The sequence below is a fragment of the Variovorax sp. LG9.2 genome, assembly GCF_035018885.1.
Lineage (GTDB): Bacteria > Pseudomonadota > Gammaproteobacteria > Burkholderiales > Burkholderiaceae_C > Variovorax.
Genome location: NZ_JASJXB010000001.1, coordinates 171,227 through 400,575 on the forward strand (window position 1 = coordinate 171,227; position 229,349 = coordinate 400,575).

Annotated in this window: 201 protein-coding genes and 1 other RNA gene (2 of these 202 running past the window's edge); 82 read left to right on the forward strand and 120 right to left on the reverse strand. The window is 64.4% G+C overall.

The genetic code is table 11. The features are described from left to right. The 3 genes from cphA to QN413_RS00805 all read left to right on the forward strand — a co-directional run. Positions 1-1,230 carry the end of a cyanophycin synthetase gene (gene cphA / locus QN413_RS00795; RefSeq protein ID WP_323494783.1) on the forward strand. Its footprint begins 1,338 nt before the window's first position, so the window shows 1,230 of its 2,568 coding nt (coding positions 1,339-2,568); its start codon lies beyond the left edge, outside the window; the stop codon is at positions 1,228-1,230. Between the two features lie 194 nt (positions 1,231-1,424). Then, entirely contained in the window at positions 1,425-1,847 is a 423-nt protein-coding gene (locus QN413_RS00800; protein WP_323494784.1) for a hypothetical protein, read from the forward strand. A gap of 40 nt (positions 1,848-1,887) precedes the next feature. Continuing rightward, on the forward strand, positions 1,888-2,289 hold the full coding sequence (locus QN413_RS00805; RefSeq protein ID WP_323494785.1) for a hypothetical protein: 402 nt from the start codon (positions 1,888-1,890) through the stop codon (positions 2,287-2,289). Between the two features lie 16 nt (positions 2,290-2,305). Here the strand turns inward: QN413_RS00805 and yjfF are convergent, their stop codons facing one another. The 8 genes from yjfF to QN413_RS00845 all read right to left on the reverse strand — a co-directional run bounded on the left by yjfF (position 2,306) and on the right by QN413_RS00845 (position 12,324). Beyond that, positions 2,306-3,340 carry a galactofuranose ABC transporter, permease protein YjfF gene (gene yjfF / locus QN413_RS00810; protein WP_323494786.1) on the reverse strand — a complete coding sequence of 345 codons (1,035 nt, stop codon included), beginning with the start codon at positions 3,338-3,340 and terminating at the stop codon, positions 2,306-2,308. Beyond that, positions 3,337-4,401: an ABC transporter permease gene (locus QN413_RS00815; protein WP_323494787.1), complete on the reverse strand. Its 1,065-nt coding sequence runs from the start codon at positions 4,399-4,401 to the stop codon at positions 3,337-3,339. The genes yjfF and QN413_RS00815 overlap by 4 nt, the downstream gene beginning before the upstream one ends. Next, entirely contained in the window at positions 4,394-5,914 is a 1,521-nt protein-coding gene (locus QN413_RS00820) for a sugar ABC transporter ATP-binding protein (protein ID WP_323494788.1), read from the reverse strand. Before QN413_RS00820 ends, QN413_RS00815 begins: the two co-directional genes overlap by 8 nt. Before the next feature lie 10 nt (positions 5,915-5,924). Then, on the reverse strand, positions 5,925-7,133 hold the full coding sequence (gene mmsB / locus QN413_RS00825; RefSeq protein ID WP_323494789.1) for a multiple monosaccharide ABC transporter permease: 1,209 nt from the start codon (positions 7,131-7,133) through the stop codon (positions 5,925-5,927). Beyond that, complete coding sequence (gene mmsA, locus QN413_RS00830) at positions 7,123-8,646, reverse strand: multiple monosaccharide ABC transporter ATP-binding protein (protein WP_323495009.1); 1,524 nt, start codon at positions 8,644-8,646, stop codon at positions 7,123-7,125. Before mmsA ends, mmsB begins: the two co-directional genes overlap by 11 nt. Before the next feature lie 58 nt (positions 8,647-8,704). Further along, a complete protein-coding gene (chvE, locus tag QN413_RS00835; RefSeq protein ID WP_323494790.1) occupies positions 8,705-9,775 on the reverse strand; it encodes a multiple monosaccharide ABC transporter substrate-binding protein in 1,071 nt (356 codons plus the stop codon). A gap of 13 nt (positions 9,776-9,788) precedes the next feature. Further along, positions 9,789-10,754 (reverse strand): ABC transporter substrate-binding protein, encoded by a 966-nt coding sequence (locus tag QN413_RS00840; protein ID WP_323494791.1) that lies wholly within the window; start codon positions 10,752-10,754, stop codon positions 9,789-9,791. 109 nt (positions 10,755-10,863) lie between these two features. Further along, positions 10,864-12,324: an aldehyde dehydrogenase family protein gene (locus tag QN413_RS00845; RefSeq protein WP_323494792.1), complete on the reverse strand. Its 1,461-nt coding sequence runs from the start codon at positions 12,322-12,324 to the stop codon at positions 10,864-10,866. A gap of 115 nt (positions 12,325-12,439) precedes the next feature. Between QN413_RS00845 and QN413_RS00850 the strand changes: the two genes are divergently transcribed. Beyond that, positions 12,440-13,399: a LysR family transcriptional regulator gene (locus QN413_RS00850; protein ID WP_323494793.1), complete on the forward strand. Its 960-nt coding sequence runs from the start codon at positions 12,440-12,442 to the stop codon at positions 13,397-13,399. A 63-nt stretch (positions 13,400-13,462) separates the two neighbouring features. Next, on the forward strand, positions 13,463-14,398 hold the full coding sequence (locus QN413_RS00855; RefSeq protein ID WP_323494794.1) for an SMP-30/gluconolactonase/LRE family protein: 936 nt from the start codon (positions 13,463-13,465) through the stop codon (positions 14,396-14,398). 7 nt (positions 14,399-14,405) lie between these two features. Here QN413_RS00855 and QN413_RS00860 read toward each other — a convergent pair whose 3' ends face one another. The 3 genes from QN413_RS00860 to QN413_RS00870 form a co-directional block, all read right to left on the reverse strand. Further along, positions 14,406-15,158, reverse strand: coding sequence for a Crp/Fnr family transcriptional regulator (locus QN413_RS00860; protein ID WP_323494795.1), 753 nt, complete (start codon positions 15,156-15,158; stop codon positions 14,406-14,408). A gap of 176 nt (positions 15,159-15,334) precedes the next feature. Further along, a complete protein-coding gene (locus QN413_RS00865) occupies positions 15,335-17,701 on the reverse strand; it encodes a CHASE2 domain-containing protein (RefSeq protein WP_323494796.1) in 2,367 nt (788 codons plus the stop codon). 424 nt (positions 17,702-18,125) lie between these two features. Then, positions 18,126-18,314 carry a hypothetical protein gene (locus QN413_RS00870; RefSeq protein WP_323494797.1) on the reverse strand — a complete coding sequence of 63 codons (189 nt, stop codon included), beginning with the start codon at positions 18,312-18,314 and terminating at the stop codon, positions 18,126-18,128. A gap of 25 nt (positions 18,315-18,339) precedes the next feature. Between QN413_RS00870 and QN413_RS00875 the strand changes: the two genes are divergently transcribed. Together QN413_RS00875 and QN413_RS00880 are read left to right on the forward strand one after the other, a co-directional pair. After that, complete coding sequence (locus QN413_RS00875; RefSeq protein WP_323494798.1) at positions 18,340-18,486, forward strand: hypothetical protein; 147 nt, start codon at positions 18,340-18,342, stop codon at positions 18,484-18,486. Between the two features lie 83 nt (positions 18,487-18,569). Beyond that, positions 18,570-19,313 (forward strand): response regulator transcription factor, encoded by a 744-nt coding sequence (locus QN413_RS00880; protein ID WP_323494799.1) that lies wholly within the window; start codon positions 18,570-18,572, stop codon positions 19,311-19,313. A gap of 57 nt (positions 19,314-19,370) precedes the next feature. Here QN413_RS00880 and glmS read toward each other — a convergent pair whose 3' ends face one another. After that, a complete protein-coding gene (gene glmS, locus QN413_RS00885) occupies positions 19,371-21,260 on the reverse strand; it encodes a glutamine--fructose-6-phosphate transaminase (isomerizing) (protein WP_323494800.1) in 1,890 nt (629 codons plus the stop codon). Between the two features lie 139 nt (positions 21,261-21,399). Between glmS and QN413_RS00890 the strand changes: the two genes are divergently transcribed. Then, entirely contained in the window at positions 21,400-21,882 is a 483-nt protein-coding gene (locus tag QN413_RS00890; protein WP_323494801.1) for an Lrp/AsnC family transcriptional regulator, read from the forward strand. A gap of 12 nt (positions 21,883-21,894) precedes the next feature. Here the strand turns inward: QN413_RS00890 and glmU are convergent, their stop codons facing one another. Then, positions 21,895-23,322 carry a bifunctional UDP-N-acetylglucosamine diphosphorylase/glucosamine-1-phosphate N-acetyltransferase GlmU gene (gene glmU / locus QN413_RS00895; protein WP_323494802.1) on the reverse strand — a complete coding sequence of 476 codons (1,428 nt, stop codon included), beginning with the start codon at positions 23,320-23,322 and terminating at the stop codon, positions 21,895-21,897. Positions 23,323-23,353: 31 nt separating this feature from the next. On the opposite strand from glmU, the gene QN413_RS00900 reads away from it, so the two are divergent. Further along, entirely contained in the window at positions 23,354-24,205 is an 852-nt protein-coding gene (locus tag QN413_RS00900; RefSeq protein WP_323494803.1) for a DUF6279 family lipoprotein, read from the forward strand. Between the two features lie 48 nt (positions 24,206-24,253). Here QN413_RS00900 and QN413_RS00905 read toward each other — a convergent pair whose 3' ends face one another. Beyond that, positions 24,254-24,583, reverse strand: coding sequence for a DUF2917 domain-containing protein (locus tag QN413_RS00905; RefSeq protein WP_323494804.1), 330 nt, complete (start codon positions 24,581-24,583; stop codon positions 24,254-24,256). A gap of 135 nt (positions 24,584-24,718) precedes the next feature. On the opposite strand from QN413_RS00905, the gene QN413_RS00910 reads away from it, so the two are divergent. Continuing rightward, entirely contained in the window at positions 24,719-25,702 is a 984-nt protein-coding gene (locus QN413_RS00910; protein ID WP_323494805.1) for a LysR substrate-binding domain-containing protein, read from the forward strand. A gap of 28 nt (positions 25,703-25,730) precedes the next feature. Here the strand turns inward: QN413_RS00910 and QN413_RS00915 are convergent, their stop codons facing one another. Further along, entirely contained in the window at positions 25,731-26,360 is a 630-nt protein-coding gene (locus QN413_RS00915) for a 5-formyltetrahydrofolate cyclo-ligase (RefSeq protein WP_323494806.1), read from the reverse strand. A gap of 9 nt (positions 26,361-26,369) precedes the next feature. On the opposite strand from QN413_RS00915, the gene QN413_RS00920 reads away from it, so the two are divergent. The 6 genes from QN413_RS00920 to QN413_RS00945 all read left to right on the forward strand — a co-directional run bounded on the left by QN413_RS00920 (position 26,370) and on the right by QN413_RS00945 (position 32,959). Then, positions 26,370-28,403, forward strand: coding sequence for a lytic transglycosylase domain-containing protein (locus QN413_RS00920; protein WP_323494807.1), 2,034 nt, complete (start codon positions 26,370-26,372; stop codon positions 28,401-28,403). A 22-nt stretch (positions 28,404-28,425) separates the two neighbouring features. After that, entirely contained in the window at positions 28,426-29,109 is a 684-nt protein-coding gene (locus QN413_RS00925; RefSeq protein WP_323494808.1) for a glutathione S-transferase family protein, read from the forward strand. Positions 29,110-29,149: 40 nt separating this feature from the next. Beyond that, complete coding sequence (locus tag QN413_RS00930) at positions 29,150-30,418, forward strand: multifunctional CCA addition/repair protein (RefSeq protein ID WP_323494809.1); 1,269 nt, start codon at positions 29,150-29,152, stop codon at positions 30,416-30,418. A gap of 91 nt (positions 30,419-30,509) precedes the next feature. Next, a complete protein-coding gene (otsB, locus tag QN413_RS00935; RefSeq protein ID WP_323494810.1) occupies positions 30,510-31,259 on the forward strand; it encodes a trehalose-phosphatase in 750 nt (249 codons plus the stop codon). After that, positions 31,259-32,644 carry an alpha,alpha-trehalose-phosphate synthase (UDP-forming) gene (gene otsA / locus QN413_RS00940; RefSeq protein ID WP_323494811.1) on the forward strand — a complete coding sequence of 462 codons (1,386 nt, stop codon included), beginning with the start codon at positions 31,259-31,261 and terminating at the stop codon, positions 32,642-32,644. The genes otsB and otsA overlap by 1 nt, the downstream gene beginning before the upstream one ends. A 51-nt stretch (positions 32,645-32,695) precedes the next feature. After that, a complete protein-coding gene (locus QN413_RS00945; RefSeq protein WP_323494812.1) occupies positions 32,696-32,959 on the forward strand; it encodes a hypothetical protein in 264 nt (87 codons plus the stop codon). Positions 32,960-33,019: 60 nt separating this feature from the next. On the opposite strand, the gene QN413_RS00950 is transcribed toward QN413_RS00945, so the two are convergent. From QN413_RS00950 to hisN, 3 genes are read right to left on the reverse strand one after another with little or no spacing between them, the layout of a single operon-like run. Next, on the reverse strand, positions 33,020-33,946 hold the full coding sequence (locus QN413_RS00950; RefSeq protein ID WP_323494813.1) for an ROK family protein: 927 nt from the start codon (positions 33,944-33,946) through the stop codon (positions 33,020-33,022). Between the two features lie 47 nt (positions 33,947-33,993). Then, positions 33,994-34,188, reverse strand: coding sequence for a DUF2905 domain-containing protein (locus QN413_RS00955; RefSeq protein WP_187054408.1), 195 nt, complete (start codon positions 34,186-34,188; stop codon positions 33,994-33,996). Beyond that, positions 34,185-34,991, reverse strand: coding sequence for a histidinol-phosphatase (hisN, locus tag QN413_RS00960; protein WP_323494814.1), 807 nt, complete (start codon positions 34,989-34,991; stop codon positions 34,185-34,187). Before hisN ends, QN413_RS00955 begins: the two co-directional genes overlap by 4 nt. A 148-nt stretch (positions 34,992-35,139) precedes the next feature. Here hisN and QN413_RS00965 point away from each other — a divergent pair, with 148 nt between their 5' ends. Next, the gene (locus tag QN413_RS00965) at positions 35,140-35,517 is read left to right on the forward strand and encodes a DUF5329 family protein (protein WP_323494815.1); all 378 of its coding nucleotides are present in this window, start codon (positions 35,140-35,142) and stop codon (positions 35,515-35,517) included. A 7-nt stretch (positions 35,518-35,524) separates the two neighbouring features. On the opposite strand, the gene QN413_RS00970 is transcribed toward QN413_RS00965, so the two are convergent. After that, positions 35,525-36,538 carry a class I SAM-dependent methyltransferase gene (locus QN413_RS00970; protein ID WP_416352114.1) on the reverse strand — a complete coding sequence of 338 codons (1,014 nt, stop codon included), beginning with the start codon at positions 36,536-36,538 and terminating at the stop codon, positions 35,525-35,527. Positions 36,539-36,663: 125 nt separating this feature from the next. On the opposite strand from QN413_RS00970, the gene QN413_RS00975 reads away from it, so the two are divergent. The 10 genes from QN413_RS00975 (at position 36,664) to QN413_RS01020 (ending at position 54,696) form a co-directional block, all read left to right on the forward strand. After that, positions 36,664-37,464 carry an SDR family oxidoreductase gene (locus tag QN413_RS00975; protein WP_323494817.1) on the forward strand — a complete coding sequence of 267 codons (801 nt, stop codon included), beginning with the start codon at positions 36,664-36,666 and terminating at the stop codon, positions 37,462-37,464. Further along, positions 37,461-37,850 carry a dihydroneopterin aldolase gene (locus QN413_RS00980; protein ID WP_323494818.1) on the forward strand — a complete coding sequence of 130 codons (390 nt, stop codon included), beginning with the start codon at positions 37,461-37,463 and terminating at the stop codon, positions 37,848-37,850. The genes QN413_RS00975 and QN413_RS00980 overlap by 4 nt, the downstream gene beginning before the upstream one ends. Positions 37,851-37,866: 16 nt before the next feature. Continuing rightward, positions 37,867-38,820: a tRNA 2-thiocytidine(32) synthetase TtcA gene (gene ttcA, locus QN413_RS00985; RefSeq protein WP_323494819.1), complete on the forward strand. Its 954-nt coding sequence runs from the start codon at positions 37,867-37,869 to the stop codon at positions 38,818-38,820. Between the two features lie 71 nt (positions 38,821-38,891). Next, complete coding sequence (locus tag QN413_RS00990) at positions 38,892-39,485, forward strand: DUF4136 domain-containing protein (RefSeq protein WP_323494820.1); 594 nt, start codon at positions 38,892-38,894, stop codon at positions 39,483-39,485. A gap of 10 nt (positions 39,486-39,495) precedes the next feature. Beyond that, the gene (locus QN413_RS00995; RefSeq protein WP_323494821.1) at positions 39,496-40,137 is read left to right on the forward strand and encodes a histidine phosphatase family protein; all 642 of its coding nucleotides are present in this window, start codon (positions 39,496-39,498) and stop codon (positions 40,135-40,137) included. A 350-nt stretch (positions 40,138-40,487) separates the two neighbouring features. Beyond that, positions 40,488-47,186, forward strand: a complete 6,699-nt coding sequence (locus QN413_RS01000; protein WP_323494822.1) for a polyketide synthase — start codon at positions 40,488-40,490, stop codon at positions 47,184-47,186. Then, positions 47,183-52,213, forward strand: a complete 5,031-nt coding sequence (locus QN413_RS01005) for a non-ribosomal peptide synthetase (protein ID WP_323494823.1) — start codon at positions 47,183-47,185, stop codon at positions 52,211-52,213. Before QN413_RS01000 ends, QN413_RS01005 begins: the two co-directional genes overlap by 4 nt. 5 nt (positions 52,214-52,218) lie before the next feature. Further along, positions 52,219-52,944, forward strand: a complete 726-nt coding sequence (locus QN413_RS01010; protein WP_416352112.1) for a 4'-phosphopantetheinyl transferase family protein — start codon at positions 52,219-52,221, stop codon at positions 52,942-52,944. Then, complete coding sequence (locus tag QN413_RS01015) at positions 52,941-53,744, forward strand: alpha/beta hydrolase family protein (RefSeq protein ID WP_323494825.1); 804 nt, start codon at positions 52,941-52,943, stop codon at positions 53,742-53,744. The genes QN413_RS01010 and QN413_RS01015 overlap by 4 nt, the downstream gene beginning before the upstream one ends. Beyond that, the gene (locus tag QN413_RS01020; RefSeq protein ID WP_323494826.1) at positions 53,737-54,696 is read left to right on the forward strand and encodes an alpha/beta fold hydrolase; all 960 of its coding nucleotides are present in this window, start codon (positions 53,737-53,739) and stop codon (positions 54,694-54,696) included. Before QN413_RS01015 ends, QN413_RS01020 begins: the two co-directional genes overlap by 8 nt. A gap of 16 nt (positions 54,697-54,712) precedes the next feature. Here the strand turns inward: QN413_RS01020 and QN413_RS01025 are convergent, their stop codons facing one another. Both QN413_RS01025 and QN413_RS01030 read right to left on the reverse strand, forming a co-directional pair. Beyond that, complete coding sequence (locus QN413_RS01025; protein ID WP_323494827.1) at positions 54,713-57,865, reverse strand: efflux RND transporter permease subunit; 3,153 nt, start codon at positions 57,863-57,865, stop codon at positions 54,713-54,715. Continuing rightward, positions 57,862-59,121, reverse strand: coding sequence for an efflux RND transporter periplasmic adaptor subunit (locus QN413_RS01030; RefSeq protein ID WP_323494828.1), 1,260 nt, complete (start codon positions 59,119-59,121; stop codon positions 57,862-57,864). The genes QN413_RS01025 and QN413_RS01030 overlap by 4 nt, the downstream gene beginning before the upstream one ends. Positions 59,122-59,333: 212 nt before the next feature. On the opposite strand from QN413_RS01030, the gene QN413_RS01035 reads away from it, so the two are divergent. From QN413_RS01035 to mdoH, 6 genes are all read left to right on the forward strand, one after another. Continuing rightward, positions 59,334-59,828, forward strand: coding sequence for a hypothetical protein (locus tag QN413_RS01035; RefSeq protein ID WP_323494829.1), 495 nt, complete (start codon positions 59,334-59,336; stop codon positions 59,826-59,828). Positions 59,829-59,986: 158 nt separating this feature from the next. Next, positions 59,987-61,384, forward strand: a complete 1,398-nt coding sequence (gene miaB, locus QN413_RS01040; protein WP_323494830.1) for a tRNA (N6-isopentenyl adenosine(37)-C2)-methylthiotransferase MiaB — start codon at positions 59,987-59,989, stop codon at positions 61,382-61,384. Further along, on the forward strand, positions 61,384-62,811 hold the full coding sequence (locus QN413_RS01045; protein WP_323494831.1) for a sensor histidine kinase: 1,428 nt from the start codon (positions 61,384-61,386) through the stop codon (positions 62,809-62,811). Before miaB ends, QN413_RS01045 begins: the two co-directional genes overlap by 1 nt. 88 nt (positions 62,812-62,899) lie before the next feature. Beyond that, positions 62,900-63,616, forward strand: a complete 717-nt coding sequence (locus tag QN413_RS01050) for a hypothetical protein (protein ID WP_323494832.1) — start codon at positions 62,900-62,902, stop codon at positions 63,614-63,616. A gap of 12 nt (positions 63,617-63,628) precedes the next feature. After that, on the forward strand, positions 63,629-65,038 hold the full coding sequence (locus QN413_RS01055; RefSeq protein ID WP_323494833.1) for a sigma 54-interacting transcriptional regulator: 1,410 nt from the start codon (positions 63,629-63,631) through the stop codon (positions 65,036-65,038). A gap of 404 nt (positions 65,039-65,442) precedes the next feature. Further along, positions 65,443-67,488, forward strand: coding sequence for a glucans biosynthesis glucosyltransferase MdoH (gene mdoH / locus QN413_RS01060; RefSeq protein ID WP_323494834.1), 2,046 nt, complete (start codon positions 65,443-65,445; stop codon positions 67,486-67,488). A gap of 111 nt (positions 67,489-67,599) precedes the next feature. Here mdoH and ffh read toward each other — a convergent pair whose 3' ends face one another. Next, positions 67,600-68,994, reverse strand: coding sequence for a signal recognition particle protein (gene ffh, locus QN413_RS01065; RefSeq protein ID WP_187054389.1), 1,395 nt, complete (start codon positions 68,992-68,994; stop codon positions 67,600-67,602). A gap of 64 nt (positions 68,995-69,058) precedes the next feature. Between ffh and QN413_RS01070 the strand changes: the two genes are divergently transcribed. The 8 genes from QN413_RS01070 to QN413_RS01105 all read left to right on the forward strand — a co-directional run bounded on the left by QN413_RS01070 (position 69,059) and on the right by QN413_RS01105 (position 79,449). Further along, positions 69,059-69,856 (forward strand): cytochrome C assembly family protein, encoded by a 798-nt coding sequence (locus QN413_RS01070; RefSeq protein ID WP_323494835.1) that lies wholly within the window; start codon positions 69,059-69,061, stop codon positions 69,854-69,856. After that, positions 69,853-70,110, forward strand: coding sequence for a PP0621 family protein (locus QN413_RS01075; protein WP_323494836.1), 258 nt, complete (start codon positions 69,853-69,855; stop codon positions 70,108-70,110). Before QN413_RS01070 ends, QN413_RS01075 begins: the two co-directional genes overlap by 4 nt. Before the next feature lie 5 nt (positions 70,111-70,115). Then, on the forward strand, positions 70,116-71,807 hold the full coding sequence (locus tag QN413_RS01080; RefSeq protein ID WP_323494837.1) for a sensor histidine kinase: 1,692 nt from the start codon (positions 70,116-70,118) through the stop codon (positions 71,805-71,807). A 4-nt stretch (positions 71,808-71,811) separates the two neighbouring features. Then, complete coding sequence (locus QN413_RS01085; RefSeq protein WP_323494838.1) at positions 71,812-73,440, forward strand: sigma-54 dependent transcriptional regulator; 1,629 nt, start codon at positions 71,812-71,814, stop codon at positions 73,438-73,440. Beyond that, on the forward strand, positions 73,433-74,059 hold the full coding sequence (gene ampD / locus QN413_RS01090; RefSeq protein WP_409051788.1) for a 1,6-anhydro-N-acetylmuramyl-L-alanine amidase AmpD: 627 nt from the start codon (positions 73,433-73,435) through the stop codon (positions 74,057-74,059). The genes QN413_RS01085 and ampD overlap by 8 nt, the downstream gene beginning before the upstream one ends. Positions 74,060-74,405: 346 nt before the next feature. Then, a complete protein-coding gene (locus QN413_RS01095; RefSeq protein WP_323494839.1) occupies positions 74,406-77,375 on the forward strand; it encodes a ribonucleoside-diphosphate reductase subunit alpha in 2,970 nt (989 codons plus the stop codon). 144 nt (positions 77,376-77,519) lie between these two features. Beyond that, positions 77,520-78,731: a ribonucleotide-diphosphate reductase subunit beta gene (locus QN413_RS01100; protein WP_323494840.1), complete on the forward strand. Its 1,212-nt coding sequence runs from the start codon at positions 77,520-77,522 to the stop codon at positions 78,729-78,731. A 193-nt stretch (positions 78,732-78,924) separates the two neighbouring features. Beyond that, a complete protein-coding gene (locus tag QN413_RS01105; protein WP_323495011.1) occupies positions 78,925-79,449 on the forward strand; it encodes a histone H1-like DNA-binding protein in 525 nt (174 codons plus the stop codon). A 91-nt stretch (positions 79,450-79,540) separates the two neighbouring features. Here the strand turns inward: QN413_RS01105 and QN413_RS01110 are convergent, their stop codons facing one another. From QN413_RS01110 to QN413_RS01140, 7 genes are all read right to left on the reverse strand, one after another. Beyond that, positions 79,541-80,443, reverse strand: a complete 903-nt coding sequence (locus QN413_RS01110) for a carbohydrate kinase family protein (RefSeq protein ID WP_323494841.1) — start codon at positions 80,441-80,443, stop codon at positions 79,541-79,543. Between the two features lie 59 nt (positions 80,444-80,502). After that, positions 80,503-81,954, reverse strand: a complete 1,452-nt coding sequence (locus tag QN413_RS01115) for a zinc-ribbon and DUF3426 domain-containing protein (protein WP_323494842.1) — start codon at positions 81,952-81,954, stop codon at positions 80,503-80,505. Positions 81,955-81,994: 40 nt separating this feature from the next. Continuing rightward, positions 81,995-82,879 (reverse strand): 50S ribosomal protein L11 methyltransferase, encoded by an 885-nt coding sequence (prmA, locus tag QN413_RS01120; RefSeq protein ID WP_323494843.1) that lies wholly within the window; start codon positions 82,877-82,879, stop codon positions 81,995-81,997. A gap of 17 nt (positions 82,880-82,896) precedes the next feature. Continuing rightward, positions 82,897-84,246 carry an acetyl-CoA carboxylase biotin carboxylase subunit gene (gene accC / locus QN413_RS01125; protein ID WP_187054378.1) on the reverse strand — a complete coding sequence of 450 codons (1,350 nt, stop codon included), beginning with the start codon at positions 84,244-84,246 and terminating at the stop codon, positions 82,897-82,899. A 2-nt stretch (positions 84,247-84,248) separates the two neighbouring features. Beyond that, positions 84,249-84,701, reverse strand: coding sequence for an acetyl-CoA carboxylase biotin carboxyl carrier protein (gene accB / locus QN413_RS01130; protein ID WP_323494844.1), 453 nt, complete (start codon positions 84,699-84,701; stop codon positions 84,249-84,251). A gap of 163 nt (positions 84,702-84,864) precedes the next feature. Next, positions 84,865-85,422, reverse strand: coding sequence for a TlpA disulfide reductase family protein (locus tag QN413_RS01135; protein ID WP_323494845.1), 558 nt, complete (start codon positions 85,420-85,422; stop codon positions 84,865-84,867). Continuing rightward, the gene (locus tag QN413_RS01140) at positions 85,419-86,012 is read right to left on the reverse strand and encodes a hypothetical protein (RefSeq protein WP_323494846.1); all 594 of its coding nucleotides are present in this window, start codon (positions 86,010-86,012) and stop codon (positions 85,419-85,421) included. The genes QN413_RS01135 and QN413_RS01140 overlap by 4 nt, the downstream gene beginning before the upstream one ends. A gap of 88 nt (positions 86,013-86,100) precedes the next feature. Here QN413_RS01140 and mpl point away from each other — a divergent pair, with 88 nt between their 5' ends. Both mpl and QN413_RS01150 read left to right on the forward strand, forming a co-directional pair. Next, positions 86,101-87,528 (forward strand): UDP-N-acetylmuramate:L-alanyl-gamma-D-glutamyl-meso-diaminopimelate ligase, encoded by a 1,428-nt coding sequence (gene mpl / locus QN413_RS01145; RefSeq protein WP_323494847.1) that lies wholly within the window; start codon positions 86,101-86,103, stop codon positions 87,526-87,528. Next, positions 87,525-88,034, forward strand: coding sequence for a cupin domain-containing protein (locus tag QN413_RS01150; RefSeq protein ID WP_323494848.1), 510 nt, complete (start codon positions 87,525-87,527; stop codon positions 88,032-88,034). The genes mpl and QN413_RS01150 overlap by 4 nt, the downstream gene beginning before the upstream one ends. Positions 88,035-88,073: 39 nt before the next feature. Here QN413_RS01150 and QN413_RS01155 read toward each other — a convergent pair whose 3' ends face one another. The 5 genes from QN413_RS01155 to QN413_RS01175 all read right to left on the reverse strand — a co-directional run bounded on the left by QN413_RS01155 (position 88,074) and on the right by QN413_RS01175 (position 94,831). Next, complete coding sequence (locus QN413_RS01155) at positions 88,074-89,192, reverse strand: 3-deoxy-7-phosphoheptulonate synthase (protein ID WP_323494849.1); 1,119 nt, start codon at positions 89,190-89,192, stop codon at positions 88,074-88,076. 223 nt (positions 89,193-89,415) lie between these two features. After that, on the reverse strand, positions 89,416-90,876 hold the full coding sequence (gene tldD / locus QN413_RS01160; RefSeq protein ID WP_187054371.1) for a metalloprotease TldD: 1,461 nt from the start codon (positions 90,874-90,876) through the stop codon (positions 89,416-89,418). A gap of 162 nt (positions 90,877-91,038) precedes the next feature. Continuing rightward, positions 91,039-92,193, reverse strand: coding sequence for a rod shape-determining protein RodA (gene rodA / locus QN413_RS01165; RefSeq protein WP_187054370.1), 1,155 nt, complete (start codon positions 92,191-92,193; stop codon positions 91,039-91,041). A 39-nt stretch (positions 92,194-92,232) separates the two neighbouring features. After that, positions 92,233-94,095: a histidine kinase gene (locus QN413_RS01170; protein WP_323494850.1), complete on the reverse strand. Its 1,863-nt coding sequence runs from the start codon at positions 94,093-94,095 to the stop codon at positions 92,233-92,235. 4 nt (positions 94,096-94,099) lie between these two features. Next, entirely contained in the window at positions 94,100-94,831 is a 732-nt protein-coding gene (locus QN413_RS01175; protein WP_323494851.1) for a response regulator transcription factor, read from the reverse strand. Between the two features lie 141 nt (positions 94,832-94,972). On the opposite strand from QN413_RS01175, the gene QN413_RS01180 reads away from it, so the two are divergent. The 11 genes from QN413_RS01180 to oxlT all read left to right on the forward strand — a co-directional run bounded on the left by QN413_RS01180 (position 94,973) and on the right by oxlT (position 107,293). After that, entirely contained in the window at positions 94,973-97,132 is a 2,160-nt protein-coding gene (locus tag QN413_RS01180) for an Ig-like domain-containing protein (RefSeq protein ID WP_323494852.1), read from the forward strand. An 83-nt stretch (positions 97,133-97,215) separates the two neighbouring features. After that, positions 97,216-97,803: a YqiA/YcfP family alpha/beta fold hydrolase gene (locus tag QN413_RS01185; protein WP_323495012.1), complete on the forward strand. Its 588-nt coding sequence runs from the start codon at positions 97,216-97,218 to the stop codon at positions 97,801-97,803. Positions 97,804-97,862: 59 nt separating this feature from the next. Beyond that, positions 97,863-99,923 (forward strand): ribonuclease catalytic domain-containing protein, encoded by a 2,061-nt coding sequence (locus QN413_RS01190; protein ID WP_323494853.1) that lies wholly within the window; start codon positions 97,863-97,865, stop codon positions 99,921-99,923. Between the two features lie 16 nt (positions 99,924-99,939). Then, positions 99,940-100,788: a TonB family protein gene (locus tag QN413_RS01195; protein WP_323494854.1), complete on the forward strand. Its 849-nt coding sequence runs from the start codon at positions 99,940-99,942 to the stop codon at positions 100,786-100,788. A gap of 30 nt (positions 100,789-100,818) precedes the next feature. After that, positions 100,819-101,655, forward strand: coding sequence for a shikimate dehydrogenase (gene aroE / locus QN413_RS01200; protein WP_323494855.1), 837 nt, complete (start codon positions 100,819-100,821; stop codon positions 101,653-101,655). Between the two features lie 12 nt (positions 101,656-101,667). Further along, the gene (locus QN413_RS01205; protein WP_323494856.1) at positions 101,668-102,441 is read left to right on the forward strand and encodes a transglycosylase domain-containing protein; all 774 of its coding nucleotides are present in this window, start codon (positions 101,668-101,670) and stop codon (positions 102,439-102,441) included. Positions 102,442-102,469: 28 nt separating this feature from the next. Next, complete coding sequence (locus QN413_RS01210) at positions 102,470-103,345, forward strand: lysophospholipid acyltransferase family protein (protein WP_323494857.1); 876 nt, start codon at positions 102,470-102,472, stop codon at positions 103,343-103,345. Between the two features lie 25 nt (positions 103,346-103,370). Then, entirely contained in the window at positions 103,371-104,405 is a 1,035-nt protein-coding gene (locus QN413_RS01215; RefSeq protein ID WP_323494858.1) for a phosphatidate cytidylyltransferase, read from the forward strand. A 25-nt stretch (positions 104,406-104,430) separates the two neighbouring features. Then, positions 104,431-104,976, forward strand: a complete 546-nt coding sequence (gene ruvC / locus QN413_RS01220) for a crossover junction endodeoxyribonuclease RuvC (RefSeq protein WP_323494859.1) — start codon at positions 104,431-104,433, stop codon at positions 104,974-104,976. A gap of 46 nt (positions 104,977-105,022) precedes the next feature. Further along, positions 105,023-105,667, forward strand: coding sequence for a Pr6Pr family membrane protein (locus tag QN413_RS01225; protein WP_323494860.1), 645 nt, complete (start codon positions 105,023-105,025; stop codon positions 105,665-105,667). A gap of 342 nt (positions 105,668-106,009) precedes the next feature. After that, positions 106,010-107,293 (forward strand): oxalate/formate MFS antiporter, encoded by a 1,284-nt coding sequence (oxlT, locus tag QN413_RS01230; RefSeq protein ID WP_323494861.1) that lies wholly within the window; start codon positions 106,010-106,012, stop codon positions 107,291-107,293. Between the two features lie 21 nt (positions 107,294-107,314). Here the strand turns inward: oxlT and QN413_RS01235 are convergent, their stop codons facing one another. The 35 genes from QN413_RS01235 to dapF form a co-directional block, all read right to left on the reverse strand. Then, entirely contained in the window at positions 107,315-107,491 is a 177-nt protein-coding gene (locus QN413_RS01235; RefSeq protein WP_187054359.1) for a hypothetical protein, read from the reverse strand. A 38-nt stretch (positions 107,492-107,529) separates the two neighbouring features. Beyond that, on the reverse strand, positions 107,530-108,453 hold the full coding sequence (gene lpxC / locus QN413_RS01240; protein WP_187054358.1) for a UDP-3-O-acyl-N-acetylglucosamine deacetylase: 924 nt from the start codon (positions 108,451-108,453) through the stop codon (positions 107,530-107,532). 104 nt (positions 108,454-108,557) lie between these two features. Next, positions 108,558-109,775 (reverse strand): cell division protein FtsZ, encoded by a 1,218-nt coding sequence (gene ftsZ / locus QN413_RS01245; RefSeq protein WP_187054357.1) that lies wholly within the window; start codon positions 109,773-109,775, stop codon positions 108,558-108,560. Between the two features lie 166 nt (positions 109,776-109,941). Further along, entirely contained in the window at positions 109,942-111,171 is a 1,230-nt protein-coding gene (ftsA, locus tag QN413_RS01250; RefSeq protein WP_187054356.1) for a cell division protein FtsA, read from the reverse strand. Positions 111,172-111,192: 21 nt separating this feature from the next. Further along, positions 111,193-112,041, reverse strand: coding sequence for a cell division protein FtsQ/DivIB (locus QN413_RS01255; protein WP_323494862.1), 849 nt, complete (start codon positions 112,039-112,041; stop codon positions 111,193-111,195). Beyond that, entirely contained in the window at positions 112,041-113,012 is a 972-nt protein-coding gene (locus QN413_RS01260) for a D-alanine--D-alanine ligase (protein ID WP_323494863.1), read from the reverse strand. Before QN413_RS01260 ends, QN413_RS01255 begins: the two co-directional genes overlap by 1 nt. Continuing rightward, positions 113,009-114,484, reverse strand: coding sequence for a UDP-N-acetylmuramate--L-alanine ligase (gene murC, locus QN413_RS01265; RefSeq protein ID WP_187054353.1), 1,476 nt, complete (start codon positions 114,482-114,484; stop codon positions 113,009-113,011). Before murC ends, QN413_RS01260 begins: the two co-directional genes overlap by 4 nt. Beyond that, positions 114,481-115,596: an undecaprenyldiphospho-muramoylpentapeptide beta-N-acetylglucosaminyltransferase gene (murG, locus tag QN413_RS01270; RefSeq protein WP_323494864.1), complete on the reverse strand. Its 1,116-nt coding sequence runs from the start codon at positions 115,594-115,596 to the stop codon at positions 114,481-114,483. Before murG ends, murC begins: the two co-directional genes overlap by 4 nt. Next, entirely contained in the window at positions 115,593-116,894 is a 1,302-nt protein-coding gene (gene ftsW, locus QN413_RS01275) for a putative lipid II flippase FtsW (protein WP_323494865.1), read from the reverse strand. The genes murG and ftsW overlap by 4 nt, the downstream gene beginning before the upstream one ends. Further along, positions 116,891-118,603: a UDP-N-acetylmuramoyl-L-alanine--D-glutamate ligase gene (gene murD, locus QN413_RS01280; RefSeq protein ID WP_323494866.1), complete on the reverse strand. Its 1,713-nt coding sequence runs from the start codon at positions 118,601-118,603 to the stop codon at positions 116,891-116,893. Before murD ends, ftsW begins: the two co-directional genes overlap by 4 nt. A gap of 10 nt (positions 118,604-118,613) precedes the next feature. Further along, positions 118,614-119,792 carry a phospho-N-acetylmuramoyl-pentapeptide-transferase gene (gene mraY / locus QN413_RS01285; protein WP_323494867.1) on the reverse strand — a complete coding sequence of 393 codons (1,179 nt, stop codon included), beginning with the start codon at positions 119,790-119,792 and terminating at the stop codon, positions 118,614-118,616. A gap of 18 nt (positions 119,793-119,810) precedes the next feature. Continuing rightward, positions 119,811-121,289 (reverse strand): UDP-N-acetylmuramoyl-tripeptide--D-alanyl-D-alanine ligase, encoded by a 1,479-nt coding sequence (locus tag QN413_RS01290; protein WP_323494868.1) that lies wholly within the window; start codon positions 121,287-121,289, stop codon positions 119,811-119,813. Next, positions 121,286-122,791 (reverse strand): UDP-N-acetylmuramoyl-L-alanyl-D-glutamate--2,6-diaminopimelate ligase, encoded by a 1,506-nt coding sequence (locus tag QN413_RS01295; RefSeq protein ID WP_323495013.1) that lies wholly within the window; start codon positions 122,789-122,791, stop codon positions 121,286-121,288. The genes QN413_RS01290 and QN413_RS01295 overlap by 4 nt, the downstream gene beginning before the upstream one ends. Before the next feature lie 5 nt (positions 122,792-122,796). After that, positions 122,797-124,551 (reverse strand): penicillin-binding protein 2, encoded by a 1,755-nt coding sequence (locus QN413_RS01300; protein ID WP_323494869.1) that lies wholly within the window; start codon positions 124,549-124,551, stop codon positions 122,797-122,799. Continuing rightward, entirely contained in the window at positions 124,551-124,898 is a 348-nt protein-coding gene (gene ftsL / locus QN413_RS01305; protein ID WP_187054347.1) for a cell division protein FtsL, read from the reverse strand. The genes QN413_RS01300 and ftsL overlap by 1 nt, the downstream gene beginning before the upstream one ends. A gap of 1 nt (position 124,899) precedes the next feature. Continuing rightward, positions 124,900-125,826, reverse strand: a complete 927-nt coding sequence (gene rsmH, locus QN413_RS01310; protein WP_323494870.1) for a 16S rRNA (cytosine(1402)-N(4))-methyltransferase RsmH — start codon at positions 125,824-125,826, stop codon at positions 124,900-124,902. Positions 125,827-125,834: 8 nt separating this feature from the next. Continuing rightward, positions 125,835-126,263, reverse strand: a complete 429-nt coding sequence (gene mraZ / locus QN413_RS01315) for a division/cell wall cluster transcriptional repressor MraZ (RefSeq protein WP_187054345.1) — start codon at positions 126,261-126,263, stop codon at positions 125,835-125,837. A 258-nt stretch (positions 126,264-126,521) separates the two neighbouring features. Continuing rightward, a complete protein-coding gene (gene hslU / locus QN413_RS01320; protein ID WP_323494872.1) occupies positions 126,522-127,844 on the reverse strand; it encodes an ATP-dependent protease ATPase subunit HslU in 1,323 nt (440 codons plus the stop codon). A gap of 28 nt (positions 127,845-127,872) precedes the next feature. Then, positions 127,873-128,418 (reverse strand): ATP-dependent protease subunit HslV, encoded by a 546-nt coding sequence (gene hslV, locus QN413_RS01325; RefSeq protein WP_323494873.1) that lies wholly within the window; start codon positions 128,416-128,418, stop codon positions 127,873-127,875. A gap of 88 nt (positions 128,419-128,506) precedes the next feature. Further along, the gene (locus QN413_RS01330; RefSeq protein ID WP_323494874.1) at positions 128,507-130,147 is read right to left on the reverse strand and encodes an STAS domain-containing protein; all 1,641 of its coding nucleotides are present in this window, start codon (positions 130,145-130,147) and stop codon (positions 128,507-128,509) included. A gap of 58 nt (positions 130,148-130,205) precedes the next feature. After that, entirely contained in the window at positions 130,206-131,216 is a 1,011-nt protein-coding gene (dksA, locus tag QN413_RS27300) for an RNA polymerase-binding protein DksA (RefSeq protein WP_416352115.1), read from the reverse strand. A gap of 144 nt (positions 131,217-131,360) precedes the next feature. Beyond that, positions 131,361-132,419 (reverse strand): CobW family GTP-binding protein, encoded by a 1,059-nt coding sequence (locus tag QN413_RS01345; RefSeq protein ID WP_187054340.1) that lies wholly within the window; start codon positions 132,417-132,419, stop codon positions 131,361-131,363. 122 nt (positions 132,420-132,541) lie between these two features. After that, on the reverse strand, positions 132,542-133,762 hold the full coding sequence (locus tag QN413_RS01350) for a class I SAM-dependent rRNA methyltransferase (RefSeq protein WP_323494876.1): 1,221 nt from the start codon (positions 133,760-133,762) through the stop codon (positions 132,542-132,544). A 64-nt stretch (positions 133,763-133,826) separates the two neighbouring features. Then, on the reverse strand, positions 133,827-134,405 hold the full coding sequence (locus QN413_RS01355) for an ANTAR domain-containing response regulator (RefSeq protein WP_323494877.1): 579 nt from the start codon (positions 134,403-134,405) through the stop codon (positions 133,827-133,829). 55 nt (positions 134,406-134,460) lie between these two features. Beyond that, positions 134,461-135,669: a transporter substrate-binding domain-containing protein gene (locus QN413_RS01360; protein WP_323494878.1), complete on the reverse strand. Its 1,209-nt coding sequence runs from the start codon at positions 135,667-135,669 to the stop codon at positions 134,461-134,463. Further along, positions 135,666-136,994, reverse strand: coding sequence for an amidase (locus QN413_RS01365; protein WP_323494879.1), 1,329 nt, complete (start codon positions 136,992-136,994; stop codon positions 135,666-135,668). The genes QN413_RS01360 and QN413_RS01365 overlap by 4 nt, the downstream gene beginning before the upstream one ends. Positions 136,995-137,006: 12 nt before the next feature. Further along, positions 137,007-137,729: an ABC transporter ATP-binding protein gene (locus QN413_RS01370; protein WP_323494880.1), complete on the reverse strand. Its 723-nt coding sequence runs from the start codon at positions 137,727-137,729 to the stop codon at positions 137,007-137,009. Continuing rightward, positions 137,722-139,488 (reverse strand): ABC transporter permease subunit, encoded by a 1,767-nt coding sequence (locus tag QN413_RS01375; RefSeq protein ID WP_323495014.1) that lies wholly within the window; start codon positions 139,486-139,488, stop codon positions 137,722-137,724. The genes QN413_RS01370 and QN413_RS01375 overlap by 8 nt, the downstream gene beginning before the upstream one ends. A gap of 64 nt (positions 139,489-139,552) precedes the next feature. After that, entirely contained in the window at positions 139,553-140,386 is an 834-nt protein-coding gene (locus tag QN413_RS01380; protein WP_187054334.1) for a branched-chain amino acid ABC transporter permease, read from the reverse strand. 41 nt (positions 140,387-140,427) lie between these two features. Then, complete coding sequence (locus QN413_RS01385) at positions 140,428-141,594, reverse strand: substrate-binding protein (protein WP_323494881.1); 1,167 nt, start codon at positions 141,592-141,594, stop codon at positions 140,428-140,430. Positions 141,595-141,658: 64 nt separating this feature from the next. Beyond that, positions 141,659-142,540 (reverse strand): nitrilase family protein, encoded by an 882-nt coding sequence (locus tag QN413_RS01390; protein WP_323494882.1) that lies wholly within the window; start codon positions 142,538-142,540, stop codon positions 141,659-141,661. Positions 142,541-142,699: 159 nt separating this feature from the next. After that, positions 142,700-143,683: a tyrosine recombinase XerC gene (locus tag QN413_RS01395; RefSeq protein ID WP_323494883.1), complete on the reverse strand. Its 984-nt coding sequence runs from the start codon at positions 143,681-143,683 to the stop codon at positions 142,700-142,702. Further along, on the reverse strand, positions 143,667-144,272 hold the full coding sequence (locus QN413_RS01400; RefSeq protein ID WP_323494884.1) for a YdcF family protein: 606 nt from the start codon (positions 144,270-144,272) through the stop codon (positions 143,667-143,669). The genes QN413_RS01395 and QN413_RS01400 overlap by 17 nt, the downstream gene beginning before the upstream one ends. A gap of 47 nt (positions 144,273-144,319) precedes the next feature. Further along, on the reverse strand, positions 144,320-145,015 hold the full coding sequence (locus QN413_RS01405; RefSeq protein ID WP_187054330.1) for a DUF484 family protein: 696 nt from the start codon (positions 145,013-145,015) through the stop codon (positions 144,320-144,322). 39 nt (positions 145,016-145,054) lie between these two features. Next, positions 145,055-145,930, reverse strand: a complete 876-nt coding sequence (gene dapF, locus QN413_RS01410) for a diaminopimelate epimerase (protein ID WP_323494885.1) — start codon at positions 145,928-145,930, stop codon at positions 145,055-145,057. 206 nt (positions 145,931-146,136) lie between these two features. On the opposite strand from dapF, the gene QN413_RS01415 reads away from it, so the two are divergent. Genes QN413_RS01415 through QN413_RS01425 form a run of 3 tightly spaced genes read left to right on the forward strand, consistent with a single transcriptional unit; the run spans position 146,137 to position 148,901 of the window. After that, the gene (locus QN413_RS01415) at positions 146,137-146,454 is read left to right on the forward strand and encodes a cell envelope biogenesis protein TolA (RefSeq protein ID WP_323494886.1); all 318 of its coding nucleotides are present in this window, start codon (positions 146,137-146,139) and stop codon (positions 146,452-146,454) included. A 24-nt stretch (positions 146,455-146,478) separates the two neighbouring features. Next, the gene (locus QN413_RS01420; RefSeq protein WP_323494887.1) at positions 146,479-148,155 is read left to right on the forward strand and encodes an MBL fold metallo-hydrolase; all 1,677 of its coding nucleotides are present in this window, start codon (positions 146,479-146,481) and stop codon (positions 148,153-148,155) included. After that, positions 148,152-148,901: an RNA pseudouridine synthase gene (locus QN413_RS01425; protein ID WP_323494888.1), complete on the forward strand. Its 750-nt coding sequence runs from the start codon at positions 148,152-148,154 to the stop codon at positions 148,899-148,901. Before QN413_RS01420 ends, QN413_RS01425 begins: the two co-directional genes overlap by 4 nt. A 22-nt stretch (positions 148,902-148,923) precedes the next feature. On the opposite strand, the gene rnpB is transcribed toward QN413_RS01425, so the two are convergent. Continuing rightward, positions 148,924-149,260: RNase P RNA component class A (gene rnpB, locus QN413_RS01430), an RNA gene on the reverse strand. Positions 149,261-149,324: 64 nt separating this feature from the next. Here rnpB and cysK point away from each other — a divergent pair. Continuing rightward, the gene (cysK, locus tag QN413_RS01435) at positions 149,325-150,263 is read left to right on the forward strand and encodes a cysteine synthase A (RefSeq protein ID WP_323494889.1); all 939 of its coding nucleotides are present in this window, start codon (positions 149,325-149,327) and stop codon (positions 150,261-150,263) included. A gap of 66 nt (positions 150,264-150,329) precedes the next feature. Here cysK and QN413_RS01440 read toward each other — a convergent pair whose 3' ends face one another. After that, entirely contained in the window at positions 150,330-151,157 is an 828-nt protein-coding gene (locus QN413_RS01440; RefSeq protein ID WP_323494890.1) for a hypothetical protein, read from the reverse strand. Between the two features lie 188 nt (positions 151,158-151,345). Between QN413_RS01440 and QN413_RS01445 the strand changes: the two genes are divergently transcribed. The 3 genes from QN413_RS01445 (at position 151,346) to QN413_RS01455 (ending at position 154,734) form a co-directional block, all read left to right on the forward strand. After that, entirely contained in the window at positions 151,346-152,995 is a 1,650-nt protein-coding gene (locus QN413_RS01445; RefSeq protein WP_323494891.1) for an NAD(P)/FAD-dependent oxidoreductase, read from the forward strand. Between the two features lie 70 nt (positions 152,996-153,065). Beyond that, the gene (locus tag QN413_RS01450; RefSeq protein ID WP_323494892.1) at positions 153,066-153,689 is read left to right on the forward strand and encodes a flavin reductase family protein; all 624 of its coding nucleotides are present in this window, start codon (positions 153,066-153,068) and stop codon (positions 153,687-153,689) included. Between the two features lie 34 nt (positions 153,690-153,723). Continuing rightward, positions 153,724-154,734, forward strand: a complete 1,011-nt coding sequence (locus QN413_RS01455; RefSeq protein WP_323494893.1) for a ProQ/FINO family protein — start codon at positions 153,724-153,726, stop codon at positions 154,732-154,734. A gap of 132 nt (positions 154,735-154,866) precedes the next feature. Here the strand turns inward: QN413_RS01455 and htpX are convergent, their stop codons facing one another. The 4 genes from htpX to pyrC all read right to left on the reverse strand — a co-directional run bounded on the left by htpX (position 154,867) and on the right by pyrC (position 158,603). Beyond that, positions 154,867-155,742: a protease HtpX gene (gene htpX / locus QN413_RS01460; protein WP_323494894.1), complete on the reverse strand. Its 876-nt coding sequence runs from the start codon at positions 155,740-155,742 to the stop codon at positions 154,867-154,869. Positions 155,743-155,851: 109 nt separating this feature from the next. Further along, complete coding sequence (locus QN413_RS01465) at positions 155,852-156,685, reverse strand: DUF3025 domain-containing protein (protein ID WP_323494895.1); 834 nt, start codon at positions 156,683-156,685, stop codon at positions 155,852-155,854. Further along, positions 156,661-157,569: an NYN domain-containing protein gene (locus QN413_RS01470; protein ID WP_323494896.1), complete on the reverse strand. Its 909-nt coding sequence runs from the start codon at positions 157,567-157,569 to the stop codon at positions 156,661-156,663. Before QN413_RS01470 ends, QN413_RS01465 begins: the two co-directional genes overlap by 25 nt. Then, positions 157,566-158,603, reverse strand: a complete 1,038-nt coding sequence (gene pyrC / locus QN413_RS01475) for a dihydroorotase (RefSeq protein ID WP_323494897.1) — start codon at positions 158,601-158,603, stop codon at positions 157,566-157,568. The genes QN413_RS01470 and pyrC overlap by 4 nt, the downstream gene beginning before the upstream one ends. 110 nt (positions 158,604-158,713) lie before the next feature. Between pyrC and QN413_RS01480 the strand changes: the two genes are divergently transcribed. The 7 genes from QN413_RS01480 to QN413_RS01510 all read left to right on the forward strand — a co-directional run bounded on the left by QN413_RS01480 (position 158,714) and on the right by QN413_RS01510 (position 166,618). Continuing rightward, positions 158,714-159,547, forward strand: coding sequence for an IclR family transcriptional regulator (locus QN413_RS01480; RefSeq protein ID WP_323494898.1), 834 nt, complete (start codon positions 158,714-158,716; stop codon positions 159,545-159,547). 134 nt (positions 159,548-159,681) lie between these two features. Beyond that, the gene (locus tag QN413_RS01485; protein WP_323494899.1) at positions 159,682-161,382 is read left to right on the forward strand and encodes an ABC transporter substrate-binding protein; all 1,701 of its coding nucleotides are present in this window, start codon (positions 159,682-159,684) and stop codon (positions 161,380-161,382) included. A 25-nt stretch (positions 161,383-161,407) separates the two neighbouring features. Next, positions 161,408-162,361 (forward strand): ABC transporter permease, encoded by a 954-nt coding sequence (locus tag QN413_RS01490; RefSeq protein ID WP_323494900.1) that lies wholly within the window; start codon positions 161,408-161,410, stop codon positions 162,359-162,361. A gap of 4 nt (positions 162,362-162,365) precedes the next feature. After that, a complete protein-coding gene (locus QN413_RS01495; RefSeq protein WP_323494901.1) occupies positions 162,366-163,283 on the forward strand; it encodes an ABC transporter permease in 918 nt (305 codons plus the stop codon). Continuing rightward, positions 163,280-164,398, forward strand: a complete 1,119-nt coding sequence (locus QN413_RS01500; RefSeq protein WP_323494902.1) for an ABC transporter ATP-binding protein — start codon at positions 163,280-163,282, stop codon at positions 164,396-164,398. Before QN413_RS01495 ends, QN413_RS01500 begins: the two co-directional genes overlap by 4 nt. Then, on the forward strand, positions 164,391-165,419 hold the full coding sequence (locus tag QN413_RS01505) for an ABC transporter ATP-binding protein (protein WP_323494903.1): 1,029 nt from the start codon (positions 164,391-164,393) through the stop codon (positions 165,417-165,419). The genes QN413_RS01500 and QN413_RS01505 overlap by 8 nt, the downstream gene beginning before the upstream one ends. 20 nt (positions 165,420-165,439) lie before the next feature. Further along, positions 165,440-166,618 (forward strand): amidase, encoded by a 1,179-nt coding sequence (locus QN413_RS01510; protein ID WP_323494904.1) that lies wholly within the window; start codon positions 165,440-165,442, stop codon positions 166,616-166,618. Between the two features lie 46 nt (positions 166,619-166,664). On the opposite strand, the gene QN413_RS01515 is transcribed toward QN413_RS01510, so the two are convergent. The 9 genes from QN413_RS01515 to QN413_RS01555 all read right to left on the reverse strand — a co-directional run bounded on the left by QN413_RS01515 (position 166,665) and on the right by QN413_RS01555 (position 175,995). Continuing rightward, positions 166,665-167,165, reverse strand: a complete 501-nt coding sequence (locus QN413_RS01515; protein ID WP_323494905.1) for an ureidoglycolate lyase — start codon at positions 167,163-167,165, stop codon at positions 166,665-166,667. After that, on the reverse strand, positions 167,162-168,466 hold the full coding sequence (locus QN413_RS01520; RefSeq protein ID WP_323494907.1) for a Zn-dependent hydrolase: 1,305 nt from the start codon (positions 168,464-168,466) through the stop codon (positions 167,162-167,164). Before QN413_RS01520 ends, QN413_RS01515 begins: the two co-directional genes overlap by 4 nt. 191 nt (positions 168,467-168,657) lie before the next feature. Continuing rightward, the gene (locus QN413_RS01525; protein WP_187054872.1) at positions 168,658-169,395 is read right to left on the reverse strand and encodes an amino acid ABC transporter ATP-binding protein; all 738 of its coding nucleotides are present in this window, start codon (positions 169,393-169,395) and stop codon (positions 168,658-168,660) included. A 26-nt stretch (positions 169,396-169,421) separates the two neighbouring features. Then, on the reverse strand, positions 169,422-170,111 hold the full coding sequence (locus QN413_RS01530) for an amino acid ABC transporter permease (RefSeq protein WP_323494908.1): 690 nt from the start codon (positions 170,109-170,111) through the stop codon (positions 169,422-169,424). Positions 170,112-170,113: 2 nt separating this feature from the next. After that, entirely contained in the window at positions 170,114-170,842 is a 729-nt protein-coding gene (locus QN413_RS01535) for an amino acid ABC transporter permease (RefSeq protein ID WP_323494909.1), read from the reverse strand. A gap of 97 nt (positions 170,843-170,939) precedes the next feature. Next, a complete protein-coding gene (locus QN413_RS01540; protein WP_323494910.1) occupies positions 170,940-171,836 on the reverse strand; it encodes a transporter substrate-binding domain-containing protein in 897 nt (298 codons plus the stop codon). A 300-nt stretch (positions 171,837-172,136) separates the two neighbouring features. Beyond that, complete coding sequence (locus QN413_RS01545) at positions 172,137-173,114, reverse strand: LysR substrate-binding domain-containing protein (protein ID WP_323494911.1); 978 nt, start codon at positions 173,112-173,114, stop codon at positions 172,137-172,139. Positions 173,115-173,163: 49 nt separating this feature from the next. Beyond that, positions 173,164-174,102, reverse strand: coding sequence for a 2-hydroxyacid dehydrogenase (locus tag QN413_RS01550; RefSeq protein WP_323494912.1), 939 nt, complete (start codon positions 174,100-174,102; stop codon positions 173,164-173,166). Between the two features lie 36 nt (positions 174,103-174,138). Further along, positions 174,139-175,995: an ABC transporter ATP-binding protein/permease gene (locus QN413_RS01555; RefSeq protein ID WP_323494913.1), complete on the reverse strand. Its 1,857-nt coding sequence runs from the start codon at positions 175,993-175,995 to the stop codon at positions 174,139-174,141. 43 nt (positions 175,996-176,038) lie between these two features. Here QN413_RS01555 and QN413_RS01560 point away from each other — a divergent pair, with 43 nt between their 5' ends. The 3 genes from QN413_RS01560 to QN413_RS01570 are packed head-to-tail and all read left to right on the forward strand — an operon-like array spanning position 176,039 to position 178,620. After that, the gene (locus tag QN413_RS01560) at positions 176,039-176,467 is read left to right on the forward strand and encodes an acyl-CoA thioesterase (protein WP_323494914.1); all 429 of its coding nucleotides are present in this window, start codon (positions 176,039-176,041) and stop codon (positions 176,465-176,467) included. Further along, positions 176,464-177,528 (forward strand): NAD(P)-dependent oxidoreductase, encoded by a 1,065-nt coding sequence (locus QN413_RS01565; protein ID WP_323494915.1) that lies wholly within the window; start codon positions 176,464-176,466, stop codon positions 177,526-177,528. Before QN413_RS01560 ends, QN413_RS01565 begins: the two co-directional genes overlap by 4 nt. Before the next feature lie 24 nt (positions 177,529-177,552). After that, positions 177,553-178,620: a dihydrodipicolinate synthase family protein gene (locus QN413_RS01570; protein ID WP_323494916.1), complete on the forward strand. Its 1,068-nt coding sequence runs from the start codon at positions 177,553-177,555 to the stop codon at positions 178,618-178,620. Positions 178,621-178,654: 34 nt separating this feature from the next. On the opposite strand, the gene QN413_RS01575 is transcribed toward QN413_RS01570, so the two are convergent. From QN413_RS01575 to QN413_RS01720, 30 genes are all read right to left on the reverse strand, one after another. Then, on the reverse strand, positions 178,655-179,434 hold the full coding sequence (locus QN413_RS01575) for an enoyl-CoA hydratase (protein WP_323494917.1): 780 nt from the start codon (positions 179,432-179,434) through the stop codon (positions 178,655-178,657). 30 nt (positions 179,435-179,464) lie between these two features. Beyond that, the gene (locus QN413_RS01580; RefSeq protein ID WP_323494918.1) at positions 179,465-180,058 is read right to left on the reverse strand and encodes a 2-hydroxychromene-2-carboxylate isomerase; all 594 of its coding nucleotides are present in this window, start codon (positions 180,056-180,058) and stop codon (positions 179,465-179,467) included. Positions 180,059-180,109: 51 nt separating this feature from the next. Further along, positions 180,110-180,943 (reverse strand): thioesterase family protein, encoded by an 834-nt coding sequence (locus QN413_RS01585; RefSeq protein WP_323494919.1) that lies wholly within the window; start codon positions 180,941-180,943, stop codon positions 180,110-180,112. A 74-nt stretch (positions 180,944-181,017) separates the two neighbouring features. After that, the gene (locus QN413_RS01590; protein WP_323494920.1) at positions 181,018-182,214 is read right to left on the reverse strand and encodes an acetyl-CoA C-acyltransferase; all 1,197 of its coding nucleotides are present in this window, start codon (positions 182,212-182,214) and stop codon (positions 181,018-181,020) included. 122 nt (positions 182,215-182,336) lie between these two features. Further along, positions 182,337-184,748 (reverse strand): 3-hydroxyacyl-CoA dehydrogenase/enoyl-CoA hydratase family protein, encoded by a 2,412-nt coding sequence (locus QN413_RS01595; RefSeq protein ID WP_323494921.1) that lies wholly within the window; start codon positions 184,746-184,748, stop codon positions 182,337-182,339. 17 nt (positions 184,749-184,765) lie between these two features. After that, positions 184,766-185,200 carry a DUF2147 domain-containing protein gene (locus QN413_RS01600; protein ID WP_323494922.1) on the reverse strand — a complete coding sequence of 145 codons (435 nt, stop codon included), beginning with the start codon at positions 185,198-185,200 and terminating at the stop codon, positions 184,766-184,768. Next, on the reverse strand, positions 185,197-186,993 hold the full coding sequence (locus QN413_RS01605; RefSeq protein ID WP_323494923.1) for an acyl-CoA dehydrogenase C-terminal domain-containing protein: 1,797 nt from the start codon (positions 186,991-186,993) through the stop codon (positions 185,197-185,199). The genes QN413_RS01600 and QN413_RS01605 overlap by 4 nt, the downstream gene beginning before the upstream one ends. 61 nt (positions 186,994-187,054) lie before the next feature. Beyond that, positions 187,055-187,732, reverse strand: a complete 678-nt coding sequence (locus tag QN413_RS01610; RefSeq protein ID WP_323494924.1) for a TetR/AcrR family transcriptional regulator — start codon at positions 187,730-187,732, stop codon at positions 187,055-187,057. A 120-nt stretch (positions 187,733-187,852) separates the two neighbouring features. Continuing rightward, positions 187,853-188,716 (reverse strand): isocitrate lyase/PEP mutase family protein, encoded by an 864-nt coding sequence (locus QN413_RS01615; RefSeq protein ID WP_187054289.1) that lies wholly within the window; start codon positions 188,714-188,716, stop codon positions 187,853-187,855. After that, positions 188,706-190,190 carry an FAD-dependent oxidoreductase gene (locus QN413_RS01620; RefSeq protein ID WP_323494925.1) on the reverse strand — a complete coding sequence of 495 codons (1,485 nt, stop codon included), beginning with the start codon at positions 190,188-190,190 and terminating at the stop codon, positions 188,706-188,708. The genes QN413_RS01615 and QN413_RS01620 overlap by 11 nt, the downstream gene beginning before the upstream one ends. Further along, positions 190,187-190,801, reverse strand: coding sequence for an isochorismatase family cysteine hydrolase (locus tag QN413_RS01625; protein WP_323494926.1), 615 nt, complete (start codon positions 190,799-190,801; stop codon positions 190,187-190,189). Before QN413_RS01625 ends, QN413_RS01620 begins: the two co-directional genes overlap by 4 nt. Further along, a complete protein-coding gene (locus QN413_RS01630; protein WP_323494927.1) occupies positions 190,798-192,888 on the reverse strand; it encodes a hydantoinase/oxoprolinase family protein in 2,091 nt (696 codons plus the stop codon). Before QN413_RS01630 ends, QN413_RS01625 begins: the two co-directional genes overlap by 4 nt. Beyond that, positions 192,885-194,564 (reverse strand): hydantoinase B/oxoprolinase family protein, encoded by a 1,680-nt coding sequence (locus tag QN413_RS01635; protein WP_323494928.1) that lies wholly within the window; start codon positions 194,562-194,564, stop codon positions 192,885-192,887. The genes QN413_RS01630 and QN413_RS01635 overlap by 4 nt, the downstream gene beginning before the upstream one ends. Beyond that, on the reverse strand, positions 194,557-195,090 hold the full coding sequence (locus QN413_RS01640; RefSeq protein ID WP_323494929.1) for a 3-isopropylmalate dehydratase: 534 nt from the start codon (positions 195,088-195,090) through the stop codon (positions 194,557-194,559). The genes QN413_RS01635 and QN413_RS01640 overlap by 8 nt, the downstream gene beginning before the upstream one ends. Further along, positions 195,087-196,391, reverse strand: a complete 1,305-nt coding sequence (locus tag QN413_RS01645; protein WP_323494930.1) for a 3-isopropylmalate dehydratase large subunit — start codon at positions 196,389-196,391, stop codon at positions 195,087-195,089. Before QN413_RS01645 ends, QN413_RS01640 begins: the two co-directional genes overlap by 4 nt. After that, positions 196,388-197,341, reverse strand: a complete 954-nt coding sequence (locus QN413_RS01650; RefSeq protein WP_323494931.1) for a tripartite tricarboxylate transporter substrate binding protein — start codon at positions 197,339-197,341, stop codon at positions 196,388-196,390. Before QN413_RS01650 ends, QN413_RS01645 begins: the two co-directional genes overlap by 4 nt. A 24-nt stretch (positions 197,342-197,365) precedes the next feature. Beyond that, positions 197,366-198,076 carry an ABC transporter ATP-binding protein gene (locus QN413_RS01655; RefSeq protein WP_323494932.1) on the reverse strand — a complete coding sequence of 237 codons (711 nt, stop codon included), beginning with the start codon at positions 198,074-198,076 and terminating at the stop codon, positions 197,366-197,368. Then, complete coding sequence (locus QN413_RS01660; protein ID WP_323494933.1) at positions 198,073-198,858, reverse strand: ABC transporter ATP-binding protein; 786 nt, start codon at positions 198,856-198,858, stop codon at positions 198,073-198,075. Before QN413_RS01660 ends, QN413_RS01655 begins: the two co-directional genes overlap by 4 nt. Continuing rightward, positions 198,851-199,897, reverse strand: coding sequence for a branched-chain amino acid ABC transporter permease (locus QN413_RS01665; protein ID WP_323494934.1), 1,047 nt, complete (start codon positions 199,895-199,897; stop codon positions 198,851-198,853). Before QN413_RS01665 ends, QN413_RS01660 begins: the two co-directional genes overlap by 8 nt. Continuing rightward, complete coding sequence (locus tag QN413_RS01670) at positions 199,894-200,766, reverse strand: branched-chain amino acid ABC transporter permease (RefSeq protein WP_323494935.1); 873 nt, start codon at positions 200,764-200,766, stop codon at positions 199,894-199,896. Before QN413_RS01670 ends, QN413_RS01665 begins: the two co-directional genes overlap by 4 nt. Before the next feature lie 22 nt (positions 200,767-200,788). Continuing rightward, a complete protein-coding gene (locus QN413_RS01675; RefSeq protein WP_323494936.1) occupies positions 200,789-202,003 on the reverse strand; it encodes an ABC transporter substrate-binding protein in 1,215 nt (404 codons plus the stop codon). 25 nt (positions 202,004-202,028) lie between these two features. Continuing rightward, complete coding sequence (locus tag QN413_RS01680; RefSeq protein ID WP_323495015.1) at positions 202,029-202,829, reverse strand: GntR family transcriptional regulator; 801 nt, start codon at positions 202,827-202,829, stop codon at positions 202,029-202,031. Positions 202,830-202,939: 110 nt separating this feature from the next. After that, positions 202,940-204,046, reverse strand: a complete 1,107-nt coding sequence (locus QN413_RS01685; RefSeq protein ID WP_323494937.1) for a mandelate racemase/muconate lactonizing enzyme family protein — start codon at positions 204,044-204,046, stop codon at positions 202,940-202,942. 31 nt (positions 204,047-204,077) lie between these two features. Then, positions 204,078-204,893 carry a transporter substrate-binding domain-containing protein gene (locus QN413_RS01690; RefSeq protein ID WP_323494938.1) on the reverse strand — a complete coding sequence of 272 codons (816 nt, stop codon included), beginning with the start codon at positions 204,891-204,893 and terminating at the stop codon, positions 204,078-204,080. Between the two features lie 77 nt (positions 204,894-204,970). After that, positions 204,971-205,699, reverse strand: coding sequence for an amino acid ABC transporter ATP-binding protein (locus tag QN413_RS01695; RefSeq protein WP_323494939.1), 729 nt, complete (start codon positions 205,697-205,699; stop codon positions 204,971-204,973). Continuing rightward, on the reverse strand, positions 205,683-206,330 hold the full coding sequence (locus tag QN413_RS01700) for an amino acid ABC transporter permease (RefSeq protein ID WP_323494940.1): 648 nt from the start codon (positions 206,328-206,330) through the stop codon (positions 205,683-205,685). The genes QN413_RS01695 and QN413_RS01700 overlap by 17 nt, the downstream gene beginning before the upstream one ends. A gap of 19 nt (positions 206,331-206,349) precedes the next feature. After that, complete coding sequence (locus QN413_RS01705; RefSeq protein ID WP_323494941.1) at positions 206,350-207,033, reverse strand: amino acid ABC transporter permease; 684 nt, start codon at positions 207,031-207,033, stop codon at positions 206,350-206,352. 7 nt (positions 207,034-207,040) lie between these two features. Beyond that, positions 207,041-207,892 carry a fumarylacetoacetate hydrolase family protein gene (locus QN413_RS01710; RefSeq protein ID WP_323494942.1) on the reverse strand — a complete coding sequence of 284 codons (852 nt, stop codon included), beginning with the start codon at positions 207,890-207,892 and terminating at the stop codon, positions 207,041-207,043. Between the two features lie 17 nt (positions 207,893-207,909). Beyond that, the gene (locus QN413_RS01715; protein ID WP_323494943.1) at positions 207,910-208,674 is read right to left on the reverse strand and encodes an SDR family NAD(P)-dependent oxidoreductase; all 765 of its coding nucleotides are present in this window, start codon (positions 208,672-208,674) and stop codon (positions 207,910-207,912) included. Beyond that, on the reverse strand, positions 208,671-209,405 hold the full coding sequence (locus tag QN413_RS01720; RefSeq protein WP_323494945.1) for an SDR family oxidoreductase: 735 nt from the start codon (positions 209,403-209,405) through the stop codon (positions 208,671-208,673). Before QN413_RS01720 ends, QN413_RS01715 begins: the two co-directional genes overlap by 4 nt. A 145-nt stretch (positions 209,406-209,550) precedes the next feature. Here QN413_RS01720 and QN413_RS01725 point away from each other — a divergent pair, with 145 nt between their 5' ends. The 8 genes from QN413_RS01725 (at position 209,551) to QN413_RS01760 (ending at position 218,605) form a co-directional block, all read left to right on the forward strand. After that, positions 209,551-210,258, forward strand: a complete 708-nt coding sequence (locus QN413_RS01725) for a FadR/GntR family transcriptional regulator (RefSeq protein WP_323494946.1) — start codon at positions 209,551-209,553, stop codon at positions 210,256-210,258. Positions 210,259-210,299: 41 nt separating this feature from the next. After that, complete coding sequence (locus tag QN413_RS01730; RefSeq protein WP_323494947.1) at positions 210,300-211,826, forward strand: altronate dehydratase family protein; 1,527 nt, start codon at positions 210,300-210,302, stop codon at positions 211,824-211,826. A gap of 152 nt (positions 211,827-211,978) precedes the next feature. After that, on the forward strand, positions 211,979-213,004 hold the full coding sequence (locus tag QN413_RS01735) for an ABC transporter substrate-binding protein (RefSeq protein WP_323494948.1): 1,026 nt from the start codon (positions 211,979-211,981) through the stop codon (positions 213,002-213,004). Beyond that, the gene (locus QN413_RS01740) at positions 213,005-214,543 is read left to right on the forward strand and encodes a sugar ABC transporter ATP-binding protein (RefSeq protein ID WP_323494949.1); all 1,539 of its coding nucleotides are present in this window, start codon (positions 213,005-213,007) and stop codon (positions 214,541-214,543) included. A 53-nt stretch (positions 214,544-214,596) separates the two neighbouring features. Further along, the gene (locus QN413_RS01745) at positions 214,597-215,535 is read left to right on the forward strand and encodes an ABC transporter permease (RefSeq protein ID WP_323495016.1); all 939 of its coding nucleotides are present in this window, start codon (positions 214,597-214,599) and stop codon (positions 215,533-215,535) included. Between the two features lie 62 nt (positions 215,536-215,597). Beyond that, entirely contained in the window at positions 215,598-216,584 is a 987-nt protein-coding gene (locus tag QN413_RS01750; protein ID WP_416352116.1) for an ABC transporter permease, read from the forward strand. A gap of 41 nt (positions 216,585-216,625) precedes the next feature. Then, positions 216,626-217,537 (forward strand): SMP-30/gluconolactonase/LRE family protein, encoded by a 912-nt coding sequence (locus tag QN413_RS01755; RefSeq protein WP_323494951.1) that lies wholly within the window; start codon positions 216,626-216,628, stop codon positions 217,535-217,537. Between the two features lie 6 nt (positions 217,538-217,543). Next, positions 217,544-218,605, forward strand: a complete 1,062-nt coding sequence (locus QN413_RS01760; RefSeq protein ID WP_323494952.1) for a malate/lactate/ureidoglycolate dehydrogenase — start codon at positions 217,544-217,546, stop codon at positions 218,603-218,605. Between the two features lie 12 nt (positions 218,606-218,617). On the opposite strand, the gene slmA is transcribed toward QN413_RS01760, so the two are convergent. From slmA to QN413_RS01775, 3 genes are all read right to left on the reverse strand, one after another. Further along, complete coding sequence (slmA, locus tag QN413_RS01765) at positions 218,618-219,268, reverse strand: nucleoid occlusion factor SlmA (protein ID WP_323495017.1); 651 nt, start codon at positions 219,266-219,268, stop codon at positions 218,618-218,620. Between the two features lie 138 nt (positions 219,269-219,406). Then, positions 219,407-220,300: an acetylglutamate kinase gene (gene argB, locus QN413_RS01770; protein ID WP_323494953.1), complete on the reverse strand. Its 894-nt coding sequence runs from the start codon at positions 220,298-220,300 to the stop codon at positions 219,407-219,409. 92 nt (positions 220,301-220,392) lie between these two features. Then, positions 220,393-221,487 (reverse strand): glycosyltransferase family 4 protein, encoded by a 1,095-nt coding sequence (locus tag QN413_RS01775; protein ID WP_187054261.1) that lies wholly within the window; start codon positions 221,485-221,487, stop codon positions 220,393-220,395. A gap of 72 nt (positions 221,488-221,559) precedes the next feature. Here QN413_RS01775 and QN413_RS01780 point away from each other — a divergent pair, with 72 nt between their 5' ends. Further along, positions 221,560-222,309: a glycosyltransferase family 2 protein gene (locus QN413_RS01780; RefSeq protein ID WP_323494954.1), complete on the forward strand. Its 750-nt coding sequence runs from the start codon at positions 221,560-221,562 to the stop codon at positions 222,307-222,309. A gap of 16 nt (positions 222,310-222,325) precedes the next feature. On the opposite strand, the gene QN413_RS01785 is transcribed toward QN413_RS01780, so the two are convergent. The 3 genes from QN413_RS01785 to QN413_RS01795 are packed head-to-tail and all read right to left on the reverse strand — an operon-like array spanning position 222,326 to position 227,236. Next, positions 222,326-223,303, reverse strand: a complete 978-nt coding sequence (locus tag QN413_RS01785) for a glycosyltransferase family 2 protein (protein WP_261802538.1) — start codon at positions 223,301-223,303, stop codon at positions 222,326-222,328. A 17-nt stretch (positions 223,304-223,320) separates the two neighbouring features. Next, on the reverse strand, positions 223,321-225,186 hold the full coding sequence (locus QN413_RS01790) for a glycosyltransferase family 2 protein (RefSeq protein ID WP_323494955.1): 1,866 nt from the start codon (positions 225,184-225,186) through the stop codon (positions 223,321-223,323). Between the two features lie 28 nt (positions 225,187-225,214). Next, positions 225,215-227,236, reverse strand: coding sequence for an acyltransferase family protein (locus tag QN413_RS01795; RefSeq protein ID WP_323494956.1), 2,022 nt, complete (start codon positions 227,234-227,236; stop codon positions 225,215-225,217). A gap of 131 nt (positions 227,237-227,367) precedes the next feature. Between QN413_RS01795 and QN413_RS01800 the strand changes: the two genes are divergently transcribed. Together QN413_RS01800 and QN413_RS01805 are read left to right on the forward strand one after the other, a co-directional pair. Beyond that, positions 227,368-228,786: a mannose-1-phosphate guanylyltransferase/mannose-6-phosphate isomerase gene (locus QN413_RS01800; protein ID WP_323494957.1), complete on the forward strand. Its 1,419-nt coding sequence runs from the start codon at positions 227,368-227,370 to the stop codon at positions 228,784-228,786. Next, positions 228,783-229,349, forward strand: partial view of an ABC transporter permease gene (locus QN413_RS01805; protein ID WP_323494958.1) — the 5' portion only. Its footprint extends 237 nt past the window's final position; 567 of the gene's 804 nt are visible here — the first part of the coding sequence; its start codon is at positions 228,783-228,785; the stop codon falls past the right edge of the window. The genes QN413_RS01800 and QN413_RS01805 overlap by 4 nt, the downstream gene beginning before the upstream one ends.

Sequence of the window (229,349 nt, forward strand, 5' to 3'; positions counted from 1 at the left end):
GGCCGCGGCCGCGCGGTCGGCGAGGCCATCATGGACACCCTCTATGCACCCGGCGACACCGGTCGCATCCCGGTAGTCGCAGTCACCGGCACCAACGGCAAGACGACGACGGCGCGCCTCATTAACCATCTGCTCGCATCGAGCGGACTGCGCACCGGCATGACCAACACCGACGGCGTGTGGGTCGATGGCCGGCAGATCGACAGCGGCGATTGCAGCGGCCCGAAGAGCGCGCGCAACGTTCTGATGCACCCCGAGGTCGATGCGGCTGTGTTCGAAGTCGCGCGCGGTGGCGTGCTGCGAGAAGGCCTCGGCTTCGACCGCTGCCAGGTCGCAGTGGTGACCAACATCGGCAGCGGCGATCACCTGGGCCTCAACTACATCACCACGGTCGAAGACCTCGCCGTGCTCAAGCGGGTGATCGTCCGCAACGTGGCTTACGACGGGTATGCGGTGCTCAATGCCGCCGACCCGAACGTCGCCGCCATGGCCGCAGGCTGCCCCGGCAGCGTGATCTTCTTTGCCGCCGACCGGCAGCACCCGGTGATGGCAACGCACCGCGCGCAAGGCAAGCGGACCGTCTACGTCGACCAGGACACCCTGATCGCAGCCGAAGGTTCGTGGCGGGAACGCATTCCACTGCGCGACGTGCCGATCACCCGTGGTGGCACGATCAGCTTTCAGGTCGACAACGTGATGGCGGCAGTGGCCGCAGGCTGGGCCGTCGGCCTCGACTGGGGCACCATCCGCAGCGGCGTCGCGAGCTTCATGAACGACGCGGCCGGCGTGCCCGGGCGCTTCAACGTGATGGACTATCGCGGTGCCACCGTCATCGCCGACTACGGCCACAACACCGACGCCATGCGCGCACTGGTGTCCGCCGTCGACACCATGCCGGCCAACAAGCGCTCAGTGGTCATCAGCGGTGCCGGCGACCGACGCGACAGCGACATCCGCGACCAGACCGCCATCCTCGGGCAAGCGTTCGACGAAGTGATCCTGTACCAGGACGCGGCGCAGCGTGGCCGCGCCGATGGAGAGGTCATGGCACTGCTGCGGCAAGGTCTGCAGGGCGCATCGCGGACGCAACTCATCGACGAGATCCGCGGCGAGTTCATCGCTATCGACACGGCGCTGGCGCGTTTGCAGCCGGGCGATTTGTCGTTGATTCTGGTGGACCAGGTCGAAGAGGCCTTGGCGCACCTTGCGATGCGGATCGCTGCCGGATAAGTGCCGCCGAAATCGCGAACAACCGATCGGGCCTGCATGGCTGCGAGCGATGGCTCGTGCCGTTCCATTCGAGAGATTTGTAGGAAAAATCCTGCAGCGCGCGGGCTCGTAGAGCGCCTGTAAAGGCTGTGCAGTCCCACACCCAGGGGGCGCTTCCGGCATGACAGTTCGAAGAGATATTAAGGACCTCTTTCATGAACAACAAATCTCTCGTACCTCCGTTCGCGCACCATCTGGCCGCCGGCGCACTCTTCGCAGTCGTCACGCTGGGCGTCGCGCCCGCCGCCTGGGCGCAGCAGGCTGCGGCACCCGGTACCGCGGCTCGCATGGAAAGCGAGAAGGCCACATGCGATGGCGTTCAGCAGGACAAAGCCGCCTGCCTGCGCGAAGCCGGTGCGGCGCGCCAGGAAGCCGGTCGTGCCGGGCTTACGACCGCCGGCCCTGCCGGCAACAGCGCGAACACGATGGAGCGTTGCAAGCTTCAGCCCGCAGCCGACCAGGCTGACTGCATGGCGCGCATTCAGGGCGGCGCCGGCGACACCTCGACCTCCACCAGCGGCAGCGTGATGGGCGGCGGCGTCATCCGCGAAACCGTGACGACCATTCCCGCCAAGTGATCCTTGGTAACCCCCTCGGTTTTCTGAAGGAGCCATCACCATGAAAAACTCAACTATTCGGTCGACACTGGCGGTCCTGCTCGCCGCCGGGGGCATTGCCTTTGCCGGGGTCGCTTCGGCCGCCGGGCCGCGACATCAATCGTATGGCTACGCTGCGGGCAGCGCCAGTACTTACCGGGAAGAACTCGCTGTGTGCGGTCATATCCAGCAAGACCGCGCCGCGTGCATCCGCGAGGCTGGTGCAGCGCGCCAGGCTGCGGCCCAAGGCCAGCTGACAGGCGCACCTGACTATTTACAAAACGCGCTGGCACGCTGCAGCCTGCAACCGCCCATGGAACACAGTGCCTGCGAAGCGCGAGTGCGCGGTACGGGACAAACCGAGATCGAAGGCAGCGTGCTGGGCGGCGGTGTGATCCGAGAAACGGTCACGCCGATCCGCTGATCTGATGATGCAGTGATCAGCGCCGCGGGGCGCGCGAGGTGAAGAAGCGCTGCAGCAGGCAGAAGGCAAACAACAGCGCACCAACGACTATGCGCGTCCACCACGAGCTCAACGTCCCGTCGAACGAAATCAGCGTTTGGATGATGCCGAGCATCAGCACGCCGAAGAGCGTACCCGCCACGTAGCCCACGCCGCCCGTGAGCAGGGTGCCGCCGATGACGACGGCTGCGATGGCGTCCAGCTCCAGGCCGACCGCGTGCAGGCCGTAGCCCGACAGCATGTAGAAAGTGAACACCACGCCCGCCAGCGCCGAGCAAAAGCCCGACAGCGTGTATACGCCGACCAAGGTGGAACGCACTGGTAAGCCCATCAGCATGGCCGAGTGCTCGCTGCCCCCGATGGCGTACACGGCGCGACCGAACGGCGTGCAATGGGCGACGAATATCGCGACCAGCACCACCACGATGGCGATCACCGCGCTGATCGACAGCGACGCATCGCCCCACACCGGAATACGCACCTGCGACACGGCCTCGTAAAACGGGTTGGTGATACTGATTGAGTCAATGCTGATGAGATAGCACAGGCCGCGCGCGAGAAACATGCCAGCCAGCGTGACGATGAAAGGTTGCAGCCTGAAGCGCTCGATCAAGACGCCCATGAACGCGCCGAACGCGGTGCCCATGAGCAGCACCAGCGGGATGACGACCCACGGACTCCAGCCGTGCTTTTCGACCAGCGTGGCCGACACCATGGTGGTGAGCGCGATGACCGAGCCGACCGAAAGATCGATGCCGCCCGACAGGATCACGAAGGTCATGCCGACCGCGACGATGATCAAAAACGCGTTGTCGATCAGCAGATTGAAGAAGACCTGCGCCGAGAAGAACCCGTCGTAGAGCACCGAGCCAAGCGTCGCCATCAAGACGAACAACGAGACGGTCGCAGCGAGGGGCCAGTATTTAGGGTTCAGTGTCTTGCCCCCTCGCCCGTTGGCGGGAGTCGGTCGGGGTGAGGGTGAATTCCCCGGCGGCGCGATGACAGCACTCATGCGCGTACCTCCCCGCGTGGCGCTCGTACCGCCAGGGCCCGCACCTGCCCACGAAATTCCGGCGACTGCATCAGCATCACCAAGAACACCACGACCGCCTTCACCACCAGGTTGATCTCAGGTGGCACGCCGAGCGAATAGATGGCGTACGTCAGCGTCTGGATAATCAACGCGCCGATCACGCTGCCTACCAGGCTGAAGCGCCCGCCTGTGAGCGCGGTGCCGCCGAGCGTGACCGCGAGGATCGCGTCGAGCTCCAGCAACTGCCCGGCGTTGTTGCCATCGGCGCTCTTGACGTTGGAGCTGATCAACAGACCCGCGATGCCCGCGCACACGCCGCAGAACGCATAGGCGCCGACGACGAGCCGGCGCGACTGGATGCCTGCCACGCGCGCCGCCGTCGGGTTGATGCCGACCGCCTGAATGAAGAGCCCGAGCGCCGTCCGCGTGATCGCCAGATACAGCAACACGAACACTGCGGCCGCGATGAAAAGCGAGAACGGCAGGCCCAGCAGATAACCGCTGCCCAGAAAGAAATACGGCGTGTAGTAGATGGTGATGATCTGCCCACCGGTGATGAGCTGCGCAATGCCGCGCCCCGCCACCATCAGGATCAGCGTCGCGATGATCGGCTGCATGCCGACCTTGGCAACCAGCAGGCCGTTCCACACGCCGCACACCAGCGCGAGTGCGATGGCCGCGACGATAGCGAGCGACATCGGAAAGCGCGCGACGTTGCCCGCAACCGAGCCACCGATCATCCAGCCCGCCACCGCCGCGGCGATCGCCACCACGGCACCCACTGAAATGTCGATGCCACGCGTAGCGATCACCAGCGTCATGCCGAGCGACACCAGCATCAGAGGCGCCGCGCGGTTGAGGATGTCGATCAGGCTGCCGTAGAGATGGCCGCCACGCACTTCGATGTGCAGAAAGCTGGCGTTGAATGCAGTGTTGAGCGCGAGCAGGAGGAGCAGTGTGATCACCGGCCACGCGAGCCGATGCCGCATGACGACGGCGAACTTGCCGGCCGAAGGGAGTGCGTCAGACACTTCAGACATGCTCGGCCGCGATCATTTCGTAAACCTCGTCTTCGGTGCTGCCCCCCGGCAGTTCACCGACCTTGCGGCGGTCGCGCAGCACCACGATGCGATGCGCCACGCGCACCACCTCGCTCATTTCGGAGGAGATGAAGATCACTGCCATTCCTGCTTTGGCGAGTTGCAGCATCTGTTCCATGATCTCCTGCTTGGCGGCGACGTCGACGCCTCGCGTCGGCTCGTCGAGGATCAGGAGGCGCGGCTCGGTCGCAAGCCAGCGCGCGATCATCGCCTTCTGCTGGTTGCCGCCCGACAGCAATCCGATGGGCGTCTCGACGCTCGCGGTCTTGATGCCCAGCGAGGTGACGAAGCGTTCCGCCAACGCGGTCTGCTCGGCGAGAGAGAGAAAGCGCCGGACACCGAGTCGCGCCTGCAACGCGAGTGCGATGTTCTCGCGCAGCGAAAGCTCGGCGACGATGCCATCGGTCTTGCGCTCTTCGGGGCACAGCGCCAGTCCTTCGCGAATGGCATCGGCCGGGCTCGAAAACGTGACGCTGCGACCGTCGATCTTCAGCACGCCGCGGTCGGGCGTCTCCAGCCCGAACAGCAGGCGCGCGAGCTCGGTCCGGCCGGCGCCGAGCAGCCCGGCCACGCCCACCACCTCGCCGGCCCGCACGCGCAAGTCGGTCGCCTGCAACTGACCGGCTTGCCCCAGGCCCTCGGCCTGCAGCAGCGCTGTCGCCGATTCATCGAAGGCCGGCAACGCCGTCGGCCGCGCCGATTGCGCTGCCAGTTCGCGGCCGAGCATGGCGGCAATGAGAGCCTGCGGGCCGAGATCGGCCGCGCGCCATTCGCCGACCCAGCCGCCGTTGCGCAGCACTGTGATGCGGTTCGACACGGCATACACCTGGTTCAGAAAGTGGGTCACGAAAAGAATCGCCAGCCCTTCGTCGCGCAGGCGCCGCAACACGTCGAAGAGCTTGTTCACTTCGTCGTCGTCGAGGCTCGATGTCGGCTCGTCGAGGATCAGCACCTTGGCCGACACGCCGAGCGCACGGGCGATCGCGACGAGCTGTTGTACCGCCACGGGATAGCTCGACAGCAACCGCGTGACGTCGATGTCGAGCCCGATGCGCGCCAACAGTTGCTGCGCCTCCCGGTTCACCGCGGCCCAGTCGATGCGCCACCCTTGCGCCATACCGCAACGCGGATAGCGCCCGGCGAACACGTTCTCGGCCACCGACAGGTTTGGGCAAAGGTTGACCTCCTGGTAGACCGTGCTGATGCCGAGCTGCTGTGCCTCCAGCGGAGAGCCCGGCCGAATGGTTTCGCCGGCCAGCCGCATCTCGCCGCCGCTGGACGCGAGTACGCCCGTCAGCACTTTGATGAGCGTCGATTTGCCTGCGCCGTTCTGGCCCATCAGCGCGTGGATCTCGCCGGGATAGAGCTTCAGTTGCACATCGCGCAACACGCTGATGCCTGCAAATTCCTTGTGGATGCCGGAGAGCTCCAGCACCGGCGCGGTCGTACTCACGGGTTGCGGCTCACTTGTTCTTGTTGTAGACGTCGATGAACACGGCCGCCAGCAGCACCAGGCCCTTGATCACCTGCTGGTAGTCGATGCCGACACCGAGAATCGACATGCCGTTGTTCATCACGCCCATGACGAAGGCACCTATGACCGCCCCCATGACCTTGCCGACGCCGCCCGAGGCCGACGCGCCGCCGATGAAGCACGCGGCGATCACGTCGAGCTCGAAGCCCAGTCCAGCCTTGGGCGTCGCGGTATTGAGCCGCGCCGCGAACACCAGCCCGGCCAGCGCGGCCAGCACGCCCATGTTGACGAAGGTGAGAAACGCCAGCCGCTGCGTCTTGATGCCCGACAGCCGCGCCGCCTTCTCGTTGCCGCCCAGTGCGTAGATGCGCCGGCCGATGGTGGTCCGGTTGGTGACGAAGTCGTAGGCGACGATCAGCACCGCCATCACGATCAGCACGTTCGGCAGGCCTCGGTACGACGCCAGCAGGTAGCTCAAAAACAGAATGACGCCGGCAAAGAAAACGTTCTTGACGAGGAAGAAGGCGTAGGGCTCCTGGTCCATTCCGTACTTCGCCAGCTTGGCACGGCCGCGCAGCTTGAAGAACAGCAACGCGGCCGCGGCGATGGCGCCGAGCACGACAGATGTCGTGCGCAACTCTTCACCGCCGAACACGTCTGGAATAAAGCCTGAACTCAGCCGCTGGAACTCGACCGGAAAGGGCCCGACCGATTGGCCTTCGAGCAGCGCCAGCGAGAGCCCTTTGAAGACCAGCATGCCCGCCAGCGTGACGATGAACGACGGGATGCGAAAGAACGCCACGAACCACCCCTGCGCCGCGCCGATCGCGCCACCGGCGATCAGGCACACGATGGTCGTCGGCACGAAGTGCCAGTGGTACTCGACCATCAGCACGGCCGCCAGCGCGCCGATAAAGCCGCACACCGAGCCAACCGACAAATCGATGTGGCCCGCCACGATCACCAGCAACATGCCCAACGCCATGATGACGATGTAGCTGTTCTGCAGCAGCAGGTTGGTGATGTTGAGCGGCCGCATCAGCGTGCCATCGGTCAGCACCTGGAACAGCACCATGATCGCGACCAGCGAGATCAGCATGCCGTATTCGCGCAGGTTGTTCTTGATGAAACCCACGTGCAGCCGCGGGTGGGGCGCAGCAGGCACCGCGGACTCCACGGTATTCACTTCACTCGGCATGAACGGAACTCCCGGCGTTGACGATGGCGCGCATGATCCGCTCCTGCGACGCCTCGGCGGCTGTGTACTCGGCCACGAAGCGCCCTTCGTTCATGACGTAGATGCGATCGCACATGCCGAGGAGTTCGGGCATTTCCGAGGAGATCATCAAGATGCCTTTTCCTTCGCTCGCAAGCTGGTCGACGATGGTGTAAATCTCGTACTTGGCGCCCACGTCGATGCCGCGCGTGGGCTCGTCGAGGATGAGCAGTTCGGGCTTGGCAAAGAGCCATTTGCTCAGCACCACTTTCTGCTGGTTCCCGCCCGACAGGTTGACCACCTGCTGGCCGACGCCCGAGCAGCGGATGTTCAGCGCCTTGCGGTAGTTGTTCGCGACTTCGAACTCCAGCCCGTCGTCGATCACCATCGCGCTCGACACCGCCGCAAGGTTGGCGAGGCTCACGTTCTTCTGGATGTCTTCGTCGAGCACCAGACCAAGTCCCTTGCGGTCTTCGGTGACATAGGCAATGCCGCAGTCGATCGCCTTGCGGATGGTGCCGAGGTCGACCGGCTTGCCGTGCATGAACGCCGTGCCGCGAATGCGTTGCCCATAGGAGCGACCGAACACGCTCATCGCAAACTCGGTGCGACCCGAGCCCATGAGTCCTGCGATACCGACGATCTCGCCACGCTTCACATGCAGGTCGACGCCTTTGATGACTTCGCGGTCGGCGTGCTGCGCATGGTTCACATGCCAGTCGCGGACTTCGAAGATCGTCTCGCCGATCTTCGGATTGCGCTGCGGGTAGCGGTGCGCCATGTCGCGCCCGACCATGCCGCGGATGATGCGGTCTTCGCTGATCGGTTCGGTACGGCAGTCCATCGTCTCGACCGTAGCGCCGTCGCGCAACACGGTGATCGAGTCCGCGACCTTGGCGATTTCATTCAGCTTGTGCGAGATCAGAATCGACGCGATCCCCTGCACCTTGAGTTCGAGCAGCAACGCCAGCAATGCGTCGCTGTCGCTTTCATTGAGGCTGGCGGTCGGCTCGTCGAGGATCAGCAGCTTGACCTCTTTCGACAGCGCCTTGGCGATCTCGACCAGTTGCTGCTTGCCGACGCCCAGGTTGGTGATCAACGCCGTCGGTGGCTCCTTGAGTCCGACCTTCACGAGCAGCGCCTGCGTCCGCGCATAGGCTTCGAACCAGTCGATGACGCCGCCGTGCGCGGTTTCGTTACCGAGAAAAATGTTCTCGGCGATCGACAGCAACGGCACCAGCGCCAGCTCCTGGTGAATGATGATGATGCCGAGCTTCTCGCTGTCGGCGATGCCCTTGAAGCGACGCAGCTCGCCTTCGAAGCGGATTTCGCCGGTGTACGAATCGGCCGGGTAGACGCCGCTCAGCACCTTCATGAGCGTCGACTTGCCGGCCCCGTTCTCTCCGACCACGGCATGGATCTCGCCTGCGCGCACCGCGAGGTTGACGTTGTCGAGCGCATTCACGCCCGGAAACGTTTTCGTGATGCCGCGCATCTCCAGAATGGCGTCGGTCAAACCTGTTGCGCTCCAGGTCGCGTCCTTGCTCGCACGCTCACTTGACCTGGCTCTCGGTGTAGTAGCCGCTGTCGATCAACACCGGTTTCCAGTTCGACAGATCGACGCTCACCGGCTTCAGCAAATACGAAGGCACGACCTTCACGCCGTTGTTGTAGGTCTTGGTGTCGTTCACTTCCGGCGTCTTGCCCGTGAGCATGGCGTCGGCCATGGCGACAGTGACCTTGGCAAGTTCGCGCGTGTCCTTGAACACGGTCGATGTCTGCTCCTTGCGAATCATCGACTTGACCGACGGCACCTCTGCGTCTTGCCCCGTGACGATCGGCATCGGCTGCTTGGGCGAACCGTAGCCGACGCCCTTCAGCGACGACAGGATACCGATCGACAAACCGTCGTATGGCGACAGCACCGCATCGACACGGTCCTTGGTGTAGTAAGCCGACAGCAGGTTGTCCATGCGAGCCTGCGCCACCGCGCCGTCCCAACGCAGCGTGCCGACCTTGTCCATGCCCATCTGCTTGCTCCGCACGACCAGCTTGCCGCTGTCCATGTAGGGCTTCAGCACCGACATCGCGCCGTTGTAGAAGAAGAAGGCGTTGTTGTCGTCGGGCGAACCGCCGAACAACTCGACATTGAAGGGCCCTTTGCCGCCCTTCAGGTCGAGCGACTTCTCGATCGATTGCGCTTGCAGCACGCCGACCTGGAAGTTGTCGAAGGTGGCGTAGTAGTCGACGTTCTTGGAACCCTTGATCAGCCGGTCGTACGCGATGATCTTCACGCCCTTGTCGGCCGCCTTTTGCAGCACGTCGGACAGCGTGGTGCCGTCGATGGCCGCGATCACCAGCACCTTCGCGCCCTTGGTCACCATGTTCTCGATCTGCGCGAGCTGGTTGGGGATGTCGTCGTCGGCGTATTGCAGATCGGTCTTGTAGCCCTTCTCCTTGAAGTACTTGACCATGTTGGCGCCATCGGCGATCCAGCGCGCCGACGACTTGGTCGGCATCGAGATGGCAATAGGACCTTTGTCCTGCGCATAGGCCAGCGGCGCGATGCCGATCGTGACGACAACGGCCGAAGCGAGCAGTGTTTTAAGGAAGATGCGTTTCATGTTGTGCTGGCTTTCAGTACTTGCGTTTCGGGAATTCGGCGGCCGCAACTTCCATCGGGAAGATGCTCTCGACCGTCACGATGCGCTTGGGCAGCGTCTTGCCGGCCTTGATGTCTTTCACCGCGCTCATGAGCTGCGGGCCCAGCAGCGGACTGCACTCGACCGACACATTCAGCTTGCCGGCCATCATGGCTTCGAAGGCACCCTTCACTGCGTCAATCGAGATGATCACGATGTCCTTGGCCGGCTTCATGCCGGCTTCTTCGATCGCCTGGATCGCGCCGATCGCCATGTCGTCGTTGTGCGCGTACAGCACGTTGATCTTCTTGCCGTCGGCCTTGAGGAATGCCTCCATGACTTCCTTGCCCTTGGCGCGCGTGAAATCGCCGGTCTGCGAGCGAATGATCTTGAACTTGGGGTCGGCCTTGATGATTTCCTCGAAGCCCTTCTTGCGGTCGATGGCCGGGGCCGAGCCCACAGTGCCCTGCAGCTCGACGATGTTCACGTCGCCCTTCTGGTCCTTCATTTTTTCGGTCAGCCAGCGTCCGGCCTTGCGTCCTTCTTCGACGAAGTCGGAGCCCATGAAGGTGACGTACAGCGAGTCGTCCTTCGAGTTGACCGAGCGGTCGGTCAACACCACAGGAATCTTGGCAGCCTTGGCTTCCATCAGCACAGTGTCCCAACCGGTTTCGACCACCGGAGAAAAGGCAATGACGTCGACCTTCTGTGCGATGTACGAGCGAATGGCCTTGATCTGGTTCTCCTGCTTTTGTTGTGCGTCGGAGAACTTCAAGTCGATGCCCGCTTCCTTGGCCGATGACTTGATCGACTCCGTGTTGGCGGTGCGCCACTCGCTCTCGGCGCCGACCTGGGCGAAGCCGAGCACGAGTTTCTTCTGCGCCAGCGCAGTGACCGGCAGCATGCCGATGAGCGATGCGGCACCGAGTGCGGTGGTGAGAGTGCGACGATTGATTGCCATGGTTTGTCTCCTGTGATTTTGGTGAAAAAACGCTCTGCGAAAACTCTTGCGAACGCGGCTCTTGCCGGTTCTTGTGGTCGGTTGCGGGCTGCTTTGTAGTCTTTCTTACTCACGCCATCATGTAGCCCGTCTTGATCGACGTGTAGAACTCGGCAGCGTAGCGGCCCTGCTCGCGCGGTCCATAGCTGGAACCCTTACGTCCGCCGAAAGGAACATGAAAGTCGATCCCCGCCGTGGGCAGGTTGACCATCGTCATGCCGACCTCGGCATGCCGCCTGAAATGCATCGCGTACTTGAGGGACGTCGTGCAGATGCCGGCACATAGGCCGAAGGGCGTGTCGTTGGCAAGGTGCAGCGCATGCTCGTAATCGTCGGCCTGCAGCACGCAGGCAATGGGGCCGAAGATTTCTTCGCGAGCGACGCGGTGTTGTGGTTTGGCGAGGAACAATGCCGGGCTCATGAAGTGGCCTGTCGTCGCGCGCTGCAGCGCCTCACCGCCATAAACATGCTCGGCGCCTTCGTCGCGCGCGATGGTCATCCATTCGAGGTTTTGAGCGAGCTGTTCGCCATTGACCACCGGGCCGATGTCGACACCGCGCTCCAACGCATGGCCGATGTGCAAGGCGGCCAGCCGGTGACGCAACCGCACCACGAAGGCGTCGTGCACAGATGCCTCGACGATCAATCGGCTCGACGCAGTGCAACGTTGCCCGGCCGAGAAGTACGCGCCCTGCACGGCACAGTCGACCGCGCGATCGAGATCGGCGTCGGCCAGCACCACCAGCGGGTTCTTGCCGCCCATCTCCAACTGCACCTTGGCGCGTCGTGCCGAAGCCGCCTGCAACACGCGCTCACCGGTGGCCACCGAGCCGGTGAAGCTCAAGGCATCGACGATTGGGCTTTCGACGATCGTCTGCCCGACCTCCCGCCCGCTGCCCATCACAAGATTGAAGGTGCCGGCCGGCAATGTGGCCCTGGCGATGATTTCAGCCAGCGCCCAGCCGCAGGCCGGTACCAGTTCAGAAGGCTTGAAGACCACCGTGTTGCCGTAAGCCAGCGCCGGAGCGATCTTCCATGCGGGGATAGCCAAAGGAAAGTTCCAGGGCGCGATCAGGCCGACGACACCCACCGGCTCGCGCGTGACGTCGACCAGCACATCGGGCCGTACCGAGTCCATCGATTCGCCGCCGACGCGCAATGCCTCACCAGCGAAGAACTTGAAGATGTGACCGGCGCGTGCGGCCTCCGCAATGGCTTCGGGCAGCGTCTTGCCTTCTTCGCGCGCCAGCAAAAGGCCGAGCTGGTCTTTGCGCGCCAGGATCTCACTGCCGATCTGGTCGAGCACGTCGGCACGGCGCTGCGGCGTGGTGCGGCGCCAGTGCGGGAACGCATCGGCGGCGGCACGGATGGCCGCCTCGGTCTGGCTGCGGTCGGCTCGGGCGTATTCGGCGACCACCTCGCTGGTGTCGGACGGGTTCTCGCTCGACCCGGTGGTCACGCCGGTCTGCCAACGGCCGTTGATGTACTGCCGTGCGGTATGAGTGACGTGCGAAAGATCTGTGCGCTTCAAGGTGGGGCGAGTATGGGAATCTCACCAATATCTTTCCAATCAAAAATTGAGTGCAATCGATACCGAAAATCGCATTCAGGTAAACCCGTATCAACGCAAACAAGAACAACGAAACATGACCAATTACACGCACTGGTTCATCCGTGCGCGACTCAAGACGCGGCAGCTTCTGTTGCTTGTCGCTCTGGCCGAGGAAGGCAACATCCATCGCGCAGCGCAGGTGCTCAACATGACGCAGCCGGCAGCGTCCAAGTTGCTGAAAGATCTGGAGGAAGTGCTTGAGGTTTCGCTGTTCGATCGGCTGCCACGCGGCATGCGGCCGACCTGGTACGGGGAAACCATGATCCGGCATGCGCGCGTCGCGCTTGCGAGCCTGAATCAGGCGCACGACGAGGTGATGGCGCTCAAAGCGGGTCGCTTCGGGCAAGTGAATGTCGGTGCGATTACCGCGCCCGGCCTGGTGCTATTGCCCCCCGCTGCAGCAATGGTCAAGCGTGACCAGCCCAATCTGCGCATCGCGCTCGAGATCGAAACCAGTCCGGTGCTGCTCGACCGGCTGGAGCACGGCAAGCTCGACATCCTGGTCGCGCGTCTTTTCGCGGAGCACGACAAATCGAAGCTGCGCTACGAGGCCCTTACGGAAGAGCCCGTGTGCGCCATGGTGCGCCCCGGCCATCCGCTGCTCGGCATGGCCGGACTCACGCTGCGCGACGTGGTGTCCGCCGGCTGGATCGTGCCGCCCGCAGGCAGCGTGCTGCGCCACCGCTTCGAACTGATGTACCAGGAAGAAGGCCTGCCCCCGCCGATCAACGTGATCGAGAGCGCAGCGCTGCTGTTCATCACGCGCATGCTGCAGCAGAGCGACATGATCGCGGTGCTGGCCACCGACGTGGCGCGCTACTACGCATCGCATGGCATCGTCGCCGTGCTGCCACTGGCAATGCCTTGCCACATGGACGCCTTCGGCATCATCACCCGCACCGACCGGCTGCTGTCGCCGGCTGCGAAGATCATGATGAACGCGCTGAAGGCAGCGAGCCTGACTGTCTACGGAAAGCGGCTCGATCCGGAGTGACTTGCATAGGTGCGAATTTGCCTTGTTAGGATTTGCCGCGTCAAGCAAACGGAGACAACGACTATGAGCAATGCACCTTTATCCGGTGTGGCACCGACGCTGCTCGGCGAGCCTGAATGTATCTGGCCCGCGGGCGCGACGCTGGGAGAAGGAGCAGTGTGGTCGCCGCGTGAACAGGCGCTGTATTGGGTCGACATCCTCGGCTTTCGGTTGCACCGCTGGCGACCCGCCGACGCGGCGCAAAGCACCTGGACGTTCGATGAAGAGATCTCCGCATTGGCCGAGAGATCCGATGCGCCGGGTCTTTTGATCACGCTGCGCCGGGGCTTTGCGCTGTTCGATCCGGCGCTACCGGATACCGCCCCGACATACCTGCATCAGCCCGAGCCGGAGGTAACCGGCAATCGATTCAACGACGGTAAATGCGACGCACGCGGTCGCTTCTGGGCCGGCACGATGGACGCGGCCTGCGAGGCGCCGACCGGTTCGTTGTACCGCTATCAGCTCCATGAAAAAGACCCCGGCGGAGACTGCTCACGTCACGACCAGGGCTTTGCGGTCACCAACGGCCCGACCTGGTCCGCCGATGGCACGACGATGTATTTCAACGACACCGTCACCGGGCGCATCTACGCCTACGACTTCGACATCACCACGGGCAGCGTGTCGAACAAGCGCCAATGGCTGCGCTTCGCCAAAGGCGACGGCCTGCCCGACGGCATGACCACCGATGCAGCGGGCCGACTCTGGATCGCGCACTGGGGCGGCGCTTGCGTCAGCTGCCACGAGCCCATGAGCGGCGCCGAGCTGTGCCGCGTCACGTTGCCGACGCGACACATCACCGACTGCGCTTTCGGCGGGGCTGACATGCGCACCTTGTTCATCACCAGCGCCGCCACCGGGCTTACGCCGGCGCAGCAGAAGGCCGAGCCGCTGGCGGGGGGGCTGTTCGCTGTCGAGGTCGACGCCGAGGGCCTGCCCGCCAATCTGTTCGGTTGATCGAGCGTTATTTTTTGACAGCCGAGTCGGCACCGAAAGACCCGTCTTTCAGGAGCGGCAGCAGCCTGTCGTACTCGGCCTTGACGACTGCATAGCACTCGCACGTGCGAAGCTCGAGCCCGGGGCGGTCGAGCACCGTGATGCGGCCGCGCGAATAGCGGATGAGCCCGTCTTTCTGCAGCTTCAGTGCGCTCTCGCTGACGCCTTCGCGGCGAACGCCCAGCATGTTCGCGATAAGTTCCTGCGTCATGGACAACTCGTTGCCAGCGAGCCGGTCGAGACTGAGCAACAGCCAGCGGCAAAGTTGCTGGTCAAGTGAATGATGGCGATTGCACACTGCCGTTTGAGACATCTGGACGATCAACGCCATCGTGTAGCGCAGCAGCAGATGCAGCACCGGCCCAGCCCTGTCGAACTCTGTGCGCATGGCGGAGGCGTTGAGCTTGAGTCCGTGTCCGGCGCTTTGAACGACCGCACGATTGGGGGTCGACCCGCCGCCCATGAAGAGCGACACGCCAACAACGCCCTCGTTGCCGACCACTGCAATCTCGGCCGACGCGCCATTTTCCAGAACATAAAGCAGAGACACGATCGCCGTCGTTGGAAAGTAGACATGCGTCATGGTGCTGTTCGACTCGTACAGCACATGGCCGAGCGGCAAGTCGACGAGCTCCAGTTCTGGCAACCACCGCTGTCGCTCCGACTCGGGGAGCGCTGAAAGCAAAAGGTTGTGATTCAGCTCTTGTAGCGCAACTTTCATCCAGAAATCTCGAATAAATTTTCAACAGCGGTCCAATAATTCTCCCAATTATTTGTTGGCCTGTGTTGGCGTTCGGTTCGGTTCCGCACAAAAGTTCAACTCAGTCCATTTACGTGCGGCACCGCACAGACTGTTGACGCTGCCTGCTTTAGAAGCTTTTTCGCTTGACAAGAAAACTATGCATTCGCCAGAGGGAATCCGATAGCGAAGGTCGTGCCGACGCCCGGCACGCTCCATCCCGAAATCCAGCCGCCATGCGCCGCGACCACCTGCCTCACCATTGCAAAACCGAAGCCATGGTTGGGATCGTGTGGCGGCTCGCGATCGGCTGGCTCCACTTCGAACTCCTGTCCAGATGGCGAGGGCCCTTCCAGTTCAACATTGACGCCGGGTTCGGCTCGGCGGGCAAGCAAGTTATCTAGCTTGGCGGCCGACATGCCAGTTCCTTCGTCATGAATGGTGGCGACCGCCTCGCGGTCTGTCTCTACGATGCATCGCACCCTGATGGTGGCGCCGGAAGGACTGTGCCGGATGGCGTTTTCAAGCACGTTGACGAAGGCCCGCGTCAGCATGCCGCCGTCTGCGCGAACGAGGTCGGGGTGGCCGTTCGCCGAACTCACCAGCACGCGCACATTGCGAGCTTTCGCGGACGAAACGAGCGCCTCGATGCCTTGGGCCAACAACGAAGAAAGGCTCGCCACGGAAAATCGGTAGTCGCGTGCTTCAGACGTGCTGCTGCTGATGAAATTTTGCGCCAGTGTCATGGTTCGCTCGGCCTCGTGCCGGACGCCCGACACCAGCTCTGCCACACCCATGCGTGACGGCTTCATCTCGAACAGTTCCAGCAGGCTCAGGAGATTGATCTGCGGACTGCGCAGGTCATGCCAAAGAAAGTTTAGCCAGTCAGCGCGCTCCCGCTCCGCCTGCCGCTGCTGCGTGAGCTCGAGAAGCACAACGATCCAGGCGCCCGGCGCCTGATTGAGCGGGTCGCCGAGGCGCGCCGCATCGATTTGAAAGATCTTGCCTTGCGGCGTGCTGTATTCGCCACCGAGCGCCTGCGTCCAATGCCCATCCATGCCGGGGTGCCGGACGTTTGCATTGACCGTCATGCGCTTGACGAGCAACGGAAGGCTCTCGTTGACCAGTGAGCCGACCAGAGACTCTGGAAGCAGCGCCATGGCCGCTGCATTCAGCTGGGAAATAGTCCCGTCTAATCTGCAGATGAGAATGGCGATGGGGAGTCGTTCCAGGCCCTGTTGCGTGAACGTTTGCAAACGCACGAGGCGCAAGATCGCGTGATCGAGCGCGCCGATATAGCGATCGATCGTGTCGCTCCCGCCTAACTTGGGCGGGGCGCCGGGGTCGAAGGTTCCCGCTGGGACCTGGCTCAACGAGACGATGTGCGCCTTGAGAAAGCCGAGCACCTTGTTCATGTGTTGCCAGGTCCACAGCACATAGGCAGCCCCGATCCCGATTCCGAAGAACGAGGGCGGTATCCAGACGCGCACGAAGCGCAGCGCTCCCAAGCTGATCAAGACCGCGACACCGAGGCCCACGATTCCCACCAATGGCGCGGCCTTCGACATTGTTTCAAACAAGAAAAAAGAAATCCAGATGAACACAGCGAGACACGCGTACAGCGCGAACGGCGTGGCCACGGCCACCTGTGTACCATGTTGAAGCGAGTCGATGAAGCTGGCGTGCACCTCGATAGACGACACCAAGACGGCCCCCTTCTCACCCGCAACGTACATCGGCAGACCAATCCCCGAGTCAAGCGACGGACCCACGAGCACGGTGCGTCCCTTGAACTGGTCGGGGCGAAAGTTGCCTTCGAGCACTTGAAAGTAGGGTGTAGATGAATGCGCTGTTCCGCCCCTGAAGTGAGCCCCAATGCGCAACTGCTCGGTGTTCGCAACCGCTTGGCGCACTTCTGGTGACGGACCGACCAGCGCACCCAGATAGGGCAGCAAGGAGTCTGGCTTGCCTGAAAAAAGACGAATGAAACGCACCGACTCGCTCGTACCCCACGACGCAAGGTTTGCGTGTCCGATGCCCTGAGCCACTGGCGCAAATCTTCGCGTTCGAAAGCGCAGGCTGGCGTTCTGGTCCAAAAGGGCCGCCGATTGCCCGTCGCGAACCTGTAAAAAGACAGGTGCAAGCCTCAGCGCATTTCCGAGAGCAACGTCGTCGTCACCAGTTTGCATCGGCACGCCGAGCCTGAAGTTGAGCACAACCGCCTTGGGTGCCTGTTTGGCAAGTTGCTGCAGAAATCTTGTGTGGACAGATTCCGGCCAAGGCCAAGGCCCCAGTTTTTTCAGGCTTTCATCATCGATGGAAATGATCTCGACGGCGGATTCGGCCGGGGGCGGAAAGGCGGCCATCCCCCAGTCGTACACCATCTCATCCGCCGCAAGCGGTGCAACCGGATCGACATTCCAAACGATCAGGAGAGGCAACAGTACTGCTAGCAAAAACTGCGGCACGACATTGCGTCGTGAAATGCGTCGAAATGCCTCCCAATACCTATACAGGAACATCATCGCCAGTCGTCAAACCGATGTGCGTCATCGAAAGACCATTCCCCTCTTGTTCTGACATCTACAGCTGAATACTTTTTTCGACTACCGACAGCTTTCGGCGCAGTTTCAAGATTGAGTTATCCAAAAGGCGGCTGTTTCCGCCTTTCAAACCGTGGCTGGTTGGGTCCGGCAGATAGGCCGGCGAGACCACGCGACCCAAATTGTGAAGGGGTTAAATGATCAGTCCGAATTCGTGAAGCAACTGCCAGTCGCCGATGGTTGCGGGCCATTCCCAGCATGTTGTCCAACGCTCTTGCCAAAAGCTGCATCTGGATGAGTTAGTCCTGTGACAACGCTGTGCGCATGTTCGCCTCCTGTCTATTTACGATTGTTGACGAACCGCCTGACTAAATCTCACTAAATCTGCGCGACGAAAGCGATCCAGCTACCACTCACCCATTTCGCGCACGCGCTGATCGGGAGCCAGCGCAGCAAAGCGCTCTTGCGCCCGCCTTTCGACCTTGGCCGGCGCGCCGGTAAGCGCAGAAATACAGCGCGCGAGCATTTGGGCCGTACGCGACGGCTGGCGCGTGGCGGTGCGTGCGTAGCGGACTCGATGGGTGCGGCTGTTCATGGAAAGCTCCGGGAGGTGGAATCCCATGATCGGCGTTGCCGATTGCAAACGCCATCGCCTGCGCGTGACCTTGTTGGCACTTTGCGGAAAGGGCTCGCTGGCCGCAATGATGCGGACGGCAAACCGTGCGCAACTGCACAAGCCGACGAAAGTACTGCCAGGTCACGTTTGACTCTGGTCTGTGCGCTAGCGCATGGACGCCTTTAATCGACGCCGGTAACGTAAAACTATTACTTCGTTTGTGGCGGGGTCAACATGCGAATAGCGATTCTGGAAGACGAGCCGGTCCAAATGGAGTCGCTGGTCGCGATTCTGGAAAACTCGGCGCTTTCTCCGCACGCCGAGACGATCTGTTCCCGCTTCTACAACGGCGACGATCTTCGTCGCGCACTGGGCCGCGAGAAGTTCGACCTGCTCATCCTCGATTCGACGACCGAAGGAATGACCAGCCTGAACATCGTTCGCTGGCTACGCATCTTTCAGCAGTCGATGTCACCCGTGATCATGCTGAGCGCGCGCGGGTCGGAGCGCGAAGTGGCCGAAGCACTGACAGTGGGTGCCAACGACTACGTCATCAAGCCGTTCAGGCGAATCGAGATGCTGGCACGGGTGAACCGGTTTCGGCCGCCTGAGACCAACGCGCGGAGCGCAGCAGAAACCTTTGGCGACTGGACGTTTCTGCACGACAGCGCATTCGTGGTCTTTGCAGGGCCACCCGAACAAATCGTCGAACTGAAAGAGCACCATTTCAGCCTGGCGCTCGCCTTGTTTCGAAATCTCGGGCATATCGTGACGCGATTCGAGTTGCTCGAAGCGACCAACCAGAACTTGAGAACGATGAACACCCGCATTCTCGACAACCAGATCTTCATCATGCGCCGTCGACTCGCACTCGAGGCCCATGGATTGCATTTGCAGACAATCTACGGAGCCGGATATCGCCTCGCGCCAATGCCGGTCCCGGCCGCAATCTCGGTCTCGGTCTCGGTCTCGGCCTGACTCGACACCGGCAGCAGATTGTTCTAAGCGCTCCATCCCGCCTCTGACCGTCGTCCTTCACTCTACCGTGACGCTTTTGGCCAGGTTGCGCGGCTTGTCGACATCGGTCCCGCGCGCGCAGGCGGTGTGATACGCCAGTAGTTGAAGCGGCACGACGTGCAGCAAAGGCGACAGCGCACCGTAGTGCTCCGGCATGCGGATCACGTGCAGGCCCTCGCTGTTCTCGATGCGCGTGTCGGCATCGGCCAGCACATAGAGCACACCGCCGCGCGCGCGCACTTCCTGCAGGTTGCTCTTGAGCTTTTCGAGCAGCGCGTCGTTAGGTGCGACCGTCACGACCGGCATCTCGCTCGTCACCAGCGCGAGCGGGCCGTGCTTGAGTTCGCCTGCGGCATAGGCCTCGGCGTGGATGTAAGTCACCTCTTTCAGCTTCAGCGCGCCCTCGAGCGCGATCGGGTAGTGCGGCCCGCGGCCTAGAAACAAGGCGTTTTCCTTGCGTGCGAAGTCTTCGGACCACGCGATGATTTGCGGTTCGAGCGCCAGCACCGACTGCAGCGCCACGGGCAGATGCCGCATCTCTTTCAGGTAGCGCGCTTCGTCGTCGGACGTGAGGCGCCCCTTGGCCTTTGCCAGTGCGAGCGTCAACAAGAACAGGCCAGCCAGTTGGGTCGTAAACGCTTTGGTAGATGCCACGCCGATCTCGATGCCGGCCCGCGTGATGTACGCCAGCTTGCACTCGCGCACCATGGCGCTGGTCCCGACGTTGCAGATCGTCAGTGTCTGCTCCATGCCCAAAGCGCGCGCGTGCTTGAGTGCGGCCAGCGTGTCGGCGGTTTCGCCGGACTGCGTGATGGTGACGACCAGCGTTTTGGGGTCGGGCACCGAGTCGCGATAGCGGTACTCGCTGGCGATCTCGACCTGGGTCGGGATTTTGGCGATGCCTTCGAGCCAGTACTTGGCAGTGCAGCCGCTGTAGTAGCTGGTTCCGCACGCCAGTATCAACACCTTGTCGATATCCTTGAAAACGCGGTGCGCGCTGGCACCGGTTTTGCCGTCGTGGCCGATGCCGTCGAACAGCTCCGGCACGATGCCTTCGACACCTTCGAGCGTGTCGGCGATGGCGCGCGGCTGCTCGAATATTTCCTTTTGCATGTAGTGCCGATACGGGCCAAGTTCGACCGCGCCGCTGTGCGCAAGCACGGTGCGCACCGGTCGCTTGCTGGTGCCGACACTCTTGTGCGCACGGTCCACGATCCAATATTTGCCCGGCTGCAGATCGACCACATCGCCTTCTTCGAGATAGACGATTTGATCGGTCACGCCGGCCAGCGCCATCGCATCGCTCGCCAGGAAGTTCTCGGCTCCGTCTTTGCCGACGCCGAGGATGAGCGGCGAGCCGGCACGCGCGCCGACCACACGCTGCGGCTCGTCCCGGCAGATCACGGCGATGGCATAGGCGCCCTGCAGTTGCAACACCGCAGCCTTGACCGCATCGAACAGATCGCCGTCGTAGAGGCTGTCGATCAGATGCGCGATCACTTCGGTGTCGGTCTGGCTCGAAAAGACATAGCCGCGGGCCTGCAACGCGGCGCGCAATGCATCGTGGTTTTCGATGATGCCGTTGTGCACGAGCGCCACGCGCGCTGGCTTGCGGCTGTCGATGCCTTCGCCCGCACCATGGCTGAAATGCGGATGGGCGTTGTGCACGACCGGCGCGCCATGCGTGGCCCACCGCGTGTGCGCGATCCCGGTTCGGCCCTCGACATGGTCGTCATGCACCTGCACCAGCAGGTCGGCCACGCGCGATGTCGTGCGCGTCCGCGTCAGGCCGTTGGCGTGCACCGCGACGCCGCACGAGTCGTAGCCCCGGTACTCCAACCGCTGCAGTCCCTGGACCAGGATGGGAACAATGTTTCGATGGGAAGCCGCGCCGACGATGCCGCACATGGGAAGGCCTTGAAAAGTAGATTCAGAAGCAGAATCGTAGTCGCTTGCTAGAAATTGATGTTTCCATAATTTCGATTTAAATGAAATTAAAGTTCAACGCCAATAGTTATTGAACTTTTATTCCATAATATTAGATATTATGGAATCAATTGAACTCGATGCCTTGGACCTCCGCCTCTTGGACGCCCTGCAGCGCGACGCGTCGCAGACCAATCAACGGCTCGCTGCCGATGCGCACATCTCGCCACCCACATGTCTCCGGCGCGTGCAGCGCCTGCGCAAGGCCGGCTTCATCGAGCGCCAGATTGCCCTGTTGTCGCCCGATCGCCTGGCCCCGGTACTGGGACATGGCTTGCAGGCAGTGGTCGAGATCTCGCTCGATCGGCAGGGCGCCGAAGCCCTCGATGCTTTCGAGGCGCGCGTCGTCTCGGACGACGCGGTTCAGCAGTGCTATCGCGTGTCGCCGGGGCCGGATTTCGTGCTGATCGTCGTGGCGCGCGACATGCCCGGCTACCTTGCGCTGGCGCAGCGTCTCTTTTCTGCCGACGCCAACGTGCGCAACGTGAAGGCGTTCTTCAGCCTGAAGCGCGCCAAGTTCGAGCCGAAGGTGCCGCTGACCTGACTGCACCGAGCCTCAGGCTTTCGGCGCCTTCTTCGGACGCGTCCAGTCACCGAAGCTCACCTGCCGTCCGCGCGACACGGTCAGCACATTCGGCTCCGTCGATTTGGTCACCGTCGAGCCGCCGCCCACCGTGCCGCCCGCGGCAATGGTGATGGGTGCGACCAGCACGCAGTTGCTACCGATGTGCACGTCGTCGCCGATGATGGTCCGGTGCTTGTTAGCGCCGTCGTAGTTGGCGGTGATGCTGCCCGCGCCGAAATTGACGCGCTCGCCGACGGTCGCATCGCCGAGGTAGGCCAGGTGATTCGCCTTGGCGCCCGCCGCCAGCGTCGAGTTCTTGACCTCGACGAAATTGCCGATGTGCACGTCGGCCCCAAGCCGTGCGCCGGGGCGCAAGCGCGCGAAAGGTCCGACCAGCGCGCCGGCGCCCACCGTCACGCCCGTCTTCTCGCCGTCGATGTGCGTGAAGGGATGAATCACCGCGCCCGTGTCGATGCGCGCATTGGCGATTACGCAGTTGGCGCCGACGCGCACCCCCGCTCCCAGCGAGACCGCACCTTCGAACACGCAGTTGACGTCGATCTCCACATCGGCCTCGCAGAACAGCGTGCCGCGCAAATCGAAGCGCGCCGGGTCGGCCAGCCGCACGCCGGCTTCCATCAAGGTCGACGCCTGCCGCAATTGCCAGGCCCGCTCGAGCGCAGCCAACTGCGTCGGACTGTTGACGCCGGCCACCTGCAAGGCATCGGTCGTCAGTTTCGCCAGCACCGGCACACCGTCGATGGCGGCCAGCTTCACGATATCGGTCAAGTAGAACTCGCCCTGCGCGTTGCGGTTGTCCAGCCGTGCGAGCCAGTCTTTCAACAGGCGGGCCGGTACGGCCATGACGCCGCTGTAAACCTCCCGAATGGCGCGTTGCTCTTCGTCAGCGTCCTTGTGTTCGACGATCGCCTGCACCGACTCGCCATCGATATCGCGCACGATGCGGCCATAGCCGGTCGGGTCATCGAACTCGATCGTCAGCAACGCGAGCCGACGGCCGGCGCTGGTTTCGAGCAATGCGCGCAGCGTATCGGCGCCGATCAGCGGCACGTCTCCGGAGAGCACCAGCACCGTGCCGTCGTCGGGCAACACGGGCATCGCCTGCTGCACGGCGTGGCCGGTACCGAGCTGCGGCACCTGCCGCACGAACTGGAGCGGCACCGCGGCGTTGCTGCTGCCGATGGCCTGCTCCACTTCGGCCGCGCCATGGCCTGTGACAACCACCACGTTGCGAGCGCCGATTTGCGCGGCCGTCTGGATGACATGCGAGAGCAGCGCGCGCCCACCCAGACGGTGCAACACTTTGGGCAAACTGCTCTTCATGCGCGTGCCGCGGCCGGCCGCCATTACGACGACGTCGACCGGCTCGTCGATCTCTTGTTGCGGAATCTGATTCATGCGTCTTTTTTACCGAATGCGTTGCACCCGGATGAGCGGAATTATCGCGGCGCTGGCATTCGGCGCCGTGCTCACCGGCTGCAGCGCCATCAAGCTCGCCTACAACAACCTGCCCGAGGTCGCCTACTGGTGGCTCGATGGCTATGTCGACTTCAGCGGGGCCCAGACGCCCAAGTCAAAGGACGATCTCACGGCGTTGCTCGCCTGGCATCGGGAAACCGAGTTGCCCAAGATCGTCGCCGTGCTGCAAAAAGCGGAGGCCCTGGCGCCCAACGACATCACGTCGGCGCAGGCCTGCGAACTGGTGGCCGATGTCCGAACGCGTCTAGTAGCAGCAGCCGAACGGGCGGAAGCGCCGGGCGCGGCGCTCGCCGTCACGCTGAGCGAGGCTCAGTTGCAAACCCTGGCGCGCAAGTACGCGAAGAACGACGCCGAGTACGTGAAAGACTGGGTCGATCGCGCACCGGCACAGCAGCAGGAAAAACGCTACGACAAGTTTCTGGAACAGAACGAGGATTTCTACGGCCGCCTGGACAACGACCAGCGCGACCTTTTGAACCGCCTCACCGCGCAGTCGATGTTCGATGCGAAGCGGGTCGATGCCGAGCGCCGCAAACGCCAGCAGGAAGCACTCGTGTTGCTGCGCAGGTTCAACGCCGAGCGCACCTCGGCCGCAGACGCGCAACCAGTGATCCACGCTTACGTGCAACGCATCGCCGAGCCTCGGCCCGGTGCATGGCGCGACTATCAGCAAGGCATGCTGGAAGAAGGCTGCCGGTACGTCGCCACGCTGCATAACGCCACGCGACCGGAGCAGCGCCAGAAGGCCGTGCAGCGGCTGCGCGCTTATCAAATTGATCTGCGCGACCTCGCCGCCAGGTAGGCGATCTCGAATGACCCGACCATCGCCATGAACGGCATCGACGTTGGTTCAACCCGCCAGCGTCGTGGCAGCGTCCCACGTGTACGTTGCGCCGAAGCCGTCCCATGGCTCCATCACGATGCGCTGACCCGCTTCGACCGTCATCGACTCGCCGGGTGCCAGCACGACGTCCTCGCTGCCCCACTTGTCGGTGGCGTCGCGTGTGACCCAGACCCGGCCTTGCCGCACGCGCAACACGCTGGTGCTCGCTGCCTTGAGACTGGCCGCCTGACCGACCGGAAGCTGCCAGGCGCCGCGGCGCACCGCCGGCGGAACCGCGGCGGCCCGAACCGGCAGCGACAGAGGCGAAAGCGAAGACGTGGTGTAAGCGGCAGCCATGGTGTTCTCCTGAACGGTGTTGCCGAAGCGCCTTGACATCAATAGCGCGATTCGGGAATGAATGATCTCCTTTGCTCCGTTGGCGGTCCAATGAAAACGCGGTAGCCTATTGATTCCGTTTTCGCATCAATCGATATGCAGCACTCCCAAACTCATCTGCGCTCCCGGCCGATTTCGGCAGGCAATCTGCGCGCCTTCGAAGCCGTGGCGCGGCACCTCAACTTTCGTGCCGCCGCCGAAGAGATGGCGCTGACGCAATCGGCTGTGAGCCGGCAAATTCAGGCGCTCGAAGAAGAAGTGGGGGTGAGTCTGTTCCTGCGCCATACACGCGCTGTCGAGCTGACGAGTGCCGGCGCGCAGCTGCTGCTGTCGGTGCAGCAATCGTTGCCGCGCATCGACGGCGCGGTGCGGCAGATCCGGCAAAGCGCGGGACGCAAAAGCGTGTCGCTCACCACCTTCGCCTCGTTCGCCTCGATGTGGCTTATCCCCCGGCTCGAAGCCTTTCAGCGCGACCATCCCGATATCGACATCCGCATCGACGCCAGCGACACGGCGGTCGATCTCGAAGTGGCCGACGTCGACATGGCATTGCGCTATGGCACGGGCGCCCACATGCCCGCGGGATCGATACGGCTTTTTGGCGAAACGCTGACACCGGTCGCCAGCCCCTGGCTCATCAAGAGCGGAGCGCCCATCAAGACGCCGGCAGACATCGCGCGCTTTGCGCTGATCGAAGCTGGCGACGCGCACCGCACGCACCTCGAATGGCTGACCTGGCGCCGCTGGTTCGAAGTACACGGGCTCGACCGCGCGCAACCCAAGCGCTGGCTCTACTTCAACTACGCCTACCAGATGGTGCAAGCCGCGCTGACCGGCCAGGGGCTGGTGCTGGCGCGCAGCTCGCTCATTTCCGAAAGTCTGGCCAACGGCGATCTCGTCGAGGTGCTGCCGCAACACCGCATGGACTCACCGATGGCCTACTGGCTGATCGTCGGGCCGCGCAATGCGATGCGTCCGGAGATCAAGGCGTTTTGCGAGTGGCTGGAGCTGCAGGCCACCACGACGCGCGGTGTCATCGGTGAAGCGCCTGACACGGATACCGTCGACTACATCGATTAGAGCGTCGACGGGGGCGTTCGATTCGGCTTCAGCCGACTGGCCAGACCACGCCGTTATCGTTCAGGATGGCATCGAGCGGCATGTCATGGGCCTCGGGCTCCAGGTCGTCCAGAAAACCTTGCGTGAAGCCGAGTCCCACCGTGAACGGCCGCGGTTGCAGCGTCGCCAGCGTGCGGTCGTAGAAGCCACCACCGTAACCCAGCCGATAGCCGCCCGCGCTGTAGCCGAGGCAAGGCACGAAGAGCAGCGTCGGCACGATCATCTCTGTGTCTTTCGGCTTAGGGATGTCGTAAGCATCGTTTTCCATCGGGCACCCCGGGTACCACGAGTGAAAAGTCAGCGTCTTGTGCACACGGTCGACCACCGGCAGGCCGATGCGGCGGCGATGCGGTTCATCGAGCAGTTCACCGTCTTCTTTCCAGCGATGCAGTGCCGGCAACGGGTCGAACTCACCCTTGATCGGCCAATAGGCGCCGATGACGGTGTCGGGCCTTCCGACCAGCCAGATGCGCATCACCCGCTGCAAAAGATCGGCGCGCTGAAGCCGATCGGGCAAGGCCAGACGTTGTTCGATCAAGGCTGCGCGCAATTGCGCTTTGAGAAATGCAGCCGTTTCCGACCGACTTTCTCCGGCGTTTCCATCGTGTGCTTTGTCCATAATCCCGCTATGCAGTTTCGAAGCATTTTGGCATCCCTACGCTTGCGCCCGCGTTCCTCTTTTTCCACCGCGGTCTCTGTCGCAGCTTCAGCCGTGGTACTTGCAGTCGCTGCGGTGCTGCAACCGGCTTGCGCCCAAACCGGCAGCGACGACGTCATGCTCCAGATGAAGCAGGCGTTTCAGCGCGGCGACAAGGGCCGCCTCACTGCACTGCTCCCGCAAGCACGCGGGAATACGCTCGAACCTTGGGCCGCCTACTGGGAGCTCAAGGCTCGCCTGCAGGAAGCCAGCCCGCTCGAAGTGCAGGACTTTTTGACCCGCTACGCCGGCAGCTACCAGGAAGATCGCTTACGCAACGACTGGCTGCTGGTGCTCGGCCAGCGTCGCGACTGGGACGGCGTGGCCGCCATGCATCCGTCCTACCGAATGGGCGATGACGCGCAGGTGCGCTGCTACGCCATTCTGTCGAGCCTTGCACGCACTGGCGCACCGACCCAGGAGCAGGCCGACGTCGTGCGCAAGAGTTGGCTGGCCCAGCGCGACGCCGACGATGGTTGCCTCACCGCCGCCGACCGCATGATCTCGGCGCGCTTGATGTCGCCGAACGACGCCTGGAAGAAGGCTCGGCTCTCGATCGAAGCCAATCGTCCGCAGGCCGCGCGCAACGCCGTCAATCTGGTGGCGCCCGACGCGGTGCCGCTGTTCGACGAGCTGAATGCCAGCGCGCCCAAGTTCCTCATCGGACGCGCCTTCGTCGCCGCCAAGTCGCGCAAGGAACTGGTGGTGTTGGCGCTCATCAAGACTGCCATCGCCGACCCGGAAATGGCCGCGGCGCAACTCGACAGCAAATGGGGGCCGATGTTGTCGCCCGAAGAGCGCAACTGGCTGTGGGGCGCTATCGGCCGGCAAGCTGCCAGCAAGCTTTCGCCGCTGGCGAACAGCTACTTTGCCAACGTGACGAAGAACGGCGACCTCTCCGACGACATGCTCGGCTGGAAGGTGCGCGCAGCCCTTCGCAACGCGCAATGGAAAGACGTGCAGGCCGCCGTCAATGCGATGAGCGAAGAAGCGCAGCTTGATCCGACCTGGGTCTACTGGAAAGCCCGTGCGCTTACTGCCCTGGGGGGCGAGCAGAACAAGGCCCAGGCCAGCATGCTCTACAACACCATTGCAGGCACGCGTGGCTTTTACGAACTGCTGGCGCTCGAAGAGCTCGGCCAACGCGCTGCAGTGCCGACCCGTCCATCGCCGCTCACGCCCGAAGAAAAAGCCGCGGCCCGCGCCAACCCCGCGTTGAACCGCGCGCTCTATGCCATCGCAACGGGCCTTCGCCCCGAAGGCACCCGCGAGTGGAATTACGCGACCAACCTGCACGACAAAGGCGGTATGGACGACCGCGCGCTGCTCGCAGCCGCAGACCTGGCCTGCCAACGCGAGGTGTGGGACCGCTGCATCAACACCAGCGAGCGCACCAAGGGCGTGATCGATGTGGACCAACGTTTTCCGATGCCGTTTCATGACACCGTGATACGCAAGAGCCAGGAGATCGGCCTCGACCCGGCTTACGTTTACGGTCTGATTCGGCAAGAGAGCCGCTTCATCATGGACGCGCGATCGGGCGTCGGCGCCTCGGGCCTGATGCAGGTGATGCCGGCCACCGCCAAGTGGACGGCGAACAAGATCGGCATGGCCGGCTTCACGCCCGGCCAGCTCAACGACCGCGAAACCAACATCACCATCGGCACCAACTACCTGAAGCTCGCGCTCGATGACTTCAGCGGCTCGATGGCACTGGCCGCCGCGGCCTACAACGCCGGGCCGGGTCGGCCACGCAGCTGGCGCAACGGACCGACCATGGATGCCGCCATCTGGGCCGAGAACGTGCCCTTCACCGAGACACGCGACTACGTGAAGAAGGTGCTGGCCAACACCACGAATTACGCCGCGTTGTTGACGGGTCAGCCGCAATCTTTGAAGGCGCGGCTGGGCATCATCGGACCGCGCGACGAACGTGTGCCGGAGCCCGTCAAGGACCTGCCCTGAATCGATGACCACTGAAGCTTTTATGCGCAAACTCTACGTCGGCAACAAGAACTACTCGTCCTGGTCGATGCGGCCCTGGGTGCTGATGAAGCAGGCCGGCATTCCGTTCGACGAGGTCATGGTCCGCTTCGATTCCTTCGACCGCGGATCGCACTTCAAGAACGCCATTGGCGCGCTCAATCCTGCAGCCCGCGTGCCGGTGCTGGTCGACGGCGAACTGGTGGTGTGGGACACGCTGGCCATCGCCGAATACCTGGCCGAAACCTTCCCTGAAAAGGCGTTGTGGCCACGGCTCGCCAACGACCGCGCGCGGGCTCGCAGCATCTGCGCCGAAATGCACTCGGGTTTCGGCGGGCTGCGCGGCCATTGCGGCATGAACATCGAGGCGTCGCTGCCCGAAGTCGGCGCAAGGCTCATGCGCGACGAGCCCACCGTCAAAAACGAACTCGACCGCATCGTGCAGATGTGGACCGGCCTGCTCGAACGCCATGGCGGCGCGATGCTCTTCGGCCACTTCACTATCGCCGACGCGTACTTCGCGCCGATCGGCTCGCGCATCAAGACTTACGGCCTGCCGGTCCCCGAATCGGTCACCGGCTACATCGAGCACGTGCAAGCGCTGCCAGGCGTCAAAGCATGGATCGACGACGCGCTCGTGGAAGAAGACTTCCTCGCTTTCGAAGAGCCCTACCGTACTGCGCGCTGAGGGAGTACTGAGGACGCGAGCGCCTGCCTAAACTCGCAGGATGCAAACTTATCTCGTCGGCGGTGCGATCCGCGATGCTCTGCTCGGCCGGCCCGGCGGCGATCGCGACTGGCTGGTCGTGGGCAGCACGCCCGAAGAGATGGCGGGGTTGCGCTACATCCCGGTCGGCCGTGACTTCCCGGTGTTTCTGCACCCGAAAACGCACGAGGAGTACGCATTGGCCCGCACCGAGCGCAAGAGCGCGCCGGGCTACCGCGGCTTCGTCATACACGCCTCGCCCGACGTCACGCTCGAACAGGATCTGGCGCGCCGCGATTTGACGATCAACGCGATCGCACTTGCTGCCGGGCAAGCCGACGTGGCACACCTTGCCGATCTCCGCATCGAGGCGCTCGTCGACCCCTTCAACGGCCAGCGCGACCTGCACGACAAGGTGCTGCGGCACGTGACCGACGCGTTCCGCGAAGACCCGGTGCGTATCCTCCGCGTGGCCCGTTTCGCTGCCCGCTTCTCAGACTTCACCATCGCGCCCGAGACGATGGCCTTGATGTGCGAGATGGTCTCCGCTGGAGAGGTCGACGCGCTGGTGCCCGAACGGGTTTGGCAAGAGCTGGCGCGCGGCCTGATGGAGCGCACACCTTCGCGCATGTTCGAGGTGCTTCGCGAGTGCGGTGCGCTCGCCGTGCTGCTGCCTGAAGTCGATCGCCTGTGGGGCGTGCCGCAACCCGTCGCACACCATCCTGAAGTCGACACCGGCGTGCACTTGATGATGGTGCTCGACATGAGCGCGCGGCTCGAGGCACCGCTGGCCGTGCGCTTCGCCTGCCTGACACACGACCTCGGCAAAGGCACGACAGCGGTCGACGTGCTGCCGCGCCACATCGGCCACGAACAGCGCAGCGCCAAATTGCTGCGGGCCGTGTGCGACCGCTGGCGCGTGCCGGTCGAACTGCGCGAGCTGGCCGATGTGGTGGCGCGTGAGCACGGCAACATTCACCGCAGCGGTGAACTGAACGCGGCAGCGGTCGTGCGGCTGCTGGAGCGCTGCGATGCGTTTCGCAAGCCGGGCCGCTTCGACCAGGTCTTGCTGGCGTGCGAGTGCGATGCGCGCGGCCGGCTGGGACTCGAAGAGCGGGCCTATTCGCCGCGCGACCGGCTGAACCACGCCCTCGCCGTCGCGCTGGGCGTGGCAACAGACGTCGTCGCCCGAGAGGCGCAGGCGGCAGGTGCCACCGGCCCGAAGATTGGTGAGGCCATCGCCCGCGCACGAATCGCCGCCGTCGGCGAAGCGCTCGCATCGGTCGAGTGAGCACGGTCACGGTCTGCCGTGGGAGCCTGCTCGGGGATTTGCGGCATTGACCGACGCGCCCGCAGCCTTGCTGCTGCTAAGGTGACAGGCGATGCAGTTACCCCCTCGCCTTACCCCCGACGCCGCCCTCTTTCTCGATTTCGACGGCACGCTCGTGGCCATCGCCGACACGCCCGAAGCGGTCGAAGTGCCGACTGCGCTGGTGCCATTGCTGCACGACCTGCACGGCTTGCTCGGCGGCGCGCTGGCGGTGGTGTCGGGCCGACAGATCGATGTACTCGACCGCTTTCTTGCGCCATTGCGATTGCCAGCGGCCGGCGAGCATGGCGTGCAGCGCCGCAGCGCCGAAGGCCATATCGACGAGCAGCGCGCGCCCGATCTCACTCTGATTCTCGAGTCCGCCAACGAACTGGCGCGGGTTCATGAAGGCCTGCTGGTCGAACGCAAACATGCCGCGGTCGCTCTGCACTACCGCATGGCGCCGCAGCTCGAAGCGGTATGCCGCGATGCGATGGCGCGCGCTATCAATGGGCAGCCCCAGTTCGAACTGCTGCACGGCAAATTCGTCTTCGAGGTGAAGCCAGCCGGCGTCAACAAGGGCACTGCCATCACCGCTTTCATGCGGGAGGAGCCGTTCGCGGGTCGCGTGCCCGTCTTCGCCGGCGACGACACGACGGACGAGACCGGCTTTGCCATCGTGCAGCCGCTCGGCGGTGTCGCCATCAAGGTGGGATCGGGTCCGAGCCAGGCGCTGCACCGACTCGATTCGCCACGCGCCGTGTACGAGTGGCTGGTGCAGGCGCGCGATCTGCTGGCCGAGCCAAGAAAGAACGCCAGCTGATGGGTCGCCTCGTCGTCATTTCCAATCGCGTGGCCGACCCACGGAAACCCGCTGCCGGCGGCCTGGCGGTCGCACTCGGCGAATCGTTGCAACAGACCGGCGGACTCTGGTTCGGCTGGAGCGGCCACATCGTCGAAGGCGGCACGGCCGGCGAAGGCGAAGTGCACAAGCAGCAGGCCGGCCCGGTCACGCTCGCGATGATCGATCTCAGCCGCGAGGATCACGACAGCTACTACCTCGGCTACAGCAACGATGTGCTGTGGCCGGTGTTCCATTACCGGCTCGACCTGGCGCACTTCGACGCCGGTTTCATCGGCGGGTATCGGCGCGTCAACCAGCTGTTCGCACGCAAGGTGATGCCGATGTTGAAGCCGGACGACATCATCTGGATTCACGACTACCACCTGATTCCGCTGGCGGCTGAACTGCGCGCCATGGGATGCAAGCAGCGCATGGGCTTCTTCCTGCACATTCCGCTGCCTCCGCAAGAGATCATGGCGGCCATCCCGCAGCACGAGTGGCTCGTGCGATCGCTCTTCGCTTTCGATCTGATCGGGTTGCAAACCCACCAGGACGTCCAGCACTTCGAGCGCTATGTCATCGGCGAAGCGCACGGCGAGGCGCTGGGCGACGACATGTACCGCGCTTTCGGGCAGACGGTGCGCTGCAGCGCCTTCCCCATCGGGATCGACGTGAACGAGTTCGCAGCGCTGACGCATGCGAAGGAAGGCCGCGAAATGTACGAGACGATGAAGCGCGAGTACTCGAGCCGTCGCCTCTTGCTCGGCATCGACCGGCTCGATTACTCCAAAGGCATTCCACAGCGGGTGAGGAGCTTTCGGGAGCTGCTCGCAAACTACCCGGAGAACCGCCGCAGCGCGACGCTGATCCAGATCGCCTCGCCCACACGAGAGAGCGTCGACGCTTACGCCGACATCCGGCGCGAGCTCGAATCGCTGTGCGGCGCCATCAACGGCGACTACGGCGAGCTCGACTGGATGCCGGTGCGCTACATCCACCGCATGGTGGCACGCAAGCGCGTGCCGGGGCTGTGCCGCGCGGCGGCCGTCGGGCTGGTCACGCCGTTGCGCGACGGCATGAACCTGGTCGCCAAGGAATATGTGGCAGCGCAAGACCCTGCTGATCCCGGCGTGCTGGTGCTGTCACGTTTTGCCGGGGCGGCAGAGCAGCTGAAGGAAGCGCTGCTGGTCAACCCGTACGACACGCACGGTACGGCAGAGACGGTGCAGCAGGCGCTGCACATGCCACTGGAAGAACGTCGGCAGCGGCACCAGAAGTTGCTGGCACGCATTCGCGAGCAGGACATCCATTGGTGGCGGCGTAGTTTTCTGGCGGCGTTGAACGAGGCGACTGGCAAGGGCTGAGCTTCGACCCAGATCACGCGCGGTTGGGCCCGATCACCTGCGCCAACCGGCATGGCCCGCCGCGGCTATGAGAACGCAGATCCTTCCGTTACCGGGACTTGGCGCCCGCCGGCTCCGAACCCCGCGCTGTCGTTCCGTCGCACGGGCGTCGACACTTACAACGCCGAAAAGCTTGCCAAGACCCGCAGTTGCGCCGCAATGCCGCTTGCGACATTGGTGGAAAAGGGCCCTGGCTTTGAGCGCTATACGTTGGCCTGTAACAGCGGGCAGACCCTGGCGGTGCGCTGCGACTTCGGCAACTGCCGCGCATCCTGACGCGCAGGCGCACCACCGGAGGCCTGCCCCTCCTTGGTGGCTTCCGATTTCCTAGATAGATCAGTCCAGCAGCGCCAGCGCGCCGTAATCCCCGACCTTGTCGCCGAGCCCCGCCGGCACGAGTTCGACTCCGCGCGTCAGCGGCACCAGCTTGCCGGCGATCTCCGACTGCAGGCGCGGCAGCAGGAAGTCGCGGTGGTTCCAAAACACGCTGCCGCCCAGGCTGATGCGCTGCAGATCGAGCGTTGCGATCAAGTTGTAGAGCATGCGGCCCATCACGCGGCATTGGGCATCGACGATGTGCAGCGCATGCGTGTCGCCCTGGGTGGCGGCCGCGAACAGGTCGGCTGGCGATTGCCGAAAGCGCCGCGCCATCGAGTTGCCGCCGATCAGCGCCTCGACATCGCCGACGTTGCCGCAGCCGCACAGCGCGCCGCTGGCGTCGTCGACCACGAAGCTATGGCCGGCGTGGCCGGCGTTGCCGTTCTTGCCGCGCAGTACCCGCCCGCCAACGCACAAGCCGACGCCGATACCGGTGCTCCAGGTGACGTAGGCGCAGTCGTCGATGCCTTTGAGCGCGCCCCACTGGCGCTCGGCTTCGAGGGCGGACACGGCATCGTTCTCCACGCGCACATAGGCGAAGCGCTGGGCCAGCGGCGCTTCGAGCAACGCCGTCATCCATTGATTGGGCAAGCCGCCTGATGGGCCAGCGATGCCGCCGCAAATGTTGGGCGAGGCGACTTCCACCTTGCCGTCGCGCAATTCGAAAGGGCCGGTCGTCGACACGCCGACACGGTTGACCGACGCCGGGTCGACGCCCTGCTCGGCACAGACGGCATCGATCAGCCGCATGACTTGCAGCGCGAGTGCGTCGTTGTTGCCGGTCCGGGCTGTGGGTTCGCTGCGACGGCCGAGCAACGGCACATCAGCGGAAGGAGAAAGACTGACGGCCACCTTGGTGCCGCCGATGTCGACGCAGGCTCTCATCGGGTCGTGATCCTTGGTTGTCGCTTGGTTATGTTCAAAGGTCGGACTTAAATCCAGCGCGCGATAAGCGCCGCGATCATGCTGAGCAGCACCGTGCTCGCGATCGGCAATTGCCACTCACGTCCAAGCGCGCGGAATTCGAAATCGCCCGGCAAGCGGCCGAAGCCGAACTTGCGCAGCCACTGCGTGAGCCCGCTCATCAGCACCAGCGCCAGCACGACGACGATCAGCCAACGGATCATGCGAGGCTTCGAGCGTTCAGGATGCCGAGCGCGGCGCGGTGCAGTTCAGGCGTGGCGGCGGCGATGACGCGACCGTCGGACGCGAGGCCGAGGGGCTGGCCGAGCCAGTCGGTGACGACGCCACCGGCGGCTTCTATCAGCCCGGTCGGGCCGAGATAGTCGTAGGGCTGCAAGCCGGTTTCCACCACCAGGTCGATGGTGCCGCCGGCCAACTGCGCATAGCCGTAGCAGTCGCCGCCGAAGCGACGCATGGCGCACTGCCGGCTCAATCGGTGGAATGCCTGCCAGTCGGCGGCGTTGAATATGTCCGGCGACGTCGTCACGATGCGGGCCTTGTCGATCGCCCTGCAGCTGCTGACCTCGACCGTCTCGCCATTGCGCTGCGCACCCCTGCCGGCCTGCCCGATCCAGCGCTCGCCGAGCACCGGCATATCGACCATGCCGAAGACGACGCGGCCGCCTTGCAGCACGCCGACGAGCGTGCCCCACAGCGGTGAGCCGGTAATGAAGCTGCGCGTGCCGTCGATCGGGTCGAGCACCCAGATGCGGTCGGCGTCGAGACGCTCGGGCCCGTGCTCCTCGCCGTAGATGCCATCGGCGGGACAGCGCTCGCCGAGGATTTCGCGCATGGCGGTTTCGGCAGCGCGATCGGCCAGCGTCACGGGGCTGTCGTCGGCCTTGGTGATGATGTCGAGCGAGATCCGAAACCAGCGCATCGAGTGGGCAGCTGCAGCATCGGCCAGCGCGTGGGCGATGGCCAGCGGATCGCGTGGATCGTGGGGCTCGTTGGCGGGGAAGCTCAATTCGGGACGTCCGTCGGTGGTCTGAAAAATGCTTGATTGAAAGCAGTCACCAGATTAAACCCGACCGGCCGTCGATTGACAGCGCCGACGAGCGACGCCTACCATTCCCAAACAAACGATGAGCCATTCCGGCTCACGAAAGAAATCGATGTTGCGCATCTTTGTTCGAAGCGTCTATTGCGTACTGGCCCTGTGGATAGGCCTCATGACCGTCGCCAGTGCCACGCCGTCGCCAAGCGAAGACAAAGTCATCCAGACCTTGATCCAGCGCGTCGAGAAGACCACCGACATGGTTTTCGTGCGCAACGGGAGTGAGTACAACGCGACCGATGCCGCCTCGCACATGCGCAGCAAGTACGACCACTTCAAGGCAGAGATCGTCACTGCCGAAGACTTCATCGAGCGCTGCGCCACCCGCTCCGAGATGACCAAGGTCGCCTACAAGGTGAAGCTGGCCGGCGGCGCGGCGATGCGCGAATCGGGCGACTTCTTACGGGACGAACTGCGCAAGCTGCGGCAGCACTGAACCGCGCTCACAGGGTATGCGTGCGGTCGCCCTCCGCGAAACCTATCGCATCCCACGGCGCGCCGACCGCAAAGCCGATGACCTTGAAGAGCTCACCCATTTCGTGCTCGTGCACCAGATGCGCCGCCATCGCGCGCTGCGCCGGCGTGCCCTGCTCCATGTGCGTCAGCAGCCCGCAATTCAAAAGAAACCTCGCCTGGCTGCAGTAGCCGAGCACTTCGAGCCCGGCGTTCTGGCCAGCCAGCGCGATGCCGGTGAAGTTGACGTGCGCAGTGATGTCCTTTAGCCCGACATCCGACAGCGGATCGCCGTCGGCCATGTGCGCGCGGTGGCACATCACGGTGCCCATGTGGCGTTGCGGGTGGTAGTACTCGGCCTCGGGAAAACCGTAGTCGATAAAGAACGCCGCGCCCTGCGTCAGCCGGTCGGCCAACGTGGCCATGAAAGCCTCGGCTTGGGGGTGGATCTCGGTGAGGTAGTCGTGGTCGCCGGTTACCTCGACGGGAGGCCGCAGCTCGGTCGGCCGGTCTTGCCACGACCATCCGTCGGCGTCCGGCGCCTTGACGACCCCACGTTCGAACCACGCGCCGCCCACGCGTGCCAGCAGTTGCACCGGCATCGCGTCGAGCACCTCGTTGCCAACGACCACGCCTTGCATCGTCTCCGGCAACTCAGAGAGCCATTCGACCCGGTCGCCATGCGCTGCCAGCGCCAGTTGCTGCCGCGCCCGCAAGGTGCCGGAGAGGTCGACGATGCGATAGCGCGCAACCTTGGTGCCAAGCGCCGCGAGCGCATCCAGCAACTGCCCCGCTAGCGCGCCGGAGCCAGCGCCGAACTCCCACACCGTGTCGGTACCGGTCTTGTCCAGGGCTTGGGCCACCTGTGCGGCCAGAGTGCGGCCGAACATCGGCGTCAGTTCTGGCGCGGTGACGAAATCGCTGCCCGACGACGGCATCTGTCCGAACTTGGTGGAGCTGTTCGCGTAGTAGCCCAACCCCGGTGCGTACAAGGCCATGGCCATGAAGCGGTCGAACGGCAGCCAGCCACCGCCGCGCTCCAGCGCGGCATCGATAATCCGGGTCAACGGGTTGGCGCGCACGGCGCCGCATTCCAAATTCATTCGAGAAATTTATCAGGATGGCCGACATGGTCGCTTCGACCCCTTCAGCAAGACCACGCGGCGTGCTCGTTACGGGCGGCGGGCGACGGCTCGGCGCGGCCATCTGCGAAGCCTTCGCGCGAGCCGGATGGCAGGTGTGGTGCCACTACCGCGCCTCGCGCGACGCTGCCGAAACCCTGTGTGCCAGCCTGCGCGATGAAGGCTTTGCCGCCACCGCCATCGAAGCGGACATCGACGACGAAGACGCGCGCAGGGTGCTGGTCGAACGAATCTCTGCTGCCACGCCGCTGGCATGCATTGTCAACAACGCTTCTGCTTTCGAGCCGGACACCGCGCTGGATTTCAAGCCGGACGCCGCGCTCAGGCAACTCGGCGTGAACCTCATCGCGCCGATGTCTTTCGCGCGGCTGCTGGCGCGGCAACCAGCCGATGGCACCGACCGGTCGGTGGTCCACATACTCGACCAGAAGGTGTTCAACCTGAACCCCGACTACTTCTCCTACACCGTGTCTAAGCTGGCGCTCGAGCGCGCCGTGTCGCTGCAGGCGCAGGCGCTGGCGCCCGCCGTGCGCGTGTGCGGCGTGGCGCCGGGCATCCTGTTCACCAGCGGCCCGCAAGACGAAACCAACTTCGCGCGGGCTGCGCGCGCCAACCTCATGCGTCGGCCGATCGACCCCGCCGACGTGGCGCGCACCTGCGTTTTTCTGGCCGGCACGCCGAGCGTGACCGGCACCACCCTGTGCGTCGACAACGGCCAGCATTTGGTGCCGCTGGAACGCGACATCATGTTCGTCGTCGACGATTTGCTGAAAGCTTCCCCGCCATGACCACTGCCGCCCTCGATCCCCTGCTGCTCTCCTGCCGACGCGTCTTTTTGAAGAACTACGAGGTCTGGATCAACATCGGCGTGCACGAGTTCGAAAAGAAGGCCGAGCAGCGGGTAATCATCAACGTCGACCTGTATGTGCCGCTGGAAATTTCGACGCCCAAAGCCGACGAGTTGGACGAAGTTGTCGACTACGACTTCATTCGCCGAACCGTGGCAGCGCGGCTGTCTCAGGGGCATATTCATTTGCAGGAGACGCTGTGCGACGACCTCCTGGCGGCCATATTGGCGCATCCGAAGGTGCACGCGGCACGCGTATCGAGCGCCAAACCCGATGTCTATCCCGACTGTGAAGCGGTGGGCGTCGAAGTCTTCAGGAGCAAATGAACATGGCAGAAAACGCATGAGCGCCGTCTGGACGGACGAGGTCGCGCCATCGGCCAACCTCAAGATCGAGCGCGACACGCACAAGCTTGAAAAGCGCCTGTGTCGTGAAGTCGGCCGCGCCATAGTCGACTACAACATGATCGAAGAAGGCGACAAGGTCATGGTGTGCGTGTCGGGTGGCAAAGACAGCTACGCGATGCTCGACATCCTGCTGAAGCTGAAAGCCCGCGCGCCGATTCATTTCGACTTGATCGCCGTCAACCTCGACCAGAAGCAACCGGGTTTTCCTGAAGAAGTGCTGCCCAAGTACCTGAGCGAACTCGGCGTGGCCTTTCATGTCGAGAACCAAGACACGTACAGCATCGTGAAGCGTGTCATCCCCGAAGGCAAGACGACCTGCGGCCTGTGCAGCCGGCTGCGGCGCGGCATTCTGTATCGCGTGGCCGATGAACTGGGCGCCACCAAGGTCGCGTTGGGGCATCACCGCGACGACATGCTGCAGACCTTCTTCCTCAACATGTTCTTTGCCGGCAAGCTCAAGAGCATGCCGCCCAAGCTCGTCAGCGACGACGGACGCCACATCGTCATTCGGCCGCTGGCCTACGTGGCTGAAAAAGATCTGGTGCGCTGGGCGCAGCACCGCGAATTTCCGATCATTCCGTGCACGCTGTGCGGCAGCCAGGAAAACCTGCAGCGCAAGCAGGTCGGCGAGATGCTGCGCGACTGGGACAAGAAGCATCCCGGCCGTGTCGAAAACATGTTCACCGCGCTGCAGAACGTGGTGCCGTCGCACCTGCTAGACGGCACGCGGCACGATTTCAAGGGATTGAAGGCGACGGGCGTCGCGGACGACGAAGGCGACAAGGCGTTCGACGCGCCGAACTTCGATGCGCTAGCGCCGACCTTGCCGGCGTTGCCCATGCGGCCGGGGTCGTTGGCGCAATCGGCTTTGCGAATCGTGCAGGTTTGAGGCGTGGAAATTCAGACATGAGCCGGGTGAGACGACCCAGGCGCGCTCTGTTGGCCCCCGCCGCCCTTCTCATGCTGGTCGCGCTGTCTGGTTGTGCCACCAATTGGGTGGTCGACAGCGATGTCCGCAGTTTTTCGAGGCTGGCAGTTGCACCGGTAATGGCCGATGCCACCTACCGCTTCGAGCGGCTTCCGTCGCAGCAGTCGAACGAGGCGGCACAGCAGACGATCGAGTCAATGGCGAGCGCCGCGCTGGGCAATGTCGGTTTCCGGCGCGACGATGCGAAGCCGCGCTACAGCGCGCAGATCGACGCACGCGCGGACGCGTCGCTCTCGCCGTTTGCCGACCCGTTGCTCTACGGCGCCCATCAAGGGCTAGGGTTCGGCGCAAGGGTCGACTACGGTTACCGGGGGTTCTACGGTCCGGCGTTCCCGAACATGGCGAACTCCTGGTATGTCAGGAAAGTCAGCATCGTGCTGCGCGAACTTGCTTCGGGCCAAGTGGTCTACGAGACACACGCAAGCAACGACGGGCCCTATAACCGGAGTGCGGCCATACTTTCAGTCATGTTCGAAGCCGCTCTGCAGGGCTTTCCGAACCCGCCCGCCGGCGAGCGGCGCGTAGACATCGCCCTGCCCGGCACCAACGCCCCGGCCCGGCCCTAGATCGTTCCGGATGGAAGAGGCCACGCGACTCATTGCCGTGCGCCATGGGGAAACTGCATGGAACGTCGGCACACGCATTCAGGGGCAACTCGACATCGGCCTCAACGCCACGGGCGAATGGCAGGCCCGTCGCGTCGGACAGGCGCTGGCCGACGAAGCCATCGACGTGGTCTACGCCAGCGACTTGACGCGCGCCTGGAACACGGCGCTCGAGATTGCGCGACCACTCGGGCTCCAGGTCAGGCCGGAGCCCCGGCTGCGAGAGCGCGCTTTCGGATGTTTCGAAGGTATGAGTTTTGCGGAGATCGAGCAAAACTTGCCCGATCAGGCGCGGCTGTGGCGAGAGCGGGACCCCGCCTTCACGCCCAGGGGTGGTGAAAGCCTGCTGGTGTTTCGTGATCGCATCACTGCAGTGGCGGCCGAACTCGCCGCTCGCCATCCCGGCGAATTGGTCGTGCTGGTCGCGCACGGCGGCGTGATGGACGTTCTCTATCGTGCTGCAACCCGGCAGGGCTTGCAGGCACCCCGTACCTGGATGCTGGGCAACGCCTCCATCAACCGGCTCCTTTGGACTCCCGAAGGTTTCATCCTCGTGGGCTGGAGCGACACAACGCATCTGAACGACGCCCTTAACGACGACGCAACGGTCTAGACGATCAAAAAGCGCTGTTGTACCTGCCGCAGCAATAGACCCTTGCTATCGAAAATTCGTCAAAATTTGACGTTTCAATGTCAGTCGTTTGTATTCAAAAAGTAAAAACGCGCGCACAATCTCATCAAGCAAGATGCCTTGTCAACACGCCAATCGAAACGAAATGCGTCAAGTGTTGCCGCGTTCGTGTTCAAGAAATAGGCCGTTGAACATGTCGTTTGGCCGGTGGTAACCGACTTGGTCTCTCGGCAGGATGGTAGCAACGGACAAGAGTGAGTGCTTTGTAATTAAGTGAATAACGGTTCTGATCTTGTTTATGCACTGATCAGGCCGGGGCCAAAGGATCTTCGATGACAGTTTTCATACCGGTACACCAGCGCATCGCGTTGCGCGCGGCGGCGAACCCGAAGAAGGTTGCTGTATCTTGTAACGGCGTATCGATCACTTACGAAGAGCTCAACAGCCGCTCCAACCAGTTGGCGCGACGTCTGCAGCGCGCCGGAGCAGGTCGCAACAAACTGATAGCCATCGGCATGGAGCGTTCCATCGACATGGTGGTCGGACTGCTCGCGATCTTGAAATCCGGCAGCGCCTACCTCCCGATCGATCTCGAATATCCGATGGAGCGGCTCGATTTCACGGTCAGTGACGCGCAACCGGTGGCGATGCTGACCACCGCAGCCAGTGCGGCCGCCATGCCGACGTCGTCGGCACCGGTGCTCCTGGTGGACGACGGCAGTGCGGCAAACGAGGACAGCAGCAACGTCGGCACGGCCGACCCCGATGCGCTGGCCTATGTGATCTACACCTCAGGTTCGACTGGCAGGCCCAAGGGCTGCCTGGTCACGCACCTGAACGTCACCCGGCTTTTCGATGCGACCGATGCCTGGTACGACTTCGGGCCCGACGACGTGTGGCCGCTCTTTCACTCCCACGCCTTCGACGTGTCCGTTTGGGAAATCTGGGGATCGCTCAGCTACGGCGGCCGACTGGTCGTGGTGCCCTATCTGACAACGCGCTCGCCCGACGACTTTCTCGCATTGCTGGTGCGCGAACAGGTCACGGTCCTGAATCAGACGCCATCGGCTTTCAGGCCGTTGATCGAAGCCGACCGGCGCGCCGCGCTTGCACCGGACGCACTCCATTTGCGCTACGTGATCTTCGCGGGTGAACCCCTCTCCTTCGAAATGCTGCGCCCGTGGTACGAGCGCCATGGCGACACAGCGCCCGTCATGGTCAACATGTACGGCATTACCGAAACCACCGTCCACGTCAGCTATCGTCCGGTGAGCTGGCAAGACCTCGAACTGCGCCGCGGCAGCATGATCGGCTGCCCGATTCCCGATCTGCGCATCGACCTGCTGAACGAACAGTTGCAACCGGTGGCCAATGGCGACATCGGTGAAATCGTCGTCAGCGGCCCCGGCGTGACCAACGGCTACCTCCGACGCCCCGACCTGACGGCGCAGCGATTCATCGACTGGACCGACCCGGCCACTGGCGCAACCTTGCGCGCCTACCGTTCCGGCGACCTCGGAAAACGCCATCCCGATGGGGATATCGAATGCCTGGGTCGCATGGACCATCAGGTCAAGATCCGGGGCTTTCGCATCGAGACCGGCGAGATTGAGAACCTGTTGCTCGGGCATCCGGGCGTCAGAGAGTGCGCTGTGCTGGCTCGCACCGACCATGCCGATGGCGAACCGCGGCTGGTGGCTTATGTCGTGATGGCTGCAGGGCATGTTCCGGCGTCCGATCTCCGCAGCCACCTCGCCAAGGATCTGCCGCAGTTCATGCTGCCGGCCGCCTTCGTCGAGCTGCCCATGTTGCCCATCACCGAAAACGGCAAGCTCGATCGCCGCGCTCTGCCTGCGCCCCCGCGCGAACGCCCCGAGTTGGCGACGCCTTATCAAGCGCCATCGACTGCGCTCGAAGAACGGGTGTGCCAAGTGTTCACCGAAGTGCTGGAGATCGACCAGACCGGCCTTGCGGACAACTTTTTCGAACTTGGCGGCACCTCGCTGCTGGTCACCCGTGCACTGGTCATGCTGCAGGGCGCGGGTCAGCGCACGCTGGGCGTGACAGACTTTTTTGCCGACCCGACGCCGTGCGCGCTGGTTCGACTGTTGCTCGCACCGACGGCACCCGCGGCCGTGTCACCCGGTGTCGCCGGGGCCCGTGTCGAGCGCACTGGCAGCGGTCTGGAACCCGTCGCCATCATCGGCATGGCTGGACGCTTCCCCGGCGCGGCCGACATCGAACAGTTCTGGGACAACCTCTGCGCTGGCCGCGAGACCATCACCTTTTTCGACGACGCCACGCTGGACCCGAGCGTGAGCGCCGAACTGCGCACCGACCCGGCCTATGTCAAGGCGCGTGGCGTGATCGCCGATACCGAGATGTTCGATGCCGCCTTTTTCGGCATCAACCCGAAAGAAGCTGCACTGATGGACCCGCAGCAACGCATCTTTCTGGAGCTGTGCTGGGAGTGCGTCGAGCGGGCCGGCTATGCGCCCGACAATGCGCCAGGCACCGTGGGCGTGTTTGCCGGCATGTACGGCAGCACCTACCTGCACCGCCATGTGATGCCGCGCCCGGACCTGATCGAGCAGGTCGGCGACTTCCAGGTGATGCTGGGCAACGACAAGGACTACATCGCCACCCGCGTGGCGCACCGGCTCAACCTGACCGGCCCCGCCATCAGCGTTCACTCGGCTTGCTCGACCTCCCTGGTCGCGATTGCGCAGGCGTTTTCTGCGATCCGCAACGGCGACTGCGACATGGCCCTGGCAGGTGCCGCTTCTATCACTTCGCCGCCCCGCAGTGGCTATCTGCATGAAGACGGCGCGATGCTGTCGCCCGACGGCCACACGCGCAGCTTTTCTGCCGGGGCCCAAGGCACCGTGTTCAGCGACGGCGCGGCCGTTGTGCTGCTTAAGCGCCTGTCGGCCGCACTGGCCGATGGCGATACCGTGCACGCCGTGCTGCGCGGCACAGCCGTCAACAACGATGGCGGCGTCAAGGCCAGCTTCACGGCGCCCAGCGTGGACGGGCAGGCCCGCGTGATCACTGCTGCACTGGCATCGGCGGGCGTCGGCGCGAGAAGCATTTCCTATGTCGAGGCCCATGGCACCGCGACGCCGATGGGCGATCCGATCGAGATCGCAGCGCTGACCAAAGCCTATGGCGCCCAGACCACGGACACCGGTTTCTGCGCCGTTGGATCTCTCAAAAGCAATATCGGTCACATCGTCGCGGCTTCGGGGGCGGCCGGCCTGATCAAGACCGCGCTGGCGCTGCAAGGCGAATGCATTCCGCCTTCGATTCATTTCGATGCGCCGAATCCCGCGATCGACTTCGGCGCAACACCATTCCGCGTGGCCGATCGCCTGCAGGCCTGGCCCCGCGGCGACCAGCCGCGCCGGGCGGGCGTCAGCTCATTCGGCGTCGGTGGCACCAACGCCCATGTGATCGTGGAAGAAGCGCCGCTTCGGCTGCCATCGGACGCCACGGATGCGCCGCAGTTGCTGGTGCTCTCGGCCCGCTCGCCAGCAGCGCTTGCTTCCGCCAGTGCCCGATTGGCCGACCACCTCGAAGCCCATCCGGGCCTGTCGCTCGCCGACGTGGCGCACACCCTGCGCGTCGGTCGAAAGGCGTTTGCGCAGCGCGGCTGCGTCGTGGCATCGTCTACGACACAAGCGGTGACGGCTCTGCGCTCGGTCGAGGCGCCGATGCGCGCCACCGGCGCGACAGGCGCCCGCGTGCCGCAACCGGTCTTCATGTTTCCCGGCCAAGGCGCGCAGTACGCCGGCATGGGCAGCGCCCTGTATGCGGCGGAGCCGGTTTTCCGCGCCGCGTTCGATGAATGCCTTGCCGCGTTCGGTGACGTGCTGCCCTTCGATCTGCGCGAACGCATGTTCTCGGTCGACATCGCGGCACTGGCGCCGACGTCGGTTACACAGCCGGCCACCTTCGTTCTGGAATACGCGCTCGCCCGACAACTCATGGCGCTGCATGTCACGCCGGTCGCATTGATGGGTCACAGCGTGGGCGAGTTCGTGGCCGCGGTGCTGGCCGGCGTCATGCGACTGCAAGACGCTGCCCGCCTCGTCGCGGAGCGCGGCGCTTTGATGCAAGCCTTGCCATCGGGATCGATGCTCTCGGTTCGCCTGTCAGCCGTCCAAATGCAGGCGCGCTTGCCCGCCGGCCTCTCGTTGGCCGCCGACAACGGACCGACCGCCAGCGTGGTGGCCGGGCCCACCGACGAAATCGAACGCCTGCGCACACAACTCGAAGCAGATGGCGTCGCCGCCAAGCTGCTGCAGACCTCGCACGCGTTCCACTCCGCCATGATGGATCGGGCTGTGGCGCCGTTCGAAGCCCTGGTGCACGGCATCGAGCTGTCGGCGCCCACGATACCGATCTACTCGACCTTGACGGGCGCCTTGTTGAAGCCCGAGGAAGCCATCGATCCGCACTACTGGGCACGTCATCTTCGCGAGACCGTGCGCTTTTCGCCGGCAGTGCAAGCGGTGCTGGCACAAATACCGGAAGCCGTGTTCGTCGAGATCGGTCCCCGCAACACGTTGGCGACGCTGGTACGCCAGCACGCGAACAAAGCACTGCCCGTCTCCGCGCTGTCCCTGCTCGCCGACCGCCCCGAAAACGAACGCGATGCGTGGCGGCTGGCCGCTGGCCGACTCTGGACGCTCGGTGCCGACATCGCGCTCGACCAGCTCGACAGGCGCAATCGCAAGCACCGTCTGCTGTTGCCGACCTACCCCTTCGAGCGCAAGCGCTTCTGGGTCGACATCGAGCCCACTGCTTCCGCCATTCCGTCTATTCCTCCTTCTTCAATTGCCTTACCGGAGTCGTCCATGACCACCGCCGCTTCCACAGCTCTCACGGCACCCCCGCGACGCAGCAACCTGACCCTTGGTTTGCAAGCTCTGTTCGAGGACATCTCGGGTATCGACATGGCCGGCGCCGACGGCTCGACGCCTTTCGTCGAAATGGGTTTCGATTCGTTAACGCTCACGCAGGCCGCCCTCCAGGTCAAGAAGCAGTTCAAGACAAATCTAAGCTTCAGGCAGTTGATGGAGAGCTACCGGACATTCGATTCGTTGGCCGCGTACCTCGACGCCACGCTACCGCCCGATCCGATCGCGACACCGGTTGCGGTCCCTGCCCCCGTAGCAGCCGTTGCGGTGGTGGCACAGCCCGTGTCCGTCGCCATGACGTACGCCGCACCTGTCGCTCCCATCGCCATGGACTCGGCGACCGGCACGCTCGTTCAGCAGGTCATCGCGCAACAGATGCAGCTGATGCGGCAACAGCTGGCCTTGTTGTCGGCCACGCCTTCATTGCCCACGCCGGTCGCGATGTCAGCCATGTCGGCAGCACCCGCCGCAGTGGCGCAGGTTGCAGCGGCGGCGCCCGTCGTTGCGATACCTGTCCCAACCATCGCTTCTGAAACGCCATCGGCCGAGACCGAAGGCACGATGAAGTACGACGTCAAGAAAGCGTTCGGCGCCATCGCCCGTATCCACACGCAGTACAAGGAGCCGACCGACCGGCAAAAGGCACGGCTGGCGTCGTTCATCCGCCGCTACACCGAGCGCACCGCCAAGAGCAAGGCTTTCACCGAAGCCAACCGGCCTGTGATGGCCGACCCGCGTGTGGTCAACGGCTTCCGTCCGGCGACCAAGGAAATGGTCTATCAGATCGTGGTCGAGCGTTCCAAGGGTTCGCAGTTCTGGGACATCGACGGCAACCAGTACGTCGACGTGCTGAGCGGCTTCGGCATGAACCTGTTCGGCTGGCAGCCCGACTTCGTGAACGACGCGGTGAGGAAGCAACTCGACCTCGGCTACGAAATCGGCCCGCAGCATCCATTGGCTGCGGACGTGTCGCGCACCATCTGCGAACTCACCGGCCACGACCGTGCAGCACTGTGCAACACCGGCTCCGAAGCCGTGATGGCGGCCATTCGCATCGCACGCACCGTGACGGGCCGCAACACCGTCGTAGTGTTCACCGGCTCCTACCACGGCACCTTCGACGAAGTGCTGGTGCGTGCCGGGCGCGAGGCCAAGGGCATGCCTGCCGCGCCGGGAATCATGCGCGGCATGTTCGGCGACGTGCGCGTGCTCGACTACGGCACGCCCGAAGCACTCGAATTCATTCGGAACAACGCCGACGACCTGGCCGCCGTGCTGGTGGAGCCGGTGCAGAGCCGTCGCCCCGACTTCCAGCCGCGCGACTTCCTGCGCGAGGTGCGCGCCATCACGGAGAAATCGAAGACCTGCCTGATCTTCGACGAGGTCATTACCGGCTTCCGTTCACACCTCGGCGGTTGCCAGGCCATCTTCGGCATTCGCGCCGACCTGGCTTCCTACGGCAAGGTCATCGGCGGCGGCTTCCCGGTCGGCGTGGTCGCCGGCAAGCGCGAGTACATGGACTCGCTCGACGGCGGCGCCTGGCAGTACGGCGACGACTCGATCCCGACCGTGGGCGTCACCTACTTCGCCGGCACCTTCGTGCGCCATCCGCTGGCACTGGCTGCTTGCAAGGCATCGCTCGATCATTTGAAGGAATCGGGCGAAGGCCTGCAGACGCAGCTCAATCTGCACACCGCCGCGATGGCCGACGAGCTCACCGCCTTCTGCCGCGAGGTCGGCGCGCCGCTCGAGATTCGTTACTTCACCTCGCTCTGGCGCATCAGCTGGCTCGAAGACCATCCGTTCCAGGATTTGATGTTCGCCATGATGCGCAGCCGCGGCGTGCACATCCTCGATAATTTCCCGTGCTTCATGACGACGGCGCATTCGCACGAAGACATCGCGCGCATCAAGTCGGCCTTCAAGGAATCGGTCGCGGAGATGCAGGAAGCCGAGTTCCTGCCGCGCCGCGTGACGGCCGAACCGAGCTTCGATGCCGCCCATCCGCCGGTGCCGAATGCCCGCCTGGGCCGCGACAAGGACGGACAGCCCGCCTGGTTCGTGCCAGACCCGGCCGCCCAGGGAAAATTCATGAAGATTCAGGCATGAGCAGCGCAGTGATGGAAGTCCCCGACATGGAAGTCCCACCAGCCGCATCCGCTGCAGCTGAATTTGATCCCTTTGCAGGCGGCGCGATCGCGCAGATCGTCTCGACCACCGAAGCGCAGCGTGAAGTGTGGCTCGGCGACAAGTTGAGCCAGCAAGCCTCGCTGGCTTACAACGAAGCAGTCAAGCTGCGCCTGCGCGGTGTGCTGGACACGCGCGCACTCGCTGCCACGCTCGACAGCCTGATCGCACGTCACGACTCACTGCGGGCAACGATCTCGCCGGACGGCACGCAATTGCTGATCGGGGAAGCTACTCCGCTCTCGATGAGCGAGCACGACCTGGCACATCTGGATGCCAAGGCGCAGGCGAAGTCGCTCGACGAAGATTGCGTCACCGCAGTCACGGAGCCGTTCTCTCTCGAAGAAGGTCCACTTTTTCGCGCAGCGCTGTACCGGCTTTCGCCGGTCGACAACGTGCTCTTGATGACCGCGCACCACGCGGTCTGCGACGGCTGGTCGTGGGGCGTGATCACCGAAGAACTTGGCCAGCTCTATGCCGAACAAATCGGTGAAGGGCCGGCCCTGGAGGCCGCGGCGCAATACGCCGACTACACCGCATGGGAAGCGGCCGAAACGGCCAGCCCCGCGATGCAGGACCACGTCGACTACTGGCTCTCGCGCTTTGGCGGCAGCACGTTGCCCGTGCTCGAATTGCCCGTCGACCATCCGCGCGCTGCGGTGCGCACCTTCACCTCGCAGCGCATCGATCACCTGCTCGACCGCGAACTCGTCGACGCACTCCGCAAGGTCGGCGCAGCATCGGGCACGAGCCTGTTCGCGACGATGTTCGGCGCCTTCGCCACCCTGCTGCACCGCCTGACCGAACAAGATGATCTGGTCATCGGCATTGCCGCTGCCGGGCAAATGGCCGCCGATATGCCGACGCTGGTCGGGCACTGCGTCAACTTGCTGCCCATGCGCGTGTCAGTCGACGGACAGTTGCCGTTCCATGCACTGGTGCGCCAGTCCGGTACCGCGCTGCTCGATGCTTTCGAGCATCAGTCGCTGACCTATGGCACGTTGCTCAAGAAGCTTCCCGTGCCGCGCGACCCGAGCCGGCTGCCGCTGGTCAACGTGCTCTTCAACGTCGACCGCGACGCAGCACCGGGCAACGGCACCTTTCCGGGCCTCGATGCGCAGGCGAGCAGCGTGGCGCGCCGCTTCGAAAACTTCGAGCTGTTCCTGAACGTGACGCCCGTGACCGGCGGCATGCAGGTCGAGACCCAATACAACGCCGACCTGTTCGACGAGCAGACCGTGCGCCGCTGGCTTGCGATGTACGAGTGCCTGATGCGCTCGGCGGTGCAAGACCCTTCGCAAGGCCTGGCCCGCATGAACATGCTGCCGGCGACCGAAGCGGCTGTGCTGCGCGCGTTGCAGCCCGCTGCAACGCCGGTGTCGGGTCTGGCGCTCATGCACGCAGGCTTCGTCGCGCAGGCGGCTCAGCAACCGACGCGCGCCGCGTTGCGCGCAGGCGTGACGGAGTGGACATACGCCGAACTCGACCAGCGCTCCAATCGAATGGCGCACGCGCTACGCGCTCGTGGCGTGCAGCGCGGCCAGCATGTCGGCCTGTGCCTGAATCGAAGTGCCGACATGATGGTCGCCGTACTGGCCATCCTGAAAGCAGGCGCCACCTACATTCCGCTCGATCCTGAATTTCCGAAGGCACGCCTCGACTACTACGCCGAAGACGCCAAGCTGGCATTGCTGGTCACCGATTCGCAAAACGAGGCCGCACCACGCGAATGGTGTGCGGATGCAGCCGATCGTCTGTTCGAAATCGACAGCGACACGTCCTGGCTCGACCTGCCGGGCGAGTCGCTGGCGCCCAGCGCCAAGGACGCCTTGCCAGAAGACCCGGCCTACGTGATCTACACATCAGGCTCGACCGGCAAGCCGAAGGGCGTTTGCGTGCCGCACGGTGCGGTCGCCAACTTCTTGCAGAGCATGCGTCGCGAGCCCTCGATCACGGCTGACGACAAGCTCGCCGCCGTAACCACGCTGTCGTTCGACATCGCCGTGCTCGAGCTCATGCTGCCGCTGATCGCCGGCGCCGAAGTCGTGATGGTGCCGCGCGAAACCGCCATGGATGGCAACGCGCTGGCCGCACTCCTCGACGCCACCGGCGCAACCATGATGCAAGCCACGCCAGGCATGTGGCGCTTGCTGGTCGATGCGCAATGGCAAGGCCCACGGGGCTTCCGCGCGCTGGTCGGTGGCGAGAGCCTGCCTGCCGACCTCGCGCAAGAAATGCTGCTGCGCTGCGGCGAAGTCTGGAACATGTATGGCCCGACCGAGACCACCGTGTGGTCGACGCTCTGGCGTGTGACCGCGGCAGGGCTGGCCGACCGCAGCGTGTCGATCGGCAAGCCGATCGCCAACACCACGGTGTGGATCGTCGATGCGCAAGGCCAGCCATGCCCCGTCGGCATCCCCGGTGAAATCTGCATCGGCGGCAAGGGCGTGACGCTCGGCTACCTCGACCGGCCCGAGTTGACGGCGGAAAAGTTCGTCTCGCATCTGCTCGGCGGCACCGAGGGCACGATGTACCGGACCGGCGACCGCGGTCGCTGGCGCAACGACGGCCTGCTCGAACACATGGGCCGCTTCGACTTCCAGGTAAAAGTCCGCGGCTACCGCATCGAACTCGGCGAGATCGAAGCGCGCTGCGACGAGGCCACCGGCGTCGCACGCAGCGTGGTCATCACGCGCGAAGACCAGCCGGGCGACGTGCGTCTGGTGGCCTACCTGGCGACGTCGCCGGGCGCTTCGATCGACCTGGTCGAACTGGACCGCCACCTGCGTGCCCGCCTGCCGCAATACATGGTGCCGCAGCACGTGGTGGTGCTCGACGCCCTGCCGCTGTTGCCCAACGGCAAGGTCGACCGCAAGGCGCTGCCCAAACCAGAAACTCCGCAACACGACGCAGCAGAACGCGTGGCGCCACGCAACGACGGCGAACGCCGCGTGCTCGAGGTGATGGAAAAGGTCTTGAACCTCCCGGGCCTCGGCATTCGCGACGACTTCTTCGCGCTGGGCGGGCATTCGTTGCTGGCCGCGCGGCTCGCAACTTTGCTCAGTCGCGAGTTCGACATCACGATCCCGCTGCGCACCTTGTTCGAAGCGCCGACGGCGGAACGACTGAACGAAGCGGTCGAAGCGATCGTCAGTTCGGGCGCGCCGCGCCGCGAGCCGATCGTTCATGTCGCAAATCGTCGCAGCGCGCCGCTGACGCCGATGCAGGAGCGCATCCGCTTCATCGAAGAGATGCATCCGGGTCGTCCTGTCTACAACGCACCGTCGGCCCACCGCCTGGGTGGCGCGCTCGATGTGAGCCGCTTCAAGGCAGCGCTCGGCGAGATCATTCGTCGCCAGCCCGCAATGCGCACGCAGATGGGCGTCGACCCGGAAACGAACGCGCCGGTCGAAATCACCATCGACGACATCGGCTACGCGCTGCCGGTGATCGACCTGGGTGCCATCCCTGCTGAGCAGCGTGAGGCCGAGCTGGCCGCACGCATGCAGGAAGTTGCCGACCGGCCGATGGACATCCATCGCGCGCCGCTCTTCAACGCAGCGTTGTACAAGCTGGCGGACGACGACCATGTGTTCGTCTTCGTGCCGCACCACCTGATCTGGGACGGCTGGTCTTTCGACATCCTGCAGACCGAGCTGAACGCGATTTACGGCGCCATGACGAAGGGCATCCCGCACAGCCTGCCGCCAGTGCCCATCAACCACGGCGACTACGCCGACTGGTACGCGCACTGGCTGCAGCAGCCCGATTTCCATGCGCACCTGCGCTACTGGAAGCAGCGCTTCGCCAGCGCGCCGTTGCCCAAGGCACCGCGCACAGACATGCCGCGCAAAGCCGGCATGAGCGGCGAAGGTGGCACGCACTGGATCAAGATAGACAAGGCGCTGACATCGCGCCTGCGCGACATCGGTCGCAACCAGGACGTCACCTTGAGCATGCTCACGCTCGGCGTCTACGTGCTGATGATGAGCGACGTGATCGACACGCGTTCGATCGTCATCGCGACGCCGGTGCGAGGCCGAGAAGCGCCCGAGACCGAATCGGTAATGGGTTTTTTCAACAACACGCTGCCGCTTTCGTTCCAGATAGATCGATCGTTGCCTTTCGGCGATTTCATGCGCTACATCAAGCAGGAATTGCTGTCGGTCATGAATCATCAGGAGGTGCCATTCGAACGCCTCGTGACCGAACCGGAATTTGCCGAACGTGCGCAACGCGTCGGCTTGTACCAAGGTCTCTTCTCGTTCCAGGATGCACGTGAGCGGCCGCGCGAAATCGGTGGTCTGGCCTATCGCCAGATGCACTTGCTGCAACGCGGCGCCACCGACGACCTCGGCATATGGCTGATGGACAAAGCCGATTGCCTCGAAGGCGCGATCGTCTACAACGCCGACGTGTACCGCCACGAGACCGGGGCCGCTTTCAACGAACGCTATGCCGAACTCCTGCGCCGCGTATCGGAACACCCGGACAGCACGCTGGAGTCATTGGCCTCGCCCGAAGGTTCGGCGAGCGCGACATACCTGCGCCGCCTGGCACCGAGCAGTGCGGCCGCGATGATCGCCGACGCCCAGCGCGCCGCTGAATCACGCGCACGGCCTGCTCCGGACCTGCTGCTGCCCGAGCAGGCGCATCTCGCACAGGTCTGGGCCAGTGCCCTCGGCATCGACGTCAACGACATCCGTGCCAGCGACACATTCTTCGATCTGGGCGGCGATTCGCTGCTCGCCATGCGCGTCATCGCGCAGGCCGAAAAGGTCATGGGCTTCCGCATCGAGCCACGTCGTTATGTCTTTGAAAACCTCGGACAACTGGCTGTGACCGCATCGGGCACGGCGCTTGATTCAGTGGCCTTGACGTCGAACGACGACGAACCCAAACGTGGCCTGCTGGGTCGTGTTTTCAGCGGCTGGTCCCGCAAACGTTGAGGCAAATGACCATCGTGCAGCTTCCATCGATTGCGGGATGCCGGCTGTGGCACGTCGACCTCGACGCTGCCGCCGCGCCGCAAGCGCCTGAGTGCTTGTCGGCCGATGAAAGCGCTCGCGCGGCGCGCTTCGTTTTCGAGCGCGACAGTCGCCGCTACGTGGCGGCGCACATCGCGCTGCGCGAAACGCTGGCGATGGTGACGGGCTCGACCGCTTGCGACTTGGCATTCGATGTCGGCGCATTCGGCAAGCCATCGCTCGCTGCGCCGTCGGCGCTCCGCTTCAATCTCAGCCACAGCGCAGGCGCCGGCCTCATCGCGATCGACGACAGTGACAGCGCTACGGAGATCGGTGTCGACGTCGAGGTGCTGCGGCCGTTGTCCTATTCCGCAGCGCTGGCGGCGGAATACTTCACTGCTGCCGAGCAACAAGGCCTGGCGGCGACGGCCCCCCCGGATCGCGATCTCGCGTTCCTCACCTGCTGGACGCGCAAGGAAGCCTGCGTGAAGGCGCTCGGACTTGGCCTGAGTATCGACACCTGTTCTTTCGAGGTAGGCGTGAATCTCGAGTCCCAAGACGTCGATATGGTTGTCGGCGGCAGGACAGAGACATTGCGGGTTCACTCGTTCCGGCATGGTCCCGCCCTTGTTTGCGCGTTCGCCAAAGTTGTCGTCGAAACGCCCTCCAAAATGATCCCCACCAATGCATTGATTGAAAGGGAATTCGCGTGATCCCATTGCTCTTCGGGCAACCGTCACGGCAGCTTTTCGGGCTTTATCACACTCCCGAAAAAAGCAGTGACTTAGCCGTGCTCATCTGCCCGCCTTTCGGGCAGGAAGCCATTCGCACCCATCGCTTCTTTCGTGTGCTGTCGGACCGACTGGCGCGCGGCGGCGCCGCGGTGTTGCGCTTCGACCTTTATGGCAGTGGCGACTCGGCTGGCATCGACCTGGATGGGGACATTGAAGGCTGGTGGCGCGACGTCTGTACGGCGCACGACGAACTGCGGCGGCACACAGCCGGCCGACGTGTAGTCTGGCTCGGCTCCCGGATGGGGGCGACGCTTGCGGCCATAGCCGACCGAAGTGGTCGTTGCGACCCCGACCGACTCGTCCTGTGGGACCCGATTTTCGACGGGCGCCGTTACATGGAAAGCCTGCGGGTGGCGCATGTCGAAGCGCTTGAGCGCTCGTACTTCATGCCCGACCGTGCATGGCGCCGTCGTCTCGAGAGCGAAGCGGAGGCCTACACCGACGAAGTCCTCGGTGTCGCCATTTCCCCTGAGTTGCGCCAGCAGTTCCGTTCGCTCGTGCCGGAAGCCATCAAGGCGCCAACACACCGCACGGTGATGCTGGCCGATCCAGCCGACCACACGGCGAACAAGTGGGCGCAATCGGCCGTCGCCAACCATGCGCCCCTGCGCGTGGCCAGCTTTCGTCACTCCCTGGATTGGACGACAGATCCGAATGCTGAGAATCCAGTGGTTCCCGGTGAAGCTATCCAACGTTTACTGGCAGAAATAAATGAATGAGATCAAAGAATTTCCGGTTCTCTTCGGCAGCGACGGTTCGTTGCTTGGGATGGTTTCGGTACCGGTGGAAGGGCCCGTTCAACCGGTCGCCTGCATCTTCTACAACATGGGCGGCAACCACCGCGTGGGGCCGCGGCGGATCAATGTCAAGCTGGCGCGCCAATTGGCACGGGCTGGCGTCAGCAGCATTCGCTTCGACCTTGCCGGCTTGGGCGACAGTGGTCCGGTGACCGGCTCCCAAACCTTCATGGCGCGAGCGATTCTCGACGTCCAGGCGGCCATGGACCAAGTCCAGGAATCGCTCGGAATCCGGCGCTTTATTTTGATGGGCTTGTGCTCGGGAGCGCCGAGTTCGCTCGAAGCCACCGTCGCCGATCCTCGCGTGGTGGGGCTGCTTCAGTTCGACGGCTATGCGTTTCCGGGGCGCCGTGCACGGTGGGAACGCGCACTGCGCCGCGCACTGGTGGTGCCAACCAATCCGATCATGATTCTGAAGACGGTGCGTTGGATCAAACGCAAGCTGGCCGGACCAGGCGCAATCGAAGGCGAAATCTTCACCACGGGCACGCTCGAAGACAAAGCAAAGGTCTTCGTCGACTGCATGAATATCGTGGCCGAGCGCAACATTCCGACGCTGCTGCTGTACACCGGCACCCTGAATTCGGTCGATCGGCATCTTGACCAGCTCGGCCCCTTTGCCAACGAGAAGTTCGCCAAGCACGTCGAATACGTTTTCATCGGCGAGATGGACCACAGCCTGACCACGCAGGCCACGCAGCGAATGTTTCTCAAAGTGGTGGGCGACTGGACAATGCGCGCCGTGCACGGCCTGACCTCAGCGGCAGTGAGGCCTGCAGCGAAGTCAGAGTCGAGCACCAGCAGTTTCGGCGCACTCACCGCGATACCGAACCCAAAGCGCACGGCGTCGCGTGCGATGGCGACAAGCCTCTAAAGCCCTTGGTCCCGCGTCAGACCGCAACGCCAGGTGCTGGCTTGACAGCCGCCTCGCCCGGCAGCGTCTGCATCGGTCCGGTACCGCTGTAGCGGTCGAGCGCCAGGTAGATCGCAGGCGTGATGTAGAGCGTGATCACCTGGGAGAAAAGCAGCCCGCCGACCACTGCGACGCCCAGTGGCTGACGCAGTTCCGCTCCGGCGCCGAGCCCGAGCGCCAACGGCAACGCGCCCATCAAGGCGGCCAGCGTCGTCATCAGAATCGGCCGAAAACGCAACCGACACGCTTCGCGAATCGCATCGACCGGCGACATGCCTTCATTGCGCTGCGCGTCGAGTGCGAAGTCGATCATCATGATGGCGTTCTTCTTCACGATGCCGATCAACAGCAGGATGCCGATGGTCGCGATCAACGTCAGGTCGAAACCGAACAGCTTGAGCGACAACAAGGCGCCCACTGCCGCTGAAGGCAGCCCGGCCAGAATCGTCAGCGGATGGATGTAGCTCTCGTACAGCACTCCGAGCAGCACGTAAATGACGAGCACCGCCAGGATGAGCAGCACGGCCTGGCTCGACTGCGAACTCTGGAACACCGCTGCATCGCCACCGTAGCTGGTGATGATCGACGGCGGCATCTTGATCTCCGCCGTGAAGCGGTCGATCTTGTGGGTGGCATCGCCGAGCGGGACGTTGGGCGCCAGATTGAACGACACCGTCACCGCCTGCAGCTGACCCTGGTGGTTGACCGAGGTGGGCCCGACCGTGCGCTTGACGGTTGAAAACGCCGACAGCGGCACCAGCTGACCGGCGCGGTTGCGCACCGACAAACGCGACATGTCGTCCTCGAACTGACGGTCGTCGTCGGAGGCCGAAAGAATCACCTGGTAGGTATTGCTGGCGCTGTAGATGCTGCCGATCTGCCGGTCGCCATAGGCGTTGTAGAGGGCGGTACGCAAGTCGCCGACCGACACACCGAGCACGCCCGCCTTGTCGCGATCGATGTCGAGCGTGGCCTGCAGACCGCGATTCTGCGAGTCGCTGGTGACGTCGCGAAAAGCCGCATCGGCGCGCATGCGCTCCATCAGCTTGTTGGCCCACTCGCTCATCTCGCCAGCGCTCACACTTTGCAGCGTGTACTGGTACCGCGCCTTGCTCTGGCGCCCGCCGAGTTGCAGGTTCTGCACCGGCCGCATGTACACGGCAATGCCGGGGATTTCACGGAAGCGTTTTCGCAATGATTCGAGCACTTGCGCCATCGGCGGGCGCTCGCTGCGGGCCTTGAGCACGGCGAACAATCGACCGGAATTCTGCGTAGCCGTCGGACCACCGACGCCGACGAACGAGTTGACGTAATCGACGCTCGGATCTTTGCCCAGCGTTTCGGCCACGCGGTCTTGCAGCACCTTCATCGCGGTGAAGGAAATGTCTTCGGCCGCTTCGGTCGTTATCTGGATCTGGCCGATGTCTTCCTCGGGGAAGAAGCCTTTGGGAATCGTCACGAACATCCACGCAGTGAGCACGAAGGTCAATGCGGCGATGCCGAGCATCACCGGGCGGTGCAGCAGAGTCCAGTCGAGCGTGCGCATGTAGTTGCGGTGCACCCTTTGGTAGCCACGCTCGAAGCCGCGGCCGATGGCGGTGCCAGGCTCGGAATGCTGCTCTTCATGATCGAGCACGCCTTCCTTCACCGTCACCTGCTTCAGCAAGCGGCTGGCCAGCATAGGCACCAGTGTCAGTGACACGATGGCCGACACCAGCACGGCGAGCGCTACGACCACAGCGAACTCGTGAAACAGCAAGCCGATGACGCCCGGCATGAAGAACACCGGGATGAACACCGCCACCAGCGAGATCGAGATCGAGACGATGGTGAAGCCGACTTCGCGTGCGCCGCGCAGCGCTGCTGCGTAAGGCTCCATGCCTTTTTCGACGTATCGCATGATGTTTTCGAGCACCACGATCGCGTCGTCGACCACCAGCCCGACCGCCAGCGTGATGCCGAGCAGCGAGACGTTGTCCAGGCTGTAGCCGAAGGCATAGAGCAAGGCGACCGCGCCGACCAGCGAGATCGGAATTGTCGCCGCCGGAATCAGCGTCGCGACGATGCGATGCAAGAACAGGAAGATGACCAGCACGACCAGCAGGATCGTGCCGATAAGGGTGAGCTGCACGTCGTGCACGGCTTCGCGAATCGACAGCGAGCGGTCGTTGACGAGATTGATTTCGACCGACTGCGGCAGCTCCGCACGGAAGCGCGGCATGAGCGCGCGCACGGCGTCGACCACCTGCACGGTGTTGGCGTTCGGCTGGCGTTGCACCGCGAGCGAGATCGAGCTCTGACCGTTGAAGCTGCTCGCCGTCTTGACCGATTCGAAGCTGTCTTCGATGGTCGCCACTTCGTCCAGCCGCACCGGTGCGCCGTCGCGTTGGCCGACGATGAGCTTGGCAAAGTCGGCCGCCTTCATCAGCTGCTGGTTGGCCTGGATGGTCAGCGTCTGGCGCGGGCCGTCGAGCACGCCGACGGGCGTGTTGGCGTTGGCCGAATTCACCGCCTTCGCCAGCTCGTCGAGTGTGATGTTGCGCGCGTTGAGCAGGTTCGCATCGGCCTTGATTCGCACCGCGAACGCTTTGCGGCCGTACACGCCGACCTGCGCCACGCCGTCGATGGTCGAGAGGGTGGGCGAGATCAGGTTCTCGGCGTAGTCGTTGAGCTCCGCCGGGTTCATCGACGGCGACACCAGCGCGATGAACAGCACGGGTGCGTCGGCCGGGTTCACCTTGCGGTACGACGGCATCTGCGTGAGCTCGATCGGCAACTGCCGCTGTGCGCGCAACAGCGCAGCCTGCACGTCCACCGCCGCGGCATCGATGTCGCGGGAGCTGACGAACTCGAGAGTGAGCGAGGTCACGCCCTGCGTGTTGACCGAACTGATGGTCTGCAGCCCTGGAATGGTCGAAAACTGCTTTTCCAGCGGCAGCGCGACCGAAGACGCCATCGTGTCGGGGCTCGCCCCCGGCAACTGCGCCGACACGTTGATGACCGGCGTGTTGTAGCTGGGCAGCGCGGCGACCGGAATGTTGAGGTACGCAAAGATGCCGATGACCACCACCGCGGCCGACAGCAGCACCGTCATCGCCGGACGGCGGATGCACAGCTCGGAAATGTTCATGCGCGGTCCCTCGCCTTGGGATCGACTTGTGCAGGCGACAGCGCAGCCGGCGATGCCGAGCCGGAGGACGCGGGAGATGACGTATCGGGCGACTTGTCAGGCGACCGGCCCGGCGCAGCGGCGGGTGCAGCCGCTGCTTCGATGCGCACCTTGCCGCCGGGACGCACGTTCTGCTTGCCTTCGATGACGACCATCTCTCCCGGCTCGACGCCACGCACCACGACCTGCGTGCCGAAGGTGTAGACGGTCTGCACCTTGCGTCGCGTGGCCGTCTGATCGGCATTGACGACATACAGCGCATTGCCTTCGGCCAGCATCATGACGGCCGCGGCAGGGACCACTGTCGCATCGGGCAGGGTGCGCACGATCACACGCGTTTCGACGAACTGCCCGGGCCACAGGCCCTGGTCGGCGTTGTCGAAAACGGCTTTGGCGCGCACCGTGCCGATCAGCGGATCGACCGTGTTGTCGACAAAGCTGAGCGCGCCGGCCAGCGGCTCCTTGCGGCCCTTGACCACGGCTTCGACCCTCGTCTTCGCGCGGGCCGCGGCCAGCAAATCCTGAAGTTGCCCTTCAGGCACCGGAAAGCTCACAGCGATCGGGTCGAGCTGCGTGATCGTCACCAGCGTGCCGGCCGGCTGCACCAGCGTGCCCGGGTAAATGTTGACGGCACCGATACGCCCGGCGATGGGCGCTCGCAGCGTGGAATAGCCGAGCGCGACTTGCGCCGACTGCACTGCGGCGCGATCGGCCGCGACCGCCGCGCGCTGGGCTTCGAGCTGCGACAGCGTCGAATCGGCAGCACTCTTGGCAATGAAGTTCTGCGCCACCAGATCCTGGCTGCGCTTGTACTGGCGCTCCAAGTCGGCCATCGTCGCCTCGTCTTTTTGCTGCTGGGCACGGGCCTTGGCCAGATTGGCCTGATCCGGCCGCTGGTCGAGCGTGAAGAGCAACTGGCCGGCTTTGACGAACTGGCCTTCCTTGACGTGCACTTCGCTCACCGTATTGGTGACTTGGGGCCGCAGATCGACGCTGTTGAGCGACACCACGCTGCCGTTGACCTGCACCGTGACCGGCACCGTTTGCTTCAACGCGGCAGCGACTGTGACCAAGGCCGGCGCGCCTGCGCCGGGTACGCCGGCGGCCGCGACCTTCGCGGCGGTGTCGCGCGAATGCGATCCCGACCACCACCAGGCTGCCCCTGCGACGGCGACGACGAGCACACCGGTCAGGGCGCGGGAGGCATTCTTCTTCATGGGGACGTTTTCATAGGGTCGAAAGGCGGCGTTCGCGGGCATGGGCAGGGGCGCTTGCTATTGGAGCAGTGGCCCGGCAACCCGTCCATAAAAGGTTTCTTTATAAGTCTGGCGAAATGTGAATCAGCACACGGACATGACCATCGCACCAGGGAACATGCAAGATCGGCGCCGCTAGAATCTCAGCTTCCCACAGCCTCTGGATGTACCCCATGAAACGCTGCAAAAACTCCCCTAATGCTCATATTTTAATAGCGCTCTGCGCTGTGCTGGCGCCTGCTGCGGCGCTCTTTACTGTCGATGCGCGTGCTCAGGCAGTGCCGGTGCCACAGACCCAGTTCGAAGCAGAAGCCGGCGGCCGCAACTTTCCGATCGGCACGTTGCGCGGCAAGTTCATGGTGCTCAATCCGCCCGAAATCAAGCTCGACGGTGACCTGGAGCGCATGTCGCCGGGTGCACGCGTTCGCAGTGCGCAAAACATGCTGGTGATGCCCGGCGCGATCGTCGGCCAGAACTTGCTGGTCAACTACACGCGCGACGCCTCCAACCTCGTGTCGCAGGTGTGGATCCTGACACCCGACGAAGCGCGCGCCGACCGCGAATCGGCTGAAAAGCCCTTTCTGAATTTTTGGCCTTTCGTGGCCAACAACGGCCCGCGGGACGACGGCAAAACACCGTTCGACCAGTTACCCAAATACGGCGAATAAAGCCGGCAAATAACGCCGGCGAACCAGGCCGCGCTTCCCGCGCCGCTCTACCCGCCCCACTGTTCTTGCTGCTGAACATCGATCGCCCACCGTGCGGCGCTCTCAGCCCTCATCCGTCTTCAGCTTCCCTCCTTCAAAGCGGTCGCATCGCGCATTCCATGTCCAAAAAAGTCTTTATCAAAACCTTCGGTTGCCAGATGAACGAGTACGACTCGGACAAGATGGCCGATGTGCTACACGCCGCCGAAGGTTACGAGCAAACCCAGGATGTCGATGAAGCCGACCTCATCCTCTTCAACACCTGCTCGGTGCGCGAGAAGGCGCAAGAGAAGGTCTTCAGCGATCTCGGCCGCGTGAAGCACCTGAAGGCCAAGGGCGTGAAGATCGGCGTGGGCGGTTGCGTGGCGAGCCAGGAAGGCGAAGCCATCATCGCGCGCGCGCCCTATGTCGACATCGTGTTCGGCCCGCAAACCCTGCACCGCCTGCCCGAACTGTTGAACCAGCGCGCGGTGCAGGGCCGACCGCAGGTCGACATCAGTTTTCCAGAGATCGAAAAGTTCGACCATCTTCCGCCGGCACGCGTCGACGGCGTCACCGCCTTCGTATCGATCATGGAAGGCTGCTCCAAATACTGCAGCTACTGCGTGGTGCCTTACACCCGTGGCGAGGAGGTGAACAGGCCGCTCGACGACGTGCTCGTCGAAGTCGCCGGCCTGGCCGACCAGGGCGTGCGAGAGGTCACGCTGCTGGGCCAGAACGTCAACGCCTACCGCGGCAGGATGGGTGACACCAGCGAGATTGCCGATTTCGCACTGCTGATCGAATACATCGCCGAGATCCCTGGCATAGAGCGCATCCGATACACGACCAGTCATCCGAACGAGTTCACGCCGCGGCTGATCGAGGCCTACGCGAAGGTGCCGAAGCTCGTCTCGCATCTGCACCTGCCTGTGCAGCACGGCAGCGACCGCATCCTGATGGCGATGAAGCGCGGCTACACGGCGATGGAATACAAAAGCACGGTGCGCAAGCTGCGCGCCATCCGTCCCGAGCTTGCGTTGAGCAGCGACTTCATCGTCGGCTTCCCTGGCGAAACCGACGACGACTTTGCCAAGACCATGAAGCTGATCGACGACTGCCGGTTCGACGCGAGCTTCAGCTTTATCTTCAGCCCACGTCCCGGCACGCCGGCAGCGCAGTTGCACGACGACACGCCGCACGCAGTCAAGCTGGCGCGGCTGCAAACGCTTCAGGCCGTCATCGACGGCAATGTGCGGCGCTTCGGTGAAGCGATGGTGGGCGGCACGCAGCGGGTGTTGGTCGAAGGCAGGTCGCGCAAGGATGCGGACGAACTCATGGGACGCACCGAGTGCAATCGGGTCGTCAATTTTGCAGCGCCGCCGCGAAGCCTGCAGATGCCTGAGTTGCTGGTCGGCCAGATGCTCGACCTGACCATCACGCGGTCGCTGGCCTACACGCTGCGTGGCGACGTGGCAACGCGTGAATCAGGGGCCGCAATGCCGGCCCCTGAGGCTCACGCAGTGCTCGCCGCCTGATGGCGAAATTGCCTTCGGCGCGCGGCTCGTTCCAGCAACTGCTGCTCTTTGCGTTTTTGCTGATCACCGCCCTGCTGGTGGGTGTGGCGGTGCGCTCGGTATTCCAGTACGACCTGTTGATGACGCAGAGCCGCGACGCGGCGGCGCGCGCCGTCACGCTGTCGGGCGCCGCCCAGTCCCTGGCCGAGCGCAGCGCCGCGATGGAGCGCGCCGGCCGCCAGTCGCTGGTGCTCAACGACGCGGTGCTGCGGCGCCGCTTTACCGATGCCGAGCACGACGCGAATGGCGCGCTCGACAAGCTGGTGCAAAACGACCTTGGCGTGCCCGCCGCCGACGCCTGGCGTCAGCAGCTCAATGTCATCAACGACCTCATGAACGGCAGCCCCGACAGCGCCCTCACGCGCGAAAGCTCGATGGCGGTGCAGTTTCGCGATCTCGATGCGCTCAACACCAACATCGCGCAGCAGGCGCAATTGCTGATCGAAACGCAAAACAGCGCGCTGGCGACGCGCATCGAGAACGCCCGCAAGCGGCTGATGCGCCAGGTCATCGCCGCGAGCGTGCTGGCGGTGACGCTGGCGCTGGCGTTCGGCGTGTGGCTGGCGCGACCGTTCAAGCGGCTCGAACGCGCCATCGTCGGGCTCGGCGAAAACCGGCTCGACGTGCCGATCGACATTCGCGGGCCGGCCGACGTGCGCCGCGTATCGCAGCAACTCGAATGGTTGCGCTTGCGGCTGACCGAACTAGACGCCGACAAGGCACGCTTCCTGCGGCACGTCTCGCATGAACTCAAGACACCACTCGCCGCGCTGCGCGAAGGCGTGTCGTTACTGGAAGACGGCGTGACCGGCGCGCTCAATCCAGCGCAGCGTGAAGTCGCGCAAATCCTGCAACAAAACACAGTGGCGTTGCAGGGGCAGATCGAAGCCCTGCTCCGCTTCAACGCAGCCGCGTTCGAAGCTCGCGAACTGCGGCGCGAGCGGACCGCGCTTTTGCCACTGATCGAAGAGCAGATCGATTCGCAGCGCCTGCAGTGGCAAGGCCAGGGCCTCACTGTGCGGGCGAGCGGCGAGCCGCTCATGATCACGGTCGACCCGGTCAAACTGGGCACCGCCATCGCCAACCTGCTGTCGAACGCCATTCGGTTTTCGAGCCGCGGCGGCACCATCGCCATCGAGGTGTCGAGCACGCCGGAATTAGCGCGGATCGACATAGGCGACGCCGGCCCCGGCATTGCGCCGGCTGATCGCGACCGCGTGTTCGAGCCGTTCTTCCGGGGCGAGCGTCAACCTGAGCATGCGGTGAAGGGAACGGGCATCGGACTTTCGATCGTGCAGGAGTACATTGCAGCTCACGGTGGTCGTGTCTCGCTGCTGCCCGATGGCCCCGGCGCCCGCTTTCGCATCGAGCTGCCGCTGACCGTCTGACGCCACGCCGGTATTCACCCGTACCTTCACGCCCGAACTTCACACCTTGCATTCCGTTTTGCACGTTCTCACGCGCCGTTTCAAGACCATGTCTTTTTCGATCGTCCGCTGGTCATCCACCGCTTTGATGGTGTCCGTGACGCTGGTCACGCCGTTTTGGCTGGCAGGCTGTACTGTCGCGCCGAGGCAGCCTGCTGCCGAAGCCAGCGTCAGCCCTCCGGCGCATGCCGCGGTGCCGCCGTCACCGCCGGCGGTGCAGCCGGTCGAGGTGGAACCCACGCCGCCCGCCACGCAGCCGGCCTCGATCTTCACGCTCATCACGCAAGGACCGGTCGCGGCGATGCTTCAGTACAGCGAAAAAGTGCGCGGGATGAGTGGGGGCGAGCTGTCGACCGAACTGCAGCGCGTCGGCGATCCGGGCGATTCGCCCACGACGCAGATGCAGGTTGCATTGGTGCTTGCGCAGACGCGCGTGCCGGCCGATCTCGCCCGCGCCATGGGTTTGCTGCAACGGGTTTCGACCAGCAACGCATCGGACGCAAAACCGCTTCAACCGCTGGCCCGCGCTTTGGCATCGCGCTATAACGAACAGCGCCGTGTCGAAGACGACCGCGATCGCCAGGTTGCACAGTTGCGCGACGCCCAGCGCCGCATCGACCAGCTCAACGATCGCATCGAGGCGCTGCGCGCCATCGAACGCAGCTTTGCGCGCCCTGCCGCCAATGCGCCGACCGGCTCGGGCACGCCGGCCGGCGGTGCCGCACCCGCCGCCAACTCCGGCAACGGCGCAAAGCCTGCGCCTTGACTGACTGACGCCATGACCGAAGCGCCCCCCGCCAAGCCGACCGGCGCCAAGCTGCTGGTGGTCGACGACGACCCGGACATGCTGCGCCTCCTGTCGATGCGGCTGGCCTCGTCCAACTACCAAGTGACGGCGGTGACGTCGGCCGAGTCGGCACTGACGCAGCTCGAGATCGAACATCCGCAACTGGTGCTGAGCGACGTGCGCTTGCCGGGGCGCGACGGCCTGGCGCTGTTCGACGAGATTCGCAAGCGCCATCCGACGCTGCCGGTGATCCTGCTGACCGCACATGGGACCATCCCCGATGCAGTCGAGGCCACGGCGCGCGGCGTGTTCACTTACCTGACCAAGCCCTACGACAGCCGCGAACTGCTCGAGAAAATTTCGCAGGCGCTGGCGCTCGGCTCTCCAGTCACGCCGACCAGCAAGGGTGGTGGCGATGAAAGCTGGCGCGCTGAAATCGTCAGCCGCAGCAACCGGATGTCCGAGGTGCTGGCCGAGGCGCGGATGATCGCCCAGTCGGACGCCAGCGTGCTGCTGCGCGGCGACAGCGGCGCCGGGAAGGAACTGCTGGCCCGGGCTATCCACCGGGCCAGTGCGCGCGCTTCCAAGCCTTTCGTCGCGGTCAATTGCGGTGCCATTCCCGAGGCGTTGCTCGAGAGCGAGTTGTTCGGCCACATGAAGGGCGCATTCACCGACGCGGTGGCCAATCACAAGGGCCTTTTTCAACAAGCCGACGGCGGCACGCTACTGCTCGATGAAATCGGCGACATGCCGCCTGCCTTGCAGGTCAAGCTGCTCCGTGTGCTGCAGGAGCGCGCGGTGCGTCCGCTCGGTGCCAGCCAGTCGATCGACGTCGATGTGCGCATCATCTCGGCGACGCACCGCGACCTCGATGCGGCGATGGCCGCGCATCAGTTTCGGGAAGACCTTTATTACCGCCTGAACGTGGTGACGTTGACGTTGCCGCCGCTGAGTGCCCGCCGCGAAGACATTCCGCTGCTGGCGAATCACTTCTTGCAGCGCCTGTCGGTCAAATACGGCAAGCGGCTCTCCGGTTTCGCGCCGGAAGCGCTGAAGGCGCTCACGACGGCTTCTTGGCCCGGCAATGTGCGTCAGTTGTTCAACGTGGTCGAACAGGTCTGCGCGCTGTCGAGTTCGCCGCTGATTCCACTGTCGCTGGTCCAGCGGGCGCTCCGCGTCCCAAGCGTCGAGGTTCAGACCTATGCCGAAGCCAAGCAGCGCTTCGAGCGGGATTACCTGGTTGGTTTGCTCAAACTGACCGATGGCAACGTGGCCGACGCGGCCCGTTTGGCTGATCGGAATCGGACCGAGTTCTATCGATTGCTGCAGAAGCACGAACTGACGCCGGGACACTTCAAGGCAGATGCGTCGCCAACGCCCGGCGATCCTGTCGCAAACTAGCGACTTGGCTTAAGCGTTGATTTTGTTGGGAATTTTTTAGCCGGTCTGCCGGTCTGTCGGGATTCGGCGACAAAAACGAGGGTTTTCGAGCATGCGGCAGGCTTGAACAACCCAAAAAGAGCTCTCATCTGCCGCAAGTCGTTGGTGCACAACGAATTTTCCATGCTGGCACAGGGTTTGCCCTTGTAGATGCATGACAGCACAAAACAGCCCCTCTTTCGCACTGCGCCAGCAGCGCGACGGCGTCCGTCAAACACAGTTTTCCCTCTCACGGCCCCGTGCCGCGAGCCAGCAACTCGGCGCTTTCAGTGCCGCCCACGGTGTCGCTCCGGATTGCGTGTTCAAACGCTTTCCGGCAATTGGCGACATCGCTTCCCTCGACAAGCAACGCTCTTGAGGTATCCATGAAGCCGAACGATTTCTCCCAATTGCGCGTGCTGGCCGACAGCAACGTTTTGAATGCTGCTGATGCTGACCAAGTGGTGGCGACGCAACGCAGCGAGCTGCGCGAAGAGCGCCATCCAAACGCAGTGACTGCACCACCGGTTAACCGCGGCTCCATGACGCCTCGCCCCTGGCGCGGTTTCTGGAACAGCCTCGGCACCGCTGCGCTGGTCAAGCTCGGCGCTGGTGGCGTCGGCAAAGCTGCGGAAGAACACAAGCAAGCCGAAGTGACGCAACCCTGGCAGCGTGCGGCCAGGCAACGGCGCCTGGCGTTCATGCTGCTGACGCTGATCAGCACGGTGATCGCTTCGACGCTGTTCGCCCGAATCCAGCCCGACTACGACAACGTCTGGCTCGAGTACGGCCAGATCGGCCTGTATGGCTTGCTGTCCGGCTGGGTCGTGACCGGTTTCGTGACCGCGCTCATGGGCTTCTATGTTTCCGTCAAGGGCGACAAGCATTCCTTGTCGGTCAAGCAGGTGGCGGGTCATTCGATGAACCCCGAAGCCCGCACGGCAATCATCATGCCGATCTGCAACGAAGACGTGTCAACGGTGTTCGCCGGCCTTCGCGCCACTTGCGAATCGGTTGCGGCCACCGGCCATGCCAAGCAGTTCGACGTGTTCGTGCTGTCGGACAGCTACACACCTGAGACCGCTGCCGCCGAGCGCGCTGCCTGGGAGGACCTCCGCGCCGCATTGGCAACCAGCCCGAACCAGCCTCAAGTGGAGGTGTACTACCGCCTGCGCACCCGCCGCACACACCGCAAGGCCGGCAACGTTGCTGACTTCTGCCGTCGCTGGGGCAAGGACTATCGCTACATGGTGGTGCTCGACGCCGACTCCGTGATGAGCGGCGACTGCTTGACCTCCATGGTCAAGCTGATGGAAGCCAACCCGACCGCCGGCATCATCCAGACCGCGACGCAGGCCATCGGCCACGTCACGCTGCATGCCCGCGCTCAACAATTCGCTTCCCGCGTGACGGGCCGCCTGTTCACGCTGGGCATGCAGTTCTGGCAACTGGGCGAATCGCACTACTGGGGCCACAACGCCATCATCCGCGTCGAGCCTTTCATGAAGCATTGCGCGCTGGCCCCGATCAAGGGTACCGGCGGGATGTCCGGCGGCATCATGTCGCACGACTTCGTCGAAGCTGCGCTGATGCGCCGCGCCGGCTACAACGTGTGGCTCGTCGCCGACTTGGTCGGTAGCTACGAACAACAACCGCCAGATCTGCTGGCGGAACTGCAACGCGATCGCCGCTGGTGCCAAGGCAACCTGCAAAACGCCCGTCTGATGGCAGAGCCCGGCATCCACTCGGTGCACCGCGCGATGTTCGTGACCGGCACGATGGCGTATGCCTCGGCGCCCCTGTGGCTGGCTTTCCTGACGCTGGGTACGGCTCTTTGGCTCTCGGGCTCCAGCTTGGTCGCAACCTGGAACGTGCTGCCCTCCGAACTCGTTGGCCTGTGGGTATGGACGCTGTGTCTGTTGTTCCTGCCTCGCATCCTGGGCATCGCCGCTGTGCTGATGCGCGGTGAGCAACGTCAGTACGGTGGCGTTCGGGGCCTGCTGAAGAGTACAGTGCTCGAGAGTGCCCTCGCGATCGTGCAAGCTCCGGTGCGCATGCTGGCCCATTCGCTCTTCGTCATCGTGGCCCTCACAGGCATCAAGCTCGACTGGAAGTCACCCCCGCGTGAAGCCAATGCCGTGCCGTGGAAGACCGCTGCTTCGCAACTCGCGCCAATGACGCTGGTGATCGCTGCCCTGGCAGTCGGCATCGCGATGATCGACCCGAGCGCATTGATCTGGCTGATGCCGGTCGGCCTGCCGCTGCTGCTCGCGATCCCGCTCACCGTGTTGACCAGCCAGATCGCACTTGGTACCTCGCTCCGCGAACGCGGCTGGTTGCTGATCCCGGAAGAATCACGTTCGCCCGCCGTTCTGCGCCGTGCCTGGATGCACGCAGTGCGCTTGGCCCGCCCGGCGCTCGCTGCGGTCTAAGACCCTTGCCTGGCGCGTTCATCGCGTACCCGCAAAAAAGCCCGCTCGATGCGGGCTTTTTTGTTGCCTGTCGTGTGGCGCTGCGGCGCTGCGGCGATTTTTCGACCTTGTTCAGAAGCGCGGCATGCCGCCGCCACCGCCGGGTCCGCCCATCCCTGGCATGCCTTTCATGCCGCCCATCTTCTTCATCATCTTCATGAGGCCCCCGCCCTTCATCTTCTTCATCATGGTCTGCATCTGCTCGAACTCATTGAGCAGGCGGTTCACTTCCTGCACCTGAACCCCGGCGCCAGCCGCGATGCGCCGCTTGCGCGTGGCTTTCAACAATTCCGGCTTGCGGCGTTCCAGCGGCGTCATGCTCTGGATGATGCCCTCCTTGCGGCGGATGTCGCGCTCGGCGCGCGTCATGTCGGCTTCGGTCGCCTTGGCGGCCATCTGCTGCGGCAGCTTGTCCATGATGCTCGACAGGCCACCCATCTGCTTCATCTGCTGCAGTTGGCTCAAAAAGTCGTCGAGGTCGAAACCGGCGCCGCTCTTGACCTTGGCCGCCAGCTTTTGCGCCGCCGCCACGTCGACACCGGCAGTCACCTGCTCGACCAGCGCCACGATGTCGCCCATGCCGAGAATGCGGCCGGCGTAACGCTCGGCGTCGAACACCTCGAGCCCGTCGATCTTCTCGCTGGTGCCGGCGAACTTGATAGGCACGCCCGTCACTTGCCGCACCGACAGCGCCGCGCCACCGCGCGAATCGCCGTCGGTCTTGGTCAGGATGATGCCGGTCAGCGGCAACGCGTCCTTGAAGGCCTTGGCCGTGTTGATCGCGTCCTGCCCCTGCATAGCGTCGACGACGAACAGCGTTTCGATCGGATTCAGCGCGGCGTGCAGTTCTTTGATCTCGGCCATCAGGGCTTCGTCGATGGCCAGGCGGCCCGCCGTGTCGACCAGCAGCACATCGAAGAAATGACGCTTGGCGTGGTCGAGCGCGGCACGCGCGATGTCGAGCGGCTTCTGGTCGGGCGTGCTTGGAAACCATTCGGCGCCAGCCTGGGCGGTGACCATCTTGAGCTGCTCGATGGCGGCCGGCCGGTACACGTCGCCCGACACGGTCAGCACTTTCTTCTTGCGCTTTTCGATCAGGTGCTTGGCCAGCTTGGCGACGGTGGTGGTCTTGCCCGCGCCCTGCAGGCCGGCCATCAGGATCACCGCTGGCGGTTGCGCCACCAGGTTGATGTCCGACACGCCCTGGCCGATGGTCGCGGTGAGCTCGCGGTTGACGATGCCGACCAGCGCCTGCCCCGGCTTGAGCGAGCCCAGTACTTCCTGGCCGAGCGCTTTCTCTTTGACGCGGGCGACGAAGTCACGCACCACCGGCAACGCGACGTCGGCTTCGAGCAACGCCATCCGCACTTCGCGCAGCATGTCCTGCACGTTGGCTTCGGTGATGCGGGCCTGCCCGCTCATCTGCTTGACGAGGCGGGAGAATTTTTCTGTGAGGGCGGTGGCCATGAGGGGATGCCTTGGAGATGCCGTGAAGCGCGAGCCGCTGCAGGGGCGCAGCTAAACTCAGCCCATGATTTTAGCGAGCCCCTCCCCGCTCGGCGTGGCACTGGGCATCGCCGCTGCCGCAGCCTATGCCGTGACCGCCGCGGGCGCATCGCGGCTCGGGCGACAGGGCACGCGCTGGTTGCTCGGCCTGGCCTGGCTGTTGCACGGGCTCACATTGGCATGGAGTCTGGTCGGCGGCATCCCGCTCTTCGGGTTCGCGCCCGCCATTTCCGTCACCGCCTGGCTCGTGTTGACGGTCTACGCCATCGAGAGCCGCATGTATCCGCAGCTCACGGTGCGCCGGGTGCTGGCGGTGCTCGGTGCCGGCGCTGTCTTGCTGGCTGTGCTGTTCCCCGGCGTGCCGCTCCACGTTTCCGCTTCGCCGTGGCTCCCATTGCATCTGGCGCTCGGCATCGCGTCGTATGGACTGTTCGGCGCCGCGGTCGTGCATGCATGGCTCATCAGCCGCGCAGAAAAACAGATTCGGCTGGCCGCCGATGCACAAGCCGGCGTGCCTTTGCTGACGCTGGAACGACTGACCTTCCGCTTCGTTACCGCGGGCTTCGTACTGCTCTCGGCGACGCTGCTGGCCGGCTTGCTCTTCAGCGAAACCTTGTACGGCCGTGCCTGGAAGTGGGACCACAAAACGGTGTTCTCCATCTTGGCTTGGTTCTGTTTCGCCGTGCTGTTGACGGGCCGCGCGCGCTTCGGCTGGCGCGGGCGCAAGGCACGTCGGGTGCTCTATGCGGGCGCGGCACTGCTGGTGCTGGCCTATGTAGGTTCGCGATTCGTACTCGAAGTGGTCTTGGGACGCGTGCCATGAAGTACCTGCTGGTTTTTATCGTTCTGTTCATCGCGATCTGGCTCTTTCGGAAGGGCCAGCGCGAAGAAGAACGCGAGGCCGCGCGCAAGACCCGGCCTGTCCCACCGAAAGCGCCGCCGACCGTCGGCGCGCCGCAGGCCATGCTCCGCTGCGCGCAGTGCGGGCTGCACCTGCCTGCCACGGACGCCATCGCCGGACCCGACGGCGTCTACTGCAGCGTCGCGCACCGACGGGCCGCCGAAAGCACGCGTTGAGCGACATGGCGCCCCTCCTCTGGTCCCGTGGCGAACCGGGAACAGACTGGGGCGGCCTCGAAATTGCCACGCGAGAAAGCTCTGCGTTGCTGCGCTTGTGGCGTGGCTTCATGACCGCACGCTACTTCGTCGCGGCCGTGCTGCTGGTGCTGCAGGTCATCACGCTGACGATCGGCCAGCCGGTGCATCGCGCCGCCATCGCGGTATCGATCGCGTACCTCGTTGCAACGCTACTGGGCTCACGCTACGCCCGATTCCAGCCGCCGATTCGCGGGATGGGCCCGACCTGGTTCGCGACCGTCGGCATCGATCTCGCGACCTTCACGCTGCTGCAGTTGCTGCAGATCGGCAGCATCAACTACACACCGCTGTTCGCGCTGCCCGTGTTGATGGGTGCGGTGCTGGGCACGGTATCGGTCGGCCTCGGGACCACCGCCGCAGTGACCTTGCTCCTGCTGGCAGACGCGGCCTGGAACTGGCTGCAGCAACCGTCCGATTCGTCCACTCGCTTCGTGCAGGCGGCGCTCACCGGCACCGGCCTGTTCGTGGTGGCGCTGCTGGCGCACGAACTCTCGCGCCGGCTGGCGCGCGAAGAGGCACTGGCGGTGCGCAATCGCAGTTCGGCGCAGATGCACGCGCAGGTCAACGACCTGGTCATCGAAACGCTGACCGAAGGCGTGCTGGTGATCGACAGCTTCGGCCGCGTGCATGCGGCCAATCCGGCGGCCGACGAGATCCTTGGGCAAGGGCTGGCCGGCATGGCGCTGCCCTTTCCCCTCGACACCCATCCGGCGTGGCAACCGCTGGCGGCACTGGCAGCTCAGACATTTTTGCGGCGCGCTCCGCAATCGCACGAGGTACCGGTAGCGCAAGTACAAGGCGCGCCGCGCGAGGTGCGCGTGCGCACACGCCTGACGCCGCCCAGCGAGCGCGGCTTCGACAGCCTGTGCGTGATGTTCCTGCAAGACCTGCGCGAACTCGAAGCCCGCATCCGCACCGAAAAACTGGCCGCGATGGGCCGTATGTCGGCTGCCGTCGCGCACGAAATCCGCAATCCGCTGGCAGCCATCACGCAAGCCAGCGGACTGCTGGCGGAAGACTTGGTCGACCCGGCCCACCGCAAGTTGACCAGCATGGTGCAGCACAACGCGCAGCGCCTCGCACGCATCGTCGACGACGTGCTCGATGTCGCACGCGCGCGCCAGCAACGCATCGAACCGCTCGGCGACATGGTCGAGCTCGACAGCACGGTGCGCATGCTTACCGAAGAATGGGTTCGCCAGTCGAAGCGCAACGGCGTGCTGGTGATGCTGGGAACCGGCGGCCGCGACGTGCGCTTCGACGCCGAACACCTCCGGCGCATTCTGGTAAACCTGCTCGACAACGCTGCGCGTTACGCCGGCGAGCGCGATGGCTCGATCCAGGTCAGCACGCTGGCCGATGGCCGCGACCGGGCGCATCTGCAAGTGTGGAGCGACGGCGCGCCGCTGGAGACGGCGGTGCAGAGGCATCTGTTCGAACCGTTCTTTTCGTCGGAGAGTCGCTCGAGCGGTCTCGGGCTGTTCATTTGCAGAGAGCTGTGCGAGCGGCACGGCGCGACGATCGGCTACGAGCGTCGCGCGCTTGCCGCGAACGGGCCGGAAGGCAACGATTTCTTCGTTTCGTTTGCACCGGCCGAAACGCGGCTGACACAATAGGCGGGTGAGCAACCCCACCCCATCGCCGACAGCGTCCGCGTCGCATGCGCAAAGCGCGCAACCCGCGCACATCCTCGTGGTCGACGACGAACCCGACCTGCGCACGCTCTACGAACTGACGCTGCTGCGCGAGGGTTACAAGGTCGACGCGGCCGGCAGCGTGGCCGAGGCGATGCAGCATCTGGCGACCGAGCGCTTCGATGCGGTGATCACCGACATGCGGTTGCCCGATGGGCTCGGCATGGAAATCCTGCAGCGCATCCAGAACGACCAGCGCAGCGAGCGATGCGTCGTCATGACGGCCTACGGCTCCGCCGAAAACGCCGTCGAGGCCTTGAAAGCCGGCGCCTTCGACTACCTCACCAAGCCGGTCGATCTGAAGCAATTTCGAGCCGTCGTGGCCTCTGCCGTCCAGCAACATGCGTCGCCGGTGAAGGTGGTGCGAACGGCAGCCAGCATCGATACGGGTGCAAGCAAATCGGCGGTCGTGGCTGCGAGCGGGTTGGCCGCGCTGGCCCGGCTGGTCGGCGATTCGGAACCGATGCGGATCGTCAAGTCGCGCATCGCCAAGGTCGCGCGCGGCATGGCGCCGGTGCTGGTGCGCGGCGAGTCGGGCACTGGCAAGGAACTGGTCGCGCGCGCCGTGCATGCGTGCAGCCAGCGCAGCGACGGGCCCTTCGTCGCAGTCAATTGCGGCGCCATTCCGGAGAACCTGCTCGAGGCAGAGTTCTTCGGCGCGCGCAAGGGCTCGTACACCGGCTCGTCGCAAGACCGTGATGGCTACTTTCAGGCGGCGCGTGGCGGCACCTTGTTTCTGGACGAGATCGGCGACCTGCCGATCGCCATGCAGTCGAAGTTGCTGCGCGCCATCCAGGAGCGCAACGTGCGGCCGATCGGCTCGACGCAGGAAGACGCGGTCGATGTGCGCATCGTCAGCGCGACGCACAAGGATCTGCACGCCGAGGTGCTGGCGAGCCGATTTAGGCAAGACCTTTTCTATCGGCTCAACGTGATCGAGATCGCGGTGCCTGCGCTGCGCGAGCGGCGCGAAGATCTGCCGGCGCTGTGCACCGCGCTGCTCGAACGCATCGCACACGAAGCCGGCATGCCGGTGCCGACGCTGTCGGCCGACGTGCTGCGCCGGCTCGCGCTGCATCCGCTGAACGGCAACGTGCGCGAGCTTGAAAACCTGTTGCATCGCGCCGTCGCGTTGAACGATGGCGATGAGCTGCATCTGGATCTGATGGGGTCTGATTCGGGACTGGCGAGCCTGGCTTCGATGACGAGTTCTGCGGCTTCGGGCACGGCCGATGTGGCGAACGATGCAGCAGGTGGTGCGCGCGTGGCGAGCACCGCTGATCTGCACGACGCCCCCATCGGCTCGAACAGCACGACATCGATGCCGCATGAAGCGAAGGCGCCGCCGCCCGCGGTGCCGTCCGACCTGCAGACCTATCTCGATCAACAGGAGCGTGAGATCCTCGTGCGCGCGCTGCATGAAAGCGGGTTCAATCGCACCGCAGCGGCGGCGCGACTTGGCTTGAGCCTGCGGCAGATCCGCTATCGCATTGCACGACTCGGCATTGCGACACCGAACGGCGACGATGGACATGGCGTCGCCATCGATGAATGAGGGGGTTGGCGTGGATGGTGCGGGGGATGGAATTGCGAACGGCGCAGCGATGTGGAACACAGGCTGGTACCGCTTTGCCAGGCAACTGCATTCGCCGAACTTCGGCCCACGCCCTGTCGGCGCGCAGATCGATCTGATCGTGCTGCATTCGATCAGCCTGCCACCTGCGCAATACGGCGGCGACGAGGTGCAGCAGCTCTTCACCAATCGCCTCGACTGGGACGCACACCCGTACTTCAAGAGCATCCGCGGCGTCGAGGTGTCGTCGCATTTTTATGTGCGGCGCGACGGCGAACTCTGGCAGTTCGTCAGCTGCGACGACCGTGCCTGGCACGCAGGTCCATCGGCATGGCGCGGCCGCACCAACTGCAACGACGATTCGATCGGCATCGAGCTCGAAGGGCTCGAAGGTGCGCTCTTCGAAGACGCGCAATACGAGGCGCTTGCCGGCCTCTGCCCCGCCATCGCACAGCACTATCCGATCGCCTTCGTCGCCGGCCATGAACACATTGCACCCGGACGCAAACAAGACCCGGGGCCAGGCTTCGCATGGCGGCGTCTGCGCGACGCAACGGGTTGGAAAAAAGATATGTTTCCCGAGGTCGCCATCGGACCTTGATATCGCACTGCAAACATGGCGCGCGGCGCTCTTTCGCATCGCAGCAACCATGCGGTTCGCAGATGCAAAAGCGGTCGAAAACCGCATGGTTGCTGGGTTGGAATAACGTAGGGCAGCAACCACGCCGCACGCCCGGCATCTACGACGCCACGCACACCGCAAAGCGACAAGATGTGCAGTTTTTCACAAACATTGAAGTTCGTCGAAAACACTACATCTAGTGGTTGTAGGCCCCTCAGACCCTAGATATAGTGTGCCGTCTGGAACAAATGCCTGAATGGCTCCGGAATCGAACGCCGACCACCGATGTCCGCGTCCCCAACAAGAATTGCCAACCGAGGATCGAATGCAAACAGCTCAGAACACACCGTCCGCATCACGCAACGCGCTATCTACCAACGGCAGCCCCAACGCCACCAGCAGCGCTCGCGACACCGCCGGATCGCCCGCCGGCAATGCGCTCGCGCACTACCAGATCATTCGCCGCAACGGCGCGGTGGTCCCGTTCGAACCGAACAAGATCGCCATCGCGATGATGAAGGCCTTTCTCGCCGTGCACGGCACGCAAGGCGCGGCGTCTGCCAGCGTGCGCGAAACCGTCGACGGCCTTACGCAAGCGGTCGTGCGCGCCATGGTGCGCTCGCGTCCGGGCGGCGGCACCTTCCACATCGAAGACGTGCAGGACTCGGTCGAACTCGGCCTGATGCGCGGCGGTCATCATGAAATCGCGCGTGCCTATGTGCTGTACCGCGAACGCCGCACGCAAGAGCGCGCCAAGCAAGGTGCGCAAGACGCGCCGGTCGCGCCGATCATCCATGTGCTCGACCGTGGCGAGCGTGTCGCGCTCGACCTGAACGAGCTCAAGGGCCTGATCGAGTCCGCCTGCGAAGGTCTGGGCGACAGCATCACTGCGGCACCGATCCAGGCCGAGACGATGCGGAACCTCTACGACGGCGTGCCGCTCGACGAGGTTTACAAGGCATCGATCCTGGCAGCCCGCACGCTGATCGAAAAAGACCCGGACTACACGTTCGCCACCGCGCGCCTGCTGCTGCATACGATCTTCAAAGAAATTCTCGGCCGCGAAGTGATGCCGGTCGAGCGCTCGCAAGCCTACGTCGACTACTTTCCGCAGTTCATTAAGAAGGGCGTCGACAACGAACTGCTCGACGAGAAGCTGCTGCAGTACGACTTGCCCCGCCTGGGCGCCGCGCTCAAGGCTGAGCGCGACCTGCAGTTCGACTACCTCGGCCTGCAAACGCTGTACGACCGCTACTTCCTGCACATCCGCAAAGACCGCATCGAACTGCCGCAGGCGTTCTTCATGCGCGTTGCGATGGGTCTGTCGCTCGGCGAAATCGACCGCGAAGCGCGCGCCATCGAGTTCTACGAAGTGCTGTCGTCTTTCGACTTCATGTCGAGCACGCCGACGCTGTTCAACGCCGGCACGCTGCGCTCGCAACTGTCGAGCTGCTATCTGACGACAGTGCCCGACGACCTCGACGGCATCTACGAATCGATCAAGGAAAACGCGCTGCTGTCGAAGTTCGCCGGCGGCTTGGGCAACGATTGGACCCGCGTTCGTGCACTCGGCAGCCACATCAAGGGCACCAATGGCGAATCGCAAGGCGTCGTGCCTTTCCTGAAGGTGGTCAACGACACCGCTGTCGCGGTGAACCAGGGCGGCAAGCGCAAGGGCGCTGTCTGCACATACCTCGAAACCTGGCACCTCGACATCGAGGAGTTCCTGGAACTGCGCAAGAACACCGGCGACGATCGCCGCCGCACGCACGACATGAACACCGCCAACTGGATCCCCGACCTCTTCATGCGCCGCGTGATGGAAAAGGGCACCTGGACGCTGTTCTCGCCCAACAACGTGCCCGACCTGCACGACCTCTTCGGCGCCGACTTCGAGCGCGCCTACGTCGCTTACGAAGAACGGGCAGCCCGCGGCGACATCAAGCCGAGCCGCACGCTGCCGGCCGCCGACTTGTGGCGAAAGATGCTCACGATGCTGTTCGAAACCGGACACCCGTGGATCACCTTCAAGGACGCGTGCAACGTGCGCTCGCCGCAGCAGCACGCGGGCGTCGTGCACTCCTCGAACCTCTGCACAGAGATCACGCTCAACACCAGCGACACCGAGACCGCTGTCTGCAATCTGGGTTCGGTGAACCTGCTGCAGCATCTGAAAGACGGCAAGGTCGACCATGAGAAGCTGAAGCGCACGATCTCGACCGCGATGCGCATGCTCGACAACGTGATCGACATCAATTACTACGCCGTCAAGAAGGCGCGTGACTCCAATTTGCGCCATCGTCCGGTCGGCCTGGGCGTGATGGGCTTCCAGGATGCGCTGTATGAGTTGCGGATTCCGTACGCTTCGCAAGAAGCCGTCGAATTTGCAGACGTGTCGATGGAAGCCATCTGCTACCACGCGTACTGGGCATCGACCGATCTCGCCAAGGAGCGCGGCAAGTACTCGAGCTACAAGGGCTCGCTGTGGGACAAGGGCGTGCTGCCGATCGACACGCTCGACCTGCTCGAAAAAGCACGTGGCGGCTACGTCGAAGTCGACCGCTCGACCACGCTCGACTGGGACGCGTTGCGTCAGAAGATCAAGACCGACGGCATGCGCAATTCGAACTGCACGGCCATCGCTCCGACCGCGACCATCTCGAACATCATCGGCGTCGACGCATCGATCGAGCCTTGCTTCGGCAACCTGTCGGTCAAGTCGAACCTGTCGGGCGAGTTCACCGTCATCAATCACTATCTGGTGCGCGACCTGAAGCGTCTCGGTTTGTGGGACGACGTGATGGTCATGGACCTGAAGCACTTCGATGGCTCGCTGCGTCCGATCGATCGCGTGCCGCAAGACATCAAGGCGCTCTACGCCACCGCCTTCGAAGTCGAAACGACGTGGCTGGTCGAAGCCGCCTCGAGGCGCCAGAAGTGGATCGACCAGGCGCAGTCGCTCAACATCTACATGGCCGGTGCATCGGGCAAGAAGCTCGACGACACGTACAAGCTCGCATGGTTGCGTGGCCTGAAGACGACCTACTACCTCCGCACCCAGAGCGCGACGCACGCTGAAAAATCGACGGTGCAATCCGGTCGTCTCAATGCTGTGTCGTCGGGCAGCACGAGCAGCGAAGCATCGTCGAACATGTCATCGAGCATGTCGGGTGCATCAGGCTTGAGCGCACTCGATGCTGCTGCACTCGCTGCGCAATTGCAGTTGAGTTCGATGCCGCAAACCGACATCGCGTTTTGCGGTGTGGACGATCCGACGTGCGAAGCATGTCAATGAAGCGCGTTTGATGTTCGCGGCATCGCCTGACATCACAACGCGATGCATGTGAGCAACATAACGACGAGATAAATGGAGCGCGATGTGAACGAGCACTTTCCAACTTACATCGTTGCTCTGATAATTTGAGTATTGGATTTTTCTATGTTGACCTGGGACGAAGAAGTCAAGCCCTCCTTGCCAAAGGACATGCAACAAGGATTGCAGCACTCACCGAAAAGCGGCGCATTGAATGCACGCTCGATGGAGGCGCCGACGCCGAAAATTGCACCGGCCATCTCTGCTGCAACATCGTCGGTCGCTGCGTCATTTGTCGCGTCAGCCGCCGCTCCGGTCGCACGCCGCGTGCGGGCCGACGACAAACGAATCATCAACGGTCAAACCGACGTCAACCAGCTCGTGCCCTTCAAGTACAAATGGGCGTGGGAAAAGTACCTGGCCTCTTGCGCCAATCACTGGATGCCTCAGGAAGTGAACATGACGCGAGACATCGCGTTGTGGAAAGACCCGAACGGCCTGACCGAAGACGAGCGCCGCATCGTGAAGCGCAACCTCGGCTTCTTCGTGACCGCCGACTCGCTCGCCGCCAACAACATCGTGCTGGGCACGTATCGGCATATCACCGCGCCGGAGTGCCGCCAGTTCTTGCTGCGCCAAGCCTTCGAAGAAGCGATCCACACGCACGCGTACCAGTACATCGTCGAGTCGCTCGGTCTGGACGAGAGCGAGATCTTCAACGCCTACAACGAAGTGCCTTCGATCCGCGAGAAGGACCAGTTCCTGATCCCGTTCATCGAAGCCATCAGCGATCCGCTTTTCAAGACCGGCACGCACGAGACCGACCAGACCCTGCTCAAGTCGCTCATCGTGTTCGCATGCCTGATGGAGGGTTTGTTCTTCTACGTCGGCTTTACGCAGATTCTGGCGCTGGGTCGCCAGAACAAGATGACCGGCGCCGCCGAGCAGTACCAGTACATCCTGCGCGACGAGTCGATGCACTGCAACTTCGGCATCGACCTGATCAACCAGCTCAAGCTCGAGAACCCCAGCCTCTGGAACAGCGAGTTCAAGGCCGAGATCAAGGCTCTCTTCATGACGGCCGTCGAGCTCGAATACAAGTACGCCGAAGACACCATGCCGCGTGGTGTGCTCGGCATGAACGCCTCCATGTTCAAGGGCTACCTGCGCTACATCGCCAACCGGCGTGCACAGCAGATCGGCCTCGAGACGCTCTTCCCGAACGAAGAAAATCCGTTCCCCTGGATGAGCGAAATGATTGACCTGAAGAAAGAGCGAAATTTCTTCGAGACCCGCGTCATCGAATACCAATCGGGTGGTGCGCTGTCGTGGGATTGAATTTTTTCGATAAGAATAAATGAGTTCAAGAATTGCTTTCGCCGCCGATCACGCCATAGAGCGCGGCACGGACGAAAGCGCAGGTGTTCATGGTGCTGGGCTTGATCCAACACCATGAATCGCTTCACGTTCACAAGCGGACGCGAAGTGCTTCAAGAGGTTGATTTTTCAACTTGATCAAGGAGAAATAGAAATGGCAACTGCAAAGAAAGCGCCGGCTAAGAAAGCCGCTGCAAAGAAGGCTCCGGCAAAGAAGGTCGTGGCTGCTAAGAAGGCTCCCGCCAAGAAGGTAGCCGCGAAGAAGGTAGCAGCCAAGAAGGCTCCGGCCAAAAAGGTCGCTGCCAAGAAGGCTCCAGCAAAGAAGGCCCCGGCTAAAAAAGTAGCAGCCAAGAAGGCTCCGGCCAAAAAAGTCGCTGCTAAGAAGGCCCCGGCTAAGAAGGCTGCCGCCAAGAAGGCTCCTGCGAAAAAGGCAGCTGCGAAGAAGGCCCCTGCCAAGAAGGCTCCTGCGAAAAAGGCCGCGGCTAAAAAGACCGCTGCCAAGAAAGCAGCGAAAAAGCCCGCTGCCAAGCCTGCCCCTGCTGCGAAACCTGCGCCCGCCAAGAAGGCAGTCGCCAAGGCTCCTGCAAAGGCAGCAGTAGCGCCCGCTCCTGCGCCCGCCGCGCAGACGACGCTGAACCCTCAGGCTGCATGGCCGTTTCCGACGGCCAGCAAGCCCTGAGTCGGTCAGCGGCCTTAAGGCAAAAAGCCCGGCACCTCACGGTGTCGGGCTTTTTTTTTCGCTCAGCGAAGGAGCGCTGACGAATACGCTTTCAGAGGCCGAGCGCCTTCAAGTCGATCTGGTAGTTCTGCGGCCCGCGTTGCGCGATCTTGAGCGCACCGATCTGGTTGCCCAGCGCTGCACACCGGGTGAGATCCCACCCTTGTTCCAGCCCGAACAACAACGCACCGCGCCACGCGTCGCCGCAACCCGTGGGGTCGACAACTGCCTCAGGCTTGACGGCCGGAACATGCATCTTCTGCCCGTCGACCCATACATCGCAACCCTCGGCGCCAAGCGTGACCACCAGCCCGCGCGCGCGACGCGAGATGTCTGCCTCACTCCAGCCGGTGCGGTCGCTCAGCATCTTGCCTTCGTAGTCGTTCACGGTGACCCAGTCGGCCTGCTCGATGAACCGTGCCAGCTCATCTCCGTTGAACATCGGCAACCCCTGGCCCGGATCGAACACGAAGGGAATGCCGGCTTGTTTGAACTGCTCTGCATGCTGCAGCATCGCGTCACGTCCATCGGGCGAGATGATGCCGATACGGATGTCATCGCGTGCCGCGATCTTGTTGAGATGGGCTTGCTGCATTGCGCCAGGATGAAAGGCCGTGATCTGGTTGTTGGCCATGTCGGTCGTGATGAAGCATTGCGCGGTGTAGGTGTCGGAGAGTTCGCGAACGAACTCCGTGCCGATGCCCAACCCCTTGAATCGGGCGACGTAGTCGGCGCCGTCACTGCCCACCGTAGCCATCGGCAATGCCGTGCCACCCAGTGCGTTGAGGCTGTAGGCGATGTTGCCCGCACAGCCGCCGAAGTCACGCCGGAGCGCCGGCACCAGGAACGACACGTTGAGGATGTGCAACTGATCAGGAAGGATCTGGTCGGCGAACCGACCTTCGAACGTCATGATGGTGTCGAACGCAAGGGAACCGCAAATCACTGCTGCCATGGGTAAACCGTTGTTAGGAAGGAAAAAAGGAGAAAAGAAGTCGGCGCCGCTCGGCCGCTTCAGGGATAAAAAGCCACCAGACGGTAACCAGCCACCGGCGGCAGACTCGCAGCTTGGGCAGCGTCGAGCGCCAGCGGCATCGACGCCACGCGTTCGCCACGCGCGGCCAGCTCTGCCGGGGCGCCGAAGTCGGCTGGCAGCAACACTCGCCGGATCACCGCCTGCTCCTGCGTGTCGAGCAGCGAGAGTTCGATGGCCGGCATCGCGAGCGGCACCGACGCGGCGTTGCGCAAGGTGAAGCTGAGCCGATAGCCGTCGCCGACCTTCTCACGGGCAAATGCAGCGCCATCGATCGTGATATCGCCGATCTGACGCAGTGCCGACAGTTGGCAACCGGTGATGGCACACACACCGCTCATCAGCGGCCGCATGCCGGGCTGTCTCGCAACGATGGCGTCGCGCTCCTGGTGCAAGACCTGCACCGTCAGCAACAGCACGCCCAGCACGATGCCTGCGACAAGCAATGCGCGTCCTTTGACGCCACGCCAGAAAGCCGGTGCCGAGGCGGCACGAAGAAGGCCGGGCAAGGTGACGCCTTCGGAGCCGGTCACCGGTGCACTCTCTGCGGTCGCCGACATGACGACCAGCGGCATCGCATCGCTTTCGGACTGAACCAGCGGCATCGGGTTGGAGTCCTGCGCGGCAGCATTCTTTTCGCGCGAACGCGCGATCTTGGCGGCCTTGTCGCGCGCGCGTCGCAACGCCTTCTGAAACTGCACCTGGCTCGCGTTGTCCGCTTGCTCCATGAGATGCGACGGCACGATCAAGGAAGATTTAATCGTCGGTTCGTCGCCGTTGTTGTCGAACTGCGGCGTGACCACTTGCGGCCACGGTTCGTCCGCCACCAACCCGATCGACGGCAGGCCGGGCAACGTGCGCGGCAGCACGATGGCACCGGCATGCAATGAGGGCTTGAAGGCCGCCGGCTCTGCGCTCCGGGCCGGCTTGGAGAGGTTGAGTTCGTAGGCGGGCATCGGCATGGGCATAGGCCGACCCTCGAACACGGTCTCCGAGCTATACGCCACGACATACGGCTGGCGATCTTCTTCCGGGGCTTCGCCGGAAGGGTCCAGTTCGCGCGACGGGTCGGACTCATGTCCTTCCTCTGCTTCATCTGCCTCGACTTCATCTACGTCGTCGTCGTCGAAGTCGGGTTCGGGCATCTCGAGCGGCGCGGGCGCCGATGCGACGGGCTCCGGCAGAGGCTCGTCATCGAAGAAATCCGCATCGTCTGAAAGCGGCGGCGGCGATGGCACGGACGCCGCCGAGTCTGGCACTGCAGGCACAACGGGCACAGAAGCTGCAGGCTCAGGCAACTCTTGCAGATCGAGCGACGCATCGAACACATGGCTGCAACGACCGCAGCGCACCCATCCGTCGGAGATCCGCAATTGATCCTTCACCACCTTGAAGGTGGTCGCGCAGGAGGGGCAACGGGTGACGAGGCTCATGTCGCGCGAATTGTAGGGTCGCACCCCGCGCACCGGAAGCTCAGGTGCGCGCCGTCATCAGGATCCAGCCGTCTTCGCTGTCGCTGACCGTGAGTTCGACGTAAGGCGCGTAGGCCGCCTTCAGCTCGTCTGCCTGCCGCTCCAGGATGCCTGCGAGCACCAGCGCGCCACCCGGCGCAATTCGCCCGCACAGCAGCGGCGCCAGCACCTTGAGGGGCGTGGCGAGGATGTTGGCGAGCACGGTCTGATAGCGACCATCGACAGCGTCGGGCAATCCGGTCTTCAACTGGACGCCGTTGGCTTCGGCATTGAGCCGGGTCGAAGTCACGGCCGCCTCGTCGATGTCGACGGCATCGATGTCTGTCGCGCCGTACTTGGCCGCGCCGATGGCGAGGATGCCAGAACCGCAGCCGTAGTCGAGGACGCGCTGGCCCTCGAGGCCACCGCGGGTCGCGATCCAGCGCAGACACATACGCGTGGTCGGGTGCGTGCCGGTGCCGAAAGCCAGGCCCGGGTCGAGCCGGATCACTTTGCTGGCTTGCGCCGGAGGCTCGTGCCAAGTCGGTACGATCCAGAAGTCGGGCGTGATCTCGACCGGGGCGAACTGCGATTGCGTAAGGCGCACCCAATCCTGGTCCGGTACTGCGCCGATACCCAGCACCTCGCAACCGCCAAAGAAATCCTGCGGTGTGAGCACTGCGACCGCCTCGTGCGCCAACGCCTCGGTATGGAACAGCGCCATCACGCGGGAGCGCTGCCATCCTTCTTTCGGCGGCGGCATGCCGGGTTCGCCGAACAACGCCTGTTCGGCATCGGTCGCCGCGTCTGCATCTTCAACAGACACGCTGAGCGCATCGAGCACGTCGAGCGCATCGCTGACCGACTCGACACCACTTTCAGGGACCAGCAAACGCAGCTCGAACATGGACGTCACCGGCCGGCTCAGCGCTTATGCGCCGCGAGCCACTCTTCGAGGTAGTGGATGTTGGTGCCGCCCGCCATGAACTTGGCGTCGACCATCAATTCGCGGTGCAGCGGAATGTTGGTGTTGATGCCCTCGACCACCGTCTCGTTGAGGGCCGTGCGCATGCGCGCCATGGCCTGCTCGCGCGTGTCGCCGAACGTGATGATCTTGCCGATCATCGAGTCGTAGTTCGGCGGCACGAAGTAGTTCGTGTAGACGTGCGAATCGACCCGCACGCCGGGGCCACCGGGCGGGTGCCACATCGTGATGCGGCCTGGCGAAGGCGTGAACTTCCACGCGTCCTCGGCGTTGATGCGGCACTCAATAGCATGGCCGCGCATCTGGATCTGACGCTGGGTAAACGGAAGCTTTTCGCCTGCGGCCACCATGATTTGCGTCTTGACGATGTCGATGCCGGTAGTGAACTCGGTTACCGGATGCTCGACCTGCACCCGCGTGTTCATTTCAATGAAATAGAACTCGCCGTTTTCATATAGAAACTCGAAGGTGCCGGCGCCGCGATAGCCGATCTTCTTGCAGGCCGCTGCGCAACGTTCACCGATCTTCTCGATGAGCTTGCGAGGAATGCCCGGTGCCGGCGACTCTTCAATCACCTTTTGGTGGCGCCGCTGCATCGAACAATCACGCTCACCGAGATAGACCGCGTTTTTATACTTGTCGGCCAGGATCTGGATCTCGACGTGCCGCGGATTCTGGAGAAATTTCTCCATGTAGACCGCCGGATTGCTGAAAGCAGCACCCGCCTCGGCCTTGGTCATCTGAATGGCGTTGATCAGTGCCGCTTCGGTGTGCACCACGCGCATACCGCGCCCGCCGCCACCGCCCGAAGCCTTGATGATGACCGGATAGCCCACCGCACGCGCAATGCGCTTGTTCGTGGCCGCGTCGTCCGACAGTTCGCCTTCCGAGCCGGGCACGCAAGGCACCCCCGCCTTGATCATGGACTGCTTGGCCATGACCTTGTCACCCATGGTCCGGATGTTTTCTGGCGTTGGGCCGATGAACTGAAACCCGCTCTGCTCGACGCGTTCGGCAAAGTTCGCGTTCTCGCTCAAAAAGCCGTAGCCCGGATGAATCGCCTCGGCGTCGGTGACTTCGGCCGCCGAAATGATGGCCGGCATATTGAGATAGCTCAGCGCCGATGCCGCCGGGCCGATGCACACCGCTTCCTGCGCCAGCTTGACGTACTTGGCCTCGCGATCGGCTTCGGAATAGACCATGACGGCCTTGATGCCCATCTCGCTGCAGGCGCGCTGAATACGCAGCGCGATCTCGCCGCGGTTGGCGACCAGAATCTTCTTGAACATGGTCACTCGATGATGAACAGCGACTGTCCGTACTCGACTGCCTGGCCGTTTTCCCCAAGGATCTGCGTGACAGTGCCCGACTTGTCGGCTTCGATCTCATTCAGGATCTTCATGGCCTCGATGATGCAGACGGTGTCGCCTTCATTCACTTTGCTGCCGATTTCCACGAAAGCGGCGGCACCCGGGCTGGACGAGCGGTAGAAGGTGCCGACCATCGGAGATTTGATCGCGTGGCCAACTGGCGCTGCTTCCGCTGGCGCCGCAGGAATCGCTGGTGCAGCAGGCGCATGAGCAACTGCTGCGGACGGTGCTGCCATGGCCTGCACGTATTGAACCGGTGCGGGTTCACCGCCTTTGACGATGCGAACCTTGCCTTCTGCTTCGGTGATCTCTAGTTCGGAAATGTTGGATTCAGACACCAGATCGATCAGTGTCTTCAGTTTGCGCAGGTCCATGGGGCTCCATTGCCGGCGGGGCCGGTCATTCGGGAAATCAACTCGCCTGGAATCGGTGTAGTGCGTGTAATAGCAACTTATTACCGACTACTGGCAGCTACGTCAGTCTATTCCAGCGATTCGCGACGTCAGCGCGTCGGGCTCGCCGTCGGCCGGCCGCATTCTAACCGTGAACATATGCACGCCGCCATGCCTCCAGGTCAGCGGGCTCGAGCTTTCCCATTTTCCGCGCGGCGACTTTTCCATCGGCCTGCACCACCAAGGTGAAGGGCAACCCACCGCCCGTGTTGCCCAACAGCTTGACCAGTTCGGTGCCTTCAAGACCAGCCAATCCGACCGGAAAGCTCACCGGCGTCTTTTCCAGAAACTTGCGCACTGAACTTGGCTGATCGATTGCCAATCCGATCACTTGCCACCCTGATGTCGCATGATCGCGAAAGAAACGATCGACCATCGGCAGCTCCTCGACGCAGGGCGGACACCAGGTCGCCCAGAAATTGACCAGCAGTGGCTTGCCCCGAAGGTCGGCCAGTTTGAGTTCTCCGCCTTCAGGCCGCGTGAAGCTGCGAGACCAAAAGGCCGGGTCGCCCTCGTCGACGCTCCCTGCAGCGCTGGCCGCACTGGCATCATGTTTCACCCATGCGCCACCGACACCCGCGCCGGCAGCCACTACCGCCACGCCACCGTAGAGCCAGCGTCGCCGGCTCAAATCCGTGTTCATCCCGAATCCTTTTCAATGAGGCGCCGCAATGCCGTCACGTCGCCACGCGGCGTACGCCCCTGCGCATCCGGCTTCAGTGCGCCGCGCAAGTCGTCGAGATCGTAGACCAGCAGGTGCACGCCGATGTCTTCGCCAAGTGCAAGGCTCGACGCGTGCACGCTGAGCGCCTCGACTTGCTCGCCGTGAAAGCCGGTAACCGTGCGGGGCTGGTAGTCGACGTGATGGTCGATCAGCGCGATCTCGGCCGACTTGGAATCGTCGCAGAAAAGCTGGACATAAATATCCGAAAGGCGCGTTGCCGTACCGTGCCACACCGCACCACCTATGTGCGGACGGAAAGCCGACATGCGCTCCATCCATTCCAGTGCCAGCATGCGCAACGCATGGAGCTCTTTGGGCTGCGTATCGGCGCAAAAGAGCTGGATGTAGTCACGGACCTCGACCTCGACCTCGTCGTTGTTGGGCAGCGAAGTCCGGTTCGGCAAACCCATCTCGCGCAAGGCACGACGTTTGGCCGGCCCGTACTCCAGCCCCTCCTCGACGACGAGGCGGGCCGCGGTCGCTGCGATTTCGCGCTTGGACATGTCCATCGAATCATTTTGCCCGGAGAGTGTCATTTGAAGAAGCCCCGAAGAAGCCCCGCAGATGCGCTGCGAGCGCCGTCCATAAAATCAGTCGATGCACATTCACATTCTCGGCATCTGCGGCACCTTCATGGGCGGTGTGGCCGCCTTGGCGCGCGAAGCCGGTCACCGCGTGACGGGCTGCGACGCCGGCGTCTATCCGCCAATGAGCGACCAGTTGCGGGCGCTCGACATCGATCTCATCGAAGGATTTTCGGCCGACCAACTGGCGCTGGCGCCCGACATGTTCGTGGTCGGCAACGTCGTTTCACGGGCTCGACTGGCCGACGGCACGCCGAAGTTTCCGTTGATGGAAGCAATCCTCGACGCCGGTTTGCCCTATACGAGCGGCCCGCAATGGCTCGCTGAAAACGTGCTGCAGGGCCGCCATGTGCTGGCGGTGGCGGGCACGCACGGCAAGACCACGACCACGTCGATGCTGGCGTGGATTCTCGATCGCGCAGGCAGGGCGCCGGGCTTTCTCGTGGGCGGTGTGCCGCTCGATTTCGGTGTGTCGGCACGCCTGGGCTCGAACTTGCCCTTTGTCATCGAAGCCGATGAATACGACACCGCGTTTTTCGATAAACGCAGCAAGTTCGTTCATTACCGACCGCGCACCGCCATCTTGAACAACCTGGAGTTCGACCACGCCGACATCTTCGATGACCTCGCGGCGATCGAGAGGCAGTTTCATCACCTCGTTCGGACGGTGCCGAGCACTGGCCGCGTGGTGGTGAATGCAACCGAAGACAGCCTGCAGCGCGTGCTGGCGCAAGGCTGCTGGAGCGAGGTCGCACGCTTCGGCGGTGCGATCGGCACCGTGCGCAGCGCGGGCGTGCGGGCCGAGTGGCAGGCCGACGGCGAGCACAGCGCTTTCGACGTGCGCCGCCATGGCGAAGTCGTCGGGCGCGTCGAATGGGAACTGTCGGGGCTGCACAACCAGATGAATGCGCTGGCCGCCATCGCCGCCGCCGAGCATGTCGGCGTACCGCCGACCGACGCCGCGGCCGCGCTCGGGACCTTCCATAACGTGCGGCGCCGCATGGAATTGCGCGGCGTGGTCGCGCGCGCGGGTGGCGACATCCATGTCTACGACGACTTCGCGCACCATCCCACCGCCATTCGAACCACTCTCGACGGCCTGCGTCGTCAGCTGGACATTCATGGCAAGACCGGTGAGCGCATCGTCGCGGCCTTCGAGCCACGCAGCAACACCATGAAGCTGGGGACCATGTCGTCGCAGCTGCCGTGGAGTCTCGAAGCCGCCGATCTTGCTTTCTGCCACACCGCCGGACTCGACTGGGATGCGGCCGCAGCACTCGCGCCGCTCGGCAACCGAGCTCGCGTGGTCGGCTCGATCGATCCCTTGGTGGCACAAATCGTCTCCGCCGTACGACCCGGCGATCACATCGTCTGCATGAGCAATGGCGGATTCGGCGGCGTGCACGACAAATTACTGGCCGCGCTGCGGGCCGCTGCATGACGCTGACCCGCGCGCAGCAGCTGATTGAAGCGCTGCAGTTGCAGCCACACCCGGAAGGCGGCTGGTATCGCGAGACGTTTCGCTCCGGCGCAGTGTCGACACCGGTCGATGGCCGCCCGCCGCGCAGCGCGCTGACGGCCATTTATTTCATGCTCGAGGCCCATCAGCATTCGCGTTGGCACCGCGTGCTGTCCGACGAAGTCTGGGTGTTCCTGGAAGGCGTGCCGCTGGCACTGTGGACTTGCGACGCCAACTTGCGAACCGCGCCTGCGCACGTGCGTTTGGGCGCCATCGATGTCCACGGCACCCGCCCGCAGCATGTGGTGCCAGCTGGTCAGTGGCAGGCGGCGCGGCCCATCGTGAGCCACGCGGCGGGGGACTACACGCTGGTCGCCTGCACGGTCGCGCCGGGCTTCGACTTCGCCGATTTCTCGTTCATGGCCGGAGACGGCGACGAAGCCGCGGCCATGCGCCACCATTGGCCCGACCTCGCCGACCTGATCTAGCTTGATCCGGTCGAGGTCGGATCGATCTTGAGAGTCCGATCAGCCGCGACGCGACTTGACCGCCTGCGACAGCGTCTCGAGTACGCCAACCGAATCATCCCAGCCGATGCAGGCATCGGTGATGCTTTTGCCGTATTCGAGCCCGGCCAACTCGTCCTTGCCGGGCGTGAACTTCTGGGCGCCGGGCTGCAGATGGCTTTCGATCATCAGACCGAACACCTGGCTGGAACCGCCCGACACCTGGCCCGCGATGTCGGCGGCGACGTCGATTTGTTTCTGGTGCTGCTTGGAACTGTTGGCATGGCTGCAATCGACCATCAAGGTGGGCGGCAGGCCGGCCGCCATGAGGTCGGCGCAGGCCGCCGTCACGCTGGCGGCGTCGTAGTTAGGCGCCTTGCCGCCACGCAAGATCACATGGCAATCGCGATTGCCGTTGGTCTGCACGATCGCGACCTGGCCGTTTTTGTGCACCGACAAAAAGTGATGGCCGCGCGCCGCCGCCTGAATGGCGTCCGTCGCAATACGAATGTTGCCGTCCGTTCCGTTCTTGAAACCGATCGGTGCCGACAAGCCCGATGCCAGCTCGCGATGCACCTGGCTCTCCGTCGTGCGTGCGCCGATCGCGCCCCAGGCGATCAGATCGCCGATGTATTGCGGCGAGATCACGTCGAGAAACTCGCTGCCCGCAGGCAGACCGAGCCGGTTGATGTCGATCAGCAACTGCCGCGCGATCCGCAGGCCTTCGTCGATCCGAAAGCTCTCGTCGAGGTACGGGTCGTTGATGAGCCCTTTCCAGCCGACCGTGGTGCGCGGCTTTTCGAAGTAGACGCGCATCACGATCTCCAGCGTTCCGGCGTACTTCAGACGCTGCGCCTGCAGCCGCTTGGCGTACTCGAGCGCTGCGACCGGATCGTGAATGGAACACGGACCCATGACCACCAGCAGCCGGTCGTCCTTGCCAGCCATGATGTTGTGAATGTTGCGCCGCGTGTCGGCAATGAGCGTTTCGGTCGCGGTGCCGCTGATCGGGAAAAAGCGGATCAGATGTTCTGGAGGGGGCAGCACGTTGATGTCCTTGATGCGTTCGTCGTCGGTCTTGCTGGTCTTTTCGACGGTCGCATACCAGCTGTCGCTGGGTCGGGCGGTAGGAAGGGTCATCGTGGGCTCCTGATCTGAAGTCTTGATTGAAAAACGAGGGGCACAAAAAAACCGCCGGGGCGTGAGCGCCGGCGGTCTTGGAGGGGTGTACGTTTGCTTTACGCGCTCGCCTCTGGGCCGCCGGAGATCCGGAACCAAAAGTACGAAAAATAGAATACGGCGCGCAAAGACATGGAGCCGCAATGTAGCACAGGGTTTTTCAGAACGACGCGACGCTGGCGCGTCAGGCCGTGCCACCGACCGTGAGCCCATCGATGCGCAACGTCGGCTGGCCGACGCCGACCGGCACGCTCTGGCCTTCCTTGCCGCAGGTGCCGACACCCGAGTCCAGCGCCATGTCATCGCCGATCATCGTGACGCGTGTGAGTGCGTCAGGGCCGTTGCCCACGATGGTCGCGCCCTTCACCGGGTACTGGATCTTGCCGTTCTCGACCCAGTAAGCCTCGCTCGCCGAAAAGACGAACTTGCCGCTAGTGATGTCGACCTGGCCGCCGCCGAAGTTGGTGGCGTACAGACCCTTCTTGATGCTGGCAACGATCTCCTTCGGGTCCTTGTCGCCGCCAAGCATGTAGGTGTTGGTCATGCGCGGCATCGGCACATGCGCGTAGCTTTCGCGGCGGCCGTTGCCGGTGGGCTTGACCTTCATCAGGCGCGCGTTCATCGAATCCTGGATGTAACCCTTCAGGATGCCGTCTTCGATCAGCACGTTGCGCTGGCTGGCGTTGCCTTCGTCGTCGACATTGAGCGAGCCGCGGCGATCGGCGATGGTGCCGTCGTCGAGCACGGTCACACCCTTGGCCGCCACGCGCTCGCCGATGCGGCCCGAGAACGCGCTCGATCCCTTGCGGTTGAAGTCGCCTTCGAGCCCGTGGCCAATGGCCTCGTGCAGCAGGATGCCGGGCCAGCCCGGGCCGAGCACGACGGTCATTTCACCGGCCGGTGCGGGCCGAGCTTCGAGATTGGTGAGCGCCGCCTTGACGGCTTGGTCGACATATTCGGCGATGTGTTCGTCGTCGAAGTAAGCGAGCCCGAAGCGCCCGCCACCGCCGCCGGAGCCGATTTCGCGGCGGCCGTTCTGCTCCGCGATCACAGTCACAGAGAGACGCACCAGTGGGCGAACATCGGCCGCCAGCGTGCCGTCGGCGCGTGCCACAAGCACTACGTCGTATTCGCTTGCGAGTCCGGCCATGACCTGCGCAATGCGCGGATCGCGCGAGCGCGCCAGCTTTTCGACTTTGCCGAGCAAGGCCACCTTCGTCGCGCTGTCGAGCGTGGAGATCGGGTCGACGCCAGCGTAGAGCGAGCGGCTCGATGCGACCTTGCGGGAAGGCGTCTTGGCGCGACCCGTACGGCCCGAGGCTGAGATCGAACGCACGGTGCGCGCCGCGTCGAGCAGCGACGCTTCTGAAATGTCGTCCGAGTACGCGAACGCGGTTTTTTCACCGCTGACTGCTCGCACGCCGACGCCCTGGTCGATGCTGAAGCTGCCGGTCTTGACGATGCCTTCTTCCAGGCTCCAACCTTCGCTGCGGGTGTACTGAAAGTAGAGATCGGCGTCGTCGACACCGTAAGAGGTGATTTCGCCGAGCGCTTTGGTCAGGTGCGATTCGTCGAGACCGAAGGGCGTGAGAAGCAACGATTGCGCCGTGGCAAGGCGCTCGATGGTGGGTTCGCGAGAGATCATCGGACATTATTGCTCGCCCCCAGGGGCGGTGCGCACTTCGTGTCGCTTCGCCCTCCCTCTACCGCGGAGTACTTGCCTCGCGCCCTACCGAAGGCGATGCCAGTCGCGCGGCAGAGCCGGTTTCACGGCATCTCACCCACAGACCGCCGCCCTACGGCGCGGTCAGGTCTGCATCAAGCGTTTGGCGCGCGAAATCGACATCAGGATGCCCAGGCCGAGGCCAAGCGTGACCATGGCGGTGCCGCCATAGCTGATGAAAGGGAGCGGGACGCCGACGACGGGCAGGATGCCGCTGACCATGCCCATGTTGACGAAGGCGTAAGTGAAAAAGATGAGCGTGATGGCGCCTGCAAGCAATCGCGAAAACAGGGTGGGTGCGTCCGATGCAATCGCGAGGCCGCGGAAAATCAGGAAGATGAAGGATGCGATCAAAAACAGGTTGCCGGCCAGCCCGAATTCCTCAGAGTACGCGGCAAAGATGAAGTCGGTGGTGCGCTCGGGGATGAACTCCAGGTGCGTCTGAGTGCCCTGCATAAAACCCTTGCCGCCGACGCCACCTGCGCCGATCGCGATCATTCCCTGGATGATGTGAAAGCCTTTGCCGAGCGGGTCTTTGCCCGGATCGAGCAGCGTGCAGATACGCTGCTTCTGGTAGTCGTGCAGCACGCGCCAGTCGAAGCCGTCGGCGCACAGCGTCGACTCGTAGCCGACGATCAGGGCCACGGCGACGAGCCCGATGAGGAACGGCGGCAATATCAATTTCCAGGACAGGCCCGCGAAGAAAATCACCGACAGCCCGGCCGACAGCACCAGCAACGCGGTGCCCAGGTCGGGTTGCTTCACGATAAGGCCGACAGGCACCACCAGGAGGATGGTCGCCACCGCGAAATCGAGCGGTCGCAACTGACCTTCGCGCCGCTGGAACCACCAGGCCAGCATCAACGGCATGGCGATCTTCAGAATCTCGCTCGGCTGTATCACGAAGCCGACATTGAGCCAGCGCTTGGCGCCCTTCTTGGTCAGCCCGAATACCGCCACCGCAATGAGCAGCGCAACGCCCAGGGTGTAGAGCGGCACCGCGCAGCTCATGAGCCGTTGCGGCGGAATTTGCGCCACCACGAACATGATGAAGCCGGCCAGGATCATGTTGCGACCGTGGTCCATGAAGCGGGACCCATGGTCGTAGCCCGACGAATACATCGTCAGCAGTCCAGCGCACGCGAGCAAAAACACGGCAAAGGCCAGAAAACCGTCGAAGCCTTGAAAAATAGGCGCGATGCGGCGCGCGAACGAGGGCTGGTTGAACACGGCTGACATGGCCGCGGATTATCCGCGCCTGCCGGGCACCACCGGCCCCTAACCGATGAATTCAAGCGAGACGACAGTGCGCCCCGGTCGGCTTTCCAGCGACAGCACCACACCGAGGGCCCCTGCGCGCTGGCCGAGCGACCGCGGCACCTGCAGTGCGTCGAAGCCACAGCCGTTGTCGATCACCCGCAAGCGGAGTACGGCGCCGTGCATCGCCGCTTCGAGTCGCAACACGCTGGCGCCCGAATGCTGCAGCACATTGGAGATCGCCTCGAACAACAAAAGCTGAACCTGCCGCATCGCCTGCCCATCGAGCGCGGCCACCGGCGTCACGTCGTCGACCGCCCATTCGAGCGCGATGCCCGATGCAGTGAAGCGTGGCGTCATGCGGTAGCGCATGCCTGCCAGCAGCGCGCCGACATCGCCGGGCGGCAGATGGATCGAGTCGATCGACAACTTGAGCTGGTCGAGCGAATCGCGCAGGGTGCGCAGTACGTCGGCATCGCTCGCCTGCCCCGACTGCAGCTGACGGATCGCGGCGCTGATGTGCGAGCCGACGCCGTCATGCATGTCCCGCAAGATGCGCTCGCGCTCGTGGGTGCGCGCCTGTTCCCGCGCCACCTTTTCTAGCTTGCCGTACGTCGACTCGAGTTCCTGTTCCCGCTCGGCCACGCGCGCCGCCAGCGTCGTCACCCAGCCGCGCGCCTGGGCGCTCGCGGCCCGAAATCGTCGCAGCACGATCAGCAGCAGCGCGATGCCGAAGAACACCGACGAATAGCGAACCCAGGTCGTACCACCATAGGAATCGCTGATCCGGATCACCAACCAGTCGCGCGTGCCGAAGGCGATCGAAACCACCGCGGCGGCCATCACTAGCAGCCGCCCGACGTCGGGCTTGCGCACGGCGGCGACGGCGAAGCCCCCGACGAAGACCACCAGTATCCCGATCTCGATGGCCAACCACCGGGTCAGCCACTGCGGCTCGTCGACGGCCATGGACAGGCAAGACGACACCAGCGTGCCGAACACGATGACCACCATCGGCCAGCGAATCCAGCGCATGCCCGGACGCGTGTCCCAGCCGGCCACGTGATAGCAGAACATCATGGCCGAAGCAATCCAGCCGGCGTAGCACATCGCCATCAGCACGCCCCACGGTCCCCAGGACAACGGAGGTTCGGCGATCACGCCGTCGGCCACCCGGAGGGCCCAGCAGAACTCGGCCAGCGCCGCCCAAAGATAGATACCCTCGCGGCGTTCGCGCGCGCCAGCACTGGTGTCGACCTGCGTCAGCCAGAGCGACAGAGCGATGCCGCCGAGGATGAGACTGAATGCAGTGAGCAGCACCGAGCCGGTAAAGCGCCACGCATAGGCGGCCTCGAAAAGTTGGGTCCGCAGCTCCGCAGCCGGGCCGAGCGTGACCGGCGACAAGCCGCCACGCCGCCCGCTGTCGGCACGAATGCGCACCTGCAGCAAGTTGTCTCCAGCATGCAGCAACCGACCCGGCACGGGCAGGTAGACGGGTGCCTTGGCATAGTCGGCGCCATTGCCGCGATCGACGTCACCGTACACCTGCAACAAGGCGCCGTTGAGCCACACGTCGAAGACGTTCCCGGTGCGCGGAATAAAAATTCCCCAGGGTGTTTCGGGTTCGTCATCGAGCTTGAAGGGCAGCTCGAAAGAGGCGAATCCAGCTTTGCCCCCGTGTTGTCGATCCCAGTTGTAGGGGAGCGTGACGGCACCTTCCTGGGTCACGCCATCGACACTCGTCGCCACCCGGCCGGCGCGCAGTTCGATGGGGTCCACTTCGTCTGCGGACGCGGCAGAAGCCATCGCCGAGGCGCACGCTGCGCACATGACAGCCAGCAAGGCGATCCGTCGCACGGCGAAGAACCACGCGCCGCGCTTCACTGGTTCAGCGCGGATGCGGCAGGAGTCCAAGCCGGGTCGCTTCGAACACCGCCTCGTTCTTGGAGTGCACCGCGAGCTTGCCGTACAGGTTCTTGATGTGCGTTTGCACCGTGTGCACGCTCAGCACCTTCAGTCGCGCAATCTCGGCATATGAAAACCCCCGCGCGACGAGCGTCAGCACCTCCTGCTCGCGGCTCGACAGCAGTTGGCGCACAACGGCCTCGGCCAGGACGGGCACTCCATCGCGCAAGCCTTTCACCGGCATCCCCGAATGCAGCAGGCGGTATTTTTCCAGCACGCGCCGGGCGATCATTGGGGAAATGGGCGATGCGCCGGCCTTCATCTCCACGATGGTCTGCGCAATGTCTTCAGGCGCAGCGTCCTTGTGGATGTAGCCGACCGCACCGGCCTCGATGCTCGACAACACGTTGTCTTCGTCGCCGAATACTGAAACGACCAGCGGATCGCACGCGGCGAACAGCGCCACCGCGATACGGATCACTTCGAGCCCGCTTCCATCCGGCAACCCGAGGTCAACCAGCACCACGTCAGGAGGCTCCGAGGTCCGTTGCATCCATGCAACGGCTTCGGCGACCGTGCCTGCTGAACCGAGCAATCGCAGGTGCTCGCTGCGACGCACGCTGTTCTCGAAAAAACCGCGGGCGCGCGCATCGTCTTCCACCACGTAGACGGTCCAACTGGGTTCCGTGCCCCGCCCGCTTTCCTCTCTTGTCATGTTCCGAGCATAAAGCCCGGAAAGAGTGAGTCGCATCGCCCTACTACCCGATTCATGGGATGGGCAACCAAGGCGCAGCACACCAGACTGGCGCCGCACCCCTGTAACGCTTCGTTAATCACTCGTACATTCGGAGACTCCATGCAACCCCACACCCCGAAAACCAAGGCCGGCCTGACAGCTGCCGTGCTCCTCACACTGACTGCCTGCGGCGGCGGTGGCAGCAGTGGCGGAGGCTTTGCAATTCCGGCGACCGGGTCTACGACAACCGCAGCCGCCACGCCTGCACCGGCCGCAGTCGTAGAGCCGAGCACGCAGGCATCGCTCGCCAAGCTAGACGGGGTCGCCGCCACCGGCGCGGCCTTTGCCGGCGCCGCCGTGACCGTGACCGACCAGACCGGCACCACGGTTTGCAGCACCACGACGGATGCCGCCGGCGCCTTCCGTTGCACCCTGCCCGCTACCACCGTGGCACCGCTGGTCATCAAAGCCAGCCGCGACGACAAAAGTTTCTACAGCACCACGCCGAGCGCCGCCGGTGGCATTGCGAACGTCACGCCGCTCACCACCATTGTTGTTGCGCAGCTGTCGCCGGACGGCAATCCGGCCAGCCTCGCGGGCGCGATCCAGACCGATCCGTCCAGCGTGACCGCCGCCACGATTCAGACGCAGGTCGCCGAACTCGTGGCCGCGCTCAAGCCACTGCTCGATGCATTGGGCCAGAGCGCCATTGACGTCATGGCGGGTGGCTTCACCGCCGACGGCACCGGCCAGGACAAGTTGCTCGACACCATATCGGTCAGCGTGCTGCCCAACGGCAGCTCCGCCAACATCGAGATCACCGTCAAGACGATTCCGACGTCCGACGGTGCAGCACCGATTTCGATCGCTTTCAACACCGCCGACACGGCGGTCACGCCGACCTTGCCACCTATCGCTGCAGCTGCCGTCGCCAGCACGCCGCCGCCGGCAGTTGTCGCCGCGCTGTTTGGTCGCATGACCTCCTGCTACGCCCTGCCGCTCACGCAACGTGTCGGCGGCTCCGGTGCCTTCGCGCAGGGCGGCGGCACGGTCAACGACACGACCAACGCCACCGGGACGGATGTCAACGTGATCGCGTCGGCCTGCAAAACGCTGTTCCTCGGCGACGACCCGTCCACGTTCTATAACAACGGGTACCGCGTCGGCAGGGACGCCGGCAACAACGGCTCGTTCACCGGGATCTTTCGCCAGGGCGCCACCGGAGTGACGTTCGATCGGGGCAATTTCGAGTTCGTGCGCAGCAGCGGGGACTTCGTGCTGAGCTACCGTACGGTCGACCGCTTCGGCGGCACGGACAACGACACGATCATTGCGCGCAACATCGATGGCACGCTCAAACTGGTCGGCAACAACTACGCCTATCGCGCCTCGGTGCGTCCTTATTCTGAAGACCGCGAACTGGTCAATTCGCCCAACTTCAGTTCGTACACCACGGGATACAACGTCTCCATCGACAACAAGACCGTTTCCGGTTCGTCGATCTTCAACAAGGTCGCGGTCACTTCGCCGTTCAGCGCGACGAAGATCGTGTTCTATCCGCAGTCGGGGCTTTCTTTCCTGGCATTGAGCAAGGACGGCACGAACACGGCGGGCCAGGTCATCTCGAGCAGCATCGTCCGTCTGGGTGGCGAGTTCCAGAACAAGGCCAATTCCGCTTCCGTAAGCGCCGCAGAGACAGGGATTTACTTCGTATCGCCCAGCTACACCGAAGCACAAATCAGCGCGATACAGAACCAGAGCGTCTGGCAGCTGGAGTTCTTCCCGACCAGCGGTCCATCCGTGATCCAGACCTACCGCACCGTATCGCGTGCGCAAACCATCGGCGAAATCCGGCAGCTCGCGTTCGTCCAGGCGACGCCTGTTCAAAAGGCGGAGCTGATCGCCGGAACGAGCGCCGCGGGTCGCTACACGTTTGGCGTCCCGAGCGTGGGCGACCCGAACATCATCGACTTCAGCAGCGAAGGGAACCTCGACGCCTGGATGCTGCCAGCGGGTGCGCTGGCACCCACATCGTTCAGCGTGATCGGGCGCGTCGCCGGCCCCGGCAGTGCGTCTTTCAACGACAGCACGAGCCTCTCCAGCACGCAACGCAAGGCCATCATCTATTGCTCCAGCCAAGGCAGCGCGGACCAGCATTGCGACCCCACGCTCACCAGCCAGTATGCGAACGGCAGCTCGTTCAACCTGCTCGAGCTGTGGGCCCGCAATTCACGGCAAGTCGAGGTGAGCAAGAAGCTTGCTCTTTACAAGCTTCAATAAGCGAACCGCTTGGAGCCCCAAGCCCCGCACTTGCGGGGCTTTTTTATTGACAGAATCGACCTGCGAATCACCTCATGCGCCTGATGCCGACGACCCATCTTCTCTACCTCCACGGCTTCCGCTCCTCGCCGCAGTCGGCCAAGGCACGGCTGGTGGCGCAACGAGTGGCAGAAGGCCATCCCAAAATGCACTTTTGGGCGCCGCAATTGCCGCCGTCGCCGCACGATGCGATGGACGTGGTCATGAAAAGCATCGCTGACTGGCCGCGCGAATCCATGGCCGTCATCGGTTCGTCGCTCGGCGGCTTCTACGCGACCTACGTCGCGGGCATGACCGATTGCAAAGTCGTTCTGCTGAACCCGGCGGTGCATCCAGCGCGCGACCTCTCCCGCTATATCGGCGAGCAGACCGGCTGGCACGATCCGTCCGAGCACTTCTATTTCAAGCCCGACTACATCGACGAACTGCGCGCGCTCGAAGTCGGCATGCTGATCCGGCCGGAACGCGCGCTGGCGATCGTCGCCAAAGGCGATGAAGTGCTCGACTGGCGCGAAATGTCCGCGCGTTATCCCGGCAGCCGCATCGAGCTGATCGAAGGCAGCGACCACGCGCTGTCGAATTTCGCCGGGGCCCACCTGGACGAAGTCATGCGCTTCGTCGATCCAATCTAGGCCGGGGCGCAGCGCATATCCGGTGCCAGGCGGCCCCGGACGGCGTTGATAATTGCGCCATGTTTGTATTGTTTGAAGAAGCCGGCAAGTACCTCAGCGGCCGCGTGCTGTCGGAGGCCGAAGCGTCGGCGCAGGTCGAGCTCGACACCGGCAAGCGACTCAAGGTCAAGAGCGCGGCCATCGTGCTGCGCTTCGAGAAACCGTCGCCGGCCGAGCTGATCGCCGAGGCTCGCACGCTGGCCGCCACCATGGACCTCGACCTGGCCTGGGAATTCGCGTCCGAAGGCGAGTTCGGTTTTCCCGACCTGGCGTCCGACTACTTCAGCGACAAGCCGACGCTGGCGCAGCAGGGTGCCGCGCTGTTCGCGCTGTTCGATGCACCGCACTACTTCCGCCGCGCCGGCAAGGGCCGCTTCAAGAAAGCGCCAGCCGACATCGTTCAGGCCGCCCTGGCCGGCATCGAAAAGAAGAAGCTGGTGCTAGCGCAGATCGCCGAATGGGCGGCGCAGCTGGTGGCCGGCGAATGCCCGCAGCCTGTGCGCGAGCAGCTCTACAAGATCCTCTTCAAGCCCGACAAGAACGCGTCCGAGTACAAAGCCGTGGTCGACGCTTCGCGTGCCGCGCAACTGGCGCCGCTCGACCTGCTGGAACGCGCGGGCGCCATCGATTCGCCATACCAGTTTCACTGGCGCCGGTTCCTCTTCGAGAACTTCCCCAAAGGCACGGGCTTCCCGGCGCTGCAGGCACCGGCCATCGTCGACGACTTGCCGGTGGCCACGGTCGAAGCCTTTTCGATCGACGATTCGCAGACGACCGAAATCGACGATGCGCTCTCAGTGCAGGGCATCGGCAGTGGCACCCTCGTTGTCGGCGTGCACATCGCCGCCCCCGGCCTGGCGCTGGTGCCGGGCGGAGCCATCGACCTGGTGGCGCGCAACCGCATGTCGACGGTGTACATGCCGGGCTACAAGATCACGATGCTGCCCGATGCGGTGGTCGATGCGTACACGCTGCTCGAAGGCAGCAACCGGCCGGCCGTGTCGCTCTACGCCACCTTCGACGAAGCCACGCTGGAATTGCGAAGCACCGAGACCAAGCTGGAACGCGTGCCGATCGTCGCCAACCTGCGGCACGATCAACTCGACACGGTGGTCACGCAGCCGTGGCTCGAAGACGCGTCGTCCGTCAGCCCGGACACCCCAGAGGCTGCTGCACGTTTACGCGGTCCGTTGTCGGTACTGTTCCGCCTGGCGAAGCACCTGAAAGCGCAGCGCGAAGTGGTTCGTGGCAAGCCCGAGAACTTCAACCGGCCCGACTACAACTTCCGTCTGATCGGAAACGATGGCGAGCCGCAAGGCAGCGAGCAGGTGACGATCACTACGCGGCAACGCGGCGCGCCGCTCGACCTGATCGTGTCGGAAGCGATGATCCTGGCCAACAGCACCTGGGGCGCCTGGCTGGGCGAACTCGGCGTGCCGGGCCTGTACCGCAGCCAGGCCAGCATGGCGCCGGGCATCAAGGTGCGGATGGGCACGCGCTCGCTGCCGCACGCCGGCCTGGGCGTGAAGAGCTATGCATGGAGCACCTCGCCACTGCGCCGCTACACCGACCTGGTGAACCAGTGGCAGATCATCGCGGCCGCACGCCACGGCAAGACAGCCGCGCTGGCTGCGCCCTTCAAGCCGAAGGACGCCGACCTGTTCTCGATCCTGTCGGGCTTCGACGCCGCCTATGCGACCTACAACGGCTACCAGGGCGGCATGGAGCGCTTCTGGACGCTCAAGTATCTGCAGCAGCAAGGCATCACCGAGCTGACCGTGACCGTCGTCAAGGACATCCAGAACGGCGCCCTGGTTCGGGCCGATTCGCTGCCGCTGGTCTTTCCGGTGGCCGGCCAGCAGGAACGCGGTGCGCACCTGCGCGTCAAGCTCGGCGAGATCGACGAGATCGCCCTCGACGTGAACGGCACCGTGCTCGAGCGGCTCGATGTGGTGGCGGCTGACATGGAAGAAGAATCGGGCGAAGAGGACGACGAAGTAGCCGGCCCGATCGCCATCGCGGTCGACATGAGCGACGGCGAGGCAGCACCAGAAAAGGCAGCGGAGAACGCACCCGCATGAGCATGAGCGCAGCGAAATGAACCTCAAGGACCTGAGCACGCTGCAGATCGCGCTGGGGCTTTCGGTCCTGGCGCACGCTGTACTGCTCACCGTGCGGTTTGTCGACCCTGAAGCCTTCAATCGCGTCTTCAGCGAGACGCCTCTCGAAGTGATTTTGGTCAATGCGCGCAGCAACGAGAAGCCCGACAAAGCCACGGCGATTGCGCAAGCGTCGCTGGCTGGCGGCGGCGACCTCGAAAAAGGGCGTGCCACCAGCCCGTTGCCGCCGAGCGAGTTCCGCGCCATCGGCGACGCCACCGAAGATGCGCAGCGCGACGTCGAGGCCATGCAGGCGCAGCAGATGATGCTGCTCACCCAGATCAAGCAGCAGCTGGCTGCCATGCCGCTGCCCGATCCGCGCCACAGCGGCAACCCGAGCGAGGCCGCGGCGCGCGAAGAGAAGCGCAAGCAGTTGGTCAACCTGCTGGCCGAGATCGAGCGCCGGGTCAACGAAGAAAACGCGCGACCCAAGAAGCGCTACATCAGCCCGGCCACCCGAGAGGCCGCGTACGCCGCGTACGTCGACGCACTGCGACGCCAAATCGAGCAGCGCGGCACCGAGAACTTCCCCGAAGCGGCCGGCAAGAAGATGTACGGCCAGCTGACGATGCTGGTTACCGTCAACTTCGACGGAAGCATCGTGAGCACCGAGATCGTCGAGAGCTCGGGCAACGCGTTGCTCGATCGGCGTGCGCAGGCCATCGTGCGAAGCATCGGCAACTTCGGCCGCTTTACCGACGCGATGCGCAAGCAGACCGACCAGATCGCGTTGCCGTCGCGCTTCAAGTTCACGCGCGACGAGACGACCGAGCTGTCGTCCAAGTAATCGCATCGAGCCAGGCCGCCCGAAACCACCATGGACCTGTACTGCGTGATGGGCAACCCGATCGAGCACAGCCGCTCGCCGTGGATTCATGCGCGCTTTGCGGAACTCACTGGCCAGGCCTTGCGCTATGAGCGCCGGCTGGTGCCGATGGACGGTTTCGATGCAGCGGTGTCGGCGTTTCGTGCCGACACTTCCGGCACAGCACGTGGCTGCAACATCACCGTGCCGTTCAAGTTCGACTCGGCGCGACTCGCGCAGCATGTGACGCCGCGCGCCACGTTGGCGCAAGCGGTCAATGTGTTGAGCTTTCGCAAGGATGGCATGCATGGCGACAACACCGACGGCATCGGCCTGGTGAACGACATTCAACGCAACGCCGACGTGGCGCTCGCAGGTTGCGACGTGCTGCTGATCGGCGCCGGTGGCGGCTCGGCCGGCGTGCTCGGCCCGATCCTCGAAGCCGGTGCGCGCCGCGTCGTCGTCGCCAACCGCACGCTGGCCAAAGCCATCGTGCTGGTCCAGCGGCATGCAGTGTTGGCGCTCCAGCATCACGCGAGCCTCGAAGCGCAAGCGCTGCACACCATCGAGGGCGCTTTCGACGTCGTCGTCAACGCCACGGCGTCTAGCCTGGCGGGTGGCGAGGTGCCCGTTGCGGCCAGCGTATTGAAGCGCGGCACCTTGGCCGTCGACATGATGTACGGGCCCTCGGCCGCCGGCTTCATGGCATGGGCGCGCGCACACGGTGCGGTGCCGCGAGACGGCCTCGGCATGCTGGTCGAACAGGCGGCCGAGGCCTTCGAGATATGGCGTGGCGTGCGGCCGCCGGCAGCGCAAGTGCTCGCTGAATTGCGTGCGCTGGTTGGGTGAGCAGCTCAACCAATGCGCGCTTTCTTCACCTGGCTCATGTGCCTCATCGTCGCGGCCATCGCGCTGCAGTTGTTTTTTGTCGCGCGCATCGCGTTGATGGCCGTGATCGATCCACAGTCGACAGCTTTCCAGCGCTCCGAAGCCTGGCAGATTGCGACACGCGGACGCAGCAACGGGGACGCGAGCGGAAGCCGCGCCGGCGACCGCGCCTGGCAGCAACGCTGGGTGCCGTACGCGCAGATTTCCGACACGCTCAAGCGCGCGGTCATTGCCAGCGAAGACGGTGAGTTCATCTACCACCAGGGCGTCGAATGGGAAGCCATCGAACGAGCCCGCCAGCGCAACGCCAAGGCTGAAGAGATTGCGGCACGGCGCGCCGCCGCCGCCATCGCGCGCGGCAAGTCGCCGCAAACGGCCAAGCTGCGCGGTGGCTCGACCATCACTCAGCAGCTTGCCAAGAACCTCTTTCTGTCGGGCGAACGCACCCTCCTGCGCAAGGGTCAGGAGCTGATGCTCGCGACGGTGCTGGAAACGCTCTTGAGCAAGCAGCGCATCCTGGAGCTGTACCTGAACAGCGTCGAATGGGGCGAAGGCGTGTTCGGCGCTGAAGCGGCATCGCAGCGCTACTTCAGCAAGTCCGCGTCGCGCCTCAGCGCCACCGAGGCCGCACGGCTGGCGGTGATGCTGCCGAGCCCGAAGTTCTTCGAGCGTCGACCCGGCTCGGCCTACATCAGCGGCCGCGCTGCGACGATCGTCGCGCGCATGCCGTCGGCCGACGTGCCCTGAACGGTACCGCCCCCTTATCATCGCGCCCATGCTGGCGAAGTTGACGGGTTGGTTGTTGTTGGGAGTGGTGCGGTTATTGACCGGGGCACAGGCACGCTGGTACGGATGCCCGCCCAAGGCCGAACAGCGCATCTACTTTGCCAACCACCAAAGCCATGCCGACCTCGTGATGATCTGGGCGGCCCTGCCCGAAGAGCTGCGCAGTATCACGCGGCCCATTGCGGCGCGCGACTATTGGGCCAACACACCGTTCAAGCGCTGGATCACGACCGAGGTGTTCAACGCGGTGTACGTGGAGCGCGGCGGAGCACCGTTAGTGCCTTCTGCGCCGGCCGCATCGGCATCCACCAAGCCTGCCGTTCCAACCCTCATACCGACCGCGCGCATCGAACCCTCGATGGACCCGATAGAGCCGTTCATGATCCAGGTGCCGCCACCGGCACCGGCGGCGTTCGCAGTCAAGGCGGTTCAACTGCCTCTGATTGCATTGCCGTCGACAGAGCCCGACGCGTCGGCTTCATCGGCAGCAACTGCAACTGCAACTGCATCCGATGCGATAGCCTCGCCCGCACCGGGAGCCGCCGACCCGCTTGCTCCGCTGATCGAAGCCCTCACCAGCGGCGACTCGATCATCATCTTCCCCGAAGGCACGCGCGGCCATACCGGCGAACCGCAAAAGTTCAAGTCGGGCCTCTTCACGCTGGCGCAGTTGTTCCCCGAGGTGGTGTTGGTGCCGGCCTGGATCGACAACATCCAGCGCGTCATGCCCAAGGGCGAAGTGGTGCCGGTGCCGATCCTGTGCTCGGTCACCTTCGGCGCGCCCATCCGGCTCGAAGAAGGCGAGGAGCGCCGCCCGTTTCTCGATCGCGCGCGTGAGGCCGTCGTCGCGCTGCGCAGCGTTTGACTCCCGCATCGATCCAGCCATCGAGATGAACCATTTCTTGCGCGACCTTTCGCCGGCCCACCAGGTCGCTGCCCTCTTCCTCCTGGTGTTCGGCGTGCTAGCCATCGTCAGCACCGTCACCTTTTTGATCAGCCTGCGCGAACGGCGCAACGCGATGCACAGCGAATCGTGGCGACGCGAGCTCAAGGTCTTTCAGCAACTGCTCAGCACCACCTGGTTCATGGTGGTCGTGTTCTGGGTCGGCTGGGCGCTTGGGGAAGGCGTCGCCACGCTGCTCTTCGCGCTGATCTCGTTCCTGGCGCTGCGAGAGTTCATCACACTGTCGCCGACGCGGCGCGGCGACCATCGCAGTTTGATCCTGGCGTTTTTCGTGGTGCTGCCGATCCAGTTCATTCTGGTCGCGACGGCGCGCTTCGACCTCTTCACCGTGTTCATCCCGGTCTACGTGTTCCTTGCCATTCCGGTGGTGAGCGCGCTGTCGAACGACCCTCACCAGTTTCTCGAACGCAACGCCAAGCTGCAGTGGGGCATCACGGTCTGTGTCTACGGCATGAGCCACGTGCCGGCATTGCTGTTGCTGTCGTTCCCGGGCTTCGAAGGCAAGAGCGCGTTTCTCGTGTTCTTCCTGGTGTTCGTGGTGCAGACCTGCATGGTGGTGCAGCACTTGATCGCGCGCCGCTTCGCCTACTCGCCGCTCGATGCAGGCCCCAAGATGTGGCGCTGGCTGCAGCGCGAACCGTTCGCGCCCAACGTGAGCCAGAGCTTCAACTGGGTCAGCTGGGCGGTCGGCATGGCGATCGCCAGCGTGGTTGGCGCGCTGATGTCTTTCATCACGCCGTTCGGCTACGGCCAGGCGCTGGCGATGTCGTTGATCGCCTGCGTCGCCGGGTCGATGGGGCACCTCGTCATGAAGGCGCTCAAGCGCGATCGCGGCATTCCCAACTGGGGTCCGAAGGGCATGGGCGTGACCGGCGCCAACGGGCTGCTCGACCGCGTCGATGCACTGTGCTTCGCGGCGCCTGTGTTCTTTCATTCGGTGCGCTGGTACTTCGGCGTCTAGCCGCAGCACCCGACACTGTTTTTTCATGCGCATCCTCGGCATCGACCCCGGCCTGCAGACCACCGGCTTCGGCGTGGTCGATGTCGCCGGCCAGACGCTGAGCTACGTCGCGAGCGGCACCATCAGCACGAAACATCTGGAGCGAACCAACCTGCCGGCGCGTCTCAAGGTGCTGTTCGACGGCATCGGCGAAGTCGCGGCGCGCTACCAGCCCGATGCATCGGCGGTCGAGATCGTGTTCGTCAACGTCAATCCGCAGTCGACGCTGTTGCTGGGCCAGGCACGCGGTGCCTGCCTCACGGCGCTGGTCACCTGCAACCTCAGCGTGGCCGAGTACACCGCGCTGCAGATGAAGCAGGCCGTGGCTGGCCATGGCAATGCAGCCAAGACGCAGGTGCAAGAAATGGTCAAGCGCTTGCTCAACTTGCCGGGTTTGCCCGGCAGCGATGCGGCCGATGCACTCGGCATCGCGATCACGCACGCCCACGTTGGGCGCTCGCTGGCGCGGCTGGCCGAAGCGACGGGTTCGCAACCGCCCAGCGGCCAATATCGCGCCGGCCGCAGCCGATGAGCAGCAGACAAACCGCCGATCCACGGCCTTCGAACACAACGCACCCATGACGCCCACCGCACGCCAGTCCAGCTTCGCTCTTTGCATCATCGCGTGGTTCGCCCTGCTGTTGCAACTGAACCTGTCGGTCGGCATGACCGCCGCGAGTGGCAAGCCGGCGCTGATGGGCATCGTGATCTACCTCGGTTACTTCACGGTGCTGACCAATCTCTTCGTCGCGCTGGCACTGCTGCTGCCACTCGTGGCGCCCGACTCCACCCTCGGACGCTTCGCGGCGAGGCCCATGGTCCAGGGCTGCGCCGTCGCCAGCATCCTGGTCGTCGGCATCGTCTACCACCTGCTGCTGCGCCACGTCTGGGCGCCGCAAGGCATGCAGTGGATCGCAGACATGCTGCTGCACTACGTGATGCCGATCCTGTTCTTCCTACACTGGCTGCTGGTGCTTCCGGGCCGTCGTCTGCCGTGGTGGGCGCCGCTGGTGTGGTGCCTGTACCCGGTCGGCTACCTCGCTTACGCGCTGTTGCGAGGCGAGGTGCTGCAGTCGTATCCGTATCCGTTCATCGACGTGCTGGCCATCGGCTATGGCCAGGCGCTGCTCAATGCGCTAGGGCTGCTGGTGTGCTTCGTGGTGCTGGGCCTGATCCTGGTCGCGGTGTCGAACGCGCGGGCGCGACGCAAGCGCTTCGGCTGACGCACGGAGCTGGTGCGGCGTTGCCCCGCGCCTCGTTCTTTTATCGGGAATTCTCATGTCGTAAATAGGCATGAATCGTGCACTGCGTCTGCTCGAGATTTATGCGTTCATAAATCAGACGCAATACCCGAGCGACGCAATCGCAATGCACCTTCCTTCTACCCGGAGCAGCCGTGGCACGGCTGCGGCACCCCACACGCTTGATGCACGGAGCGGCGTCAACCGGCAGAGCCGCGGCTGCAGCTTTTCGCTCGACCCGGCGGCCCACTCCACCCGCGCAGCGACGGTAGCGTGGCCGCATGGGAACGCTTTTCTCCTCCTCCCTCCCCCGATAGAAAGACCATGACCACTTTCGCCAATACCTCGGCGCCGGCCAGTACGACGGGACTCCTGCACAACCGCTGGTTCCAGTTGCTGATCGGTTTGATCTGCATGATGGCGATCTCCAGTCCGCAATACGTCTGGACGCTCTTTACCAAGCCGCTGTCGACCAAGCTCGGCGTGCCCTTGTCGCAACTGCAGATCACCTTCTCCATGTTGATCGTGTTGCAGACCTTCTTCGCCCCGTTCCAGGGTCGGCTGATCGAGCGCTTCGGCGCGCGCCGACTGATCTCTATCGGCACGCTGCTGTCGGGCCTCAGCTGGATGCTGGCCTCGCAGGCCTCCAGCATCGGCATGCTCTACCTCACTTACGGTCTGATCGGCGGCCTGGGCACCGGCATCGTCTATATCGGCGTGGTCGGCCAGATGGTGCGCTGGTTCCCGGACCGCCGCGGCTTCGCGGTTGGCATGGTGGCTGCGGGCTACGGTATGGGCGCGATCCTGACGACCTTTCCGATTGCCTCGGCGCTGGCCGGCAAAGGCCTGGAAAGCACGCTCTGGCAGTTCGGACTGGTGTTCGCGCTCGTCGGCGTGATCGCCTCACAGGCGCTGCGCTCGCCCGACCCTGCATTGAAGCGTGCTGCACCTCTGCACGCCCAGCAGACCACGGGCACCGACCTCGCGCCGCGTCAGATGCTGCGCAATCCGTTGTTCTGGCTGATGTTCTGCATGATGACCATGATGTCGACTTCGGGCCTGATGGTCACCTCGCAGATGGCCAGCTTCTCGCGCGATTTCGGCGTGGCCAGCGTGCTGGTATTCGGCCTGGCGGCGCTGCCGCTGGCGCTCACCATCGACCGCCTCACCAATGGCCTCACCCGCCCCTTCTTCGGTTGGATTTCCGATCGCGTTGGCCGTGAGAACACCATGTTCTTCGCTTTTGCGTTGGAAGCCGTGGCCATGACACTCTGGCTTCTGACGCGAGAGAACGCAGTGCTGTTCGTGCTGCTGTCGGGCGTGGTGTTCTTCGGCTGGGGCGAGATCTTTTCGCTCTTTCCATCGACGCTGACCGATACCTTCGGCACGCAGCACGCCACCGCCAACTACGGTTGGCTTTACATCTCGCAAGGCATCGGCTCGATCCTCGGCGGCCCGATGGCATCGCTGATGCACGAGAAGACCGGCAGCTGGCATCCGGTGTTCGCTACCGCGATCACGCTCGACATCATCGCCGCCCTGCTGGCGCTGCTGGTGCTCAAACCCTGGCGCCGCCGCTATCTCGCGGACACCGCAACGATCAAGTGAGGGCGATGGCGCGTTGGCCGCTCAGGCTACGCGTTCAGCGATCAGCACGGCGAAGAAGCCGAACGCAGCGAGCAATGTCCACTTCAAAACGATCCAGCCGAAGCGGCGGTATTTGACCTGGCCGGTGCCCGCGTAGAACGCAAAAGACACGCCCGCCATCAGCAGGAAAAGCAGGATAGCCCAGCGAAAAAGCAACATCGATCGTGGCGCTCGAAAAACCGGTCGCGACCCGTCGCCTACCAGGCGCGTTCGACTTCCGCGAAGCCGGCCGGGGCCTTCTTCACGTCGTCGAACGTCACGATCTCCCACGCGTCCTTGTGGGAGATGAGTTCGCGCAGCAGCTTGTTGTTCATGGCATGGCCTGAACGAAACGCCGTGTAAGACGCCAGCAGCGGATGACCGACGATGTAAAGGTCGCCCATCGCGTCGAGGATCTTGTGCTTGACCAGTTCGTCGTCGTAGCGGAGACCGCCCGCGTTCAGTACCTTGGTGTCGTCCATCACGATGGCGTTGTCGAGACCGCCGCCGAGCGCCAGGCCCTTGCTGCGCATGTACTCGACCTCTTTGGTGAAGCCGAAGGTGCGGGCCCGTGCGATGTCTCGGCTGTAAGAACCGCTGCCCAGGTCGAACTCGAAGCGCTGACCCATCAGGTTCACGACCCGGTGATCGAAGTCGATCTGGAAGGCGAGCTTGTAGCCATGAAAGGGTTCGAGCGACGCCCACTTTTCGTTGGCGCCCTCGCCCTCGCGCACTTCGACCTTGCGCGTGACGCGAATGAACTTGCGCGCCGCCTTCTGCAGTTCGATGCCTGCGCTTTGCAGCAAAAAAACGAAGGACGACGCCGAACCGTCGAGGATCGGTACCTCGTCGGCCGTGATGTCGATGTAAAGATTGTCGATGCCCAGCCCGGCACAGGCCGACATCAGGTGCTCGACCGTTTGCACCTTGGCGCCCCCAGTCGAAATGGTCGAGGCCAGCCGCGTGTCGGTCACCGCTTCGGCCGTCATGCGAATCTCTACGGGCTCTGGCAAATCGGTGCGTCTGAAGACGATGCCCGTATCGACCGGCGCCGGCCGCAGCGTCAACTCGACGCGTTGTCCGCTGTGCAGCCCCACGCCGACGGCGCGGCTGATGGTCTTGAGCGTTCGTTGTTGCAACACGACGACAATTTTAGAAGCGCCAGACGCCAGGCGCGCCGTGCGCCTGGCTATGTCCGCAATAGTCACGCGGAAGTCACGTTGAACTCACGCCGCTTTTGCCGTCATCAATCCGCCTGGCGGCGGAGGAAAGCGGGGATTTCGAAGTCGTCCATGCCGCCCGAAGACAACGCATCGACCTTGGCCGCGGCCATGGTGCGGTTGGTGCGCCACACGCTCGGCACTGCCATGCCTTCGTAGTTGGGCTTGCCGTGCGCGCCGGTCTGGCCCATGCCGCCCAGCGTCGGCACGTTGAAAGGACCATCGGTGCCCGTGCCCATGCCGGTGCGGATGACTTCCAGCGTCGGCGCCTGACGGCGCGCGTCTTGCCGCGACAGGCCGGTGGCGACCACGGTCACGCGCATTTCGTCGCCCAGCGTTTCGTCGTACGCCGCGCCGTAGATCACGTGCGCATCAGGCGAGGCGTAGGCGCGAATGGTGTTCATCGCGAGCTTCGATTCGTTCAGCTTGAGCGAGCCCTTGGATGCCGTCACCAGAACCAGCACGCCCTTGGCGCCCGACAGGTCGATGCCTTCGAGCAACGGGCAAGCAACGGCCTGCTCGGCTGCGATGCGCGCACGGTCGGGGCCGGCCGCCGCAGCGGTGCCCATCATGGCCTTGCCCGGCTCGCCCATCACGGTGCGCACGTCTTCGAAGTCGACGTTGACGCCGCCGTACTCGTTGATGATTTCAGAGATGCCGCCGACGGCGTTCTTCAGCACGTCGTTGGCGTGCGCGAAAGCTTCGTCCTGCGTGATGTCGTCGCCCAGCACATCGAGCAGCTTTTCGTTCAGCACGACGATCAACGAATCGACATTGGCTTCGAGCTCGGCCAGGCCGGCATCGGCGTTGGTCATGCGGCGACCGCCTTCCCAGTCGAAGGGCTTGGTGACCACGCCAACGGTCAAGATGCCCATCTCCTTGGCGATGCGCGCGATCACGGGCGCAGCGCCCGTGCCCGTGCCGCCGCCCATGCCGGCGGTAATGAAGAGCATGTGCGCGCCGTCGATGGCCGCGCGGATGTCGTCCACCGCGGCTTCGGCGGCTTCGCGGCCCCGGTCGGGCTTGCTGCCGGCGCCGAGGCCGCTGGTGCCGAGCTGGATGATCTTGTGCGCGTTGCTGCGTGTAAGCGCCTGCGCGTCGGTGTTGGCGCAGACGAACTGCACACCCTGAACGCCGCGCTCCATCATGTGCGCGACCGCGTTGCCGCCGCCGCCGCCGACACCGATCACCTTGATCTGCGTGCCCTGGTTGAATTCTTCGACTTCGATCATTTCGATGGCCATTTTTTAACTCCGTGAATTTGCAGTTGCCGTTGTTTAGGGATGAATTTTTCTGAGAGGTAGCGAGTCACCGGATGTCGTCAGGATGGCGGCCCGGTGCGTCGCCATCGCTCGTTGAAATGACGTGGAGGCCCGGCCCGTGCCAGCCAGAGTGTGTGGATCTTCATGGTCAGAAGTTCCCCACGATGAAGTCTTTGAAACGCCCGAAAGCAGTTTTTACCGAGCCGTTCTTTTGCGCCACCTTGAAGCCCCGCATGCGTGCGAATCGGGCTTCTTCGAGCAGGCCCATGACGGTTGCGGCGCGCGGCTGAGCGACCATGTCGGACAGCGCACTCGAGTACTTCGGAATGCCGCGCCGGACTGGCTTCAAAAAGATGTCTTCGCCGAGTTCGACCATGCCGGGCATGACCGCGCTGCCGCCCGTGAGCACGATGCCCGACGACAGCACTTCTTCGTAGCCGGATTCACGGATCACCTGCTGCACCAGCTGGAAGATCTCTTCGATGCGCGGCTCGATCACGCCGGCCAGCGCCTGCTTGCTCAACATGCGCGGGCCGCGGTCGCCGAGACCCGGCACCTCGACCTGCGTGTCGGGGTCGGCCAGCAATTGCTTGGCGTATCCGTTCTCGACCTTGATGTCTTCGGCGTCCTTGGTCGGCGTGCGCAGCGCCATCGCGATGTCGCTGGTGATCAGGTCACCGGCGATCGGGATCACCGCGGTGTGACGGATCGCGCCGTTGGTGAAGATCGCGACGTCGGTCGTCCCGGCGCCGATGTCGACCAGGCACACGCCCAGTTCGCGCTCGTCTTCGGTCAGTACCGCCTGGCTCGACGCCAGTGGATTCAGCATGAGCTGGTCGACTTCCAGGCCACAGCGGCGCACGCACTTGATGATGTTCTCGGCCGCACTCTGGGCACCGGTCACGATGTGCACCTTGGCTTCGAGCCGCATGCCGCTCATGCCGATCGGCTCCTTCACATCCTGGCCGTCGATCACGAATTCCTGCGGCTCGACCAGCAGCAAACGCTGGTCGCTCGAGATGTTGATGGCACGTGCCGTCTCGACCACGCGGGCCACATCGGCGGGCGTTACTTCCTTGTCCTTGACCGCCACCATGCCGCTGGAGTTGATGCCGCGGATGTGACTGCCGGTGATGCCGGTATAGACCCGGGTGATCTTGCAGTCGGCCATCAGCTCGGCCTCTTTCAGCGCCTGCTGGATGCTCTGCACCGTGGCGTCGATGTTGACGACCACGCCGCGCTTCAGGCCATTGCTGGGCGCGACACCGAGCCCGGCCAGCTTGAGTTCGCCCCCCGGCAGCACTTCGGCCACCACCACCATCACCTTGGCAGTGCCGATGTCGAGTCCGACGACGAGGTCTTTGTATTCTTTGGGCATGGAAGATGTCCTCGGTGTTCTTTAATTCTTCTTGGGGGCCGGCTTGACCGAAGGCTTGGCTGCAGGTTTGGCCGTTGGCTTGGCCGCTGCAGCAGGCTTCGGTTCGGGCGCGCCCGTGGTGACGCCGCGCAAGCGCAGCGCGTAAGCATCGTTGTGTCGCAGGTCGGCACTCTCGACAGAAGAGAGCGAGCGGCCGTACTGGCCCGCGACCTGCGTCACGGTCTTCAAGAAGCGCTGGGTCCGTGCCGCCACTTCCTCGCTCTGGCCGCGGCCGAGTTCGATCACGGCGCCGGTGTCGAGCGTGGCTTCCCAGCTGCCACGACTCGACAGCGCGAGCTCGTCGATGACCAGGTCGTAGGGCGCGAACAGCGGCTCGAGTACGCGGTACATGCCGAGGACAGGGCCGGCCTTGTCGCCGGGCCCTTGCAGACGCGGCAGAGAATCGTCGACCTCGGCGACGTTGGCTTCGAACACCTCGCCGAAGCCGTTGACCAGTTTCGAATCGGCTTCTTCGCCCCAGTGCGCGACCGGCACTTGTTCGGTCAACGTGGCACGCAGCTTGTCGGGGAACTCGCGCCGCACCACTGCCTTGCGGACCCATGGCACCGACTCGAATGCCGTCCGGGCCTTGGCCAGATCGACGGTGAAGAAGTTGCCCGCCAGTTGCGGCGCGACATTGGTGCGCAGCGTGATGGCGTTGTTGTGCGTCACCTCGCCGTCGACCTTGATCGCCGCGATCGGGAAGAACGGCTGACGCAGCACCCACCACGCGCCCGCCGCCAGCAACATGACGGCCACCAGCGCGAACATGAGCGTCGCGGTGATGTTCATGATCTTGACGTCGAACGGCACGGGAAGCGCATCTGCCATCAATGCACTCCCTTCGAATCGAGCGAAGCCGACGCCAGGATGCGCAGGCACAAGTCGGGGTAGTCGATGCCTGCGGCGCGCGCCGACATCGGCACCAGCGAATGCGTGGTCATGCCGGGAGACGTATTCATCTCGAGCAGAAACGCCTTGCGGTCGCTGGCGCGGATCATCACGTCGGCACGGCCCCAGCCGCGGCACCCGAGCGTGCGGTAAGCCGCCAGCGCGATCTGCTGAACGTGGCGCTCTTCGGCTTCGGGCAGGCCGCTCGGGCAGTGGTACTTGACGTCGTCGGTGAAGTACTTGTTCTGGTAGTCGTAGGCGCCTTCGGGTGCGGCGATGCGCACCACCGGCAACGCTTCCGCATCGAGGCCGTGGCCGAGCAAGGCGCAGGTCACTTCCTCGCCTTCGATGAATTCCTCGCACAGCACATCGGTGTCGTACTTCGCGGACAACGACACCGCGTCCTGCATTTCCGAATAACCCCTGACCTTGGTCACGCCGATGGACGAGCCTTCGCGTGGCGGCTTGACGATGAGCGGCAGGCCCAACACATCGGGCACGGCGAGAATCTGCTCGCGGCTTTGCTGATCGAACGCCAGGCGCACGTACTTGGGCGTCGGCAGGCCATCTGCTTGCCAGATGCGCTTGGTCATGACCTTGTCCATCGCCACGCTCGAAGCCATCACGCCCGAGCCCGTGTACGGAATGCCGAGCAGTTCCAGCGCGCCCTGCACCGTGCCATCTTCTCCATGGCGACCGTGCAGCGCGATGAAGCAGCGCGTGAAGCCTTCGTGCTTGAGCGCGACCAGCTCACGCACCGACGGATCGAACGCGTGCGCATCGACCCCGCGCGATTGCAGCGCCTGCAGCACGCCGGCGCCAGACAAGTTCGAGATTTCGCGCTCGGCCGAGGTACCGCCGAAGAGCACGGCGACCTTGCCGAAAGCAGCCGGTTCGTGAAAGAGGTTCATAGCGCCCGTCCTTCGCGCGTGAAGCGCTCGTCTTTGGCCGGCACGGCACCCGCTGCGCCACCGCCGAGTTCGACAACCTTGCCCGGCACCGCACCGATCGATCCAGCTCCCATGCAGATCACGACATCGCCTTCGCGCGCATTGTCCAGAATGGCTCGCGGCATCGCGAGGATGTCGTCGACGAACACCGGCTCGACCTTGCCGGCGACGCGCAGTGCGCGCGCCATCGAGCGGCCGTCTGCGGCGACGATCGGCTGCTCGCCCGCGGCATAGACCTCGCCCAGCAGCACCGCATCGGCTTGTCCGATGACCTTGACGAAGTCTTCGAAGCAATCGCGCGTGCGGGTGTAGCGATGCGGCTGAAACGCCAGCATCAAGCGGCGGCCGGGGAAGGCACCGCGCGCCGCGGCGATGGTCGCGGCCATCTCGACCGGGTGGTGCCCGTAGTCGTCGATGACGGTGAAGCTGCCGGTGGCGTGCGTGCCTTGCACGGCCTGCACCGGCACATCGCCGTAGCTCTGGAAGCGGCGGCCCACGCCCTTGAAGTCGGCCAGGCCGCGCTGCACCGCTTCGTCTGGCACGTTGAGCTCGACCGCGACCGCGATGACAGACAACGCGTTCAGCACGTTGTGCTCGCCCGGCAGGTTCAGCACGATGTCCAGGTCCGGCAGCGTGATGCCGTTGCGGCGCTGCGCGGTGAAGTGCATCTGGCCGCCGACGGCACGCACGTTCACACCGCGCACTTGCGCGTCTTCGTTGAAGCCGTAGCTTGTCACCGGGCACGACACCTCGGTCACGATGGTGCGCACCGCCTCGTCGTCGGTGCAAAGGATGGCAACGCCGTAGAACGGCATCTTGTGCAGGAAGTCGACAAAGGCTTTTTTCAGCTTCGCGAAATCGTGCCCGTATGTCTCCATGTGGTCGGCGTCGATGTTCGTGACCACCGCCATGATCGGCAGCAAGTTTAAAAACGAAGCGTCCGACTCGTCTGCCTCGACCACGATGTAGTCGCCGCTGCCGAGCTTGGCGTTGGCGCCCGCGCTGTTCAAGCGACCGCCGATGACGAAGGTCGGGTCGAGCCCCGCGGCGGCGAGCACGCTCGCGACCAGGCTCGTCGTTGTCGTCTTGCCATGCGTGCCGGCGATGGCGATGCCCTGCTTCAGGCGCATCAGCTCGGCCAGCATCAAAGCACGCGGCACGATGGGAATGCGCTTCTCGCGCGCGGCCAGCACTTCGGCGTTGTCGGCCTGCACGGCGGTCGAGGTGACCACCGCATCGGCGCCGGCGATGTTCGACGCGTCGTGCCCGACGAAGGTCGTGATGCCGAGGCTCGCCAGCCGCTTGAGCGTGGCGCTGTCGGACAGGTCGGAGCCCGAAATGCGGTAGCCGAGGTTCAGCAATATCTCTGCAATGCCGCTCATGCCGACACCGCCGACGCCGACGAAATGGATGTGACGAATGGCGTGCTTCATGGGCGAGCCTCCTTCTTCAACGACTTCTTCTCCGCCCGCTTCGCGGCGAGTTCTTCACAGGCGCGCACGACTGCTTCGACAGCCTCGGTCTTCTGCATCGTCTTCGCCCTGGAAGCTTTGTCCAGCAGCGTTGCGCGTTCGGTTTTTTGTAGCAAGTCGGCCAGCAATTCAGGGGTCAGTTCAGATTGTTGAACGATCCAGCCGCCGCCCGCGTCGACTAGAAAGTGCGCGTTGGTGGTCTGGTGGTCGTCCACCGCCGAAGGAAAAGGCACGAACAGCGCTGCTGCGCCGACGGCCGCGATTTCAGTCACGGTGCTGGCACCGGCTCGCGCGACGATGAGGTCGGCGTCGGCATAGGCACGAGCGGTGTCTTCGATGAAGGGTGTGAGTTCGCCCTGCACGCCGGCGGCCGCGTAGTTGGCACGCAGCTCGTCTATCTGTTTGGCGCCGCTCTGATGTACGACGGTCGGCCGAACGGCCGGCGCGATCATTGCGAGCGCTTTCGGCACGATGGTGTTGAGCGCCTTGGCGCCCAAGCTGCCGCCGACCACCAGCAGCTTGAGCGGCCCGCTGCGGCCGGCAAAGCGCAGGGCCGGCGCCGGTTGCTGCACGAAGGCCTCGCGCAGCGGATTGCCGATCCACGTCGCGTTCTTCAACACATTGGGGAACGCGGTGAAAACGCGGTTGGCAACGCTCGCCAGCACCTTGTTGACGAGGCCAGCCACCGAGTTCTGTTCGTGCAGCACCAGCGGCTTGCCGAGCAGCACGCTCATCAGGCCGCCCGGGAAAGTAATGTAGCCACCGAGGCCGACCACCACGTCGGGCCGCACGCGGCGCAGCACCGCGATACTTTGCAGCAAGGCGCGCAACAGGCGCATGGGTAACAGCAGCAAGGTGAGCGGACCTTTGCCGCGGACACCACCAAACTGCACCGGCTCGAAAACGAAGCCGCGCGGTGGCACGAGCTTTTCTTCCATGCTGCCCGGCGCGCCGAGCCAATGCACGTTCCAGCCGCGCGTGCGCAAGGCTTCGGCCACGGCCAGTCCCGGAAAGATGTGTCCTCCGGTGCCGCCGGCCATCACCAGCGCGGTGCGATGGATGACTGCGCTCATACGCGACCACCGCGCATCAGCACGCGGTTCTCGTAGTCGATGCGCAGCACGATGCCCAGCGCGATCAGGTTGAACAGGATGGCCGAACCACCGAAGCTCATCAACGGCAGCGTGAGGCCCTTGGTAGGCAATGCGCCCAGGTTCACTCCCATATTGATGAAAGTCTGAAAGCCGATCCAGATGCCGATGCCCTGCGCGACCAGACCGGAGAACACGCGGTCGAGCGCGATGGCCTGGCGGCCGATGTGCATGACCCGGCGCGTCAGCCACAAGAAGAGGCCGATGGCGAGCAGCACGCCGACCAGGCCGAACTCTTCGCCGATGACAGCCAGCAAGAAGTCGGTGTGCGCTTCCGGCAACCAGTGCAGTTTTTCGACGCTGCCGCCCAGACCGACGCCCCAGATCTCGCCGCGGCCGATAGCGATCAGCGAATGCGACAGCTGGTAGCCCTTGCCGAGCGCGTTGTGCTCGCTCCACGGATCGAGGTACGCGAAGATGCGCTCGCGGCGCCATGAACTCGACGCCACGATCGAGGCAAAGGCCACCACCACCAGCATGGCGATCACGAAGAACATGCGTGCGTTGACGCCACCCAGAAACAGGATGCCCATCGCGATGACGGCGATCACCATGAAGGCGCCCATGTCGGGCTCGGCCAGCAGCAGCATGCCGACCACCACGACTGCAACGCCCATCGGCAACACGGCGCGAAAGAAGCGCTCCTTGATCTCCATCTTGCGCACCATGTAGCTGGCGGCATACAAGACCATCGCGACTTTGGCGAGCTCCGACGGCTGGAAGCGCATGAAGCCCAGCGGCAACCAGCGGCGCGCGCCGTTGACGCTGATGCCGACGTGCGGAATGAGTACCGCCACCAGCAGCAGCAGCGAGACGACGAACAGCCAGGGCGCAACGCGCTCCCAGGTCTTCATCGGTATCTGGAAGGTCAGCAATGCGGCGATGAAGGCGACGATCAGCGAGGCGATGTGGCGCGTCAAAAAGAAGTAGGGGCCGTAACCCTGGCGGATGAAGCGCGGGTTGTCGGGCAGCGCGATGGACGCCGAATAGACCATCACCATGCCCCATGCGAGCAGGGCAATCGTGACCCAGACCAGCGCTTGGTCGAAGCCGAGCACGCGCATCGGCGCGGCTTTGGTTTGCGTGGTGCCGGCGCTGCCGAGATGCACCGGCAGATGGATCGGCAACGCATCGATGCTGCGTTTTGCGCGGCCGAACCAGCCGCCGAAACGGCCCGGTGCGGCATCGGAAGTGTGCAACGTCGCGGAACTGGTGTTCATGCCGGCGCTCCCGAAGTTTCGCGCGGCATATCGGCCAGCGCCTGCACCGCGTCGCGGAACACCGCCGCACGGTGGCCGTAGTCGCGGAACATGTCGAAGCTGGCGCACGCCGGCGACAGCAGCACCGCATCGCTCGGCCGCGCGCTACGGGCTGCGAGCTGCACAGCTTCGTCCATCGATGCGGCCTGGACCAAGGGCACGTTGGTAGACGCGAGTGCCTCGGTGATGAGTGGCGCGTCGTGCCCGATCAGCACCACGGCACGCGCAAAGTTGCGCACCGGTTCGGCGAGCGGCGAAAAGTCCTGCCCCTTGCCCTCGCCCCCGAGGATCACGACCAGCTTGCGTTCGGCACCCAGGCCGTTGAGCGCGGCCACGGTCGCGCCGACATTGGTGCCCTTGCTGTCGTCGAAGTACTCGACTTCGTCCACGGTGGCGATCGACTCGACGCGGTGCGGCTCGCCGCGGTACTCGCGCAGGCCGTAGAGCATCGGCGCAAGCTGGCAGCCGGCCGCGGTGGCGAGCGCCAGTGCGGCGAGCGCGTTGAGCGCGTTGTGCTGGCCGCGAATGCGCAGCGCGTTGGCTGGCATCAGGCGCTGCATGAAGATCTCTTCTTCGACCGCCGCACCACGTTTGCGCTTTTGCGTTTCGTCGGCTTCGAGTGCACGCACCAGCCAACCCATGCCGTTGATCTGCTCGATGCCGTAGTCGCCCGGACGCAGTGGCATGGTGCCGCCGAAGGTCACATGCGCGCGCACCTGCGGGCGCTGCAGCTTGGCCCGAACGGGCGGCGGCAACATCGCCATCACCGTGGCGTCGTCGCGATTCAGGATCATCGGGCCACGTGCGCCGAAAACGCGCGCCTTGGCAGCCGCATAGGCCACCATGTCGCCGTGCCAGTCGAGGTGGTCTTGCGTGACGTTAAGCACGACGGCAGCCGTTGGCTCGAAGCCCTGCACGCCGTCGAGCTGGAAACTGGAAAGTTCGAGCACCCACACCTGCGGCAGCGTGTCGGCATCCATGTGCGCAGCCAGCGTGTCGAGCAGTGTCGGGCCGATGTTGCCGGCAACCGCGACCGTCTTGCCGGCGCGCTCGACCAGTTGACCTGTGAGCGCAGTGACGGTCGTCTTGCCGTTGGTGCCGGTGACAGCAAGAACGGCGGGTGTGTAGCCTTTGAGCGCTTCAGGCGGAACGATGACGGGCAACGGCGCTACGGCAGCTTCTTCATCGTCTTCGGCCAACGCGACGGCAACTTCGAGATCGGCCTCTACGTCGTCGTCCGTCTGTTCGCCGGCTTCGGCTTCCGGTTCGACCGGCGTCGGCTCCGCAACGGCTTCCTCGACAGGCACTTCAGGCGCGTCCGGCGCGATGCGCAGATCGGCGAGCGCCTGCGCGAACAGGTCGAGTTCACCGGCGACCGGCAGGCCTATCGCGCGCGCCGCATCGGCGACCGGCGCGATCGCTTCCGGCGACAGCCCCGGCGAGCGATACACCGCACGCACCGGCGTGCCCTCCACCAGCGCTGCAGTGAACGCGCCGCCGACGAAGGTCGCGCCAGGCACATCTTGCTGCAGCGTCGCAAGTTGCGGCGGCGCTTCACGCGTGTCGGCAACGGTCACATGCGCGCCGTGGCGCGCGCACCAGCGCGCTATCGCCAGGCCGGACGCACCGAGGCCCAGAACGAGCACGTGAAGATCTTGAAGGTGCTTCATCGGTTCTTGTCTAGCGCAACTTCAGTGTCGACAGGCCGACGAGGCACAGCAGCATCGTGATGATCCAGAAACGCACGACGACCTGCGTCTCTTTCCAGCCGCTTTTTTCGAAGTGGTGGTGCAGCGGCGCCATCTTGAGCACGCGCCGCCCGGCGCCATAGCGCTTCTTGGTGTACTTGAAGTACGTGACCTGCGCCATGACCGAGAGCGCTTCGACCACGAAGATGCCGCCCATCACGAAGAAGACGATTTCCTGCCGCACGATGACCGCGATGGTGCCGAGCGCGCCGCCCAAAGCCAGTGCGCCGACGTCGCCCATGAAGACCTGCGCGGGGTGTGTGTTGAACCACAGGAAAGCGAGCCCCGCGCCTGCCATCGCCGAGCAGAACACCAGCAATTCGCCCGAGCCCGGGATGTGCGGAAACAGCAGGTAGCGCGAGTACACCGAGCTGCCCGTGACGTACGCGAACACGCCGAGCGCCGAGCCCACCATGACGACCGGCATGATCGCCAGCCCGTCGAGCCCGTCGGTCAGGTTGACCGCGTTGCTGGAGCCCACGATCACGAGGTAGGTGAGGATGACGAAGCCGATGCCGCCGAGTGGGTAGCTCACCTCTTTGAAGAACGGCACCAGCAGATTGATCTTGGGCGGAAAGCTCAAGTCGAACCCCGAGCGCACCCATGCGTAGAACAACTCGACCACGCGCCAATTGGAGCTTTCCGAAATGCTGAAGAGCAGATAGAAGCCGGCCACCAGACCGACCACCGACTGCCAGAAATACTTCTCGCGCGAGCGCATGCCTTCGGGGTCTTTGCGCACCACCTTGCGCCAGTCGTCGACCCAGCCGATGGCGCCGAAACCCAGCGTTACCCAGAGCACGATCCAGACGAATCGGTTCGACAGGTCGAACCACAGCAGCGTCGCGAAGGCGATCGAGAAAAGCACCAGCACCCCGCCCATCGTCGGCGTGCCGCTCTTGGTCAAATGCGAGTCCATGCCGTAGCCGCGAATCGGCTGCCCGATCTTGAGTGCGGTCAGGCGCCGAATGGCATACGGGCCCACCGCCAGGCCGATCAGCAACGCAGTGGTCGCGGCCATTAGCGCCCGAAACGTCAGGTACTGGAACACGCGCAAAAACCCGAACTCGGGCGACAGCGTTTGCAGCCATTGGGCCAGGCTCATCAGCATGGTGCGTGCGTGCGCGGTTCATGCGTCATGTCCGGCCTCCTCGTTGTTGCTCGTTGTTTTGGTCGTTGCCTCTATGGCCTGCACTACGCGCTCCATGCGCATGAAGCGCGAGCCCTTGACGAGTACGCTGGCCACGTTCGGCAGCGCGGCGAGCACTGCGGCGTTGAGCGCTGCGATGTCGCTGAAATGCTCGCCGACCAGGCGGCGCGTGACGTCGGTCCGCGCATCGAAGGCGTCGATGCTGTGCCGCGAGTCCTGCCCGAGTGCAAAGAATGTTTCGATGCCGCGCTGACGCGCCCAGGCGCCGACCTCGGCATGAAAGCCCGCACCCTGATTGCCGACCTCGCCCATGTCGCCCATCACCAGAAGGCGCGGTCCCGGCAATGCCGAGAGCACCTCGATAGCTGCGCGCACCGAGTCGGGGTTGGCGTTGTAGGTGTCGTCGATCAGCGTAATCACCTGTTGATTCGCGAGCCGCAGCGCGCTGGCACGCGAACGCCCCTTCACTGGCTCGAACGCATCGAGCCCTTCGACGATCTTTTCCAGCGAAACGCCACTCGCCAGCGAACAGGCGATAGCCGCCAGGGCATTGATGACGTTGTGCCGACCGGCGATGCGCAGCGTACATTGCAGCGGCCCGATCGGCGTGCGCGCCGCGAGGCGCCAGGCACCGTCTTGCCAGTCGGCGGCAAGCAGCGCGATGTCGGCACCCTCGTGCTCGCCAAATGTCAGGCAGCGGCGCGAAGCACCCGCTCGCGCCAGGTCGCTCCAGAGCGCGGTGAAGACATCGCCAAACGGAAACACGGCCGTACCGTTGGCCGGCAGCGCGGTCAATACGGCACCGTTTTCTTGCGCCACGGCTTCCACCGTCGCCATGAATTCCTGGTGCTCGCGCTGGGCGTTGTTGACCAGTGCGATGGTCGGACGCGCCATCGCGGCCAGGCGCGCGATCTCGCCCGGATGGTTCATGCCGAGTTCGACGACCGCACGCGTGTGGCAACCACGCAAGCGCAGCAGCGTGAGCGGCACGCCGATCTCGTTGTTGAAGTTGCCAGCGGTGGCCAGCGCACGATCGTCGCAGGCCGCGAACAGGATCGCCGCGATCATCTGGGTGACGGTGGTCTTGCCGTTGCTACCGGTCACCGCTACCAGCGGCAGCTCGAACTGCGAGCGCCAGCCGGAGGCAAGCTCGCCGAGTGCGGCGAGCGAGTCGGGCACTTCGAATCCCGAGAGGCCTGCGGCTTCTAGCCCACCGTGCGCGATGGCTGCGACCGCGCCGGCTGCCTTGGCATCGGCCAGGAAGTCATTGGCGTCGAAGCGCTCGCCCTTGAGTGCGACGAACAAGTCGCCGACACCCAGCGTGCGGGTGTCGGTGTGCACACGCTGAATCGGCGTGGCGGCGTCACCGATCAGCTTCGACCCAGGCAGCCATTGCTGAACCTGACCCAACGTCATCATCGACGAGTGCATCGGCGAGTGCATCGGCGCGGCGCTCATGCGGCACCTCGTCGCGTGAGCGCGTCGACCGCATGCGTGCGGTCCGAAAACGCGATGCGTTCACCGGCGATTTCCTGCCACGCTTCATGACCACGACCGGCGATCAGCACGACGTCTTCGGGCTTCGCCTGCGCCAGCGTTTCGGCAATGGCGGCGGCACGGTCCACCTCGACTTGTGCGGCATCAGGATTGGCCAGCCCGAGCAGGATCTGACTGATGATCGAGCCTGGCTTTTCGCTGCGCGGGTTGTCGCTTGTCACGACCAGCCGGTCGGCGCGCGTCTCGGCCACGGCGGCCATCAGCGGCCGCTTCATCGCGTCGCGATCGCCCCCGCAGCCGAATACGCACCACAGCGCGCCGCCGCGTTGCTGTGCCAGCGGCCGCAGGCCGGCCAGCGCCTTGTCGAGCGCGTCGGGCGTGTGTGCGTAGTCGATCACCGCGAGCGGATGACCCGGCACGCTGATGCGCTCCATGCGGCCAGGCACGCTGCTCAAGTGGCGGCAGGCATCGACAGCATCGGCCAGGCCCACGCCCAGGGCGCGCAAGGTGCCGAGTACGCCGAGCAAGTTGTCGACGTTGTATTGGCCGATCAGTTGGGTCGCGAGCCGCTGGCTCGGCGCACCCTGCTCGATCACAGAAAACTGCAATCCCGCCGCGTCGTAGCCGATGTCTTTTGCCATCAATCGAGCGGGGGCGCCGGCAGCCGACACGGTCCACACATCGAGCGAACCGACACCGGCCTCGACGAGATTGCCCACCAGGCTCGCGCCGTGCACGTCGTCGAGATTGACCACCGCCGCGCGCAGGCCAGGCCAGCGAAATAGCTCGACCTTGGCCTGCCAGTAGGCGTCCATGTCGCCGTGGTAGTCGAGGTGGTCCTGCGTGAAATTGGTGAACACGGCGACGGCGATGCGCGTGCCGTCCAGACGTCGCTCGGCGATGCCGATGGACGACGCCTCGATAGCGCAGGCGCCAAAACCGCGATCGACTAAGGCGCGCAGTTCACGCTGCAACACGACAGGGTCGGGCGTCGTCAGGCCGGTGTAGTTCAGATCCGGTGGCACGCCGATGCCGAGTGTGCCGACGACACCGCACGGCGCCTTGCGCGCCTGCATCAGCGCCTCCGCCAGCCACCACGCGGTGGATGTCTTGCCGTTGGTGCCGGTCACGGCCAGGATGTCGAGCGCGCGCGATGGCGCCTCGTAGTAGGCGGCGGCGATCGGGCCGGTCGCCGCCTTCAGGCCTGCGTAGCTGGCAATGGCTTCACTGGCAATGGCATCGTCTTCGAATCCGAAAGCCTCGACGCCCTTCTGCTCGACCAGGCAGGCCGCAGCGCCCTGCGCCAGCGCTGCCGCCACATGCTTGCGGCCATCGGTTGCCGCACCGGGCCAGGCGATGAAGCCGTCGCCCGTGCCGACCGGCCGGCTGTCGGCATGCAGCACGCCGCGCACGCGCGACTTGAGCCATGTTGCCGCTTCGGCCGGGTTGGTGAGCATCGTCATCGGCATCAGAAGCTCTCGTCCACGCCATTGGTCGTGACCAGCGGCTTGACTGCGAGATCGGGCGGCACGTTCATCATGCGCAGCGTCTGCTGCACCACTTCGCTGAACACCGGCGCAGCGGCCAAGCCGCCGAAATACACGCCGTCGCTGGGCTCGTCGATCATCACGCCGACGATGATCCGAGTCTTCTCGATCGGTGCCATGCCGGTGAACCATGCGCGGTACTTGTTGCTCGCATAGCCCTTGCCGACCTGCTTGTGGGCGGTGCCCGACTTGCCTCCGACCGAGTAGCCGACCGTCTGCGCGAGCGGGCCAGTGCCGCCGGGCGCAGCGGCCATCTGCAGCATGCGGCGCACGGCGCGCGCGTTCTCGGCGGAGAACACACGCACGCCGACGGCGGGCTGGTCGGACTTCAGCATCGTGGTCGGGATGACCATGCCGTCGTGCGCGAACGAGGTGTACGAGTGCGCCATCTGAAAGAGCGATGCCGACAGGCCGTAGCCATAAGCCATGGTGGCTTGCTCGACCGGCTTCCAGCTCTTCCACGGGCGCAACCTGCCCGTCACCGCGCCGGGAAACTGGATCACCGGCTTCTGGCCGTAGCCGAGCGCGGTGTACGTGTCCCACATTTCATGCGGCTGCATCTTCTGCGCGATCTTCAGCGCGCCCACGTTGCTCGACTTCTGGATCACGCCTTCGACCGTCAACGTGCCGTAGTTGTGCGTGTCGCTGATGGTGAAGCCGCCGATCTGGAACCGGCCTGGCGCGGTTTCGATGATGGTCTTGGGCGTCACACGGCCGGCTTCGAGCGCCATGCCGATGGTGATCGGCTTCATCGTCGAGCCGGGCTCGAAGGTGTCGGTCATGGCGCGGTTGCGCAACTGCTCGCCGGTCAGGTTTTGGCGCTTGTCGGGCACGTAGCTCGGGTAATTCGCGAGCGCCAGCACCTCGCCGGTCACAGAGTCGAGCACCACCACGCTGCCGGCCTTCGCCTTGCGTGCGATCACCGCGTCGCGCAGCTTCTGGTAGGCGAAGAACTGCACCTTGCTGTCGACGCTGAGCTGGATGTCGCGGCCATCGAGCGGTGGCACGGTCTCACCGACGCCTTCGACGATACGACCAAGCCGGTCCTTGATGACGCGGCGCGAACCCGCCTTGCCGGCGAGTTGCTTGTCGAACTCGAGCTCGATGCCTTCCTGCCCGTTGTCCTCGACATTGGTGAAGCCGACGACGTGCGCGGCGGCTTCGCCTTCGGGGTACTGGCGCTTGTATTCCTTGCGCTGGTACAGGCCCTTGATGTTGAGCGCAGCGATCTGCTTGGCGATCGGCATATCGACCTGCCGCTTGATCCAGACGAACTGCTTGTCTTCGTCTTCGAGCTTCTTGTCGAAATCCTTCTGCGGCATCTCGAGCAGCTTCGCGGCCAGCTTCAACTTGGCCTTGACGTCCGGATCGTCGCGCTCGATGTCTTCTGGAATCGCCCAGATGCTCGGCGCCTCGACGCTCGATGCCAGGATCAAGCCGTTGCGATCGAGGATGCGGCCGCGACTCGCAGGCAGCTCGAGCGTGCGGGTGAATCGCACCTCGCCCTGGCGCTGAAAAAAGGCGTTGTCGAACACCTGTACGTAAGCAGCGCGGCCGGCCAGCACGACGAAGCCGAAAGCGATGCCGGCCACGATGAACTTGCTGCGCCACACCGGCGTCTTGCTTGCCAGCAAGGGGCTCGATGCGTATTGCACGCTGCGGCTGTTGCGGCGCATCAGTGCTCCTTCTTGCCGGTGGTCGCGGAAGGTGCGGACGACGGCACCGGCGGCGGCGCTTGCACCACAGCAGGAATGACCGAACCGTCGGGCCGCACGTACTGCGTGATGGCCGGCGTGGTGGTACGCATCTTCAGCTGCTCCTTGGCCAGCTTTTCGACGCGCAACGGCGTGGCCTGCGCGCGCTTTTCTACCTGCAGGCGCTCGTTGTCGAGCTCGAGGCGACGCGCTTCGTTCTGCACCCGGTCGAACTCGGTGAAGAGCTGGCGCGACAGGTACTGCGTGTGCACCAGGTACAGCGCCGAGGCGAGCACGGCGAGCAGCAGCAAAAAGTTGAGCCGCGCCATGTCAGGTCACCGCCGTGCGTTCGGCCACGCGGAGGATGGCGCTGCGCGAACGCTTGTTGCCAGCCACCTCGATCGCGGACGGCTTGATGCGATCGAGCACGTGCAATTTCATAGGCTGCGGCACGGCAAACGGAGCACGGCGGTCGTACACCTCGCGCGAGTGTTTAGCGATGAACTGCTTCACGATGCGATCTTCCAGCGAATGGAAACTGATCACAGCGAGGCGCCCCTGGGGTTGCAGCACGGTGAGGCTCGCCTCTAACGCCTGTTGCAGCTCTTCAAGCTCGGCGTTGATGAAAATCCGAAGAGCCTGAAATGTGCGCGTTGCAGGGTTCTGGCCCTGCTCGCGGGTTTTGACCGCGCCAGCCACGAGGTCGGCCAGCTCGGTGGTGGTTGAAATTGGGCCCCGTTCTTGTCGGCGAGCATCAATCGCCTTTGCAATCTGAACAGCAAACCGTTCTTCGCCATAGTCACGAATCACCTCTGCAATCTGCTGAGTGTCGGCCGTTGCCAGCCAGTCGGACACGCTCTCGCCGCGCGTGGTGTCCATGCGCATGTCGAGCGGACCGTCGAACCGAAATGAGAAACCGCGTGCCGGGTTGTCGATCTGCGGCGAACTCACGCCGAGGTCCAGCAGCAGGCCTGCGACACTGCCCGCAGGCAGCTCGCGCAGGTCTTTGAAACCCTGGTGACGGATAGAAAAACGCGCATCGGTGATGCGCGCTGCTTCGGCCACCGCTTCCGCATCTTTGTCGAATGCGATCAGCCTGCCTTCCGGCGCCAGCCGGGCCAGGATGGCCCGGGCATGTCCACCGCGCCCGAACGTCGCGTCGACGTAGGTGCCGCGCGCAAGCGATGTCGTGTCGGCAAAAAGCGCATCGGACGCTTCTTTCAACAGGACTGTGGTGTGGGTCCATGGCTGCTCCACTGCCGGCCTCAGAACGAAAAGTCCTGGAACACGTCGGGCATGTCGCCCTGCGTGGCCTCGGCTTCCTTGGCGTCGTACGTCGCCTTGTCCCACAGCTCGAAGTGGTTGCCCATGCCGAGCAACAGTGCATCGCGCGTGATGCCGGTGGCGGTGCGCAGTTCGGGCGACACCAGCACGCGGCCGGTGCCGTCCATTTCGACATCCATCGCGTTGCCGAGAAAGACGCGCTTCCACCACTGCGCCGACATCGGCAGCGCCGCGATGCGGTCACGAAATTTTTCCCACTCCGGGCGGGGAAACACCATGAGGCAACCGTGCGGGTGCTTGGTGATGGTGAGGTGGCCGGCCGCCGTCGCGCTCAGAACGTCACGATGCCGGGTCGGCACCGCGAGCCTCCCTTTGGCATCCAGACTGAGCGATGAAGCGCCTTGAAACACGAGAACGAAACCTTGGTTGTGAGACGTCTCCGACATCCAGTACGGATGTCAGGTGACACTTTTTCCCACTTATATGCACTTTTCGCCACTTTATCAGGAAGGAACACCCGCGCAAGAAGGCCCTTGCGGAGAATTTTGTAATGGAATCAACGACTTAGCTGTACTTTTGAACAGTCGAAGTAATGAAAATCGTTGCAAATGAAGCACTTAGCTCACGCACTGCATGTGATGCGTGAAGCGCCGTTGCGGCGCCCTACTTCAAAGAATGAACCGCGAAAGGTCTTCGTCGTGACTTAGTGCCGCAAGTCGGGTGTCGACGTAAGCGGCGTCGATGTGAATCGACTGGCCTTCGAGTTGGGTCGCGCCGAAGCTCACCTCGTCGAGCAGACGCTCCATCACCGTCGACAAGCGACGCGCGCCGATGTTCTCGGTGCGCTCGTTGACTTCGAAGGCGATGCTCGCCAACCGCTGGATGCCATCCGGCGTGAACTCGAGCGTGACGCCCTCGGTCGCCAGCAGCGCCTGGTATTGCTTGACCAGCGAGGCACGCGTCTGCGTCAGGATGCTTTCGAAATCGGCGATCGACAACGATTGCAGTTCGACGCGGATCGGAAAGCGCCCCTGCAACTCCGGAATCAGATCGCTCGGCTTGCTCAGATGGAAAGCGCCGCTCGCGATGAACAGGATGTGATCGGTGCGAATCACGCCGTACTTGGTGCTCACCGCAGTGCCTTCAACCAGCGGCAGCAGGTCGCGCTGCACGCCTTGGCGCGACACGTCGGTGCCCTGTGCTTCGCTGCGCGTGGCCACCTTGTCGATCTCGTCGATGAAGACGATGCCGTTCTGCTCGGCGTTGGTGATCGCCTGCGCCCGAATGTCGTCTTCGTTGACCAGCTTGGCGGCCTCTTCGTCGATCAGCAGGCGCATCGCTTCCGCGATCTTCAGCTTGCGCGTCTTGCGTTTGGTCTGGCCCATCTGGCCGAACATGCCCTTGAGCTGCTCGGTCATTTCTTCCATGCCGGCCGGGCCCATGATTTCGAGCGGCGCGCGGGTTTCGGCCAAGTCCAGTTCGATGTCCTTGTCGTCGAGCGCGTGCTCGCGCAGCTTCTTGCGAAAGGCCTGGCGCGTGGTGTTGGCGGTATCGGGCACCGCGCCTTCGGCGGTGCGCGCGGGCGGCAACAGCACGTCCAGAATGCGGTCTTCGGCTGCGTCTTCGGCGCGCGTGCGCACCTTCGCGCTTTCGCTCTCGCGGGTCTGCTTCACGGCAATTTCAGCCAGGTCGCGAATGATCGAATCGACGTCTTTGCCTACATAGCCGACCTCGGTGAACTTGGTGGCTTCGACCTTGATGAACGGCGCGTCGGCAAGGCGTGCGAGCCGGCGCGCGATCTCGGTTTTACCGACGCCTGTCGGGCCGATCATCAGGATGTTCTTGGGCGTAATTTCAGAGCGCAGCGAGCCCTCGACCTGCTGCCGGCGCCAGCGATTGCGCAGCGCGATGGCGACGGCACGCTTGGCTTGCGGCTGGCCGACGATGTGGTTGTCGAGTTCGGAAACGATTTCTTGGGGCGTCATGGACATGGCGTGCTTTTGTCTGTCTGTGCCCGGTTCAGAGCGTCTCGATCGTATGGTTCATGTTCGTGTAAATGCAGAGTTCGCCGGCGATCTCCAGCGATTTCTTGACGATCTGCTCTGCGGTGAGATCGGTGTTGTCGAGCAATGCCTTGGCGGCCGACTGGGCATAGGGGCCGCCGGAACCGATCGCGATCACGCCACTCTCGGGTTCGAGCACGTCGCCGTTGCCGGTGATGATGAGCGAGGTGGTGGCGTCGGCGACCGCCAGCATGGCTTCGAGCTTGCGCAGCACGCGGTCGGTACGCCAGTCCTTGGTGAGTTCGACCGCAGCGCGTGTCAGGTTGCCCTGGTGCTTTTCGAGCTTGGCCTCGAAGCGCTCGAAGAGCGTGAAAGCATCGGCCGTGGCGCCGGCGAACCCAGCAATCACCTTGCCGTGATAGAGCCGCCGCACCTTGCGCGCCGTGCCCTTGATGACGATATTGCCGAGCGTGACCTGCCCATCACCACCGATCGCGACCTGGTCGCCAACGGGGGTCTTGCGGCGCACGCTGACGATGGTGGTGCCGTGAAACTGTTCCATCGGAACAAGATAGGACGACGCAGGGATTTTTCAAGCCCTCTCACAGCGGGGTTATGTCCCGCCGGACTCTGACCGGGCTCAATGCCGATCAGCGCTGGCGTGGCGAAACCGCAGCGTGGTCAGCGATGCCGATGACGCCGAAAAACGCTGTGACGAGCCGGTGCGCATCGACGAACTGCACGCGCTGACCGCGCTCGTCGCGTGCGGTCACCCAGTTCAGAAGCGTACCCGCCGCGGCAAAGTCGATGCGAACCAGCGCCGCGCACGAAATCGTCGGCGCCACCGCGTCGGCCAGTTCGGCATCCAGCCGTTGCCAGACCGCCGCCGACTCACCCGTGAGTTCACCGATGAGCGAGGGCAGCTTCGGGCCGATGTCGACCGGCACTTCGTCGCTCATGCTGGCGAGCGTGAGCGACGGCGCCGCCGGCCTCTGTGGTTTTGGCGCTTCGGTGACCACCTCGATTGACGCGAATTCTCCCTTGGGGTCGGTCCATGGCGGTGGCGACACTTCGTAGGTGATGCAGTAATTGAGCGCGACCAGTTCGAAGTCGTCGGCCGCATGCATCACGCGCAGCGCTTCCATGCGCAACTGCCACCAGATGGCATCGACCGTGCGTTCGTTCGACGGCGTGGCCTGCTCCAGCACCGCGGTCAAGTGGCCCATGCCGACGAACTGAATCTGCACGGTGGAATCGGCCCAATGCGCTAGCAGCGCCTTCAACGGTGCAGCTGCTTCCTCGTCGATGTTGCGAAGGGCACGCCAGTCGAGCGTCCACTTCGGACCGCTCGCTGCGGCAAGTGCACGCGTCAGTTCGCCGAGCGAAGGGCGCGTCAGCACTGCCGGAGCGAACCAGTCGGCCACACCAAGCGGCCGATCGGCGTCGGCGGAATTCTGCGCAACGCTAGCAGCCACTTGCAGGTCACGCGCCAGCGAACGCAGCGAAACCCACTCCGGCCCCTGCCGCTTGAAGCGCTGCGCATAGCGCGTGTTGGCGGCAACGAACTTTTCGGAATCGCCGGTGGCGCGGTACAGGTCGAGCAGTGCGAGCCAGCTGTCGTTGTGCTCGGCATGCGCGCTATCGGGCGCCAAGGTCTGCAGCAGGATCGCTTCGGCACCGGCGTCATCGCTTTGTGCAAAACGAATGGCCGCTTCCTCGATGCCACTTTCATAAACCTGCCGCCCTGCGTGTAACGCGTCGTCGTCGCTCGACCTGCCCCTCGAAGCCGAATCACCCTGCGCGCTTTCGTGCGGCGCGACACCGGGAACTGTGTCGGCGTACGCACGCACATGTTCCCCAGCCATGTCGGCGGGCACTTCCGGACCGGAACCCGGAACGGGGAGCGCCGCTGCGCTGTCACCCGCGGGCCCGCGGCTTTTCCACCATTGCTGCGACATCTGCTCTTCGATCTCGTCGATCTTCTTGAGCGTGAGCGCGCGGCCCTCGGTCTTACCGGAGGTGCTGCTGACGTTGAACTGCGACGGCGTGCCGCCGTCGTCGCGTACGCCGGCGGCGTCGCGGCGACGCAGCTTGCGCAGCATGTCGAATTCGCGGCGACGCACGAAGTCGTTGCGCTGCCGCCGTTCGATCATCTCCTTCAGCATCTCGCGGCTGTAGCCGTTGTCAGGTGCAGCCGAATCCTGCGCGTCGAGTTCCGACCAATCCTTCAGCGGATTGCGGACGAACTTGGCCACCTTGGACAAAAGTCGACCGGGTTCTTCCTTGGCCATGAGTGCGCGCGGATTTTGTACGGGGAATCGGGAAGGGGAAGGAGTTTTGTCAGCCGGCTTAGTCGCCGAACATTTTCTGCTTGAGTTCGCGGCGCTGTTGCGCTTCGAGCGACAGCGTGGCGGTCGGGCGGGCCAGCAGCCGGCCGACACCGATCGGCTCGCCGGTTTCATCGCAGTAGCCGTAGTCGCCGGAGTCGATGCGCTGGATCGATTGTTCGATTTTCTTCAACAGCTTGCGTTCGCGGTCGCGGGTGCGCAGTTCGAGAGCGTGCTCTTCTTCGATGGTGGCGCGGTCGGCCGGATCGGGTACGACGACGGTGTCTTCGCGCAGATGCTCGGTGGTTTCACCCGCGTTTTCGAGAATGCCGCGTTTGAGTTCCTGCAGCTTCAGGCGAAAAAACGCCATCTGCTTGTCGTTCATGTACTCCGCGTCGGGCATCGCAATGACTTCGGCATCGACCAACTGTTCGGCCGTCTTGGTCTTCCAGTTGTTCAGCAACTTCGGGTCTTTCTTGACCGCGACCGGCGGCGGCGGCACCAGGGCCGTCGACACGATCTGCGAGAAGCTCGACTTGGCAGCCGTCGAGGCGATCGATTGCGGCATCGAAGGCACCGTGAGTTGCGACAACCGCGACACCCGGCCACCGCGCGCCGGCACGGGCGTGGCGGCGATGGTGGTGATCGGCATCACCGGGGTCGGCGTGGTGGGAAGGGAGGCAGCAGCCGTTTTTTTCATGGGAATCGAAGGAGAAGATGAGTCGGCGGGCCGGCCCACCGATTTGGAAGGAGAAGACGCCGCCGCGGTGGTGGTCGTGATCGTGGATTTCGCGGACTTGTCCGAGACAGCGTTTTTTTTGGCTGGCGCGGGAGCCGTTGCCGAAGCTTTTTTAGTCGCCGACGCCGCCGGCTTGGAGACCGCCGGCTTGGACGCGGCGGGCTTTGAAGCTGACTTGGCCTGAACGACAGGTTTCTTCACGGTGGCTGGCTCCTTGGACGAACTGGAACGCGCTTTCACGGGTGTCTCCTCCCATGTAGTCAGGATGCTCGCCCTTGGCGGCTCAGGGGTTATACCTCTGAAAACACGCCAAAAACTCGCTCTCTCCTGTGCCTGAAGCCATGCCTCAGCCCCAAAGGGCCAAAGCACGTCGCCGGAACAGGCGGGCGATTGTATATAGAGAAGCCGAAAGTCAATGCGCTGAAATCAAAGGTCCGCTCAAACGAGACACTGATCAAGGCCCTGTTCGAGAATTTCACGCGGAAGTTCGATGCCGATGAACACCATCCGGCTCTGGCGCACTTCGTCCGCGCCCCACTCAGGCCCCAGGTCGCTGCCCATCAACTGGTGCACGCCCTGGAAGATCACCTTGCGGTCCGTGCCTTTCATGCTCAGCACGCCTTTGTAGCGCAGCATGCGCGGCCCGTAGATATTGACGATGGCGCCCAGGAAGTCTTCCAGCTTCGCAGCATCGAAGGCGCGATCGGCCCGGTAGACGAAGCTTTTGACGTCATCGTCATGGTGGTGATGGTGGCCGTGACCTTCGTTGGCATGCGACGGGTGATCGCAGCTCTCCCCGTGTGCGTGGTCATGATCGTGGCCTGCGTGCGCGTCGTCTTCCTCTTTCAGGAAATCCGGGTCAATGTCGAGCTTGGCGTTCAAGTTGAAGCCGCGCAGGTCGAACACGCTAGCCAGTGGCACCTCGCCGAAGTGCACTTTCTGCTGCGGCGCCCGCGGGTTCATGTGCTTCAAGCGATGGATCAGCGCCTCGGTTTCTTCGGCCGAGACCAGTTCGCTCTTGCTGATGAAGATCTGGTCGGCAAAGCCCACCTGGCGGCGCGCTTCCTGCCGGTCGTTGAGCTGCTGCGGCGCATGCTTGGCATCGACCAACGTCAGGATCGAGTCGAGCAGATAACTCTCGGCGATCTCGTCGTCCATAAAGAAAGTCTGCGCCACCGGTCCCGGATCGGCCAGACCGGTCGTTTCGATCACCACGCGGTCGAAGTCGAGCAGCCCCTGGCGCTTCTTGGAGGCCAGCAGTTGCAAGGCTTCGCGCAGGTCTTCGCGGATGGTGCAGCAGACGCAGCCGTTGCTCATCTGGATGATCTGCTCTTTCGACTCGGTGACGAGGATGTCGCTGTCGATGTTCTCTTCACCGAATTCGTTCTCGATCACCGCGATCTTCTGGCCGTGCGCCTCGGTCAGGATGCGCTTGAGCAGGGTGGTTTTGCCGGAGCCGAGAAAGCCGGTGAGGATGGTGGCAGGGATAAGGGCCATGAATTGCTCCGGTCAAGGGAAAAGCGGGGGGCTGAAAACGGGAGAGGCGGAAGTTTAGCCAGCACGACAGCGTGGCGCCAAGGAAAGGACATCCACTGCATGCGTCGTGCCGACAGCGACTGCTATTTGCGTACGACGACCAGCCCCTTCAAGTACTCGCCTTCCGGAAACTCGATCGTCATCGGGTGATCCGGCGCCGCGCCCAGACGCTCGCTGATGTAGCCATCGACTGCGGCATCGATACCGGCCCCGGCGACGATCTTGTGGAACAGGTCGGCACCGATACCACCCGAGCAAGAAAACGTCAGCAGCACGCCGCCCGGAACCAGCAGTTTGAGCGCCAACCGGTTGATGTCCTTGTAGGCGCGTGCGGCGCGCTCGGCGTGCGCGATGGTGGGCGCGAATTTCGGCGGGTCGAGCACGATCGCATCGAAAGTCTGGCCCTCTTCGATGAAGCGGCGCAGCGTGGCGTTGACGTCGGCATCCAGAAAGCGGGTGTCTGCAGCTTCGAAACCGTTGAGCGCCACGTTGGCACGCGCCATTTCCAGGGCGGGCAACGACGAATCGATCGACGTCAGCTCGGCGCCTTCGAGCGCACCGGCAGCCTTCAACCCCGCCAGTGCTGCGATGGTGAAACCACCCGTGTAGCAAAAGCAATTGAGCACGCGTCGAAACTTGCGGTGCTGGGCAAGTTCGGCAAAGCGCTGGCGGCTGTCGCGCTGGTCGAGGTAGAAGCCCGTCTTGTGACCGGTCGCGATGTCGAGCGACAGCTTCCAGTCGTGCTCGCGGATCGTGCGGACCGTGTCCCCGGAACCGCCCCCCTCGTCCGCCCCGCGCAGCCAGCCCGTCACCGGCTTCAGCCCTTCGCGCTCCCGGCCATTGGCGTCGGAACGTTCGTAGAGCCGTGCGAGCCCGGTCGCCTTCAACAGCGCATCCGCCAGCACGTCTTTCCAGCGCTCGACGCCGGCCGACAGAAACTGCGCCACCAGCGTGTCGCCATAACGGTCGACGATCAGTCCCGGTAGCCCGTCGGCCTCGCCATGCACCAGCCGCATGCCGTCGCTGCGGATGTCGAACAGCGCGCGCGCATCGACCGCCTTCTTGCACAGCGACGCCAGAAAGCCAGCGTCGATGCGCTGCGTCTCGACGAAGCTCCAGGCCCGCGCGCGGATTTTCGATATCGGGCTGAAGGCGGCCCATGCCAGAAACTGGCCTTCATGCGATTCGACTCGCACTGTTTCGCCTGCATCGGCCGAACCGCGGGCGATCGCCGATTCAAAGATCCAGGGGTGCCGGCGTGCGAGAGAGCGCTCTTTACCGGGCTTGAGGCGAAGTATCTTCATACGCCGATTGTCGACGGCGTGGAAATCGCCTTTGAACGGAAGATTCGACGCCTTCGCTGCGACCTCAGCGGTCCAGCGGCCAGAGTCCGTCCAGCACGGAGCCCGCGCTGTTGACTGCCGCGCACACCTCGACAACCGAAATGCGCTTGTTGCTGGCCTGGCGACGGATTTGCTCGTAGGCCTGTATGTCGGTCAGCCCCTGGCGTTCGGCCAGCAGCTTTACCGCGCGCTCGATCTCGCGCCGCGAGCGCAACGCTTCTTCCAGCTTCGTCACCTTGAGCAGAAGCCGGTCCTGATAGCCCTTGCTCGCGCGGGCAAGAATCAGTGTGCTCAATACCCCGGTCGGGCGAAACGGCTTGTTGATGACTGCCTGTGCATTCAAGTCGAGGATGCCTTTCAGCACCGTCGGATTCTCGTAGTCGACCAGTGCAATCACCACGGCCTCGCAATCGACTCCGCTCCATAAGTGTTCGCTGCCGCGCTCGGCCGCGACAAATACAAAAACCACATCAATGGTGGCCGGCGGCGATGGCGGACATGGCCATAGCGACTTCACGTTGCAGCCGATCCGGCGCAGCTGGTCGACCAGCACGTTGCAATCGGCGCCAGGCGGATGGATCACGGCCACCGACGTGCCGCGCAACTCATCGAATAGACGCTTGATGCCGGAACTCATTCGTGCCCTGTCGTGCGGCGAATCAATCGCCCGCAATGTCGGCCAGACCGTACATCGTCATGTACGGGTCGGGCTTGATGACCGAGGCAGCCTCCCACGCAATGTCGAACTGGCCATCGGCACGGACCCGTCCGATGCGCGGACGCAGCCAGGCATGCTGATTGTCGGAATCGATGCGCAGCTCGCCCGACGGCCCCTCGAAACTCACCTGCATGGCCGCGGCGACAAGCTTCTGCGTGTCGAGCGTGCCGGTCACCTCGAGCGCGCGCGCGAACAGGTGCACCTGGCTGTAGGCGCCTTCGGTGTACTGGCTGATCGGCAAGTCCGCGCCAAAGCGCTCCCGAAACGCGGCGACGAAGCGGGCGTTGCCGGGCGTATCGAGCGAAGCGAAGTACTTGGCCGAAGTGAAGTGGCCCGTGCACAGCTCAGGGCCGACCGCCTTGATTTCGCCCTCGGCCATGGTGAGGCTGGCAATCGGCGTTTGCTGCGGGTCCATGCCGAGTTCACGGTAGAGCCGGTACAACTCCCGGCCAGGCCGTCCCACCAGCGTCGAAAAGACGACATCGGGCTTGGCCGCCTTGATCGATTCGACCAGCCGGCTCACAGCCCCGGTATCGACCTGATAGTCAAGGTAAACCTCGCCCGTGATCTCGCCGCCGTGCTGCTCAACCACGTCGCGCATGATGCGATTCGATTCGCGCGGATAAATGTAGTCGGAGCCGACCAGGTGCCAGCGCTTGCGTCCTTCGCGCAGCAAGAAGCTCGCCAACTGAAGGCTGTTCTGGTTGGGCGCCGCGCCGGTGTAGATCACATTCGGTGAGAACTCGAAGCCCTCGTACAACGAGCAGTACCAGAGCAAACCGTTGCGGCGCTCGATGGCCGGCAGCACCGCCTTGCGCCCTGCCGAGGTGTGGCAGCCGAAGATCACGCTGATGCCTTCGTCCTGCAGCAACTGATCCGCCAGACGGCGGTACTCCGTCGGATCGGAGCCGGGGTCGAGCGCCACCGGCTCGATCTGCCTGCCGAGCACCCCACCGGCACGATTGATCTCTTCGATGGCCAGCACCGTGCCGTAGAAGTGTTCGCTCTCGGAAATGGCCGTGACGCCCGACCGCGAGAACAGCACGCCGACACGCCAGGGATCGCCTGCCGGAGTGGTATCCGGCAACGTAGAGGCATCGCGGCGTGGATCCTGGCGCGGGTCGCTGCGAAAGTCGTCGGCTGGCGTCATGTCGTGGTGGGTGAGTGATCAGGGGTGCCAGTGGCAGCCATCGCAAGGGCTCGCTGCAAGGCCGCCGCGGCCCTCAACAACGGGCCATCCTCACCCGGCGCGCCGATCAGTTGAAGCCCCATCGGATGGCCGTTGACACCAACCGCACCCGGCACGCTCACGCATGGAGATCCGAGCAGGGTCCATGCCCGGTTGTACGTCGATGGCCCGGTGTTGGCGAACCCGACCGGTGCTTCGTCCGGCGCGCTGGGCGTGAGCAGGAAGTCGCAGGGCGCCAGCCAATCGGCAAAGCGCGCACGGGCAAGGTGTGCTGTGGCCTGCGCAGCGGCATAGGTCGAGTCGTCCACCCGGCGGGCTTCGTTCAAGTAGCTGCGCAACTGCAAGGACATGCCCTGCAGGTGGCTCGACGCCATGTCGAGGTCGCTGGCGAGCGAGCGCCAGGCTTCCCATCCCTGCACTGCCGCGTGTGCGCTGAAAAGTGCCTCGGCCATGGGCGGCAGCTCGACCGTGCGAATCGTCGCACCGGCACGGCGCCACGCCTCGATGCCTTGCGCCATCGCGGCCGCCGCGCCCGGCGACACGTCGCCCCACGGATACGCTGCGGGCACGCCGACGGTCCAGCGCCTTGGCGCCGGCAGCGCGGCAAGCGCAAGCGGCCGGCCGCTCAGCGCCTGCGCCAGCCAAGCCACGTCGCCCATATCGCGCGCGAACAGCCCGACGGTATCGAGCGACCATGAAAAGCATTTGAGCCCGGCAGTCGGCAACAGGCCAAAGCTCGGCTTGAAACCGACGATGCCGCAATACGAGGCCGGGCGGATCGTCGAGCCGCCGGTTTGCGTGCCGATGGCCCACGGCACCAGCCCCGCCGCGACGGCCGCCGCGGACCCGGCCGACGAGCCACCCGGCGTGCGGCCGGGCGCATTCGGATTGCGGGTGGCGGTCGGCTCGAGGTAGGCGAATTCGGTGGTGGTCGTCTTGCCGACGACGACACCGCCGGCGCTGCGAATGACACCGACGATGGCGGCGTCGCTACGCGGCGGCGCGAGACCGGCATACAACGGCGAGCCATAAGCCGTCGGCAGGTCGCGGGTGTCGAAGATGTCCTTGACCGCGACCGGCAGTCCGGCGAGTGGCCCCACAGCGTGCGTTGCCCCGTCGATCGCGAGTCTGGCTTCGGCGAGGCACGAGAAAGCGCCTATCGCGGGATCGTGTTGCGCGATGGCGCTGTACGTCTGCTCCATGGCATCGGCCGCTTTCCGCAAGCCCGCGGCCACTTGGGCCAGGGTGGCGAGCGCGGTGGTGGAAGTCCAGATCGTCGATGTCATCGTCGCACCGTATCAGACGCGCAGCTGCGCGCGAATGATTTCAGCAGCGCCAGGCGCACGCGTGTCGCCTTCGACCACGATCTCGCCGCGCTTGAGCACCGCGTACCGGTCGGCGACGGCGAGCGCGAAGCCCACGTTTTGCTCGACCAGCAGCATGGAGGTACCGTTGCGGTCGCGCTCTTGCCGCAGCGCCGCGCCCACCTTGTCGATGACCGAAGGTTGCAACCCTTCGGTGATCTCATCGACCAGCATCAACGACGGCCGCGCGACCAGCGCACGGGCCACCAGCAGCATCTTTTGTTCACCCCCCGACAGCGTGCCCGCGCGCTGCGCCATGCGGCCTTGCATGAAAGGAAAGATCTCGTAGATCGCCGGGAGTCGGTCGTTCAGCAACGCGTCGCGTGCGAGGCCGAGGCGCAGGTTGTCTTTGATGCTGAGATCGACGAAGAGGGCCTGCTCTTGCGACGTATATGACACGTCGAGGCGAGCGATGCGGTGCGCCGGCAGGGTGGTGATGTCGACGCCCGCCATCGAGATGCGGCCTTGGCGCTTGGGCAAAAAACCCATCGCCGATTTGAGCAGCGTCGTTTTCCCCATGCCGTTCTTGCCCAGCAAAGCGACGATGCTGCCAGCCGGCACCGAGAGGTCGAGGCCGCGCAGCACCATCAGTTCACCGTAGCCCGCGCTCACACCTTTCAGGGTCAGCGCGGCCTCGCTGGAGCGCAACTCAGTCATGGCCGGCGCTCCCCGAGTAGATCGTCTGAACGAGCTCGGAGTCGACCACCTCTTGCACCGTTCCGGACAGCGCCAGCCGCCCTTGGTGCAGCACCACGATGCGTGTCGATATCTCGCGCACGAAGTCCAGGTCGTGCTCGACCAGCAGCAGGCACAGGTTGAAGCGCACGCACAGGTCGGTGAAGACCGCGCCGATGCGGCTGCGCTCTTCCAGTGAAAGGCCCGCCGTGGGCTCGTCGAGCAGTACGACCTGCGGCTCCAGCGCAAGCACCATCGCGAGCTCCAGGGCCTGTTGTTCGCCGTGCGACAAGTGCCGCGCTTCGACGTGCAGTTTGCGGTCGAGCTCGGTCGCCTTCAGCACCGCCAGCGCGTGCGACGGCAAGGCCAGCGTCGTGCTCCGACGCCACAGCGACGGCTTGTCGACGCGCACGCGCGCCATGCGCAGGCATTCGGCCACGGTCAGCGTTTCGAAGACGTTGGCGGTCTGGAACTTGCGCCCGAGGCCGAAGCGCACGCAGGCGTGCGGTGGCGCGTGCGCGATATCGTGTCCATCGATTCGCACGGTGCCGGCGCTGCGCTCGGCACCGTCGCTCATGCAGCGCATCAGCGTGGTCTTGCCGGCGCCGTTGGGGCCGATCAGGCTCACCAGTTCGCCGCGGTGCGCGACGAAGTCGATGCCCGACAGCACCTTCAGGCTGCCGAAATGCTTCGACACGCCAGCCAGCTCGATCACCGGTGCCCCGCTGTCCATGACGGGCCGCACGGGCGACTCGGCCAGCATGGCGGTGCCTGCTGCCTGCGCCATATCCGCTGCAGCGGCGCCGCTTCGCCGGCCCAACCGGCGCAGCAGGCGCGCCAGAGGAGGCAGCAAGCCCTGCGGCAACAGCACGATCACCAGCACGAAAGCCACGCCGAGAAACAGCTTCCAGATAAAGGGCAGGCTGCCGCTCAGGTAGGCGCTGCCCCACTCGATCAGGAGAGCGCCGAACACCGGCCCGATCAAGGTGCCGCGCCCGCCGAGCGCGACCCAGATGATCACTTCGGTGCCGAACACGAAGCCGGCCAACTCCGGCGCGACCACGCCGCTGAAACTTGCATAGCCGAAACCTGCGAGGCCGGCGATGGCGGCGGTGGCGACCAGCAACACGATCTTCAGGCGAGCCGTGTCGATGCCCAGGTAAGAGCAGCGCGTTTCGTTGTCGCGAATCGCTGCCAGCAAGCGCCCGCCATCGCTTCGCACGAAGAGCCAGGCACCGGCAGTCAGGAGCACGAGCACACAGCCAGCGATGCGAAACCAGGCCTCCAGACTCAGGTCAGGCACGGTGTAGCCGGTGAGGCCGGAACTCGAGCCAGTGAAAGTGCCGCCAGAGAACAGCAATTGCGTCACCACGATGGGCAGCACCAGCGAAATGACCGAGGCATATAGCGCTGTGGAGCCGTGATAGAACGACAGCCAGCCCGTGATCAGCGCGAGGACGGCAGCAGCCGACACCGCAAGACCCAGCGCCACCCACACCATGCCGGGGCTGAAGCCGAGGTGCGTGAACACCAGCCCGGCCGCGTACGCGCCAGCCCCAAAAAAAGCCGACTGTCCGAAAGTCAGGAAGCCGGTGTAGCCCCACAGCACATCGACCGTCAACGCCAACATCGCAAAGAAGATCGCTCGAATCAGGATATTGAGCGTGTAGGTGTCTAGCAGCGACGGCGCGACCAGCGCCACGCCAGCGCATGCGGCAGCCACAGCGACCACCCGACGCATCGAACGCACCGATCGAACGTCTGCCAACGGCGCAACCGCAACGGCAACCGAGCCCAGTACGGGGTCAGTCACGGGAAAATCCTTTCGGCCGGATACGCAGCGTGACGGCTGCGAGCACAGCGATCGCCAAGCCGCCCAGAACCGGACTCACATAGGTCGAGAGCAGCACCTGCGCCGCGCCGAAGACCAGCGTGGCGACCAGCAAGCTACCCATCGACACGCCCGACACCATGACCAGCATGAAGGCGTTGACCAGCCACGGCACGCCCATGTTGGGATCGACGCTCGACAGCGGCGTGATCAGCGCACCGGCGAGGCTCCCTATGCCAGCGCCCGCCGCAAAGGTGCAAAAGCGCACCATGCCGGCATGAATACCGAGACCGCGCGCCAGCTGCTCGTTCATGATCACCGCACGCGTGACAAGGCCGATGCGGGTCCGCGTCAGGATCAGCGCGAGGGCTGTGCCGAGCACGGCGGCGGCGGCGACCAGCAGCAAGCGGTACGCCGAGTACTCGCCGCCAGACCAGGCGAAGGTGCCGTTGACCGGGCTCGGCACCAGTTGCACCTCGCGCCCGAACACCAGGGTAATGACCTGCCCGATGACGATCGCCAGGCCCCAGGTCGCGAGGATGGCGTCGAGCGGCCGTGCGTAGAGCGGCCTCACGACGACGCGCTCGATGAACATGCCGACCAGCGCGCCCACCAGCAGCGCGAACGCGAGGCCGAGCAGCGGCGACAGGCCGATGCGTGAGGCCACCAAGCTGGCATAGGCACCGACCGTGAGGAAGGCGCCATGCGCGAAGTTGATGATCTTCATGACGCCGAAGATCAGCAACAGCCCGGCAGAGACGATGTACAAAATCGCCGCCGTCGTGACGATGTCCAGCAACAAGTCCATTGGCGATCTACGTCATTTGAAGCGAAGTTGCAGCCGTCGTTTTATTTGAGATTGGGGCACTGCGTGCCGACCGCGACATCCTTGAAGCTGTCGATCACCTTCACACCGCCATCGGCCTGCACTTGCGCAAGATACATCGTGAGCGGCGCGTGGTGCTGCTGGTTCATCGTGATGCGGCCGCGCGGGCCTTCGACTGCCACTTCACCCAACGCCTTCAGGACCTTGTCGGCGTCGGTGCTCTTCGCCTTTTCGACCGCCGCCTTGTAGGCGTAGACAGCTTCGTATTCGGGCACCGAAAGATCGTTGGGCGTCTTCAGGTCGGCACCGAATTTCTTGGTCAGCGCGTCGAGGAATTTCTTGTTGGCGGGGCTGTCGATGCCGGTCACGTAGGACGCCGAGATGTAGATGCCTGCGGCATCGGCGCCCATGCTCTTTGCCGTGCCTTCGTCGACCGCCAGGTTGCCGTACGGAATGTTGATGCCGGCCGCGCGCAGCTGCTTTGTGAGCGTCACGTTGGGGGCGCCGCCCGCGGTCGAGGTGATCAACGCGTCGGGCTTGGCCGCGCGGATCTTGCTGATGACGGCGGTCCAGTCGCTGCCGTCCATCGGCAGGTATTCCTCGCCGACGATCTTGGCGCCCTTGCCTTCGGCGTACTTCTTGGTGAACTCGAGCATGCCGCGACCGAAGGAGTAGTCGCTGCCGACCAGGAAGATCGTCTTGGCGTTCTTGGTCTTCATGAAGTAGTCGACCACCGGCGGCACCTGCTGCTCCGGCACCCATGCGTTGACGAACATCCACGGGCTGCACGAGCGGCCTTCATAGAACGATGTGTAGATGTAGGGCACCTTGCCGCGTGCCACGATGGGCAGGCCGGCATTGCGCGCGGCGCTGGTTTCCATCGAGATCAGCACGTCGACTTTCTTCTGGAACACGAGCGAATCGAAAGCCTTCTGCGCACCGACCGCGCCCGACGCATCGTCGGCCACTTCGAGTGCGAGCTTGCGGCCCAGCACGCCGCCCGCAGCGTTGATCTCTTCGATGGCCAGCTCTGCCGATTGCACCACCGAAGGCGCGACCACGCTGTTGGCGCCGGACAGGCCGACCGGCACGCCGATGCGGATCGGCGCATCGCCTTGCGCGGCGGCCAGCAACGGAAAGGCGACCAGCGTCAAAGCGGCGGTGAGGATGCGGATTTTCGGTTTGAACATGAGAAGACTCCTGCGGGTTGAATGAATGGATGAACGGAAAAGGGAACGAAGAATCCGAGGGCGCTCAGTACCAGCCGGGCGCCTGCCCACTGCCAAGCATTTCGCTGTAAACGTCGGTGCGTCGGTCGCGCAGAACCTGGTTGAAAGCGTTCCAGTTGCGCGAGCGCCGGGCCTCACCCAGGTCGACATCGGCGATGACGATTTCTTCCACCACGCGGCTCGCGGGGCCGGCCACCGGCCAGCCCGTGCAACCGACGACCAGGCTCTGTCCTTCGAACAGCTGGCCGCGCTCGGTGCCAACACGGTCAGCACAGGCGATGAACATCGAGTTGCTGTGTGCCGCCGCCATCGTGAGGATCGTGGCCATCGCTTCGCGCCCCGGCGCCTGGCCGGGAATCGGCACCCAGTTGGTCGGCACGCAGACGATGTCGGCGCCCTTCAATGCCTGGATGCGAAAGGTCTCGGGGAACCAGATGTCGTAGCAGATCGCCACGCCGATTCGCCCGTGCGGCGTGTTGAAAACCGGAAAGCCCAGGTTTCCCGGTTCGAAGAAAAGGTTCTCGGCGTTCCAGAGGTGCACTTTGCGGAAAGTGCCGATGTAGCCGTCAGGGCCGATCACCACTGCCGCGTTGTAGAGCGCGTTGCCGTCGCGCTCGGCGATGCCCGCGACCAGGGTGACGCCGAGCCGTTGGGCAACGGCGATCCACGTCGCGCAGCTCGGTCCGCCGGGCACCGCTTCAGCCAGTGAGAAGGCCTCTTCACGTGTCTCGAAAACATAGCCTGAATTGCACAGCTCCGGCAGCACCATCAGTCGCGCACCCTCTGCGGCGGCAGCTTCGATCAGGCGCACGCTGGCGTCGAGGTTGCGCTGCTTCTCGCCGACGAGCGGCTCGAACTGAAGGCATGCCACGCGGGTCTGTTGCGCGGTCGAAGGCGAGAGGGCCATTTCGAAAATCCAAAAAAAAGCCCCCTGCTGCGCGTAAGCGCCAAGCAGAGGGCAGTGTTGCCGGTGATGAGTGCGGCGATGCTGCCGCGGCTGGCATTGTTGCCAGCGAAGGACCGACTCTAATGAGCGTCAGCGCGCATTGTCAAGAAGGCTCGACGGTTATTTTTTTGAGCCGCTTTCCGGCGTCGGGCGCGCCCTGGCACGCGGATGAAATTCGTCGTAGGTCTTCGCCAGATGCTGAAAGTCCAGCCGCGTATAGACCTGCGTCGTCGTGATGTTGGCGTGGCCCAGCAGCTCTTGCACCGCACGCAAATCGCTGCTCGACTGCAGCACGTGGCTGGCGAACGAATGGCGCAGCATGTGCGGATGCACGGGCGCTGCAAGGCCGGCTTTGAGGCTGCGCGCGCGCAACTGCTTCCACACCGCATGAGGGGACAGTCGCGTGCCCTTGGCGCCGAGGAACAAGGCCGCGCCATCGGCCGGATCACGCTGCGCGGCGACATCGAGCGCGGCGCAATCGGCACGTACGGCCAACCACGCGAGTAGCGCTTCGCCGGCCTTCGAGCCGACCGGCACGCTGCGCCGTTTGCCGCCCTTGCCGAGCACGCTGGCTTCCATGGCATCGAGGTCGACCCAGCCGCGCGCGGTCGCGCTGGCGTAAACATCGAGCCCCGTCAGTTCGCTCACGCGCAGGCCGCAGCCATAGAGCAACTCGACGACGGCGCGGTCGCGCGCTTCGGTCCACGGGTCGGCTTCGGTGTCGTGCAGGTCGGCCAGCCGCACCGCGTCGTCGACGGCCAACGCCTTGGGCAGCGGCCGCGCCGCCTTGGGCGCCTTCACGTCCTGCACCGGATTGCCCGCAACCAGCCCTTCGTTGCCGAGCCAGCGAAAGAAGCTGCGCCAGCAAGAAAGAATGAGCGCAATGCCACGCGGCGCATGGCCGGCACTGTGCAACTGCGCCATCCAGCGGCGAACGTGGGCCGTTTGGACCTTGTCGAACGCCAGCCGGGCTTCGGCCGCCTTCTCCGACAACGTCGTCAGATGAATGGCATACAGCTCGACCGTGCGCGCCGCCAGCCGGCGCTCCACGCGCACATGCTCCAGGTATCTTTCGACCAGGGCGAGATCAGCGGAGATAGCCATGAGCCGCGTTGTTGATGATGGCCAGCGGCTCGCGCAACGCACCCTTGAACGCCATGCCCCAGCGCAACCAGCAACGCGTCGGCGCGGCGGCGTACTGGACGTCGAAAAGCCGATCGAATCCCCCGGCATGCGCGAGACGCTGCGCGCGCCACAGGTGATAGGGCTCCGTCACGACGATCACGCTCTTGACGCCTGCGGCCTGTAACACCGCAGTCGACAACGCCAGGTTTTCACGCGTCGATTGGGAAGCCGGTTCGAGCAGCATCGGCCCGGCATAGCCCGACTGGACAGCATGGGCACGCATGACCTCGGCTTCGATGCGGCCGTCTTCGCTGTCGACGCCGCCCGAGAACACCAGGCGCTGCACACGGCCCGCTGAAGCCAGCGCCAGAGCGGCGTCGACACGGCCGGTCAGGCACGGGTTGGGTTTGCCGCGCAAGTACGCTCGGTTGCCCAGCACAAGCGCCGCGTCGGCGGTGCGTTCAGGCGGGTGGGCCAACCGATCGAGCGCATCGCGCCAGACCGTGATGCCGATGGCGACGCAGACGAACACCAGCGCCGCCATCAACAGGGCCGCAATGCCTGCCACGGGCGCGACCCAAGGTGCGGTCCGCGTTGCGCGTCGCAGCCAGCCGATCAAGGCCGCAGTCGCGACAGCGCGCCCGACGCCAGCTCGGCGATGCGCTCCAGAAACTCCGTGCCCATGTCTGAATTGAAGCGATGCGCATCGGGCGACGAGAGGATCAACATGCCGAAGGCTGGCGACTCGGGCTCGGCCCGCAGCGGGATCATTGCGATCGACACGGCGGCACGCGGCTCGGCCAGCCATTGGGTCGCCTCGAAGCCGGAATTGAGGCCGCAATACGGCTCGGTCAGTGACGTGGCGAGCGCCTTCACGTCATCGCTCACCCATTGCGCGTAAGGCTCGTTGAGGTAGCTGGTTTCGCAGTCCCACACCTTGATGGCCGCCTGTGGCACCAGAAAGAGCGACTGCAACTCGTCGACGATGCGATAAGGCACGCCACGCGGGTCGCGGGTGGTCAGGAGCCCCGCGGTCCAGCGCTGAAGCCGGTCGGACGCGACCACGTTTTCGGTGCCGTGCCGGATCATGTCCATGACGCGGTGCTCCAGCGCCTTGATTTTTTCGCGCAGCATTTCAGCCTGGCGTTCCTGCAGGCTGACTGCCCGGTTGCCGTGCGGGCTGGTGAGCTGTACCTGGCCCAGCAACTGCGCATGCCGCTCGAAAAAGTCGGGCGTGTTGACCAGGTAGTTGGCGATGTCGTCCTCGGTGATCGGGTTCATGGCGGCGTTGTCGTGGATGTTGTGGGGCATGTCGGATCAGTCGATCAGGTCAGAAAAGTTCAGGAGCCATCAGGCGAAGTCGGGAACTTCGATGTCGCCTTCGAAGACGGTGGTTGCGGGGCCGGTCATCAGCACGGGCCGACCTTCGCCGGCCCATTCGATCGTGAGCACGCCGCCGTGAGTCTGCACGTCGACCTGCGCATCGAGCAGGCCGAGACGGATGCCTGCAACCACAGCCGCGCAGGCGCCCGTGCCGCAGGCCAGCGTCTCGCCGGCACCGCGCTCGAACACGCGCAGCGCAATGTTGGCGCGATCCACCACCTGCATGAAGCCGGCGTTGACGCGTTGCGGAAAGCGCGGGTGGTGCTCGATGAGCGGGCCTTGCACAGCGACCGGCGTGGCTTCGACATCGTCCACCACCTGCACCGCATGCGGGTTGCCCATCGACAACACTGCGACGGAAACGATCGCGCTGTCGGCGTGGGTGCCGAGCGCCAGACGCCATCGCTCCCAGCCACCTTCGACCACCGGTGTGAGGCCGGCCGTATCGAAAGGCACGCGCGGCAGCTCGAAGATCGGTGCGCCCATGTCGACCGTCACGCGGCCGTCGGCATTCATGCGTGGCTCGATGACGCCAGAGAGCGTTTGCACCCGCACTGCAGCTTTGGTCGTCAGCCCGTGTTCGCGCACGTAGCGCATGAAGCAACGCGCGCCGTTGCCGCATTGCTCGACCTCTCCGCCATCGGCGTTGTGGATCACGTACTGAAAGTCGATGCCCGCACCGGGCGACGGCCGCACGGTCAGGATCTGGTCCGCGCCAACGCCGAAGTGACGGTCGGCCAGGAAGCGGTACTGGGCCCTCTTCAGCGCCAAGGCGCCTCGCGTCTCGTCGATCACGACGAAGTCGTTGCCGGCGCCCTGCATCTTGGTGAAACGGATTCGCATCTGCGGATTATCGGCGGCGGGCCGGCACCCCAAAGCGATTGGCGTGAAAGCCTTATGACAGCCGAAAGCGCCATCGTCCTACCGTTACGGCCGGCATCAATCGCGATTTCGCAAATCCTTCTGGGGCCAGCATCCGTATAAAGGTTTCCACGGCGGCGCTTTGACGCTGCATCTTTCATTCTCAAACCATTTCTGGAGCTTCTCTCATGACGAAAACACTTTCCATTCTTCTCGCGGGTCTGTTTGCCGCAGGTGCTTATGCACAACCCACCCCGCCCGGCGTGCCAGTGCCACCCAATACGCCCGGCTACGCCACCGACAAATCGACGCAGGCGGGCGAGATGCGCAAAGACCGGCGACCAGCCGGCATGTTGAAGGCGCCCGGCGGTGACGAGCCCAAGGCCCCTGAAGGCGGCGCCATCGGGACCGACAAAGCGGCGGTTGCCGGCGAGGCCCGCGCCGAAACCCGTGACCAGCGCCGGCCCGGCAAGCGCCCGAGCACGCAAGGCGGCACGCCCAAGTAATAAACCGCCGCAGATAATGCGGCGATGGTTCGTTCAACCCAACAACTCCATCCTCCGCGTGAGTCGGCGCCGTTGCGCGCAGCCGCGACGGTGCTCCTGCTGCGCGACACACTCGACGGTCTTGAAGTCCTGATGACTCGGCGGTCGTCGAGCGCCAGTTTCGCGCCCGGGGCCTACGTGTTTCCGGGCGGTCGAATCGACGAGGCCGACACATCGGCACGACGCATCGCGACACGACGCCGCACCCAAAGCCGTTTGCAGTTGACACAGGCGATCGCGGCCATCCGCGAAAGCTTCGAAGAACTGGGCGTGCTGCTTGCGCACCACGCCGATGGCAGCCCGGTCGCGGCTGCCGAGATCGACGACATGGATCGCAGCACCGCATCGACGACGGTCGCCTTCGCCGAGCAATGCGCCGCACGCGGTTTGCTGCTGTCCACCGACAAGGTTTTCACTTTCGCCCACTGGATTACCGACCGCGATTTGCCGAAGCGATTCGACGTGCCGTTCCTGATCGCGCGCATGCCCGAAGGCCAGACGCCGGTCGCGGACGAAACCGAGCAGTTCGAGCCTTGCTGGGTGCGACCTGCCGATGCGCTGGAGCGCCACAAGTCCGGCAGCTTCTTCATGATCTTCCCGACGGTACGGACGCTCGAGCGGCTCGCCGCCTACGGCAACGTCGATGCAGTGCTCGGTACCTGCGCCAATCGCTCGGAAGGGGAAGGCCCGCTCTGGACCAGTTGCCCGCGCGCCGGCCTGCTGGACGGCGCCGACGCGCGCTACATGGAGACCGATTCGCCGTACGGCGAGCTCGCGATGGTGTGCCCCGACGGCCAGATCCTGCACACGCTCGACTGGCAAAACGAAGTTCCCGTGCCGCTGCTGAAAAACCTGCAACGGCTCACCGCACCCAATCCGAGCGCCATGACCGGCCCGGGCACCAACAGCTATATCGTGGGCGACGCGACGACCGGCTACATCGTGATCGATCCGGGCCCGAACGACTTCGATCACATCGGCCGGCTCTGGCGCGCGACGCAGGGCGACATCCGCATGATCGTTTGCACCCATTCACACGCCGACCATTCGCCGGGCGCTGCGCCGCTGCAGGCGCTGTGCAAGACGCGGCCGCCGATCCTCGGGCTGCCCTCTGCGACAACTTCACGTCCGACCGCGCGGTTCACACCGGATCGCGCGCTGCACGACAACGAGCGCCTCACGCTGGCGGCGCCAGCGCAAACCGACACGCCCGCTCATAGGCACACGCTGCGCGTCATCCACACGCCCGGCCATGCCGCCAACCACCTGTGCTTGCTGCTCGAAGAAGACGCCCTGCTCTTCTCGGGCGATCACATCCTGAACGGTAGTACGACAGTCGTCGATCCGCCGGACGGCGACATGACGGCTTATCTGAACTCGCTCGACACGCTCGACATCGCCTGCGCCAACGACGGCGTCGGGTTCATCCTGCCCGCGCACGGCTACGTGATCGGCAGTCCGCGCGAGGCCATCGCGATGTTGAAGGCGCACCGCCTGCGGCGCGAGGCCAAGGTGGCCGCCGCCATGCGCCACCTGCCAGAGGGCAGCGTTGAAGACTGGGTGCCGATTGCCTACGACGATGTGCCGGAGCGCATGTGGCCGGTGGCGGCTCGCTCGCTGGCAGCGCATGTCGAACGGCTGCAGCGACTGGCGGCGCAATGAGCGCCCTGGACGACAAACGCAACAGCCGCGAGAGCCGCAGCGGCTCTGTAGACGAAGGCGTCCGCTTGGCCAAGCGCGTGGCCGCCGCCGCAGGCTGCTCGCGACGCGAAGCTGAACTGCTGATCGAAAGCGGCGCAGTGCGGGTCGACGGCGAGCCCGCGCTGGTCCCGCAATCGCGCGTACGCGAAGGCCAGCGCGTCGACATCGAACCCGGTGCGCGACCGCAGCCGGTGATGGCGGTGACCCTGCTGCTGCACAAGCCGGCCGGTACCGAAACCGATGCGGCGCATCGCCTGCTGTTCGCGGCCAACCACCACGAGCCGGAGCGCGCCGGCCTGCGCTTTCTGCCGCACCACGTGAAAGCCCAGCGCGTGATGACGCCGCTCGAAACCGGCGCCAGCGGGCTGATTGTGTTCACGCAGGAGTTCCGCATCGAACGCAAGCTGCAGGAAGACGCCGGCGTGATGGAACACGAGGTCATCGTCGACGTCGAAGGTCCGGTGGGTCCCGAAATATTGGATCGCCTGGAGCGCACGCCGGCACGCGTCAGCATTGGCCAGCAGGGTGAGGGCCACACCGGTTTGCGCTTTGCGCTGAAGGGTGCGCGACCAGGGCAGATCGCTCACATCTGCGATGGCGTGGGCCTACGCATCCTGTCGATGAAGCGCATCCGCATCGGCCGTGTGCCGCTGGCCGGGCTGCTGCCAGGCCAATGGCGCTACCTGCTGCCGAGCGAGCGGTTCTGAACACGGCTCGTCGGCTGAATTAGTGTGAAGCGCGCCTGTACGCCGGATTCTGTGTACCGGCGTTCTTGCGAACCCCGGCATGACCGCCATTACTCTGGGCCGTTTGTCGCCAAACAGCTCGATGCCACCTACCCGCCAGCTCAGCGGAACCACCTCGATACTGGCCTACTTGGTGTTGCTGCGCGCAGAGATTGCCCGTTTCACCCGGATCGGGGTTGCCCCTTCACCGACTCGTCTCTGTTGCTCTGATCCTCACCTCGCGGTGGAGAGCCGTTAGCTCCTGCGCTGTCCTGTGCAGTCCGGACGTTCCTCCAGTGCCTGGTTTCCCAGATTGCACCAGCGGCGGTCCAGCGTGCTTCACGCAGCGATTATCGCCACAATGATCCTCCGCACAGATTCCGCAAATCAACGAAGGAGACACCCATGAAAGCCGACACCATCCTCGCCACCATCGGCAACACGCCGCACATCCGCATCCAGCGCTTGTTCGGCAACCTCGCAAAGCCGGGGCAGCAGGTCTGGATCAAATCGGAGCGCGCCAATCCCGGTGGCTCCATCAAGGACCGCATCGCCCTCGCGATGGTCGAAGACGCGGAGAAATCGGGTGCGCTCAAGCCCGGCGGCACCATCATCGAACCGACCTCCGGCAATACCGGCATCGGCCTTGCCATGGTCGCAGCGGTCAAGGGCTACAAGCTGATCCTGGTGATGCCCGATTCGATGTCCGTCGAGCGGCGTCGCCTCATGCTGGCCTATGGGGCGACTTTCGATCTGACGCCACGCGCCGGCGGCATGAAGGCCGCCATCGCCCGCGCCGAAGAACTGGTCGCTGGCACCCCGAATTCGTGGATGCCGCAGCAGTTCAACAACCCGGCCAACGTCGAGGTTCATGTGCGCACCACGGCCGAAGAAATCGCCGCCGACTTTCCCGGTGGCATCGACGTGTTGATCACCGGCGTCGGCACTGGCGGCCACATCACCGGCGTCGCCAAAGTGCTGAAGGCGAAGTGGCCGAAGCTGAAGGTGTTTGCAGTCGAGCCCGTCGCATCGCCAGTGCTCTCCGGCGGCAGTCCGGCGCCGCACCCGATCCAGGGCATCGGTGCCGGCTTCGTGCCGAAAATCATGGACATGACGTTGATGGATGGCGTGATCCAGGTCGATGCCGAACCGGCCCGCGAGATGGCGCGCCGCAGCGCCGCAGAAGAAGGCACGCTGGTGGGCATTTCGTCCGGCGCCACGCTCGCCGCCATCGCGCAAAAGCTGCCCGAACTGGCAGCCGATGCCGTGGTGCTGGGATTCAACTACGACACGGGCGAGCGGTATCTGTCGGTGGAAGGCTTCCTGCCCGCGCTTCCGGGTTGAAGTTCAACGTCGCTGGCGCGCTCACGGCGGGGGTGCCGCCCGCCCTGCGTCGATCTCAGACAGCCGCTACCAGTTGGCGGCGATATAGGCACCCAGGTCGGTGGTGCACCGTGTCACCGCCTTGGCCCGCTCCTCGCGCAAGTGCTGCCAGCCATCGACCTGCCAGGCGGCCCACCCCAGCGGTTCCGACACGTAGCCACACACCACCGGGCCCTTGAAGGTTCGGCCCAGTTGGGCGCCGAACTTGAGACGATAGAGATCGTCGCCGGAGGCAATGTTCTCGTACACCAGCTGCCAGCCGGTCGGGTTCAGCGCGGTCCCCAAGTCCTTGGGTATCTGCGAGGCGTCTGCAATTTCTTCGGGAGTCGATCCATCGGTCTTGGCCACTGCGACCGCCTCGATCGCGCGACGTGCGTAGAAACGCGTCGCCATTCGGCCGAGGCCGTTCGCGACGTCCTGGCTCGCGGGATTCGCGGAGACGGGATCATTCGCGAGTTCCGGCATCTCATCCCCGGCCAGCTCGTCCTTGGAGAAGCCCTGCACGGCGGCGCCGCGTGTCAGTGCGATCAAGGCGATATTGAGCGCGACCTGCGCCGCTACATTGTTGACGGTGTTTTGCCGGCGCACGACACGCAGCCGCTCGATGCCCGGTTTGTACATGCCGCGGTTGAACACCACGCGGGTCACGATGGGCGAATCGTCCGAGGTGTCGCTGGCCAGGACGGCCAGCCGCTGCTCCTGGACTGCGAGCGCCGTGGCCATCGCAGCAAGCCGATCGGCCGATGGAGGCGGTGCGGGCTTGCGCGTGCCGCAGGCCGCGAGCGTCAAGACAATGGCGACGACAAGGGCGCAGCGAGGAGCAGCGCAAGAGGGAAAGGAGCGTGTGTGTGACATGGGCAGGAATTGTCCGAGGCCCCGGTCCCTGTGCTCAGCGTGCGCCTGCGCAGTCGGTCACGCTTCCCCAAGGTTTGTTCGGCACCCGGTCGAGTGCACGCCTCCACACGCTCGCACGACTCGTCGTGCGCACCTCGCATGAGACTGGCCTATATTCACGCCCTGCTTGATGAACACGAGCCTTTACGATGATCCGACTTTCAGAACTCAAATTGCCGCTCGGGCACGCCGAAGAGGCGCTACCGGAACTGGTGTTCCGCACCCTAGGTGTCGCGTCCACCGACATCGCCACTTTCAACGTCTTCAAACGCAGCTTCGATGCTCGCAAGGTCGACCTGCTCACGGTCTACATCGTCGACGTCGCGCTGGTCGACACGGAACGCGAAGCTGCTCTCCTCGCGCAGCACGCGGCGCATCCGCACATCCAGCCTGCGCCCGACATGGTGTGGCGCGCGCCGTCTCATGCGCCGGCCGACATGCCGCTGCGCCCGGTGGTCGTCGGCTTTGGGCCGTGCGGCATCTTCTGTGCACTGGTGCTGGCGCAGATGGGCTTTAAACCCATCGTGCTGGAGCGCGGCAAGTCGGTGCGACAGCGCACCCTCGACACATGGAAACTGTGGCGCAAGGGCGTGCTCGATCCGGAGTCGAACGTGCAGTTCGGCGAAGGCGGTGCCGGTACGTTTTCGGACGGCAAGCTCTACAGCCAGATCAAGGACCCGCGCTTTCTCGGCCGCAAGGTGATGGAGGAATTCGTCAAGGCAGGTGCGCCGCCCGAGATCCTCTATGTCGCGCATCCGCACATCGGCACCTTCAAGCTCGTGAAGGTGGTCGAGACGATGCGCGCAGAAATCGTCGCGTTGGGCGGCGAGATCCGCTTCGAGCAACGCGTGGCGGACGTGCGCATCGAAGACGGCCACATTCGAGGCCTGTCGGTGCTCGATCGGGCCACCGGTGCGACCAATGAGCTGCGTGCCGACCACGTCGTGCTGGCGCTCGGCCACAGCGCGCGCGACACCTTCGAGATGCTGCATGCGCGCGGCGTGCACATCGATGCCAAGCCGTTCTCGATCGGCTTCCGCGTCGAGCATCCGCAAGGGCTGATCGATCGTGCACGCTGGGGGCGGCACGCCGGTCATCCGCTGCTCGGTGCGGCGGACTACAAGCTGGTGCACCACGCGAGCAACGGACGTGCGGTCTACAGCTTTTGCATGTGCCCGGGCGGCACGGTGGTCGCGGCAACCAGCGAGCATGGGCGCGTGGTCACCAACGGCATGAGCCAGTACTCGCGCAACGAGCGCAATGCCAATGCGGGCATCGTGGTCGGCATCGAGCCGCGCGATTTCCCGGGTTGGACTGCCACTGAAAAGGGCGACGCGTTGGCCGGCATGGTGCTGCAACGCGAGCTCGAATCCAACGCCTTCGTGCTCGGCGGCAGCGACTACCGCGCACCCGGTCAACTGGTCGGCGATTTCGTCGCGGGCAAGCCATCGAGCGCGCTCGGCAGCGTGACGCCTTCATACCAGCCGGGCGTGACGCCGACCGATTTGCGCGGAGCCCTGCCCGCTTATGCCATCGAGGCGATGCGCGAGGCGTTTCCGGCATTCGGCCGCAAGATCAAAGGCTTCGACCTGCACGACGCGGTGTTGACCGGCGTCGAGACACGCACCTCGTCGCCCATCCGCATGACGCGCGGCGACGACTATCAGAGTCTCAACGTGCGCGGGCTGTATCCGGCCGGCGAAGGGGCTAGTTATGCGGGCGGGATTCTGTCGGCGGGGGTGGACGGCATCAAGGTTGCCGAGGCAGTCGCGCGTGGCGTGCTCGCGACCTCGAACTGAACCCACGTCACTGAAATTGCAGCCGAAGCCTTCAAGGCCAACGAACAAAAGACCTCACGAAAGCGAAAAGATGATCGAAGACGACTTTCACTACTACGAACCCGCCAACGGTCACAGCCTGCCGCACGATCCGTTCAACGCCATGGTCGGTCCGCGACCGATCGGCTGGATCTCGTCGAAAAGCGCGGCGGGCGTGTTGAACCTCGCGCCCTACAGCTTCTTCAACGGCTTCAACTACACGCCGCCGATCATCGGCTTCTCGAGCATCACCGCGAAGGACAGCCTGCACAACATCCGCGAAACCGGAGAGTTCGGGTGGAACCTGGTAACACGGCCGCTGGCGGAGCAGATGAACCTGTCGTGCGCTTCGGTGCCTGCCGATGTCGACGAGTTCCAGCTTGCCGGCCTGACACCCGTGGCATCGCGAAAGATCGACGTGCCCCGCGTGGCTGAAAGTCCGGTGTCTTTCGAGTGCAAACTGACACAGATCGTGCAACTTCAAGCCGCCGATGGCACCGCCATTTCGAGCTGGCTGGTGCTCGGCGAAGTGGTCGCGGTGCACATCGCGCGGCGGCTGTTGAACGATGGCATCTACGACACCGCGGCGGCCGAGCCGATACTGCGTGGCGGCGGTCCGGCGGACTACTTTGCAGTGACCGCCGACAATCGCTTCCTGATGCGCCGTCCGCGCTGATCCGAGACAACCGATTTTTCTTGCAAGCGACCCCATGACCGAAGACGCCATCCAGACCGAACCCACCGCGGTGAACACGCCCGTTGCGCCGGCCCAAGACACGACCGCCGCATCCGAGGGCGCCCCATCGAACGCAGCGACGGAACCCAACGAGCCACGCCGCAACTCGCGGCCGCCGCGCTCTGGTCGAGGTGGGGGCCAAAGGCCGACCGCCGGCCAGGAACAGCAACAGCCAGGGCGGCAACAGGGACCGCAAGGGCAACGCGGTCAGCAGCCACACCAGGGCCAGCGCGACCAGCGCGCGCCCCGTCCGGCGCGCCAGGTGCATCCGGTTTTGGAGCAGCTGTTCGAACTGCACCCCAAGCTGTTCGGCGCCCGCTTCCTGCCGCTGAAGCTCGGCACGTACGAAGACCTGATAGCGCGCCATCCCGACACCTTCAAGACCGAAGAGCTGAAGGTCGCGATGGGTCTGCATGCCCGCTCGACCCGCTACCTGGAGAGCGTCGCTGCCGGCCATGCGCGCCACGACCTCGACGGCAATGCGGTCGAGCCAGTTGCGCCAGAGCATGTGCACCACGCGATCCTCGAAGTGTTCAAGCGCCGTCAAGCCCGCTCGAAAGACGATCTGCGTCCGCAACTGCAGGAACGGATCATCGCGGCGATCGAAGCTTCGGGGATGCCGCGCGAGGTCTATGCCGAGCGAGTGCGAGCACGTGACGCGGGCGCCAATGCGGCGCTCGATGAAGCGCTGGCCGAGCTCGGTCGTCAGGCCGCCAAGCGTGAAGCGCTGCTGCGCGCGTTCGAAGCCAGCGGCAAGGACGAAGCAGGGTTCGCCGACATGTACGGCATGGACCCAGTCGAAGTAAAGCGAATCCTCCAACGCGCTCGCAGCGACAAGGCTGCGGAGGCGGAGCGTGCTGCGGCTGCGGCGGCTGCCGCTGCTGAAGCTGTTTCAGCTGCTGAAGCAGAAGCAGAAGCAGAAGCAGAAGCAACGACGAATGCTGTGCCGTCCGACGATGCGAAAGATGCTGGCCACGCCGAATAGAGATCCGGCGATCCAGTTAAAAGAGCCGGCAAGAGGTTGCCGGCTCTTTTCGTTTTGCAGAGGAGACAGCGGGGCGTGTTCGGGGACATGAGCGGAAGGGGTACGCCAGACGCTATCCCCGCACTCAAAGTCTCAAGCCTTGGCGTTCTGCAGCGCAGCGATGCGCTCTTCGATCGGCGGATGCGTGGCAAACAGCTTGCCGATGCTGCCGGTGATGCCCATTGCCTCGACCGACTTGGGCAACTGGCCCGGAGGCAACCCACCCAGCCGTGCCAACGCATTCATCATTGGTTGCTTCCTGCCCATCAAGCTGGCTGATCCTGCATCCGCGCGAAATTCTCGGTGGCGCGAGAACCACGCGACGACGATCTGCGCGGCGAAGCCCAGCACGATGTCGAGCACCAGCGTCGTGATCATGTAGCCGATGCCGGGCCCGGAATTGCGGTCATCGCCGCGTCGCAGAAAGCTGTCGACGGCGTAGCCGATGACCCGCGACAGGAACACGACGAAGGTGTTCATCACGCCCTGGATCAACGCCATCGTGACCATGTCGCCATTGGCCACGTGTGCGATCTCATGGCCGATGACGGCCTCGACCTCTTCGCGCGTCATGTTCGTCAGCAGGCCGGTCGACACGGCGACCAGCGACGAATTCTTGAACGCGCCCGTGGCGAAGGCGTTGGGCTCGCCTTCGAAGATGCCGACCTCGGGCATGCCGATCTTGGCGGTGTCGGCGAACTTGCGCACCGTCTCCACGATCCATGCTTCATCGGCCGACTGTGGGTTGTTGATGATGCGGATGCCAGCCGTCCACTTGGCCATCGGCTTGCTGATGAGCAGCGAAATGATCGCCCCGCCAAAGCCCATCACCAGCGCGAAGCCGAGCAGTGCGGGCAGGTTAAGCCCGCTGGATGTCAGGTAGCGGTTGAAGCCGAGCAGGCTCGACACGACGCCCAGCACCGCGACGACCATCACGTTGGTGAGCACGAACAGAAGAATGCGTTTCAAGTTGATTTCTCCGTGGGGAAAGAAGGCGACAACAGACCGCGACAACAAACCGGAAGATGGGAGCCGAAACGTCCCGCTTCAAGCTTCACGCCCTGCGAGCGCAATGGTTTTAAAGGCGCCGGCCCTGTTTGTTGGTTGCTTCTTCTCGGGGTCGGAAGGGACGAAAGATGTCCGGGTCATCATAGAAGGAAAAGTTCTCGTTATCGACCCACCAGCCCGGTATCCCGAGCACCGGCAAAGGCACGAAAGGCTTGGTGGCCAAGTGCGCCGGATCGAGCGCACGCGCTATCGCGGCATCGTCGGCTCCGATCGATCGGGTCGAGTCGAAAGCGCCGGGCGCGAGCAACACGTGGGCCGTCATTCCCTTGCGCGGTCGACACAGCTTGTCTAGCAGCGCATGACCAAACACGAGCAACCGCGCCTCTTGCCACGCCGCACGTTCGGTGACAAAAAGTCGTTGCCAGTCGCGCGCCAGCAGCGCTTCCCACACCGCAGGCGGCGCATCGAGTACCGCGCCGTTCTCATCGAACAGCGTGAGCGCATCGCGCAATGGACCGCGCGCTGCGCCGACGCCGGCGCGTTCGATTTCAGCCGCCTGCAATGCGTTGAGACGCTTCTTTGTCAGCGGGAATGCGAGCCAGATGAGCCCATTGAAGAAATCGTGCAAGTTGTTGCGCGTCGGCACGGTACCGGTCTCGAAGATGTGCGCTTCGTAGGCACGATCGGGTGGCAGATGGCTTTGCGGCACGAAGGCCGGAGCGCAGAGCCCGCCCATACCGCCAGTATCGATCGGCATACCGAACGAGACCGCTTGCAACGCCTGCGCCACGGAGGTTTTCTGCGATGACTGCGCCACTGCCTGACCGATGTCGCGACAGTGCGCCAACCAGGGACGGGCCCAGTCGACCCCGGACAGGTTCAGCGGGTCGGGCCGCCGGTCCATCGAATCCGGTCCGGGTGCTGCAGCACGACGAACTCGTCGGTGAGCTTGTCGAAGAGCTTGAGCGAGCTGCCGTGCTTGCCGAGCAGTCCTGCGGTGCGCAGCGCCTTCGCGACATCGTTGAGCGGCACGTCGGTTCCACTGCGCAGCGCAGGCGCGGCGTTCAGGATGAACTCCGCCGCCTCGGAAGGTGCGGACACTTTCACGGGCGCGTTCTTGCGGGCGGCGGAACGGCTCGCGGTTTTGCGGGGCGCTGCGGGCGCACGTGGAGCGACTGGTGTGCTCTGTGCGTTCGGTGCAGGCGACGTAGCTCGGGCAACCGGGAGTTCGTCGGCCTGCGATGCCTCGTCGGAAAACTTGGCAGCCGAACGGTTCGACGCTGCCTTTCGCGCTGGTTGACGCGGAGCTGCAGCCGCGCGTGGAGCCGCGGCCGGCGCCACACGCGTTGTCGCCGACGACGCACTCTTGTGCGCCAGGTCGATGAACTCGTCGTACACGCCAATCGTCTCTTCGCCCGTCTTGCCCTGCTGTCCGATGCCACACACGCGGCAGCCTTTTTCGCGCAGGCGGATCACTAGCGGCGCGAAGTCGGAGTCGGACGACACCAGCACGACGACGTGCGGGCGTTCGGCGATGACCAGGTCGATGGCATCGACCGCGAGTGCGATGTCGGTGCTGTTCTTGCCGGCCGAGATGTTGACCATCGGCCGCACCGACAAGCGCTTGAACAGCGCCTGCTGCTTCAGCGCGGTCTCGGCGTTGCAATAGGCGCGGCGCACGTGAATGGCGCCGTACACGGCCATCGTGCGTTGCGCGGCCTGCTCGATGACATCGGACGAAACGTTGTCGGCGTCGATCAGCAGCATGACGCGGGGAGTGGGGGTCATGCGAGCTTCCAGTTGAGGGTTTCGCCGCCGCGCAGTGGCTTCACCGTGGCCTCGCCGTACGGTACTTCTTCCGGCACGGTCCAGGGCTCGCGCTTCAGCGTGATGGTGCCGGCGTTGCGCGGCAGGCCATAGAAATCCGCGCCGTGAAAGCTGGCGAAGCCTTCGAGCTTGTCGATGGCGCCGACGGCGTCGAAGGCTTCGGCGTACAACTCGATCGCAGTGAGCGCGGTGTAGCAGCCGGCGCAGCCGAAGGCGTTTTCTTTCAGGGTCGCAGCGTGCGGTGCGCTGTCGGTCCCGAGAAAGAAGCGGTCGCTCCCGCTGGTCGCTGCTTCGACCAGTGCCACGCGATGCGTTTCGCGCTTGAGCACCGGAAGGCAGTAGTAGTGCGGGCGAATGCCACCGGTGAAGATGGCGTTGCGGTTGTAGAGCAGGTGATGGGCGGTGATGGTGGCGGCGGTGAATCGATCGGCATCGCGAACGTAATGCGCGCCCTCTTTCGTCGTCAGGTGCTCGAATACGACCTTGAGCTCGGGCATGTCGCGCCGCAACGGGATCATCACGCCATCGATGAAGGCCGCCTCGCGGTCGAACAGGTCGATGGCGGGGTCGGTCACCTCGCCATGGATCAGCAAGAGCAAGCCGTGCTTCTGCATGGCCTCGAGCGTCTTGTAGGTGTGACGGATGTCGGTCACTCCTGCATCGCTGTTGGTGGTGGCGCCGGCCGGGTACAGCTTCAGCGCGCGCACGCCGGCTTCGGCCGCCCTTGCGATTTCGTCGGGCGGCAGTTTGTCGGTGAGGTAGAGCGACATCACCGGCTCGAAGTCGACGCCGGCCGGCACTGCCGCGCGGATGCGGTCGCGGTATGCGAGCGCCTGCTCGGCCGTGGTCACGGGAGGGCGCAGGTTGGGCATGATGAGTGCGCGGCCGAACTGGCGTGCCGAGTGCGGCACCACGGCTTCGAGCGCGGCGCCGTCGCGCACATGCAGGTGCCAGTCGTCGGGACGCGTGATCGTGAGGGAGGAGATGCTGGTCATGGTCCGGCATTGTCGTCTGGCCTTGTCCCGGAGCGAGGTACGCCCGGCACGGAACCTGCTCGAGCGATGCACTTTCAAATCGACTACCGATTCAGCGGTATCCAGATTCAATGACAACCAAGTCCACACGTCGGGCAGCACCACCCGCATCGCCGCCGCCTGCCGCGGCGCCCGCGCCGGACTCCGACCCACTCTTCAACCAGTCGCTAGAAAAAGGTCTCGCGGTGCTGCGCGCTTTCGACGATGCGCATCGCACCATGACGCTGGCCGAACTCGCCGAGCGCACCGACATGAGCAAGGGCTCGGCGCAGCGCACGGTGCACACCCTGCAGGTGCTGGGCTACATCGGCAAGCATCCGCAGACGCGGCGTTTTCAGCTGCTGCCGCGCACCATCGAGCTCGGCTTCAATTACCTGGCAGGCAATGCGCTCATCAAGATCGCGCACCCGTACCTGTCGCAGCTGGCGAACGCGAGCGGAGAGACCGCAAGCGTGACCGAGCCTGTCGGCGCGGAGATGGTCTACGTCGCGCAGCTCATGACATCGAAGTTCATTCCGGTGCTGACGCCCGTCGGCATGCGCATTCCGATGTACTGCACCAGCTCGGGCCGGGCGTGGCTCAGCAGCTTGCCCGACGACCAGGTGCTGGCGCTGTTGCAAATGGCGCCGCGCCCGGCTCGCACCCCGTCCACGTTGACCGACATCAAACCCATCATGGCGCGCATCGCCGAATGCCGTCGCGTCGGCTACGCGACCAACGCCGAAGAACTCTTCCTCGGCGACATGGGCATCGGCGCACCGATCCTCAACCGACAAGGCGACGCGTTGGGCGCGGTGCACCTGTCGCCGCCGACCAGCCGCTGGACCATGGAAGACGCACGCAAGAAGCTCGCGCCGATGGTCATCGAATGCGCCCGTGCCATCGCGAGCGCTATCGCTCACTGAGTCGCCGCACCGCACCCGTTCGCATCGCGCACCAAATTGATTCTTCAATATCGACTATCGATTTCATCAGGACGATTCGATTGGCATGTCGCTTGCTTGAACAAAGGCATTCCGAAACTCAAAGGTCGCTCTTCATGAACACCCCCACTTCGCCGACCCGCATTGCCGCACCACGCTGTGGCCTCGGCCATGGCTTCGGCGTCCGCTCGGGCGCGCTGCTGGTAGCCGCGCTGTCGCTCATCAGCACTGCAGTGCTCGCCCAGGAAAAAGTCATGCGCATCGCCATGACGGCGGGCGATATTCCGCGCACCTCGGGCCAGCCCGATCAAGGTTACGAAGGCAATCGCTTCACCGGCATTCCGATGTACGACAGCCTCACGCAATGGGACCTGACGTCGGCCACCAAGGCCAGCGTCGTGATTCCCGACCTGGCGCTTTCGTGGGCCGTCGATGCCTCCGACCGCACCAAGTGGGTGTTCAAGCTGCGCCCCGGCGTCAAGTTCCACGACGGCTCGCCCTTCAATGCCGACGCCGTGGTGTGGAACGTCGACAAGGTACTTCGCAAGGACGCACCCCAGTTCGACCCCGCGCAGATCGGTGTGACCGCATCGCGCATGCCGACGCTGCGCACTGCCCGCAAGATCGACGACCTGACGGTCGAACTCACCACGTCGGAGCCCGATTCGTTTCTGCCGATCAACCTCACCAACCTCTTCATGGCCTCGCCCGTGCAGTGGGAAAAGAAGCTGGCCGCACTGCCCGCCACCGTGACCGACAAGGCCGAGCGCAGCAAGGCCGCGTGGACCGCTTTTGCCGCCGATTTCTCCGGCACCGGCCCGTTCAAGGCATCGAAGTTCGTGCCGCGCGAACGCCTTGAAATCGTGAAGAACCCGGACTACTGGGACGCCGCCCGTCGCCCCAAGATCGACCGCGTCGTGATGCTCCCGTTGCCTGAGGCGAGCTCGCGCACCGCAGCGTTGTTGTCGGGCCAGGTCGACTGGATCGAAGCCCCCGCACCGGATGCGCTCGAAGCCATCAAGGGCCGCGGCTTCAAGCTGTACTCCAACCTGCAGCCGCACCTCTGGCCATGGCAGTTCTCGATGCTCCCGGACTCGCCCTTCGCCGACAAGAAGGTGCGCTACGCCGCCAACCTGTGCCTGAACCGCACCGCCATGAAAGAGCTGCTCGGCGGCCTGATGGTCGAGGCCACCGGTGTGGCCGAGCCCGGCAATCCGTGGCGCGGCAACCCGACCTTCCAGATCAAGTACGACCCGGCCGCCGCCAAGAAGCTGATGACCGAAGCGGGCTACTCTGCGAGCAAGCCGGTCAAGGTCAAGGTGCAGACCTCGGCATCGGGCTCGGGCCAGATGCAGCCGCTGCCGATGAACGAATTCATCCAGCAAAGCCTGAAGGAGTGCTACTTCGACGTGCAGTTCGACGTCGTCGAATGGAACACGTTGTTCTCCAGCTGGCGCCTCGGCGCGAAGGACCCGGGCGCCCACGGTGCGCACGCCACCAACGTGAGCGCTGCGACCATGGACCCGTTCTTCGCGATGGTCCGCTTCGTCAGCACCAAGGCCTTCCCGCCGGTGTCGAACAACTGGGGCTACTTCAGTAACCCGGAAGTCGATGCGCTGGTCGACAAGGCCCGCACCACCTTCGACGAGAAGCAGCGCGACGTGGCACTGGCCAACCTGCACGCGAAGATCGTCGACGAGGCCCCGTTCCTGTTCGTCGCTCACGACGTCGGACCGCGCGCGCTGTCGCCGAAAATCAAGGGCGTGGTACAGCCGCAGAGCTGGTTCATCGACCTGGCAACGATGAGCATGGATTGAGCTCGCCCCCAGCTCGCGGCGCCCCATGATTTCTTATCTCTTGCGCCGCATCGGCTACGCCCTGCCCATCATGCTGGGCGTGTCGTTCCTTTGCTTCATGCTGGTGCACATCGCGCCGGGCGATCCTCTGGTGTCGATCCTGCCGGCCGATGCCTCGGCCGACCTGCAGCAGCAGATGATGAAGATCTACGGCTTCGACAAGCCGTGGCCGGTGCAGTTCGGCCTGTGGATCTGGCGGGCCTTGCACGGCGACCTCGGCACCTCCATCGCGACGGCGCGTCCGGTCACGCAGGAGGTTTTCAAGGCTGTTGGCAACACCTTCATGATCGCCGCGCTGGCGACGCTCATCGGCTTTGCCTTCGGTTCGCTGTTCGGCTTCGTCGCGGGTTACTTTCGCAAGTCGTGGATGGACCGCGCGGCCTCTTTCATCTCGGTGATCGGCGTCAGCCTGCCGCACTACTGGCTCGGCATGGTGCTCGTCATCATCTTCTCGGCCAAGCTCATGTGGCTGCCGGCCACCGGCGCCGGGCCTGACGGTTCTGCGCTGTGGAAGTGGGACGTTGAACACATCAAGTTCCTCATCCTTCCCGCCGTCACCATGTCGTTCATTCCGATGGGCATCGTCGCGCGCACCGTCCGTGCGTTGGTGGCGGACATCCTGTCGCAGGAGTTCGTGATCGGCCTGCGTGCGCGCGGGCTGAGCGAATTCGGCGTGTTCAGGCACGTCGTCAAGAACTGCGCACCAACGGCCCTCGCGGTCATGGGCCTGCAGCTCGGCTACCTGCTCGGCGGATCGATATTGATCGAGACCGTGTTTGCCTGGCCGGGCACCGGCTTTCTGCTGAACCAGGCGATCTTCCAGCGCGACCTGCCGCTGCTGCAGGGAACCATCCTCGTGCTCGCACTGTTCTTCGTTGCACTCAATCTGCTGGTCGACGTGTTGCAGACCTTGTTCGATCCTCGCATCGAGAGGGCCTGAAGCCATGTCGACGACTTCTGTCACCGCACCTGGCTCCCCGACGGCCGGCACACTGCCGGTCCAACTCACCCACGCCGTGCGCTCCGCCAGCCACGGCGCCAATGTCTTGCGCCGCCTCGTGCGCAATCCGATCGCGATGACTGCCGCCGGCATCATCGCGCTGCTGATCCTCGTCGCACTGCTGGCGCCGTGGATCATGCCGAGCGACCCGTTCGCGACCTCGATGTTCAAGCGCTTGCGGCCGGTCGGCACGGCCGGCTTTCCGCTGGGCACCGACGAGCTGGGGCGCGACATGCTGTCGCGCCTGATGCTCGGTGGCCGACTCTCGCTCTTCATGGGGATCGCGCCGGTGATCATGGCTTTCGTCATCGGCAGCGGCGTCGGGATCCTGGCCGGCTATGCGGGCGGCAAGGTCAACACCGTCATCATGCGGTGCATCGACGTGCTGTATGCCTTTCCGTCGGTGCTGCTGGCCATCGCGCTCTCGGGCGCGCTCGGCGCCGGCATCACCAACGCGCTCATTTCGTTGACCGTCGTGTTCGTGCCGCAGATCGCCCGCATCGCAGAAAGCGTGACGACGCAGGTGCGGCGCAGTGACTACGTCGATGCGGCGCGCGCATCCGGTGCGCCGGCCTTCACGATCGTGCGGCGGCATGTTTTCGGCAACGTGATTGGGCCGATCTTCGTGTACTCGACCAGTCTCATTTCAGTGTCGATGATCCTGGCTTCAGGCCTGTCGTTTCTCGGCCTCGGCGTGAAACCGCCGCAACCCGAATGGGGCCTGATGCTCAACACCCTGCGCACTGCCATCTACAGCCAGCCGCTCATCGCTGCACTTCCCGGCGTGCTGATCTTCATCACCTCGGTGTCGTTCAACATGCTGGCCGATGGCCTGCGCGCGGCTATGGAGGTGAAGCAATGACTAAGGCCGGCAGCAATGCCGACGTCGGCGGGCCGCGCCAGCCGCTCATGCGCGTGCAGGACCTGAAGAAGCACTTTCCGCTGAAGCGCAGCGGGTTCGGGTTCGGCCGCGGTCCCAAGCCGGCCGTGCGTGCGGTCGATGGCGTGAGCTTCGAAATTCTCAAAGGCGAAACGCTGGGCGTGGTCGGCGAATCCGGCTGCGGCAAGTCGACCACCGCACGCATCCTGATGCAGCTCATCGTGCAGGACAGCGGCGAGCTGGTCTTCGATGGCGCGACGGTCGGCGCACGCGATCTGCCGTTGCGCGACTTCCGGCGCCAGACGCAGATGGTGTTCCAGGACAGCTACTCGTCGCTGAACCCGCGCATGACGATCGAGGACTCGGTCGCCTTCGGGCCGACGGTGCACGGCGTGTCGGGCCGCGATGCGCTCAACCGCGCGCACGACCTGCTGGCGCGCGTCGGGCTCGACCCGGCGCGTTTCGCGGGGCGCTATCCACACGAGCTGTCGGGCGGTCAGCGACAGCGAGTGAACATCGCGCGTGCGCTGGCGCTGGAGCCGCGGCTGGTGATCCTCGACGAGGCGGTGTCCGCCCTCGACAAATCCGTCGAAGCGCAGGTGCTCAACCTGCTCGAAGACCTGAAGCGCGACTTCGGCCTGACCTATCTCTTCATCAGCCACGACCTGCACGTGGTGCGCTACATGTCGGACCGCGTGCTGGTGATGTACCTCGGCCAGGTGGTCGAGATCGGCACATCGGCGCAGGTGTTCGATGCGCCGCGCCATCCGTACACACGGGCGCTGCTGCGCTCGATGCCGAGCGGCGATCCGATGCAGCGCACGACGGAGGCGCCTTTGTCGGGCGATCCGCCGAACCCGATCGATCCACCATCGGGTTGCCGCTTTCACACGCGATGTGCGTTCGCGCAGGCGGTGTGCAGCCAGAAGATGCCGGCTTTTGCAGAGACGGCGCCGGGCCATGGCGTGGCGTGCTTGCGCTGGCAGCCGGGCTCGGGTTATGTGCCGACGGCGGACTTTCCGGACATGCCGGAACCCGCGGCGCTGCATGCTGCGACAGCCGCGACAGCCGCAACAGCGGAGCCGGCGCATGTCTGACGCATCGACCAAGGTCGCCGGCCTCGCCGTCGAACTCAAAGACCTGCGCGTCAACTTCATCGCACCCGGAAAAAAGATCGAGGCCGTCAACGGCGTCGACCTGCAGCTGCAGCAAGGCGAAGTCGTCGCGCTCATCGGCGAGTCGGGCTCCGGCAAAAGCGTCACGCTGCGCACCGTGATGCGGCTGCACAACGAGCGCAGCACACGCATCACCGGCAAGCTCGAAGTCAACGGGCAAGACGTGCTCGGTATGAGCCCACGCGCGCTGTCGGACATGCGCGGCAAAGAAGTCGCGATGATTTTCCAGGAGCCGTTGCTCGCGCTCGACCCGGTCTACACGGTCGGTGCACAGATCATCGAAACGATTCGCCGACACGACGGTGCGAGCCGGTCCGAAGCGGCGGCACGTGCGCTGGCGCTGTTCGAGAAGGTGCGCATCCCGAGTCCGCAAAGGCGCCTCTCGGCCTACCCGCACGAGATGTCCGGCGGTATGCGCCAGCGCGCGATGATCGCGCTGGCGCTCGCCTGCAATCCGAAGGTGCTGCTGGCCGACGAGCCCACTACCGCACTCGATGCCACGGTGCAGATCCAGATTCTTTTGCTGTTGCGCGACCTGCAGCGCGACCTGGGCCTGTCGGTCATCTTCGTCACGCACGACATCGGTGCGGCGGTCGAAGTGGCCGACCGCATCGCGGTGATGTACGCCGGCCGCATCGTCGAAGAAGGCACTGCACGCGACCTCATCCTGACGCCGCGGCATCCGTACACGATCGCGTTGCTGAAGAGCCGCGCCGAAGGTGCGATGGCGCGGGGCGTGAGGCTGGAGACGATCGGCGGTGCGCCACCCGACCTGTCCGATTTGCCACCCGGCTGCGCGTTCGCCGCGCGCTGTGCGCTGGCGACCGAAGCCTGCCGCACCGCGCAGCCGCCGTCGATCGAAGTCGCACCGGAGCATCATGCGCGGTGCATCCACACGGATCGGGCGGCGGCGATTGCGCCTGTTGCGCCTGTTGCCGTGTGATTTCCAAAGGAGACTAGACCATGCCACTGCACGACCCTGCCCACGCCTTCGTTCCCTATCCCGATGTCGCCGTGCCGCGCGCAGCCACCGGCCCGCTCGCCGATCTCAGCTTCGCGGTCAAAGACCTGTACGACGTGGCCGGCTACCCGACCGGCGGCGGCAGTCCGATCGTGCTGGCGATGTCCGGCATCAAGACGCGCACTGCGCCGTCGGTGCAGAAGCTGCTCGATGCCGGTGCACGCTTCGTCGGCAAGACCGTGACCGACGAACTCGCGTTTTCGATGAACGGCAACAACGCGCACTTCGGTGCACCAATCAACGGTGCCGCGAAGGACCGCATCACCGGCGGCTCGTCGTCCGGCTCGGCCTCGGCGGTGTCGTCGAGCCTGTGCGACTTCGCCCTCGGCAGCGACACCGGCGGCTCGGTGCGCGCGCCGGCGAATCATTGCAACCTGTACGGCATCCGACCGACGCACGGCCGCATCAGCCTCGAAGCGGTACTCGATCTTTCGCCGAGCCTCGACACGGTGGGCTGGTTCGCGCGCGACGTCGGCACCTTCGCGCGAGTGGGTGAGGTGCTGTTGGGTGACGATGCACACCCGCTGCCCGACGCCGTTCGCATGCTGTGGCCCGAAGACATCTGGGCAATGCTCGACGCGCCGGTGGTCGAGGCGCTCGACGAGGTAACGAAGCAGGTTCAGTCGGTGCTCGGGCAAGTCGAGCCCGTGGAGATCGCGCTCGAGTCATGGGACGCGATGTACTGGAACTTTCGCTACGTGCAAGCGCGCGAAGCATGGCTCACCGATGGCCCGTTGATCGAGCGCTACGCGCCGCCACTCGGTCCCGGCGTCACCGAGCGCTTCGCCTGGTCACGCGATGTCACGGACGAACAAGTCAGCAAGGCCCGCGTCTTCCGTACCGCCTTCAAGACCAAGCTGACCGAGCTGCTCGGCAATGACGGCGTGCTTCTGATGCCGACGATGCCCGACATTGCACCGCTGCGCGCGGCCACCGACGCAAGCCTCGAGGACTACCGCAACAAGGCGATCCGCATGCTGTGCGTTGCAGGGCTCAGCGGCTTTCCTCAGTTGTCGATGCCGCTGGCAAAACGCGATGGCGCACCGCTGGGCATTTCGTTGCTGGGACCGGCGGGCTCGGACCGGTCGTTGATTGCACTGGCTGAGCGCATCGCGACATAGCGAGCACTTGACGGGAAGGTCGTCAGCGCCATGACGCCTCACGAACTTAACCAGCCCACGTCACGCTAACGGTCGGGTTCACCTCGGATACATCGCAATCGACCGTGGCAGCGACTCGCTCCACCACGACGAAATCCCCCGCGTCTACAGCCAACAGCGCGTGATGCCATGTACCCGGTGCGAGCATGACCCCTTGACGACCATCGGTGACAAAGGCGGTCAACGCATTGGCACTCGGCGCCGCACCCGCCCGAGCGACCACGATCACGAAGCGTCTCTGACCACCCATCGGCACGAAGGTCTGGCTGCCGAGTGCGTGCCGTTCCATCTCCGTCACCGCATGTGGAAAGCTGCGGGCCTGTGCTCGGAACAATGCGAGCACGGGCCGCCCGCCGTCGGCACCCAAATGCAGATCGTCGATCAGATCGAAGCGGCGCGTCGTACCGCCGTTGATGAGCCGACCACCCTCGAAGTCGTCATGCACCGCGATCATCGTGCCGTAGGGCGCGAAGCCGTCGGCGGTGAGCGGCTGCGCGATCAGTTTCATGCAGCGATGCCGGCCTGGTCGAGCATCGCGTGCAGCAGCACGTTGCAACCCGCGGCCAGATGCTCGGGCTTGGCGTCTTCGATCTCGTTGTGCGAGATGCCGTCCTTGCACGGCACGAAGATCATCGCCGCCGGCGCGACGCGGGCAACGTACACAGCGTCGTGGCCGGCGCCGCTCACGATGTCCTGATGCGCGAGCCCTGCGCGCGCGGCGCCGTCGCGTACTGCGCGCACCAGCTGCTCGGCGAACTTGACGGGCGGAAAGTACACCGTCTGCGCCACGGTCACCTCGAGTCGGCCATCGACTCCGAGGGCAGCGCAGGCTTTGCGCAAGGCGGCGTCCATTCGGCTCAACCCTGCGTCGTCCGGATGACGAAAATCGACAGTGAAGGTCACACGCCCCGGAATCACGTTGCGCGAGTTGGGGTGTACCTGAACGTAGCCGACGGTGCCGCGGCCGTTGGGTTGCTCGTTCATCGCGATGTTGTTGACGGTCTGCATCAATCCGGTGGCGCCCTGCAGCGCATCGCGGCGCAAGCCCATCGGCGTCGGGCCCGCATGGGCTTCCTGGCCGGTCACGACCACGTCGTACCAGCGCTGGCCGAGCGCACCCGTCACCACGCCAAGCGGAATGTCGGCGTCTTCGAGCACCGGCCCTTGTTCGATGTGGGCCTCGAAGTACGCGCCGAAGCGCGGTGCGCCGGCCTCCACCGATGCCGCATCCTTGCCGTCGAAACCGATGCTTTTCAACGCGTCGGCCACGGTGACGCCCTCGCGGTCGGCGGCGGTCAAGGCGTGGTCGAGCGTGAAGGCGCTGGCATAGACACCCGAGCCCATCATCACCGGCACGAAGCGCGAGCCCTCTTCGTTGGTCCAGACGCAGATCTCCAGCGGCGCCACGGTGCGTATGCCAGCGTCGTTCAGCGTGCGCAACACCTCGAGCCCCGCCAGCACGCCGTAGTTGCCATCGAACTTGCCGCCGGTCGGCTGCGTGTCGATGTGGCTGCCAGTGGCCACCGCCGGAAGCGATGCGTCTTGCCCCGCACGGCGCGCGAAGATGTTGCCGATGGCGTCGACGCGCACCGTGCAACCGGCCTCGGTCGCCCACTGCACGAACAGTTCGCGCCCCTGCCGGTCGAGATCGGTCAGCGCAAGACGGCACACGCCGCCCTTGTCCGTCGCACCGATTTGCGCGAGCGTCATCAGCGATTGCCAAAGCCGCTCCGAGTCGATGGCGATGGAGGCAGCGGGGGTAGCAGAAGTGGCGGAGGCAGCGAGCGTCGGAAAAAGTGTGTCGGTCATAAAGATTAAGCAGCAGAAACCGTGCCGACAACTGGCATCGAAAGCAACCATGATCCCGCAAAACAGAAGCCCCGCACAGCGGGGCTTTTTGTTGGTGAGACACCGCGGAACCGGCTCCGCCGGGCCGCTGGTGTCGCCCCCGGCAGGGGGTGGGAGCAGCGACACGAAGTGCGCAGCGACCTGGGGGCGAGCTAGTGCTGCAGGATCTTGTTCAAGAAATCCTTCGTCCGCGGCTGACGGTTCTCAGGATGGCTGAAGAACTCGTCCTTGGCGCAGTCTTCCAAGATGCGGCCGCCCACGTCGATGAAGATCACGCGGCTCGCAACCTTGCGGGCGAACGCCATTTCATGCGTCACGACCATCATGGTCATGCCTTCCTTGGCGAGCGTCACCATCACGTCGAGCACCTCACCGACCATCTCGGGGTCGAGGGCGGACGTCGGCTCGTCGAACAGCATCACGATCGGGTCCATGCTCAGCGCGCGGGCGATCGCCACGCGTTGCTGCTGTCCACCGGAGAGCTGGCCCGGGAACTTGTCCTTGTGGACCATCAAACCCACGCGGTCGAGCATCTTCATGCCGCGCGTCTTGGCTTCGGCAGGGCTGCGGCCCAGCACCTTGATCTGCGCGATCGTCAGGTTCTCGGTCACCGACAGATGGGGGAACAGTTCGAAGTGCTGGAACACCATGCCGACCTTGGAGCGAAGCTTGGGAAGGTTCGTCTTGGGGTCGTGAAGGGCAATACCGTTGACGGTGATCTCGCCCTTTTGAAAAGGCTCGAGTGCGTTCACCGTCTTGATAAGCGTCGACTTGCCGGAACCCGACGGGCCGCATACCACCACCACGTCGCCCTTGGCGATGTTGACGGAGCATTCGTTCAGCACCTGAACCGGGCCGTACCACTTGGATACGTTCTTGATTTCGATCATGTTTTCAGACATCTTTTATCTCCAGGTCAGCGAATGATGGCGATCTTCTTGTGCAGCTGCTTGACGCAGAAGGAGAGCGCATAGCACAGCACAAAGTAAACGACGGCAGCGAGCAGATAGGCCTCGACCGGTCGACCAAAATTTTTGCCCGCCGTTTCGATTCCCTTGAGCAAGTCGTAGGCACCGATGGCGTAGACCAGCGAGGTGTCCTGAAACAGGATGATGGTTTGCGTGAGCAACACCGGCAGCATGTTGCGGAAGGCCTGCGGCAATACGACCAGCTTCATGTTCTGGCCATATGTCATGCCCACCGCCATTCCGGCATGCACTTGGCCACGCGGAATCGATTGGATGCCGGCGCGCATGATTTCACTGAAGTAAGCGGCTTCGAACGCAACAAACGTAATCAACGCTGATAGCTCAGTTCGATGTTCCAAGCCCCAACGCCCAAACGTTGAATAGAAAGTTGCGGGGACCAAAAGGAAGAATCCCAAGATCACCATCACAAGCGGAATGCTGCGCATGCCGTTCACGTAAATCGCAGCAGGTACGTCGAGCCATGCCTTGCCGGACAAACGCATGAGCGCTAGCAACGTGCCCAAGATAACTCCACCAATGGTCGCTATCACCGTCAGGATCACACTGAAATACAGCCCGTGCAGAACGAAAGAACTGATGACGTCCCAGTTGTAGAAGGAAAGATCAAGATTGCCCATGATCAATGTCCTCCGCCGCTTGTCGAGACCACAAAGCCTGGGATACGAACTCGCTTCTCGATAAACGACATGATTCGATTTATCGCAAATGCGGAGACGATATAGAGCCCAGACACTGCAATAAACATCTCGTAAGGACGTGAAGTTTCTTCGGTTGTCTGGATGAAAAACATAGTCAATTCAGAAATCGAGATGGCAAACGCCACCGACGAGTTCTTAAAGATGTTCATAGCTTCGCTGGTGAGCGGCGGCAGGATGATCCGGTAGGCCATTGGCAGCAGAACGTAGCGGTAGTACTGCGGCGTCGTGAAGCCGACCGCCATGCCCGCGTAACGCTGTCCCTTGGGCAACGCCTGAACACCGGAGCGAACCTGCTCGGCGATGCGGGCCGAGGTGAAGAAGCCCAGTGCCAGCACCACCAGCACGAAGGGTGGCACGCCCTTCATGACAGGAATCAAAGCCGGGATGACGTGATACCAGAGAAAGATCTGCACCAGCAGCGGAATGTTGCGAAAGAGCTCGACCCACGCGTTGCCCAGTCGAACCAGCCAGGGGCTGTCGGGCAAGGTGCGGATGATGCCGATCAGCGAGCCCATGACGAGCGCGACGATCAACGCCAATATCGAGACGGACACGGTCCAGCCCCAAGCGGAGAGCATCCATTGCAAGTAAGTAGGGTACTTGCCACCCGGGTCCGTCAAGAAGACCTGCCAATCCCAGTTCGATCCCATCGAAGCGCTCCTGTTCCTCGTTCATTGTTCTGACGCGCCGTATTGAAAAACGCCCACCGAAAGGGTGGGCGTGGCGCGATGTTTCAGGGGATGCGAATTACTTCTTCGCGTAGTCTTCCATTGGCTTGTCGTTCGGGTTGGCCCACGCTGCCTTGGTCGCGTCGGAAAGCGGCAGGCCGATCTTCACGTTGGCGGGCGGAATGGCCTGAATGAACCACTTGTCCCACAGCTTGGCGAGCTCGCCGCTCTTGATCTGCGCCTTGATGCTGTCGTCCACTGCCTTCTTGAACGCAGGGTCGTCCTTGCGGATCATGATCGCGATGGGTTCGACGCTCAGCACTTCGCCGACGATCTTGTAATCGGAAGGCGTCTTGGCCTTGGCGATGTTCGACGCCAGGATGGACCCGTCCATCACGAAAGCATCTGCGCGGCCCGATTCGAGCAGCAGGAAGCTGTCGGAATGGTCCTTGCCGTAGAGCTCCTTGAAGTCGATGCCGCCAGCGCGTTCGTTCTTGCGCAAGGTCTGAACCGAGGTCGTGCCCGTGGTCGTCGCGACGGTCTTGCCGTTCAGGTCCTTGATGGACGTGATGCCCGAATTTGCCTTGACCGCGATGCGCACTTCTTCGACGTACGTGGTGACGGCAAATGACACATCCTTGGCGCGCGTGGCGTTGTTGGTGGTCGAGCCGCACTCGATGTCGACGGTGCCGTTTTGCACCAGCGGCACACGGTTCTGCGAAGTGACCGGCTGGTACTTGGTTTCGAGCTTCTTGCCCATCGTCTTTTCGAGGTCTTTGATGATGTTGGCGCAGACGTCGTAATGGAAGCCCGTGTACTGCCCGTTGCCCAGCGTGTACGAGAGGCCCGACGATTCGCGAACACCTTCCGTGATGCTGCCTGCTGCCTTGATCTTGGCCAGCGTGTCGTTGGCCTGTGCAAATGCCCCACCTGCGAGCAGCATCGAGATTGCCGTCACCACTATTTGCTTTTTCATTTAATCCACTCCTGAAAGAAAACCGAAAGAAAACCAACTAAATTTTAGGCATTCACGTTTTCGGGAACACCCGGGCCAACCCGGTGCACAGTGCACCACCGCCAGCCTTGCCCATCGCCGTTCGCATCGCCTTGGTGCGGTCAGGCGGTACTCAGTTGATCACAAACAACTAAGCAGTCTTTGTGCCTGCACACACGCTGAAGGAAATTGGCACCACTGTAGGACGAGACGCAACCAGGGCCAATGCCATTTGCGGGCCTCGTTATGCGCATCCCTCATGATTTCTGCGCGCCCTGAACATCACGGCGCCGGCTGCCGCGACACCAGATACGCCCAGAGCGCGTCGGCCGCCGTCTTGGGTTGCACGCTCGCCTCGGCAGCGGCTTTGCCCCGGCCGGTCTTCGCCGCTGACGGTGCGGTCGGCGTTTCGCGGTAGGCCCGGATTTCCATCGTGACTTCGAGCGTGTCGATCTCGGGCGGCAAGGCGCTGACCAGCTTGCGCGCGCGCACTTCTTTTCTTACCGCGCTGTAAGGCAAGAAGGCGATGCCATGGCCTTCGAGCGCCATCGCCTTCAAACCTTCGGCCATGTCGGTTTCATACACACGGTCGAGATGGATCGGCGTCGCCGAACTCTTCAGCAACTGGTCGACCATGCTCCCCAGATAGGCCCCCGGCGCGTAACCCAGATACGGCAACGGCTGCCCAGGCCGGCCCGGCAGGCGCCAGCGCGGCGCGCCATCGGCGTCGGGCTTGACCCACGGCGCCATGACCTCTTCCCCCAGGCTCACCTGCTCATACCGATTGGCATCGAGTTGCAGCGGCAGCGACGGATGTTGATAGGCGATGAGCAAGTCGCAACTGCCTTCGACCAGCCGAAGCACCGCGTCATGCACGTTGAGCGCGATCAGCCGGCTCTTGAGCGGCCCGAACTCCGAGCGCAGGCTGGTCACCCAGGCCGGAAAAAAAGTGAACGCCAGCGTGTGCGGCACGGCGAATTCGATGACGTCGTGCGCCGCCGCCGAATGGCCGCGCAGCATGGCGCGGGTGCTCTGCAGGCCCTGCAGCATTTCGATGGCCTGGCCATACAAAGTCTGCCCCGCAGGTGTCAGCCGCGTGGGGTACGAGGTGCGGTCGACGAGATCGGTACCGGCCCATCCCTCCAGCGCCTGGATGCGGCGCGAGAACGCCGGTTGCGTCACGTGCCGCAGTTGGGCGGAGCGGCTGAAGCTGCGGGTTTCAGCCAGGCTGACGAAGTCTTCGAGCCACTTGGTTTCCATGGAAGCGGATTATGTTCTTTGGGCATGAGCGCCCAAAGCGGCGCGCCCCTCAAATGGGCGTGACCACGCCGCGTCCGGCGAAATGCCCTTCGACGTTTTCCAGGAAGCGCTTAAACGACGCCTCGGTGGCCTCTGGCGACCAGCCCGCCAGATGCGGTGTGAGGATCAGGTTATCGAGCCCGATCAATGCTTCAGGACGCTTCGGTTCGCTTTCGTACACATCGATGCCGGCACCTCCGAGGCGGCCATCGCGCAGCGCCGTCGCGAGCGCCTCGGTGTCGACGATGCTGCCGCGGCCGATGTTGACCAGGAAGCCCTTCGGCCCCAGCGCGTCGAGCACTTCGGCATCGACGATGTGCTTCGTCGCCGCGCCGCCCGGTGCCGCGCAGACCAACATGTCGGACCATTCGGCCAGTGCTTTCAGGTTGTCGAAGTAGCGGTGCGGCGAGCCCTCTTTCGGCTTGCGGTTGTGATAGCCGATGGTCATGTCGAAGCCGGCGGCGCGTTTGGCGATCTTCTCGCCGATGGTGCCCATGCCGAGGATGCCGAGCCGCTTGCCCGACACGTTGGGCGGCTGCGGGATCGCCAGACGCCAGACGCCTTCGCGGCACAACCGGTCGAGCATGTGAAAGCCGCGCACCGCGCCGATCAGGAGCCCGAAGGCGTGGTCGGCGACGCAATCGTCGTTGGTGCCCTGGCCGTTGGCCAGCGCGATGCCCCGCGCACGCGCCGCGTCGACGTCGACCAGCTCGTAGCCCGCGCCCATGCAGCACACCACTTCGAGCGCCGGCATCGCGTTCATCTCGGCGGCCGTCAGCCCGAGCACGCCGATGGTGAGCACGGCGCGAAACTTCGGCCCGTGTGCCGCGATGGCGGCTGCGCGCTCTTCGTTCGTCGGCGCGTAGGTCAAGTCGTAAAGCTCGGCAATGCGACCCTGATGCTCGCTCGACAGCGTGTTGAGCGACAACACGGAAATCTTCTCGGACATTGTTGATTCAGCTCCTGGAAGGATGGCGAAAAATATTCAAAGCACCACCGGTGCCGCTTCGATCTTTTGCAAGGTCCACATCTGGGCGTACTTGCCCTTGCGCTCCAGCAAGTCGGCGTGCGTGCCGCGTTCGACGATGACACCGCTTTCGAGCACGAGGATCTCGTGCGCATCGACCACCGTCGACAAGCGATGCGCGATGACCAGCGTGGTCTTGTTCTGCGCAGCGCTTTTCAATTCGCTCTGGATCGCGCGCTCGTTGGCCGAATCGAGCGCCGAGGTGGCCTCGTCGAAGATCACGATCGGCGGGTTCTTGAGCAGCGTGCGTGCGATGGCCACACGCTGCTTTTCACCGCCCGACAACTTGAGCCCGCGCTCGCCCACCGGCGTGTCGTAGCCCTTCGGCGTGGCGACGATGAAGTCGTGAATGCGTGCGGCCCTGGCTGCCGCCTCGACCTCTTCGCGCGTCGAGCCCGGTCGACCGTAGGCAATGTTGTATTCGACGCTGTCATTGAAGAGCACCGTGTCTTGCGGCACGATGCCGATCGCCTGCCGCACGCTCGATTGCGTGACCTCGCGAATGTCTTCGCCGCCGATGCTGATGCGCCCTTGCTGCACGTCATAGAAGCGATAGAGCAGCCGCGCCAAGGTCGACTTGCCCGAGCCCGAAGGGCCGACGACGGCGACCGTCTTGCCGGCAGGGATCTCGAAGGTGACGTGCTTCAAGATGGGCCGCTCCGGCTCGTAGGCAAAGCTGACGTCTTCGAAACGGACGGTCGCGTCGCGCCCTGCCAACGGGCGCGAACCCGGAGAATCCTGGATCTCGCGGTCTTTCTCCATCAGCACGAACATCTTGTCGAGGTCGGTCAGGCTCTGCTTGATCTCGCGGTAGATCACGCCGAGAAAGTTGAGCGGAATGTAGAGCTGGATCATGAAGGCGTTGACCATCACCAGGTCGCCCAGCGTCATGCGCCCTTCGACCACGCCCGACGTCGCACGCCACAGCATCAGCACCAGGCTCACCGCGATCAGCAGTTGCTGGCCGGTGTTGAGCATCGACAGCGTGCGCTGGCTCTTGATCGCGGCCTTGCGGTAGCGGTCGAGACTGGCGTCGTAACGCCTGGCCTCGAACTCCTCGTTGTTGAAGTACTTGACCGTCTCGTAGTTGAGCAACGAATCGACCGCACGGCTTTGCGCGACCGAATCCAGCTCGTTCATCTGCTTGCGAAACTGCGTGCGCCACTCGGTCACCGTCACGGTGAAGCTGATGTAGATGACCAGCGCGACGCCGGTGATCCAGACGAAGAGCGAATCGAACTTGACGCCCAGGATGCTCAGCACCAGCACCAGTTCGATGATGGTCGGCACGATGCTGTAGAGCGACATCGAGATCAACGAGTGCACGCCACGCGTGCCGCGCTCGATGTCGCGCGTCATGCCGCCGGTCTGGCGCTCGAGGTGAAAGCGCAGGCTCAGCGCATGCAGATGCCGAAAGACCTCCAGCGAGATGCGACGCGCTGCACCTTCCGTTGCCTTGGCGAACACCAACTCGCGCAACTCACCGAACAGCGATGTCGAAAAGCGCAGCAGTCCGTACGCCAGCAAAAGGGAAATCGGCACGATCAGCAGCGCCTGCGCCATGTCGGGCTTCGGCGTCATGGTGTCGACCAAATTCTTCAGCAGCACCGGTACGCCGACGTTGGCGACCTTGGCGCCGATCATGAATGTCAGCGCGGCAATCACCCGCCATTTGTATTCCCAGAGGTACGGGAAGAGACGGCGCAGCGTGGCCCAGTCGGATCGGTCGCTGCGGGCGGGAGGGTGCCCGACCACGCCGGAGGCATCGGTAACCGGCATGGAAGGGGGGGGCATGGTTTCGCCGCTTCGACGCATGGGTGGACAATCGTGTTTGTAGTTATTGCCTCAGATTGTGCCCATGTCCGAATCTCCAAGTGCCAACGCGGTCGCCACCCTGAAGAGCCTGCCGCTCGACCAGGAACTGGTGCTCAAGGTCATCCCGATGCCAGCCGACGTCAACGCCAACGGCGACATCTTCGGCGGCTGGGTCATGGCCCAGTGCGACTTGGCCGGATCGGTGATTCCCGCGCGCTATTCCAAGGGGCGCATGGCCACCGTGGCGGTCAACGAATTCGTCTTCAAGCAGCCCGTGCGGCTTGGCGACATCCTGTCGTTCTATTCGAAGCTGGTGAAGATCGGCCGCACCTCGATCACGGTCACTGTCGAGGTGTTCGCCGAGCGGTTCACCGCGCAGGGCGACTATCTCAAGGTGACGCAGGCCACGTTCACTTATGTGGCGATCGACGACAACGGACGGCCCCGGGTGATCGAGCGGGACAACGCATGACCGCCACCACACCGCCCACCGCGTTGCTCCATGCGCGCGACTTCCCCACGCACTTCGAAACCGAACAGGCGCTCGAAGACTTCCTGGCCACACCATCGCGTGACCTGATCGACGACCTCGCCAAAGTCGACGGCGACCTGATCATCCTCGGCGTTGGCGGCAAGATGGGGCCGACGCTGGCACGGCTCGCGCGCAACGCGCTGCCACTTTCGCGCCGTGTGATCGCTGTCGCCCGCTTCAGCGAAACCGAGGTGCGCACGATGCTTGAAGCGCACGGTATCGAAACCATTGCCTGCGATCTGCTCGACGCCGTGGCCATCGCCGCGTTGCCCAAGTGCCCCAACGTGATCTTCATGGCCGGCCGCAAGTTCGGCGCCGACGCCAACAACCCGCTGACCTGGGCCATGAACACGCACGTTCCGGCTCTCGTCGCCGATGCCTTCAGGGCCTCGCGCATCGTGGCGTTCTCGACGGCGTGCGTGTACCCGTTCGTGCCGGTCATCGGGCAGGGCGCAGCGGAAGATCTGCCGCCGAATCCGCCCGGTGAATACGCCAACTCGTGCGTCGGGCGTGAGCGCATGTTCGAGTATTTTTCGCAAACGCATGGCACACCCGGCCGACTGCTCCGGCTCAGCTACGCCATCGACATGCGCTACGGCGTGCTGGCCGATGTGGCGCTCAAGGTGTGGCGCGGCGAGCCGGTGGACGTCACGATGGGCCACGTCAACGTGATCTGGCAGGGCGACGCTAACGCGCAGGCGTTGCGATGCCTCGCGGTCGCCACGGTGCCGACCTCGCCGATCAACGTGAGCGGGCCCGAGACGACTTCGATCCGCTGGCTTGCCGCCGAGTTCGGACGCCGCTTCGACAAGCCGGTGCAGATCAAGGGCGAAGAAGCGCCGACCGCCTGGCTCATGAACACCAGCGAAGCCGAGCGGCTCTTCGGCTACCCCAAGGTGCCGTTGTCGCAGCTCATCGGTTGGGTGGCCGACTGGATCGCACGCGAGCAACGCTTGTATGGCAAGCCGACCAAGTTCGAGGCGCGCGATGGCAAGTATTGAACGCCGATTCTTGGAGGTCGATCCATGCCGCTGAACCGATCCGATCTGCCCGCCGATGTACTCGCGCTTTTGGCGCAAGGCACGGTGATTCCCGCCCACCCGCTCGCGCTCGACGCGCAGCGCCAGTTCGACCGCCGTCGCCAGCGCGGACTCACGCGCTACTACGTCGATGCCGGTGCCGGTGGTCTTGCGGTAGGCGTGCACACCACGCAATTCAGCATTCGCGAGCGCGGCTTGTATGAACCCGTGTTGCGCGCGGCGATCGAAGACCAGCGCGCCTGGACCTCACGGCCGATGGCGATGGTGGCCGGCCTGTGCGGTGGCACGGCGCAGGCACGCGCCGAAGCGCAGACGGCCGTCGGTCTCGGCTACCACGCCGGCCTGCTGAGCCTGGCCGCACTGGCATCGTCGTCAGAAGACGAATTGATCGCGCATTGCGAGTCGGTGAGCCAGGAGATTCCGCTGGTCGGCTTCTATCTTCAGACTGCGGTCGGCGGGCCGATCTTGTCCAGCGACTTCTGGCGCCGCTTCGCTTCGATCCCCAATGTGCTGGCGATCAAGGTCGCGCCGTTCGATCGCTATCGCACGATCGACGTGGTGCGCGGCGTGGTCGATGCGCGGGCCGAAGACCGCGTGTTTCTCTACACCGGCAACGACGACCACATCGTGCTCGACCTGGCGTTGCCTTTCACGGCGATGCGCGACGGCGAGCCGGTGACGGTGCGGTTTCGCGGCGGGTTGCTAGGCCATTGGTCGGTGTGGACATCGAGTGCGGTCAAGCAGCTGGCGCGCATCAAGGCGGAGCTGGCAGCGAACGGCGGCATGCTCAGCCCCGACCTGCTGGCGCTCGACTCGCGTGTGACCGACAGCAACGCGGCGTTCTTCGACGTGCGCAACAACTTTGCGGGCTGCATTGCCGGCTGCCATGAAGTGCTGCGGCGTCAAGGCTTGCTTGAAGGCATCTGGTGCCTCGACTCCACAGAAGGGCTCGGTGCGGGCCAGGCCGAAGAAATCGACCGGGTCTACCGCCTGCATGGTGATCTGGGGGACGATGCCTTCGTGCGTGCCAACCTCGCGCGCTGGCTGGACTGAACAGCGCAGCGCCACGCCACATGGCGCAGGCGCCTCAGACGTTCGAGAAGTCCGGCTTGCGCTTTTCCATGAAGGCGGTGAACGCTTCCTTTGCCGCCGGCGAACGCATGGCCGTCGCGAAGCTCTTGCCCTCGACACCGATGCGCTCCTGGACGGCAGCCTGCTGAGACAGCTTGAGCAGGCGCTTGGTCTCGACCAGCGCTGTCAGCGGTTTGGCCGCCAGCTTGCGTGCCTGCGACTGCGCGATGCCGTTGCATTCCATCGGCGGAACGACACGGTTGACCAGCCCGACTTCGAGCGCGGCCTCGGCCATGAAAGGCTCGCCCAGCAGCAGCGCTTCGGCCGCGCGGTGGTAGCCGAACATCTGCGGCACCAGCATGCTCGACGCTGCTTCCGGCACCAGGCCGAGGTTGACGAAGGGCAGTGAAAACGCCGCGTTGTCACCCGCGTAGACCAGGTCGCAATGGAACAGCAATGTGGTGCCGATGCCGACGGCGGGGCCGCAGACGCTGGCGACCAGCGGCTTGGGGAACGCCGCGATCACACGCAGGAAACGAATCGCAGGCGAGTCGGCTTCGGTCTGCTGCGCCGGTGCGGCGGCGGCCGCCATGAAGTCGGCGATGTCGTTGCCGGCGCTGAAGATGGTCGGGTCGCCCTGGATCAGCACGGTGCGCACGGCGTTGTCGTCCGCCGCTTTTTCGAGCGCGGTGGCGAGCGTGTCGTACATCGCCCCGGTGATGGAGTTCTTGCGCGCGACGCGGTTGAAGGTGAGCGTCAAGACGCCGGCTTCGGTGTGGCTGAGGATGTGGGTCATGTCAGTGTTTCAATGGGGAATTGATTAGGGTCAGGCCAAGGCTTCGCGCACGAAATCCAGGCGGTCCTGGCCCCAGAACATGTCGTCGCCGACGAACATCGTCGGAGCGCCGAACACGCCTCGCGTCACGGCTTCTTGCGTCGTGGCCTTGAGCTGGTCTTTGGTCGCTTGTGCGTTGGCCAGCGCGACCAGTTCGGCCGCGTCGAAACCAGCGGCCTGCAACACGCCGCCCACCGTGGCGGGGTCGTTCATGTTCAGGCCGTCGACCCATATCGCCTGGAACACCGCGTCGGCATAGCTGGCGAAACGTTCGGGATGCTGCATCTGCATGCCGGTCGCACCGCGCATCAGCAGCAGCGTGTTGATGGGGAAGTGCGGGTTGTGCGCGAACGGCACGCCGTAGCGCTTGGCAAAGCGCTTCAGGTCGGCGTTCATGTACGGCCCTTTGGGCTTGATGTCGGCTGGCGAGTGATTGCCGGTGGCCTGGAACACGCCTCCCAACAGCATCGGCTTCCATACCAGCGTCGCGCCGGTGTCGGCCGCGATGTGCGGCAGCTGGGTTGCCGCGAGGTAAGCAGCCGGGCTGCCGAAGTCGAAGTAGAACTCGATGGTCTTGTCTGTCATGGTGTTTCCTCTTTTGCCGTTCGTTCCGACATTCTTGCCGTCATTCTTCGATCACTCTTTGTAGTAAACGATCTGGTTTGAAGTCACCAGTAGCGCACCGGTTTCTTCGCTCCAGAGTTCGGCCGTCTGATCGAAAAAGCCGTTGCGAAACTGCTGTGCGCTCGCGCGGCCCAGCAGATAGCCGGAGCCGACCTCGGCCAGTTGCGCTGCGCTGGTGTGGAAGTAGGTCGTGATCGACACCGTGCCGGCCGGCACGACCTTGGCGCGACGGAGCCAGACGCGCGGATAGAACATGTCGCTCATGGCCGTGAGCGATGCGAAATCGAGCGCGCGCGGTTGGGCGTCGCGCAGCCACAAAACAGTTTCGCTGTGCTCGCCGCTGCCGTCCCACATCGTCGGCACCGCACCGCTGACCGGGCGCATGTCGTACAGCTGAATCCACGCGACGCCTGCCGGGCCGATGCTCATGCGCGACACCTTGTCGGGCGGCGGCACGTCGGGCATGGGCAAATCGTTCTGACTCCAGGTCTCGCGCCGCACGGCGGTGACGACCGTCGCGGTGGTGTTCACTTGCGGTGTACCGTCGGCGTCGGGCTGGCTGATTTGCACCGTCCAGTGCTGCGTCGACCGATTGGTGCGCACCGCGATGGCTTGCACTTCGAACGGCCCAGCCGAGATGGCCGCTGCGAAGTTGACCGTCAACGCGATCGGCGAGCCCAACAGGTCCGGATGCTGGAGCACGGACTGCAGCACGAGCGCCGCGGTCATGCCGCCGAACGGGCCGACCATGTTCCAGTAATCCGGGCTGGTGGCGCCAGCGAACTGGCCAACGCGCAGATCGCTGTGCTTCAGCGCCAATGCCTTGTCGAAGGGGTGCTCTGTCATCGGTGTCCGTCTCTTCGTTGTTTTCGTTGTTTGCAGCGCCCGTCGTTTTCCGATGTGGCCGATGGCCTCGAGGCTCAGACTCTTTCGAAAATTCCTGCAGCGCCCTGCCCCATGCCCACGCACATCGTGACCATGCCGTATTTCAGATTCTTGCGCCGCAGCGCATGAACGACTGTCGCCGAACGGATAGCGCCCGTCGCGCCCAGCGGATGACCGAGCGCGATCGCGCCGCCCATCGGATTCACCTTGGTCGGATCGAGTCCGAGCGTGTTGATGACCGCGAGCGATTGCGCCGCGAAAGCTTCGTTCAGCTCGAACCAGTCGATGTCTTCGTGCTTCAGTCCGGCATATCGCAATGCAGCTGGGATCGCCTCGATCGGTCCGATGCCCATGATGTGCGGTGGCACGCCCTTGCTGGCGAAGCTGACGAAGCGCGCGAGCGGCGTCAGGTCATATTGCTTGCAGGCTTTTTCGCTGGCGAGGATGAGCGCGCCGGCGCCGTCGGAGGTCTGTGAGCTGTTGCCGGCCGTGACCGTGCCGCGGGCGGCGAACACGGTGCGCAGCTTGGCCAGGCCTTCGATCGACGTGTCAGGGCGCGCGCCTTCGTCGAGGCTGACGATGCGGCTGTTCGCGATCGACTCGCCGGTTTCAAGATCGGGCGCACGGTCGGTCACTTCGATCGGCGTGATCTCGTCGGCGAACTCCCCGGCCTTCTGCGCGGCCAGTGCCTTCTGGTGCGATGCGAGCGCGAACGCATCCTGCGCGTCGCGGCTCACCTTCCATTGCTGCGCGACCTTCTCTGCCGTCAGGCCCATGCCGTACGCGATGCCGACGTCGCCCTCGCGTTCGAAGATCGATGGCGACAGCGACGGCGCGTTGCCCATCATCGGCACCATGCTCATGCTCTCGACGCCGGCCGCGATCATCACGTCGGCCTCGCCCACGCGAATGCGGTCGGCCGCCATCTGCACCGCAGAGAGGCCCGACGCGCAAAAACGATTCACCGTGATGCCGCCGATGCTGTTCGGCAACCCTGCCAATACCGCGCCGATGCGCGCGATGTTCAAGCCTTGCTGCGACTCCGGAATGGCACAACCGCAGATGATGTCTTCGATGGCCTTAGGGTCGAGCCGCGGCACCTGCGCGAGTGCGGCGCGCAAGGTGGTCGCGAGCAGGTCGTCGGGGCGGTAGTTGCGGAAGAAACCACGGTGCGATTTGCCGATGGGCGTGCGCGTGGCGGAGACGATGTAGGCGTCCTGGAGTTGTTTCATGGCGTTGATTCCTTTGTATGGGTCCCCTCTCCCGCAAGCGGGAGAGGCATCAGATTTGTTCCCTCTCCCGCTTGCGGGAGAGGGGATTCGACAAGGACGTGCGCGCGGTCATGCTCTCTTGCTCAGTTCCGCACCGGCTTCCCGGTGCTCAGCATCCCCATGATCCGTTCCTGCGTCTTCGGATGGACGATCAGCGAGCAGAAGGCCTTGCGTTCCAGCGTCATCAGATACGCCTCGGTCACCAGTGAGCCGGCATCGATGTCGCCGCCCGTGACCACGCCGGCGATCAGGCTGGCGATATGGAAGTCGTGCGCGCTGATGAAGCCGCCGTCGCGCATGTTGACCAGCTGCCCCTTGATCGTCGCAGCGCCGCTTCGGCCGGCCACGCGGAATGTGCGGCGCAACGGCGCGCGGTAGCCGGCATCGGCCATCGCCTTCGTCTGCTGCAGCGCGACGTAGAGAAGCTCGTCCTTGTTCGGCACGATCACGTCGCTGTCGAGCAGGTAGCCGAGCTTCTTCGAATCGATCGCGCCGGTGCCGACCTTGGCCATCGCGGCGGCCGTGAAGCCTTCGGTCAGGAACGGCAGCAGGTCGCTGCCAGTCGATGCTTCGGCGCTCTCGGCCGCACGGCGCGCGATGTACGTCAGGCCACCGGCACCGGGGATGAGGCCTACGCCGACCTCGACCAGGCCGATGTAGCTTTCCATCGCGACGACACGCTTTGCGCAATACACCGCCAGCTCGCAACCGCCGCCCAGTGCCAGGCCGCGAACGGCCGAGACCACCGGCACGCTCGCATAGCGGATCTTCAGCATGACGTTTTGCAACTCGGCCTCTGCCCCTTCGACCGCGCCGATGCCGGCGACCACGAAGGCCGGCAGCATCGCCTGCAGATCGGCGCCGACCGAGAACATCTCGTCGGGCGACCAGATCACCAGGCCCTTGTATTCGGCTTCGGCCAGCTCGACCGCGGCGCCCAGCGCCTCCGCCACGTCGGGGCTGATGGCGTGCATCTTCGAGTGGATGCTCGCAATGAGCACGTCGCCATCGAGCGTCCATACCCGCACATCGCCTTCGTCGCTGATCGTGGTGCCGGCCTGGTTGGCGTCCACCGCGTTCGAACCCAGCACACTCTCGGGGAACAACTGGCGCGCATGCACCGGCAGCTTGCGTTGCGGCACGAACTGACCTTGCGACGCGCTCCACGAACCTTCGGGTGTGTGCACGCCGCCGGCCTTGGCAACGGCACCTTCGAACACCCACTTCGGCAGCGCCACCGTGCTCAGCGCCTTGCCGGCATCGATGTCTTCCTGAATCCACTTGGCGACTTGCAGCCATCCCGCCTCTTGCCACAGCTCGAACGGACCCTGCTTCATGCCGAAGCCCCATCGCATCGCGAAGTCGACATCGCGCGCGCTCTCGGCGATGGTCGCCAGATGCACCGCGGCGTAGTGAAAGCTGTCGCGCAAGATCGCCCACAGGAACTGGCCTTGCGGGCCCTCGCTTTCGCGCAGCAGCTTCAGCCGCTCCGCCGGCGGGCGTTTCAACATGCGGCCGTAGACCTCGTCCGCCTTCTCGCCGGAAGGCACGTAACCACCCTGGCCTTCATTGGCCTTCAGGTCGAAGCGCAGGATGTCGCGACCGACTTTCTTGAAGAAACCCGCTTTGGTCTTTTGCCCCAGGTTGCCCAAATCCAGCAACTTGGCGAGCACCGGCGGCGTCGTGAAGTTGGCATAGAACGGATCGCTCTCGGCGTTCAGGTTGTCCTGCAAGGTCTTGACCACGTGCGCCAAAGTGTCGAGGCCCACCACGTCGGCAGTGCGGAAGGTGCCCGAGCTGGCGCGGCCGAGTTTCTTGCCCGTCAGGTCGTCTACGATGTCCGGCGTGAGGCCGAACTTCTCGACTTCCTTCAACGTCGCCAGCATGCCGGCGATACCCACGCGATTCGCGATGAAGTTGGGCGTGTCGTGCGCCCGCACCACGCCCTTTCCGAGCGTACTGGTGACGAAAGTTTCAAGCTGGTCGAGCACCACGGGCTGCGTGGTCGGCGTGTTGATCAACTCGACCAGGAACATGTAGCGCGGCGGGTTGAAGAAGTGAATTCCGCAGAAGCGTGGCTTCAATTGTTCGGGCAACGCCTCGCTCAACTTGGTGATCGAGAGGCCCGAGGTGTTCGACGCCAGGATCGCGTGTTTGGCGACGTGCGGCGCGATCTTCTTGTACAGGTCGAGCTTCCAGTCCATGCGCTCGGCGATCGCTTCGATCACCAGGTCGCAATCGCCAAGCTTGGCCAGGTCGTCTTCGTAGTTGGCGATTTCAATCAACGCCGCATCGGCCACGTCGCCGAGCGGGGCCGGCTTGAGCTTCTTCAGGTTGTCGATGGCGCGCGTGACGATGCCGTTCTTAGACCCTTCTTTCGCGGCGAGGTCGAACAGCACGACCGGCACGCGCACGTTGACGAGGTGCGCCGCGATCTGCGCGCCCATGACGCCGGCACCGAGCACCGCGACTTTTTTTACATTGAATGTGGACATGATTTGTTCGGCGTGGGTCACTGGGCTCTCACCCATGTTTGCGTGCGCCAGAAGGGGCCGAGGTAGCCGCGCACTTCCAGCTTCCTGCCGCCGTCGATCGGCGTGAAGGCAGCGCGGTATTCCTTGCCGTTTTCAGGGTCGAGGATCTTGCCGCCTTCCCAGACGTCCTTGCCTTCGACCTTCTTGCCGCCGCGGATGATGTCGAGCCCGACGATGGGCTTGCCCTTGCGCTCATCGGTGCATTCGTCGCACACCGAATCGGCGGCCGCGTCCTTCTTGAGCGTCTTCTCGATGCGGCCGTCGAGTGCGCCTCGCGTCTCGACGATGCGGATCTCGGCGTGGACTTCGCCGGTCTTGTCGTCGACGTTGCGCCAGAGGCCGACAGGTGAGCTTTGTGCCAGCGCGGCGCTGGCGCCAGCGAGCAGCGCGAGGGTGACGAGCGCGGTCTTCATGCCAGCGCCGCGTCCGTGTCCATCAGCACCTTGCTGCCGGCCCGCGCGGTGCGCATCAGCGTCGCGGTCTCGGGGAACAGCTTGGCGAAGTAGAAGCGCGCCGTCTGCAGCTTGGCGACATAGAACGGGTCGGTGTTGCCAGCGGCGATCTCGCGCAACGCGACCTGCGCCATGCGCGCGAACAGATAGCCAAACACGAAGTGGCCGGCCACGCGCAAGTAGTCGACCGCAGCCGCACCCACTTCGTCGGGGTTCTGGAATCCCTTGAAGCCGATCTCCGTGGTGAACTTGGTGAGTTGCTCGCCCAGCATCGCAACCGGGGTGATGAACTCGCTCATCTTTTCGTTCACGCCTTCTTCGGCTACCAGCGCACCGACCAGCTTGCCGAACTTCTTGAGCGAAGCGCCATTGTTGCCAAGAATCTTGCGGCCCAGCAGATCCAGCGACTGGATCGTGTTGGTGCCTTCGTAGATCATGTTGATACGGTTGTCGCGCGTGAACTGCTCCATGCCCCACTCCGTGATGAAGCCATGGCCACCGAACACCTGCATGCACGCGTGGGTCGCGATGTGGCCGTTGTCGGTGATGAAGGCCTTGACGATGGGCGTGAGCAACGCGACCAGTTCGCCCGAGTCCTTGCGCACCTTCTCATCCGGATGGTCGTGTTCCTTGTCGAGCAGCAGGGTGCAGAAGATCTGCAGCGCGCGACCGCCTTCTGCGTAGGCCTTGGCGGTGAGCAGCATCTTGCGCACGTCGGGGTGCACGATGATCGGATCGGCTTCCTTGTCCTTTGCCTTCGGGCCGGTCAGCGAGCGCATCTGGACGCGGTCCTTGGCGTAAGCCAATGCATTTTGGTACGCCACTTCGGTCAGTCCGAGCGACTGATTGCCGACGCCGAGCCGCGCCGCGTTCATCATCACGAACATGGCAGCGAGCCCCTTGTGCGGCTGCCCCACCAGCGAGCCGATGGCGCCGTCGATCACGATCTGCGCGGTCGCGTTGCCATGAATTCCCATCTTGTGTTCGAGCCCGCCGCAATAGATCGGGTTGCGCTCGCCGAGAGAACCGTCGGCGTTGACGTGGTACTTGGGCACCGCGAACAGGCTGATGCCCTTGCTGCCCTTCGGCGCATCCGGCAGTCGCGCGAGCACCAGGTGAATGATGTTGGGCGCCATGTCGTGCTCGCCGGCGGAGATGAAGATCTTGTTGCCGGTGAGCTTGTAGGTGCCATCCACCTGCGGCTCGGCCCTGGTGCGCAGCATGCCGAGGTCGGTGCCGCACTGCGGTTCGGTCAGGCACATGGTGCCGGTCCACTCGCCGCTGGTGAGCTTGGGCAGGTAGGTCTTCTTTTGCTCTTCGGTGCCGTGCGCGACCAATGCTTCGTACGCGCCGTGCGAGAGGCCCGGGTACATCGTCCACGCCTGGTTGGCGCTGTTCATCATTTCGAAAGTGCACTGGCTCACCACGAAAGGCAGACCCTGACCGCCGAATGCCGGGTCGCACGACAGCGCCGGCCAGCCGCCTTCGACGTACTTGGCGTACGCCTCCTTGAAGCCCTTGGGCGTGGTCACTTCATGCGTCGTCCGGTCGAGCACGCAACCCTCCTGGTCGCCGGTGATATTGAGCGGGAAGATGACTTCGGACGCGAACTTGCCGGCCTCTTCGATCACGGCGTTGATGGTGTCAGCGTCGGTGTCGGCATGGGCCGGCAAGGCCTTGAGCTCGTCGGCAACGTGAAAGACTTCATGCAGCACGAATTGCATGTCACGCAGCGGCGGGTTGTAGATCGGCATGGGGAAAATGCTCCTGGGCAGTTCGAAGAGAAGAAAAAAGAAAGCGAAAAGACGGGGCGACTCAGCGCACGCGCTTGAGCGGCGGTTTGGCGGCAGCCGGGCGCGGTGCTGCCGGCGTCGCACAGCGCTCGAGCAGGTTGTCGAAGCCGCGACGGGCCCGCTCGATCGAGCCGGGCACGCGCAGAAAGCGCGCTTCGTAGTGGAGGGCGAGGATCAGGCCGTGGATTTCGAAAGCGATCTGCCGCGCGTCGGCGTCGGCCGCCAGGTGCGCTTCGTCCTGTGACTGCACGATGGCGCGCAGCACCGCGGCCTGCCAGATGCTGACCGACTCGACCAGCGCATCGCGCACGGGGCCGGGGCGGTCGTCGAACTCGGTCGCGCCGCTGATGTAGATGCAGCCGGAGTCGATTTCTTCCGACGTGCGCTTCATCCAGTTGTCGAACATGGCACGCAGCCGCGGTAGCCCGCGGGCAACGGAAAGCGCGGCGTAGAACACTTCCTGCTCGAAACGCGCGTGGTACTCGCGCACCACCGAAATCTGCAGTTCCTCACGCGAGCCGAAATGGGCGAACACGCCCGACTTGCTCATCTTCGTGATCTCGGCCACGGCGCCGATCGACAGGCCTTCCAGGCCAATCTGCTGCGCCAGGTTGAGCGCGGCGTCGACGATCACGGCCTTGGTCTGCTGCCCCTTCTGGGCCGCGCGGGCGTTTTTGGCGGGAACGGCATCGAGGGACATGGGTGGTACAAAATAAAACGAACGGTCGTTCTATTTTGCACGCATTGACTCCACGCCGACCAAAGTCCGACGGTCACGAAAGGTTAATCAGAAGCCTGTGCGGGGACGCTCAGCCGAGCGTCATTCGTACTTCTGTCCGTTCCGAATCAGCTCCGGCGTGCCGATAACTTCGTTCAGCCCGTCGAAATCCAGCATGCGATCGCGCCACGGCTGCGTGGTGCGATGGGCCTGCAGGCTGCCGTAGTAGCCCTGCAGCGTATGCACGACGGCGCGCGCGGTGCCGCCCGGAAAGATCGCGATACGAAAGCCGTGCGCCTGCAATGCATCGGCGTCGTGAATCGGCGTCTTGCCGCCTTCGACCATGTTCGCCAGCAGCGGCACGCGATGCGCGAAGCGGCTGCAGGCCGCGTCCATCTGCTCGGGCGAGCGCAGCGCCTCGATGAACAGCGCGTCCACGCCGGTCGCCAGATAGGCCTCGGCGCGGTCGAGCGCCGCGTCCAATCCTTCGACGGCCGCAGCATCGGTGCGCGCGAGGATCAGCGTGTCTGCGGAAGTGCGCGCGTCGAGTGCCGCCTGCAGCTTGCCGACCATCTCGCGCACCGGCACCACGGTCTTGCCGTCGAGGTGGCCGCAGCGCTTGGGAAAGGTCTGGTCTTCGATCTGGACCATCGCGGCGCCCGCGCGCTCGAAGCCGCGCACCGTGCGCTGGGTGTTGAGCGCGTTGCCGAAGCCGGTGTCGGCATCGACGATGACCGGCAGTCGCACCCGCTCGGTGATGCGCGAGAGCGTGTCCTCGACCTCGGTGAAAGTGGTGAGGCCGATGTCGGAACGACCGAGCCGCGTGTAGGCGATCGAGGCGCCCGAAAGATACAGCGCCTCGAAGCCTGCCTGCTCCGCCACCAGCGCGCTGAGGGCGTCGTAGACGCCGGGCGCGAGCACGATGTCGTTACGCGCCAGCCGGGTCTTCAAAGTTTCATTCGCCATTCGATTCCTTCGGGTTGCCGATGAGCTTGGCCGCCGTGGTTGCAGTCGCTGCAGTCGCTGCGGCAAGGTAGCCACCCGCCACCGCGCTCAGCAAGCCGTTGCCGGAGAGATAGCCCCACACCGCATTGCCCGACACACCGCCGGCCGCACCGCCCGCGGCCAGCAGATTGGGCAGCACGCTGCCGTCTTGGCGCAGCACGCGCATGTCGGGTGCGACATCGAGCCCGCCCTGCGTATGGAACAGCGCACCCGTGACCTTCACCGCGAAGTACGGCGCCACGAGCGCGCGCGAAAAGCTGCGGCCATCGGGCTGCGCTGACGCGTGCCCCCTGTCCATGCCCATGCCAATGCCCATGCCCATGACATCGAGCGTGGCTTGCAAAACGACCTCGTCGCAACCGATGCACGCGGCCAGTTGCGCCACGGATTCGCAGCGGCGCAACGCACCCGCTGCCTCCGCTTCGCAGAAGTCCGGAAAGCCCCGCGCCAGCGCGAGCAGCGGCGCGTCGAACACGTTCCAGGCGATGCCATCCGGCTGCGCCAGCACCTGCACCGCGGCCTCGGAGTAGCCCCGCGTTTCGTCGTGAAAGCGCCGGCCTTCGCGGTTCACCTGGATGCCGCCTTCCATCATCACGGCCCAGGTCATCAGTGCCCCCTGCGGCGTCACCCAGGAGCCGTGGCCCTGGTAGCCGCCGAGGTCACGCGACCGGGCACCCAACGCTTCGCCCCAAAGAACGGCACTGCCGTCGTTGCCGGCATGGCCACCGAAGGTCGCATCCGCCATCTCGGGCAGCAGCATGCGCACCATCTCCGCATTGCCGCCAAAGCCGTTGCAGGCCAGCAGCAGCACATCGCACGCCAGTCGTTCTTCACGGCCATCGGGGCGCCGGTAGCCGACGCCGATGACGCGGTCTTCCTCATCGAGCCACAGCGTGTCGACCAGCGCCTGTGTGAGCACCGGAATGCCCGCCGCTTCCACCGCGGCCTGCAACCGCGCCATCAATGCCGCGCCGGTCTTCTGCGGCAGCGCGTGCATGCGGTGCCGGCTGTGGCCGGGATAGAGAAAGCCATCGAGCACGATCCAGTCGAATCCGTGCCGCTCTTGCAGCGCGTCGAGCGCGGGGCCGATCGCTTGCGCGTACGCCTGCACCAGCGCAGGGGCTGCATCGCCATGCGCCTTGGCCTGGATGTCGGCGGCAAAGCGATCGGCGCTGTCGTCGACGATGCCCTGCGCCCGCTGCGCGCGCGTGTCCGGCGCGGGGATGAAGCCCGACGACAGCGCGGTCGAGCCGCTCGGCACTGCGTCGCGTTCGAGCACCACGCAGTCGATGCCGGCGTCGTGCAGCATCAGCGCCGCGGTGAGGCCGCAAGCGCCGGCGCCGACGATGGCGACCGAGGTTTGCACCTCTGCATCGATTCGGTTGGCGCGGCGTATCTCGCGCTTCAAGGCAAAGGTCGATTCCGTCGCGGTCATGCCAACGCGCCCACGAAGCCCGCGCAGTCAGTGACCTCCGCCACGTTGCGCATGTCGGCCAGCGATATTTGATGTCGCTCGTCGCCGAAAGCGGCGCAGCCATCGCCCAGCACCAGGGTGCGGTAGTCGCGCATGTGAGCGTCGCGCACCGTGCTGGCCACGCCGCCGTTGGTGACGATGCCGCAGACCGCCACCGTGTCGATGCCGGCGCGCCGCAGCACCCAGTCGAGCTGCGTGTTGAAGAAGGCCGAGTAGGCGACCTTGCTCACGGTCACATCGATCAGCCCGCCCAACGCATCGACGTTGGCCTGGCCCCAGCTGCCGGGCGCGAAGTCGCCCTGCTTCAGGTACGGGCGCAGCGCCATCAGGTGCGGCGAGATCATCGGCGCACCCGACGCATCGGGCCACAGCGTGAACTGGCTGGCGACGACGAGCCCGCCCGCAGCCTTCAGCGCGCGTGCGACTGCCGCGACCCGCTCGGGCAAGAGCAACGCCGGCGGGTTGGTGTCGCCGCCGCGTGCGTAGGCGCCCTTCGCATCGAGGAAGTCGTTTTGCAGGTCGATGATGACCAGCGCGGTCTTCAGCGCGACAAGGGTTGCGCCGGTGCTCATGACAGCCGCACCAGCAGGTTGCCGAAGGCATCGACCTCGGCGTGAAAACCAGGCTCGAGCCACACGGTGGTGTCGGCCTGCTCCAGGATCGCGGGCCCGTCGATGCGCGCGCCGACCGGCAAGTCCAGCCGCGCATAGCGTGTCGCGTCGTGCCATCGGCCTTGATGAAACACGCGCTGCGTTCCCAGCGGCGCGGTGCTGCCCGTGCCTTCAGGCGCCAGCACCGCCAGGTCGAACTTGGGCCGCACGCCGATGCGCGCGTAGCGCAGGTTCATGACGCGGATCGGGATGCCATCGAGCACGCGACCGAAGGCGACGGCGTACGCGGCCTCGAAGGCGCTGCGAATCGACTCGCGCGTCAACGTCGCCCCGCTGCCCTCAGGCAAGGTCACGGGCAAGGTGTGGGTCTGTCCCGCATAGAGCATGTCGAGCGCCACCACCTCGCGCACTGCATCGAAGCGGACGCCCGATGAGTCGAGCCGGGCCTGGCACGATGCCGCGAGCGTCGCGACACGCTGTCGCAGATCGTCGACGTCGACATCGGCCAGCGGCCGGTTGATGGTCTGCACCGCGTCGTGCCGCATGTCGGCGATCACGCAGCCCAATGCCGAGGTGACGCCGGGATAGCGCGGCACGATGCCGGTCGACACACCGACCTCGCGCATCATGGCGCACACATGCAGCGCGCCGCCGCCGCCGAACGGCATGTAGGCGAACTTGCGCGGATCGTGGCCGCGCTCGATAGACACCAGCCGGATCGCACCGGCCATGCGTGCATTGGCCACCGTGAGGATGGCTTCGGCCGCCGCATACACCTCGAGCCCGAGCGGCTGTGCCACATGCAGCTCGATCGCTTCGCGCGACTTCTCTGCATCGAGCGCTGCCAGCAAGCCACCACCGAGTGGACGATCGGCAGCGATGCGACCGAGCAGCACGTTGGCATCGGTGACGGTCGGGCGCATGTTGCCGCGGCCATAGCAGGCCGGGCCGGGCACGCTGCCGGCCGACTCGGGACCGACCTGCAGCATGCCGCTTGCATCGACCGAGGCGATCGAACCGCCACCCGCACCGATGGTTTCGATCTGGATCATCGGCGAGCGGATCACCATGCCGAACTCGATGGCGGTCTGCGCGGCCAGCGCCGCTTCGCCGTTGGCGACCAGCGAAACGTCGAACGAGGTGCCGCCCATGTCGCCGGTGATGGCGTCGGGGAAGCCGGCGGCGCGCGCGATGGCGGCGCATGCGATGACGCCCGCGGCCGGGCCGGAGAGCGCGGTGCGCACCGGCAGGTCGCTCGCGGTCTGGCGCGACATGACGCCGCCGTTGCTTTGCACCACCAGCAGTTCGCCGTCGAAGCCTTGTGCGCGCAGGTCCGACTCCAGTCGCGCGAGGTAGCTACCGACAACGGGCTGCAGCGCGGCATTGAGCGTGGCGGTCGAGCAGCGCTCGAACTCACGGATCTCGGGCAACACTTCGTGCGCCGATGTGACGTGCGCGTTGGGCCAAAGTTCGCGCACGGCGGCCACCGCCTGTTGCTCGTTCACCGGGTTGGCGTAGGTGTTGATGAAGAAGACACAGACCGCTTCGCAACCGGCTTCGAGCAGCGCACGGGTCTGCTGGCGCACCTGCTCCAGATCGACCGGCGTGTGCAGCGTGCCGTCGGCCAGCACGCGCTCGTCGACCTCCAGCCGCAGGTCGCGCGGGACCACCGGCAGGAAGGCGCCGCGCAGTCCCCAGGTTTGCGGCCGGTCGCGGCGGCGCATCTCCAGCACGTCGCGGAAACCGCGCGTCGTGATGATGCCGGTGCGCGCCACCTTGCGCTCCAGCAACGCGTTGGTGCCGACGGTCGTGCCGTGCACGATGGTGGCGATGGCCGCGGCCGAATCGGCCACGCGCGCCACGCCGTTCATGAAGCCGCGCGCTTCTTCGCCGCGGGTCGACGGCACCTTGACGATGCGCGCCGTGCCCTTCGCTTCGTCGAGCACGAAGAGGTCGGTGAAGGTGCCGCCGACATCGACGCCCACCACGAGTCCGGACGCCAGACCGTGCGCTGGGCCGGACGTGCTCTCTTTGTTGGTTTCCGTCATTTCACATAGCCCATTGCGTGGTCGTTCTTCTGCGCTTCTTCACTGCGTTCGGCGAATGGACCCCAGCCACCGCCGCCCGGTGTCTCGAGCCGCACGCGCTCGCCCTGCGCCAGCCGGATGCCGTGCATCTTCGACACCATCGGCGGCGTCTGCCACTCGCCGTCGTTCTCGTAGCGGAACACGTTGAGCGCGCCGCTTCCGCCGCCGGCGATGCCCTTGGGCGGCGAGCTTCCGCGCTCGCCGAACAGGTAGACCTCGGCATCTTTTTCGAGCAGCTCGATCTCGTAGACCGCGCCGAGCCCGCCGCGGTATTGGCCCTCGCCGCCCGAATCGGGTCGCAGCGACCATTCGGTGAAACGTACCGGGTATGCCGCCTCGAGGATTTCGAGCGGCGGGATGGTGGCGGTGGAGATCGGCGCGTTCGCGTGCGACAGCCCATCGCCTGCCGAGTGGCCACCATGGCCGCCGCCGAAGAAGCTGAACAGCACCCAGCGCTGACCCTTGCGCGCTGCATCGGTGCGATGCCCGGCGATCGACAGCGCGTTGATGGTGCCGTAGGCATGCGCCACCGCGCGTTGCGGATCGGCCTGTGCGGCGGCGCTGAAGATCACGTCGATCATGCGCAGGATGGTCTCGGTGTAGCCGCCGACCGGACGCGGCCGCTCGCAGGTGATCACCAGCTTGTCGGGCATGACGAAGTCGACCGCGTCGAGCACGCCGGCGTTGGCCGGCACGTCCGGGAACAGGTGCTTGAGCGCGACATAGCAGGCCGCCACCGACGTAGCGCGCGAAATGTTGACCGGCCCCGCGCACTGCGGCGAGGTGCGCGAGAAGTCGAGCGTGAGCCGGTCGCCCGCCACCGTCATGTCGAGCGCGATGGTCAGCGGCTCGTTCACGATGCCGTCGTTGTCGAGCAGGTCCTCGAAGCTGTAGCGGCCGTCGGGCAACGAAGCGATGTGCGAGCGCATCAGCTTGAGCGCCCGGCTGCGCAGCTCGCCCATGGCTTGCAGCACGGTGGCGTCGCCGTATTCGTCGAGCAGGCCGTCGAGGCGACGCGTGCCGAGCTGCAGCGCGGCGAGCTGGCCGTTCAGGTCGCCCCAGAGGCTGTCCGGCAGGCGCGTGTTCGCGCGCAGGATGGCGAGCACGTCGGGGTCGAGCACGCCGTTGCGCACGATGCGCACCGGCGGGATCTGCACCGCCTCCTGCCAGCATTCGGTGGCGGCCGGGTTGTAGTTGCCGGGCACTGCGCCGCCGACGTCGTGCCAGTGCGCGGCCGAGGCCATGTAGCAGTACAGCTTGCCGCTGCGGAAGAACGGCTTCACCAGCTTGAAGTCGTTGGCGTGCGTGCCGCCGTCGTACGGATCGTTGCTGATCCAGATGTCGCCGCCCTGCATGCCGCCACGCGGCTCGGCGGCGCTGGCGGTGGCGCGCACCGCGAAAGCCATCGCGCCGACGAACACCGGCAGGCCCGACTTGCCCTGCACCAGCGTGTCGCCGGTGGTCGCATCGTAGAGGCCGTGGCAGGCGTCGTGCGCCTCGGCAATGATGGGATTGAAGGCGCTGCGATACAGCGTTGCGTCCATCTCGTCGGCCACCTGTTCGAGGCGGCCGCGCAGCACGGCGAGCGTGACGGGGTCGAGCACGGCAGGCGCCGCAAGGGTTGTGTTGTCAGGCATCGAGGGGTTCCTTGCCAGCACGCTGGCGTAACTGATTCATCAAGCCGCCGGCTCGCACCATGTCGACCAGAAAGCCGGGAATGGCCTCGCAGACGAGGCGCGCGCCGTCGGGGTCGATCACGGCGGGTTCCATCAGATCGAGGAAGATGCGATCGCCATCCTTCAACGTCTCGGCTTCGGCGCAGGTGAGCAGCAGCAGGCCGACGTTGAATGCGTTGCGAAAGTACAGCCCGCTGTACGAAGGCGCGATCACCGCGGCCACGCCCAGGTGCACCAGCGCTGCGGCGGCTTGCTCACGAGAGGAGCCGATGCCGAAGTTGGGTCCGGCCACGATCACGTCGCCAGGCTGCACTTCGCGTGCGAACTCGGGGCGCACGGTTTCGAGGCAGTAGGTCGCGATGACGTCGATGCCGTGCTTCATCGCATGGCCTGGTGCGAGCAGGTCGGTGTCGATGTCGGCGCCGAGGCGCCAGACCTTGTGCAGCGATCGCGGTGTCTGCGGTGTCTGCAGCGCTTGCAACGTCATGCCAGCACCTCGCGCGGGTCGGTCACGCGGCCACGCAAGGCCGCAGCCGCCACGGTGTACGGCGAACCCAGGTAGACCTGTGCACTCGGCGAGCCCATGCGCCCCTTGAAGTTGCGGGCGGTGGTCGACATCACCGTGATGTCGTCGCCCATCGGATCGCCGTAGCCGGCGCAGGCGCCGCACGCGGTTGGGAACAATTCGGCGCCAGCGTCCATCAACGTCTGCAGCACGCCTTCGTCGCGCGCCAGTTCCTGGTCGCGAAGGCTGGCGGGTGCCACGATCAGCCGAATGCCCGTGGCCACCTTGTGGCCGCGCAATACCTCGGCCGCGGCACGCAGGTCTTCCAGCTTGGCGCCGGTGCAGGCGCCGATGTAGGCCACGTCGATAGGCGTGCCCGCGTAGTGGCTCACGCCCAGCGAGTTGGCCGGGCTGTGCGGTGCGGCCACATGCGGCTCGAGCGTCGCGGCATCGAAGCGGTGCTGGGTGAGCACCGCGTCCGCGTCGGTGAACCACGGCGTCGGGTCGACCGGCGGTGCGCCGGCTTCTGCCAGAAACGCTGCGGTGGTCGCGTCGGGCGCGATCAAGCCCGCTTGCGCACCGAGCTCGGCGCTCATGTTGGAAAGCGTCATCCGTTCCTGCATCGACAACGCCGCGACCGCCGGCCCGGCGAACTCGACCGCCTGGTAGCGACCGCCGTTCATGCCGAAGCGGCCGAGCATGTGCAGCATCATGTCCTTGGCGGTCACCCCGCGCGGCAGCGCGCCGTCCCACCACATGCGGATGGTCTCGGGCACGCGCAGCCAGATCTCGCCCATGACCACCACGCCCAACATCTCCGTGCTGCCGACACCGAACATGTAGGCGCCGAAAGCGCCGCCGGTCGGCGAGTGCGAATCGCCGCCGACGCACAGCATGCCGGGGCGGATGTGGCCGTGCTGCGGCACCACCACATGGCAGATGCCCATGCTGTCGTAGACGTGCGGCAGGTCTTGCTCACGCGCCCAGTCGCGCGCGATGCGCACGATGCGGCGCGAGTCGTCGTCGCGCTCGGGCACGTAGTGGTCCATCACCAATACGACGCGCGACTTGTCCCATATCTGCGCACCCAGTTCTTCCAACATCGGCTGCAACCTGCGCGGGCCCGACGAGTCGTGGAACATAGCCATGTCGACCTTGCAGGTGACGATCTCGCCGACCGCAACGCGCTCGCGACCGCAGGCGTGCGCGATCAGCTTCTGCGCCAGCGTCTGGCCGGCCGCCGTACGGGTGGCGGTTGCGCCGGTAGTGGCAATGCTCGTCATTCGGGCTTGGCTCCGGAGAACTTCACCACCTTGCCCCAGCGCGCGATCTCGCTGTCGACGAAGGCCGAGAACTGCGCGGGCGAATTGCCGACGGCCGTCGCGCCTTCGGTGTCGAGGCGCTTGCGCATCTCGGGCTGGACGATGGCCTTGCGCGCCGCGTCGCCGAGACGGCCGGCCAGTTCGGGCGGCATGCGGCCGGGGCCGAACAGGCCGAACCAGGCACTCGACTCGTAACCCGGCAGCACCTCGGCGATCGCAGGAACGTCGGGAAACTCGGATAACCGCTTGGCGCTGGTGACGCCCAGCGCCTTCAGCTTGCCGGCCTTGATGTGCGCCTGCACGTTGCCGATGGCGGCGAACATCAGCTGCACCTGGCCGGCCAACACGTCTTGCACGGCCGGTGCGGTGCCGCGGTACGGGATGTTCACGATGAACACGCCCGACTGCATCTTGAAGGCCTCGCCCGCCATGTGCAGCGACGAGCCCAGCGCACCGATCGCGAAGTTGAGCTGGCCGGGCTTGGCCTTGGCCAGCGCGATCAATTCGCGCACATCCTTGGCCGGCACCGACGGATGCGCGACCAGAATCGACGGCGAGGTCGCGACGCAGGTGAGCGGCGTGAAGTCCTTGACCGGGTCGAACGGCAGGCTCGGATAGAGCGTCGCGTTGATCGCGTGACTGGTGAAGCTCATCAGCAGCGTGTTGCCATCGGGCGGCGACTTGGCCACCGCGTCGGCTGCGATGTTGCCCCCGGCGCCCGGCTTGTTCTCGACCACCACCACGCGGCCCAGCAGCGGTCCCATGCTGACGGCGAGAGAGCGCGCGAGCGTGTCGGTCGAGCCGCCTGCGGGGGCGCCGACGAGGATGCGGAGGGGCACGCCACCGATCTGGGCGCGCGCTGTGCCGGCCGCCATCGCGGCAGAAGCCAAGAGCAGGTCACGACGTTTCATCACTTTTTTGTCTCCAGCTCGAATTCACAAACCGAGGTACGCCCGACGCAGTTCGTCGCTGCCGAGCAGCTCTTGCGGCAGCCCCGAGAAGCGCACGCTGCCGTTCTCCAGCACATAGGCGCGGTCGGCGATCTCCAGCGACTGGCCCACGTTCTGCTCGACCAGCAGCACGGCCAGCCCTTCATCGCGCAGGCGACGAATCAGCGCGAACATCTCTTCGACCAGCAACGGGGACAGGCCGAGCGAGGGTTCGTCCAGGATCAACAGCACCGGCTCGGCCATGAGGCCACGGCCGATCGCCAGCATCTGCTGCTCGCCGCCGCTCATCGTGCCGGCGTGTTGCCTGATGCGCTCCTTCAGTCGCGGGAAGATGCCAAATACCTTTTCGAGGTTGGCGGCGCGGCGCTCGCGGGCGCGGGTGAACGAGCCGAGTTCGAGGTTCTCCAGCACGCTGAGATTGGGGAACACCTTGCGGCCTTCGGGCACCTGGATCAAGCCGGCCTTCACCACGTCGCGGTAGTGCGCGCCGCTCAGGTCGTGACCGTCGAAGCGCACTTGGCCGCTCCATGCCGGCACCAGGCCGCACACCACCTTGTTGAGGGTCGATTTGCCGGCACCGTTGCTGCCGAGCAGCGCGACCATCTCGCCGGCGTTGACTTGCAGGTCGACGCCGCGCAGCACCTCGACGCGACCGTAGCCGCCGCGCAGTGCGGAGATCTCCAGCAGCGCCGTCATGTCCTTGCTCCCGCCGCTGTCGGTGCTGCTGATGCTGCGGCCGCCTTGCGCAAGCGCGCTGCCGTGCCATGCCCCAGGTAGGCCTCGACCACCCGGTCGTCCGAGGTCACGGCCGCAGGATCGCCCTCCGCGATCAGCTGCCCCTGTGCCAGCACCCACACGTGTTCGGCGAGGTGCATCACCGCCTGCATCACGTGTTCGATCATCAGCACCGTCACGCCGCTGTCGGCGATGCCGCGCACCACCGGCATCATCTCGGCGATCTCCTGCGGGTTGAGGCCGGCGAGCACTTCGTCGAGCAGCAACAGCCGGGGTCGCGTGGCCAGCGCACGCGCCAGTTCGAGCCGCTTGCGCCCAGCCACCGTGAGATCGGACGCGGGCTTGTCGAGCTGCGGCGCCAGACCGACCTGCTGCGCCACCTGCTCCGCACGATGCAGCGCGGCGCTGCGGCTGCGTTCGTGCAGATGCACACCCACGGCGATGTTCTCGCGCACGGTCTGCGCAGCGAAAGGCTTCACGATCTGGAAGGTCCGCGTCATGCCGAGCAGTGCGTTGCGGTGCGGCTCGCGGCCGGTGATGTCCTGCCCCGCGAAGTGCACCGTGCCGCTGTCCGGCTTGAGGAAGCCCGACATCAGCGCGAACAGCGTGGTCTTGCCGGCACCGTTCGGCCCGATCAACGCGGTGAGACTGCCTTCACGCACCGACAGGCTGACGTTCTGCACCGCCTTCAGCCCACCGAAGGATCGCGACAGGCCGGCGATGGCGAGCAACGGCTCAGTCATTTCGTCTCCCTTTGCCGCTCTCTTTGCCGCCCGACTTACCGCCCGAATCACCGCCACCGCTACCTGCCCAAAGCTGCCGCACCGACAACCCGATGCCCGCGATGCCGCGCGGCAGAAAGATCACGATCGCCACCAGCACCACGCCGTAGATCACCATGTTGATGCCCGGCAGTTCGCCGAACAGGTTGCGCGTGAGGTCGGCCAGCACATGCAGCACCACCGCGCCGAGCACCGGCCCCCACAGCGTGCCCATGCCGCCGACGATGGCAGCGACCAGCGCTTCCACCGAGGTGACCGAGCCATAGGCGATGGCCGGGTCGATGTACTGGAACACCTGCACATAGAACGCACCGGCGGCACCCATGAACGCGCCCGAGATGCCGATGGCCGCGAGCTTGACGCGAAACGGGTCGACCCCGACCGCACGCGCTGCGTCTTCGTTGTCGCGCACCGCTTGCAGGTAGGCGCCGAAGCGCCCGTTGCGCAGCCACCAGGTCACCAGCAACGCCGTGACGACGAAGCCGAGCACCAGCCACAGCGAGCCTGCGCGCGTCGCGAACTGCATGTTGGCGACGGACTCGCGCAGCGGCACCATGAGCCCGACGCCGCCACCGGTGAAAGGCACCGAGAGCGCGACGATGCGGAAAACTTCCGCAAAGGCCAGCGTGACCAGAGCGAAGTAAGAGCCCTTGAGCCCGTAGCGAAAGCTCAGGCCCCCGACGAACAGCCCGACCGCCGCGCTGCCTGCCACCGCGAGCGGCAGCGCGAGCCACGGGTTGATGCCGCCCTGCAGCTGGGCGATGGCCTGGATGTAGGCACCGGTTCCAAAGAACAGCGCATGACCGAAGGAGAACTGTCCGCCGAAGCCGCCCAGGATGTTCCATGCCTGCGCGATCAGCGTGGCATAGAGCGCCATCATCACGAAGTTGAGCGTGGCACCGGAGCTCGTGACCAGCGGCAGGCAGGCCACCACCACCGCGAACAGCGCGATGCCGGCCAGCTGCCGAGCGCCTTGCCCCTGCCCGGCGAACCGGCTCACGCTTTGCTCCCGAACATGCCTTGCGGCCTGAAGAGCACCACGCCGATGAAGATCGCGAAGATGCCGATCTGCCCGAGCGATTCACCCAGGTACAGACCGCCGAGCGACTCGACGATGCCCACCAGAAAGCCGCCGATCAGGGCGCCGACGAAGCTCCCCATGCCGCCGAGCACGACGATGGTGAAGGCCACCAGCACGAAGCCGCCGCCGACCTGCGGATTCACGTAGTAGGCCGGCAGCAGGAAGCAAGCTGCTGCGCCGAGACAAGCCAGGCCGATGCCGAAGCTCATCGCGTAGACGTGCTCGACATCGATGCCCATGAGCTTGGCGCCCTCCTGCTCCTTGGCGACGGCGCGGATGGCACGGCCGAGGTCGGTGCGGCCGATCACCCAGAACAACAACGCCGACGCCACCAGCGCCCCCGCGAAAGCCACCAGCTTGGGCACCGCGATCATCGCCGGCCCGATCGCGACCGTGCTCAGCGAATAGGCCGTGTCGATGCTGCGCGTGTCCGACTTGAAGAACAGCAACGCGAGGTTCTCCAGCACGATCGAGATACCGAGCGTGGCCAGCAGGATGTTCTCGTCCTTGCCGTGCCCTGCCCGGTTGATCACGATGCGTTGCAGGCCGTAGCCGAAGACGAACATGCCCGCCATCACGATCGGCAGCGCCATGTACGGATCGACGCCCAGCCGCTCTTTCATGAAGTACACCGCGTACAGCGCCACCATCAGGCAGGCACCGTGGGCGAAGTTGATGATGTGCAGCACGCCGTAGATCAGCGTCAGGCCGAGTGCGATGAGTGCGTACACCGCACCGGTCGTCAGGCCGTTCAGCGTCGACGAAAAGAGAATCCCGGGATCGAACATGCGGCTGAAGTGAAGAACGCGATCAGGCCTTCAGCGGAAACACCGGCTCGACCTCACGGTAGTCGCGCGGAATGATGACCTTGATGTCGTTCTTGACCACCTGCGTCATCAACGGCTGCGCGCCTTCGTTCTGGCCGTTGACGAATTTGGTCGGGCCGTACGGCATCACATGGTTGGAGAAGGTGCTCGATGCGAGCGCATCGATGAGCGCAGCACGATCGGTCGATTTGGCGCGCTCCAGCGCATCGGCCAGCAGGCCCATCGCGGTGTAGGTCATGAAGACCTCGTAGCTGAAGAACTGGCCCTTGGCCTCGACCCGTTTGCGCAGCTCTTGCGCGCGCTTGTCCTTGGGGTTGAACCAATGATTGCAGTCGATGATGCCGTTGGCGGCTTCCGGAAATTCCTTCACGAACTTGTAGCTCGACGCCGCCCCGCCGAGCACCGAGAAGATCGCCTTGGGCGCCACCTTCTGCTGCTGCATCGTGCGCACCAGCAGCGCATATTCGTTGTAGTAGTTGGCCGGGATCACGATGTCGGGGTTGATCGACTTCATACGTAGCACGATGTTGTTGAAGTCGCGCGTCGGGTTGGCGTGCTTCACCACTTCCTTGACGTCGAAGCCGTAGCCCGGCAGCTCGCGCGCCAGCAAGGCGGCGGTGCCGGAGCCGAACAACGACTCCTCGTGAATGATCATCACCGTCTTGGCGGGGTTGCCGGCGGCGCGGTTGAGCACCAGCAGATTGGCCATCGCGACCTCGGTCGATTTCTTGTAGCCGGGCCCGAAGCGAAAGGTGTTCTTCAAGCCGCGCTCGACGATCTGGTCGGCCACCCCGACGTCCACCACGTGCGGCAGGTTGTACTTGGCCGCGGCTTGCGTGGTCGCAAGGCAGATGGCCGACGCGAAGGCGCCGACGATGGCCGACACACCCGCCTCGTTCATCTTCTCGACCTCGGCCGCGCCGGCCTGCGGCTGCGACTGCGCATCACCGAGCAAGGCTTCGAGTTGCGCACCGCCGAGCGATTTGATGCCGCCGGCCTTGTTGATGTCTTCGATCGCGAGTTGCGCGCCGAGCCGGCATTGCTGGCCCGAATAGGCCAGCGCACCTGTCACCGGGTGCAGCACGCCGACCTTCACCGTCTTCGGCTGCGCGCCGGCGACAAGCGGAAAGGCCACGGTGGAAGCCACGGCAGAGGCTACGGCGGCGGAATGCGAGATGAAGCGGCGACGGTTTTGCATGGTGGTTCCGGTCAAGTGAATCGGGCTAAGTGAATTGGGCTGAAAGATCTTTGCTGACCCACACCTTGGCATCGACGCTGCCGACGCGCGACAGCTCCAGTTCATAGGTGTAGCGATCAGGGCGGTAGAAGCCGTGCAGCCATTGCACGGGTCGCTCCGCATCGTCGTAGATCAGGCGGCGCACGGCGAGCAGCGCGGTGCCGACGGCCACGTCCAGGCGCTCCGCCAGCACGTTGTCGGCAAGGCGCGCCGAGATGGTCTGGTGCGCACGCCCGACCCGCACGCCGGACTCTTCGAGCAGCATCAGGATCGGCTTCTTCGCCAGCTCACGCCGCCCGAACTTCCGTGCGATCTCGGCGGGCACATAGGTGGTGATATGGGACAACGGACCGGCGCCGGTGGAGCGCACCCGCACCGCTTTCTGCACCGGATCGCCGAGCTTCAGCTGCAGCGCCTCGGCGACTTGCGTGGAAGCCGTGATCGTGGCCACCTCGATCACCTTGACGGAGGTGTGTAGGCCCATCGTGACCAGGTTTTCAAGCAGGCCGCGCAGATTGGCTCTCGCCATGCCCGGACTCCCGCCATTCGCGCCACTGCCCCCTGCCGCTGGCGCCGCAGCCGGCACCACGAGCCGCGTGCGCCGCCCCGGCGTGCGGGAGATCAGCCCTTCGGAAGAAAGCCGCTCCAGTGCGCGGCGCACCGTGACGCGCGCCACGCCGAACTGCGCCATCAAAGCGAGTTCGCCCGGCACGCTGTCCGCGAAACGTCCTTCGTCGAGTTGCTCCCGCAACACCAGGTAGACCTGGTGGTACTTGGGCAACGGCATCGGAGATGTCTGCGACATGCCGCCGATGTTTTGCTACTTCGAATGTTCTGTCAATAGGACATTTAGAGCAGCGTAGCGCCGGAGCGCAGGGCCGCGACCGACGCGAGAGTTCAGCGAACGACGATCGGCTCGAACTTGCGCCGCGCCTTCAGTTGCGCCGGGTCCCATTCGATGCCGAGCCCCGGTGTTTCCGGCGCGACCGCGTGGCCGGCTTCGATCTGCAGACGGCTGCTCGTCAGGTCGTCGAGTTGCGGGATGTACTCGACCCAGCGCGAGTTGGGCACCGCGGCGCACAGGCTCACGTGCAACTCCATCAAGAAGTGCGGGCACATCGCAATGTTGTGGGCTTCGGCGAGGTGCGCGACCTTGAGCCACGGCGTGATGCCGCCGATGCGCGCCACGTCGGCCTGCACGATCGAGCAGGCGCCCTGCTTCACGTACTCGCCGAACTGCGACAAGTGGTACATCGACTCGCCGACCGCGATCGGCACGCTGGTACTCGCGAGCAATTGCGCGTGTGCCGCGACGTGCTCGGCGGGCATCGGCTCTTCGAACCATGCGAGGTCGAGCTCGGCGTACTGGTGCACGCGCCGGATCGCTTCGGCCAGCGAGAAAGCCTGGTTGGCATCGACCATGAGGTCGAACCCCGGGCCGACCGCGTCGCGCACCGCCGACAGCCGCGCCATGTCTTCGGCCACATGCGGTTTGCCGACCTTGATCTTGGCGCCCAGAAAGCCTTGCGCCTTGGCCGCCAGCGTTTGCTCGACCAGCTCCGAAGGCGCCAGGTTCAGCCAGCCGCCTTCGGTCGTGTAGACCGGAATGCGCGACTTGGCACCGCCCGCCATGCGCCACAGCGGCAGGCCCTGGGCCTTGCCGTTTCGGTCCCACAGCGCGGTGTCGATGGCGGCCAGTGCGAGGCTGGTGATGGCGCCGACAGCGGTGGCGTGCGTATGAAAGAACAAGTCACGCCAGATCGCTTCGTACTGCTGCGGGTCGCGGCCGATGAGCTGTGGCGCCAGGTGATCGCGCAGCAATGCGACGATCGACGAGCCGCCGGTGCCGATGGTGTACGTGTAGCCGATGCCTTCCGATCCATCGTCGCAGCGCACGGTGACCATCACCGTCTCCTGCGTCACGAAGGACTGGATGGCGTCGGTGCGAACCACCTTCGGCGGAATGTCGATCTGGGTGATCTCGACCTGGTCGATCTTTGCCATCGCGTGCACCTTCGGGGTTCGGCTCGCTGGCTCAGGCGCCGTTCTTCGTCACCTCGTCAGGCAGATCGGCACCGTGGAACTTCTTGTAGATCGCGTTGAGCTTGCCGTTCTTGAGGTTGGTGCGCACCCAGGCGTCGACCTTGTCCTTCAGCTTCGTTTCGCCCTTCTTGAAGCCGACCGCAAGCATGTTGACCTTCATCACGAACTTCACTTCCATCTGCTTGGCCGGGTTCTTTTCGTTGATGGTTTTAAGCAGCGAAGGAGCGGTCGCGAAGATGTCGGCCTGGTTGCTGACGATGGCCGTGATCGATGTCGCATCGTCGTCGAAGCGCACGATGGTCGCGTCCTTGGGCAGGATCTTGGTGATCTCCTGATCGTTGGTGGTGCCACGCGTCGAGATCACTTTCTTTCCCGACAGATCGGCCGCGCTGGTGATGGCCATGCCCTTGGGGGCGCCCACGACGGCAGCGATGCCGGCATAGGGAATGGAGAAGTCGACGACCTTCTCGCGCTCGGGCGTGATCGACAGGCTGGAGATCACGATGTCGGCCTTGTCGGTCTGCAAGAACGGAATGCGATTGGCGCCCGTGGTCGGCACGATCTCGAGTTCCAGCCCAAAGTCTTTGGCGAGCAACTGAGCCGTCTCGACATCGGAGCCGGTGGAATTGAGCTTGTCGTCCTTCATGCCGTAGGGGGGCACCGCCATGTCGATCGCGATGCGGATCTTCTTGGCGGCGGTGATGGTGTCGAGCTGGTCGGCGTGCACGGTGACGGAGCCGAGTGCGGCGCCTGCGAGCAGCAGGCTCGACAGCAGGACGTTAAGGTGGCGGCGTTGCAGGTTTTTCATGTCTCGTGGTCTCGGTTTTTTTGAAAGTGGTTTGAAGAAGCAGGAGCGGCCGCAGCGGAACGGCCGGGGCGGAGCCGCTACAGCCCGTTGCCCAGAAACTGCCGCAGCTCGGGCGTCTTGGGGTCGGCGAGCATCGATGCGTCGCCCTCCTCCCAGATCTGGCCCTGGTGCATGAAGATGATCTTGTCGGCCACGCCGCGCGCAAAGGCCATCTCGTGGGTGACCAGCACCATCGTCATGCCGTTGGCAGCGAGTGCCTCGATCACGCGCAGCACCTCGCCTGTCAACTCCGGGTCGAGCGCGGATGTCACCTCGTCGAACAGCATCAGTTGCGGCTTCATCGCGAGCGAACGCGCGATGGCCACGCGCTGCTGCTGGCCACCCGAAAGCTGTTCGGGATACGCATTGGCTTTCTCCGCCAGGCCGACCTGTTGCAGCACTTCCATCGCGACGACACATGCATCGGCGGCGCTCATTCGCTTCACCGATGTCGGCCCGAGCGTGATGTTCTGCAGCACGGTGAGGTGCGGGAAAAGGTTGTAGCTCTGGAACACGATGCCGACATCGCGGCGCAGTGCGCGCACGTTCAGGGCTGGGTCGTGGACCGCGTGGCCGCACACGTTGAGCGTGCCGCTGTCGACGGTTTCGAGCCGGTCGATGCAGCGCAACGCGGTGCTCTTGCCCGATCCGCTCTTGCCGATGATGGCGACCACCTGGCCGCGCTCCACCGAGAACGACACGCCGCGCAGCACATGCAGCGCACCGAACTTCTTGTGGACCCGATCGAGTTCAACCACGGCTGGCATTGAGCTTCCTTTCCAGTGTGCGACTCCAGCGCGAGAGCGGGTAGCACATGGCGAAATACATGAGGGCGGCGCAGCCGAAATAGATGAAGGGCTGAAAGGTCGAGTTGTTCAGCACCTTGGCGTTGTACGAAAGCTCGGCAAAGCCGATGACCAGCGAAGCGATCGAGGTGTTCTTGATGATCTGCACCATGAAACCGACCGTCGGCGGCGTCGCGATGCGCAGCGCCTGCGGCAGCACGATCTTCTGCATGCGCTGCCAGCGTGTGAGGCCGATGCATTCGGCGGCCTCCCACTGGCTCTTGTGGACCGACTGGATGCAGCCGCGCCAGATCTCGCCGAGAAAGGCGCTCGAATAAATGGTCATCGCCAGCGCGGCCGCGATGAGCGCGGGCATCGAGCCGATGCCAACGATGCTCGGGCCGTAGAAGCACAGCCCCATAAGAACAAGCAGCGGCGTGCCCTGCACGACCTGGATCCAGGCTATCGCCGCCACCCTGACGCCGCGCATCGGCGCGATGCGGGCCAGTGCCACCGCCAAGCCGGCGAGGCCGCCACCGACAAACGTCAGCACCGACAAGGCGAGCGTGCCGAGCATGCCCATGAAAAGAAAAGTTGCCTGCTCGCGCGTCATGAGGACTGATCGAGCAAAGTCAAAGCGGCGTGCCGAGCTTGCGGCGCCGCGTAAAAACGAACTGGCCCAGCAGCCAGAAACCTGCACGCATCATGTAAGAGAGCGCGAGGTAAACCACCCACAACACGATGAAGATCTCGAAGTTGCGAAAGGTGTCGGACTGGATGCGGTTGGCGATGCCCAGCAGCTCTTCGGCACCGATCGACGACATGATGCTCGACGCCAGCATCAGCAGCACGAACTGGCTGGTGAGCGACGGGTACACGCGCTCCACCGCCGGCCGCAGGATGACGTGCCAGAACACCTGCACCGGCGACATGCCGAGGCAATCGGCCGCTTCGAGCTGGCCCTTGTGGATCGACTCGATGCCGGCGCGAATGATCTCGCAGGTGTAGGCGCCGATGTTGATGACGAGCGCCAGCGTGGCGCCGACCATGATCGGCATCGTGATGCCGATGCTCGACAAACCGAAGATCAAGAAATAACTCTGGATGAGCAGCGGCGTGTTGCGAATCGCTTCGACATACGCACTCACTGCCCAGCGCAGCCAGCCGACCTTGCTGTTGCGGCCGACCGAGCACAACGCCCCCAGCACGAAGCCGATGACGGTGGCGAGGAACGACAGCTGGACGGTGACCCATGCGCCTTCGAGCAACAAGGGCCACTGCGCCAGCACCGCAGCAAAGTCGAACTGGTACTTCACGCGGGCTTCAGAGCTTGAAGCCGACGACGTCTTGCCGCTGCTCGCCCAGGCCGTCGATGCCCAGGGTCATCACATCGCCCTTTTTAAGGAACACCGGCGACGGCTTCATGCCCATGCCGACGCCCGGTGGCGTGCCGGTCGTGATGATGTCGCCCGGCTCCAGCGTGTTGAGCTGGCTCACGTACGCGACGAGCTTGGCGACGTTGAAGATCATCGTCTTGGTGTTGCCGGTCTGCACGCGCTTGCCGTTCAGGTCGAGCCACATCGCGAGCTTCTGCGGATTGGGCACTTCGTCCCGCGTGACGAGCCACGGACCGATCGGGCCGAAGGTGTCGAACCCCTTGCCCTTGTCCCAAGTCAGGCCGCGTTCGATCTGCCATTCGCGCTCGCTGACGTCGTTGATGACGCAGTAGCCGGCGACGTAGTTGAGCGCGTCCTTCTGCGACACGTAGCGTGCGCGGGTGCCGATGATCACGCCGAGTTCGACTTCCCAGTCGCCCTTGACGGAATTCTTGGGCAGCATCACCGGATCGTTCGGACCCTGAATGCAGCTGATCGCCTTGGTGAATACCACCGGCTCTTTGGGGATCGGCATGCCGGATTCAGCGGCGTGGTCGGCGTAGTTCAGGCCGATGGCGATGAACTTGCCGACGTTGGCGACCGGGCAGGCAAAGCGTGGCTTGCCGCGAACCAGCGGCAGCTTGTCGGTCTTGAGCTTTTGCAGCTTGGCGATGGCGGCATCGCCTAGCTGATCGCCGCCGATGTCCTTGATTACGGCGCTCAGGTCGCGCAGCTGGCCTTGGGCGTCGATGAGGCCCGGCTTTTCTTTGCCGGGGTTGCCGTAGCGAACGAGTTTCATGCTTTCCTTTCAGTGACTCAGTAGGTGGAACGACCGCCGGAGAGGTCGAACGTGGCGCCGGTCGAAAACGAACAGTCTTCGGTACACAGCCACCCGACCATAGCGGCGATTTCCTCCACGGTGCCGAAGCGGCCCATCGGGATCTTCGAAAGCATGAAGGCGATGTGCTCGGGCGTCATCTGGTCGAAGATCGCGGTCTTGACCGCTGCAGGCGTCACGCAATTCACGCGGATGCCGGTGTCGGCCAGCTCCTTGCCGAGCGACTTGGTCAGCGCGATGACGCCGGCCTTGCTGGCGCTGTAGGCGCTGGCGTTGGGGTTGCCGTCCTTGCCGGCGACCGAGGCGATGTTGACGATGCGGCCGTAGCCTGTCGCGCCCTCACCGCCGGATGCGCGCATGTGCGCCGCGACTTCGCGGCAGCAGATGAAGACGCCCGTGAGGTTGACATCCATCACCTGGCGCCAAGCCTCGACGGGATAGTCCCAGACCTTGGTGTTTGGCCCGGTGATGCCGGCGCTGTTGACCAGCGCATCGATCTTCTTGGTGTGCGTCAGCGTCTCGGCCAATGCGCGCACGACCGATGCGTGATCAGAAACATCGACCTGCACCGACGACGTGCCGCGGCCCAACGTTTCTGCCGCCTTGCGTGCAGCGGCTTCGTCGCGGTCCCACAGCGTGACGGTGCCACCGGAAGAAATCAGGCGTGCCGCGATGCCATAGCCGAGACCGGTCGCGCCACCCGTGATGACTGCATGACGGTTCGCAAAATCGAGCTGGTTCATATCATGATCCCGCCATCGACCGTGAAGGCCTGGCCGGTCGCGAACACGGATTCGTCGCTGGCGAGGAACACCACCACCGGCGCGATTTCTTCGGCTTGCGCCAGACGACCCATCGGCTGACGCGCGATGAAGGCCTTGCGCGCTGCATCGGGATCTTCGTTGGCGTTGATGCGCTCGCCGAGCGATGGCGTATCGACCGTGCCGGGGCACACCGCATTGCAGCGGATGCCCTTGGCCACATAGTCGGCCGCTACGCTCTTGGTGAGGCCGAGCACCGCCGCCTTGGTTGTGCCGTAGACGAAGCGATTGGGCAGGCCCTTCATGCTCGAACACACGCTGGCCATGTTGATGATGCTGCCCTTGCCAGCTGCCAGCATCTTGGGCAGCGCCGCTCGGATGGTCCAGGTCTGCGCGCGCACGTTCAGTCGAAAGGCGAAGTCGAGGTCGTCGTCGTTGGCATCGAGCACGGTGCCGTTGTGCACCACGCCCGCACAATTGAAGAGCACGTCGAAGGTCGGCGCGTTGTCGAAGAAGCTGGTGATCGCAGCCTTGTCGAGCACATCGAGCTTCGCGGTCTTGATGCTGGCCATGCCAGCGTAACGCTCCAGCAGTTTCTCGTTGACGTCGGTGGCCCACACCTGCGCGCCCTCCGCGGCCATGGCGATGACGCTGGCGTAGCCGATGCCTTGTCCGGCTGCGGTCACGAGCACGGTTTTGCCCTTGAGTCTCATGCTGTCTCCTGGAGATGGAATGGGGGGTGTCGTTGCCGATTCGGGTTAGCCCGATGAAGATTGCAGCGAATGCAGCGTATTCTGAATTGGCCTTACCACTTGTCCAATTCAGGACAACCCTTAGATTTTTATATCGCTGCCCTTCGTGCCGATCCAGACCGTCGAACCTCAACGCCTCTACCGGCAGATCGCCGACCAGTTGCGCGCGCTGCTCACAAAGGGCGAGTACGCCGTGGGCACGCGCCTGCCGGCCGAACGCGACCTGGCCAAGCAATTGGGTGTGAGCCGGCCCTCGGTACGCGAGGCGCTGATCGCACTCGAGGTCGATGGCTGGGTCGAGATCCGCACCGGCTCCGGCGTCTATGCGCTCGACCGTTCGCGTCGCAAGAAGGTGCCGGCGGCCGAAGCCGAGTGGGGGCCGCTCGAACTCATTCGCGCGCGCCGCGTGGTCGAGGGCGAAACAGCCGCCATCGCCGCTGCGCTGGGCAAGCGCAAGCACATCGACGCCATGAGCCGCGCGATCGAGAGCATGCGCGAGATGGCCGATCGCAACCTGATGCCGCTTGACGGTGACCGCGCCTTTCACCTGGCCATCGTCGATGCCTGCGGCAATGCCGTGCTCGCCGAAACGGTGCAGAATTTTTGGGATTCGCGGCGCGGGCCGATCTTCAGCCGACTCGGCGGCTACTTCGAAACCGTGAAATCATGGCGCTCGGCCATCGACGAACACGTGGCAATCCGCGATGCTATCGCCGCACGCAACCCTGAAGCAGCGCGGGCCGCCATGCACGCGCACATGGACAAGGCGCACCAGCGATTCAGCGCCAGCTGGCGCCGCGCGCAGACGGCCTAGCCGCACCGATCAGACAGAACAAGAGAGCAAAGAGAAATACGATGAACCCTTTTATCCGCCTCCATCCCGCCGACGACGTCGTGATCGCGCGCAGCCAGCTCGTCGGCGGCGCCACGGTCGAAGACTTTGCCGTGCGCGGCCTCATCCCCGCCGGCCACAAGGTCGCGACGCATGCCATCGCAACCGGCGAGCCGGTGCGCCGCTACAACCAGATCATCGGCTTCGCCAGCAAGCCGATCGCGGTCGGCGAGCACGTGCACACGCACAACCTCGACATGGGTCCGGACAAGGGAGACTTCGAACGCGACTACGCCTTCGGTGTCGACGTGAAGCCGGCGCCAGCGAAGCGCGAAGCCACCTTCATGGGCATCAAGCGCGCCGATGGCCGCGTCGCCACGCGCAACTACATCGGCGTGCTGACCAGCGTCAATTGCTCGGCTACGGCGGCGCGCGCGATCGCCGATCACTTCTCGCGCAAGACCAACCCGGCCGCGCTCGCCGACTACCCGAACGTCGACGGCATCGTCGCCCTCACGCATGGCACCGGCTGCGGCATGGACACGCAGGGCATGGGAATGCAGATCCTCGAGCGCACGCTCACGGGCTACGCGACCCACCCGAATTTCGCGGGCGTGCTGGTGGTTGGACTTGGCTGCGAAGCGAACCAGATCAACGCATGGCTGTCGACCGGGCATCTGGCCGAGGGCGAGAACTTCCGCACCTTCAACATCCAGGACACGGGCGGCACGCGCAAGACGGTCGACAAAGGCATCGCGCTCATCAACGAAATGCTGCCGCGCGCCAATGCGGTGAAGCGCGAACCGTGCAGCGCCGCGCACATCACCATCGGCCTGCAGTGCGGCGGCTCGGATGGCTATTCGGGCATCAGCGCCAATCCGGCGCTCGGCGCCGCGGTGGATTTGCTGGTTGCGCACGGTGGCACGGCGATCCTCAGCGAGACGCCGGAGGTCTACGGCGCCGAGCATCTGCTGACGCGCCGCGCGGTCCGGCGCGAGGTCGGGCAGAAGCTGGTCGACCGCATCAAATGGTGGGAGCACTACACCGAGATCAACCAGGGCGAGATGAACAACAACCCGTCACCCGGCAACAAGGCCGGCGGCCTGACGACCATCCTCGAAAAGTCATTGGGCGCGGTCGCCAAGGGTGGCACCAGCAACCTCGAAGCGGTATACGAATACGCGGAGCCGGTGACCGCGCACGGCTTCGTCTACATGGACACACCCGGCTACGACCCGGTCAGCGCCACGGGCCAGGTGGCGGGCGGCGCCAACCTGATCTGCTTCACCACCGGGCGTGGCTCGGCCTACGGTTGCGCACCCTCGCCTTCGCTCAAGCTCGCCACCAATTCGGCGCTCTGGCAGCGGCAGGAAGAAGACATGGACATCAACTGCGGCGAGATCGTCGACGGCAAGTCATCGATCCAGGAGATGGGCCAACGCATCTTCGAGATGGTGCTGGCCACCGCCTCGGGCGAGCAGTCCAAGAGCGAACGCCACGGCTACGGGCAAAACGAATTCGTGCCGTGGCAGGTCGGCGCGGTGATGTAGCCCGCCACAGATTTCATCGTCCGGGTGCCGCGCGCTGACCAGCGCGGCGCCGCACATCGGTGACGCGCACGGCGCGGACCGGCGAACGGGCATCACAGAAGACCACTGGAATCGGGCAGCGCTTCCAGAAGAAAAATCCAAGAGACAAACCCATGAAGAAAATCCAACTCTCGTCGTGCGCCATCGCCGCAGCACTCGTCCTCGGCGCCGTCACACAGGTGCCCGCTTTCGCGGCCGACACCAAGGCCAAGAAGATCGCGCTGTCGAACAACTTTGCGGGCAACTCATGGCGTCAGGCCATGCTCAAGAGCTGGGACAAGATCACCAAGGACGCAGTGGCCAAGGGCGTGGTCGCGCAGGCACCGAGCTTCACCACGTCGGAGAACCAGGCGACCGAACAGGCCGCGCAGATCCAGAACATGATCCTGCAGGGCTACGACGCGATCGTGCTCAACGCCGCATCGCCGACCGCGCTCAACGGCGCGGTGAAGCAAGCCTGCGACGCCGGTATCGTGGTGGTGTCGTTCGACGGCGTGGTCACCGAGCCATGCGCCTATCGCATCGCAGTGGACTTCAAGAAGCTCGGCGAAATGCAGATCGACTACTTCGCCAGCCGCGGCATCAAGGGCAACCTGCTCGAAGTGCGCGGCATCGCCGGCGTGTTCGTCGACGACGAAATCCACCAGGGCATCACCGCCGCGGTCGCCAAGCATCCTGAATACAAGATCGTCGGGTCGGTGCACGGCAACTGGACGCAAACGGTCGCGCAAAAAGAAGTGTCGGCCATCCTCTCGACCCTGCCGCCGGTCACCGCCGTGGCCACTCAAGGTGGCGACGGCTACGGCGTGGCGCAGGCCTTCAAGGCGGCGGGCCGCGCGACGCCGGTGATCTTCATGGGCAACCGTCAGGACGAGCTGGCCTGGTGGAAAGAGCAGAGCGACGCCAACAAGTACCAGACCATGTCGGCCAGCATCGCGCCCGGCGCGTCGACCTTCGCTTTCTGGGTGGCGCAGCAAATTCTGTCGGGTGCCAAGGTGCCGAAAGACCTGAAGCTTCCGATCAGCGTCGTCACGCAAGACACGCTCGATGCATCGCTCAAGAGCACCGAAGTCGGCAGCGTGGTCAACGTCGAGTACTCGCAAAAAGAAGTCATCGATTTCATCGCCAAGGCCAAGTAAGTGCTGATCGAAGTTCGCGGCGCTGCGAAGGCGTTCGGCGCCGTGCAGGCTCTGCGCGGCGTCTCGCTGCAATTGCAGCGCGGCGAATGCGTCGGACTGGTCGGCCACAACGGCGCCGGCAAGTCCACACTCGTCAACATCCTGTGCGGCGCCCTGCTGCCGGACAGCGGCGAGCTGCGTCTCGCCGGGCGCACCGGTGCCGAGGTCGAAGGCGGCAGCATCGCTTCCGGCTGGACAGTGCGCGAAGCGCGACGCTGGGGACTGCGCTGCGTATTTCAGGAGCTGTCGCTGTGCGACAACCTGACGCTCGCCGAGAACATGCGCATCGCGCAACCGCAGGCGGCCGAATGGTCTTGGCGGGCGCGCGCAGGCGCCCAGCTGATGGCATCGCTCGACACGATCTTTCCGGGGCACGGCCTGCGTGCGGACGACGTAGTGGGCGAGTTGCCGATCGGCAAGCGCCAACTGGTCGAGGTGGCTCGGGCATTCACGCCCGGCACGCAACCACTCGAGCTGATGATCCTCGACGAACCGACTTCTTCGCTCGATGGACAGGCTTCGGCGCAGCTGCTGGCCTACATCCGGACCTTCGTCGCCGCCGGCAAGACCTGCGTGTTGATCACGCACAAGCTGCGCGAGATTTTCGCGGTGACCGACCGGCTCGTGGTCATGCGCGACGGTCAGGTCGTGCAGGTGTCGGCAACCCGCGACACCGACCGCGACCGACTGGTGACCGCCATGGGCCAGGACATCGTCGAGGCGCAGCATGGGCACGCGCGGGCGGCGGTGGCGTCCGGCGCGGGCTCGTTGCCTGCTGCGTCACGAGACGATGAAGGCATCGATATCGACAGCGATGAAGAGGCCATGGTCGAGGTACCGGCCACCACCGTCGGAGGCCTGTCGATGCGCGCGGCGCGCGGCGAAATCATCGGCCTCGCCGGCCTTGCCGGGCACGGGCAAACCGAGTTGCTCATCGCGCTGCAGGAGGCGGCGCTCCACGCACCGCGCGTCAACCGCCCGACGGTGAACGGTGCCACCTCTTTCGTCGCCGGTGACCGGCAAACCGATGGCGTGTTCGCGCTGTGGTCGATCGCGCGCAACATGACGGTCGGCTGGCTCACGCAGTTGCGGCAACGCGGCCTCATCGACGTCAAGGAAGAAGCGGCGCAGGCCCAGCAATGGCGCGGCCGGCTCGGGCTGGTCACGCCCGACATGGACCTGCCGATCGGTTCGCTGTCGGGCGGCAACCAGCAGAAGGTGCTGTTCGCCCGCGCGCTCGGCTCGTCGGCGCCGGTGATCCTCATGGACGATCCGATGCGCGGCGTCGACGTCGGCACCAAGCGCGACGTCTACGCGCTCATCAGGGAAGAAGCGCGCAGCGGCCGCACCTTCGTCTGGTACACGACCGAGTTCGACGAACTCCATCACTGCGACCGCGTGTATGTTTTCAACAATGGTCGCGTGGTCGGTGAACTGGCCGGCGACGACATCAACGAAGAGCGCGTGGTCGCCCTGTCGTTCGAGGAAGCCATCGCATGAATCTCTCTCCCGCTGTCCCGACGGGTGCTGCAGGCGCTACAGGCGCCACCGGCATGCAGCGTCGCCGCCGCGTCGTGCTGATGCAGACGCTGTTGCCGGCCATCGCCCTTGCCGTGCTGCTGGCGGCGGTCTTCATGCGGCAGCCGCGCGCCATGTCGTACTTCGGCGTCAACCTGCTGCTCAACCTCGCCATCCCGGTGATGTTCGCGACGCTGGCGCAAATGATGGTCCTCGCGGTGAGCGATCTCGATCTGTCGATCGGGCCGTTCGTCTCGCTGGTCGCGTGCATCGGCGCGACCCTGATGCCGACACAACCGCTGCTCGCCGTGCTGGCGCTGGCCGCAGCGGTCGGCGTGTATGCGCTGGCCGGGGCCCTGATCCAGGCGCGTCAGTTGCCGTCGATCGTCGTCACGCTGGGCCTGTCGTTCGTGTGGCTGGGCTGCGCGGTGCTGCTGCTGCCCACGCCGGGCGGCACGGCGCCCGAATGGCTTCAGGCGGCCATGCGTTTCAAGACGCCGCTGCTGCCGCTGCCGATCTGGATGGCGGTGGCGACCGGCATCGTCGGCCATCTGCTCATCACGCGCAGTGCGTTCGGCACGCTGGTGCGCGGCCTCGGCGGCAACCCGGCGGCCATCGCGCGGGCCGGCTGGAACATGGTGCGGGTGCGCGCCGGCGTGTATGCCATCGCGGGGGTCTTCGGCGTCTGCGCCGGGCTGATGCTGGTCGGGCAAAGCACCTCGGCCGATGCCAACATCGCCTCGCGCTACACCTTGGTCGCCATCGCCGCGGCGATCCTCGGCGGCGCGGAATTCGCGGGCGGCAAGGTCGCGCCGGTGGGTGCGGTGCTGGGTGCGCTCACGGTCACGCTGGCGGCTTCGTTCCTCACCTTTCTCAACATTGCGCCGGACTGGCAAATCGGCATGCAGGGCTTGATCCTGGTTGCGGTGCTGGGCTTGCGCGCGGCCATCGACCTGGCCGGAGGCAAGCGATGAGCGCGCTGCCCGATGCGCGGGTTGCGAACCACGCTGCGAACGACGCTGCAATCGACGTTGCAATGGATTCGGCGGTCTCTGTCGCCCCCCAGGTTTCGCGGGGGGCGCGCTGGCGCCGCTGGGCGCGCAATCGACCCTGGCTCGGCTCGTGCATCGCCGCTGTGCTGGCCTGGGCAGCGACGCAGTGGAGCGGCGGCGGCGGTGGCTCGGGCGGCTTGCTGACCGCGGCGCTCGCGTTCTCGGCGTTCACCGTGCTGGTGTCGCTCGGCCAGATGCTGGTCATCAGCGTCGGACCGGGCAACGCCGACCTGTCGATCCCCTCGACCATCGCGCTGTCGGGCGCGGCCGCGATGATCGTCATGAACGGCGACAACGCGATGCTGGTGCCGGGCCTGTTGGCCGCTACCGTCGTCGGCATGGCGGTCGGCGTCTTCAACTTCGGGTTGATCCGCCTGCTGCGCATTCCGCCGATCATCGCCACGCTCGCCGCATCGCTCATCGTGATGTCGGTGGCCATCAATGTCGGGCGCGGGCTGAAGGTGAAGCCGCCGCCGCTCTTTTCCGACCTGATGGCGATGCGTGTGGTGGGCGTGCCGCTGGTCGCCCTGGTAGCGCTCGCGGTCACGCTGGCGGTCGCCCTCATGCTGGAGCGCACGGTGCTCGGCCGGTCCATCGCCGCCGTCGGGCAGAACCGCCGCGCCGCCCTGCTCGCCGGGCTGCGGGTGGAGCGCACGCGGTTCCTGGCCTATGTGATCTGTGCCGGACTGGCCGGGCTCACCGGCGCGCTCATCGCGGGCTTCTCGGGTGGCAACTCGCTCGACCAGGGCCAGGAATATCTGCTGATGACCATCGCCGTCGTCGTCATCGGCGGTACGGCGGTGGCCGGCGGCCGGCCCAGCGTGCCGGGCATCTGGGGCGCCGCCATGTTCATGTTCCTGCTGGTGGCGCTGCTCAACGCCGTCGGCGCAGGACCGGGGCTGCGCACATTGCTCACCGGTGTGATCATCATCGCGGTGATCGTGCTCGCCAGCTCGCGCGCCGAGCGGTGAACGCCAACCAAAAAACGAGACAACCAAAGGAACGATCGACCATGACCTTCGAACGCATCGACCCCCGCTTCAACACCTGCATCCCGGGACCGGAACGCATCGAGCAACTCTGGACCGGCGGCCGCTGGTGCGAAGGCCCGGCTTGGTTCGGCGCGCACCGCACGCTGGTGTGGTCGGACATCCCCAACAACCGCATGCTGCGCTACGACGAACTCAGTGGCGCCACGTCGGTGTTTCGTGAACCGGCGAACAACACGAACGGCCACACGGTCGACCGGCAAGGCCGGCTCGTCAGTTGCGAGCATCTGACGCGGCGCGTCACGCGCACCGAGCACGATGGCTCGATCACCGTGCTGGCATCGCACTGGCAGGGAAAGCGGCTGAATTCGCCGAACGACGTGGTCGTGCATTCGGATGGCGGCGTATGGTTTACCGACCCGAGCTACGGCATCTTGTCGGACTACGAAGGCTTGCGTGCCGACAGTGAAATCGGCGCCTGCAACGTGTACCGCATCGACCCGGCAAGTGGCGCCGTCGACCTCGTGGCCGATGATTTCGTCAAGCCCAACGGGCTGGCGTTTTCGCCGGACGAATCGGTGCTGTACATCGCTGACACGGGCGCCAGCCACGCAGCCGATGGGCCGCGTCACATCCGCAGTTTCGATGTCTCTGCAGATGGCAAGCGGCTCGGCAAAGCACGCGGTAAGAACGGCGTGTTCGCAACCTGCGACAACGGTCTGTTCGATGGCTTCCGGGTCGACACCGAAGGCCGCCTCTGGAGCAGCGCGGGCGATGGCGTGCACGCGTTCGATGCCGACGGCACGTTGCTCGGCAAGCTGCTCGTCCCGGAGCGCGTGGCCAACGTGTGCTTCGGCGGACCCAAGCGCAACCGGCTGTTTATCTGCGCCACGAGCTCGCTCTACGCCATTTATCTGAACGCCAAAGGACTCTGACCCGCCATGTCGCACACGCTCGACGCATCGTTTCTTCGCACGCAGATCACCGGCATTCTGGTGGCGGCGGGCAGCGCTCCGGCCGAGGCCGATCAAGTCGCGGCCAACCTCGTACTGGCCAATCTGAGCGGCCATGATTCGCACGGCGTCGGCATGCTGCCGCGCTATGTCGACGCCATCGCCGAGGGCGGCCTCACACCCAACGCATCGGTGAAGATCAACCTCGACATCGGCACGATGATGGCACTCGATGGTCAGCGCGGCTTCGGGCAGATCGTCGGCGTGCAGGCCATCGAACTCGGGATCGCGCGCGCCAAACAGCACGGCAGTTGCATCTTCACGCTGTCGAGCGCGCACCACCTCGGCCGTATCGGGCACTTCGCCGAGATGGCGACGGCGCAGGGCCTTGTGGCACTTCATTTCGTCAATGTGCTGTCGCGGCCGGTGGTGGCGCCGTGGGGCGGCGGCGACGGACGCTTCGGCACCAACCCGTGCTGCATCGGCGTGCCGCTGGCCGGTGCCGAACCCTTTCTGCTCGACTTCGCGACCAGCCGTGTCGCGCAAGGAAAGATGCGCGTGGCGCACAACAAGGGCGAACAGGTGCCCGACGGCTATCTCATCGACGAACACGGCGCGCCGACCAACGACCCCGGCGTGGTCGTGGTGCCGCAGAGCAACGGCCTGTTCGGCGCGCTCATGACCTTCGGCGAGCACAAGGGCTACGGCATGGCGATCGCGTGCGAGCTGCTCGGCGGCGCGCTCACCGGCGGCGGCACCTGGCATCGCCCGGCCGACACCGCGCGCAGCGTGTTCAACGGCATGCTGACCGTGCTGATCGACCCGGCCAAGCTGGGCACGCAAACGAGCTTCGAGCAAGAGGCTCGTGAATTCGTGGCGTGGCTTCGCCAAAGCCCACCGGGCGCCGGCTTCGATGCGGTGCAAATCGCCGGCGAGCCCGAGCGACGTGCGCGCATCGAGCGCGAGCGCGACGGTATCTGGCTGGACGATGCGACCTGGGGCGAGATCGTGGCGGCGGGGATCAAGGTCGGGGTGACCGTCAGCGCCTGACAGGGTTTCCGCTCAGAGCATCAAGGCGACCGTCGCCTCGAGGTGCTCCGACGGCAGCCGCCGGAAGCCCGAGCGCGCGAAGCGCTGCAGCCGTCCGACTGCGAACGAAGTGAGCGCCGAGGCACGCACCTGTGCATCGACCGACGGTGTGGCCGAGCCCTCGGCCGATGCCGCACCACGCAACGCCTGACGCAGGCTGGCTTCGATCTTGTCGAAGAACTGATTCATGCGCTGTTGCAAACGCTCGTTCTCGTAGACCAGTGCATCGCCCACCATGACACGCGTCATGCCCGGATTTTTTTCCGCGAACTGCACGAGCAACGAGACGATCCGTGCCGCCTGTTCCCGCCCCGGCGCATCGCGTTCGGTGATCTGGTTGACCAGTGTGAAGATGCTCTGCTCGATGAAATCGATGAGCCCTTCGAACATCTGCGCCTTGCTGGCGAAGTGCCGGTACAGCGCCGCCTCGCTCACATCGAGCCGCGCCGCCAATGCCGCCGTGGTGACGCGCTCTGCACCGGGCTGCTCCAGCATGGCACCGAGGGCCTGCAGGATCTGTACGCGACGCTCGCCCGGTTTCGGTCGCTTGCGCACGACCGGGGCAGCCGGAAGGACCGGTGCAGCGATCGCTTCGGCCGCAGATTCGGAAGCGCTTTCAGTCATCTCTTCGTGGGGCATGGCGCGTGTGCAAAGATGTAAGAAAATGATTCTCGCACAACCTCACAACAGGTCGTTAGTGAGTGCGTGCCAACCGGCCAACACGCGTCGTGAAGTGCTGCACAAAAAGTCAGGGCGCACCGATCATCGGGCCCTGATCATTGTGCCGTAAGCCTGGTCGGTCAGGATCTCCAGCAGCATCGCGTGTGGCACCCGGCCGTCGATGATGTGAACGGCGTTCACGCCGCTCTTGGCGGCATCGAGCGCGCCTTCGATCTTCGGCAACATGCCGCCGGAGATGGTGCCGTCGGCAAACAGTTCGTCGATCTCGCGGGCGCTCAGGTTGGTGAGCAAGTTGCCGGCCTTGTCGAGCACGCCGGGGGTGTTGGTGAGCAGCATCAACTTCTCCGCCTTGAGCACGGTCGCGAGCTTGCCGGCCACCACGTCTGCGTTGATGTTGTAGCTCTCGTTTTCTTCGCCAAAACCGATTGGGCTGATGACCGGAATGAACGCGTCGTCTTGCAGCGCCTTGACCACGCTCGGATCGATCGAGACGATTTCGCCGACCTGGCCCACGTCGTGATGCACGTTGGGGTCGTTGCGGTCGACCAGCTTGAGCTTTTGCGCACGAATCAAGCCGCCGTCGCGTCCGGTCAGCCCGACCGCCTTGCCGCCGGCCTGGTTGATGAGGCCGACGATGTCTTGCTGCACTTCACCCGCGAGCACCCATTCGACGACTTCCATCGTCTCGGCGTCGGTCACGCGCATGCCCTGGATAAAGCTGCCCTTCTTGCCAAGTTTGTTGAGCGCCGCCTCGATCTGCGGGCCGCCGCCATGCACCACCACGGGATTCATGCCGACCAGCTTGAGCAAGACCACGTCTTCCGCGAAGTCGGCTTGCAGGGCCGGGTCGGTCATCGCATTGCCGCCGTACTTGATGACGATGGTCTTGCCGTGAAACTTGCGGATGTAGGGCAAAGCCTGCGCCAGGATTTCGGCTTTGTCGCGGGGAGGAATGTTCAGGACGGGGTCGGTCATGGTGTCCACGTGGTGATGGGTTTTCGTGAAATTCGGCGGAAGAAGCCGGCGGAATTGTGCGTCAGCGAATCGAGGTCGTGGAGACCATGCGGTCAGGGCCGCAGCCAGCGCGGCACCTTGAAGCGCACGATCATCAGGTAAGCCGCCACGTAGGTCGCAACGAACAGGGCGCAAAAGACGACCAGCACCCAGGTGCGGTTCCAGAACAGCACTGCCGGAACGACGGTTGCCGCAGCAAAGATCCAGAGATAGGGCGAGGTGCGGTTGTTGCGCGCCAGCAGCTGGCGAGCCTCGTCGTCGGCGAAGGCGACGCGCACGATGCGCCGGAAAATCAACTGGTGAAAGTGCAGCGCGTCGGCCATGCCGGGCGACTGGCCGCGCGCCAGCTTGCGGTAGATCGAGAACATCGTTTCCCAGACCGGATAGATCAGCAGCAGCATCGGGAACCACGGCGACACCGTCGGGTGCCGCTGCACCAGCGACACGCACGCCACCGCGATGACCATGCCCCACACGTAAGCACCGCCGTCGCCGGCAAAGATCTTGCCGCGCGGGTAGTTCCAGATCAGGAAGCCGAGCGTGGCACCCATCAAGCAGATCACCATCGCCGCCAGTTGCCTGTCGCCCACCTGCAGTGCGACGTGCGATATGGCAAGGCACACCAGCACCGCCACCGTACCTGCCAGGCCGTTGTAGCCATCGATGATGTTGAAAGCGTGCGGCAGGCCGCCGATGGCGATGGCCGCGAACAGCACGGCCATGTAAGGCCACGCGACCAGCGCCCGATCGACCAACTCGACGCCCGTGCGCGAAACGCCGAGCCCCAGTACCCAGCACAGCAGCAGCGCCGAGCCGATGGTGAGCCCGAGCCGGTAGCGCACCGACACGCGTTGGGTCACGTCTTCGACGATGCCGCCGAGGACGGCCGGCGTCATGCACGCCAGCGCGATAGCGGCGGCCTTGAAGGGCCAATCGACGTTGAAGACCTCGGTGCCTAGGCCCGCTACGAGCCACGCCGTGCCCATGCCGAGCATGATTCCCGCCCCCCCGAGGCGCGGCACGTGGCCCTTGTGAAACCGCTGCGGCATGTCGGCGGCGTAAAGCCGTGCGTGGCGGCGCGCCCGGCGCATGAAGACCTGCACGGCGAACGCGGAGACGAGAAAACTGATGACGATCAGGGCAATCATTGATAGTGCGGCATGACTAGGAGTGCACCGGGAGAGGACCCTAGAATTCCCGAGCGAAATTAGACCATGCCAATGTCCCCTCCTCACGCCCCAGCCATCACCGTTTCGATCGTCAGTCATGGCCAGCTGGCATTGATCGAACCGCTGCTCGATCAGCTGGCGCGCTACAGCAGCGCCGTCGTTGCCAAGGTCGTGCTCACCATCAATGTCCCCGAGCCCGACATCCTGGCGGGCCGCACCTGGGCCTTTCCGGTCGAGCGGATCGAGAACAGGACGCCAATGGGCTTCGGCGCCAATCACAACCAGGCGTTTACGCGTTGCACGACGCCTTGGTTCCTGGTGCTCAACCCGGACATCCGCTTGGACAGCGACGTGCTCACGCCGCTGCTGGCCCAGGCCGCGCCGACCAGTGGGCTCTTGACGCCGCGCATTCTCGAGCCCGGCAAATCGGTGCCCGAACAACATCGAGCCACCATCACGCCGCGCGAAATTCTGACGCGGCGCAAATCTGGCTACGTGCGGCCGCAGGTGCCGGCGTGGATTCCTGGTCTGTTCATGCTGTTTCGCGGCGAGGCCTACGCGGCCATCGACGGGTTCGACGAGCGGTTCTTCATGTACGGGGAAGACTTCGATATCTGCGCGCGCATTCAACTGGCCGGATGGCAACTTCAGGTCGGCGAAGACCTCGTGGCACGTCACGATGCGCAGCGGGCGAGCCATGCCAAGGCGAAGCACCTGTACTGGCATGTGACCAGCTTGCTGAAGGTGTGGGCTTCGGCGACGTTCTGGCGCTATCGACAGCTCGAAGATAAGAAGGCCTGATCGCCTATCTCATGGTTCAGCCGCGTTCCAGCAAGTCCTGTGCGACGGATTGCAGGCCGCGGTCGAAACGCTCGTAGCGGCCGCGCAAGGCTTCGGCAAGCACCGATGGGATGCGCGCAAGGCGGTTGGCCGGCAGGTCGGTTCTGAAGCGCTGGTGCGCCACCTTGCCGAGTTGCGCCTGAAGATGCGCGTCGGGCACGACGACACCAAGCAACGTCAAACGCTGCAACAACGCTTCCGCCCTGCCCAAACGCTTTCGATGCTTGTCACCACGCGGCGCGACCGCCTTCGCGATCTTGTCCGCCAGCGTCGGTTTGCGTACGCCGATCTGGTTGGATGCGTGCTGGCGATAGTCGATCAGCGGCTCGACCAAAACGTCCATCCGACCCGTTGCCGATGCGATGGCTGCCAGCCATTCGTCGTGCACCCATTCGGCGGGGAATGGCAGCGCTGCGCCGAGCAGCGACCGTCGGAACACCGTTGTCGCTCCCGTCACCAGATTGCGACGCAAGAAGATTTCGAAGGCCGCACCGGCCTGGATGGCGGCGAGCTCGGACGGCTTGACTTCGAGTGCGTGGAACAAGGTTGAACCTAGAGGCGCGAGGGCGTCGTCGACGAGGCAGGCATCCGAATGCAGCAGCAGCAAATCGGCGCGTTGGCGAAATGGCGAGACCATGCGCGCCAGTCGGCCGGCATGCCAGACATCGTCCTGATCGCACAGTGCGATCAACGGGCAACGCGTGGCCTCGATCGCTTGCTCGAAGTTGCGCGTCACACCGAGCGGCGGGTCGTTGCGGAGCACCGTGAGGTGGATGGTGTCGGCCATGCCGCAGCGTGTGATCGTCTCCTGCACGAGCGCGACGGTGTTGTCAGTCGATGCGTCGTCGGAGACAACGATCTCACGCGGCATCAGATCCTGAGCGCAGATGCTTTCGACCTGCGCTGCGACATAGCGCGCGCCGTTGCGTGTGCAGAGCGCGACTGAGACGTCCAAGTCTGCAGCGCTCTGCGTCATATCCGCTCGACTCGCGGCGGCCATGCGTAGCTGAAGTCTTCAGCGTCGAGCGTCAGGTTCGGGCTGTAAGCCGGGTCGTTCGCGATCACATCGGCCCAGCGGCTCTTCATGTACGCGATCTCGCGCTCGAAACGCTTTCGCTTGTCGGGCGCCATGTCGTCGCCGCGCGTGGCAGATTCGTGATGCATCAACTCCGCATACGGCGTCCACACATTTCGATAGCCCGCTTCGCGCAGCCGCAGACAGAAGTCGATGTCGTTGAAAGCGACCGCCAAGTTGACTTCGTCGAGTCCACCGACCTGTTCATAGGTGGACTTGCGCACGACCATGCAAGCGGCAGTGACGGCGGAGAAAGACTGCGTCAGCGCAGCACGACCCGCATAGCCGTTCAAGCCGCGCGGCAGCCCCTTGTGTGCATGTGAAGCCATGCCCAGGCCGAGACCCAGAACGACACCGCCATGCTGCAGCGTCATGTCCGGATACCAGAGCCGCGCACCGATCGCGCCCACGCCCGGTTGCAAGGCAATGCCCACCATCTCCAAGAGCCAGTCAGGAGACATCACTTCAATGTCGTTGTTGACCAGCGCAATGACCTCGCCCCGGGCAATGGCGACCGCCCTGTTGTTCAGCGCCGAATAGTTGAATGGCCGCTCGTCACGCAACACTTGCACATTCGCCCGCTCGGTCAGCTTCGCAAAATACGCAAGCGCGGCCGGGTCGTCGGACCCGTTGTCCACGACGATGATTTCGTAGCGGCCGTACGTCGTCTTCTTGTCTATCGACCGAATGCATTGGCGCATCAAGTCGAGCCCGTTGCGCGTCGGGATGATGATGGACACGAGAGGCAGCTCATCCGGCAACACATACCGCGTGCGATACCCGAACTGCTGGTACTCGGCAACGGCTTTGACGCCGATGCGTTGGTAGTGCTCGTTCAGTGCCCGCTCGCCTGCAATAGCCGCGTAAGGCTTGGCGTTCATCGAGCGCGCGGTGCTCTCCGCGTGCACGCGCCAGTGGTAGAGCACGCGCGGCACGTGCTGGACCTGCGAGGCATCGACGTGCTCCATGCAGCGCATCACCAAGTCCCAGTCTTGCGAGCCTTCGAGGCCGGCTCGAAACCCGCCGACCGAGCGCACCAGTTCAGCCGACAACACGCCAAGATGGCTGAACATGTTTTGCGAGCGGAACAGGTCGATGTTCCAGTCGGGTTTGAAGTAGGGATCGGACCGCTGGCCGCTTTCGTCGATCTTGTCTTCGTCGGAATAGATGAGTCGCGCATCGGGGTGCTTCGCGATGCGGTCGACCATCCAAAACAGCGCGTGCTCGGGCAGAAGATCGTCGTGGTCCATCAACGCGATCCAGGGGCCGCTCACGAGTTCGAGGGCGCTATTGGATGCAGAAGAAATGTGACCGTTCTTCGGACGAAACACCACTTTGATGCGCGGGTCCGAGTCACGGTAGAACTCCAGGATAGACCGGACTTCCGCCGCCGTGGATGCATCGTCCGCGATGCACAGCTCCCAATGCGGATAGAGCTGCGCTCGCACCGACTCTATGGCAGCACGCAAATGCACCGGGTTCGGGTTGTAGGTCGGCATCAATATCGAAATCAACGGCGGCGCTTGCATTGCCGCGACACGCTGCGTGATGGCCGTGCGAGTCTCGGCTGTCAGGGCGTCGTAGGTCGCGACCCAGTTCGCGTAGTCGTTGGTCTTGCGCACCCGGCGCCGCAGTTCCCACACCATGCCCTGCCAGCCCGCCTTGCGGTAGACGCGCCATGCTTGCGGCAGCTTGGCTGCCATGCGCGGGCCGTGCTGCACCCCGAGTCGAACCAGGCGGGTCAGTCGGAAAATGAACTTCATGAGGTGGGTAGTCGACCGGGTTCACAGCCTAGTTCGGCTGCGTGATTGCCTCGTCCATGAAAGTAGCGGACTGTCGAACATACGTCGCGCGCAAATGGGTCAAGTCTTTGTAGATCGGAATGCCTTTGGCGTCGGTTCGCAGACATTTTCCGTCGCTGTTGCACAGCGTCGCCATGGGGTCGAGGACGACCGCCCCACTGTCGACCGCTATCTGCTCGAGCCGGTCATGAATACGCTTCTGCGAAGCCGTTAGCGCGACCCTCGGGTCGATGGAGGGCACCGCCAGCGTTCCGAGCCGGCTGCCACGAATCATCGATTTAGGCTCAAAGATTTCACCGACCGGAATGTTGAGCACCAGATAGGTCTTTTTGCCGGCGGCTTTCAGCGACTTGAGAAAAGCGTCAAGCGCGTCAAGCGACCGCTCCACCCCGTCGCCGCCGCGCAAGAGGTGGCGCGCATCGCCGTCTCGAAAATAGTAGTGGTCCTGTCCAGACGCACTCGGCGGCGCCGGTTGATCCCCCACATCGAAGTAACAAGCCCAGCAGCCACCGATGACGACCGCATCGACGTCGGCGCTGCGGGCGAACGCCTCCATACGATCCCGCCGCTCAGCGCATTCGGGTTGTCGGTCTTCGAATACGTGAGGAATGGCCGGACATGAACCGCGCGTCGCAAAATACAGTGTAGCGAGCTGCCGAGGTCCGGCGCGCGCCAACTCGACAGCGCGCGGGCCGTATTGCTCGATATGGCTGTCGCCCAGTAGCAGCACGCGCTTGCTGCCGGCTCCGATCTTGTAGATCTCTTCGCCGCCCCGCTTGACCAGTTGCATGGTGTCGGGATAGCCCCAATCGGTGCTGGCCGAGGCGATGGCCTGCAACGTCGGATCGCTGTTCCGGGCGGGGATGAGCCGCGCAAAAATGGCCGTGCCGACGACGGCCAACGTGACCATGCCGATCAGCAACCATCGAACGATTGCCGGGTCGTTGCTCTTGCGGATCGGCCGTTCAAGAAAGCGATACGTCAGCCACGCCAGCACGATCGCAGCCACCACTGCGCCGCCGCGGATCGCCGCTGTCGGCATGCCGTTCTCGACGATGCGCGCATACGCCAGCAACGGCCAGTGCCACAGATACAGCGGGTAGCTGATCAGCCCAAACCAGACGAAGACACGCGAGCCGAGCAGGTTGCGACCGAGCCAGGTAAGCGGCCCCGCCGAAATACAGAGGCACGCGCCCAGCACCGGCAAGATGGCCCACCAACCTGGGAAGGTCTTTTCTTTCTGGATGAAGTACAGGCCCAGGCCAATAAGTACCAGGCCCGCGAGCACACGCACTTCGGAATTGATCGCGCCGCGCGGCGTGGTGAGACGCAACGCCGAGTGTGCGAGCAAGGCACCCGCGGCCAGCTCCCAGATGCGAGAGAGCGGCGAATAGAAGACCGCCTCGGGGTGCCGATGAATGGTCGCGACATTCAGCACGAAAGACAGCCCGGCCGCGATGCCGATCCACCACGTCAGCTTGTTCCGACCCAGGCTGGCGCGTGCGCGCCAGACCAACCCAAGAAACAGCGGCCAGAAAATATAGAACTGCTCTTCGACCGCGAGTGACCACAAATGCAGCAGCGGCTTGCTTTCTGCGGCGGTATCGAAGTAGCCCGCCTCGTTCCACAAAGCCAGGTTCGACACGAAGCCGGCGCTGGCCAGCAAATGCTTGCCCAGTTCCCGAAATTCATCCGACAGCAGCACGTACCACCCGACCACCCAGGTGGCCGCCATGACAGGCAGCAAGGCAGGCAAGATGCGCCGGATGCGCCGCGCGTAGAACTCGCCGTAGCTGAATCCGCTGCCGGCGAGGCTTCCGAAAATGATCGTCGAAATCAGGTAGCCTGAAATAACGAAGAAGATGTCGACGCCGATAAAGCCACCGCGCACCGCCTCTGGAAAGGCGTGATACACGACCACCGCCAACACCGCCACCGCACGCAAGCCGTCGATGTCGGGGCGGTACTTGGGATGGGCGAGGTGAGGGAGCTCTTGTTGTTGTGGTGGCATGCTGAACGCGTCGACGGGCGCATGATTATCTTCGCAACGTTGGATCTGGTTCAGCGGCTCTGCGGCGCCGCTGGAGGCGGCCGCACCTCGAGCGCCCGGTAAACTTCACCCTAACAAATCAGAGGAACAACATGCGACTGCTTTCAGTGGTGCTCTCTGGCGGCGCCGGATCCAGGCTTTGGCCGCTGTCCCGCCAGGCCTTTCCCAAGCCTTTCATGAAGCTCGGCGGCTCGACTTTGCTGCAGCAAGCCATCGAACGCGGTCAGGCCTGCGGCACGGGCGATTTGCTCATCGTGACCAACAAAGACCATTTGTTCCTAACCAAAGACGTGCTCGGCCAGATGGCAGACCCACCGTCGGCCACCCTGCTGCTCGAGCCCAAGGGCCGCAACACGGCCCCGGCCATCGCGCTCGCGGCATTGCAGTGCATGAAGAAGTTCAGTGGCGACACCGTCATGCTGGTGCTGTCGGCCGACCACCTGGTGCCCGACGTCGATGCCTTCGTCGCCAGTGCGAGCGAGGCTTTTCGCCTTGCTGAAAAGGGTGCGCTGGTCGTCTTTGGCGTGAGCCCGACGACGCCGGACACGGGCTTCGGCTACATCGAGGTCGACAAGGTTTCGCGCGACAGCCAGATGGCCAAACGCTTCGTCGAAAAGCCCGACCTTCCGACCGCCCAGGACTACTTGGCGACCGGCCGTTATTACTGGAACAGCGGCATGTTCTGCTTTACGGCAGACGCTATCGTGGCGGCCTTTGAAAAGTACGCCCCCGCGCTTTTGGCTGCAGCGCGCAATGCGCTCGACACCTCGACCGCGGCAGGCAACGCTGTGCAGTTCGATCTACATGCCTTTGGCTTACAGCCCGACATCAGCATCGACTACGCCGTCATGGAACGCGCCGACAACGTGCATGTAGTGCCCGCCAAGTTCAGTTGGAGCGACGTCGGCACCTGGCCGTCGGTTGCCAGGTCGCACACCGCCGATGCCAGCGGCAATACGATTCCTTTCGACGCGATCGCCATCGACACCACCAACACGCACGTGCAGATCGACAGCCACGGGCCGAAGATGGTGGCCGTGCTGGGCGTTCGCGATCTGGTCATTGTCGACACGCCCGATGCGCTGCTGATCACTCACAAAGACAGCGCCCAAAAAGTAAAGCAGGTCGTCGATGCGCTCAAGGTGCGCAAACACGACACCGTCAATCTGCCCGCCGTTGTGCATCGCCCATGGGGCACGTACGCTTCGCTGAAAGAAGAAGGCGGCTACAAGGTCAAGCGCATCACGGTCAAGCCCGGTGAATCGCTCTCCCTGCAATACCACCATCAGCGCGCCGAGCACTGGGTCGTGGTGCAAGGCAAAGCGATCGTCCAGGTGGGCGATGTCGAGCATGAAACACTGCCTGGCCAGTACCGCTACATCCCCCTCAAAGAAAAGCATCGCTTGACGAACATCGGCAAAAACGAACTCGTGCTCATCGAAGTGCAATGCGGCGGCTATCTCGGCGAAGACGACATCGTTCGCCTGGCAGACACCTACGGGCGCGCATGAGCCAGGCACATTCAAACCTGCATCGCAGTGCCTGGGCCGATTGGTGGGAGGGCACCCGCCGCACGGACATCTGGTGGACGTTGGCCTGGTTCGACATCGTTTTGCGCTACCGGCGCTCGATGCTCGGGCCGTTCTGGCTGACGCTCAGCATGGGTTTGATGATCGGCGGCATGGGGCCGCTGTACAGCTCGCTCTTCGGCACAGAACTGTCCAAGTTCTTTCCGTTTCTGGCGCTCGGCATCATCTTCTGGGGCTTCTTTTCCAGCATGGTGTCGGACTCCTGCAACGCCTTCATCGCCTCGGCCAACTACCTAAAGCAAGGCTACTTTCCGATCAGCCTTTTTGTCTGGCGCAGCATGTCGCGCAACCTGATCGTGTTCGCGCATCAGATCGTGCTGTACATCCCCGTCGCCATCTGGGCGGGCATTTCGCTGAAGTCATCGGTGATGCTCGTGATTCCGGCCTTCATCCTGCTGCTCATCAACGCACATGCCCTGGGGTTGCTGTTGGGGTTGATCTGCACGCGCTTTCGCGATGTGGCTCAAATCGTTACCAGCGTGATG

What these genes read in the sequence shown, in the direction of transcription:
- QN413_RS00800 (WP_323494784.1), top strand. Translation starts at nt 1,425, where the DNA reads ATGAACAACAAATCTCTCGTACCTCCGTTCGCGCACCATCTGGCCGCC.
- QN413_RS00805 (WP_323494785.1), top strand. Translation starts at nt 1,888, where the DNA reads ATGAAAAACTCAACTATTCGGTCGACACTGGCGGTCCTGCTCGCCGCC.
- yjfF (WP_323494786.1), bottom strand. Translation starts at nt 3,340, where the DNA reads ATGAGTGCTGTCATCGCGCCGCCGGGGAATTCACCCTCACCCCGACCG.
- QN413_RS00815 (WP_323494787.1), bottom strand. Translation starts at nt 4,401, where the DNA reads ATGTCTGAAGTGTCTGACGCACTCCCTTCGGCCGGCAAGTTCGCCGTC.
- mmsB (WP_323494789.1), bottom strand. Translation starts at nt 7,133, where the DNA reads ATGCCGAGTGAAGTGAATACCGTGGAGTCCGCGGTGCCTGCTGCGCCC.
- mmsA (WP_323495009.1), bottom strand. Translation starts at nt 8,646, where the DNA reads ATGCGCGGCATCACGAAAACGTTTCCGGGCGTGAATGCGCTCGACAAC.
- chvE (WP_323494790.1), bottom strand. Translation starts at nt 9,775, where the DNA reads ATGAAACGCATCTTCCTTAAAACACTGCTCGCTTCGGCCGTTGTCGTC.
- QN413_RS00840 (WP_323494791.1), bottom strand. Translation starts at nt 10,754, where the DNA reads ATGGCAATCAATCGTCGCACTCTCACCACCGCACTCGGTGCCGCATCG.
- QN413_RS00850 (WP_323494793.1), top strand. Translation starts at nt 12,440, where the DNA reads ATGACCAATTACACGCACTGGTTCATCCGTGCGCGACTCAAGACGCGG.
- QN413_RS00855 (WP_323494794.1), top strand. Translation starts at nt 13,463, where the DNA reads ATGAGCAATGCACCTTTATCCGGTGTGGCACCGACGCTGCTCGGCGAG.
- QN413_RS00860 (WP_323494795.1), bottom strand. Translation starts at nt 15,158, where the DNA reads ATGAAAGTTGCGCTACAAGAGCTGAATCACAACCTTTTGCTTTCAGCG.
- QN413_RS00865 (WP_323494796.1), bottom strand. Translation starts at nt 17,701, where the DNA reads ATGATGTTCCTGTATAGGTATTGGGAGGCATTTCGACGCATTTCACGA.
- QN413_RS00870 (WP_323494797.1), bottom strand. Translation starts at nt 18,314, where the DNA reads ATGAACAGCCGCACCCATCGAGTCCGCTACGCACGCACCGCCACGCGC.
- QN413_RS00875 (WP_323494798.1), top strand. Translation starts at nt 18,340, where the DNA reads ATGATCGGCGTTGCCGATTGCAAACGCCATCGCCTGCGCGTGACCTTG.
- QN413_RS00880 (WP_323494799.1), top strand. Translation starts at nt 18,570, where the DNA reads ATGCGAATAGCGATTCTGGAAGACGAGCCGGTCCAAATGGAGTCGCTG.
- glmS (WP_323494800.1), bottom strand. Translation starts at nt 21,260, where the DNA reads ATGTGCGGCATCGTCGGCGCGGCTTCCCATCGAAACATTGTTCCCATC.
- QN413_RS00890 (WP_323494801.1), top strand. Translation starts at nt 21,400, where the DNA reads ATGGAATCAATTGAACTCGATGCCTTGGACCTCCGCCTCTTGGACGCC.
- glmU (WP_323494802.1), bottom strand. Translation starts at nt 23,322, where the DNA reads ATGAATCAGATTCCGCAACAAGAGATCGACGAGCCGGTCGACGTCGTC.
- QN413_RS00900 (WP_323494803.1), top strand. Translation starts at nt 23,354, where the DNA reads ATGAGCGGAATTATCGCGGCGCTGGCATTCGGCGCCGTGCTCACCGGC.
- QN413_RS00905 (WP_323494804.1), bottom strand. Translation starts at nt 24,583, where the DNA reads ATGGCTGCCGCTTACACCACGTCTTCGCTTTCGCCTCTGTCGCTGCCG.
- QN413_RS00910 (WP_323494805.1), top strand. Translation starts at nt 24,719, where the DNA reads ATGCAGCACTCCCAAACTCATCTGCGCTCCCGGCCGATTTCGGCAGGC.
- QN413_RS00915 (WP_323494806.1), bottom strand. Translation starts at nt 26,360, where the DNA reads ATGGACAAAGCACACGATGGAAACGCCGGAGAAAGTCGGTCGGAAACG.
- QN413_RS00920 (WP_323494807.1), top strand. Translation starts at nt 26,370, where the DNA reads ATGCAGTTTCGAAGCATTTTGGCATCCCTACGCTTGCGCCCGCGTTCC.
- QN413_RS00925 (WP_323494808.1), top strand. Translation starts at nt 28,426, where the DNA reads ATGCGCAAACTCTACGTCGGCAACAAGAACTACTCGTCCTGGTCGATG.
- QN413_RS00930 (WP_323494809.1), top strand. Translation starts at nt 29,150, where the DNA reads ATGCAAACTTATCTCGTCGGCGGTGCGATCCGCGATGCTCTGCTCGGC.
- otsB (WP_323494810.1), top strand. Translation starts at nt 30,510, where the DNA reads ATGCAGTTACCCCCTCGCCTTACCCCCGACGCCGCCCTCTTTCTCGAT.
- otsA (WP_323494811.1), top strand. Translation starts at nt 31,259, where the DNA reads ATGGGTCGCCTCGTCGTCATTTCCAATCGCGTGGCCGACCCACGGAAA.
- QN413_RS00945 (WP_323494812.1), top strand. Translation starts at nt 32,696, where the DNA reads ATGGCCCGCCGCGGCTATGAGAACGCAGATCCTTCCGTTACCGGGACT.
- QN413_RS00950 (WP_323494813.1), bottom strand. Translation starts at nt 33,946, where the DNA reads ATGAGAGCCTGCGTCGACATCGGCGGCACCAAGGTGGCCGTCAGTCTT.
- QN413_RS00955 (WP_187054408.1), bottom strand. Translation starts at nt 34,188, where the DNA reads ATGATCCGTTGGCTGATCGTCGTCGTGCTGGCGCTGGTGCTGATGAGC.
- QN413_RS00965 (WP_323494815.1), top strand. Translation starts at nt 35,140, where the DNA reads ATGTTGCGCATCTTTGTTCGAAGCGTCTATTGCGTACTGGCCCTGTGG.
- QN413_RS00970 (WP_416352114.1), bottom strand. Translation starts at nt 36,538, where the DNA reads ATGGCCATGGCCTTGTACGCACCGGGGTTGGGCTACTACGCGAACAGC.
- QN413_RS00975 (WP_323494817.1), top strand. Translation starts at nt 36,664, where the DNA reads ATGGTCGCTTCGACCCCTTCAGCAAGACCACGCGGCGTGCTCGTTACG.
- QN413_RS00980 (WP_323494818.1), top strand. Translation starts at nt 37,461, where the DNA reads ATGACCACTGCCGCCCTCGATCCCCTGCTGCTCTCCTGCCGACGCGTC.
- ttcA (WP_323494819.1), top strand. Translation starts at nt 37,867, where the DNA reads ATGAGCGCCGTCTGGACGGACGAGGTCGCGCCATCGGCCAACCTCAAG.
- QN413_RS00990 (WP_323494820.1), top strand. Translation starts at nt 38,892, where the DNA reads ATGCTGGTCGCGCTGTCTGGTTGTGCCACCAATTGGGTGGTCGACAGC.
- QN413_RS00995 (WP_323494821.1), top strand. Translation starts at nt 39,496, where the DNA reads ATGGAAGAGGCCACGCGACTCATTGCCGTGCGCCATGGGGAAACTGCA.
- QN413_RS01000 (WP_323494822.1), top strand. Translation starts at nt 40,488, where the DNA reads ATGACAGTTTTCATACCGGTACACCAGCGCATCGCGTTGCGCGCGGCG.
- QN413_RS01005 (WP_323494823.1), top strand. Translation starts at nt 47,183, where the DNA reads ATGAGCAGCGCAGTGATGGAAGTCCCCGACATGGAAGTCCCACCAGCC.
- QN413_RS01010 (WP_416352112.1), top strand. Translation starts at nt 52,219, where the DNA reads ATGACCATCGTGCAGCTTCCATCGATTGCGGGATGCCGGCTGTGGCAC.
- QN413_RS01020 (WP_323494826.1), top strand. Translation starts at nt 53,737, where the DNA reads ATGAATGAGATCAAAGAATTTCCGGTTCTCTTCGGCAGCGACGGTTCG.
- QN413_RS01025 (WP_323494827.1), bottom strand. Translation starts at nt 57,865, where the DNA reads ATGAACATTTCCGAGCTGTGCATCCGCCGTCCGGCGATGACGGTGCTG.
- QN413_RS01030 (WP_323494828.1), bottom strand. Translation starts at nt 59,121, where the DNA reads ATGAAGAAGAATGCCTCCCGCGCCCTGACCGGTGTGCTCGTCGTCGCC.
- QN413_RS01035 (WP_323494829.1), top strand. Translation starts at nt 59,334, where the DNA reads ATGAAACGCTGCAAAAACTCCCCTAATGCTCATATTTTAATAGCGCTC.
- miaB (WP_323494830.1), top strand. Translation starts at nt 59,987, where the DNA reads ATGTCCAAAAAAGTCTTTATCAAAACCTTCGGTTGCCAGATGAACGAG.
- QN413_RS01045 (WP_323494831.1), top strand. Translation starts at nt 61,384, where the DNA reads ATGGCGAAATTGCCTTCGGCGCGCGGCTCGTTCCAGCAACTGCTGCTC.
- QN413_RS01050 (WP_323494832.1), top strand. Translation starts at nt 62,900, where the DNA reads ATGTCTTTTTCGATCGTCCGCTGGTCATCCACCGCTTTGATGGTGTCC.
- QN413_RS01055 (WP_323494833.1), top strand. Translation starts at nt 63,629, where the DNA reads ATGACCGAAGCGCCCCCCGCCAAGCCGACCGGCGCCAAGCTGCTGGTG.
- mdoH (WP_323494834.1), top strand. Translation starts at nt 65,443, where the DNA reads ATGAAGCCGAACGATTTCTCCCAATTGCGCGTGCTGGCCGACAGCAAC.
- ffh (WP_187054389.1), bottom strand. Translation starts at nt 68,994, where the DNA reads ATGGCCACCGCCCTCACAGAAAAATTCTCCCGCCTCGTCAAGCAGATG.
- QN413_RS01070 (WP_323494835.1), top strand. Translation starts at nt 69,059, where the DNA reads ATGATTTTAGCGAGCCCCTCCCCGCTCGGCGTGGCACTGGGCATCGCC.
- QN413_RS01075 (WP_323494836.1), top strand. Translation starts at nt 69,853, where the DNA reads ATGAAGTACCTGCTGGTTTTTATCGTTCTGTTCATCGCGATCTGGCTC.
- QN413_RS01080 (WP_323494837.1), top strand. Translation starts at nt 70,116, where the DNA reads ATGGCGCCCCTCCTCTGGTCCCGTGGCGAACCGGGAACAGACTGGGGC.
- ampD (WP_409051788.1), top strand. Translation starts at nt 73,433, where the DNA reads ATGAATGAGGGGGTTGGCGTGGATGGTGCGGGGGATGGAATTGCGAAC.
- QN413_RS01095 (WP_323494839.1), top strand. Translation starts at nt 74,406, where the DNA reads ATGCAAACAGCTCAGAACACACCGTCCGCATCACGCAACGCGCTATCT.
- QN413_RS01100 (WP_323494840.1), top strand. Translation starts at nt 77,520, where the DNA reads ATGTTGACCTGGGACGAAGAAGTCAAGCCCTCCTTGCCAAAGGACATG.
- QN413_RS01105 (WP_323495011.1), top strand. Translation starts at nt 78,925, where the DNA reads ATGGCAACTGCAAAGAAAGCGCCGGCTAAGAAAGCCGCTGCAAAGAAG.
- QN413_RS01110 (WP_323494841.1), bottom strand. Translation starts at nt 80,443, where the DNA reads ATGGCAGCAGTGATTTGCGGTTCCCTTGCGTTCGACACCATCATGACG.
- QN413_RS01115 (WP_323494842.1), bottom strand. Translation starts at nt 81,954, where the DNA reads ATGAGCCTCGTCACCCGTTGCCCCTCCTGCGCGACCACCTTCAAGGTG.
- prmA (WP_323494843.1), bottom strand. Translation starts at nt 82,879, where the DNA reads ATGTTCGAGCTGCGTTTGCTGGTCCCTGAAAGTGGTGTCGAGTCGGTC.
- accC (WP_187054378.1), bottom strand. Translation starts at nt 84,246, where the DNA reads ATGTTCAAGAAGATTCTGGTCGCCAACCGCGGCGAGATCGCGCTGCGT.
- accB (WP_323494844.1), bottom strand. Translation starts at nt 84,701, where the DNA reads ATGGACCTGCGCAAACTGAAGACACTGATCGATCTGGTGTCTGAATCC.
- QN413_RS01135 (WP_323494845.1), bottom strand. Translation starts at nt 85,422, where the DNA reads ATGAACACGGATTTGAGCCGGCGACGCTGGCTCTACGGTGGCGTGGCG.
- QN413_RS01140 (WP_323494846.1), bottom strand. Translation starts at nt 86,012, where the DNA reads ATGGACATGTCCAAGCGCGAAATCGCAGCGACCGCGGCCCGCCTCGTC.
- mpl (WP_323494847.1), top strand. Translation starts at nt 86,101, where the DNA reads ATGCACATTCACATTCTCGGCATCTGCGGCACCTTCATGGGCGGTGTG.
- QN413_RS01150 (WP_323494848.1), top strand. Translation starts at nt 87,525, where the DNA reads ATGACGCTGACCCGCGCGCAGCAGCTGATTGAAGCGCTGCAGTTGCAG.
- QN413_RS01155 (WP_323494849.1), bottom strand. Translation starts at nt 89,192, where the DNA reads ATGACCCTTCCTACCGCCCGACCCAGCGACAGCTGGTATGCGACCGTC.
- tldD (WP_187054371.1), bottom strand. Translation starts at nt 90,876, where the DNA reads ATGATCTCTCGCGAACCCACCATCGAGCGCCTTGCCACGGCGCAATCG.
- rodA (WP_187054370.1), bottom strand. Translation starts at nt 92,193, where the DNA reads ATGTCAGCCGTGTTCAACCAGCCCTCGTTCGCGCGCCGCATCGCGCCT.
- QN413_RS01175 (WP_323494851.1), bottom strand. Translation starts at nt 94,831, where the DNA reads ATGACAAGAGAGGAAAGCGGGCGGGGCACGGAACCCAGTTGGACCGTC.
- QN413_RS01180 (WP_323494852.1), top strand. Translation starts at nt 94,973, where the DNA reads ATGCAACCCCACACCCCGAAAACCAAGGCCGGCCTGACAGCTGCCGTG.
- QN413_RS01185 (WP_323495012.1), top strand. Translation starts at nt 97,216, where the DNA reads ATGCCGACGACCCATCTTCTCTACCTCCACGGCTTCCGCTCCTCGCCG.
- QN413_RS01190 (WP_323494853.1), top strand. Translation starts at nt 97,863, where the DNA reads ATGTTTGTATTGTTTGAAGAAGCCGGCAAGTACCTCAGCGGCCGCGTG.
- QN413_RS01195 (WP_323494854.1), top strand. Translation starts at nt 99,940, where the DNA reads ATGAACCTCAAGGACCTGAGCACGCTGCAGATCGCGCTGGGGCTTTCG.
- aroE (WP_323494855.1), top strand. Translation starts at nt 100,819, where the DNA reads ATGGACCTGTACTGCGTGATGGGCAACCCGATCGAGCACAGCCGCTCG.
- QN413_RS01205 (WP_323494856.1), top strand. Translation starts at nt 101,668, where the DNA reads ATGCGCGCTTTCTTCACCTGGCTCATGTGCCTCATCGTCGCGGCCATC.
- QN413_RS01210 (WP_323494857.1), top strand. Translation starts at nt 102,470, where the DNA reads ATGCTGGCGAAGTTGACGGGTTGGTTGTTGTTGGGAGTGGTGCGGTTA.
- QN413_RS01215 (WP_323494858.1), top strand. Translation starts at nt 103,371, where the DNA reads ATGAACCATTTCTTGCGCGACCTTTCGCCGGCCCACCAGGTCGCTGCC.
- ruvC (WP_323494859.1), top strand. Translation starts at nt 104,431, where the DNA reads ATGCGCATCCTCGGCATCGACCCCGGCCTGCAGACCACCGGCTTCGGC.
- QN413_RS01225 (WP_323494860.1), top strand. Translation starts at nt 105,023, where the DNA reads ATGACGCCCACCGCACGCCAGTCCAGCTTCGCTCTTTGCATCATCGCG.
- oxlT (WP_323494861.1), top strand. Translation starts at nt 106,010, where the DNA reads ATGACCACTTTCGCCAATACCTCGGCGCCGGCCAGTACGACGGGACTC.
- QN413_RS01235 (WP_187054359.1), bottom strand. Translation starts at nt 107,491, where the DNA reads ATGTTGCTTTTTCGCTGGGCTATCCTGCTTTTCCTGCTGATGGCGGGC.
- ftsZ (WP_187054357.1), bottom strand. Translation starts at nt 109,775, where the DNA reads ATGGCCATCGAAATGATCGAAGTCGAAGAATTCAACCAGGGCACGCAG.
- ftsA (WP_187054356.1), bottom strand. Translation starts at nt 111,171, where the DNA reads ATGCCCAAAGAATACAAAGACCTCGTCGTCGGACTCGACATCGGCACT.
- QN413_RS01255 (WP_323494862.1), bottom strand. Translation starts at nt 112,041, where the DNA reads ATGGCAGATGCGCTTCCCGTGCCGTTCGACGTCAAGATCATGAACATC.
- QN413_RS01260 (WP_323494863.1), bottom strand. Translation starts at nt 113,012, where the DNA reads ATGAACCTCTTTCACGAACCGGCTGCTTTCGGCAAGGTCGCCGTGCTC.
- murC (WP_187054353.1), bottom strand. Translation starts at nt 114,484, where the DNA reads ATGAAGCACGCCATTCGTCACATCCATTTCGTCGGCGTCGGCGGTGTC.
- murG (WP_323494864.1), bottom strand. Translation starts at nt 115,596, where the DNA reads ATGAGCGCAGTCATCCATCGCACCGCGCTGGTGATGGCCGGCGGCACC.
- ftsW (WP_323494865.1), bottom strand. Translation starts at nt 116,894, where the DNA reads ATGAACACCAGTTCCGCGACGTTGCACACTTCCGATGCCGCACCGGGC.
- murD (WP_323494866.1), bottom strand. Translation starts at nt 118,603, where the DNA reads ATGAAGCACCTTCAAGATCTTCACGTGCTCGTTCTGGGCCTCGGTGCG.
- mraY (WP_323494867.1), bottom strand. Translation starts at nt 119,792, where the DNA reads ATGCTGATGAGCCTGGCCCAATGGCTGCAAACGCTGTCGCCCGAGTTC.
- QN413_RS01290 (WP_323494868.1), bottom strand. Translation starts at nt 121,289, where the DNA reads ATGAGCGCCGCGCCGATGCACTCGCCGATGCACTCGTCGATGATGACG.
- QN413_RS01295 (WP_323495013.1), bottom strand. Translation starts at nt 122,791, where the DNA reads ATGACGATGCTCACCAACCCGGCCGAAGCGGCAACATGGCTCAAGTCG.
- QN413_RS01300 (WP_323494869.1), bottom strand. Translation starts at nt 124,551, where the DNA reads ATGCGCCGCAACAGCCGCAGCGTGCAATACGCATCGAGCCCCTTGCTG.
- ftsL (WP_187054347.1), bottom strand. Translation starts at nt 124,898, where the DNA reads ATGGCGCGGCTCAACTTTTTGCTGCTGCTCGCCGTGCTCGCCTCGGCG.
- hslU (WP_323494872.1), bottom strand. Translation starts at nt 127,844, where the DNA reads ATGTCCATGACGCCCCAAGAAATCGTTTCCGAACTCGACAACCACATC.
- hslV (WP_323494873.1), bottom strand. Translation starts at nt 128,418, where the DNA reads ATGGAACAGTTTCACGGCACCACCATCGTCAGCGTGCGCCGCAAGACC.
- QN413_RS01330 (WP_323494874.1), bottom strand. Translation starts at nt 130,147, where the DNA reads ATGGCCAAGGAAGAACCCGGTCGACTTTTGTCCAAGGTGGCCAAGTTC.
- QN413_RS01345 (WP_187054340.1), bottom strand. Translation starts at nt 132,419, where the DNA reads ATGGCCCTTATCCCTGCCACCATCCTCACCGGCTTTCTCGGCTCCGGC.
- QN413_RS01350 (WP_323494876.1), bottom strand. Translation starts at nt 133,762, where the DNA reads ATGAAGATACTTCGCCTCAAGCCCGGTAAAGAGCGCTCTCTCGCACGC.
- QN413_RS01360 (WP_323494878.1), bottom strand. Translation starts at nt 135,669, where the DNA reads ATGACGCCAGCCGACGACTTTCGCAGCGACCCGCGCCAGGATCCACGC.
- QN413_RS01365 (WP_323494879.1), bottom strand. Translation starts at nt 136,994, where the DNA reads ATGACATCGACGATCTGGACTTCCACCACCGCGCTCGCCACCCTGGCC.
- QN413_RS01370 (WP_323494880.1), bottom strand. Translation starts at nt 137,729, where the DNA reads ATGACTGAGTTGCGCTCCAGCGAGGCCGCGCTGACCCTGAAAGGTGTG.
- QN413_RS01375 (WP_323495014.1), bottom strand. Translation starts at nt 139,488, where the DNA reads ATGCGTCGGGTGGTCGCTGTGGCTGCCGCATGCGCTGGCGTGGCGCTG.
- QN413_RS01380 (WP_187054334.1), bottom strand. Translation starts at nt 140,386, where the DNA reads ATGGACTTGTTGCTGGACATCGTCACGACGGCGGCGATTTTGTACATC.
- QN413_RS01385 (WP_323494881.1), bottom strand. Translation starts at nt 141,594, where the DNA reads ATGTTCAAACCGAAAATCCGCATCCTCACCGCCGCTTTGACGCTGGTC.
- QN413_RS01390 (WP_323494882.1), bottom strand. Translation starts at nt 142,540, where the DNA reads ATGGCCCTCTCGCCTTCGACCGCGCAACAGACCCGCGTGGCATGCCTT.
- QN413_RS01395 (WP_323494883.1), bottom strand. Translation starts at nt 143,683, where the DNA reads ATGGCTATCTCCGCTGATCTCGCCCTGGTCGAAAGATACCTGGAGCAT.
- QN413_RS01405 (WP_187054330.1), bottom strand. Translation starts at nt 145,015, where the DNA reads ATGCCCCACAACATCCACGACAACGCCGCCATGAACCCGATCACCGAG.
- dapF (WP_323494885.1), bottom strand. Translation starts at nt 145,930, where the DNA reads ATGCGAATCCGTTTCACCAAGATGCAGGGCGCCGGCAACGACTTCGTC.
- QN413_RS01415 (WP_323494886.1), top strand. Translation starts at nt 146,137, where the DNA reads ATGACGAAAACACTTTCCATTCTTCTCGCGGGTCTGTTTGCCGCAGGT.
- QN413_RS01420 (WP_323494887.1), top strand. Translation starts at nt 146,479, where the DNA reads ATGGTTCGTTCAACCCAACAACTCCATCCTCCGCGTGAGTCGGCGCCG.
- QN413_RS01425 (WP_323494888.1), top strand. Translation starts at nt 148,152, where the DNA reads ATGAGCGCCCTGGACGACAAACGCAACAGCCGCGAGAGCCGCAGCGGC.
- cysK (WP_323494889.1), top strand. Translation starts at nt 149,325, where the DNA reads ATGAAAGCCGACACCATCCTCGCCACCATCGGCAACACGCCGCACATC.
- QN413_RS01440 (WP_323494890.1), bottom strand. Translation starts at nt 151,157, where the DNA reads ATGTCACACACACGCTCCTTTCCCTCTTGCGCTGCTCCTCGCTGCGCC.
- QN413_RS01445 (WP_323494891.1), top strand. Translation starts at nt 151,346, where the DNA reads ATGATCCGACTTTCAGAACTCAAATTGCCGCTCGGGCACGCCGAAGAG.
- QN413_RS01450 (WP_323494892.1), top strand. Translation starts at nt 153,066, where the DNA reads ATGATCGAAGACGACTTTCACTACTACGAACCCGCCAACGGTCACAGC.
- QN413_RS01455 (WP_323494893.1), top strand. Translation starts at nt 153,724, where the DNA reads ATGACCGAAGACGCCATCCAGACCGAACCCACCGCGGTGAACACGCCC.
- QN413_RS01465 (WP_323494895.1), bottom strand. Translation starts at nt 156,685, where the DNA reads ATGGACCGGCGGCCCGACCCGCTGAACCTGTCCGGGGTCGACTGGGCC.
- QN413_RS01470 (WP_323494896.1), bottom strand. Translation starts at nt 157,569, where the DNA reads ATGACCCCCACTCCCCGCGTCATGCTGCTGATCGACGCCGACAACGTT.
- pyrC (WP_323494897.1), bottom strand. Translation starts at nt 158,603, where the DNA reads ATGACCAGCATCTCCTCCCTCACGATCACGCGTCCCGACGACTGGCAC.
- QN413_RS01480 (WP_323494898.1), top strand. Translation starts at nt 158,714, where the DNA reads ATGACAACCAAGTCCACACGTCGGGCAGCACCACCCGCATCGCCGCCG.
- QN413_RS01485 (WP_323494899.1), top strand. Translation starts at nt 159,682, where the DNA reads ATGAACACCCCCACTTCGCCGACCCGCATTGCCGCACCACGCTGTGGC.
- QN413_RS01490 (WP_323494900.1), top strand. Translation starts at nt 161,408, where the DNA reads ATGATTTCTTATCTCTTGCGCCGCATCGGCTACGCCCTGCCCATCATG.
- QN413_RS01495 (WP_323494901.1), top strand. Translation starts at nt 162,366, where the DNA reads ATGTCGACGACTTCTGTCACCGCACCTGGCTCCCCGACGGCCGGCACA.
- QN413_RS01500 (WP_323494902.1), top strand. Translation starts at nt 163,280, where the DNA reads ATGACTAAGGCCGGCAGCAATGCCGACGTCGGCGGGCCGCGCCAGCCG.
- QN413_RS01505 (WP_323494903.1), top strand. Translation starts at nt 164,391, where the DNA reads ATGTCTGACGCATCGACCAAGGTCGCCGGCCTCGCCGTCGAACTCAAA.
- QN413_RS01510 (WP_323494904.1), top strand. Translation starts at nt 165,440, where the DNA reads ATGCCACTGCACGACCCTGCCCACGCCTTCGTTCCCTATCCCGATGTC.
- QN413_RS01515 (WP_323494905.1), bottom strand. Translation starts at nt 167,165, where the DNA reads ATGAAACTGATCGCGCAGCCGCTCACCGCCGACGGCTTCGCGCCCTAC.
- QN413_RS01520 (WP_323494907.1), bottom strand. Translation starts at nt 168,466, where the DNA reads ATGACCGACACACTTTTTCCGACGCTCGCTGCCTCCGCCACTTCTGCT.
- QN413_RS01525 (WP_187054872.1), bottom strand. Translation starts at nt 169,395, where the DNA reads ATGATCGAAATCAAGAACGTATCCAAGTGGTACGGCCCGGTTCAGGTG.
- QN413_RS01530 (WP_323494908.1), bottom strand. Translation starts at nt 170,111, where the DNA reads ATGGGCAATCTTGATCTTTCCTTCTACAACTGGGACGTCATCAGTTCT.
- QN413_RS01535 (WP_323494909.1), bottom strand. Translation starts at nt 170,842, where the DNA reads ATGGGATCGAACTGGGATTGGCAGGTCTTCTTGACGGACCCGGGTGGC.
- QN413_RS01540 (WP_323494910.1), bottom strand. Translation starts at nt 171,836, where the DNA reads ATGAAAAAGCAAATAGTGGTGACGGCAATCTCGATGCTGCTCGCAGGT.
- QN413_RS01545 (WP_323494911.1), bottom strand. Translation starts at nt 173,114, where the DNA reads ATGGAAACCAAGTGGCTCGAAGACTTCGTCAGCCTGGCTGAAACCCGC.
- QN413_RS01550 (WP_323494912.1), bottom strand. Translation starts at nt 174,102, where the DNA reads ATGTCCGAGAAGATTTCCGTGTTGTCGCTCAACACGCTGTCGAGCGAG.
- QN413_RS01555 (WP_323494913.1), bottom strand. Translation starts at nt 175,995, where the DNA reads ATGCGTCGAAGCGGCGAAACCATGCCCCCCCCTTCCATGCCGGTTACC.
- QN413_RS01560 (WP_323494914.1), top strand. Translation starts at nt 176,039, where the DNA reads ATGTCCGAATCTCCAAGTGCCAACGCGGTCGCCACCCTGAAGAGCCTG.
- QN413_RS01565 (WP_323494915.1), top strand. Translation starts at nt 176,464, where the DNA reads ATGACCGCCACCACACCGCCCACCGCGTTGCTCCATGCGCGCGACTTC.
- QN413_RS01570 (WP_323494916.1), top strand. Translation starts at nt 177,553, where the DNA reads ATGCCGCTGAACCGATCCGATCTGCCCGCCGATGTACTCGCGCTTTTG.
- QN413_RS01575 (WP_323494917.1), bottom strand. Translation starts at nt 179,434, where the DNA reads ATGACCCACATCCTCAGCCACACCGAAGCCGGCGTCTTGACGCTCACC.
- QN413_RS01580 (WP_323494918.1), bottom strand. Translation starts at nt 180,058, where the DNA reads ATGACAGACAAGACCATCGAGTTCTACTTCGACTTCGGCAGCCCGGCT.
- QN413_RS01585 (WP_323494919.1), bottom strand. Translation starts at nt 180,943, where the DNA reads ATGACAGAGCACCCCTTCGACAAGGCATTGGCGCTGAAGCACAGCGAT.
- QN413_RS01590 (WP_323494920.1), bottom strand. Translation starts at nt 182,214, where the DNA reads ATGAAACAACTCCAGGACGCCTACATCGTCTCCGCCACGCGCACGCCC.
- QN413_RS01595 (WP_323494921.1), bottom strand. Translation starts at nt 184,748, where the DNA reads ATGTCCACATTCAATGTAAAAAAAGTCGCGGTGCTCGGTGCCGGCGTC.
- QN413_RS01600 (WP_323494922.1), bottom strand. Translation starts at nt 185,200, where the DNA reads ATGAAGACCGCGCTCGTCACCCTCGCGCTGCTCGCTGGCGCCAGCGCC.
- QN413_RS01605 (WP_323494923.1), bottom strand. Translation starts at nt 186,993, where the DNA reads ATGCCGATCTACAACCCGCCGCTGCGTGACATGCAATTCGTGCTGCAT.
- QN413_RS01610 (WP_323494924.1), bottom strand. Translation starts at nt 187,732, where the DNA reads ATGTCCCTCGATGCCGTTCCCGCCAAAAACGCCCGCGCGGCCCAGAAG.
- QN413_RS01615 (WP_187054289.1), bottom strand. Translation starts at nt 188,716, where the DNA reads ATGGCGAATGAAACTTTGAAGACCCGGCTGGCGCGTAACGACATCGTG.
- QN413_RS01620 (WP_323494925.1), bottom strand. Translation starts at nt 190,190, where the DNA reads ATGACCGCGACGGAATCGACCTTTGCCTTGAAGCGCGAGATACGCCGC.
- QN413_RS01625 (WP_323494926.1), bottom strand. Translation starts at nt 190,801, where the DNA reads ATGAGCACCGGCGCAACCCTTGTCGCGCTGAAGACCGCGCTGGTCATC.
- QN413_RS01630 (WP_323494927.1), bottom strand. Translation starts at nt 192,888, where the DNA reads ATGACGGAAACCAACAAAGAGAGCACGTCCGGCCCAGCGCACGGTCTG.
- QN413_RS01635 (WP_323494928.1), bottom strand. Translation starts at nt 194,564, where the DNA reads ATGCCTGACAACACAACCCTTGCGGCGCCTGCCGTGCTCGACCCCGTC.
- QN413_RS01640 (WP_323494929.1), bottom strand. Translation starts at nt 195,090, where the DNA reads ATGACGTTGCAAGCGCTGCAGACACCGCAGACACCGCGATCGCTGCAC.
- QN413_RS01645 (WP_323494930.1), bottom strand. Translation starts at nt 196,391, where the DNA reads ATGACGAGCATTGCCACTACCGGCGCAACCGCCACCCGTACGGCGGCC.
- QN413_RS01650 (WP_323494931.1), bottom strand. Translation starts at nt 197,341, where the DNA reads ATGAAACGTCGTGACCTGCTCTTGGCTTCTGCCGCGATGGCGGCCGGC.
- QN413_RS01655 (WP_323494932.1), bottom strand. Translation starts at nt 198,076, where the DNA reads ATGACGGCGCTGCTGGAGATCTCCGCACTGCGCGGCGGCTACGGTCGC.
- QN413_RS01660 (WP_323494933.1), bottom strand. Translation starts at nt 198,858, where the DNA reads ATGACTGAGCCGTTGCTCGCCATCGCCGGCCTGTCGCGATCCTTCGGT.
- QN413_RS01670 (WP_323494935.1), bottom strand. Translation starts at nt 200,766, where the DNA reads ATGTTCGATCCCGGGATTCTCTTTTCGTCGACGCTGAACGGCCTGACG.
- QN413_RS01675 (WP_323494936.1), bottom strand. Translation starts at nt 202,003, where the DNA reads ATGCAAAACCGTCGCCGCTTCATCTCGCATTCCGCCGCCGTAGCCTCT.
- QN413_RS01680 (WP_323495015.1), bottom strand. Translation starts at nt 202,829, where the DNA reads ATGCCGTTGCCCAAGTACCACCAGGTCTACCTGGTGTTGCGGGAGCAA.
- QN413_RS01685 (WP_323494937.1), bottom strand. Translation starts at nt 204,046, where the DNA reads ATGGCAAAGATCGACCAGGTCGAGATCACCCAGATCGACATTCCGCCG.
- QN413_RS01690 (WP_323494938.1), bottom strand. Translation starts at nt 204,893, where the DNA reads ATGAAAAACCTGCAACGCCGCCACCTTAACGTCCTGCTGTCGAGCCTG.
- QN413_RS01695 (WP_323494939.1), bottom strand. Translation starts at nt 205,699, where the DNA reads ATGCCAGCCGTGGTTGAACTCGATCGGGTCCACAAGAAGTTCGGTGCG.
- QN413_RS01700 (WP_323494940.1), bottom strand. Translation starts at nt 206,330, where the DNA reads ATGACGCGCGAGCAGGCAACTTTTCTTTTCATGGGCATGCTCGGCACG.
- QN413_RS01710 (WP_323494942.1), bottom strand. Translation starts at nt 207,892, where the DNA reads ATGAAACTCGTTCGCTACGGCAACCCCGGCAAAGAAAAGCCGGGCCTC.
- QN413_RS01715 (WP_323494943.1), bottom strand. Translation starts at nt 208,674, where the DNA reads ATGAACCAGCTCGATTTTGCGAACCGTCATGCAGTCATCACGGGTGGC.
- QN413_RS01720 (WP_323494945.1), bottom strand. Translation starts at nt 209,405, where the DNA reads ATGAGACTCAAGGGCAAAACCGTGCTCGTGACCGCAGCCGGACAAGGC.
- QN413_RS01730 (WP_323494947.1), top strand. Translation starts at nt 210,300, where the DNA reads ATGAACCCTTTTATCCGCCTCCATCCCGCCGACGACGTCGTGATCGCG.
- QN413_RS01735 (WP_323494948.1), top strand. Translation starts at nt 211,979, where the DNA reads ATGAAGAAAATCCAACTCTCGTCGTGCGCCATCGCCGCAGCACTCGTC.
- QN413_RS01745 (WP_323495016.1), top strand. Translation starts at nt 214,597, where the DNA reads ATGCAGCGTCGCCGCCGCGTCGTGCTGATGCAGACGCTGTTGCCGGCC.
- QN413_RS01750 (WP_416352116.1), top strand. Translation starts at nt 215,598, where the DNA reads ATGGATTCGGCGGTCTCTGTCGCCCCCCAGGTTTCGCGGGGGGCGCGC.
- QN413_RS01755 (WP_323494951.1), top strand. Translation starts at nt 216,626, where the DNA reads ATGACCTTCGAACGCATCGACCCCCGCTTCAACACCTGCATCCCGGGA.
- QN413_RS01760 (WP_323494952.1), top strand. Translation starts at nt 217,544, where the DNA reads ATGTCGCACACGCTCGACGCATCGTTTCTTCGCACGCAGATCACCGGC.
- slmA (WP_323495017.1), bottom strand. Translation starts at nt 219,268, where the DNA reads ATGACTGAAAGCGCTTCCGAATCTGCGGCCGAAGCGATCGCTGCACCG.
- argB (WP_323494953.1), bottom strand. Translation starts at nt 220,300, where the DNA reads ATGACCGACCCCGTCCTGAACATTCCTCCCCGCGACAAAGCCGAAATC.
- QN413_RS01775 (WP_187054261.1), bottom strand. Translation starts at nt 221,487, where the DNA reads ATGATTGCCCTGATCGTCATCAGTTTTCTCGTCTCCGCGTTCGCCGTG.
- QN413_RS01780 (WP_323494954.1), top strand. Translation starts at nt 221,560, where the DNA reads ATGTCCCCTCCTCACGCCCCAGCCATCACCGTTTCGATCGTCAGTCAT.
- QN413_RS01790 (WP_323494955.1), bottom strand. Translation starts at nt 225,186, where the DNA reads ATGAAGTTCATTTTCCGACTGACCCGCCTGGTTCGACTCGGGGTGCAG.
- QN413_RS01795 (WP_323494956.1), bottom strand. Translation starts at nt 227,236, where the DNA reads ATGCCACCACAACAACAAGAGCTCCCTCACCTCGCCCATCCCAAGTAC.
- QN413_RS01800 (WP_323494957.1), top strand. Translation starts at nt 227,368, where the DNA reads ATGCGACTGCTTTCAGTGGTGCTCTCTGGCGGCGCCGGATCCAGGCTT.